This is a genomic window from Aerococcus sp. BD502, from assembly GCF_057919555.1.
The window spans coordinates 1,486,034-1,716,719 of the sequence record NZ_CP147972.1 but is presented as its reverse complement, the minus strand read 5'-3'; the positions used below and the strand labels follow the sequence as shown (position 1 = coordinate 1,716,719).

The window sequence follows — 230,686 nt, the reverse complement described above, 5'->3', positions numbered from 1 at the left end:
CCTGTGCACTCTAAGACAATATCGACACCAAGCTCAGACCAAGGCAAGTCCTTGGCGTCGCGAACTTCAAACGTTTTGATTTTTTTACCGTCAACCACTAAGTGATCAGCTTCTAATTTTACTTCATAGGGGAAGCGTCCTTGGGCGGTATCGTATTTTAACAAGTAAGCCAGATCCTCATTGTTAGCTAAATCATTAATTGCTAAGACTTCGAGATCTGCACCGCTTTCTAAAATACGGCGTAAAGTGAGACGGCCAATGCGACCGAAACCATTAATAGCAACTTTGACTGACATTGTATTTCCTCCTAGTGACTTAAAATATTAGACATAGGTCTGTCGTCTTCTTGTTGACGAGTAAATTCGGTTACTCGCCACCCACACAAACTATTACAACGTTACTAAAACAAGTATAACAATGAGACCTCAGTTTAGCAAGAGCAAATACCCGCCCCTAGGGAAGAGGATAGACAGCCATCGTGTCTAAGGAAACAATATTTTTTTGCTGAACGGGAAGCTGGAAGACAGTTTCCAAAGCCTTAGCATAGAGATTCATTTGTAATTGATAACGGTCCTGCAAGCGCTGGGCCTGTTGTTCGGTGGGCAAATAAGCAATGCGATCTGTTTTGTAATCAAATAGCACTAAATGTGTACCGTCTTGAATAAAGCCATCAATGGTGCCATGGATTAATAATTCCTCATTCCGATTTAAGACGGGGAAGATTTCTTGGGCAGGAAATTTCATCGTAAAGGAACGCTCACGTACTAATTGTTTTTTATGGGCTAGAATATACTGGCCAAAATGGGTCTCAAAAAAAGCCGCACAAGCGTGAAAAGGGATTTCCTTAAAGACTTCCTTTTCAATATAACCATTAGCCACTAATTCATCAGCTAAAGCGATAAAATCAGCGGTTTGGGGAGTTTTTGCCAAGGAGATTTTTTGCATCAGTAAATGCGTTGCACTACCGATATCACTGGGCTGCACACGTTGCTGTTTCGTTTTAAATTTCGGCGCGACCAATTCCTGGTAGCTATAACGGTAGGGGACGTGATCTTGCTCCCTTTCTAAGCTTTCCCAGCTTTCGATTTCCTGTTCAATCGGATCTTCCAAAATTCTTTTTAATTCGCTTACGGATTGGTGGCTCGTTGTTTTGGTAGCCAGCTCATGCTCATAAGCAAAAGTCAAAGGACTAAGAACGGGCAAAGCATCCTCCTCCTGGGTGCAATGGGACGGGGCTAATTGCTGGTTGGCATCTTGCAGGGTTCTTGTAATATCTTCTGGTGACCAGCTTTTCACCTGCCATTGCTCTGCAGTTAGCGCTGGCCAATGAGGATGGAAAATGGCACTCCCAAACCAGGTTAAGGCATTAGAAGCTTGCAAACGGTAGTAGTAAGATAAGAAACTTTGACCCGCCTTCTCCGCAAATTGAACGGGGGCTTTTAGCCAAGCCGCTTTTTGCTGTTCCAGTTCACCCACACGCCCCACGAGGATTAGTTTTTGCTCGGCCCGGGTCAGTGCGACATAAAGCAAGCGTAACTCCTCAGCCCTTGCTTCCTTTCTCAGTTGATCTTTTAAAACGAGGCCTAAGGGGTCCAAATAGCGCAGTTGGCGGGCTTGATCATTGATTTGTACGCTAAGTCCTAAGTGATTATCCACGAGTAATTGAGGGGCTTTGGGCTGGCTGTCTAAGCTTTTTTCCAACTGAAAATAAAAGACAAGTGGAAATTCTAAGCCTTTGGCCGCATGAATCGTCATCATCTGCACTTCATTCGCGTCTGCCTCATTGAGGGTCGGACTATCCAAGTCTTGGTCAAAGTGGTAAATGTTTTCAATATAGCGAATAAAGGCGAATAAACCACGATATTGTAAGGCCTCGAAATTTTCCGCATGCTGGAAGAAAGCACGGAGATTATTTTCCCGCTGCTCACCATTTGGCATACCTGCTGCATAGAGTAAGAAGCCCGTGTCTTGGTAAATTTTAGCCAGTAAAGCTGCCAGTCGAACTTGACTGCTGAGCTGACGCCAATTTTCTAAATGCTTCCAGAAGGTCTGCAAGGTTTGGCGTAGACTTAAATCGGGACCGGTTTCTTGATAGGCGAGCACCGCATCCAAGTAATCACCCTCAGGCTGGTGAATTCGAATCTTGGCTAATTCCGGTTCTGTCAACCCTACGATGGGAGAGCGGAGCACGGAAACCAGAGGAATATCTTGCTTAGGATTGTCAATAAGCTTCATGCAATTGACGACAATCATAATTTCTGAACGTTCATAAAAACTAACACTGCGATCAAAGCGAATAGGAATATTAAATTCCTCAAAAACTTGCTCAACAGCCTCATAGCCACTCCGAGAACGGCTTAAAATGACGATATCAGAATACTTTAATGGCCTAAAGCGGCCTGGCTTTAAGCTCGGGTCAAAAATTTTTTGCTCTGCTGCCAGCATCTCCTTAATGCGTGCCGCAATAGCGCGGGCCTGCCATTCCACCCGGCTCACTTTACTTTGCTGGGGGGCCGACTCTCTTTCGCTTGCCTTTTCCTTCGCTTCTTCTAAGAGTAAGAATTCACTATACATATTCTTATCCGTCGCGTAGTAAGTAGCTCCTGGGACTAGGGCGGCCTTTTCATCATAAGTTATGCCACCCAAATCTTTTGACATCAGGGGAGCAAATAGGCGATTCGTTGTTTCTAGAACCGTCGCCCGACTCCGGAAATTTTCCAATAAGTCGATCCGCAAGTCCCCCGTCAAAGAAGTTCCAAAGGCTTGGGCTTTTTTAATGAACAAGTCCGGCTCAGCATAGCGAAAACCATAGATGCTCTGCTTCACGTCGCCAACCATAAAGAGACGATTATGCTCAGGATTTTTCAACAACTGAAACAGTTCTTCCTGCAATTGGTTCACATCTTGGTATTCATCCACCAAAATTTCCTCGAACATATTTTGATAGTATTCACGAGCTTCATTCCTTTGGCCCGTGCCGCCACTCAAAATTTCCAGAGCCCGTAAGGCGACCTCTTGAAAATCAGCCAATTTTTCTTCTTGAAAATACTGCTCCACTTGCTGGTTAAATACTTGTGTCACCGCCACGAGAGCTTCAGCCATTTGGCCACCTGAATTTAATAATTCCAACTGGGTTTTTGGAGAAAAAGAGACAAAAGGCGCGATATACTGCTCCCATAAAGGTTGAATGTAGCCGCCATGACTTTTGCTTTTGCTTTGTAATTGACTTCGTACTTCATCATAGAAAGCCTTCATCTGCTGATACTGGCCACTTGCCAGCAATTCCTTAGAAACGGCTTTATTTTTCTTCGTCGGGAATGTAGGGATTTTAGGCGGTTGAACCTCTTGAAGATAGTGGTAAACAGCGTCATAATCCTTCTTCTCGACCGCCAGCAGGACTTCTAAATAATAAGCCCGTTGCTCTTGGATCCCTAAATCAGGCGAATACTTATCCTTTAAGGTCGAAATTTCGATAAAATCTAAATATTCCTGATAAATCCTCCCTGTTAAGGACTGCTCCTTAATAGCTTCTATCTCCTCTATAAGCTGGGTCAACCGTTCAATTAATAAAGGTTTCAATACCTCCTCATAAAAAGGCGTAGCTGAAAAATGCTCAGCTGTTTCATAATACTGAAGCAAACTATCCAGCCAGGTCCCAGGTTTAGGATGGGAACGTGATTTTTCATATAATTCAATGAGGACGGCTAAGAGAGCTTTGTCCTGGCCGCGAACGGCAAAATTATCCATGAGTAAGGCCAAATTAGGGTCCTCTTCCCCTTCCTCAAGCCGTGTCATTTGCATCCGGTTAAAGATATCTTCATAAAGCATCTGCTTTTCTGTCTCATCCGTTAGCAAGCGGTAATTAGGATCAAAATCACTCAAATAGTAAAACTTCTGGCAAATTTGCCGGCAAAAAGCATCAATCGTCGAAATCTGGGCCCCAGGCAGATGAAGCAACTGTTCTTCTAGATGCTGGTAGAGTTTAGGCGAACCGGCTGCCTCTCCTCCCCTTTTAATTTGAGCCAGCTTTTCTTCAATCTGCCTCTCTAAGCGATCCTTCATTTCTTGGGCGGCTTTTTCAGTAAAAGTCACCACTAATACATTAGAAATATCGGTGCCGCCAATAATTTTTCGCATGAGCCGCTCAATCAAAACCCGGGTTTTGCCTGAACCCGCAGAAGCCGAAACAAGAATGTCACCCGCTGGTTCAGCTTGGACCGCTAGCCATTGTTCATCCGTTAACATAGAATCTGTGGGCTTTTTGGGAATCTGGATATTCATCACTACCTCCTACTCTCCTTTGGAAGCCAACCGCTGGATAAAGTCCTCAATCGTTTTTAGTCCCTTGGCCGACTCCCGATAGTGGTTGCCACCCGCTAAAACATCAAACAAACTAATTCCCCGCCAAGGATATTGCTTACTTAAATCATAAACATTATCCTCAAATGGCAGTAAAGGAATTTCCCCAGCTAAAATCTCTTCTGCGGTTTCTTGAATTTTACGTTCGACAAAATTCAGCAGAAGCGAAAAATAGTCAGCAAATTGCTGATTTCTTCCGACACTTTTACTGATCGAGCCGCTCTTTGTTTTTTGATAATAGTAATAGGAAGAGCGCTCGCCAGCTTGAGCGCTGGGATCAAGCCCCAGTAGTAAGTCCTCATTCAATTCATTGAAGTAGCCTTTCAAGAGAAACTCGCGGAAATGCTCGTCCGCCTGCTGGTTATTCGTCCATTGCTGCTCTTTCTCTAACGGGGTTAGGCTAGGTTTAATAATTTGGTGGAAAGCCCCAACTGCCTCTAAATGAGGATACTTCTGGGCTAAAGCTTTCTTCACCACATTTAAGTAGGTCAGGAGCTGTAAATTCCGACCTGCGAGCAAATTAGCGAGAGAATAATTTTGCGGACTGGACTTATAATCAATCACTTGGAAGAGCTCCTCTTTTGACCAGAGATCAATCCGATCAATAATACCTCGCAAGTAAATTTTTTGCCCGTCTTTTAAGGTTAAGGGATAAGTTAAGTGATCTTCTGGAAAGCCAAAACGTTGCTCCGTAAAAATCTGACTTGGTGTTTTCATGGCTTCCAATTGCTGGTAGGCAAAGGCGGCTAATTGGTCAATATCGGCTTGCATTTGCCGCTTCATGAAGCGATATTTGGGGTGGGCCGAAAATATTTTAAATTCTGGATACCGTTTTTCATCATTAAGCTTCTGCCAGGCGTCTTTAAGCAAGTCCTTAAGTTTTCGGTCCGGTTGCCAATGCTTTAAAATTTGGTCCATAGCGGCATGGTAGTAATTGCCCGTGCGGATGGGGGAAAGTTCAAAAATCTCACGTTCCCGAAGTCTTAGCCCATAGAGGAGAAAATACATGAAAGGATTCGTATTATATGTCTCTAACTGGGACACTGAAATTTCTAGGGGACTGCGGTATAATTCCTGGGCCAACTTCTTGCTTAAAGGTTCAATTTTATTCTGGTAAGTCAAGCTACCTTCTACCTTTTTCGTCAGCTCACCGGCCACTTCACTATTGGCTAAAGTTTTTAAATGCTGCTGCCAAAAAGCGTCTAGCCGTGGACTGGCGGTCACCCCTCTTAAAGCCCGCATGGCATATAAGAGTTGCCCTTGCCAATTGCCAGTACGGAGCTTAAAAATATTGTCCCTGCTTTTAATGGTGGCTTCCGTGCAAGGGTAATGCGTTTTTAAAATTTTAAGGACGGGGGCTGGTTCAACCTCTTTCTCACCAAAGGCATTATACGGATAAGATAAGTATAAACGCTCAGTCCCTGACAGCAAGAGCTGGTACATCAGGGCTTGCTCGCGGATATTTTGCTCGGTATCACTGAGACCAAAACCTTGCTGGCGATCAAAGAATGGGGCTAATTGCTCCCGCTCCTCTTGGCCGAGGATAGAGGTTTGCTGGTAAGTTTTGGGTAAAATCTCCTTGGTAAGACCCAGCGCAAAACTAACACGGGCATGCTGGCCCTGTGTTTTTTCTAAGGAAGTAATTTTCACGGCATCTAAAGTCGCCGGAATTAAACTAAAATGTGCCTCCTGAAAAGTTCGCTTCAATAAGGCAAAAAAGTCCTCAGCCGAAAATTCTTCTTCCCCAAATAAGTCATAGTAATCATCAAGCAATTGAATAAAGGTCTGCCAAGCTTGCTCATGACGTCGCGCTGCTTCAATGTCACCGGCTTCGATATTTTGATCGCGCCAGGCCAGCAATTGCTTCGGTACATTCATCTGAAGTAAAGTTTCATATAAGTCTTCCAAAGCATCCGCCGTCTTCAAGCCCGCCTCCCAACGGGTAAATAAAGGCTCTAGTAGATTGACGAGGAGTTCTTTTAAAATATTCGCTTCTGTTTGCCGAGCTTGAATTTTTTGAGAGTGCTGCAAGTGTCCTTCATCATCGACGGGCAAAAATAGCCATTGCACATCGGCCGCCCACCATTTTGGCCCCTCATAGCCTTGCTCTAAGATAATATTCTCTGTTTCATCGAGGATACGGCGGAATTTTTTCATATTTTTGTCCGGACTTGCACCGGCTTCTTGATACGCATCGGGCACGCACAATTCTGTCCGCAGTAAATCATAGATATCCTGGTAGCGCCAACGGTAACGGTAAATCTGGTATAAGGCGTTCAGCAAACGGCTCAGGGGATGTTCATCCATCGTCTCCTCAAAATCCAGGAAGTAAGGAATATTATTCTGCTGGAGAGCCGGAAGCAAGTAAGACCGATAGCGCTCAATATCCCGAGTTAAGATTTGAAAATCTCGGTAGCGGTAAGCCCCGTCGGCCTGACTGACCAAGGCATAAATCTCATTCGCAATTTGTTCGGCCTCTAAATATTCCGATTCGCACGCCCAAAGCTGGATAGGCGTACCCTGGCGAGAGGTTTCCTGGTGGTCAAAATGAGGTTGCCGGAAATTTTGGCTGACCCATTGCTTTTCAAGCTGCATAAATAACGGCTCATAAGCCCGGTCTTCCTGCGCATAAGTAATTTTGGGTTCTTCGGGGAAGATATTTAATAATTGCTGGTAAGTTTTCCGGCCAAAATAGAAAACATCCTGCCATAAGTTTGAAGAAGTCCGATGGGGCTCATCGAGTTGCAAAACAAAGTGGACATGCGAAGCCTTATTTAAAATCAGGCTTAAAGTGCTCAATTGCTCATGCGTGAAATATTCAAAGCCATCCAAGACAAACATCGTGTGGCTCAAATCACGTTCTCCCAATAATTTTTGCAAACGAGCTTCCTGGTCCACCACCTTGTCCCCAACTTCCGCTTGGACTTCCTGACGCTTCGCATAGATTTTACTCAATTCCGCAAGCTTTTTTAGGGTATAAGTATTGACTGCTTCACCTTCCTTAGCATAGGCGGCTAAAATCTCCTCAATAACAGCAGGAGTTAAATTACCTTCCTCAAATTCCGTAAATAAAGCCAGCAATTGTTCGACAAAACCAGCATGTTTATGCTTCCCACGAAATATTTCTAAATCATCCTGAATTGCCAGCACGGCCTTATTCAACAGCATAAAGTTTAAGGTGTCATTTAAAACCCGCCGCTTAGGCCATAGCTTTTCGGCTTCTAAATACCAAAGCAAGCGCTGGAAACTAAAAACCTGGGCCTGCATTAAACCAGCATAGCCGCTGTCAGTAGCTTGAATTTTTTCTTCATAGGCCAGCAAACGATGTTCCGTTTCAAATTTTAAATGGTCAGGGACCAAATACAGCACTTCATGCTTAGGATTTGCTTGTAAAAAAGAAAAAATCTCTCGGTATAATTTTTCCCGTCGGTTCCGAACCTGGGTGGCGAGCATAATGGCAATAGACAATGTAAACCTCCTTCTCAGCTTAAAAAGGCCATGCTGACGCTAGCATGGCCGCAAAAGCTTTCCGGTGCTCCTTATTTCTCCAAATGCTGATAGTCCTTGGCCTCTTCAACAATAGCTAGCAGGACTTCTGTCGCTTTAACCATGGTCTCAAGGGACACATACTCAAAACGCCCATGCATATTCTCCCCACCCGCAAAGATATTAGGGGTTGGTAGGCCATTATATGTCAAGATTGAACCATCTGTTCCACCCCGCACGGCTTGAATATCAGGCTCGATATCAACAGCCGCAAAAGCTTTTTTAGCAAGTTCTAAAGGCCGCATATCCTTGGAAATGATATCGCCCATATTATAATATTCATCATGGAGGTCGAGAACGACGGCTTCTAGGCCCAGTTCACGATTCATTTTTTTGGTAATATTTAAGAGCGTATCCTTGCGATTTTTAAAAGCTTCCTTGTCATGATCGCGGATAATATATTGGCTCTCGGCATGGTCAACCACGCCTTCTAACTCGAGTAGGTGATAGAAGCCTTCCCGGCCCGCTGTGTGCTCTGGCCGTTCCGAAGCAGGCAAGGCATTATCAAAAGCAATCGCGAGTTCCAACGCATTAATCATCAAGTCCTTAGCTGACCCGGGATGGACATTTTTCCCATGGAAAGTAAGGTGGGCAAAAGCGGCATTAAAGGTTTCATATTGCAATTCACCCTTAGGGCCCCCATCAATGGTATAGGCAAAGTCAGCACCAAAGCCTTCGACATCAAAGCGGGTGGCACCAAGCCCAATCTCTTCATCTGGCCCGAAAGCAACTTTAATATCGCCATGCTTAATTTCAGGATGCTCATGAAGGTAGGCCATGGCGGTCATGATTTCAGCCACCCCTGACTTATCATCTGCACCCAATAAGGTCGTCCCATCCGTCGTGATTAACGTCTCACCCACATATTTTTTAAGGGAAGAGAATTCTTTGGGATCTAATTTGTAGCCCGAATCGCCCAGAGGAATCACGCCACCATCATAGGACTCAATAATTTGTGGGCTAATATTTTCCGCATTAAAGTCTGCCGTGTCCACATGAGCAAAAAAGCCAATGACTGGTAAAGCCTCATCGATATTTTTAGGCAAAAGCCCTGTCACATAAGCATCTTTGGGATTAAATTGGACGTCGACTAAACCAATTTCCTCCATTTCTTCAGCCAATTGCTTTAAGAAAGTCACCTGACGTTCTGTAGAAGGAACTTTATCGCCTTGCTTCGCATCAGAACGGGTATTTACCTTGGCATAACCAATAAAGCGATCTAACAATTCCTCACGATTTACTGCATAACTCATGATATAACCTCCAATATTTCCTTTTAACAACCTAGATAAAATAAAAGGGATCTGTATTAATTGTACTCATTAGGATCTCAATTGGCCAATTTTCTTCTTTTCCCCAAGCTTCAAAACGCAAAAGGAGCGCTCTTTTAACCACGTTCTCCATATAATGGCCAGGATCCAAGGCATTGAGGCCCCATGCTTCCATATCATGGGCAAAATGATAGGTCAGATCCGCCGTGATAAAGGTATCGGCACCGGCTAAGCGGGCAGCCTTATAGTATTTCTGACCAGACCCGCCTAAGACAGCCACCCGCTTAACCTCGCCATGGGGCCGACCTAAAACCATGCGCAAGCCCCGCGTGCCGCTTTTTTCCTTCACCAATTGCGCATAGTCTTCAATCGGCATAGGGGTTTTTAATTGGCCCACCCGGCCCATGCCAAAGGGCTCTTCGGCTGCTTTACCGCGGTTCGTACTACCATGGGGAAATAAAATTTCCAGCTGCGAAAAGCCATATTGCTCTGCCAGCCAGTCATTCATCCCTCCCGTTACGGTATCAAGATTGGTGTGCGCCGCATAAACGGCTAATTTTTGACGTAAAATATCTGCATACATTTTTTCTTGGGGCTGGTCATCGCGCAAAGTTTTAGGAGCCCGAAAAATAGGGGGATGGTGGGCAAATAACAGATCCACATTTTTCTCACGGGCCTCTTCAACCACTGCTGGCCGCACATCTAAAGTCACCATCAGCCGTTTAACTTTTTGCTTTCTAGACCCAAAATGCAAGCCGATAGGGTCCCCTTCGACGGCTAAATAAGGCGGTGCCCAGTTTTCAAATTTATCCATAAATTCCCCAACCGTGAGTTCAGACATTCTATCCCTCCAATTGTTTTATTCGTGCCTTTAAAATTTTTAATTGATGCAAAAATTCTTCCATTTTACTTGGCCTTTGGCTTTGGCGAAGTGAGCTAATAATTTTTTCCGTGCGCTTTGCTAAGTGCTCATAATACGCCTTGGCCAATTGCGGTTGCTGGATATCAATGTGAGAGCCAAACAAAGCTTCCTCGTCCCCGAGGGAATATGGCTTTGGGGTTGGCTGAGCTTGCAGGACCACATAATATTTTCCCCGGTCCCTCACCAGACGTTCATCTGTTATAGCATACGCGTGCCCGGCCAGCCAGTGCCGTAAAACCTCCCGATGGTTATTCGCCTGCAAGACCAAGGTCGGTTTTTGAACATTAAAAAACCCCTTCTGAGCGGCACGATTTAAAATATCTCGAATTAATAAGCCTCCCATACCGGCGATCGTGACCACCTCAGCCCTGTCCACCGGCGATAAAATATCTAAGCCATCGCCTAAGCGAACATCGATTTGCTTGGTCAAGGCCATTTTTTCAATTTCATGGTGACTGCTTTCCCAAGGTCCCTGGGCCACTTCTCCGCAAATTGCTCTTTGCACCCAATGCCGTTCTACTAAGGCCACGGGCAGATAGGCGTGATCCGAACCAATATCGACCAGTAATTGAGCCTTAGGGACCAAGGCAGCCACCGCTTCTAAACGCACTGAGAGAAGTTTACCTCTCATCACATCCTCCCCTTCCTCTAACCTCTCACTCCTATTATATCAAAGAATACCCTTCCTTTATAAAGTGAATGCCTCTTTGTTAGTGTCAAGCAATGCTCGGTCAATCATAAAGAACTCTATCTCGTATCTAATTATTCAAAAGTCACTTCGTTTTTGTGCTAAAGGACGCTGCGTTGAAAAGCAGTGGCACCGGCTTACGCTTCATAGAAGCTTACGCCTGACCGTCCTATTCTGGCTCTATGTCGTTGGATAGGCCTCGCTACGCTCACCCTATCGGCACTCCGAGAGCCAGATATACGGACGGCCTGCTAACACTGCTAACGCAGGTCTTTAGCACGCACTCCATGTCTTTTGGCGAAGTAGCTAACAAAATGTATGGTATAATTTCCCGACCATACTGCTTGACACTTCACTTGGAATCGTGCCCTGATGGGCACCACAAGAACTTTGTTGCGGCCTGTGACTTAGTATTGCCCTAACAATCCCTGGATATTCGGGTATAAATGGGCTTGTATTAGCTTCAATATCTGATCGAACAGCTTCTTCAAAACAATGATTAGATTGAGCGGTGATAATGGCAGCCATCGCTGCTGCGCCTTGACGGGTCCAATTTCGTCCTTGCTTTTTCATGCGATAAGTATAAAGCCGATGGCCTGCTTCACAAACGCCACCGGAAAAATGCTTCGGTAAGCCTCGCTGCTCTGCTGGTTTAATGAGTAACCAATTCCGTTCAAGATAAGCTCTTAGAGCTTCAATTTCAGCCAAAAACTCCTGATGATGGTGCCAGCGACTTTCACAGGTCTCCAAAGTAACTTGAACCCCTTCGAAATCATAAGCTTTCACTTTTTTAATGACGAATTGACGTATTTTATGATCAAAAAATAGGCGCGTTCTGATTTTTTGAATGACATGAAATTTATCGCAGAAATGTTCATGCCGAAGGCATACCCCAATCATCTCGTTAAAATCTTCCTCCGTATAACCACTGCCACCATCCGAATTAGAAATCACAATCGTTTGATGTAAATCATAGTAGGAGTTAAGAAATCGGCTAACTTTTTCTCGAAGGGCTGCACTAGATTGGACAGAAGAAAAATAATGAGCTTGAATAAGTTGATGCCGCGAAGTGGATCGATCGACGCCTTCATAGAGAGTCACACGGTGTAGTTGAAGATGTTTTGTTCTTTTCCCTTTTTTCTTCTTCTTAGTGATTAAAACCCCATCCCCTTCAATGTACAGAAAAGGAACGGATCGTTTTTGAGAGTAAGCCAGTTCCTTCTCTTCTGCTCTTTTATTCTCAAAGCTTAAAATTTTTTGCCCAATTTCTTGAACAATATGATGTGCGGTCTGATGCGAAATACTAAAAAGCATTAAAGCATTGAAGGCTTCTGCAGTCGCACGAAAAATTTGCTTCGTACAAAGCTGGGCAATTTTTTCTTTGACCTGAGAAGAAAGATGACTTCTTGCTTCTAGTCCTAAACACAAATCTAGAGGAAGAAAGCTAGAGTGACCTTCTTTTTTCATCCGACAGCGTCTAAAAGTGACGGCACCAAACATAAAACATAGTGTGCGTGGTTCATAGCGAGCAATTTTCCAGCCTTCGGCTTGGTATCTTTGGATTAATTGCTGATCAAGTTGAGTGAAAACCGCTGCAAGACATTCACAGCAAAAATTGCTTAATATCGGATAAACAATATCTTCAAAGTCACCTAAAGATGAGCAATTTTCCGTCTTTTTTAGAATATCTGTGATAATATCATTCATGAGGACATCTTCTTTCTTTTTATTGTTCAACTTAAAGATAGATGTCCTTTTTTTATTTTTCAAGTCTTACCGAGCATAATTTTACACTAAGTGCCTCTTTTCCCTTAGCTCACCCGACAATTTAATCCATGCCCCGATTACTTCTCATTTGACCTTTACAAGTGCCGGTGAATTTTGTATAATGAATTTACTTGCTTTTGCTGGATTAGCTCAGTTGGTAGAGCATCTCATTCGTAATGAGGGGGTCACAGGTTCGAGTCCTGCATCCAGCATTCTTAGTTCCAACAGCCTTTGTTGGAACTTTTTTTCATTTACTGACATAATAATAACAGTGAAAAATAATTTGCCATTGAAGTGAGGTTTACCATGCGCGCGCTTGTGATTATTCCTGCCTTAAAACCCGATAACCGGCTTTGCCAACTCATCCAAAATATTAAAGAAAGTCAAAATTTTAATCTGGATGTTTTAGTTGTGAATGACGGTAGCCCAAAAAGTTACCAGCCCATTTTTACCTCTCTAAAGAAAGAATGGCAAATTCCCATCCTGACCCATCCTAGTAACCTTGGTAAGGGCCAAGCTATCAAAACCGCCTTAACCTGGCTCATTCAAGAACATGAAACTTATGAAGTAGCCATCACTGCGGACGCGGATGGTCAGCATCGCTTAGAAGATATTGAAAAATGCCTCGCGGCCTGGCAAAACAACTCCGACGCCATTATTTTTGGCAGCCGTAATTTCTCTCAAGATATTCCCCTCCGCAGTAAATTTGGCAATATTACCACCAGCCTGCTTTTACGAAGCGTGACCGGCACAAGCATTCAAGACACGCAAACGGGCTTGCGTGCCATACCAGCTCAATATTTTAAGGCTTTTTCTGCTATTACGGGTGATCGTTTCAACTATGAAATGAATACTATTTTGTACTGTGTCAATCAGCAAATTCCTATTGTTGAAGTCCCCATTGCCACGATTTACTTAAATGATAATGCGAGTTCCCATTTTCGGTTGCTGCACGATTCCTTTTCGATTTATAGGAGTTTTTTAAAGCTTGCTGGTCTTAAAATTTTGCGTTATGGCTTAGATTTTTCTCTATTTCTACTCCTGCTCCAAACGCTAAGCACAAATCCATTAGTCCTAGCTTTTATTTTTCTCTTAAGTCGCAGCCTAGCTGATCTGGCTACCCTACCGCTTCGTAAAAAAGTTTTAGCAGCCCTCTCTCCTAGCCAACCGCTGCTCAGACGGAGTTTATTGACCCGTGCTTCATTAAATATGATTTTAACGTTTCTCTTTACCTTACTCCAAGGCCAGCTTCCCTATGACCCCCTAGCTATTAAAATCGGTGTGGAAGGTCTCTGTTTTCTTCTTTCCATCATTTTACCGCGTAAATATCGTTTTTACACTTAATTGTCACCTATTTTTTATTTGGGGTTGACGCATTAACTTTGCTTGCCTATACTTAAAACAAATTAAGTAAAGGAGCAAGCCCATGCAAAAAGAACAGACACAAAACATTGCTTTTATCAGCCTAGCCACTGCTTTTATTGCGGTTTTAGCTTTCTTTCCTCCCGTCCCTATTCCTTTCATTCCCGTCCCTATTGTCTTGCAAAATTTAGCCATCATGCTCACTGCCCTCCTGCTTCCCTTAAAAAAGGCAACCCTAAGTATTGGACTATTCCTCATTTTAGTCGCCCTGGGCCTGCCTTTTTTATCTGGTGGTAAGGGGGGCCTGAGTGTTTTTTACGGGCCCACCGCCATGTATCTTCTATCTTGGCTCCTAAGTCCTTTATTTCTTTACCTATGCCGCCAAGGCAAGCAGGAAATAAAACAGCCTTTCCCTGCCATTTTATCGGCCTGGTTGGCCCTCGTCTTATTTCCCAATATGGTAGGGGCACTTGGCATTGCCCATTTCACCCAATTGAGCTATTGGAAAGCTTTCTTAAGTACGGGCATGTTTATCTTAGGCGACACCTTAAAAGTTCTCCTTACCCTCCTGATTGTGAACCGTCTTCCCCAAAGAATTAAAGGTAAAATAAAAAATCGGTAAAATTTACCGATTTTTTAAGTCAGGTGTTCAACTTGGTGGGCTTCCATTTTCTTCAACCGATTTAAGAAAACAAGGGCAAAAGGCAAAGTCGTTAAGGCCGATAAAACGTCAGCCACCGGTTGAACCAGCATCAGCCCCTCTAACTGCCAGAGATGTGGCAGGAGGAAGATGAGTGGTAGGAAGTAAAGTCCTTGCCTAAGCATGGCCGTGAAGGTTGCTGAGCGGGCTTGGCCAGTAGACTGCAGCATCATGTTGGAAGCCGTGAGGGCCGGTTGCGTAACAAAGGCAATCGCAAAGTACTTCAATGATTTAGCCCCAATAGCCACGACTTTCGGATCATCACGGAAGAAACGAATCATTTCTTCAGAAAAGCTAAACATAATAATCGCCGCAATAATTAGGATGACTAACATGGCCACGAAGGTAAAGTAATACGCCTGGCGAACTCGTTTATACTTGCCCCCACCATAATTATAGCCGGCGACAGGCTGGAAGCCTTGGCCAAAACCGATGACAAAGGCATAGAAGATTTGATTGATCCGCCCTAAAATGGCAAAGGCAGCTACAGCAGCATCACCATAAACAGCCGCTTGGTTATTCAATAGAATAATCGCCATACTGGCCATCGCCTGCCGGAAGAAAGAAGGCAAGCCAATTTTAACGATTTCAATATAGGTGGATAAGCGTTTGGAAATGCGTTGAAATTGTAAATTTAAAACACTTTTCTTTTGAATAATATAAAACAGCACCAAGAAACTGACGGTTTGACTAATGACGGTAGCGAGGGCGGCACCCGCTATCCCCATGTCGAAAACAAAGATAAAAATAGGGTCTAGAACAATATTTAAGAAGCCACCAATGGCCAAGCCAATCATGGACATGGCATTTAGACCTTGGGAACGCAGTAGATTATTCAAAACAAAAGCCCCACCAATTAAGGGACCACCTAATAGAATCAAACTCGCATAACTTTCAGCATAAGGCAAAATGGAAGACGTTGCGCCAAAAAATGTTAACATAGGCTGCATGATCAAGAAGGCCAAAATGACAAAAGCTAAGCAAAACAGCATACAACTCGCTAGGGCTGAAGAAGCTATGGCATTGGCTTTTCGATAGTCTTTCCGCCCGAGTAAGCGTGAAATATTACTGTTCGCTCCCATGCCAAAGGTAAAACCAAAGGCTTGAATAATGGTCATAATGGGCAGAACAACCCCAACAGCTGCACTAGCTGATGTTCCCAAAGTTGAAACAAAGTAAGTATCCGCAGCGTTATAAATCGAGGTAATCATCATCGAGATCATAGACGGAACTGCTAACTTCGAAATCATCCTAGGGATAGAGCCCGATAACATTTGTGAGTAGTTTTTATCCATTGTGCTGGCTTGAGCACTCACTTTACCACTCCCTTTCATTATTTTTCAAGTTATATTACCGTATCACATTCACTTCATCAGTACAATACTTTTGCTCAAAGAAAGCCTGAAGGCAAAGATAAAAGCAGTTAGTCAAGAGCAATCTTGCTAACTGCTTTTAAATTTAGTGCCGAATTAAGAACTTTAATTGAGACTTAGATGTAGCCTTTGTCCTTAACAACATCCGTGGCCTTGTCAAGTTTTCCTTCATTGACCATAACCACTGGACCTGTACAGCCCATGCCGCTTTCAGCATAGATGCCTTCCTTCCAGAGGGCTTGGACAGCATCCTCTAGGTCAAGGACATCAATACCAGCAATTGAAGCTGAAACAACTTCTTTAGCCGGTGCTTCCACGGTTTCTTCTGCTGCCGCTGCTTTAGGTTGTAGTTCTTCTCGGATAGCATTTAATTTAGCTTTCTCAGCTTTCGCATATTCTTGCTTGCTGACTTCGGCAACTTGACCAACTGCCATTTCATAGGCATATTGCAAGGCGTTTGCGATTACAGGAGCTCCACTGGCACGGGAAACAATACAAATGTTATTTTCGTAGCCTTCACCAATGGATGGGCCATAACCATAGCCGGTAGCTTCGTAGCTACCACCGGTGGTGTAGGCACCAAACATTTTCATCAGGATGTTCCCAGTTAAGCTATCGGTCACCACAACATCGACACTGCCTTGAAGCAAGTCATTCCCGCGGAGAACAGAGCCACCATCGGCCCGCGCCGTTTCCCCAAAAGTAATGTCATAGCCATTATCCTTAAGTTCATGCAAAGCGCGGTCAACAGCATTCGCACCGTCCACGTTTAGAATCCCCACGGTTGGGTTCTCGATACCAGCTGCTTTAGCGGCGGTAATACCATTAATAGCATTCAAAACCATGGCTTCATTGCGAACTGTGGCTGTGGTTCCTGTTGTTGTGGCAATGTAAACTCGTTTCCCATTAGCAGGAGCAACGACACGACCCACTGTGGATACACCAATTGGGAAAGCATGGTGTAAGGTCACACAGCCTTGAATCGTCCCATTTTCACAGAGTTCTTCAACTAAGTTAGAAACTTCTTGCTCTTCGTCAGCTTCATACAATTCGAAGCCATCTGTCCAATCATATTTGGAACCAATTAAGACAACATCGAATAGTCCTTGTGCTTGTGCAGAGCGAGCTGCTTCTTCCATGACATGGTCCCCGTGTTCACTGCCATTAATCGTTAAACCGATTTTGGGCTTGGGACCCATGTTCCCTGTTTCAAGGGCATCCGCTAATTCATTGAATACCTCTTGAATCTTCTTTGTTACTTGATCAGACATTCTCACACCCCTATTCTACTGAAAGGTTTGCTGCAAATTGACGTAAGGCGTTTGCGACTTCTTCCTTAACAGTTTCTTTTAGGTCGTCATCCATGGAGCCTGATTCTTCAACTTCACCACTGTTACGTTCAATCATCACAGAGATACCATCGAAGAGGTTGGTCATCCGACCTAAGAAGAGTGAACCTTTACCAATAATCATCACACGATCCATATCGCCTTCTGTTAGATTTTGAAGGGCAAAGCCTAGGTAAGGAACGCCAGAAGGAATGTGGCCTTGGGTTGGTGCGAAACCAACAACTTCACGTTCTTGCATGAAGTCATTTAAGCCTGAACGTTCAATTTCCTTACGGAGAACCCCAATGGCACCAATCATTTTCACGTTAGCTTGTGGAACGTTACCGGCCCCTGCTGGCACCGTGATGTCTGGGTTTTGCATTTCAGAAGAGAAAGCATCCACATCAGTCACTTTGTAGCCAGCTTTATCAAGGGAGTCCCCTACAAGAGCGGTCATAACTTTTTGTGGGCTAGAACCGCTGGAAACGGTGTGGCGGCCAGTGACATCTGTCCGGATAACAGGATGTTTACCGTCATTTTCACCAACAAGAATAGCGAAGCCACCCACAACGTCTTCAAGAATAGGCATGCCTTTACCTACGTGGGATTTACCGTTCATCCCTAATTTAGCGGTGGAACCACCGGCAACAACGACAACGTTCTTGAAGGTGCCCGCTGCAACATGAGAAGCTGCACTAACTAGAGAGTGGGTTGGGGCCGCACAGAAGCCACGAATGTCAGAACCGGAAGCATTAACACAGCCGCAAAGTTCAGCAATGGATTTAGCGAAGTTACCCCCACCACGTTGGTTCATATCACCACAAGCTTCTTCTGAGCATTCGATGACATATTCAACTTCGGAAGGTTCAATATGGCTATCAGCAAACAAATGACGTAGAGCTAAAATACCACTTGCCTTAGCCACAAGGTTTTCTAACATGGTATGTGCAGATAAGTTAACGTCCACTTCATGCGCACGGTGAACGCAGCCAACTAATTCATCATCGTAGTAAAGAGGTTCTGCTCCTTCTTCTTCTATAGATTTCTTGATGTTTTCGATGCTATCGGTTTGTTTCAAACGATCTAGATCATCTTTGAAGAGTTCTGTTTTAGCAAGACTTTCTTTAACCTTTTCGTTAAAGCTTTCTTCAAGGAAAACTAAGCTGAAAGCGTCAGCGATAACAATCAAACCATAGAAATCTAATTCTGGCATAATTTCGCCGAGCTTACCATAACGTTTCCCTTCAACAGGTTTGTCGTAATATGGAAATTCAATTTCACCTAGCTCTTCTGGCGTCATATTACCAATGTAGGTTTGGTTAGGTGCGTAGTTCACCACTTCTTCATAGGAACGAATATGCTTAGGTGCTTCTTTGAGGTAGTCACTATCAGGATGAGTTTCTTTCTCAACAGTTTGGGTAGTCCCATTTTGCATAATCATATCTGGTGTGTGTGCGAGCACGTAGCCAGCAGCTTTTAGAGTTGCTAAGTTCATCATCATTCTCCTCTACATCATTATTAGTTACAATAGTTTGGCCAAAGACCATACTTCTTGCACATTTATATTGTAAAACATTTCACGTTGAATAGCAAACTATTACCTTATAACCGCTAGCTTATGGGCTTTGTTTGTGCTTTAAAAGCTAAATTATACCTTTTTACGGGCAGCGTGATCCTTAGCCAATAAAAAACGCAGATACTTAAAAGAAGTATCCGCGTTACTTGACATGGGATAAAATCCCGTTATTTATGATGTTAAATTAAGAGGCTTGATCTCTGATTGATTGCATTTCCTCAACTAGAGAGTCAACATCTAATACCATTTCCATCATACCAATTTGATCGTCGTAAGTATCTTCATCGACAGATTCTTTAAATTCTGGTTCTACGGCATGGTAGAATGTTAACCCCAGTGCAACACCTGTTAATGGCCCAGCGTAAGTTGGGTCACCCATGGTAACTGTTTCAGCTGCTAGACCAGCGGCTTCTGCTTCAGCACCACCAATTAAAACGATAAGGTTTTCTGCACCGTATTTTTCAGCTGCTTCTTTAACTCTGCGTTGATTTTCCAAATCCATTGCTCCCGCAGCAGTTCAAACAAAGCACTCCGTTGATGAAAACACGACTTCAGCAGGTGTATCCGTTAAGCATTCTTCCATAGCTTCGCCAGGAATACCGTCACGGTCACCGATGATGACAACTTTTTTGTCTGTCCAATCAATTGCCATAGTCAATTCCTCCTTTTATCACTGTTTGTAATGTTCTGGAAACCCCAATGGTTCACCAGCAACCTACATGTTCATTATACTTGTTTCTCCTCGCTTGTCAACCATTTATGTGAATTATTTATCATTACACGCTTACAAGTCGACGAGCGTCTCCACAATCGTCTCAATGTCATCTTCCGTTAAAGTTCTGACATCAAAAGCGACCACCCCATCATGCAGGCGGGCAATAATATGATGGGCATGCAAACGAAGGCGCCGCTCGAGCTGAGTCCCCGATAAGTCCTTGGCTGTGAGGCACACTAATTGGCTAGGAATCTGAACGCCAGGAAAGGAACCCCCACCGATTTGCGAATGACCGGGCGCAACTTTTGCCTGATAACGGTCAGAGGCCTGATGAAGTTGGTCCACAAAATGTTCAGCCCGTTTCTTTAATTCTTCGATAGGCGTGCAAATCATTCGTAGGGTCGGAATAGAACGCAAGGCGTCACTGCGATTTAAGTACAAGCGCAAAGTCCCTTCCAAGGCTGCAATGGTGACCTTATCACTCCGCAAAGCTCTCAGTAATGGGTGCTTTTTCAAAATATCAATGTATTTTTTCTTCCCTGCAATAATTCCGGCCTGGGTGCCGCCTAGTAATTTATCGCCACTAAAAGTGACTAAGTCATAACCCGCTGCAATCATTTCCTTAACGGTGGGTTCATAAGGTAAGCCAAATTCTTGCAGGTCAAGCAGTAGACCACTCCCCAAGTCATTAAAAGCAGGCAAGTTATTCTCATGGGCTAAGCGAACAAAGTCTTCGTCAGAAACGCTATCGGTGAAACCTACCAAGCGGTAGTTACTGGTGTGAACCCGAAGTAAGGCCGCGGTATCGTCATTGATCCCTGCCTCGTAGTCCCGTAAATGAGTTTTATTGGTGGCACCGACTTCATGTAAATAGGCCCCGCAACTCGCAATGACATCGGGAATGCGGAAGGCCCCACCAATTTCCACCAATTCACCGCGGGAAATAAGCACCTCCCGGCCTTTCGTCAATGCGGTCAGCATTAAAAGTACAGCAGCCGCATTATTATTGACCATTAAGGCATCTTCTGCACCCGTCAGTTCAATCACAATATCACGGATATGCTCATAACGGCTGCCGCGTTCCCCTTGGGAGAGTGAATACTCAAGATTACTGTATTGGTTGGCCACTTTAATCATTTCATCGACGGCATGATCCGCTAGTAGGGAGCGTCCCAAATTCGTATGCAAAACTGTCCCTGTCCCATTAATCGTAGGCCTTAAGGAAGATTGGTAGATGCTAGCCAAGTTAGCGGAAGCTTGCTCTATAATGGCCGCACTGTGAACGGGGACATCCTTTCCTTTCAGTAAATTTTCTCGCGTATTATTAATGGCGAGTTGAATTGCCTTCTTGATGACATCATAGTCGTAGAAATCTTCCCATTCTTTCACAAGGTCTTCTTGTAAAATATCGTTAACGGCGGGAAGTTGTTGTAACTTTTCCTTCATAGTTCCCCCTTATTTCAACACACGTTGGTCATCTTGACGAACCGTTTTTCCTTCCTCATCCAGATGCTCGAGAATTTTTAAGGCAAATTTCCGACTCGTATCAAAAAGGTCCCGGGTTTCCGCCAATGTAATGGCCCCATGCTCTTTGATATGAGCGATGATCGTTTTGACGGCATGTTCATAGACTGAACGTTTTAGGAAGGTATAGCGATCTAACTGCACAATGTCTTGGCCAAGCAAAAGTTTAAAAACTTCCTGATAAGCCGGATCTTCATGCGTTAATTCCTCGTATGTCGGTGGCGTCATTTTCGCTTCTTCTAAGTTTTCTAAAATTTCATTCTTAATCCGTTCTTGCTCAGCACTCAATTCGATCGTGAAATCTGCGTGATGAATATATTGCTGGTCAAAGACGAGAATATTTTGCTGGGCGAGTTCTTTAAGGATCGTGTCCAATTCTTTGGGTGGCATTTTACTATAAACCGAGCGGAATTCTTCCACTGGCATCCCAGGGCGCAGCGGATGGGCTTTATGGTAGTCGAGAACAAGGTTTTCCATTTCTTTTGCCATATTATGGAAGCGTTCGGCCGATAAATAGAATGGACCAAAGGCAATGATTTTATCCTGGTCAAGCATCGTCTGAACAAGGTTTTGCGTTTCTGGTTGGCTAATATTTAGATACTCAGCCATTTCCTTAATACTGGTTAAACCATAGGAGCGCGTATTGAGGAAATCTAATAAAATATCAGCATTGTCGCCCTTTTCCTTAATCTCTAAGCTATCGAGCACTTCCGGATTAAAGCGTTTATGTTTTTCTGGGGCTGGATCAAGGACTATCCCCCCACCGATCGTTATGACGGGACTATATTGGCGAACAATGAAGTGGTCATCCTTCTTAACGGTCACTTGTTCTTCAAGCCGTAATTGGGCAAAACCTTCCTCGCCAGGTAAAATTCGCTCAGTCCCTAAAGGAACAATGCGGGCTAAAACTTCTCGCGTGCCGATATTCAGGTGAACCCGGTCCCAAAGCTCAATAGGCTGCGTAGCATCCATCAAGCAGCGCAATTTAACATCCAGCATCCAGGATAATTCTAGCGGTGCTGCACTAATCACATCGCCTCGCTCCACATCCTCTAAAGCTACTTTCGTTAAGTTTAAAGCCGTCCGATTACCCGCCCTGGCTTCTTTTTGGTCTTCTTCATGGATCTGAATGTTACGAATCGTTGTTTCAAGTCCACGGGGGTAAATGGTGAGCCGATCTCCTACTTTAATTTTGCCTTCAATTAAAGTCCCCGTGACCACGGTCCCAAAACCTTTAACAGAGAAGGCCCGGTCAATATTTAAACGAGCCGGGACATTAAGCGTATCTGAGTCTAACTGCTGGCATTTATCCGCAATGAGCTGTTTTAATTCGTCTAGCCCTTTTCCTGTTTTGGCATCCGTGATCACAATAGGGGCATTCTTAAGTGGCGTATTGGCAAATTGGTCACGAATGTCATCGAGGACAATTTCCAACAATTCCTCTTCAACACTGGCACTTTTGGTCACGGCAATAATAAAATCGGTGACGCCCAATAAATTTAAAATATCCACATGCTCCGTCGTTTGGGGCATAATCCCTTCATTGGCATCAATAACCAGCAAAGCGAAATCGATACCGCTCGCTCCCGCTACCATGTTTTTGATAAATTTCTCATGGCCAGGCACATCGACAATGCCTAACCGTTCCCCATCGGGCAAATCTAAAAAGGCAAAGCCCAGATTAATGGATAAACCTCGCTTTTTTTCCTCCCCGGTGGTATCTGTTTCGATTCCTGTCAAAGCTTTAATCAGTGTTGTTTTCCCATGATCAATATGACCAGCGGTTCCCATGACAAACTTTTCCATTTGGCCATCCTTTCCAATATATAAATAGAGGCCGTAGTATGGATGATCATGACTACGACCTGCCTTAATTACCCTACCAAGAAATTTTTTGATAAGATTTTTTATGATCTTCAGTGCTAATCTCAAACAATTGGGCATCTTCCTTTTCCTTGTCGGAAAGAAAGCCTTTAGCCCAGGCAACATCGCCATCGCGGACCCGCAAAGACAAGCCACAGCTTGCCGAAATAGATTCAGGCGTGGGAACCAAGCGAGCCGATAAACCTTCTGCCTTGGCTTTTTTCTCCGATGCGATGGCTAAATGCGTACTATCAAAAGCAAGCAATAAAGTCATTTTGCTACCGACTAAGGTTGGACAACACGGTCATAGCTAGCCATGTCTTTTAGGATTTGGCCCATATTGGTAACTTCACCGACCGCGATTTTATCTTCAATCTCATAATAGTTGGCACAGGTCCCGCAAGTACCAATCCAGGTCCCTTTTTCCGCCAGGAACTGTAAGTCTTCTAGGCAGTCCGAACCCTCAATACCGAGGTGCGCACCCATATTGTAGAGAAGAACTTTTTCAGGCAGTTCTTCTTGTTCGGTCAATTTATGAATGAAGGCCTTCATCAATTGGACGCCAATTTCTTTTTCGCCAACACCCATTTGATCACTCGAAACAACAACAATGTATGGTTTTTCCATGCTAATCTCCTCTTTCTATTTGACGATGATCGCATGATCTTCACGATCAACAATTTCACCAACTATAGTAGCTGTTACATTATTTTTGTGCAAGTTTTCTAGGAAAGCCTCCGCATCATCAGGGCTAACACTTATCATTAAGCCGCCTGAAGTTTGCGGGTCAAACAAAATGTTTTGTAGAACGGGGTCGACATCTTGGAAGGTAATTTGCTCACCAAAATGGTCCCAGTTCTTCGCCGCGCCACCAGGCAAAATGCCTAACTCTCCACAGCAGCGGTAAGCATCCTCAATATAAGGAACGGCTTCACTATTAATCACCGCAGTCACATTATTTTCTACCATTTCAGTTAAGTGACCCAATAAACCAAAGCCCGTAATATCCGTAATACTGGAGACGTCGAAGCCTTCCATCGCTTCAACACCATATTTATTTAAAGTTTTCATGTATTGGCAAGCTTCTTCGAAGGCCTCCGGCTTGGCCTTACCAGAGTTATTGGCACTGGTAATGATACCGATCCCTAGCTTTTTCGTCATAATTAAAACATCCCCTACACGCGGTGCGTTATTCGCCTTCACATGATCAGGGTGAACTAAACCCATGACGGATAAACCATAAAGCGTGGAATCATTATGAATGGAGTGACCTCCCGCTAAAACACCACCAGCTTCTTGCACTTTTTCGGCGCCACCTTGCATAATCTTTTCCAGATCGTCAAAGCTTTGCCCTCTGGGATAACCAACGATATTCATTGCAGTCGCGACCTTCCCTCCCATGGCATAGACGTCACTGAGCGCATTGGCAGCAGCGATTTGCCCAAAGAGATAAGGGTCACTCACAACAGGCGGGAAGAAGTCCAGTGTTTGAATTACCGCAACATCCTCACTCACCTGGTAAATTGCAGCATCATCTTGTGAATCATAGCCTATAATAAGGTTAGGATCATATTTTTTGGGCAACTTACTGAGTAAATCAGAGAGCTGACCAGCTCCAATTTTAGCGCCTCAACCACCACATGTCTGCAATTCATGTTGTTTATCTTTAGCCATAATAAACCCACCTTTCGATTATATCAGCTTGGATTATTTTATTTCTATTTTCAAATCCATTACTTATATAAATTTAGCATGAACGCGATAAAATCTCAAGAAAAGACGTTCTCAAAAACAGCAAAAAATCCTATAGCTATAGGAAAATATTCAGGTGACAATGGCAAAAACAACTTGAATAATTCGTGAAACATGTTACAATATTGTTGACAAAGAGATAAAAAGAATCTATTTATAAATATAATATAAGAAGGATGGGGGCTTTGTCATGTACTTTCTTCTGCTATATAATGTACGTGCACGTTGACCAGATCAATAAACAAGTTTGTTTGCACTACTGTTTTGAACTAACTTAACCGTGAAAGTTGGACGAGAGACTATGCATATCATCACAAACAACAGTCGAGTTCGCGATGAAGTCAAAAAAGGCGAGATCACTTTCGTCGATGGTGATTACTTAGCGGTTTTGAGAAAGACCAAAGAATTTATTATTGATAAGCACATTTCATTACTAACGCATCCCCTAAGTAGTAGTTTGAAACCGAATGAAACTTATTATAAATCAATAATTCTTAGTGGTAACGAGCACACTTCAATCGATCTGGAAAGCTTAGAAATGATCGAAAACGCCATTGAAGTGACGGAAAAATTTCTCAAAAATGCTAAGTGGCCCAAATGGAGTGAGCAAAGCCTTTCCGATTTCCGTTTAATCGACTTTGATTTGATCAACACTGCACTCGCGCGGATGCAGATTCCGCCAAACTTTATGTAACCTAATACGCTTTTGAGAGGTGAGCTTATGAAACTAGAATTTGGAGAAATTCAAATTAAAGATGTTGTTCTAGGGAATGAGTCTAAAATTGAAGACCATACCCTACACATTAATGAAGAAGAAGTCAAAAACATCGTTCTAGAAGACGATCGTTTTGAAAGTGTAGAAATCGAAATTGCTAAACCTGGTGAAAAAACACGGATTACCCCTGTTAAAGACGTGATTGAACCACGCGCAAAAGTCGATTCTACTTCTGACGTATTCCCTGGTGTTATTAACAAAGTGGACCAAGTCGGCGAAGGTAAAACTGTAGCCCTTAAAGGTTGCGAAGTGATGACAGCCGGTAAATTAGTACGTTTCCAAGAAGGTATTGTTGATATGAGCGGCCCCGGTGCTGAACTCACTCCTTTCTCTAAAAATATCAACATCGTTCTTGTTGCCCAACCTGTTGAAGGTGTTGAGCACCACGCCCACGAAGAAGCCCTTCGTCTTGCTGGCTTAAAAGTTGCTCATTACTTAGGCAAACTTGGTACTGAACTTGAACCGGATAATGTAGAAACTTATGAAACTCTACCTATCTTCGAACAAGCTGAACAATACCCTGACCTTCCTAAAGTGGGTTATGTTTACATGCTTCAAACACAAGGTCTCCTTCACGATACCTATGTTTACGGCACCGACGCTAAACATATTGTCCCAACCATCCTCTACCCTACTGAAGTCATGGATGGCGCCATCGTGTCCGGTAACTGTGTGTCCGCATGCGACAAGAACACCACTTACCATCACTTAAATAACCCAATCATCAAAGACCTCTATGATCGTCATGGTAAAGACATTAACTTCATGGGTGTCATTATCACCAACGAAGCTGTTTACCTCAATGACAAGAAGCGTTCCAGTGACTTCACGTCCAAACTCGCTAAATTCATGGGGCTTGATGGTGCGATCGTTTCTCAAGAAGGTTTTGGTAACCCTGATACTGACTTGATTATGAACGCTACAAAACTTGAAAAAGCTGGTGTTAAGACCGTTATTGTTACGGACGAATACGCTGGTCGCGACGGTTCCTCTCAATCTCTAGCTGACGCTGACCCATTGGCAGATGCAGCTGTTACAGGCGGTAACGCTAACGAAGTTATTACGCTTCCAGCTATGGATCGTGTTATTGGAACAACAGATTATGTTGATACAATCGCTGGTGGTTTCGATGGTAGTTTAGCAGACAATGGCGAAATTACAGTAGAAATCCAAGCCATTACCGGTGCAACCAACGAGCTAGGCTTCAACCTACAATCTGCTCGTTACATCTAATCAACATAATTTAAAGGAGGTTTTTCTATGAGTAAAAGAATTGTTCACTACATTAACCAATTCTACGCAGGAATTGGTGGTGAAGACAAAGCTGATACAAAACCATTTAAGGAAGACGGCCCTAAAGGTCCTGGTATGGGACTTAATGGCGCCATCAAAAATGGTGAAATTGTCGGTACGGTAGTCTGCGGGGACTCTTACTTTAACGAGAACCTAGAAACTGCCCTACCTGAAGTTATGGACATGATCAAGTCTTATGACCCTGACATTGTCATTGCAGGTCCTGCCTTTAACGCTGGTCGTTACGGGATGGCCGCTGGTGCCGTTTCTGCCGAAGTGATTAAAGAACTCGGTATTCCAGCAGTAACAGGGATGTACGAAGAGAACCCTGGTAAGGATGCTTACAGTAAAGTAGCCTACATTGTGCCAACAGGCAACTCTGCCGCTTCGATGCGTAAAGCTATCCCAGCTCTTGCTGGCTTAGTCACCAAAATCTTAGATGGCGAAGAAGTCACCCCTGAAGAAGATGGTTACTTCCCACGTCACCGTAAGAACTTCCAAGCAGAAGAACGCGGTTCCCTACGTGCAGTTAACATGTTGATTAAAAAACTCGCTGGCGAAGAGTTCACCACTGAATATCCAATGCCAGAATTTGACAACGTGGATCCAGCCCCTGCCATTAAGGACCTCAGCAAAGCAACGATTGCGATTGTAACTTCTGGTGGTATTGTTCCGGAAGGCAACCCTGATCACATCGAATCTAGTTCTGCTTCTAAATATGGTTCTTACGACATCACTGGTGTTGATGACCTTAAAGAAGGCGAATGGCAAACAGCCCACGGTGGTTACGATGCCACATACGCTGACGAGGACGCTGACCGAGTAATTCCAGTTGACGTTCTTCGTGAAAAAGAAAAGAACGGGGAAATCGGTAAATTATATAACACCTTCTTCACGACCGTTGGTAACGGGACGGCCGTAGCTAGCGCTAAGAAATATGGGGAAGAAATTGCTAAAACCCTTAAGGAAGACAACGTTGATGCGGTTATCTTGACCTCTACCTGAGGTACTTGCACACGTTGCGGAGCAACGATGTACAAAGAAATCGAACGTGCAGGCTTCCCAATCGTTCATATGTGTACGGTCACCCCAATCTCTAAGACTGTTGGTGCTAACCGTATCATCCCAACGATTGCTATTCCTCACCCTCTTGGTAACCCAGAATTGGACAAGAAAGAAGAATACAAACTTAGAACTCGTTTGGTTGACAAAGCCCTCAAAGCTTTACAAACCGACATTTCTGAACAAACAATCTTCGAAGACTAGTTCCAAACAAAAAGGGGGCTGGGAAAAAACTCAGTCTCAGAATATAAAAAACGCATCAATTTATTTCGAAAATAAATTGATGCGTTTTGATATTTTATAAAGACAAAGCGAGTTCCAAGCCTTATAATAAAAGGTAAGCAAACCGAAGGAGGAACTCGCTTTGTATCAAAATTATACCACAATGGAAACAGCTTTAACACTAAAATTAGATTTTACGATTCCTGAGGACCATGAAGCTCGGCTGATCAGCCGATTTGTCGACTCGATTCCTACGGAAATTATTCTGGAAGACACTTCTCATACGGGACGTCCTGCTTTTCATCCAGCAATGCTATTAAAGATGTGTTTATTTGCCTATAGTCGATCAACGTTTTCAGGTCGAAAAATTGAACGAATGAATGAAGAATCTATTCCGATGAAATGGCTAACGGGCGATACCCCAGTTTGCTACAAGACAATCAATAACTTTCGTTCAAGCGAACATGCCTCGAACTTGATCAAGTATGCTTTTATCCTTTTCACCATGCTGCTGAGGGACAATGGTTTAATCCACCCAGAGGCTTTATTTATCGATGGGACAAAAATTCAAGCGGATGCGAACATCTATAGTTTTACTTGGCGAAGAGCGATTGAACGCTATGAAGCGAAGCTCAATGAAAATGTTTCGAGTTTATATGAGGAACTTATTCAAACGAATGTCGATATCGCCTTGACCGAAGAAGAATTAACGACTTCTGATGGGATTGAAAAAATTATTGCGTGTCTTGATGAAGCAATCGAAGAGGTTGAAAGCAAAATTGAAAATGAGACGACCATTCCTAAAGGAGGTTCTCGACACAAGCGACGTCGTCGCACGCTTAAAAAGCACCGGAATCGATGTATGAAGGATTTCTTACCCCGAAAACAGAAATACGAGGAAGCAAACGCACGATTTAATGGCAGAAACAGTTTTTCAAAAACGGACCCCGATGCCACCTTTATGTGTATGAAAGAAGATCCCATGAAAAATCGGGAGTTAAAGCCTGGCTATAATCTCCAAGTTGCTTCAAGTCATCAATATATTATTGACTTTGATATTTTCCCGAACCCTACCGATACGCGCACCCTCATTCCGTTTTTAAAAACAATCCCAACGCTTGATCTGTTCCAATATATTGTTGCGGATGCGGGTTATGGGAGTGAAGAGAATTATATGGCGATTATCGATGACTTTGAGAAAGTCCCTTTGATTCCTTACGGAATGTATCATAAAGAACAAAGTAAAAAATATCGAAACCAATCCAAGCATCGTGAGAACTGGCACTATCATGCGGCTGAAGATTCCTATACGGATTTAGATGGCGTTCATTTTAGTTTTTCATATTATCGTACGCGAAAAGATAAAAAAGGTTTCCAAAGACAGTTTAAAGTCTATCAAGCCGATACTGAACAAATGGATGAGCGTTTAAATGAGCTTGCGAAAACTCCGACAGGACGTCAGCGCCAGACGGCGGTCAATCTTAATTGGGAATATTTTAAGCACCAAGCAAAAGAGAATTTAGAAAGCACACCTGGAAAAGAAATCTATGCGCAACGTAAAATTGACATAGAGACCGTTTTCGGACGGATGAAAGGTGTCTTTGGTATGCGCAGAACACATGTGAGAGGCAAACAAAGCGTGTATAATGATATCGGAATGATGCTGATGAGCATGAATTTAACGAAATTAGCCCTTAAAGCTCGGCGAAGAGCAGAAGCTCTTCGTAATCATTTCTCTAAAAGTAAAAAATGCACTGAAGGAATCCAAATATGGATAACTTCAATGCATTTTTTATTATTTAGGGCGACTTATTTCCCAGCCCCCTTTTTTTGCTTTATTTTAGAGCCGCCAGTAATGAATATTGGCGGAGAAATCATCGGGGTCTAATATGCCTTTGACATCAATTAAAACGCCCTCTTCATTGGGCTTCAATTTTTCTGCCCAAGCTGCTGCTGATTGACCTTTGAATTCTGCATGATCAACAGCAAGTAAAATAGCATCCAGGCCATGAATATCGTTAAAGGCCACACTCCTGAGGCCATATTCTTCCTCTAATTCCTCAGAACTTGCCACAGGATCGCAAAGTATGACCTCTACCCCATAGTCTTGCAATTGCTCATAAATCTCTGCCACCCGGGTATTTCTCGTATCAGGACAGTTCGCCTTGAAGGTAAAACCAAACAGGCCAATGCGGGCGCCCTTCACTTTTTTATCTGCTTGAATCAACTGCTTAATGGTACTCTCGGTCACATAATGACTCATTTGATCGTTAATACGCCGGCCAGAGAGAATAATTTGTGAATGGTAGCCAAAGTGTTCGGCCCGGTAAGTTAAGTAATAAGGGTCAACACCAATACAATGGCCTCCTACCAAGCCCGGCTTGAAGTCAAGGAAGTTCCACTTCGTTTGAGCCGCAGCCAAAACAGCATGGGTATCGATTCCCAAGCGGTCAAAAATCATGGCCAATTCATTCACAAAGGCAATATTAATATCCCGCTGTGAATTTTCAATCACTTTAGCAGCCTCAGCCACTTGGATAGATTCCGCCCGATGGACACCAGCCTCAATCACTAATTCATAGACTTGGGCAATATCTGCTAAGGTTTCTTCATCCATCCCAGAGACAATCTTCACGATATTTTCGAGGCGGTGCACCTGGTCACCGGGATTAATCCGCTCAGGGGAATAGCCGATTTTGAAATCTTTCCCATATTCTAAGCCCGACGCTTCTGCTAAAATAGGAGCACAAATTTCCTCCGTGACACCGGGAAAAACGGTTGATTCATAGACCACCGTTGCTCCGGGTGTCAGATATTTTCCCAGCATTTGACTGGCTTCAATCAGGGGGCTTAAATCTGGGGTTTTATCTTGGCGAATCGGTGTGGGAACGGCGACAATATGAAATTTCGCTTGCCGTAAATCTTCCGCCCGATCGGTAATGATATGCTCCCCCTAAAGTAGACACTTAAAAAAGTAAAACTACTTAGGGGGAATTTTTATGCGTTCAAATTGTAAACACTCGGTTGAGGAGCTCGAACGATATATTGATAAGTACCTTAAAAAAGGGATAAGCTATCAAAAATTGTGTCAGTATCATGGTTTAAGATTGTCTCATTCTGTTTTTTATGACAAGGTCTTAAAATATCAAATCCATGGTCGCCAAGGCATCCAATCCCATGTCAAGAATAATAACTATAGTAAGGACTTTAAACTGGCTGTTGTGAATGAGCACCTTGTTGAAGGCGTTCCAATTAAACAATTAGCTCGAAGATATAATATCCCATCACATTCCACTGTTAGAAATTGGTTGATGAAGTATACTAGAGGGGAAGCAGTCAAAAGTTATTCTCCTAACCCCGAGGTGTATACGATGAAAAGCAGAAAAACGACTCATGCAGAAAAAATTAAAATTGTTAAAGACTGTCTGGCCAACGGCCTATCTTATAAAGAAACAGCTGAGAAATATCAAGTCTCCTACCATAATGTTTACTCCTGGGTCCAAAAATATCAACAACATGGGCCAGACGGCTTGTTTGATGGCCGAGGTCGTGGAAAACCTGCGGCGATCCAAACAGAAACTGAAAAAATACGCGCAAAATATGCAGCCTTGAAAGCTCGCAATGAATACTTAGAAACAGAGAATGCAGCCTTAAAAAAGTTAAAAGAAGTGGAAAGAGAGTTGATGTTACGCGAACACAGTATGAAGCAGATTTTCAAACGGTCCAAAAACTCCAGCAAGAAGGATACCGAGTAACTCACTTATGTGAGGCTCTAGGCCTTAGTCGTTCAAGCTACTATAAATGGCGAAACCGAAAGCCAACAGCTTCTGAAAAGCGTCTGAGGCAACTGATCAAATGGATTATTTCTGTTTATAAAGAACATCAGGGGGTTTATGGCTATCGTCGCATTACGATCTATTTAAATCATTTTCTTAACGCCAAAGTCAATCACAAATGCGTGCAACGCTTGATGCAACTGTTAGACTTAAAAGCGGTGATCCGTCGTAAACGTTACCGTTATAAGCCACATCTTCCCTCCCATGAGGCCGAAAATATTTTGAATAGAGAATTTCAAAAGGAATATCCGCCCATGGAAGTCTTATTAACAGATGTTACCGAGTTTAAATATGGCTTTGGCGCAAAAGCTTACCTCAGTGCGATTCTCGACTATGGGGCTAAGAAAATTGTGGCATTCCAACTTTCTAAGCATAATAATAACGAATTAGTCCGGCAGACCATCGGTCAAATTAAGGCTCGTATGAAACCCAAGCAAACTCTTATTCATAGTGATCGTGGCTTTCAATATACCTCACACTTCTTCAAAAATTTTGTGGACAAGCATCAGGTGATTCAGAGTATGTCGAGAGCTGGAAAATGTATTGACAATGGCCCTATGGAAGCCTTCTTTGGGACTATTAAGGAAGAAATGTATCGCTTAAAGGCTTATCAAACCTTTGAGGAGTTAGCGTCTGATATTAACCAATATATTGACTTCTACAATACCAAGCGCGTCACACTGCGAATGGGCTTAAGGATCCCATCAAAAAACCATGTATGATAAAATATCATACATGGCAAAAACAAATATTTTATTTATTTACCTGTCTACTTGACAGGGGTCAGTTCATAAACGTCATGTGGGTCTTTTTAATTGCCTCATCGCCCACTTCCTGGGTAGGATCCACCCCGGAACGATAGGCGGCAATTTTTTTAGGGTTATAGTCAAAGCCAAGCACATCCACATGCTTCGCAAAAGCGACCGCCAAAGGAATGCCCACATAACCCAGGCCGGTGACAGCCAACTTTTCTTCATGATTAAGTAATTTCTGATACAAGTGCATATTCTATACCTCGGTATTTACAGGATGAATGTTTAAAAGCCCTAACTAAGCGTCAAGGTGTTGTTTTAGGATACTAGCTAATTTTTCCTTAGGCGTGTAGCCCATCAATGTTTCCACAATTTGACCATCTTTTTTAATGATGAGGGTAGGAATGGACATGACCCGATGCTGGGCTGCGGTTTGTTGATTTTCATCGACGTCTAATTTACCAAAGGTCACCTGGTCAGACATTTCTTCCGCCAATTCATCAATCACTGGCGCCTGCATCCGGCAAGGGCCACACCAGGTCGCCCAAAAATCGATGAGCACCAGGCCTTCTGCTGTTTTTTCCTTAAAATTATCATCGGTTAATTCGATAATCATTTAAATTCCTCCTTTACTGTATGTCTAAGTATAACATGAAAATGAGCTAAGCCCTATCTGAATGCGCCCAAAAGAAAAAGCCCTCTGCTAAGGGCAAAGAGCTTAAGTGGCATTCCTTTAGAGCATATGGAGCAGATAGGTTGCTAGACTGAAGTAAATGATCAAACCACAGGCATCATTGATGGTCGTAATGAAAGGACCGGAAGCTACGGCTGGGTCAATGTGCATCTTATCGAAGAGCCAAGGCACCACAAAACCAATGGCTGTAGAAATGGTCAGCGTAATCCATAAGGAAACCATAATAATAACGGATAAGACCCAATTGTGGTGTAAAAAGTAAGCTAGAATCGCTAACGTGCTACTGGCGAAAATTCCAATAAAGAAGCCAGAAGCGAGTTCTTTAAACAGCATGGGCAAGAAGCCTTCACCTTGGTCTTCCTTATCAATGGTCAAGCGACGCACTGAAACGGCCAAAGATTGCGTACCAACATTACCAGCAGAGTCCATAATAATCGGCATGAAAGCAGCTAAAGCGACGACTTGCTCTAAAGTAGCTTCAAAGTGTTTAATTAAATTCGCCGAAATTAAACCTAAGAAAATTAAAATAATAATCCAAGGCAGGCGCGCTTTAGTCATTTGGAAAATAGATTCAGGTTCATCCGTTTCTTCACCAGGGTTAATCCCTGAGAAGCGGTGGAAGTCTTCTGTCATCTCATCGTCAAGGACGTCCATCACGTCGTCAACGGTGACAATCCCCTGCAATTCACCCGTCGCTGATAAGACCGGTACCGCCAGCAAGTCATAATCTTGAATCAGGCGGGCCACATCTTCTTGGTCCGTCGCTAAATTGACGAAGGCAAATTGCGTATTCATGATTTCAGAAATTTTCTTATCCTTATCAGAAAGTAAAAGTTCCTTTAAGGAGCAAACCCCTTTGAGGTGCTGCTCTCGATCAACAACATAGATGTAGTAGATCAATTCACTTTGCTCACCAACTTCACGAATATGATCAATGACCTCAGACAAAAGCCAGTCTTCTTCTGCCTTAATGACTTCCGTAGTCATATTGGCTGCCGCGGTACTATCTTCATGTCGCAGTAGGCTTTCAATCATCTTTCGGTCATGAGGGTACATGATACTTAATGCCTTAGGCGCATCGTTTGACAAACCTTGAACAAAGTCAGTAACGTTATCGTCTTGAACATAATGTAAAACATCTCGTAGGTAGTCTTCAGGAAGCTGTTTGAAGAATTCGAGCTGATCCTGGAACTCCATCAAGTCAAACATTTCCGCAAATTCTTCGGCCGATAAGAACTTATAAATTTTATATTTCTTTTCGGGATATAATAAGTTGAGCGCCTTTAACTGGTCATATTCATGAAGCTTTAAAAACAACTTACGAAATCGGGGTCGATCGTCCTGTTTAATAGCTTTAAAAATTTTGTCAAAGTAGGCTTCATTTCTTTTCATAGCACTCACTTCCTATCATTATATTTTTTCTACATCGATCCTCTTACAAAGACTAATTTAGTATAGGCTAAAAAATATGAAACTTCAAGCATTTTTGGTAAATAAGAGGTTAATTCTTAAATTTTGCAATCGTTGCTCCCTGGCCGCCTTGATTATAAGGGGCAAATTGGAAGGCATGAATGCGGGGATGGCGGCGCAAGTATTTCTGCACCCCTTCGCGCAAAGCGCCCGTTCCATGCCCATGGATAATGGTCACTTGCGGGTAATTGGCCAGCAAGGCGGCATCAATAAATTGGTCCAACTGGTGCATGGCCTCTTCATAACGCTGGCCTCGCAGGTCGAGCGTTGTCGTCACGGTTTTAGACCGTTTGGTATGCGTACTGGACGCTTGCGACAATTTGCGGCGTTGCTTACGATTTTGCCTTTTTAGATCTTCTTGGGGTAAAACCATCTGGATGGCCCCCATCTGGACCAGGTATTGGCCCTGCTCTCTTTTTTCCATAATAACGCCCGGAGTTTCATACGGAACGACTAAAATATCCTCCCCTTCAGCAAAATCTGCTGCTGCTTGCGTTTTTTCTTTTTTAGCTTGCTGTAAAACAGGATTCGTCCGTAGCTGGCTTTCCTCGGCGAGTTCGTCCATTTCTTTTTGTTTTTCGATCAATTCATGCTCTTTCACCACGCTTTGCCCTTGATTTTTCTGCCATTCCCGCAGGTCATGGATGAGCTTTTTAGCCTGCTGCTGTTTTTTAGCTAGGTAGGTCTTTGCCTCTTCCTTCGCCCGCTGTTGGTAGATTTCCTTATCTTCCTGAAGGGCCTGGTGGGCTAGTTTTAAATCATGGAGCATTTGATCAGCTTTTTGGAGTTTTTGGTTCAGTTGCCGGCCTTTGTTTTCAAATTTTCGCCGCTCTTTATCTAAACCTAGAAGCATATCATTCAAATGCTGGCTTTCTTCAGAGAGCACTTTCTTAGCATCGGCAATAATTTCCGCTGGCAAACCGAGGCGTCGGGAAATATCTAAGGCATTCGACCGTCCCGGTTCACCGATACGCAAGCGATAAGTCGGCTCTAAGGTTTTGAGATTAAAGGCCATACTGGCGTTCGTGGCACTCGGATGGTCATAGGCATAGAGTTTGAGCTCGGGATAGTGCGTGGTCGCCAAAACGGTCGCATCTAAAAAGGCCAAGCGATCTAAAATAGCCATGGCTAAGGCGGCCCCTTCTTGGGGATCGGTACCCGAACCCAGCTCATCAATTAAAACGAGACTCTGGTTGTCAGCATTTTTAATGATATTAATGATATTTTTTAAATGACCACTAAAGGTACTGAGGTTTTGCTCTAAGGATTGCTCATCACCAATATCCGCATAAATCCCTGCAAAAATTTCAATCTGACTACCTTCCTGAGCCGTAATAAATAAGCCAGCCTGGCCCATGGCTTGACAGAGGCCCACCGTGGTTAGGGTGACGGTTTTCCCGCCCGTATTGGGGCCGGTCACAATAATCATGCGATAATTGTCCTGGAAGTAAATATCATTCTCCACCACGTTTTGGCGGGGAATAAAGGGATGGCGGGCTTGCCGCAGGTTCATGGGCTCACCGGGAGCTGCTAATTGGGGGCGGACCGCCTCTAAGTCTTGGGCATATTCGGCTTTAGCATTGATAAAGTCAAGTTCACCTAAGACTTTATTATTACCAAGAATGCTTTCTGTATAAGGCTCAAGAGTTTGGGATAGAGCGCTTAATATGCGTTCAATCTCTTTTTGTTCTTCCCGGCGAAGACTTCCCAGGTGATTGTTTCGCTCCACCAATGACGCAGGTTCCATAAAAACAGTTTGCCCGCTCGCACTCACATCATGCTCGACGCCGCCAAATTGCTGGCGGTGCTCGGCCTTAACGGGTAAAACAAAACGATCATTGCGAATGGTAATGATCGCCTCACTAAGGAATTTAGCCGTATGCCCTTTAACCATCTGATCCAATTTTTGGCGTATATTTTCCTCTTCTTGGCGCATGGAACGGCGAATTTGGCCTAACTTCCCACTGGCCGAATCTAGGACTTCACCTTGGTTAGAGATCGCCAATTGTAATTCCCGATAGATATCGCGGCAGTCAGCAAGAGCCGAGATATGCACCCGCAAGTGTTTGATCTCGAGCTTATCGTGCTTCATTTTTTCACCTTGCTGGCGAATTTTCTGTCCGGTAGCAAAGATCCGCATAATTTGCGCTAATTCCTTCCCATTCAAGGGGGCGTGGATCGCCAACCGCTTAGTCAAAGCCGTCGCATCAATTAATTCAGGGATCACTAAGTAAATTTGCCGGGCTCGTAGGTAGAGAACGTCATCCACATCATTCAAAGCTTCCTCAATGCTTTGCCGGCTGGTCATCGGTTCAAGGGCTAAGGCCCTCTTGCGACCCAAGACCGTGGTAGTTTTCTCGGCCAGATCATACTGGATCCGTTTAAAATTCAAAATTTCTAAAGTTTTCTTATCCAAACGCTAACCTCCTCATTAGCAGGTATGACTTGTAAGACAAACGATTCTTAAGGAAGCCCTAGGCAAGCATTAATCCATTTTTTTAGGCCCCAGCAAGGCCTCATAAGGTCGCTCTCCTTGGGTCTCGGTGGCTACCTGATCAAAAATTTGCTTAAAAACCTTTTGCGCCTGGGCTAACTCATTTTTTAAGGCGTAATTTTCATGTCGCAATTGATCCAAGACTTGGGTGTCCTCTGTTTTAGGGGACGCTGCCTGGCTTTTTTCCTGCTCAGCCATTTGCTGCTTTAGTTGCAGGTAGGATTGCTTGCAAGCTTCCAAGCGATTTTTCGCCTGTTTTGCTTCCTCTTCTGCCGCTGTAATGCGGGCTTTCCCATCGTCATAAAGCTTCTGTATTTTTTCTTCATGCTGCTGCCGCTCGCTTTGCTGCTCTTCATCTGAAGTGACTAATTGCTCTTTTAAATCACTGAGCTGCTTGCTGTACTGCTCCAACTGCCGAGAGAGGCCTTGATTGGCGCGTTTTTCTGCCACATAACGTTGCCTAGCTTCTTCTCGTTCATCCTTCAAGGTCGCCAACTGTCTCTCTAGCTTCTTATAGTCCTGCTCCAAATCAGCACAGGCTTTTTCCTTTTGCTTAAACTGTTCATTCAGGTCCTGGTATTTTTGCTTGCTGGAGGCGTATTGACTCTGAAGTGCCTGGTAATCATGATCAGCTTGCTGGAGGCGGTCTTGAAGCGTCTCATTAGCTTCTTGCGAGCTTTCTTGCTGGACACTCAAGGTCTCCTCCGCCTGAACACTTTCCCCCTTCGTGCTAGCAGGCACTTGCCCCCCGTTTTTCTCCTTAAAATCAAAAAAGTCAGACGCCAAATTTAAAGCAGCCAAATAAGCGCGATCGAGCCGCGTGTTTTCAGGGGCTGCCTCCGCAATTTCATTTAAAGTTTTTTGAACCAAGCGGACCACCTGTGCCAGGTGCGCTTCTGATTTTTTACTGATAATGGCATATTTCTTTCCATCTAAGTAAACTGCATAATGCTGATGATTTTCCATTGTGCTCCCCTTACTATAACTATTTTACACCATAAGCTAAGTTTAGCATTAAATAGAAGGCTGGGAAAGCACGACTGCCTTCAACCATCAGAATGAAAAAGCTTTTATGAAAATGAATACGCTTCTTTTTTATTTAATAAAAATTTTATGTTACCATTATAGAATCTATAGCTGTCATTGGACTTATTTTTCAGAAGGGAATTTTATATGCATAAAAATCGTTTTATTATCTACTGTCTGAGTTTACTGACACTTTTCTTCCTCTGCTGGTCACCACCAGAGACAAAAGCACAGGAAAATACCTCCCAAGCCACCAGCCAAACAGGCCTAAGCGAAGCAGGCGTTCTTAAAGTCGGGATGGAAGCCAACTACGCTCCTTTTAACTGGACACAAGGTCAAAAAAGAGACGGTGCTTGGCCCATTGCCAATGCTTCCGGTGAATATGCTAATGGCTATGATTTGCAAATGGCCAAAAAATTAGCTGACCAACTAGACTTAAAATTAGAAATCTATAAAATTGACTGGGACGCCCTGCCGGTCGCCTTAGAAGCCGGTAAAATTGATGCGGTCATTGCCGGCATGTCGCCCACCGCTGAGAGGGAGAAGCGACTCGACTTTTCAGACAGTTACTACCATTCGGATATTGTCATCGTCACGCTAGCTGATAGCCCCTATAGTCAGGCCAAACAGTTAAAAGATTTAAAGGGAGCCAAATTAACCGGGCAATTAAATACTTTCCATTATGAGCTCCTTGACCAAGTGCCTGGCGTGGAAGAAGTGCCAGCGATGCAAGATTTCCCCACGATGATCAGTGCCGTCACTAGTGGGAAAATTGACGGCTACATCTCGGAACGCCCAGGGGCTTTAGCCGCTGTTGCCGCCAATAGTGACCTCACCCTCGTAGAATTTAATGAAGGTGAGGGCTTTGATCTCGGCAAATTGACGACTGATGTGGCTATTGCCGTACGAAAGAATAGTCCGCTCCGCCCAGCGATTAATGACCAATTAGCAAAGATTCCTGGACCGGAACGCGAAGACCTTATGGAAGATATGGTGGTCTTAAATGAGCGGGGCGAGTCCCTCGGCTTTTGGAGCGAAGTCCGTGGCATTTGGACGGATTTTGGCGGCCAATTCTTGAAAGGGGCAGCCAATACCATGCTTATCGCCCTGAGTTCTACCCTCCTCGGCTTTTTGCTTGGCCTGGCCATTGCTATTTTCCGCTCTATTCCAGATCCGAAAAATAGCCTAAAGAAAGTCGTCTATGCAGCGATTAATCTACTCATTACCGTTTATATCGAAATTTTCAGGGGCACGCCTATGATGGTGCAAGCCATGCTTATTTTCTATGGCTCCAAACTATTTCTGAATTGGGATATGTCCACCATGTTTGCCGCTATTTTTATCGTTTCGATTAACACCGGTGCTTACCTGTCCGAAGTCATCCGCGGTGGTATTATGGGAGTCGATTCTGGCCAACAAGAAGCCGCCCAAGCCATCGGGATGAACCATTTCCAGCAAATGACCACGATTATTTTGCCGCAAGCTATTCGGCAAATCCTACCCGCCCTGGGCAATGAATTTGTGATTAATATCAAAGACACCTCCGTCTTGAATGTGATTGCTGTAACGGAATTGTTCTTTGTGACGCGCTCAACAGCTGGTTCGACTTACTTAACCTTCCAGACTTTCTTTATCACCTCAATCATTTACTTTGTGCTGACCTTTACCACGACCCGACTCTTACACCTACTGGAGAAACATTTAACCGGTAGCAAGCATTACCGTGTGCATACGTCATCGACAATGGCAGACCAACCCGAATAGGAGGCTTTTCATGACTCAAGCAAATATTCTTGATATTGACCATCTTAAAAAAAGCTTTGGCAGCCGGATCATTTTGCGGGATATTAATTTTTCTGTGCAAAAAAATGATGTCATTTCCCTTATCGGACCTTCTGGCTCGGGGAAATCGACTCTCTTGCGCTGCTTAAACCTGCTGGAGGAGCCCACTGGGGGTGCCATTCGCTACCATGGGCAAAACATCCAAGAAAAAGCCTTTGACGCCAATCACTACCGCACCAAGGTGGGCATGGTGTTTCAAAGCTTTAATTTGTTTAAAAATATGACCGTATTAAAAAATTGTACCATCGGGCAAACCAAAGTTTTAGGCCGCCAGCTTGACGAAGCCCAAGCCATTGCCTTAAATCATTTAGAGAAAGTAGGCATGGCCCCTTACCGTGATGCCCGTCCAGCGCAACTATCCGGTGGCCAGCAGCAGCGCGTGGCGATTGCGCGCGCCCTTTCCATGGAGCCCGAGCTATTACTTTTTGATGAACCAACCTCAGCCTTAGACCCTGAAATGGTGAGTGAAGTCCAAAATATAATGAATAAACTCGCTAAGGAAGGCCTGACCATGATGATCGTGACCCATGAAATGCAATTTGCAAAGGAGATTTCCTCCCGCGTTCTCTTTATGGATCAGGGAGTCATTATTGAGGATGGTCCTCCTGAGCAAGTGATGGAAAAGCCTGAGCAGGCCCGTACGCAAAGCTTTCTCAATAAAATTCAAGTGTAATGACTAAAAAGGCGCTTCGGCGTCTTTTTTCAACTTAAATTTCCTAATGGTTTTTAATCGTTCTTTTACCGTTAATAAGATATGCTAGAATAAAGGCTAGTAAAGGAGTTGAAAGCAATGACAGAAGAAACAGAAATTCATCAGCCTACCCTCTGGCAACTTTTTAAGGCGACGTTTTTATTGAGTGCCTTCACTTTTGGCGGTGGGTACGTCATTATATCACTCATGAAGGAACAATTCGTGGATAAGGAGCACTGGATTAAAGAGGACGAAATGCTCGATCTCGTGGCCATCGCCCAGTCAGCCCCGGGCGTTATGGCGGTCAATGGTGCCATCGTTATGGGCTATAAATTTCACCGCTATAAGGGCATCTTAACAACGGTGCTGGCAACGGTCTTACCGCCCTTTTTAATTATCTCTTTAATTTACTTTTTCTATGCGGCCTTCAAGGCTAATTACTGGATTAACCTCATGCTTTCTGGCATGCAAGCTGGGGTGGCGGCGGTCATCGCCTCGGTCGTTTATGATATGGGAAAAAATGTCGTGAAGTTAAAAAGCTGGCTACTCATTGCCATTATGATCCTCGCTTTTATTTTGAATGCTATCTTAGATATTAGTGTCGTCTATATCATTCTTAGCACAGCTTTGCTTGGTCTCTTGCTTGCTTTTCTTAAAAACAAAGGGGTGCTGGCATGATTTACTGGTTACTTTTTCTCAGTTTTCTAAAAATTGGAGCCTTTAGCTTTGGTGGTGGCTATGCGGCCCTGCCTTTGATCCGCGATGAAGTTGTCTTGGCGAATCAATGGCTGTCCGCCCGGGAATTTACAGATTTAATTACGATTTCCCAAATGACTCCCGGCCCCATCGCCATTAATTCCGCAACTTTTGTTGGCATGCGTGTGGCCGGACCTTTAGGCGCTATTGTGTCGACGTTAGGTTCTGTCTTCCCGGCTTGCATCCTCGTTACGCTCTTGGCGATTCTCTATAATAAATATAAAAATATGGATACCCTGCAAATCGTCCTCAAAACGTTGCGACCCGCGGTGGTCGCCATGATTGCAACCGCTGGTGTTTTTATCCTTAAAGAAGCCGTCTTTGGCGAACAAGCGGTCGCCCTCGCCCATGCAAATTGGGCCATGGTGCTTATTTTCCTAGCTTGTACGGCCATTCTCCGCCGTTTTAAAATCAATCCGATTTATGTCATGCTGTTAGGCGGTGTTTTAAATCTCATTTGGGTCGGTTTTTTAGGCAGGTAAATGGTTTTTATGTTTTAAAAAATAAGCCTCTCCAGCCTATCATGAAAGTCAAGTAAACCCTTGCAGTTTTTGGGAAAGAGGCCTATACTTAAAGCATTAAGATAAAGGAGAGATCTGTATGTATAACTTGCGCAATCGTCACTTCCTAACCTTAGCGGATTATAGCAAGAAGGAAATCCTCTTCCTCCTGCAACTCGCCCAAGATCTAAAAACCGCTAAGTATACGGGGACCGAACAGCCACGCTTAACCGGCAAAAATATCGCCTTAATTTTTGAAAAAAATTCCACCCGGACGCGTTGTGCCTTCGAAGTGGCCGCCCATGACCAAGGCGCTCACGTCACCTATTTAGGGCCGACCGGCAGCCAGCTCGGTAATAAAGAAACGGCCAAAGACACGGCTCGCGTTCTAGGAGGCATGTATGACGGGATTGAATACCGCGGTTTTGAAGATAGTATCGTTGAAGAACTGGCGGAAAATGCTGGTGTTCCCGTTTGGAATGGCCTAACCAACGGCGATCATCCGACCCAAGTGCTCGCTGACTTCATGACGGCCAAGGAAGTGCTTAACAAAGACTATGAAGATATCCACTTCGCCTTTGTGGGTATTGGTGAAAATAATGTGACCCGGGCCCTACTCTTAGGAGCAGCCATTGTAGGGATGCCTTTCACCTTAGTCGGACCGAAAGAACTCTATCCTAGTGAAGACTTCATTGAAAAATGCCAGGCCTTCGCTGAAAAATCCGGCGCCAAGCTGACCTTCACAGAAGATATTGCTGAAGGTGTGAAAGGTGCTGACGTTATTTATACCGACGTTTGGGTATCCATGGGCGAACCTGAAGATATTTGGCGCAAGCGCATCAAATTGCTGGAACCCTACCGCGTCACCAAAGAAGTGATGGCACAAACAGGCAACAAAAATACGATCTTCCTCCACTGCCTACCCAGCTTCCATAATACCGATACGACGACTGGCCAAGCAATCTATGAAAAATATGGCCTGAAAGAAATGGAAGTGACGGATGAAGTCTTTGAAAGTGAGCAATCCTACGTTTTCCAAGAAGCCGAAAACCGCATGCACACCATTAAAGCCGTCATGGTTGCTACCTTAGGCGAATAGCTCCGTAGCTCGGCACAATAATTCTTGAGGATAGACCAGGCTAGCCTGAAATATTGAAAACAGTTAATCCAACGAAGTTTGGAATTAACTGTTTTTTATTAACTGAGTCAATCATTTCAACAATTTGTTCATTGATATATAGAAAATAATTTTATAATAAATCCTTAATATTTTTTACTGTCTTAACCTTTTTACTCCTTTTAGACCTCAACTCCTTGATAGCAAATAATACCAAGCAATTAAAATAAACAAAGCTAAAAGCCGTACCGACAAAAGGACCAATCTCATGCGACTTATTTGTCAATGCACAGCCCATGCCCACTTTTGCTTCAGAAACTTTTGTTATTTCATATCCTCAATTCAGCTCACTTCGTGTATCCAGGCGATGCACCCCTTCCTAGAGACAGGTTTAAAACCATTTTTTTTATAGAATTGACCGCTCTCTGAAGTATCATCACTAAGTAAAATAATTTGACGAACGCTTCGATAAGTAGCGACCACTAATTCTAATAAAGAACTCCCGATGCCTTGACGCTGGTAAGTCTCCAAAACCAAGAGATCCTGCAGGTAGACTATCGTTTTCCCATCACCAACAACCCGGGCTAGGCCAACTAGTTGGTCTCCTTGCCAAGCTGTCCATACTTTGAGTGAGCACTTCAGTCCTTCCCATAGTACATGTGGCGCCCTTGTATAGGCTGTCCAGCCAACATCTTGATAAAGACTTAGCACTTGGTCTAATCTGGGTAGCTGGTCGTCTTTAATTTGAATATCTAAATTTCTCATGGTGTCCTCCTGTCAGGATAGAATTTTCCTATAACAAGTCCGTGCCATTTCTATTCAACTTTTTACTCCATTTTTAGCATTTCTACTCTTTAGCCTCCTAGAATCTTCTTCAATTAGCTCTGGATACGATCAAATAAGTCTTCCTTTCTCACTAGAATTTCTATCTTCTATCATCATTTCTAGCCCGGAAAATTACCTCCCATCTCTTTTGTTCTTTCAATTACATCCATTTCTTCATATCATCATCACCAAGCTTGCCTTCCTCCCTGACAAAAAGAATAAGCTTTTGCTTACTAAAGATGAGCATTTCATACCCCACCTAAGCTTTATGAAGTGTTATTACCCAAACTAATGCAAGGTCTTTATCTGCATATTCCCAGTTTATTTTCCTGTATCATTACTCTAAAGAAGCTTATAATGATGACAAAATGCACAGTATATTGAGCTGTTTCTATTGGCACTAATACAGTTTTTCTAGTATATTACACTCCTTATCTAAAATAACTAATTCTTTCATATAAAGAGTTGGAGTAATAGGCGTCCGGTACCTTTGCTACCTCTTAACGGCTATTTCCCCAATTTGCTACTGAAGGAGATCAAATGAAAAAGTTGAAACTTTATTCTCCAAAATTCAGCTTTCAGAAATAGCCTCATTTCAAACGATCAGATTTGACACCCCTGCTAACCTGCTTAATTTAATAATTTTTAGCTTTCTTGATTTTTTGCCAACATTCTAACATTTGAAGTGAGGCCAGGCCGTAAGAAAGGAAGAAGGATATGTGTCTGCTGCTAACTATTATCATGTTTTTAATATTTCTTTATTTTACTATTCCAGAATGGGGACAGCCACTAGTCTTCGTGTGTTTACTACTCATTGCATTATTATACCTTATTAACCGAAAATATTACATTAACACCTATGGAACAGCAAAAGGTTCGACCATGAACTTCTTAGCTAAATTTATTGCTGCCGGTGAAGGCTTAGAAGAAACCGCATATGATGCGAAAAAAATAAGGTGCCCATATTGCGGCTCCATGAGTAAGCAATTTATACGAAAAGATTGCCAAGCATTTTCAACAGGGAAAGCCCTTGGTGGTATGCTATTTTTAGGTAAAATAGGATTCCTCGCAGGATTTTTTGGAAAGAAAGAAAAACGCTACTACCATTGTATAAATTGTGGAAGAAATTTTGAAACAAAAAAATAGATAACTATTAATATAAAAGATAGATTTCAAGATTCAAATGAGTCCTTTCTGATAACTAAATAATTAGTCTCAAAGTGACTCAAAAAAATCTTCCCAGCTGCGGCTGAGAAGAGATTTTTTCGAGTTCTTGTTAGGCGCTTTGCCCATTAAAACTTTGGCTGGCTAGGCGTTAAGCCAAGCCTAATTTTGACCACTTCGTAGCAAGAATAAGAGGTGTAGGAAAAGCCACTCAGCGTCTTCTTATTACAGCACCTCAAATTTAGTTTAATCATAAAACATGATTTTTTGTTTTTGAAGGTCCCCATGATATTACAACTTGCCTTTTATTTTAATGCGATGATATGGACTTTATCTGAAAAAAGGATTCTCTGCCATTGTTTAAAATCATTTAGCAAATGCTAGGCTCCTAAGTCAAAAAAGTATTGAAAATAAGAAAACCCTTGTCAAACGATAATTAGACAAGGGATTTTGAGTAGGGAAATATATCATTTTTAATGAAATAAAGCTATTTAGCAGCTGACAAATGTTGAATTTCCCTATCTATATCATATTAGCTATTTATTCCCACTCAATCGTTGCTGGTGGTTTACTCGTGATATCGTACACAACGCGGTTGATGCCTCGCACCTCATTAACAATGCGGTGACTAATATGATCGAGTAATTCATAAGGCAAGCGAGCCCATTCAGCGGTCATGCCGTCCACGGAGGTAATCGCACGGATACCAATGGTGTAATCATAAGTCCGCTGATCACCCATGACGCCTACCGACCGGAAACCAGGGAGAACCGTGAAATACTGCCAGACATCGCGGTCCAGGCCATTTTTAGCAATTTCTTCGCGCAAAATCGCATCAGACGCCCGCACGATCCGCAATTTTTCCTCTGTGATCTCGCCGATCACCCGAATAGCTAAGCCGGGACCAGGGAAAGGTTGCCGCCATACAATTTCATCAGGCATGCCAAGGGTCGTCCCCAGGGCCCGAACTTCATCCTTAAAGAGCGTATTAAGGGGTTCAATCAGGGTAAATTGCATATCTTCAGGCAAGCCCCCGACATTGTGGTGGGACTTGATAGTTTGAGCAGTTTCCGTACCGGATTCAATCACATCGGTATACAAGGTCCCTTGGGCCAGGAAGTCAATACCGTCAAGCTTATGAGCTTCATCATCAAAAACGTAGACGAATTCATTGCCGATAATTTGCCGTTTCTTTTCGGGATCGCTGACCCCTTTTAATTTACTGAGGAAGCGTTCTTTGGCATCCACGGGAATAATATTGAGGCCAAATTTGCCACCTAATGTGTCCATCACTTGCTCGACTTCGCCTTCACGCAAGAAGCCATGATCGACAAAAATACAGGTCAATTGCTCCCCGATGGCTTTTTCTAATAAAACCCCAACGACTGAGGAATCAACACCGCCGGACAGGCCTAAGAGGACTTGACGGTCGCCCACCAATTCACGAATTTCATCGATTTTAATCGCGATAAAGTCTTCCATGGTCCAGTCGCCCCGGGCTTGGCAAATATTGAAGACAAAGTTTCTTAAGAGCTCCTGGCCATGCTCCGAGGCGCGAACCTCGGGGTGGAATTGTACCCCAAAAACTTTTTTCTCTAAGGACTCAAAGGCCGCTATGGGACTATGGCTAGCTTTAGCGACAATTTCAAAAGCTTCTGGTAACTCGCTCACCCGGTCCCCATGGCTCATCAAAACTTTTTCCTCTTGAGCAAGGCCAGAGAATAAAGGACTCGACTGGCGCAAAACGGAGAGCATTTGCTGACCATACTCACGCTGATTGGACGGCTCTACGCGGCCACCGAATTGCTTGGCCAAAAGTTGCATCCCATAGCACACCCCTAAGATCGGTATATTTAAGTTATAGAGGCTCGGGTCAATATCCAAGGCCCCTTCATCATTAACCGAGCTGGGGCCACCAGAGAGAATAATTCCTTTGACTTGGCCCATAGCTTTAACATCTGCTGCTGTCGTTTTATGCGAATGCAATTCTGAATAAACGCCCATTTCACGAATGCGCCGTGTAATAAGCTGATTATACTGACTACCGAAGTCTAGCACAACGATTTTTTCCACGTCATGCATGCGATCAATTTCAGACACAAGCTCACTTCCTTTTTTTAATCTTTTCCTCGTTTAAATTTTACCGTTAAATCTCGTTTCTTGCAATATTTATCAAATTATTAGGCAAAAAGCCTGCGACTCCATTCCCTTCCCTCCTCATCTTCGATACAATAGAAAGGAATAGGAAGTGAGAAAATGAATAAAGGTTTCGGTGAGGCTTATGGTAAATTGATTCTTACCGGTGAACACAGTGTCGTCTACGGGGCTTTAGCCCTAGCGATGCCTTTTCGGGCAGTTAAATGCCAAATCGAACTCACACCAGCAGAACATTGCTCTACCATTTCCTCATCGCTCTATGAAGGGCCTTTTGGCCTAGCACCAGATGCACTTTTAAATCTAAAAATTTTATTCGAACGCTTAAACCGAGATTTTAAGCATAGCGAACGACTCGTTCATATTAATATCAACAGTAATATCCCCACGGAACGTGGCCTAGGCAGTTCGGCTGCCACGGCAATTGCTTTTGTGCGCGCTTATTTTTCCTATTACCAAATGGCTTTAAGCGAAGAACAATTGCTTGAGTATGCAGACTTAGCTGAAACCATTAGCCACGGTAATCCTAGCGGCCTCGATGTGCGTTTAATTGCTAGAAATATTGGCCTGGCCTACCAGAAAGAAAAACCGCTAAAACCCTTCGCCTTTAAGACACCTTACTGGCTGCTGCTCAATAATACGGGCATTGAGGGAAATACGAAAGCCTCTGTGTCGGCGGTCGGCAATGCTTACCACAGCCATTATCCCACGCGGCGCTTAGCGACTAGACACATTATTGAGCGCATGGGCAGCCTTTCTAAGCGTATCCAAACCTTATTAGGCTATTTTACCCCAGCAGCGATTGGTCCCAAGCCCCCTAAAATTTATGAAGAACTCTGCCAGGCTATTCAAGCGAATCACCAGGCCTTGCAAAGTATTCAAGTTTCCAGCCCAGAATTAGATGAATTGGTCTACCAAAGCCAGGCTTGGGGTGCAGGGGCAAGCAAATTAACCGGGGGCGGCGGAGGTGGCTGCAGTTTTAGCCTCTGCAAAAATCTAGCGGAAGCCCAAAAGTTACAAGAAAAAATTAAAACCGCCCAACTGGCCGAACAAACTTGGCTTGTACCATTAATTAGCCAGTAAGGCCAAAGAAAGGAGAGACAGCCATGACTCAATTGGTGGGTACCTGCCGGGCCCATGCGAATATTGCCCTCATTAAATACTGGGGGAAGAAAGACGAAGAGCTATTCATCCCCATGAATAGTAGCCTTTCCCTCACCCTTGCGGCTTTATATACGGATACTCGCGTCAGCTTCGATTCAGCCTTGACTGAAGACCATTTTTACCTGGATGGCGTCAAACAAAGGGCCGAGGAAGTGCTTAAACTAACTCAATTTCTTGATTTATTTCGGCAAAAGGCAGGTTCTACAGCTAAAGCCTGTGTTGAAAGCTACAATCATGTGCCCACAGCAGCTGGGCTAGCCAGTTCCGCTAGCGCTTATGCTGCGCTTGCTGGCGCCTGCCGGGACGCCTTAGCCTTAGACCTCTCTGATAGCGAACTTTCGACTTTTGCCCGCCGAGGGTCAGGTTCAGCGACCCGTAGTATTTTCGGAGGCTTTGTCAAATGGGAAAAAGGCCAAGATCACTCCTCCAGTCGAGCTTATCCCCTTCCGGTTTCCGCCTTTAACTACAGCATGGTCATTGCCCTAGTCAATGCCGGTAAAAAAGCAATGAGTTCCCGAGCAGGTATGGCCCATACCCGAAAAACATCCCCCTACTATACCCTTTGGCCAAGAACTGCGGAAAAGCAATGCCAGGCCTTGGAAAGGGCCTTAGCAGCCGAGGATTTTATGCGCGTAGGCGAAATTATGGAAAGCAATGCCATGCGCATGCATGCGACCATGCTCGCCAGTGACCCAGTCTTGTCCTACTTTGAACCAGGGACCATGGAGGTTATTCAAGCCGTGCAAAAAATGCGTGCTGCTGGTATTTCGGCTTACTACACGATGGATGCTGGCCCCAATGTTAAAATTTTATGCCAGAAAAAAGACCAAGGCAAAGTTGTCAGTTCCCTAAAGGACTTTCTAGCTCCCAAACGCATTATTCCCACGGAAGCTGGTCCGGGGATTCATTCTTTAGAAGCGTGGCCCTATGAAAAACATTAAAATCCGCATTCCCGGCAAGTTATTTTTAGGAGGAGAATATGCTATCATGCATCCAAAGCAAGCCGCCTTAGTGCTTACTTTAGATGCTTTTTTAGAGGTCAAACTTACCCCTGCCAGGCATTACCAATTGCTCACCCAGCACCGAGGGGAAACCATCACCTTTAATTTGAAAACGACCAAGCAAAACCTTAAAGAAAAGGATAAGGATGAACGTTTTGCTCTGATGCTTAAGGCCCAAGACATCGCCCATCAGTATTTGGACCTCCAGGGCAGGAAAACTTTAGCCCCCTACCGTTTAAGCTTAACCTCTCAGTTGGAGGACCCAACCACCAAGCAAAAATATGGGTTAGGGTCGAGTGCCGCTGTTACGGTCGGCGTTATCCGTGGCATTTTAACCTACCATGGTCTATTGCCCGAGTATTTGCAACCAGCTGATGCTCTCCTGCTTTTTAAATTGGCTGTCCTTTGCCAAAGCAGCCTGCAGATGGCCGGCTCCTATGCGGATTTGGCAGCAGCCGCCTTCACGGGTTGTGTCGCTTATCAAAATTTCAATCACAGTGACTTCGCCCCCACTCACAAACTCAGCAACCGGCAACTGGAATCTTATCTTAACCAAGATTGGCCAAACCTAAGCATTCAGACTCTCCCCTGGCCCGAAGAGTGGTCCGTAGTGGTGCATTGGGATCAAGAAGCCAGCTCCACGAGCCGCCTCCTAAAAGAGGGTCAGCCGCTCACCCCCACTTGGGAAAAAATCTTTCAAAAAGAAAGTCAAAACTATGTGCTTAAGCAAAAGAAAGCCATATCCACCGCTAATTTTTCCAAATTTAAAAAGGCCAGTGAGCAACTCGCTGACTTGCTATTAGCCTATACACAGCGGCGGGGAAAAAATTATGATACTCAATCTTTTCAAAAGGTGCGCCGACTTGTGCAGCACCAGAAAAATTTAGCCTGGAAAATATCAGGGGCTGGCGGTGGGGACTGTTCCCTGGCCATCGCAAAAAATAAAACCGCCGCTGAACAGTTTAAGAAAGAGCTGCAGGCAGCGGGCCTGCGTTATCTTGATCTTAAGTTCTACCAGGAAGGAGCTTCCCATGACTAGTCATCGTAAGGATATGCATATGAAATTAGCTTTGGCCACCTACCAAGCTCGTGAAAAACGTCAACCCGATTCGCCTTTTGCGGATGCTTGTTTCGTCCACCATGCCATCCCCCACCTCAATCAAGCAGATATTGATTTAAGTACCACCTGTTTTGGTCGTACTTTCCCCTATCCTTTTTATATTAATGCCATGACCGGGGGGAGTTCTTGGGCCGAAGAAGTGAACCGTAACCTGGCCATTGTCGCTCGGGAATGCCAATTACCGATGGCTTCCGGTTCCGTTAGTGCCGCTTTAAAAGAGCCTCAGTATGAAAAAAGCTACGAGATTATTCGCGCTACTCACCCAGAGGGCTTCCTGTTTGCGAACTTGGGCATGGATAAAAGCTGGGCGGAAGCCGAAAAAGCAATCAACCTGCTGGCTGCTGATGCCCTGCAAATTCACCTCAACACCCCGCAAGAATTAATTATGCCTGAAGGTGACCGCAATTTCCAACAGGCCTATCCACACTTAGCTGAAATCGCAAAAAAATGCCCACTCCCTCTCGTGGTCAAGGAAGTGGGCTTTGGGATGAGCCAAGAAACAATTGACGAATTGCTCACCCTGCCGATTGCTGCTATTGATGTGAGCGGTCGGGGTGGGACCAATTTTGCGGAGCTGGAAAATATCCGCCGCGAAAAGCGTGAGCTTAATGAACTAACCACTTGGGGGCAGAGCACCTTAATTAGCTTACTCGAAGCTCAAACTTACCTAAACCAAACAACGATCCTTGCTTCAGGTGGGGTGACGACAGCCCTAGAAATAGTCAAATGCTTAGCTTTGGGCGCCCGCCTCGTCGGCCTCAGTGGCTTTTTCCTGAAGCATATTTTAAGGGAGGGCGTGGATAAGACCATTGCCCGCGTCGAAGGCTTGAAGGAGGAACTCCGCACCATCTACCTCCTCCTGGATGCGAAAACAACCCATGACCTAACAGCGACTGATTTGGTTATTTTAAATGAAACCGCCGCCTGGTGCCAAGCCCGGCAATTACCCTATCAGAAGCTCGCTTGCCGCCGCAGGCAAAAAAAGCTAACAACAAAAACTAAAGCTCCGCACCCAGAGAATTAACCTGCTTAATTTCTCGGTCATAGTCCATAAATTTTTGAATAAAATTATAAGGATCCACCAGCCCAATCGTGCGGGCAAAGCGAGCTAAACTTGTTTCTTTCAAGCCCGACCGTTTCATCAGATAGGGATTGGTGGCTACCTGCACCGGAACATCATCGGCGATTAACTCGCCGGCAGCCATGACTAAGGTGCGTCGGGTGTAAGATAACATGACTTCAATATCATGGGAATTAATAATTAAGGCAATATTATGCTGTTGATTCACCCGGTAGAGGTAGCCCATAAATTCAATATAATGTTTGGAGTCTTGGCCTTCGGTCGGCTCATCAATAATTAAAAGCTCTGGTTCAGTAGCTAAAGCACAAGCTAAGACCAGGCGCTTTTTTTGTCCATAACTTAAAAAGCGAATGGGCATTTCGCGCGCAAACCATAAGCCCATGGCATAGAGTGCCGCATGAGCCCTTTCATTTTTTTCCTCAACTAATAAATTTTCGTGGCGCAAACTTTCATGAACTTGTTCCCCAACGGTTCTTTCCGTGAGTAGCTTTTCAAAATTATGGGGAATATAACTGATATTCGGCCGCTGACCAGCCTGGCCCGTACGCCGGTAGCCTCCGTACCATTGCATGGCACCACTCATGGGTTGTAAATCCCCACTAATGAGGCGGGCTAAGGTCGACTTTCCCGCACCATTGTCCCCCGCAATACTGATCATTTCACCCCGTTGAACTTTCAAGGAGACATCGCGAACCCCTTGCTTTTGTCCGGCGAAAAAGTAAGACACATCACTCATCTCAAAAAGAGTCTCCCGCGACTGGCGGAAGCGAAAACTGGGAATCGAAGCGACCCAATTTTCCATCGTCGCCCGGAGATGAGGCCCGTGGATTTTTTCCACATTACTAATATTTTTTAACTGGTGGAAAGGATAACCGGCGTAGCGCATGGCCGTGATGTAGAGTGGCTCACGAATATTCAAGTCCCCTAAAACATCATTGTGCAGTAAACTATCCAAACTGCCTTGGAAAATGATACTACCATTCAGGAGGACAATCACCCGATCGATATGACGATACATCATGGGTTCCATGCGGTGGGCTGCAATGATAACGGTTGCGGCGGTTTGGACATAAAAGTCATCCAAAATTTCAATGAAACGGCGACTCGTCCGCGGGGCTAAATTAGCTAACGGTTCGTCAAAAATATAAACGGGTTCTTTGGCTTCCACCATTTCAATGAAGCGATACATGTCCTGCTCACCAGCGGATAACTCTGCCAGCGTTTTCTGCCTAGTCGGCTCGGGCACAGGTGCGAGTAAGGACCACAAACGGCCCGCAAAGGAATCCGAACTTTGCCCTTGGTAATGCAATTCTTGATTGCTATTCAAATCACCAAAATATTTAGCAATCTGTTTATCGGCCTGCGGCACTCCTTCATCATTCACTATTAATGTGCCATTAACTTCACCAGGGTATTTTTCACCACCCAATTCACCGGCCAAGGCCCGCAACAGGCTCGTTTTCCCCGAGCCATTTTCCCCTAAAATTAAGACTTTTTCCCCGTAATTGATCGATAAATCAATATCCTTTAAGGCCGGCTCAGGCCGGCCAGCATAAGTAAAGGAATAGTCCTTAAACTCAATCCAACGTTTCTTCATCTTCCAAGCCCTCCCTATTGGCTGTTTCCCTTCCAATAATTAATACCTCCGGCTGTAGCTCGACCGCAAATTCTTCGGCGACTTTCTTTTGAACGGCCTGAATAACAGCCAAGTAGTCACTGGCCGTGGCATGATCGACATTAACGATGAAGCCCGCATGTTTCGTCGATACTTGGGCACCCCCAATTTGAAAGCCCTGTAGGCCAGCTTTTTGAATTAAGGCACCTGGATATAAGCCTTCGGGACGCTTAAAGACACTCCCACAAGAAGGCAATTCTAAAGGCTGGCGATTTTCACGCAACTCAGTCAAAGTGGCGACGGTCTCCTTGATTTCAGAAATATTCCCCTTGCTTAAAGCCATCGTGACACGGACGACAATGTCTCCGGTCTCCCGAACAACAGAGTGCCGATAGCTGAAATGCAAAGCTTCACGAGGGATTGTTTTTAACTCTCCAGCCTGAGTAATCACCTCAATACTATCGACAATGTGGGACATTTCACCACCGTAAGCGCCGGCATTCATAAAAATGGCGCCCCCCAGACTACCTGGAATACCACAAGCAAATTCTAAGCCCGTTAAATGATGCTCCGTCGCCAATTGACTGGCTTGAATTAGGCCGGCGCCTGCTTCGGCAAGCAATTTTTCTCCTTCAACTTTGAGCTGGCATAATTTTGTTAAGACGAGGACAATGCCCTGAATGCCAGCTTCACGAATAATGAGGTTACTGGCATTACCAATGACGGTTAAAGGTATTTTCTCTTGGTGGGCATATTGGACCAGACGCTCCACTTGGTCGATCGTTTTAGGAAAAACTAAAACATCACCAGGACCACCCGTTTCTGTGTATGAATAATGCTTCAGTGGTTCATTAAATTTCATATCCACATCATTAAATTGTTCTTTGAATTTTTTAAATACCATCTTGCCGTCACCCTTTTTCTTTTATTAAAAGTTGAACTTATCATATCACAAAGAGAGGAAGCGTGAAAAGTAGCGGCTTCCACGTCCCTTAAACTTCTCATTGAGACCTCTATTCTGCCCAGCTACTAGCTTCCAATAAGCGTTCCAATTGCTGGCCACGTGGGCCCACGCCTTCAACCGTCAGTTGACGCTCCCCGTCTCCTTGGCGCGTAAGCTTTAGCCAAAGGTAATTGAGAGGCAACTCGTCTTGAATAAATTGCGGCCATTCAATCACACAAAGCCCATCACTATCCAAGTAATCCGCTAGGCCCACGTCTTCAGCCCCAGTTTCTTCTAAGCGATATGCATCGATATGGTAAATTGGGAAATTTTCCCCTTCATATTCACGAACAATCGTGTAAGTTGGACTCTTGACAGCAGCTCCTACCCCCAAAGCTCTGGCAAGGTAGCGGGTGAAAGTGGTTTTTCCAATACCCAAATCACCTTCGAGGCACAACACATCTCCCGTTTTTAAGGCCGGGGCAAAATCTTCAGCAAAAGCTGCCGTCCTGTTTTCATCTTGCCATACAATTTTCTTTGCCATAACGACTCCTTTATTGCTTCTGCCTCTTAGCTACAATGCTTGGGCGGCGGTAATGATCGCTAATTTATAGACATCTTCTTCATTACAGCCCCGTGAAAGGTCAGAAATAGGTTGATTCATCCCCTGTAAAATAGGGCCAATCGCTTCAAAATTTCCCAGCCGTTGGGCAATTTTATAACCAATATTTCCTGCCTGAATATCCGGGAAAATGAAGACATTGGCCTTGCCGCCCAAAACAGAGTTTGGGGCTTTTTGCTGGGCGACGGCTGGCACAAAGGCCGCATCAAATTGCAATTCGCCATCCAATTTCAAGCCTTCAGGCGCCCGTTCTAGGGCCATTTGCGTGGCTTGGGCCATTTTCTCTTGCCCAGCACTTTTAGCGGAACCTTTGGAGGAGAAACTTAGCATGGCGACCCGGGGGTCTAAGCCAAATTGCCGGGCCGTATCGGCAGAAGCTAAGGCAATATCCGCCAAGGTTTCGGCATCCGGATCAATGTTCAAGGCACAATCCGCAAACAAATATTGCTCTTCTTCTCTAAGCATGAGGAAGGCCCCAGAAACGACCTTGTAATCCGGCTTAGCTTTAATAATTTGCAGGGCTGGACGCACGGTTTCGCCAGTCGTATGAACAGCGCCAGAAACCAAGCCATCAGCTTGATGCAGGTAAACTAACATCGTGCCAAAGTAATTCTCATCCTGCAATAACTTCTCACCCTCTTCACGCGTTGCCTTCCCTCGCCGGCGCTCTAGGAAGGCCTCTAACATCTCTGCTTGCCCTTCATAAGTTTGCGGATCAATAATGGTTAGATCAGCGAGCCGCAAGCCTAATTTTTTTCCAATGGCTAAAATGGCATCACGAGAGCCCAAAAGAATGGGCTCGAGTAAGTCTTCTTGCTGGAGGCGGCAAGCAGCATGTAAAATCCTAGGATCGGTTCCCTCGGGAAAAACAATCTTTTTTTTCGAGGCAGCAATTTTTTCTTTTAAACTTTTGAACACGGCAAATTCCCCTCTCAGTTTCTAACGCACGCTAGCAGCAAATTTTTCAATCAAAGCTTGACTAATGGCTTGCACATTGGCACTGACCTCTTCATCCACTAGGGTTCCAGCGGTATTTTGATAGAAGAGCTGGTAGGCCATAGACTTCTTCCCTGTCTCAATATTATCACCTTGGTAGAGATCAAACACCTGAACCGACTTGAGGTAAGGCTGGCCGAGCTCAGTAATGAGATCAACAAGGGCCTGGTTAGGCACATCTTCAGCCACCACAAAAGCCAAGTCACGGCTAATCCCAGGATATTTCGGTACCTCCTGGTAGGTGACTTCCTTATCGGCATGCTGAACTAGTAGCTGCATATTTAATTCGAAGCCATAAGTTTCCCGGGGCAAGTCATAGGCTTTAGCACATTTCGGATGCAGTTGGCCCAAGTAGCCGAGCGCCACTTTTGCTTGCTCGGTTTTTAACACGATACGCGCTGTCCGACCAGGATGCATATCCACATAAGCTGTTTCGGGCTCATAGCGCAATTCCCCTCTTAGTGGTAGCTGGGCAAAGAATGCATTCAGCTTGCCTTTGAGGGCATAGAAGTCAGGCTGTTCTTCCGGAACGTCCCAGGTTTTCTCCTGCGACCCCGTCCAAAGCCCAGCTAAATGATTCACCCGGCCCCGGCTTTCATGGGCTTTCTCCCAATAATGCAAGGTTCCTAATTCATAAATCATGACTTCCTGGCGCTTGCGGGCTAAATTATACTGGGCAATATCTAAAAGACCGGTGAGTAAATTAGTTTTTAAAACACTGTGATCTTGGCTCATCGGCATTGCTAAGGCAATCGGCTGGAGCTTGTTTTGCTTGAGTATACTTTCCTTAGCCTGACTTGTTAAGGAATAAGTCACCACTTCGTCGAAGCCTAGGGCCCGCAAGCTCTGACCAGCCCGCTGCTCTAAAGCTTGGGTGGTCGTATAACCCAATTCATAACCTTGGACACTAGGCAGTTGACTAGGCAAATGGTCATAGCCGTATAGGCGCCCCACTTCCTCAGCTAAATCTGCCGGCACGCTCACATCATGGCGGCGTTTGGGAATTTCTACCGTAAAGGCTTCGGCACTGCCTCTGACTTCAAACTGCAAACGTTCCAAGAGCCCTTTCATCTCTTCATAGCCTAAGGTTGTGCCGAGCAGTTGATTAATGTAGGCTGTTGAGGTGGTGATTTGCCTATTCGCTTCTGGCACCGTACTCTCTCTTTGCCCACCCTGCAGTTTAACCGTAGGCTGAATCCCTTGTAAAATGTCCACACAGGCCAGGCCAGCAGATAAAATTTGACTTTCATCAATACCGCGTTCATTTCGGATGCTGGCTTCACTACGCAAGTGATAACGCTGGGCGGTTTTCCGCACATGAATGCGTTCGAAGCTAGCCGCTTCAATCAAGACATTGGTTGTTTTTTCTGTGACTTCAGTCGCCAAGCCACCCATCACACCCGCTAAGGCTACTGGTTGCTCGCAAGCTGTAACGACAAGATCACTGCTGGCGAGGCTGTGTTCTTGGCCATCCAAAGTGGTCAATTTTTCACCCGTTTGGGCCAGGCGCACACCCATATTTTGGCCAGGTAAAGCGTCCGCATCAAAGGCATGCAGGGGCTGGCCATATTCTAAGAGAATGTAATTTGTCGCATCGACCACATTATTAATGGGACGGATGCCGGATTTCATGAGGCGGGTTTGCAACCACAAGGGGCTCTCCTGGACCTTCACTCCTTGAATCAATAAAGCATTGTATTCCGGGCATAATTCTGGATCAGAAATCGTAACTGACCAAGCCTTCAAGGATTTTAGGGCTTCTGTTTGCGCTGGTTTATGCGCAAATTTAAGTTTTTCATCATAGATGGCTGCTAATTCGTAAGCCGTGCCCCGGTAAGATAGGGCATCAGCCCGGTTAGGGGTTAAATCAATATCTAAAATAGGGTCGGATAACTTCATTAAATCCGTTATTTTTTCCCCCACAGACGTGTCCGCCGGCAATTCCATGATGCCGTCACTATATTTAGCTGGGATGACGTCATTAGGAAAGCCCAATTCACGCAAACTACAAAACATGCCACTTGAGGTTACCCCGCGGAGTTCGCTGACGGCGATGGTCAAATTTCCCGGCAGTTTGGCCCCCGGTAAGGCGGTGATCACTTTGAGACCTTTCCTTACGTTAGGCGCCCCACAAACAATCGTTTGAGGCTCACCTTGGCCCACATCCACCTTGCAAATGGATAATTTATCCGCATTGGGGTGGGCTTGGCAGTCCAAAACTTGGCCAACAACAAGATCTTCACTCGGCTCTAATAAGGTTTCAATGCCTTCAACCTCGAGGCCTGTTCGCGATAGGCGCTCGGCCAAATCTTCAATAGAAATTTCAGGTAAGTTAACTAAGTCTGCCAGCCATTCATAAGCCAAATACATGTTAAGACCTCTTTTCTTGAAATTGCTCTAAGAACCGTAAATCATTTTGGTAGAAGGAACGAATATCGGGAATCCCATATTTTAACATAGCAAGTCGATCAGCTCCTAAACCAAAAGCAAAGCCTTGGTAGGTTTTAGGATCAATATCAGACATTTCCAAGACACGGGGATGCACCATGCCCGCTCCCAAAGCTTCAATCCATCCGCTACCTTTACAGATATTGCAGCCCGCTCCATTGCATTTAAAGCAGCTGATATCAACCTCTACCGAGGGTTCTGTGAAGGGGAAGTAACTGGGACGTAGGCGAATTTCACGATCAGAGCCGAACAGTTCCTTCGCCAGTAAATCCAGCGTCCCCTTAAGGTCAGCTAAGCTCACCTCATGGCCTAAAACCAAGCCTTCGATTTGATGAAATTGATGAGAGTGCGTGGCATCATCGGCATCGCGGCGGTAAACCTTGCCTGGACTCACCATTTTAAGGGGACCGCGGGAAAAGTCGTGCTCGTCTAAAACCCGAGCTTGGACCGGTGACGTATGGGTCCGGAGTAAAAATTTATCATCCACATAAAATGTATCCTGCATGTCTCGCGCGGGGTGATCCTCAGGTAAATTCATGCGCTGGAAATTAAAATAATCGCTCTCCACTTCCGGACCGGTCACCACCTGATAGCCTAAGGAGATGAACAAAGCTTCGATATCACTCATGACTTGCTTAATAATATGTTGGGTCCCCATTTTCGTCGGCTTCCCGGGCAGAGTGACATCGATTTGCTCAGCCTTTAAACTAGCTTTTAAAGCCTCTTCGGCTAAATATTCTTCCTTCTCCTGCAAGCTTTTTGTTAAACGGTTTTTTAACTCATTAGCGAAGCCCCCCACTTTTGGGCGTTCTTCTTTGGGCACATCCTTCATCTTCCTTAAAGCATCGGTAATCGGCCCTTTTTTTCCTAAATACTTAACACGCAAATCTTGGACGGTGGTTACCGTCTCGGCTTGTGAAATTTCCTCATTAACCTCTTGCTCGATAGCTTTTAGCTGGTCAATTAACATCCTTACCCTCCTAAATAAAAAAAGAGCCCTCGTCAGGGACGAGAGCTCGTGGTACCACCCTAGTTTAACTAGCGAACTAGTTCTTTAGTGCTATAACGGTTCAACCGGCTTGCTTTTGACGTGATCTCCCGCAAGCAACGACGAAAGTGAAAACCAAAATAAAAATGCCTGGAAAATTTTCAGCTGTCTTTCCCTCTCTGTTAAGCATTCGGCTATTTTGCCTTTTCCGTCATGGTTATTAAATGCTTATTTTCCTTGTTCCATCCAAACGTCTGCCCAATCGTGCAATTGATTGAAAACAGGCTGTAATTTCATGCCTTTTTCGGTTAAACGATAGACAGAATACTTCCGACCATCTGCCTCAACATCTTCCTTTACAACCATACCATAACCATTTAGCTGGCGTAATCGTTCAATAAGGACGCGGTCAGAAATACCGGTGATGCTATCGCGTAATTCACCAAAACGCAATGGCTGCCTAAATAAGCTTTGAATAATAAGGCCATTCCATTTTTTACCAATCAATTGAAAAGCACGTTCAAATTTAGGGCATAAGCTTGGGACGTGTTTTTCTGAAGCCACCTTTTCTTCCTCCAATCACTATGCTTACATTGGTAAGTGTGCACGGGTTCTTAGCATGTATTTTTTACACCAAAAGTATGCTTTTTTAAAGCAGGGCTCGATAAAGTCCACCACTGCCACATATTTATCTACAAAGGTCACCAAAAAAGATTCCCGATAACGCGGCAGCTGAGGACTGGCTAGCCACATATGTTTTAAAATAATATCCTCTTCCTTAGCGCTAAGCTCAGTGACAACACGCGCATTTTGCAAGGCAATATAAGGATGATTCCTTAAGTGTCCGCCTTTAGAAAAAGTCACTTCACCGGGATAGTAATAAAACAAATCATGCAGTAAACCGGCCCGGGCAACAGCACGAAAATCAAGGTTCAGCCGCTTTGCGAGCCGGTAGCCTAAGTAAGATACATGATAGGAATGTGTCAAACGATTCCCATAAATGTGCTGTTTAAAAGCTTTTAGGTCGGTCACAAAGGGGTGATCTTTGATATCAAGAATTAAGGCCTGATAAGCCTTATCTTCTTCCCAAGGTTTACTTTGCATTTTGGTCATGTGTTACCACTCCACACTTACAGTCTCTAGTAAAAAAATTTATTTTAAGGATCCTAGTCCTTTAGCTCATATAGTGTAATCGCCGCGGCAATGGCTACATTTAAAGATTCTTGCCGGCCCGACATAGTGATATATAAGCTCTCATTAGCCATTTCAATGAGGTCGGGTCGAACGCCTTGACCCTCATTTCCAAAAATAACTGCTAAAGGCTTATGTTGATGTGCAGCAAAGTGTTCTAAGGGCGTCGCTTTCTCATCCAAAGCAGTCGCCACCACATGATAGCCCACTTGCTGTAAATCTCTGATAGCTTCGTTAAGATTTTCTTCCAGTAATTGAACATTAAAATGACTACCTTGGGCCGACCGCAATACTTTTTCATTAAAAGGATCAACGGTCCCTGGCCCAAGAATAATTTGCCTAAAATTAAAGGCATCGCAAGTTCGAATGATTGTTCCGAGATTGCCAGGATCCTGAACGCTATCTATTAACACAATAGCTTGCTTTTCTTTAAGTGTCAAATTAAGCCCATTAGACGGGGCTTTCACATGGGTAAAGACGCCTTGTGTCGTTTCAGTATCGCTCAGGTAATCAGCGAGCTCTTCACTAAGCAATTCATGGGGATAAGCTTGGTAGGCTGGTTGGAAAGCTTCAGAGGTAGCATAAATCCCTAGAATTTGGTAGGAGGAAGCTCTTGCCATCCCCAGCAAGTGTGGTCCTTCCACCAAAAATTCCTGGAATTTTTTACGGTTCTTTGCTTGCTTCAAAGCCGCTAAATGCTTAATTTTCTTATTTTGCCTCGATGTCAGCATACCAATCTCCATTACTGTCTATTTTATTCACTGATTAAACGGTAAATGGCATCCGCATAAATCGCCATCGCCGTAAACAAGTCGTCTAAGCGGGCATACTCATTGGCTTGGTGCATGGTATCTGGGGTATCTGGGAACATGGCTCCATAAGCCACTCCACGTTCGAAGAGGCGACCATAAGTCCCGCCACCGATCACTTGCTCATAGCCTTTCTCGCCAGTTTGATCTTCATAAGCCGCTAATAGCGTTTTGACCAAGGGATCGTCACCACTAACATAGTGAGGATCACGGTTGCCATCGGAATCTGTCCGTTTAAAGCCATAAGTTTCGCCTAAGCTATCGAATTTTTCACCAATATCGCCGTAGCTAATGCCACGTGGCACCCGCATGTTAATGACAATTTGAGGGTATCCTTCTAGCCAGTGGATAACCCCAGGGTTAAGGGTCAAATCCCCCATCACATCATCATGGTGATCCACACCCGTTTCCTTACCGAAGTAATCGCCGTGCAATTTTTCAGCTTGGAAGCGGAGGAATTTATTTTCCTTTAAGGCAGGAACGGCTTTGAGGAGGAAGCGGGCCAAATGAGTGGCTGCATTTTCACCATGTTGAGGATTGCTGCCGTGCGCAGCCTTCCCTTTGGCTTGCACCAAAACCATGCCATCACTTTCTTCAAGGGTAATTTCAACCGGCTCTTCATCATTGTAAGCTTCAGCTTCAGCTTTCAAGTCAGCTAGGGCGACCCCTTTCAGTTGGGCTTTGGCCTCTGCAGGCACCATATTCTCCCGTTGGCCAGCAGTAAACTGAACCAAAGTTTCATCACGATCTGTAAAGTCTAAGTAAACTGTGTATTGGCCCTTTTCACCATTAATAATAGGGAAAGTCGCGTCCGGCGAAAAGCCTAAATCTGGCATCGGTTCGGTTTTAAAGTAGCGGTCCATGCACATCCAGCCGCTCTCCTCATCTGTACCGACGATAAAATGAACTTTTTTCTTCAAAGGTAAGTCCAAGTCGCGAATAATTTTCAAGGCGTAATAAGCTGCCATAGTTGGGCCTTTGTCGTCGCTGGCTCCGCGAGCGTAAAGGTTACCGTCCTTAATAACCGGTTCGAAAGGATCCGTTTCCCAGTACTTATCGACAGGAACAACGTCGACGTGGCCGAGGATCCCGAGCGTTTCATCCCCCTCGCCGAATTCTACTCGGCCGGCTAAATTATCCACATTTTTGGTGATAAAACCGTCACGTTCAGCGATTTCTAAGAAAGTATCCAAAGCTTTTCTTGGGCCGGAGCCAACAGGTTCTTCTTCAGAAGCGTGCTCATCATCGCGCACACTATTCACACGGAGTAAGGTAAATAAGTCCTCCAAGTATTCATCTTGGCGTTTTTCGACTTCTGCTTTCCAATCGATTGACATCATTTATGCCTCCATCCAATTTATGATCTATTTTTCAACTTCTTCCATTCAGTATAACATAAAATACAGCGGGTTACACCTGAACACCATAGCAATTAAGCGTTTTACAAACCTAAAATTTCCCGCAACTTTTCCGCCTTATCTCCTAATAATAAATCCAAGCGCTTAAAGCGAAGTAAAAGAAGTCCATAAAGCCAAACGCAGGTCAAAATGATCACGAGCATTTGCAAGGCTTGGCCTTTTAAATTAGGGTCGGATAGTAGGACATTGAACAAAGCATTTAAGCCAAAACCTACCAAGCCCATCAAGAGAGCTGATAAAATAATAGGTTTGACCGCCTGCCATAAGTCTAGCACCGCATATTGTAACTGCCGCCTTAAGGCCAGCATGTAAAACACATTAACCACCGTAAAACTCAAAATGGTCGCCCCCATCGCTCCCCGCGTCGCAAAGGCCTGAATCAATGGAAATTGCCAGGCCAGCTTGATAAGTAAACCGAGTACCAAACCTAAAATAGCTTGGCGGTGCTTGCCCAAAGCTTGGAGCATGGAAGCATGAACCGCGTAAGCTCCCAGTAAAAAGGCAATCACGCAGCCAAAACGCAAAAAAGTTGTTCCTAAGGGGTCAGGCCGAAACACTAAGCCATAAACGGGCCCCGCTAAAATGGCTAAGCCGATGCAAACCGGAGCTAGCACCATCAAAAACAACTGGTAAATATGCTGGACCAATTCACTGGTTTTAGGGAAGGGGATTTTGGTTGTGATCCCCTCTTCCCCCGCATATAAGCCAGACAGCACCGGTAAGGCAGTCGCCGAAATGGCTAAGCCTAAAGAGACCACCACCGTAATCAGCTTATTAACATTTGCCATAAAAATACCATACTGGTCAATCGCTTGGGCCTCACTCAAATGGCCAACATAGCGAATAATGGGCATGTAAGTATTGGTATCAATTAATTGGGTAATCTCAATCCCGGTGCCAGTCACAATGAAAGGTATAGCCACCGTAATAATTTCTTTGAATAAGTGGCCGGTAGAAATATCACTGCGGCTTAGATCCGGTTCGGTCGGCTGATAGTCCGCGCGATGACGCCAGTAAATGAGTCCCAAGGTTATAATAGCAACTAAGGCACCCACAAAAGCCCCTAAAGTGGAGTGGACGACCGCATTAACGAGCGTCCCTCCTTGCACCTGGCGAATCAGGTAGACCGAGCCTAAAATATAAATCACGCGAAACAGCTGTTCCATAATCTGGGAAATCGCGCTCGGCCGCATATCTTGGTGGCCTTGGAAATAACCGCGGAAAATGGACAGTAGCGGGAAAACCATCAAAGCAGGCACCAAGGAACGAATCGTCAACACCGCATCAGCCGTATGGCGCACCGGGGTCGTTGCAGCAAAGAGAGGCGCTAAAGCATATAAAACTAAGCCACTGATCACTCCCATTGCCGCCATTAAAAAGACGGCATGCCGGTACAATTTACGGCTCGTTTGGAACTCTTGGCGCGCATTGTAAAAAGCGATTTGCTTGGCAATCGCCGAGGGCACGCCGGCCACTGAAATGCCTAAAAAAATCGCATAAAAGCGGTAGCCTACATCAAATAAGGCATTCGCTTCATTAGCGGTTTGCGGGTCCCCCATCCAGCGCATCCAAGGAATAATATAAAGTAAACCTAAAATACGCGAAGCAAAGGTGCCGACCGTCATCCAAGCCGATCCTTTATTCATACTAGCCGTGGCTTGCCTTTGCTCGTGCTTATTATTTTCTTTCATTCATCTCCACCTACTTCATATTTATAGCTTTAGGAAGGCTACCCCTCATCTTCCTCCCTACCTTGGCGAACGAGCTGGGCTAAGTCCCCTAAAACACGTTCAAACTGTAAGCCTTCACGGACAATTTTAGGATTATCAATGGATAGGCTAAGTATTTTCGATACCCAAGTCACCCCCTGCCGCGTTGCTTCAGCTAGTGGCCAACCGTTCGTCATTAAGCCGACTAAGATACTAGCAAAAATATCGCCAGTCCCATGGAAACGGCCGCCCACAAAAGGAGCCTGGCAAAGGCCACCTTGCTGGGTGGTCTGATCCCAGTAATAGGCCCCCGTTAACCCCTGCCCGTCATAACCTGCTCCCGTTAACACAAAGGAGGTGGGCTCTGGAGTATTAATCTTTTGTTGCATACGGCTTAGGGCTGCTGGCGGCAGCAAACCTTCTTGGTAAGGCTCATGGTAGAGGAAACTCGCCTCGGTTTGATTGGGAATAAGCACATCGGCCTGCTGGCAGAGGTTGCGCATTTTTTTTGCATAGCTTTGGTCAAAATTAGCATAGAACTCCCCATCATCTGCCATCACGGGGTCAAGGAAAAACTGTCCGTTACTTGTTAGTAATTGGGGAATAACGTCGTGTAGGAAGTCGATTTGCTCACTACTACCGAGGTAGCCCACATAGATACTATCAAATCTTAAGCCCATTTGCTGCCAATGACCAACAATTTTAACCATTTCAGAAGATAAATCTAAAAAAGTATAATCTTCAAAGTCAGGCCCTGTATGTGTCGACAAAAGTGCCGTGGGGAGTAAAGTCCCCACCAGCTGCATGGCACTAATAATCGGTAATACGGCCGTCGTCGAATTTTTCCCATAGCAGGAAATATCATGCACAATTAATACATTTTTCATGAATAGACCTAGCACACAATATTGACTAATTTATTGGGAACGACAATAACTTTTCGAAGCTCACGCTCGCCAATGGCTTCCTGCACCTTGTTGTCTTCTAGGGCCAAGGCCTTTAACTCATCCCGAGTAAGATCTACTGGCACGTTAAGGCGGGCTTTAATTTTGCCATTCAATTGGACCACAATTTCCAGGCTTTGCTCTTGTAATTTTTCCTCATCATAAGTCGGCCAAGCTTCGAAACTGATTCCTGTTTTTCCTGTCAATCTTTGCCACAATTCCTCACCTAAGTGGGGAGCAATAGGCGCCAGCAATTGGACGAAGCCCGCGGCATAAGCTTTGGGTACTTGCTTAACCTTGTAAGCTTCGTTAATGAAGACCATTAATTGAGAAATTGCCGTATTGAAGTGTAGTTCTTCATAGTCTTCTGTCACTTTTTTAACAGTTTGGTGGTAAATTTGCTCTAGAGCTTCGTTTTCTTGTTCGGTAATTTTATCATTCACGCTACCATCTGCCGTGATAAATAAGCGCCAAATCCGGTCGAGGAAACGGCGGGCACCGGCTAAGCCATCAGCACTCCAAGCAATCGAAGCATCCAAAGGGCCCATGAACATTTCGTAAAGACGCAAGGTATCCGCCCCATAAGCTTCAATCACTTCATCAGGATTGACGACGTTGCCTTTTGACTTAGACATTTTCTCATTACCACTCCCTAAAATCATCCCTTGGTTGAAGAGGTGCTGGAAAGGTTCTTTGGTGGAAACGACCCCCAAATCATAAAGGAATTTATGCCAGAAACGGGCATAAAGGAGGTGCAGCACAGCATGCTCAGCCCCACCAATATAAAGATCGACATTCATCCAATATTTTTCCGCCTCAGGGTCAACCAAATGCTCATCAGCTTGCGGCGAGCAGTAGCGGAGGAAATACCAAGAAGAACCTGCCCACTGTGGCATGGTGTTGGTCTCCCGCCAACCTTTCAGGCCAGTTTCTTCATCCGTCACCTCTAACCAATTTTTAAAATTGGCCAGGGGCGACTCCCCGGTCCCACTGGGCTTAATATCCTTACCTGCGGGCAAGGTAACGGGTAAATCTTCGACGGGAACCGCGGTAGTGCGCCCATCCTCCCAATGAATGACCGGAATAGGTTCCCCCCAGTAACGTTGTCTGGAGAAGACCCAGTCATGGAGGCGGTAGGTGGTTTTCGCCTGGCCCGCGTCCTGCTCTTCCAAATAAGCAATGGCCTTATCCATCGCTTCCGCTTGATCTAAACCATTCAGGAAGTCGGAATTAATATGCTGGCCATCACCCACATAGGCTTCTTGGCTCAAATCGCCACCCTCTAAGACAGGCTTAATTGGCAAGTCAAAAGCTTTGGCGAAGTCATAATCGCGCTGATCATGGGCTGGCACCGCCATCACGGCGCCAGTGCCGTAACTCATTAAAACATAATCCGCCACCCAAATCGGTAGGCGCTCACCATTCATTGGGTTAAGCGCATAAGCCCCAGTGAAGACGCCTGTTTTTTCCTTGGCGAGATCGGTCCGTGCTAAATCATTTTTCTTTTGCGCAGCTTTAATATAGGCACTGACAGCTTCCTTTTGCTCGTCTGAAACAATATCCCAAAGCAAGGGATGCTCAGGCGCTAGGGCACAATAGCTCGCCCCAAACAACGTATCTGGCCGGGTCGTAAAAACCTTAAAGCTTTCCTCATGATCAGCGACTTTAAAGCTGACCTCCGCCCCCCGCTGGCGGCCGATCCAGTGCCTCTGCATTTCCTTAATATTTTCGGGCCAATTAACTTCGTCTAAATCCTCTAGCAGGCGGTCCGCATAAGCAGTAATTTTTAGCACCCACTGCTTCATCGGCCGGCGCACCACTTCAAAGCCACCGCGCTCAGATTTCCCATCAATAACTTCTTCATTGGCCAAAACGGTACCTAAGGCTTCACACCAATTGACATCAATTTCATCCTCATAGGCGAGGCCACGTTCAAATAATTTAGTGAAAATCCATTGAGTCCACTTAAAGTATTCGGGATCCGTGGTCGAAATTTCTCGGGACCAATCCATACTAAAGCCTAAACTTTTAATCTGCCGTGTGAAATTAGCAATATTTTCCTTTGTAAACTCCCGAGGATCATTGCCTGTATTGAGGGCATATTGTTCAGCCGGCAAGCCAAAAGCATCCCAGCCAATCGGATGCAAAACGTTATAGCCCTGGGAACGCTTCATGCGGGCCATAATATCCGTCGCCGTGTAGCCTTCAGCGTGGCCCACGTGCAGACCAGCGCCCGATGGATAAGGAAACATATCCATGACATAATACTTGGGCTTGGAAAAATCATCACTCGCTTTAAATGTTTCCTCAGCCTCCCAGTATTGCTGCCATTTTCTCTCAATATCTAAATGGTTAAATGCCATTTCCATCCCTCCAAAAATAAAATAAAAAAGTCCTATCAAACCGATAGGACGCTAAGCGCGGTACCACCTAACATTTACTTCTCATACCCTTAGTGCGGGCGAAACAATGCATGCAAAATGTGATCTTGTACGAGTTCATCGACACCTAGGCATATTCACACCCGCCATATGCTCGCTGGACTAGGCGCGTCAATTACTACTTACAAGTTTCTATTATACCATAAATAAACGATCCAGAAAGCTAAGCTCCCGGAATATTTAAATTCTGGCCCGGCAACAATAAGGAATTGCTCGTGACATGGTTAGCGGAAAGCAAGGCCTCGAGACTAACTCCGTGTTTTTGCGCAATGCGGTAGAAATTATCTCCAGCTTTTACTTGGTAAGTTCCTTGTGTTAAAGAGGCGGCTGGTGTTTTCACATCACCTGGCTTCGCAGTTGCTGATGGACTAAGCGCTCCTACAGCTGTTGAGTGTGTTTGACGACTACCGTCCATCGAGAACACTTGGCCTGGAAGAATAAGATTAGAGGTCAGACCATATTTAGCCTTCAAAGCGGCAACGTTAGTGCCCAAAGCTTGCGCAACCGTGTATAACCCGTCGCCTGGTTTTACCGTATAAGTTCCTTTTGACGACGTGGCTGGCTCTTGCTCGGTTTTCGACAAGCTATTCCCTGGTTTGCCAACGTTCTCGAATGCCATGGTAAATACTTGTCCTGGATGAATCATATTAGATTTTAGACCATATTTTGCTTTCAAGCTAGCCACATTGGTACCCAAAGCTTTCGCAACGGTATAAAGTCCATCACCAGCTTTAACCGTATAACTGGCCTGATGCTTGGCGCTGGACCCTTGAGGTTGTTCTTGACTATGAGTTGGCTTCGACGTAGAAGTTTTTTGGCCTCCCATGGTAAAGACTTGGCCAGGATGAATTAAATTGGATGTCAAGCCATACTTCGCCTTTAGGGCACTTACGCTCGTTCCTAATGCTTGGGCGACCGTGTACAAGCCATCGCCAGCTTTTACTGTATAGCTCCTTGCTCCAGCTGGAGTCCAAGAGCTGCCAGGCTTAGGCGTTGGTTTTCCGGCTGGCTGACTGACGGTGCCAGTACTTTGGCCTCCTGCCAGGGTAAACACTTGACCAGGGTGAATTAAGTTAGAGGTTAGACCATATTTTGCCTTTAAAGCAGCAACCGAAGTGCCTAAGGCCTGTGCAACGGTATAAAGCCCATCACCTGCCTGGACGGTATAACTCTTGCCCTTGCCTGCATTAGTGGGCTTTTGGGGGGCTGGTTTTGGCGTCGTGGGCTTAGCCAACGCAGAATTTCCCCGGCTCGGCTCATCATAGCGCGTTAGGTTTTGTTCTTCAATAATTTTATTTAATTTCGTCCCATAGGAAGTATCTGTCGCATACCGACCCGTTAAAAAGGCAGTAGCATCCCGGTAAGATGACGTCTGACTGCGCCATGCTCCACTATAAAAATTAGCATTAAAGCTCAAACCTTTACGCAGTAAATTGGTATAATCTTCTAAAGACTCCCGGTAACTCGGATACGCCCTAAAACCGTCATTAATGGGATAATAGTTACCCTTACCATTGTCTTCTAAAGTTGGCATCACAACCGTTTGACCGCGGTAATTCCCTTTGATACCAAATAAATTATGGTAAGGGGGGCGAGCTAAGTGGGACTGACCCCAGCCTGATTCTAAAACCGCTTGGGCCATCATAACAGATGCATAAAGGTCATTTTCGCGTGCTAAATCAGTGGCATGGGGAATCAATTGCTTCAAAAAAGCCTGGGCAGTCGCCACGCCAGTTTCGATTTTCGTGTTGCTAGAAGCTTCTGCTGCTTCTGCCTGTAGGGCAGAGGCACCAGCTACGGCGAGCATCGAGCCCATTAAAATCGCGGTAGATTTTAGCAATTGCTGGGCAGGCTCAGTCTTTTTTTGTTTCTCGTACACAATCTAGCCTCCTCTAATATCTTACACTCTCTAGTATACGGGAGGATTTTTTTGCTTGGGTAATTTTTCTGATTTTTTTGTCCATATTTAATAATTGTAACGAAATTGTAATACAAAGCAATCCCCAAAACTACCAGCAAAAACCTCTTACTCATGGTAGAATGGAAGCAGTTTAGAAAGGAGAGTCCATGAAAAATATATTCGCCTACCAAGACCTGATCCTGCCCCATTATGTTCATGGAGACATGACCGTTGTCGATGCCACCTTAGGTAATGGCCATGATGCCTTGAAGCTTTACCAATGCTTAGGAGTCGGCGGACAGTTATATGGTTTTGATATTCAGGCTGAGGCCCTAAAAGCGAGTCAGGAACGCTTGAGTAAAGTTCCTCACCTTGCTACTTACCAATTTTTCCAAGCCAATCATGGAGACATCAGCCATTATCTGCCAGCTAATACTGAACTGGCTTTTGCTATTTTTAACCTTGGCTACTTACCGGGTGGGGACAAAACTTTAATAACAAAACCTCAGACGACTCTCCAAGCCTTAGACTGGCTTTTAGACCATTTAAAGGCCCAGGGGCTCATCATGATAAGTAGCTATACCGGCCACCCAGGGGGCTTGGATGAATACGAAGCCCTCAAAAACTATTTAAAGCAATTGCCCCAAAATAAGTACCAAGTGAGCGAGGTAAGCTTTATTAACCAAAGCCATCATCCTCCGCACCTATTCACAATAGAAAGGCGATAGCAAATGAAATTAGACCGTCATACGTTAAGACTTGGCCTCTTAGGCCTCATCTTATTTTTACTGCCTGCCCTTTGGCCTTTAAGCTTGGCCATTCGGTTGCAAAGCTTAAAGCTGGGCTGGACTTTAAGCATCAGTCTCTTCCACCTCGTGGTTAGCCAACTGCTCTTACTTTTCACTTTGAATAAAAGTTACCTCTTGCGACCCAACAAGGCCTATGCCGTCGCTCTTTGGGCCGTGAGTATTGTCCTTATTATTTTTCATTTCTTTATCTTACCAGCCCCTTTGCCCTTGCTCTTACTGATAGAATTTTTACTCGTCCACCTGACCCTTTTCGCCCGGCGTTTGCTACGCATTATCAGCACGATCACGATGACGGCATGTTTGGTTATTTTCCAACATGTCTTAATGCTAGCAAATCTTAACACCCTATTTCCTGAACTGGTAGGCTTTTATATTTGCCTCTTCCTCATTTTATTCAGTGTCCTAATGCGGCATGGCCCTCGGGAAGATTTAGCCTGGGAAAATCGTTACAACACCTTAGAAATTATTATTTTTGCTCTAGCTAGTGCGATATTAGCCTGGGCAGCCAAGGACCAGCTCTGGCTCATGATCACCAGCTATGCCTTAACCCTCGCTGGCCTTGTCATTAGTTTCCAACAGGAAAGACTCACACCGCAAACGCCCCATACTGATGAAGGGAGAGATACCGATCTTGGCCCACAATAATATGGTCCAAGCATTCTACCCCCATCAGGCGGCCGGCCTTGATCAAACGCTTCGTTAACTTAATATCGGCCTCGGAAGGCTCAGGATTGCCCGACGGATGATTATGGCCGACAATAATCCGGGCCGCCGAATAACGTAAAGCTTCCCGGTATATTTCCCGGGGATGAGCAATCGAAGCTGTTAATCCACCTTTAAAAAGGGTGGATTTTTTAATGAGTTGATTTTTACTGGTCAAGTAAAGCACCATGACATGCTCTTGATTTAAGTGTCCTAAAGCGCGCAGAAAATGAGAAGCTGCGCATTCCGATGAAGAAATACAAGCTGACAAAGGCCGTTTAGCGGCAGAAAGCCGGTCCCCCAATTCAAAAGCTGCCAGTAATTCAAGCGCCCGGATGGGGCCAATACCTGTGATTTTGATTAATTCCCCATAACTTGCCTGCTTCAAGCGATACAAATCACCAAACTCTTCGATTAGTGACAAGGCAATTTCAATTGGGCCTACATGCCTAGTCCCCGTTCTTAATAAGATCGCCAGCAATTCATAAGTGGCTAATTCTTTCGGCCCTAAGGCCAAAAGCCTTTCCCGCGGCCTTGATTCCGCCGGCATTTTTTTGATATCACATTTCTTAAATTCTCTCATCGTATCCCTCCTAGTGGGAGATACGGGAAACATTTAAATTTTTACCCAGCTTTTATTCAACAGTGACCGATTTCGCTAAATTCCTAGGCTTATCCACATTCAAACCTCTTAGTTTCGCCACTTCATAGGCTAAGTATTGGGTCGGTAGAATACTCAATAAAGGCTCGAAACCTGCCGCCACGGGTGGGAGAATAATCGTGTCATTTTCCTGGGCCAAAGCCTGGCTCGCAATGATTAGCACATGAGCGCCGCGCGTTTTGACTTCTTCAATATTACTGCGCAAGACCTCGGAAGTTTTCCCTTCCGTCAAGATAGCAATCACCGGCAAGCCTGCTTGAATAAGAGCAATACTACCGTGCTTTAATTCTCCCGCGGCAAAACCTTCGGCATAGAGATAGGAAATTTCCTTTAATTTCAAAGCGGCCTCATAGCTCGTAAATTGATCCAGGCCGCGGCCAATATAAAAAGCGGCCTCCTGCCCAGTAAAATAGCGACGAGCGAGTTGTTGAAAGCGTTCGGCTTCTTGTAGGATGGTTTCCATGCCAGCGATCAAAGAAGCGGCCCGCTCCCTAAAGACGGGAACTGGGTTTTTCTTAAGGCATGCCGCCAAGACCTGGAAAAGAAAAACCTGAGCCACATAAGCCTTGGTTGACGCGACCGCAATCTCTGGCCCGGCATAGAGTGGGAGCACAAAAGTGGCTTGCCGGGCTAGGCTGGAATTTTGAGCATTCGTCACCGCTAGGCTTGGGGCCTTTAAGCTGGCAATTTTACCTTGTACTTGTAAGGTATCCGCCGTTTCCCCCGACTGGGAGAGGAAAATGAAGAAAGGACGAGCACTCAAACGAGGAGGGTAATAGCTAAATTCGGAAGCTAAATGAACTTCTGCCGGAATATCCAGAGCTGCTTCCAAGTAGCGGGCTGCTAGAAGGCTAGCATGCCAACTGGTGCCACAAGCCACAAAATATAAGCGATCGCTGGCCTGCATAGTATTAAGCAGGTCTGCTTGGAAGTGGTAGGATTCTTGACCGAGATATTTTTCGCATAAACGTTTGATGACGGCAGGTTCTTCCGCAATTTCCTTGGCCATGTAAGAGTCATACTGGGCCAAGTCGACAGCCAAACCACTGGGCTTGACCTGGAGCAAGGGACGACTCACAACTTCTCTTGAAGCAGACCAAATTTGGCAAGTCTCTCTGGTCAATTGAGCCATATCATTGTCCTCAAGTTCAATATAGTCGATGGTTAAATCATCGGTAGCCAAGGCATCAGAGACAACCGTTTTAAAATCTTCGCCTAACCCAATTAATAGAGGACTCCGCCGCTTGGCCACCCAAAGCTCATCCGGCTTAGCAATATCCAGCAGGGCTAAGGCGTAGGACCCTTGAACTTCATTTAAGGCCAATCGGAGAGCCTCTTGGGTCGTTTCTCCTGCGGCCTTAAAATGCGCAATAAGATTCACTAAAACTTCGGTATCCGTACTACTCTTTAATTGGAGGTCCGGTAAGTACTGAGCTCTCAGGGCCTGGTAATTATCAACCACGCCATTATGCACTAAAACCAAACGACCATCTGCGGAAACGTGAGGATGAGCGTTAGCTTCAGAAGGTTCACCGTGTGTGGCCCAACGCGTGTGCCCAAGCCCAACTTGGCCAGGCAAAGCTTCTGGCAGGGCTTGACGTAAGTTTTTTAAGGGACCGCTGCGCTTGATTAAATGTCCCTTTCCCGCTGCTTCACCAACAAAAATACCGGCGGAGTCATAACCCCGGTACTCTAATTTCTCCAAGCCTCGTAATAAGATAGGACTAGCTGCCTCTTGGCCTAAGTAAGCTACAATTCCACACATAAGCGAACCTCCGCTCTTTCTCGTCAAATGCTGTTTAAAATATTAATTCAAATGATCAAAATGCCTGACCGCTAGCGGTCAGTAGCAGTAATATCTTATAAAATGTTTTTTTGCCTTGTCAAGAAAAATAGCTAATCTTAGAAAAATAAAAAGCCTCCCCAAATAGGAGGCTTAAACCAGCAATTATTGCTTAAGTTCTTCAATGCGAGCCTTGGTGGCTGCTAATTTCTTCTGATATTCCTCGCCCTTTTCGCGTTCAGCGTTGACAATTTTTTCGGGGGCATTATTCACAAAACCGGTATTGCTTAATTTGCCTTCCACGCGTTGGACTTCAGCTTCCCATTTAGCAACTTCCTTGTGCAGGCGAGCAAGCTCTTCATCGATATTTAGCAAACCCTCTAAAGGCAAGTAAATCTCGCCCGCCGCAAAGAAAAGCGTCATGGCTTTCTCCGGCGCCGTTAAATCTGCCCCTAAAGTAAGAGATTCAGGATTCATAAAGCGTTCCAAGTATTCACGATTTTCTTCAAAAGCGATAAGAATTTCTGGCTTCGTGCATTTAATTTGAATCGCAATCGGCTTCTTGGGCTTGACGTTGTTTTCACTCCGTGCATTTCTGACCGCCCGAATGGCACTGATCATGGCTTTGACCGTGGTTTCCGCAGCTTTAAATTCCTTATCGGCTTGGACCTTAGGATAAGCTGCTACGGAGATGCTAGGGGCTTCTAGGGTGACAGGGAGGTGCTGCCAAATTTCCTCCGTCACAAAAGGCATGATCGGATGCAGCAAGCGCAGGGTTCCATCTAAAACATAAGCTAAGACAGCCTGGGTTTCCCGCTTTTCTGCTCCATCTGTACCGCTCAGAATGCCTTTGCTCATTTCAATGTACCAGTCACAGAATTCATCCCAGATAAAGTGATAGAGGTAGCGCCCAGCTTCGCCAAATTCAAATTTATCAAAGTTACGGGTCACTTGAGCGATCGTATCATTGAGGCGGGTGAGAATCCATTGGTTGATCAAATTGTTCACCGTCACATCCGCCAAAGCAGGCACCTCAGCACCTTGGAGATTCATAAGGGCAAAACGACTGGCATTCCAAATTTTATTAATGAAATTCCAGGCAGCCTCTAATTTTTCGGGGTTATAGCGAATATCTTGGCCAGGTGTCGAACCCGTCGCAAGGAACCAGCGTAGGGCATCCGCTCCATATTTCTCAATAACATCCATGGGATCCACGCCATTGCCAAGGGATTTGGACATCTTCATCCCATCTTCAGCACGGACGAGACCATGAATTAAAACATTTTTGAATGGATGGTGGCCAGTAAATTCCAAGCCTTGGAAAATCATGCGGCTGACCCAGAAGAAGATAATATCATAACCGGTTACCAACGTATCGGTTGGGTAGTAGCGTTTAAAATCATGACTCTCTTCATCCGGCCAGCCCAGTGTCGAAAAAGGCCACAATGCTGAACTGAACCAGGTGTCCAAGACATCCTCGTCTTGCTCCCAATTTTCTTCATCAGCAGGAGCTTCCATGCCCACATAAATCTCACCAGTTTCCTTATGGTACCAGGCAGGAATCTGGTGGCCCCACCACAATTGCCTGGAAATAACCCAGTCATGAACATTCTCCATCCACTGCAGGAAGGTATCTTCAAAGCGGGGAGGGAAGAAGTCAACGCGTTCAGCTGTTTTTTGATTGTCAATGGCACGTTTCGCTAAAGGAGCCATCTTAACAAACCATTGGGTTGATAGACGAGGTTCCACCACAGCACCAGAGCGCTCGGAATGCCCTACACTATGGACCATTTCTTCCACTTCTTTGAGGTAGCCTTCCGCTTTAAGATCTTGAACAATCGCTTCTCGGCATTCTTCCCGCGTCATATTTTCATAGGGACCGGCATTTTCATTCATGCGCCCATCCGGATGCATAATATTAATTCGATCGAGGTTGTGGCGCTGGCCAACTGCGAAGTCATTCGGGTCATGGGCCGGTGTAATTTTCACCACCCCTGTTCCAAATTCACGATCCACATAGTGATCCGCCACCACCGGAATTTCCCGGCCAACGAGGGGAAGGATCACTGTTTGACCGACGTAGGCTTGATAGCGCTCATCATCAGGGTGGACAGCTAAGGCGGTATCGCCGAGCATCGTTTCGGGACGTGTAGTAGCTAAGCGTAAGCTCCCACTGCCATCAGCTAGGGGGTATTCCAGATGGTAGAAAGCCCCTTGGTCTTCCTGGTAGATTACTTCAATATCTGATAAGGCCGTTTGAAATTGGGGGTCCCAATTAATAATATATTCGCCCCGGTAAATCAAACCTTTTTGATAAAGGTCCACGAACACTTTACGCACCGCTTTTGAGAGGCCTTCATCTAGGGTAAAACGTTCTCGGTCGTAATCCACCGAAATTCCCATTTTCCCCCATTGCTGGTGAATAGTTTCAGCGTACTCCTCCTTCCAGGCCCATGTTTTTTCAATGAAGGCTTCCCGTCCCAAATCATAGCGGCCGAGACCTTCTTCCTCCCGAATTTTTTCTTCCACCTTTGCTTGGGTCGCAATGCCCGCATGGTCCGTTCCGGGTAGCCATAGGGTATCAAAGCCTTGCATGCGTTTTTGGCGAATCAGCATATCCTGCAAGGTCACGTCCCAAGCATGGCCCAAGTGGAGTTTACCCGTCACATTAGGCGGCGGCAAAACGATCGAATAAGGTTCGGCCTCTTGCTCTTCGCTCGGAGCAAAAAAGCCCTCCTCCACCCAATATTTGTACTTTCCTTCTTCAACCTGCTGGGGATCATATTTTGTAGACATCTCTTGTTTTCCCATCATTTTTCTCCTTTCTTTGGCCATTATCTTGAATTTTTGCTATAAAAAAAGCACCCCTCTAGGGTGCTGGGCACGGTACCACCTAACGTTTTACTTCTGGATAACGGCCTTGGCCGGCAAGGTGTATTGTAAGCAACTATAATGCACTATCTTATGGACCTTCCACCCTTATCCACTCGCTAGGAAGATTCATGCATTAACCTCTTACGCCTTGTGTGATATTAGTACAATTTTAGCAAGCTTTTAAGTAAATAGCAATGCTTTCCTCAGCCTAGGCTTTCCAGCCGTTGTTTTTTGCCGCCTGACCCTTAAAACGAGAGACATAGGGATTGCCTGCGACCGAAAAGCGGAGCGGTTTTTCCGTCCACTCGCCTTTATTGGGAATGCCAATGCGAGGCGACCTATGGATTTCCTGGGGTTCACGGCGCGCGGTAAAATCAATATAGAGCGGGGCTTGCCAAGTGGGCTTTCCATAATCACGTTCTTTATCGACGGCAAAAGCTTGGGTCATTTTCCCTGGGCCATTCGTTAATTCCCGGCCGCCTCGTCCCCGGCGTGCCTTCATAATTTCCTGCCCTTCACAAGGTTCTACGGCCCGCAGAAGAATACCTTCCGGCTGTGTCTTATCTTGGGTAATCATATTTAAACCCAAATGCCCATGGATCGTATAAATATACCAAATGCCAGCAGCCTGGTAAAATGCCTCTAAACTGGGCGTCCGCCGGCCACCGTAGACATGAGCCGCTTGGTCTTTCTTACCCAAATAGGCTTCCACCTCCACTAGCCAGCCGGCGACACGGCCACTCGGTAAGTCAGAGACAAGACGGTAGCCTAAAAGTTCCTTTGCTAAAGCTTCGGTAGGGGCCTCTCGTTGAATAAATTTTTGCTGGTAGAATTGGTTAGTCACGCCGCTTCGTTTTCCCTTCCCAGGCTTGGAAGCCGCCTTCGAGCAGGTAGATCTCTTGGTAGCCTTCCTTCTTCAAACGTTTGGCGGCCCGACCGGCAATAGCAATGCCGTTATCATACAAGTAAAGCGGCTGGCTCCGGTTAAAGCCGGGCACCCCTTGATTAAATTGGGAATAAGGAACATTACGAGCACCATGAATATGGGCACTGCGAAATTCATGAGGTTCCCGCACATCCACTACCTGCGCCTGTCGCATGCCCGCTTCAAATTCCTCCGGGGAGAGGATGGTTGCCGCCTGCCGACGCGTCCACCATTGGTAAAGTTCATAGAGAAGGTAAGCGACAGCTGCGGCAAACAAAAGCCACATGAACACTTGTCTGGGACTAATTGCTAGCATTAAATTCATCCTTTCTAATAAAGTGATCTTAAGCACTAGGCAAAAATGCTATTATAGTGCCCATGATTTAGAAGTATAAAAATAGTGACGCCTAAATATAAACCAGCTGCTAGCCAACGGTAAGGGCGCTCTTCTTTCTCATCAGACATTAACCACAAGGTCATGAGTACCCCACCAAGGGCACCACCTAAGTGGCCAGCCAAATCAATATTCGTGCTAAAGAGATTTAAAATAATATTTAAGATGATCAAGGTTTTATATTGCTGGCCCAATGCTGAGTAATAAGGATTATCCGGTTTGAGGTAAGCCATGGTCACAAAGAAGGCAAACAAGCCGAAAAGTGACGTACTGGCCCCTGCGGATAAGCCCCAGCTAAATTGATAGCTAAGTAAATTCCCCATCACCCCAGAGAGGATGTAGAGTAAGGCAAAGCGCCAAGAACCAATTATTTTTTCCACGAAACTCCCCAGATAATAGAGGACCAAGGAATTCATCAGCAGATGAACGAAGCCAATATGAATAAAAATGGGGGTGAATAAACGCCAGTACTCCTGATGAAGGGCAATCAGAGAATTTTCCTTCGCGCCGAAGAGGAGCAGCAGATAAGAATTTTCGCTGCCTCCTAGAAAGGTCATGGCCAGAAAAACTAAGCATTGCAGGCCTAGAAAGATATAAGTTAAATAAGGTTTTCGATTGGACATGTCAGGCTCCTCATCCCTTTTCATGTATAAAAAAGGCTAAGCAAACACCAGAAGGTTCGCTTAGCCTCTCAGTTTATTTTTTATTTTTTCACTTCACGGAATAAGCAAACCCGTTTAAGTTTAGGACTATATTTTTTTAATTCTAAACGATCAGGATTGTTATTTTTATTTTTTTCCGTTAGATAGAGACGTTCGCCTTTGCATTCGGTGTTCTCTAATAAAATATTAACGCGCATGATTTTCCCTCCCTGTTCCATTTTTTAAATACTTATCCATTTTAGCATAATTCCCTACGTTTGCAAAGAGGTTTCCCCTTACTGGCCACTAACGGCCGGCTGGTTGCTCCCTTCCTCATCTTCGTCATTCTGCTGGTTCGATGTGGCGGCGTCCGAATTTTGCGTCTCCCCGTCCGTTGGCACAGCATTTGGATCCTCTTCATTGTCTAAGGGATTCGCCCCGTCCTCATTAGGTTGATCTTCGTCAGCCATCGCTTCCTGTTCTTTTTGCACATCGAAGTAGGCCGCAAAAATATCTCGGCCCACACTGACCGCTGTCGACTCCAAGCCGTGTTCACTAATATTGGGGATGACGACGGAAATAGCAATTTCGGGATCGTCATAAGGGGCATAGCCGGCAAAGGTACTGTGAATGAGGCCGCGTTGACCGGTTTCAGCTGTCCCGGTTTTCCCTGCAACTTCGACCGGGAAGTCTCCCAAGGCTCGGTAGCCCGTACCATCAGGATTATGAACCACATCCCAGAAGCCTTCTTGAATTTGCTTAATTTCCTCAAGCTTAAGGTCCACTTGATTTAATAAAATCGGCGATTGTTGGTAAATAATTTTATTAGGACTCTCTTCATTGCCCGTTTGATTGTTCGTTTCTAAAATTTCTTTGAGCAAGTGAAGCTTCATCCGGGCCCCTTGATTGGCAATGGTGGCCATATATTGATTCAATTGCAGGGGGGTGTAGGTGTCAAACTGGCCAAAAGCCATATCCAGGTAACTCCCTGGATCCTGCTCCCCTCCCGAAAGGCCACGTGATTCATTTTGCAGATCGATCCCTGTCGAAACACCGAGGCCAAATTGATGGTAGACTTGGCGTAGTTTATTGCCTAAATCAGGATCAAGGTTTTCTAACGTCATCCCTTCTTCATAATCATGAAGGCCACCAATCGCCATGGCCAGGCGGATCATGTAGACGTTAGAGGAAACGGTCAAGGCTTGCTTATCATCGAGAAGCACCTGCCGATTAGGATCTTGCTTATACCACCAAGAGGCCTTAATTGGAGTTCCTGAGAATTTCAGGGCTTGATCCAAAAATTGATTATCCCGGTCAAGGCTCAACTCATCATAATAGTAGCCAGCAGCAATCGTGGCCCCTTTGATCGTGGACCCCATGGTAAAGGAACCATTCATAGTGCCCAGCGCATCATCAAGCACTTGGCCATCTTCATCCCGTTGCTTCCCACTCATGGCAAGAATTTCTCCAGTTTTGGGATTAGAAGCTACTGCATAAATTTGCTTACTCTCGCCTCCACGGCGATTTTCGAGGTAGTCACTGAGAATATCTTCCACTTTTTCCTGAAATTGACGGTCAATCGTGAGCCGCAGCGAGTTCCCCGCCTTACCAGCATATTTTTGGTCAATACTAATGAGCTGGCCTTCCGAATTAATCTCCGTTTCATATTTTTCCTTGGCCCCCCGCAGGCTGTCCTCATATTGGGCCTCAATATAGCTATTGCCAACCCGGTCATTGCGGGCGTAACCCTTCGCTAGGTAACTATTCACCCGCTCATGAGGTAGGCCTTGCTTTTCAGTGGTCACGCCACCCAAAATACTGCGTAATAGGCCATCATAAGGATAGGAGCGCTGCCAGTCCATGGTCGTACTAATTCCCGGTAGCTGGCTTTGGTGCTCACTCACCCGCGCAATTTCAGCATTCGTCACATTTTTATTTTTAATTAAGGTAGTACTAAAGGCAAAAGCTGCATTCATCTGCTTAAAAATTTTAGCAACAACCTTATCCTCTTCAGAAAGTTGATGTAAATCCTTACGTGTGATTTTACTTAACTGCCTTTCATAAAGCTCCGCATCCTTAAGTTCTTTATCCTCATCCGATAGCCGCTCATTAACGGCCTCTTCATTTTTAACCATGAAGTAATCTTTGAGGTCGCGTTCCGTGAGGCCGTCGCTGTCCATCCTAATATACTTAGCCAAGCGTTCGGCCGTTTTAACCATATCTTGAGCAGTTGTTTTAGGTCCACGCGTATAACCAATGGCAGGCAGGCCTTCATTGCCAACCAAAATATCCCCTTGCCGGTCCAAAATTAAGCCCCGCGGCACGCCGACCTTAGCGACGTTGGTTTCCGTAAGGTGCACCAGTTCTTCAAAAGTTTTTCCATTAACTAATTGTAAATAACCTAAGCGGAAAACAAGGACCGAAAAGGCCACAAAAATAAGAAGCAATAAAATATTTAAACGATTTAAAAAAGGCTGCCAGCGAACGGGCCGGCGCTCTGAGCGCATTTTTTTCATGGGACCACCTTCCCTCTCGCCTATTATAGCAAATTCATCTTTTGATTAATAGGGAGACTAAAATTTCTTAACCCCAAAGAATTATGCCCGCCCAGGACCTTCTTATGCTAAGCTAAACAAAGAAGGAGGTTATGATGCTTAACTTACGTTCTCGCTTACAGGGCTACGTGCCCCTTAAAAAACAGGCTTATGCCCGCTACCTTTGGGCTGGTCTGAGTTTTTTCCTGCCTATTTTCATTTTACTCGCCTACCTTTTTCTCGGCCAAGGGGTTTACCCTGCTGGCCCCCAGTCAATCCTCACCGTCGACTTAGGCCAGCAGTATATCGACTTTTATGCCTATTACCACCATACCCTCCAAGGCCATGGTGGGGACCTTTTGTATTCTTTTAGCAAGGCTTTGGGTGGGGAAATGCTGGGAACCTGGTCGTATTATTTAATGAGTCCCTTCCTCTTATTAACCTTGCTGGGAGACCTTAGCCAACTCCCCATTTGGGCCTATGTGATGGTGGCCTTAAAAATTGGCTTTGCCGGTCTCAATTTCTATTTACTGCTGGCCCATTTCTACCGAAAAGCCCAGCCCAGCATGGTGATTTTTGCCTTAAGTTACGCCTTGATGGGCTATTTTCAAGCCAACCAAATGAATATTATGTGGCTCGATGGCCCCATGATTTTACCTTTAATTATTTTGGGCATTGAAAAAATCCACCAAAAACAAGACCCCCTGCTCTATCCACTAGCCCTTGCTTATGGCCTGATCACAAACTATTACATCGGCTATATGCTGGCCCTATTTTCCGGCTTATATTTTCTTTATAGCTGGTGGTGTCGCTCCCGGCAAGGTAAAGTCTTCTACCAATTTATTAAAAAAAGCCTACTGGCCCTCGCCTTGAGCGCTTATGTCCTTTTACCCACCTTTTTTTCCTTACTGAAAAGTAAAGCCGCCCAAGGCTTTCCAAACTGGACCTTCGAATTAAAACTATCCCTTCCCCAATTGCTCAGTAAATTTTACCTTGGGGCTTTTAATTTTGATCAATTGCCTAAGGGCTATCCCAATATTTATGTGGGAGGCTTAGCCCTCCTTTTCGCCTTCGCTTTTTTCTGGAATAAGAAAATTAAGTCCCAGGAAAAATGGGCCGCTTTTTTCCTGCTGAGTTTTCTGATCGCCTCCTTCTTCCTCGCCCCTCTAGATTTACTCTGGCATGGCTTCCAGTATCCCATCTGGTATCCTGCTCGTTTTAGCTTTACTTTTAGTTTCTTCCTGATTTGGCTAGCCTACCGCAGCTTTCACTGCCAGCAAAAGCTGCCTGGGGGCTTGGCCAGCTTACTCGTCATGGGCAGTGGGCTATTGACCTTGTATTTATACAAGCATCGGTCGGCCTTTCCTTATTTATCACTAAAAACGATACTCATCAGCTGGGGGCTTTTCCTGGCCTATTTGCTCTTATTTTACTTCCAAAAGCCAAAAAATTACTTCCTTCCCCTAGCCCTGTTCCTGTTGGTGCCACTGGAATTGACAAGTAATCTGACCCTCACTCTTGACAGTATTAGCTACCTCGATCATAAAGATTACACTGCCTACCTGGCTGATCTAAAACCTCTCACTAAGTCTTTGCCGGAAGTGACCCAGCAATTTTACCGGCTCGGCAAGAATTTTGAGCGTACTAAAAATGATGCCCTTAGCCTGCAATATTTTGGCACTGACCACTTTAATTCTACCCTGGAGCAAAAAACGATTGACTTCTATAAAGCCCTAGGTCTGGCCACCACCAGTGGGTCTGTGAATTACTCCTCAGGCACCCTGTTAACCGACCAGCTCTTTGCCTTAGGTTATGCCCTGACCGCAGCAGAAAAATCAGCAAGCCAACTTGAGGAGCGTCCCTACCACCTGCGCTTAAATAATTGGCGGCCGGATTGGAGTGCTTGGCCCTTAAAGGATATGCACCAAGGCTATGCCCTAAGAAAACGGCCTGGGCCCAGCAACTTGGCCTACCTCGTTACTGAAGAGGTCCAAAACTTAAACTTCGCAGACCAGGAACCGATCGCCAACCAGGAGGCCTTGCTGCAGGCGATCGCGCCTTTAGAGCATGGAGAAAAATATTTTGAACGTATTCCTTTCTATCGCCTTCGCACCACGAACATTGAAAGTGATGAGCCCAAGTATATTCAAACGGTTTACCGGCCTAAGGCGAACGACAAGGTGGCCTATGTGGATTTGACCCTGCGCTTGGAAACACCGCAAGCTTATTATTTAACCTTACCGGGGCATTTTAAACCCGAGGATGTTGACTTGAAATGGGATGGTCAGAAATTGCCTTATGATGCCGCCTATCCTAACGGGCAAATATTAAACATCGCTGCCAATGAGCCGGGGGAAACGCATATCCTCTCCGTGAAAATAAAAAAAGAGCAGAGCCTCCACGGACTCTACCTCTACCAACTTGCTCCCAAAAAACTAGAACGCGCCTTCAGCCCTGCTGTCACCGGAAGTTTTCAATTAAAGCATTTTAGCGATGCCTACTTCACTGGGACAGTTGAAAGCAAGCAAGATCGCCAAGTCTTAATGTTATCTATGCCCTACGACAAGGATTGGGAAGTCCTCGTAAATGGGCAAAAAGGGCAGCTTATACCCTTAATGCAGGGCGGCTTTCAAGGGCTAAAGCTTCCCAAGGCAGGCCACTATGATCTGGTTTTTCGCTTTCGTCCCCAAGGCTTAAGAGGGGGCTTCCTTCTAAGCTTATCAGCCCTTGGCGGCGTAGGCTACCAGTATTTTAGAAAGCGCGGCGGAAAATAACTTAGCTAGAAAGTGGCAAGCAGTTCTTCCAAGTAAGCCCGGTCTAAGACAAATATTTTCCCGTCCACCCTGCGAATCACCTGCTCTTTTTCAAAATTTCCCAGCTCCTGATTCAAGGAAGAACGGTTCACGAGTAAAACATCGGCCAGCATTTGCTGGGTGCCCGGAACAATATAATTATGGTCCTCATCCGTTGAGGAAAGTAACCAAAAGGCCAAACGCTGATTGACCTTCGTAAAGGTAACGGTTTGAATCACCTTCTTATTATAGCGGCAATAAGTTGAAACAAACTCTAAAACGTTAGCCATGAGCCTGGAGTCGGCCGCCACTAATTCTCTAAAAGGTTGGACGGGGATATGGAAAACATGGGCTTTTTTGTGGCAATAGACATTATAAGGGAATTTCTTCGCCCCACCATAAATGAGGTAAATGGGAAAGGCATCATAGGCAAAATAATAGGATGAGACAATTTCACGACCATCGAGCTTATATTCATTCGTCTTTAAAGCCCCTGACAAAATAACATAGAAATAATTAATCGGATCATCAAAGTAATTAACCGCCTCACCCGCTTCATAGCTTTGCGGCACAATTTTCATGCGATTAATTTTTTCAATCGTTTCTTCCTCTATATTTTGAAAAAGGTAGAATTCCTTTAGCTGCTCGTAAAACATAACGTTCACCTCTCCTTGAACCCTCACGTTACTTCTATTATACTCCAGCATGAAAAGGTTTTAAAGATGAAAGACGGCCCCAAGTAAAAACTCAGAGCCGTCTTGGAGAGGTTGGATAGGTTGGTATGAACTAAACTTTACGCGTCCGTTGCTTTAACTTTATCTTCTTCCCCACGTTCGTGTTTATTGTAAACGGAGCTATCGATGCCTTCGAGGTATTTCACCACGTCATCGACGGGTAGCACGTCACAGAATTTAGCTTCCATGTCAAACATGTTCCATTCGATCACACCAGGCACCCGGTCACCAACGGTTCCTTCGGGCACAAGTGTCTTAAAGCCATAACCGGTCGAGTCCATGACCGTGTGGCGGACACAAGCACAAGACGTTGCCCCCATGACGATTAAGGTATCGACCCCTAAATAAGTTAAGATGTGGGCTAAGTGCGTGCCAAAGAAGTTTGACGCATATTTTTTGTGAATGACCGGTTCTTCCGGACGAGGTTTTAATTTCGGATCAATTTCCATCCAGTGGCTGTCAATATCTAAGGAGTGCATCGGAATCTTCTCATCCCAACGGGGTAAGTCCCACTGCTCCTTGCCCGTGTAGCCTGTGGTCGTATGGAAAATTGGCACACCGGCTTTACGACCTGCTTCTAAAACCTTCAGGGCATTAGCGCAGACTTCTTCGGACTTATCACAAGTGAAGGGGTGGCCTTCGGACATCCAAGCTTTCGCCATATCTACAGTGGTAATGGCGGGTGCTTTCCCTTGGCCCATTTCCCGCATGAAGCCCCGTTCCTTGTAGATTGCCCGGGCTTCTTTGAAGGCTTCCTTCAAAGAAGCCTCATTAAAACCATAACTATCGACATATTTGTATTCCTTATTATTCAACGCTTTGTTCTCTGCCATTTGAATTCCTCCTTTAGCTTCGTAACTAACAACCTATTGAAATTAGTGAAATAATTAGCGCTTTCACCAACTTACAACTTTATTATAACGTCGGTAAGCGATGTCACCTGTTGGCCCTACAACAAATAGTGATTCTTTTTCTACTTTTTTGCTTTAAATATCCTAAAATAGGTAAGCAATAAAAAAGCCTCCCCCAATGGAGAGGCCCATAGAAATTACGTCTTAAGGAAATGTCTTTTGACATAACGGTAAGTCAAAAACAGAATAAAAACAAAGCCCACATAGCCATTAAGAACATAAACAACGTTGACTAAGCGGCTAAAATCAATAGTCAAACCAATCACTGCCCCTAAGCAGCCGAGCACGAGCGTCAGCCAACGGTAGCGCTTTGATTTTTCCTTAGCAAAACGGGCACAAACGTTCCAAAGCAAAGGAACGGCTGTGGTATAAATACCCAGGAAAATTGTTAAGGAAAAAAGTAAAGATAAGAAGGGGCTAATTTCCCGAGCCAATATGAGGACAGGAATTTGAGAGTCATAAACTTTACCAATGGATAAGAAAATCGCCAACATCATAATGAGACAAGCCAAGACAAAACCACCTGCGCCCACGATGATTGATAGCCGACCTTCCCGTAAATTTTTCAAGGAACGACCCAAGGAAGATAAAAAGCCAGACAGCCAAATCACACAAAAGCCAACGTATGAAGCCGCCGCAAATAAGAAGTTACTCGAAGCCACCGACATCTGACCAGTCGCTAAGGCTTTTTCTAGGGCTTCTTGGGCATAGGGCCATTGCTCAATATTTTGTAAGACAGAAACACTGCCCACCCCAATGGCCAAGACGACAATGGCGGGGCCGATTTTACCAATGACATCGACAATCCGATTTAAGCCAAAAAAAACGGTCACGATAACCGCTAGGGCTAAAATAATCCCGCCGATATAAGCCGGACTCGCAAATTGCTCCACGGCCGTAGCTTGGGCGCCCGCCACCATGACAGTATAGGATAAGAAGAGGAAAAAAACGGAAAAATAATCATAAAATTGACCAATTTTCGGACCACAGACCTCTAAGTAAATATCATTAGGATTGGCCATTTCTCCTTCGTATCCGGTGTCAATTAATTCTGTCCCAATAATGAGGAAAAGAATTAAGATGAACAACAAGCCAAGTAGCCCCCAGTAGCCGTATGCCGCAAAATACTGCATGATTTCCTGGCCGGTCGCAAAGCCCGAACCAATCAATAAGGCAATAAAGGCCCCGGCATAGGTAATAACACGATTCCAATTTAAAGTTTTCATGCTAAGCTCTCCTTTCCAAAAATTTAAAAAGAGGAGATGGCTCTCCTCTTTCATATTTTATTCCGCCTTAAAGACAGTCGGAGAGGCGACTTCCGTCGTTAAAGCGCGAATAGCACGATCAACTAATTCATCACGGACATTGCCTTCTTTTTTCCCTAATTCGGGGTTGCCCACTGGATAGGGAATAGCGACGGTCGGTACAATGCGATTGGCACCCACCGATTCCGAAATCGTTGTAATTGTCGCCATGTGAACAATAGGAATTCCAAAACGTTCAATTTCTTTGACGATCGTTGCTCCGCAACGTGTGCACGTCCCTCAGGTAGAGGTGAGAATAACAGCATCCACACCTGCATCATGAAGTTCCTGGCCAATTTCCTGGCCAAATTGCTCGGAGTTCCCAACAGAGGTGCCGGTTCCTGTAGTCGAATAGAAGTATTTATAAATCCCACCAATTTTACCTTCATTTTTTAGACGCGTTAATTCATCTAAGGGAGCCACCCGGTCGGCCTTATCATTGGCGTAAACAGGATCAAAACCCCCGTGAACAGTGATAAATTTACCTTTCAATTCATCAAGCTCACTGATATCATATTTCACCCATTTTTGTGCTGAAGCAGATTGTAAATGGTCGGGATTTCCCTCTGGCACGATACCCCCCGTGGTTACTAAAGCAATCGTGGCGTTTTTCATGTCACTTACTGGTAAAGCAGCCTCAACATAATCAAATTCAGGCATGGGCAACTCAGTTTTGTACTCTTCACCACGGAAACGTTTCATCAGCATATCAACCGCCCGCACGGCTCCAATTTTTTCCGCAAAGATGGTATCGCGGCGGCCTTGCGGCATGTAGCCATCGGCTTCGGGCGACAGGTCTTCACCTGCTAGGATTTTGTTGGCCAATTCCGCCATCTTAGGCAAGGCCTTGCGCATATCCGCTGCTGAATCCTTCGTGGGAATAATATAAGCATTCAGACGACACTGATCCACAGCGGGGTTCTCACGATACATCCCCGTGAGCACTGTAGTCTTATCTTTTAGGGTATTGACCACCCCCGCACAGGCCATTCCATAGCGTCCTGCGTTAAAGGCTGGGCCAGCCACAACGAGGTCGGGTTTTACTTCATCAAAACTCTCCATCACAAATTGCTGGGCCAGTTCGGTATTTTCATTAAAGTAGTTATCCCCACAAATGATCGTGTGGGTTACTTCGGCATTCTCTAGTTGGGCACTAAAACCCAGGGCAGGTCCCACTGGCCCTTCACGTAATTCAGGTTTGAAGCCTGCTTTATCCTCGCCTCCAATTTGGCCAAAGAATTGGTTAACGTAGTATAATACTTTTTTCATTAAGCTCCCCTCCTTTTAATTTAATTCAACCGTTAAATTGTGGTAGCCGATTTCTGAAGTCGCACCAATCACGGCATTTAATTCACAGGTAATATTACCGGCTTCGTCGAGAGAGCCATCCCAGCCACCCGCTAAATTTTCAATCGCTTGGTCATTACCCAGAATGCGATCAGCTGGGGCTAATTTAACTAAGTGCGAAACATTACCGGTCGATACGACGGCTTTAGCTTCTTCTTTGGCGTCAGCTAAGGGTTGGGAGTCGCCCGCCCAGCCTGAGCACTCGTCAGTAATCAAGACCGATTTGATGCCGGCCTGCTCCATGCCGGCGGAAATCATGACGAGGTCCGTATCCGGATTGCCGTAACCCTCTTCAGAAACAATGACCCCATCCACATCTAAGAGTTTTGCTAATTTGACGGTGTAGTCGCAGCAGCGGTACTTCCCGTCTAAAACGGTTAATTCGGGCACCATGATCGAAGCAACAAAGTTTAAATCCTTGCCGTGACGTTCCAGTAGTTCCAAAATCACACTATTATTTTGGTGCTGGTAAGTCGTAATTTTATCACAAGCCGCCACGCAGTTACCGGAAATCACCGCGCCATCTAACTCCTCGAGAGGATTTAAAAGCGTCGGAATAATTTCCTTCACATCCACCCCATAAATATAGCCATCATGGAGTAAACCTTGGGCGATCATCATTTCGACATAAGCCACCCGAGGTAAGTCTGGATATTTTTTCAAACCTTCGGCCACGCCCTCAATTTCATAGGAGCGTGTTTTTGTTGGTTCAACGTCCGCTAAGGCTTCCCCTAAGTATTCACTCGCCTTAAAGCCAGCTAAACGACAAGCTTCCTCGTGCTCATGAGGCTCAAGCCCGTCGACTGGCGTTAGATCGACGACCACATTTAAGGTTTTAGAAAAAGGTGTCCACTTGGCCCCTTCTCCCCACATGTCAATGACGCCTTCTTGGAAACCTACGATATCGCCCACAGTCACCACGGCCACATTTTTCATTACTTTCGTTTCATTATCACCGACTTGCTGCATTTCAGCGGTCACGCCTGGGAATTGCCCATCACGACCTTTTGTCCAGCGTGGTTCGATCACATCCTTCACCGGAATGATACGAACCTTTTCCCCAGGGCGGGCCAAGTCAATTTGGGCCGCGGCAATATTATCTACACTGGCCACCTCTTCGGCCATTTCCTGCAGATTGATGGTCAGTTTTTTCCCGTTTATTTCTGTTCGCTCTCCTGCTGTTATTTCTTCAATCACCACATCTTGTAATTCTAATTTCATACTGGCACCTCCTAAACATTATGCTAAAGCTAAACTTTCCTTCACCAGATCGCGGTCAATCAATTCATAATCTGCCTGCCGTTGCCAATCACTCTGCCGCTGGCCTAAAATATGGTCGTATTTATTAATGGCTTCCTCAATCAATTGAGCAGAAGCCATCGGGGTAACCCCTTTTTGCTTAGGCTGACGCAAAATAATGGACCAACTAGGCGACAAAAACATTTTGATCGAAGCTGGTAAAGGATGCGTATATAATTCATGGCCTGTATAAATTAAGTGCTTGGCCGCTTCTAAAACTGAGCTAAAATCACCCTCCACACGTTGAATCCTTAAAGGAAAATCTCCCTCCTTGATTAAAGAGTTATTCGTCACCAGCAATAATTCTTCCATACAAGCCTCCTTTCCCTCTCCTCTATCTTTATTAAACCACTTACAATTTTTTTTTGATGTTAGTCTGGTAACATTTTTATCTTTATGCCTTAAAATAAGCAAAGAAAAAAGCCCTCCACCTCCTGTGAAGAGCCTAAACTCCCTAGAACTTACCAATTAATATCTGTCATATCCCGAACTTTGGCAAAAAAATCCTCATCGGACTGAATCACATGTTTGACCCATTCCTGACGAATTTGCCAGAGGTTCGCCTCAATAGTAGCAGCCTTAGAATTCGTTAGGTCAAAAATCCGCGACCAACTTTGGCGGATTTCCTCCTTAATATCCTCATACATCCGCTGATATTTAGGTTGAAAAAGATTGACGATATTTCCCAAGCCTAAACGGTCTAGCTTTTGATTAAAACGCCGTTCGTCCGCTTCATTTAAGGGACAATATTGATAATTTAAAACATAATCCCATTTTTGCCCATCAAAGAAAATGATCTCTTCGCGCGGCACCTCTAGGGCATAAATTAGCTCACCGGCTATTGGGCGTTTGCAATAGCGTTTTTGCGTGGTGCACCAAATGGGATAGGCAATCGCTTTGGCCGAGGCACGATATGCTCGGCCATGGCCACAAAGGTCCGATAACGATCAATAAAGTGAGGGGCATCCACCCCCATGTGGAGCTTGACATAGAGCTCCTTATTCGTCATATAGCCTTTGTTTTCCAATTCATAAAGTGACTTTGCATTTTGCCGAGTGTAGAGACTTATTTTTTCCTCCATATATTGCTCCACCTATAAGCCAAACATATCGGGCTCATCCGCTGTGATTTTAGCAAAATCATCACCCGGATAAATAATATGCTCGACCCATTTTTCCTTAATATGCCAAAGATTACCGGAATGGCGGAAACGATTCAATTGCTCTTTATCTACATCGAAAATACGCTGCCAGCTGTTGCGTATTTCCGCTTCAATTTCTGGGTAAAAGCCTGCATATTTTCCATGGATGAAATTATAAGCATCGGTCACACCCAATTTGTTGACTTCTTTTTGGAAGCGAGCTTCGTCTTCGTCATCCAAAGGAACATATAAATAATTAAGGACCAAGTCCCACTCCATAGCATTAAAATAAATAATTTCCTCTTCGGGGACATTCAAACAGTAGACAACTTCCTTATTAAAAGGCATGCGCGTGGTATCTTTGCTAATGGCACACCAAATGGGATACTCCACGCCCGCCGGCTTTTTAAGCACTTGATCAGCGAGTTTGACAAAGGTGCGATAGCGATCAGAAAAATAATCAGCATCCAAGCCCATGTGCAGGCGCACATAGAGTTCCTTATTGGTGACCTCGCCCCGTTTTTCCAGCTCCTGCAAGGAATTAACATGTTGCTTCGTATATAAACGGACCATGTGATCCCCTCCCTTTACTATTCAGTTTAGAGGAAGGGATAGGTCTTGTAAAGTATTTTATCGATCAATAAATTCCTTTGTAAGGCAAATTTGCCATTAATCTAACGACTGGCAAGTTCCTTCAAGGCTTGGATGGCTTGGTCCAGTTCTTCCTTCGTGGTAAAATGACTGAAACTAAAACGAACAATACCTTGCTTTTCAGTACCCAACGCCTCATGCATTTTTGGTGCGCAATGGCCACCCGAACGGGTTTCAATATCATATTCTTCCAGTAATTCGTCCGCCACTTCTGAGGAATCTAAGTCCCTTATATTTAAAGCAACCACAGGAACATGAGGAATATGCGGTAGGAATTGGCCATATGTTTTGATACCGGGAATATTTTCCACCGCCCTATAGAAATAATCCGTCATTTCCCGTTCTTCCTGGGCAATATTTTCGACACCGTAATCTAAAAGGAATTCTAAGGCTGCATTGAGTCCAGCCAAGCCATGGCCATTCATGGTTCCAGCTTCCAAGGCGGTAGGCATTTCGGTAGGATGATCAGGATTAAAAGTCTGAATCCCTGATCCACCCGACTTTAAATGTTGAATAGAGACTCCTGGCCGAACATATAAGCCTCCTGTGCCTTGGGGACCATATAAACTCTTGTGACCAGTAAAGCAGAGCACATCAATATGACAAGCTTGGACATCAACTGGCAGAGCTCCGAGGGTCTGAGAAGCATCAACGATGAATAGTATGTCATGTTCTTGACACCAGCGGCCAATCTCTTCCACGGGGTTCACGTTACCGGTTAAATTTGAAGCATGGGTCAAGACCACCGCCTTCGTTTCTGGTTCGATCGCATGGTATAAGGTTTCTGTATCTAAAACCCCATGTTCATCAGTGGGCACATAGGTGACGCGGGCGCCCTGTTTTTCGAGTTCATGAAGGGGGCGTAGGACAGAATTATGCTCCATCACCGAAGAAATAATATGATCATCCGAACCGAGTAAGCCTTTAATGGCCGTATTTAAAGCCTCCGTAGAATTTGACATGAAGGCTACTTGGCTGGGGTTTTCACCATGCAGCAACTCGCAAATATTAGCCCGGGCTGAAAAAATAGTTCTCGCTGTGTTCAGCGCTTCTTCCGTTGCCCCCCGACCTGCATTCCCCATAGTTTTCATTGCCTGCACGACTGCATCAATGACTACATCAGGTTTCTTCAAGCTAGTGGCCGCATTATCAAGGTAAATCATTTCATCACACTCCTATGAAAAAAGCGAGGCCAAGGCCTCGCCAAAGCTAGGTTATGGGCGAACAACACGATCGCTCGTACGGGTGATTTCGACAAATTGGCCCATATTCATTTCTTCACCAACACCAAGACGATCCTTGATGCCATAGAAGTCTAAGCAAAGGCCGCAAGTAAGAATCCGGACTCCGCGTTTATCGAGCTCTTTTAAGTCTTCGAGCGTGTCAGCACCTTCAACGGAGAGTTTTACTCCTTCGTTGTAAATTAAGATCGTTTCCGGTAAAGTCTCTTGGTCCAACAGTTTGCTGATGAAGGCCCCCATGAGTTTTTCACCAATTTCAGGTTCCCCGTGGCCCATTTCAGTACTTGCAATGACTACTGTGTATTTTTCGCTCATTTTATCTTACCTTCCTTTTTAACCGAATACTAACTATCCATTTATCAAAGAACGTCTGGTCGCAGATCCCCTTTCCTGACGCAATGAGCTAGTTGGCGTATTTTTTGCGCAGCTCGTCGCGCGCAGCAGCCAAAGCTTGGCATTTCTTTTCAATAATGTCAAAGCTATTCATCGGGCGCTTAGAAAACGTCGAGAAACCGCAGTCTGGGTTTAACCAAATCCGGTCGGCTGGCAGATAAGCCAAAGCTTTCTCTACTTGCGTTATAATTTGCTCAACGCTCTCAACCTCTTCAGTACGAGGGTTGATGACGCCGAGACCGAGCATAATGTTCTCTTTGACCTTTTCATTTTTGAATAGAGCAGCGAGCTCCCCGGCACGAGGGGTTGAAAATTCTAGGGTGAGAATATCTGGATTCACCACGGCAAAGAAGTCCGAAAGCTGTTCGTAGGAACCAGACAACAGACTGCTTTCTTCATGCGTGTAGTTCCCTCGGCAAACGTGGAGGGCACTCATGGCTGGTGTTCCCTTCAGATAGGTGAAAACAGGTTTGATCAGATTTTTCGCAAATTCTAATTCGTCGTCAAACTTGACTTTTTCAGACAAGGCCCCTCAATAAAAAGCTGGCTTCGTGTCCTCTGTAAAGACAACTTCGGCCAAAATGGGGTCATCCAACTGAATGACTTCAATGCCCATTTTAACCAAGCGTTTGACTTCATTTAAAACCAGTTCAAGCATATCTTGGCCAAGTTCTTCCCGATTTTCATAAGCACGGTCCGAAACGCCAGTCACCCAAGAAGAACGTGTGAGCAGGTATGGACTAGGAACCGTCGCTTTGATCGGGAGGTTCGTCATCCTTTGCAAGCGGCCCAACTCATCACAATCCAAATGAGCATTCGTATCAATTTTAGCGGCACAAACAGGGTTGTTCATGCCAGTATCGGAAACGTCGCGCTCCTTCAAACTCTCTTCAAAGTTTTCTTTGGCATCATCAGTTAAGTGGGCAATCTCTTCCACACTCATCATTTCAATCCCAGGGACCTTATCGGCCACAAAGGACATGTAGTTATCCCGGGAAATTTCTCCCGAGGTAATGACGTCAATACCTGATTCTTCTTGCAGGCGAACAACATGGGCCATTTCCTTATCCACTAAAGCTTCAAAGTCTTGGCTGTTGATGTCACCTGCCCGATATTTATCGATTGCTTCAACCATCTCCTGCGAACGAGGCATACTCCCCATCAGAGAAGTGGTAAAAGCTTCATATTTTTCTACCATACTATCTCTCCTTACTAAAAAAGTTAGTAGAACATTATGCACCTTTAAATTAGCATATCCCTACCTTAAAAGCAATTATTTCAAGCTTTGTAAACCCTATCTTTTATACTGTTTTAGAGGCCTTTGTAAAATAAAAAAGATGGGCGTACCCATCTTTTAATGTTCACATCTGCCATTGGCAGGTTAAATTCTGGCGGGAACGTGTGAGAATCGAACTCACCCAAGAGGCTTCTAACCCCTTATACTGGTTTTGAAGACCAGAGGGAACACCAGAACCCATCCGCTCCCCTAACACATGTATTATAGTAGCATGTTTTAAATACCAATGCAAACAAATTTGAAGAAGAAAGCCTTTTGCTTTTAATCTTTAGACTTCATAAAAAGCGTTTCCCTTTAAGGACCTTTAGGTTATAATGAAAGTATCAGGGAAGGAAAGGTGATTCAATGAACAAAATGCAAACAAAAAAACTGACGATCGCCGCTTTATTTATTGCGCTAACCTGCGTGGCCACCTTGGTCATTAATATTCCTATTCCAGCCACGAATGGCTACTTAAATTTGGGGGATTCCATGGTTATTTTAAGCGGAATGCTTTTTGGCCGCTATTTCGGTGGCCTGACCGGGGGAATCGGTTCAGCCCTCGCTGACTTATTGCTAGGCTATGCCCATTTTGCCCCAGTTACGTTAATTGTTAAAGGCATCGAGGGCCTCATTGCTGGCTATAGCAAACAGATGAATACGGCCGGTCGTGTCTTTGTCGCTGTCGTAGCCGGTTTTGTGATGGCTTTGGGTTACCTAGTAGCTGAAGTGTTTATGTATGATTTTACTGCGGCCTTGGCCAGCTTCCCCAGCAACTTGCTGCAAGCCGCAGGTAGTATTTTAATTGCTCTCTTACTCTATCCGATCATTAGTCAACTATTGGATTCCTATTTACACTAAAAGGTAGAGCGCTCTTATACTGTCTAAAGTAGAGGTTTTGAAAAATGAGTTCAAAACCATTTTTCGGTCTTAGATAAAAAGGCTATAGGCTTCAAAGCCAGTAGCCTTTTATTATATTTAAATTTTTTATTCATCGATTATAGAAATCTCAATTTCATCCCAAAATTTAACCTCACAAATGGATCTTAAGTGGTTTCATCGTAATTAATAAGGGAGCCTGTAGTACCTGAAGGCAGACTAGATATCATTGATATATCAATTTAAAATTGGCACCGGAGAATATAGAGAAAAAATTAATCGAAGCAAAACCTAGCTTTATACTTAACCATTAGGCTCTTAGCCATATGAGCCAGGAACTAATGCACCAAACTAGATCAATTAAAAGCCGCTTGCAGTGTTTGAAGGCCGTATCATTTTTAAATGAATCAAAACGGCAAAAGCAGCGGCATCATATTCTTTGAGAAAAAATAACACTATTCTAAAATCATGGATCAAAATATCGAATATTTAAACTATTCATCTGTTGAAGTATCCAATGACTTAATGCTTTCCAAAAAGCATATGATTTAATTCATGCAAGCACAGATGGTATATATATGCGATGTAGAGTAAAAAGTCAATTAGTGTTTATATAATGAAATCAAAAGCACATCAAAGTCGATTTTTAATTCCTCAAAGAAAGAAGATATTTTGAACTCGCTCTCAGCCACGACTTCTCTTTTGGCGATGAAAATAAAAGTCTACAAGCTACTGGACCATTGGCTTCTGAATCATTGACACATAGAATCCGTAAAAACACAATAGCCTATAACTTTTAAATAATAAAAAGCCAGGATTCAGATTCTCCTAGCTTTTTATTATATCCTGATAGCCTCTTCATAGCTTCTTCTCATTAGAATTTTTCTATACATTAGGGAAAATATCTCACTTTATATTCCTTTAACCTATTTTTCTTGATTTTCAGCTATTCCCTCCAAACCTTTATCTACTAAATATTGAAGTTTTTCACTTTCTAATTTAGGAGGTGACATTTCAAAAGAATTATTTACGACTGTAAAATCAAAATAACCTAATCGAGCTACTGGCTTGATTCCAACAATGTCAACTTTTCCCTCATCAGTGATAAATTCATCTTTTATATGGATTCCAATCACTTTTCCTATAATAATATCTATCGTATTTATGATGTCATTACCAGGCAGTCTAAGTGTTTGAACATATTGAATTTCATAGTGAACTGGTGAATTTTTTACCATTGCTACATCCACTAACTCTGCTTCTTGTTTTTCAACACCAATATATTCAAATTTATCTTTAAACCCCTGAGGTAATTTTGCAATTGAAGATTTATTCATCGCTTCAGCCAATTCTTCACTTACCATATTAAATACAAATTGACCGGTCCTTTCAATATTTTTTACTGTATTTTTTCTATCATCAAAAATATTTTGATTCGCAGAAAACAATACGTAGGGTGGGTCAAAAGTTAAATTAGTAAATTGAGAAAATGGTGCAATATTATCAGATCCATCTTCATTCCTTGTGGATAACCACCCTATACATCTTGGCACCGTGCATGATTTAAAAGGGTTATGGGGTAATCCATGATTATTTTTTTGAGTTTCGTAAAACATATTATACTCCCTATATAATGTTATGTTATTAGAAATAACCTATTGCGTTATTTTACTTTACTAAAATTTTTGAGATCCCTATTATAGGATTGACTAAACCTTACTGCTGTCCTTAGCCCACATGAGAGCGATTGCCTCGGGTCCTGCATGCACACTAATCACGGGCCCAATGCGGCCTTCTTCTAGCTTAACGTCCGGATGGTTGAGCGCGAAGTAATCTTTAATGTCCCTAAGGTAAGTGGAGTGGGCTGGTCCACTGACCGTTGCTCTCAATGGAATATTATCTTTTAAGTCTTCCTCAAAGGTGCCGAGCATTTTGCTAATAGCTTTTTTAAAGCTAAACGCCCTGCCCGACACAAAAAGTTTGCCCTTACCGACAAAAACAATCGGTTTAATTCTAAGCAAATTAGCCAAGGCTTGGGCTGCCTTGCCTAAGCGCCCACCTTTCATCACAAAGCTAATATCATCGATAGCCACATAGAGCTTCGAGCTAGGCATTAAGTCTTCAATAGCGGCCACGGCCTCATCGCGACTATGGCCGGTATCACGGTATTTAATGGCTTCTTCAATGTAGTAACCTTCAACTTGAAGGCCTGTTTCACTATCTAAAACATAAATATCCAAATCATCGATTTGCTGAGCCGCTAGTTCAAAAGCGGCACAGGTTCCTGAAGCTATGCGGGTCATGGAAATCACCAGGACATCTTGATAGCCCTGGGCCCTTACTTCATCAAAAACGGCCATAATATCTCCGGGGGAAGGCTGTGAGGATTTAGGAATTTCATCAAGCTCAGCAACCTTGTCGAAAAAGGCCGTATCGTCCATCTCAAACATGTCTTTGTAAACACCGTCCGAAAAATTTACGCTTAACGGGGCGACGAAGACATTGTTCTCCTCTAAATAACTGGCATTGAGATATGCGATACTATCAGTTACAATCGCAAATTTATTCATCATAAACTCCTTATCGCTGAACTTCATTGTCTCTTTCATGCTATCATAAGTAGGCAGGACAAACAATATAAAATACCATGCCCCCCAGGAAAGAAGGCGCACATCATTATGGAAAGATTTTTATTTTTAGGCGACAGTCTGACTGCTTGCGGTCGTAACCAAGCCCGGCAGGCAACAGATTTGGGCGGAGGCTTTGTGAAAATTTTACAAGAACATTTCAATCAAGAAAACAGGGCCATCACCTGCATCAATAAAGCTTACAAAGGTGCTAAACTTGGCCATGTCTACCAAGATGTCCACCGCCAATTGCCAGAGTTAAAGCCGATCCACCGGGTCAGCTTACTAGCAGGCGTCAATGATGTTTGGTATGAGCGGGAACGAAGCGCTAGCGCCTGGGCAGCCTACACCCAGCAGTGGACCCAAACTTACCTTAAACTCCTAGAAGCATTGGATGATAAACTCAACCAACCCCAGTGGCTCTTAATGGAACCGATCGCTAATTTCCAAAAGCCCCAGTTAGCCGAACGCCTCGTAAGCTTGCAAGAGGCCTGGCAGCAAATCCCCCAGCAGCCTAGGCGGACAAAATTAGCTCTGGCCGCTACTTTTAAGCGAGAACCAGAGCTGTATTTTTCCAAGGATCATATTCATCTGAGTAAAGAAGGCCAAGCCTTACTCACCCAGGAAATCGAAGCGGTGCTGAAGCTTTCCTAAGCTATTCTTTCATGAAATCTTTTAATTGCTTGGAGCGGGAGGGGTGGCGTAATTTACGAAGAGCTTTCGCTTCAATTTGACGGATCCGTTCGCGTGTCACGCCAAATTGCTGACCCACTTGCTCTAAGGTTTTTGATTGGCCATCTTCCAAACCAAAACGCAGGCGCAAGACGTTCTCTTCCCGATCTGTTAAGGTATCTAAAACTTCATTCAACTGGCCTTTAAGCATCTCTTGCGAGGTAAAAGCCTCAGGACTCATGGCTTCAATATCTTCAATGAAATCCCCGAGGTGTGAATCATCTTCTTCACCAATGGGTGTCTCTAGAGAAACTGTTTCTTGTGAAATCTTCATGATATTCCGGACTTTCTCTGTTGGCAGATCCATCTCAGCCCCAATTTCCTCTGGTGTGGGCTCCCGACCCAAGTCCTGTAAGAGTTGCCGCTGAATCCGTACCAATTTATTAATGGTTTCCACCATGTGAACAGGAATACGAATCGTCCGCGCTTGATCGGCAATCGAACGAGTAATAGCTTGTCGGATCCACCAGGTAGCATAGGTTGAGAATTTGAAGCCTTTGGTATAGTCAAACTTTTCCACAGCCTTCATTAAGCCCATGTTGCCCTCTTGAATTAAGTCCAAGAAGGACATGCCCCGGCCCACATAGCGTTTTGCAATGGAAACCACTAGGCGCAAGTTCGCCTCAGCCAATTCTTGCTTAGCGATATCATCCCCCTCTTCAATACGCTTCGCTAAAGCAACCTCTTCATCTGCGGTCAAAAGTGATACTCGCCCAATCTCTTTCAGATACATGCGCACCGGATCATCAATCTTGACATTGGACGGTACACTGGTCTCATCGACTTCTTCTTTCTTGCTTTTTTTGCTTTTTTTCTTGCTGTCTTTTTCATCTTCAGCCAGCATTTCATCTTTTTTCTGGGCAGCTCGTTTCAATTGCCTGCCAGTGGGGTTCCCACTTTTATCGACAACGGCCACGCCCGCTTCCTCAAAGGCTTCGATTAATTCATCCATTTGCTCTTCATTTAACTGGTAGGGTTGGGCTATTTTATCGCTAAGTTCATCAAATTGAACGGACCCAAAAATTAATTTCTCCTTGATGAGCTGCTTGGTTTTCTGCTTTAAAGTTGGTTTTTTAGCCACAATTCATCAACCTCTCTTTAAATAGTTTTGGCGCTGTCTTAAAATCTCAATTCGCTGCCGATTCAAGGCGGCGATCCGATTATAGTCGTCACTCGCTTTAGCCTGCTTAATTTCCGCGTTCAAAGCCGCCAATTTTTCTTTCAGGCTACTGGTCGTTTGGATATTAAAAATGAGATCTTGGATTTCACGATCACTTACCTGACTGGGCATCGTCAAAGCCAAGGCATCCGTATAAAATTGCCGCTCCCTTTCCCCCATTAAGCGATCTAAGAACACCTCCGGACGAAAGTCCTCACTTTCTTGCTCACGCACGGCCCCTAGCAAGAGAAAGAGGGATTCCGCTGTTTGGGATTGGAAGTGAAAGTCAGGCGCAAAACTTTTAAGCTTCACCCAAGCTTCCTCACAAAATAACAAGCGGTGAAGCAACTGTAATTCATTCACATAAAGGGCTGACTGCTTGTTAGTTGCTGGCGGCGGAGCCATGGGGAGCGTCTGCCCAGTCTTTTCTTCCGCCGTGTTTTCAAGGCGGGCCAGCTGCTCGTATTGCTCCTTTAAAACCTCTTCTCCAAGACCCGTATCATGGGCCAACTCCTGCAATTGCACCTCAATTTCAATATGATCTTCCAAACGAGCAATCTGCTGGAGCATGGCTTTCACATAATGGACCAAATCTTCATCATCAGCCAAGGAATATTTCTGCTGGTAATAGAAGCGGTAAAATTGAATAGGCGTCAGACGTTTCTCATAGAGGTAGGAGCGAAAAGCTGCCGCCCCCTGCTGGCGAATATATTCATCGGGGTCTTGGCCTTTGGGAAAAATTAAAATATAAACTTTTATTTTAGGCGCCTCCACCGCAAAGTGTTCAAGGGCCTTCCGGCTGGCTTCAATACCGGCCTCATCCCCATCATAGGCCAGTAAGATTTGTTGGGTATGCCGGCGTAGCAAACGAATTTGCTCACTCGTCAAACTGGTACCTAAGGAGGCCACGCCATTTTTGACCCCCACTTGCCAGGCTTGAATCACGTCCATGTAACCTTCAAAAAGAACCAGTTCGCCAGCACGGCGGGCTGAAGCCTTGGCTTCATTCAAATGGTACAGCAAGCGATTTTTCTTGAAGACTAGGGTTTCCTCCGTATTTAAATACTTAGGCGCATGAGGATCGGCCTGGTCGTCATAAAGCCGGCCGGAAAAGCCCACACAGGCCCCTGAAGCATTAAAAATAGGGAAAATTAAACGTCCCCGGTAAGCGTCCCGTAAACCTGCTTGCCCTTCCTTCATGACGCCACTATTTACAAGGGCGGCTTTAGAGAAGCCTTTTCCTAAAAGGAATTGCTGGGTGGGACCATCTTCCTTGGGCGCATAACCCAAGTGAAAATGGGCTATACTTTCGTCCGTGATGGCCCGCTTGTTGAGGTATTGGAGCACTGGTTGACCGGCTTGTGTTGTCGTTAGAATATAATGGTAAAAAGACTTGACCGTTGACGTGATTTTTAGGGCTTCTCTTTCTTCTGGACTTTGGCTGTTGTCAGCCCCGCCCGACTCGCCAAAATTAAAATCAAGTTGCAAGCCCCCTAAATCAGCCACCTTTTCGACCGCTTCCGGAAAGGAAACATGCTCCAATTCCATAATAAAATTAAAAACACTGCCGCCACGGCCACAACTGAAGCACTTAAAAAATTGATGTTCGGCCTCCACTGAAAAGGAAGGCGTATTTTCATCGTGGAAAGGGCAAAAACCAAAGTAATTTTTGCCTCTTTTGCTTAAATCAACATAGTGACCAATAACGTCAATGATATCTGTTTCTTCTCTAACTTTATTGATTAGGGCTTCTGGAATCCGTCTTCCCATCAGTACACCTCCCGTCTTAAACCCCCTCTTCGGCTAAAATGCCTTCAATAATTTCCCAAGCCTCAACCCGGCCGGTATGCGAAATAGAGGAATAGGGCAGAATTTGCTCCGTCGTAACTAGGGAGAGTGTCGTCTTAAGCAAGTTAAGTTGCTTTTGCCACTGGCCTCTTTTTACCTTATCTGCCTTCGTCGCAATAATAAAATAAGGTATGCCCCAAGTGCCTAAGCTTTCTTTCATCAAAACATCTTCTTTGGAGGGCTGGTGGCGAAAATCCACCAGTAAAAAAGTCAACACTAATGAAGACCGTTCTGCAAAGTAAGTGGTCAGCATTTCCTGCCAAGCGGCTTTTTCTTTTTTACTGACCCGGGCATAGCCATAGCCGGGCACGTCCACAAAATAGCAACGCTCAGCGAGCTCATAGTAATTTAAGACGCGGGTTTTACCGGGCTTACTTGAGGTGCGGGCTAATTTTTTCCGGGCGAATAAACTATTAATGAAGGAGCTTTTGCCCACATTGGAACGCCCCGCTAGGGCAATTTCAGGCCGATCTGGGGCCGGGTATTGGCTGGGTTTGACCGCACTGGTTAAAAATTCAATTTGCCTATTTTCCATCGCTTTCCTCCTAGACAAAAGTGAGCTTGGAAACCCAAGCTCAACTGTCTCTAAGCAATTTGCCGTCCGTCATGTCCGAGTAAAATAGGATAGGTATGCTCAGTCACCACAGCGGGCGTGATGATAATTTTATCCACATCATCCCGACTAGGAATGTCATACATAATGCCAATCATACACTCTTCAATAATCGCACGCAAGCCTCGCGCCCCTGTTTTCCTTTCGATGGCCAATTTAGCAATTGCCCTTAAAGCTTCTTCCTCAAATTCTAAGGCCACGCCATCAAAGGATAGCAAGCGTTGGTATTGCTTCACCAAGGCATTTTTTGGCTTGGATAAAATTTCGACCAAATCGTCTTCCGTTAACTGCTTCAAACCCGTGATAATCGGCAAGCGGCCAATAAATTCCGGAATCAAGCCAAATTTCTGTAAATCCTGGGGAATGACGTGGGCCAAGGCATCTTCTCGACTGAAATTCAAGCCTTCATTTTTTTGCCCAAAGCCAATAATTCGCTCCCCTAAGCGTTCTTTGATGATATCTTCAATCCCATCAAAGGCCCCGCCGACAATGAAAAGAATATTGGATGTATCGACTTGAATCATTTCCTGGGAAGGATGCTTGCGTCCGCCTTGCGGTGGGACATTGGCCACCGTGCCTTCTAGAATTTTCAGTAAGGCCTGCTGCACCCCTTCACCACTCACGTCACGCGTAATGGAAACATTCTCTGACTTACGCGCAATTTTATCAATTTCATCCACATAAATGATCCCGTACTGGGCTTTTTCAGGGTCGTTATCGGCTGATTGAAGAAGTTTCAATAGGATATTCTCCACATCTTCACCCACATAGCCGGCCTCTGTTAGGCTGGTGGCATCCGCAATAGCGAAAGGTACCTTCAACAAACGCGCTAGCGTCTGGGCGAGGTAAGTTTTGCCTGAGCCGGTAGGACCAATCAGGCAAATGTTACTTTTTTGCAGTTCCACATCATCCATCGCGGCTGCTTCTTCATCTTGGCTATCTTGTTCTTTTTGCAGTTCAATATTGCGATTAATGCGTTTATAGTGATTGTAAACCGCCACAGCCAAAGAGCGCTTGGCGTCTTCTTGCCCAATGACATATTGATTTAAAATTTTATGCATTTCTTTGGGGGTCGGCGGTTCAATCCGGGCTAAATCTTCGGTGAGATTTAACTGGTTATCCTCGGCGATGATCTCTTGACATAAATTGACACATTCATTGCAGATAAAAACATCAGGTCCAGCAATAATTTTATCGACTAAATCCTGGGATTTACCACAAAATGAACAGTGAATCGTAGGTTGTTCGTCCTTATAACTCATTCTCTCTCATCGCTCTCCTCTCCTCATTTATCGTCTACTATCTATATTATTTTGTCAAAAAAAAGGATTGAAGTCAAAGCAATTGATCCTTCAATCCTTTTTAAACTCGATTTTTCAGTCCTATTTTGCTTCTGCCGTATCGGTAATGAGCGCCATCGCCTTCTTCAAGGCAATGTCTTGGCTAAGCATATCGGCTGTAACCACGTCACGAACTTTATCTTCTTCCATATTGTAGGTTTCAGCCAAATTCTTGATTTCTGCTTCCAAATCATCTTCATCAGGCTTGATGTCTTCGGCTTCTACAATTTTTTCTAGAAGTAAGTTCGTTTTCACCCGCGTATCGGCATCTTCAGCAAATTGCTTGCGCAAGTCTTCTTCACTTGAGCCCGTTAATTGATAGTACATATCAGGAGCAATGCCTTGACGTTGCATTTCATTCAAGTAATGGTTCACTTGGCGATCAACTTCCTCATCAACCATTGCTTGGGGCAAGTCATCAATTTCAGCATTGGCGACGGCTTTGCGAAGGGCTTCTTCATCTTGTTCTTCTTTAGCTTGCCGTTCTTTAGCTTCTTCTAGTTCACGCGCGTATTTGTCCTTCAATTCGTCAAGGGAAGACACTTCTTCATCCACGTCTTTAGCGAATTCGTCATCTAATTCAGGCACACGTTTTTCCTTCACTTCATGGACTTTGACTTTGAATTCCGCGTCTTGGCCAGCCAAGTCGTCAACATGGTATTCTTCAGGGAAGGTAACATTGACGGTCACTTCGTCGCCTTCCTTAACCCCTTCGAGTTGCTCTTCAAAGCCAGGGATGAAACTGTTAGATCCTAAGGCGAGGGAATGGTTTTCGCCTTTTCCACCTTCAAAGGCTTCCCCATCTTTGAAGCCTTCAAAGTCAATCACAACAGTATCGCCTTTTTCGGCCGGCCCTTCTTTTAAGGTTAATTCCGCGAGATTTTCTTGGGCTTGTTCTAAACGTTCTTGGACTTCTTTGTCTTTGACGTCCGTGTCAACTTTTTTCACGGTGAGATTTTTGTAGTCCCCTAGTTTAACTTCAGGTTTAAGGGCAACGGTAGCTTTGAAGAGCCAGTCTTTATTTTTACCAATTTCAGAAATATCGAATTCTGGTTGGCCGACAACATCTAAGTCCTCTTCTTCTACTGCTTTTTGGTAGGCAGCGGGCAGGACAAATTGAATAGCGTCTTCGTAGAGGGCTTCTTCACCAAACATTTTGGTGAACACTTGGTAGTTTACTTTACCCTTTCGGAAGCCTGGTACGCTAATATCTTTTTTGATCCGTTTATAAGCTTGCTTTAAAGCTTTTTGTGCTTCTTCTTTGGCTACGGAAAATTCTAAAATTCCTTCATTTTTACTTTTCTTTTCAAAACTTACAGACATTATACTTCCCCTAACTTTTTAAAATATTTAAATAGGTGCGATATGCAAAATGCCCCTATACGGTTCGTTACGAATTATACAGGATAATACGCTGATTGTCCATGATCCTTGAAGGATTGTCAAGGAATTTCTTTTCTATGGGCAAAATCAGCCTTGAGACAGATCTTAGCAAGTCCCAAACAATGGTTCTAGGAAAATGCTCTAATCCTTGCTATAATGAAATTAACTCAAATTTGGAGGTGACCATCTTGCGCTATCCCAATGGTGAGACTTACCAAGCGCCTGTCCAGAAAGAGCGCCGACGTAAGCAAAAGGGAACAAGCAGCCCCAATTTTGGCAATCGTGGGATGACCTTGGAACGTTTACTCAATCAGGCGAATACCTGGTATCGAAAACGGCAATTGGCTATTGTTTATAAAAAACCGACCCCTATTCAAGTGGTCGACGTGGCCTACCCCAAGCGCAGCCAAGCCAGAATTAAGGAAGCTTACTACCGCCAAGCCTCAACTACGGATTACAATGGCGTCTACAAAGGTTACTATTTAGATTTTGAGGCCAAGGAAACTAAGCAAAAAACACGTTTTCCTTTAAGTAATTTACACAAGCACCAAGTGGAACATATGAAAGCCTGCCATGCAGCAGGCGGCGTCTGCTTTACCATATTTTTATTTTCGACTTTGGATGAAGCCTATCTTTATCCCATCGAAGAACTTGACGTCGACTGGCAAGCTTATGAAGCGAAAGAATATGTCTCCATTCCCATCGAACGGATTCAAAAATTTGGCTTTCGTTTAAAAAGTCGCTGGCAGCCCCAGCTCGACTACCTACCTGCCGTACGTCAATACATCAAGCAAAAGGAGGGATAAAGATGACGGAAGAGAGAACGCGACGTCACCGTCGTCATGAAAAGCAGCAGAAAAAACGCCGGAAACGACCCCAGCTCTGGGGCTATATTTTAGGTGGTTTTATTTTAGTCGCCCTGGTGATCGGGGTGGGTCTAGCCGGCTTAGGCTTGACTTGGGCTGCCAAAGCGCCAGTGGTGACGGAAAAAGATTTACAAGGTTCAATTGCCTCAACCATTTTCGATCAAAATGGTAATGAAATTTTTGAAACCAGTCATAATGAACGCATCATCATTGGCGAAGACCATATTAACCAGCAGACTTTTGATGCTGTGACTTCTATTGAAGACAAGCGTTTTTTAAAGCATAACGGGATTGATCTGAAGCGGATTGCAGGGTCCTTCCTCGCTAACTTGAAAGCAGGCGGAATTGCCCAAGGCGGTTCTACTCTCACCCAGCAATTAATTAAATTAGCTGCCTTCTCCACCACGAAAGCTGACCAAACCTACAAGCGGAAAGTCCAAGAAATTTGGCTGGCTTTGCAATTGGAGCGCCACTACAGTAAAAAGCAAATATTTGAATTTTACATCAACAAAGTTTATATGGCGAACGGGGTTTACGGCATGGGGACAGCCGCCCAAGTTTACTACGGCAAGGATCTGGACCAATTATCCCTCGCCCAAACGGCCATGTTAGCCGGGATGCCGCAGGCGCCGAATAATTACGATCCCTACACCCATCCCGACAAGGCGAAAAACCGGCGGGACACGGTTTTAAAGGAAATGCTCGAAGACGGTAAGATTTCTGCCGCAGCTGCTGAAGAGGCCATGAATGAGCCCGTGGATGCCGATTTACAAGAGCTTAAATCAAATGAGGAACAATCAAAAAAAGCCCAAATTGTCGACTCCTATATCCAGCAAGTTGATAAAGATATTAAAGCAGCCGGCTTTGATATGTGGACGGATGGCTTAAAGATCTATACGCACTTGGATTACGATACCCAAGAATACCTTTATAATCTCCTTAATGATGACAATCGCCAGTACTTTGCTGATGACCTGATGCAGGCAGCTGGCTCGATTATTGATACTAAAACAGGGCATATTGTCGCCCTCTTCGGTGGCCGGCATCAAGAAGGCGTCCTCGGCTTTAACCGGGCGACTGAATTAGACCGCAGTGTCGGTTCTTCCATTAAGCCTTTTACCGTTTATGGGCCAGCTATTGAGTACTTGAATCTGAGCCCGGCCCTAGGGATTAAAGATGAGCCTTACAAATATTCTTCCGGCGATGAAATTAATAACTGGGACCGGCAATACCAAGGCTTAATCTCTGCCCGACAGGCACTCGCCGAATCACGCAATATTCCTGCCCTCAAACTCTTCCAAGAAGTGGGCGCTGATCGGGTCAACGAATTTACGAAAAAAATGCACATTAATTTAAACGATGGTGCCGGGGCCTATGAATCTAATTCAATCGGGGGCGAATTAACCCCGCTAGCCCTTAGTGCTTCTTTCGCAACCCTAGGAAACATGGGGCGCTACAATGAACCCAAAGCGGTCGATTACTTCGTCACTTTGGAAGACGAAAAAATTGAAGTGGCGGGAGAAAGTGAACAGGCCATGCGGGAATCAACCGCCTATATCTTAACGGATATGCTGAAATCTGTTTTCACAGAAGGACAAGCCCGTTCCTACCACAATCCCAATGTTATAGAAGCTGGTAAGTCGGGCACAACCAATTACACCCCAGAACAATTGCGGGATAATAACCTACCAGAAAACGCGGTACCAGACCGCTGGATGTCAGGCTATACCACCGACCGGGCGGTGAGCTTATGGATTGGCTATGACCAGCCCTTCAATAATGAGCATTACCTCACAACGGAATCAGGCTGGGCGGTTAATAATGTCTACCGCACCTTGATGGATCATCTAACTAATGGCTCCCACCAAGAAGATTGGAAGCAGCCAGATACGGTGCACCGTGAATTGGTTGAACTGCTCTCCAACCCCTTGCATCCTTCGCGGGCGACTACCCCCTATAACTTAGCGGTCAATGAATTGATTAATGAAAAACTATACGAAGAATTCCAAAAAATGCCGGCACCGGTCACCCCCGCCCCTGAGTATGACGAGGATGACTATAATGAAGAGAAAGACCATGAGGACCATGAGGAAGATCAGGACGATGAGGAAGACAAGGAAAGTGTCGATTCTGATCTCCTTGAATCCATTCTAGAAGGGATCCAAGGCCCTGATGATGATGATGAAGCCTCCCCACCAAGCCCACCAGGACCGGAAGCTTATCTCTTACCGCTACGGCGGGAACGCTGGTTTGCTTAGAAAAAAGCAGCTCCACACACCGCTTAGCGGTCGCCTGGGGCTGCTTTTAACCATTCAAAGGAGTTTTATTTATGTATCAATATATTGAATTACCTAGCCAAGCCCACCAAGAGCGTGCGGTCATCCCCCTCCATTATTGGTCCGTTAAAAATCCGCAAGCTTTACTCTATATCGTGCACGGCATGTCGGAGCATACGAGAAGTTATGAGCGCTTAGCCCAGTATTTTACAGGAAAAAATATTACTGTTATGGGCCATGATCAAATTGGCCATGGCGCTTATGCGAAGCATTTAAAGAAATTGGGGCGCTATGAGCATTATGAAAAAATTCCCGACGCCTTAGTTTGGGATCTCATTACGGGCATCAACTATGCCCACCAGAAATGCCCGCAGATACCGGTCATTTTATTGGGCAATAGCCTGGGGGCCTATGTGTCCCGCCTCTACCTGAAAACCCACAGTGACCAGGTGGCGGCCTGCTTTTTATCGGCGACCCATGGCCATGTCAAAAGTCTGCACTTAGCGCCAATTTTAGGCCGAATTTTAGCCCACCACCATGCCCAAGTTCCGAACTATACCCTCCACCAGCAATTATTCAGCCAAGAACATTTGGGGCAAACGAAACTGACCAAGGTTCAACAAGGCTGGTATGAACGCGAAAAACATCAAGATATTGACCCTCCGCTAGCAGGTTTTGTCTTCTCAAACAGTGGCTTTGCTATGATGCTTAAATTAGCCATGCAAGCCACGGAGAAGAACTGGGCCCAAGGCTTGCGGCCTGAGCTCCCGCTTTGCTTTATGAATGGGGAGAGTGATCCCATGCTCTTCCGCGGGCTAGATCAAAAGTACCTCACCCAGGAATTACAAGCCCAGCAGCAAAAATGCGTAACCTTTATGATCTTTTCTGGACGTGGGCATGAGCTTTTCTTCTACCATGAGCCCGAGATTGTTTTTACTGAAATGTTGGCTTGGCTCAAACGCCAACATATCCTTCCTCAAAATTCCCCCATCTTTTAGCCTAAAGGAGGTTTAGAATGAAAAAGCATGCGGCAATTACCCAAGCGGAGTGGGAAGTCTTGCGCGTCCTTTGGTCCCAAGGAGCTTCTCCCAGTCGAAAAATTATAGCCATCTTAAATCAGGAAAAAGGCTGGCAAGCTTCTACTATCAAAACCCTCCTCAATCGTCTCGTCAAGAAAGACGCAGTACAGGTAGAAAAAACGCGCCCCGCCTATCGCTACGAAGCAAAAGCAAGCGAAGAGGAAGCGATGGCCACACGTCTCAAAGCCTTGCTTCATTCCACTTGCCAAAGAAACGCCAGTGACCTCCTCTGCCAACTCCTCCAACTCGCTCCCCTGGATAAGGATATGAAAGCCCAAATCGAACATTGCCTGGCTGAGAAAGAAACCGTGCCGGAAGTCCTCTGCACCTGCCCGCCCGGTCAATGCACCTGCCAGCATCACACTAAGCCGGCAAACGCCAATCGATCGGCTTCTGACCACTAGCCTGCAGGAGCTGATTGGCTTTAGAGAAGGGCTTGGAGCCAAAGAAGCCCCGGTAAGCTGACAAAGGACTGGGGTGAACGGAAGAGACGGTGGCATGGCGCTGCGTGTCGATGAGTCGCCCTTTCTTTTTAGCTGCATTGCCCCATAAAATGTAAACAATGCGCTCTTCCCGCTCATTTAAAGCCTCGATCACCTGGTCAGTCAGCAATTCCCAGCCCTTGCCCCGATGGCTATTCGCCTTGCCCGCCTCGACCGTTAAGACACTGTTTAATAAGAGGACGCCTTCCTTAGCCCAGGCAGTTAAATCCCCGTGGACTGGGGTTTTAATATTTAAATCAGCTTCTAATTCCTGGTAAATATTCCGCAAGGATGGCGGCAAGGCTTGGCCACGATTCACGGAAAAGCTCAGCCCATTCGCCTGGCCCTCCCCATGATAGGGATCCTGGCCTAAAATCACGACTTTCACGTCTTCAAAGGGCGTCAGCTGAAAAGCGCGGAAAATAGCTGCTTCTGGCGGGTAAATTTTTGTCTTTTGCCCTTCCATCGCTAAATAAGTTTTTAACCTTTCATAGGTCGAACTATGCAAAACAGGGGCTAAGACGTCCGCCCAAGTTAAAGACTGCTGGCTTTCCATTCTTATCTTCCTCTCTAACAAAATTCCTTTACTGCTACTAATTTAGCATGACTCCCATAAATTGTTAAGGTGAAGTGCTTCCTTCCATGTTAAAATAAGAAAAGCAGGATAATTAACCTTCCTAAAAGCCTGTGCTACAATATTAATAGGAGGAAAAATGCAATGCTATGGTGGAAAAGAGAAGGCTTACTTTTCGTATGCCGAGCTAATGTTTGCCGTTCGCCCATGGCAGAGGCTATTTTAAGACAGCGTTTACGAGAAGAGCGGCTTTGGCGCCATTACCGAGTGCAATCACGAGCCGTAGAAAATTGGTGTATCGGCCAAGCACCCCACCCCAAAACCCGAGAACTCCTCAAGCATTTCCACATTCCCTTGCGTTTTCATCGCAGCCGCCAGCTCAAAAATAAGGACGGCCAGCGTTTTTCCTTAATCATAGGGATGGACCAGGGCATTGTCGACAAAGCCAGAACCCTCCTGCAAGGCACGCCCGCTAAGGTCGTCGCCTTTCGGGAATTCCTGCCAGAGGATGGCGATGTGCTCGACCCGATGCAAACTGGAGATTTTTTAACTACCTATGATCATTTATATGCGGGTATCAATAATTTAATTGCTGATCTGAAAAGGAGAGATAAGCATGAGTGACCAATTATATGAAGAAACGAAAGCAATCATGGAAGAACTCATCGAGGCTTCCAAATTAAAAGCTGGCGATATTGTCGTCGTTGGCTGTTCTTCAAGTGAAATTAAGGGGGAAAATATCGGTTCTGCTTCTTCTCCAGAAATCGGTGAGCAAGTTTTTAAAGCTTGCTATGACGTCACGAAGGCCCATGAGCTTAACTTGGCTTGCCAATGCTGTGAGCATTTAAACCGCGCCATTGTTTGTGAGCGAAAAGCTCAGCCAGAAGCTTCGGAAGTAAACGTAGTGCCCCAACCTAATGCCGGCGGTTCCTTCAGCACTGCTGCTTACAAGCACTTTGAAGAGCCGATTGTCTTAGAAAATATTGTTGCCCAAGCCGGCCTAGATATTGGTAATACCTTCATTGGCATGCATATTGAACCTGTCTGCGTCCCGCTTCGCCTGGACCATCACCGCATTGGTGAAGCTTGGGTCAATGCTTGCCGGCGCCGGCCAAAATCAATTGGTGGCGAACGCGCCCACTACAATATGGACCTTAAATAGAACAAAAAGCCCAGAGAGCACCTCAGCCGTTGACTCTCTGGGCATTTTTTAATATTTTTTCAGCCATAAGTGATCAATATAATGATCCTTTTTTTTGTGGATGACCATATCGGCGCGAATGCGTGTCGGTAAAATATACTCATACAAATTAACGAGATTGATATCCTCCCACACTGCTTGGGCATGCTGGCGCGCCTCTTCCTCACTTAAATGTGCAAACTGGTGGTGGTAATTGTCCGGATCATGCAAGGCCCGCTCTCGCAATAGCAAGAAGCGCTCCTCGTACCAGTGGGCAATATCCTCCGTTTTAGCATCCACGTAAATCGAGAGATCCGCAAAATCGCCTACAAAAATATCTTCCCGACCCGTCAGTTGCAAAACATTAATGCCTTCCACAATCACAATGCCTGGATCCTTCAATTGACGCTCTGCTCCCGACACAATATCATAGCGCTCGTGAGAATAGAGGGGATAAGTGATATGCTGGCGATTATTTTTAATCGCGGTGAGAAATTCAATCAGCCGCGGCATGTCATAGCTTTCGGGGAAACCTTTGCGATGGAGGAGCCCCTTATCTTTTAACACGGCATTCGGATACAAAAAGCCATCGGTAGTCACCAAATCGACATTTAACTCGGGATAGGCTTGAGAGAGAAAAAGGCGCAGTAGCCGCGCGGTCGTACTCTTCCCAACGGCGACACTCCCGCTAATGACAATCATAAAAGGAGGAATCCGGTCCTTAATATCTAAGAATCGCTTCCGCCGCTCACTTAATTGCGTGTAAGTATCCCGGTAGATGGCGATTAATTGGGTCATCGGCTCATAAACTTCTAAAGCATCTTCAACGGTCAGTTCATCATTTAAGGAAATTAACTGATCGAGCTGCTTCTTAGTCAAATGAATATCGACATGGGGTTTTTCATTACTGAGGTATTCCCGCCAAGCCGCTCGATCGATTTGGTAGTAAGAATTTTTATCCATGCTTCAGCCTTTCTAAATAATCAGTCTAATCATAGCAGAAGCCAGAAAAAATTCCTAGGTGCTGATTTTGAAAACCGGCTTATTTTTTCCCCTCTTGTTCTTGTTTAATATCTTTAAAGTCTTCATCTTTTTTACCGCGCTTGAGCCGAGTTTTCAATTCACGGCGCATTAAGCGCGCGATAGAACGCGAAGATAGGCGCTCACCCCGCGCTTCATGCTCACTAATAATCGCTAAAACCGTAATATAGCTCATAGCCAAAGCTGAGGTGAGCAAGGAGGCAGTGCCACCGGAAATGACGCCACCGAAAAATGAGCCCACACCCGGTAAAAATTTCAGTAAATTAGACACAATACTGCGCCCTAAAAAAGTGGCCCCGGTAGTTCCCCCAATCGCGCCAATAATTCCTAACAAAGTCTTTTTCTCCAAAGATACACCAAATACAGCGGTAATGTGCGCCAGCATGGAAATTTGTACGGGCACAATCGCCGTTGCATCTGAAAATGGAATGGGGGTAAAACCAATCCCAAAAGTCGTCGCAATATACCGTTTCGCCCAACGTTTCGCCTCCGCCACCTTGCGGTCAATATCAGCTTGTTGGGCATTCGTAAAAGAAGGCCACACATTCTCCGGCACCACCTGCAAGGTTAAACGAATTAAGGCTTTTAAGCCAAAAGCCGGCAAGGCCTGGCCACTTTGCAAGGGATAGTCTTTCGCTAAAACCGGTATCACACCTTGGACAGGTAAATTCATCTCTTCAATAGCAGTCTTGAAGTCTTCGACTGCTTCCCCAATTGCCAGTGTTAAAACTAAAATAACGGGCATGCGTTGGGCGAGCTCTTTAATGAATTCAACTTCATTGGCTTCCACGCGCATGGAATTAGCATTCACACAATAATAGGCACAATGCATTTGCTCGCCTTTTTTCGTGAGTTTTTCTTCCATGCCTTGAATTTCTTGGCGGACCTGCTGCTGAACACTGGCAGTTAGTTCTAAGCCCCGCGTGTCATAGAGAACTAAGGGCATGCCTTCTTTAGTAATTTGGCGAATATGCTGGGTAATGGGCTGGCCAATACCTGTTTTCGCGAGTTCTTCACGAAACAAGTGATTGATTAAGGTACTCTTCCCCACACCAGTTTTTCCCACCAGTAGGATATGAATTTTGTCCATTTTATTAATTTCATCATTCGTTTGCTCGGTTAAATCATGGAATAAAGATAAATTCCAAGCTTTTTTATTTCTTTTCATGCTAACCTCCTAGCATTCAAAACGCTACATTCATTATAACAAGTCCCAGGCTAAACATCCTCCTGCCAAAGTCTGAAATAATCAGCATAGGCAGGCCCCGAATTTTATGCTAAACTAAGAGGTACAGTTTATGTCATAAATAAAATAAATAGAAAGTAGGTTAAATATGATTTATAAAGTACTATACCAAGATAAAGCGAACGAAGTCCCTACGCGGGAAAGTACTAAAGCCATGTATATCGAAGCTGATAGTGAAATCGAAGTTCGTCAAATCTTACAAGAACACTCGCCTGTGATGGTTGAGTATGTAGAAGAACTCTCCAAAGCCCACCTCGCCTATGAAAAAGAGCAAGACTACTTCAAACTAACGGAGTTTGATGCGTAAAATGAAGCTAAAAATTAAAAATCACGAGACAGCTGTTTTTGCGATCGGTGGCTTGGGTGAAATTGGGAAGAATATGTACTGTGTCCAATTTCAAGATGAGCTCCTCATTCTAGACGCTGGGGTCATGTTCCCTGAAGATGACCTCTTAGGCATTGATTACGTCATCTCTGACTATTCCTACCTCATTGAAAATCAAGACAAAATTAAAGGAGTTTTCATCACCCACGGTCACGAGGACCATATTGGGGGCCTACCCTTCTTATTGAAGCAAATTAATGTGCCCGTCTATGCCGGCCGTTTGGCCATGGCCTTAATCCGCGGCAAATTGGATGAACATGGCCTCCTGCGTGACGCCGAACTCCATGAGGTGGATGAAGACAGTATCATTAAATTTAGGAAAACAGAGGTCAGCTATATCCGAGTTACCCATAGTATCCCTGATGCTATGGCCATTGTGGTGAAAACCCCTAGTGGGAATATTGTTTTCACGGGAGACTATAAATTTGACTTTACGCCCGTCGGCCAACCTGCTGATCTGCAAAAATTAGCCCAATTAGGAAGCGAAGGCGTCCTCTGTATGTTGGGGGACTCCACGAACTCAGAAATTGCCGGCTTCACCAAATCAGAAAAAATTGTGGGCGAATCTTTAAAGGAAATCATCGAACCCCTCCAGGGTCGGATCATTTTTGCTAGTTTTGCTTCAAATATTTCCCGGCTCTCCGAAGCCATTGAAATTGCAATTGCTAACGACCGACGCGTGGCTGTTTTTGGCCGTTCCATGGAAAATGCGGTTCGAAATGCCCGCGAATTAGGCTACATTAAAGCCCCTGATCATGTGTTCATTGATCGGCGTGAGCTGAATAAATACCAGGATAATGAAATTCTCATCATGTGTACCGGTTCCCAGGGGGAGCCCATGGCCGCCCTCAGTCGCATTGCGAATGGGACGCACCGGCAGATTTCAATTCGTCCTAATGATACAGTCATTTTCTCCTCATCGCCGATTCCAGGCAATACCATTAGTGTGAACCGGGTGATTAATAAATTACTCGAAGCGGGCGCTGATGTGGTCCATGGTAAGGTGAATAATGTCCATACTTCTGGCCACGGGGCCCAAGAGGAGCAGAAATTAATGCTCAGCTTGCTCCAACCGAAATTCTTTATGCCCGTCCACGGGGAGCACCGGATGCTAAGTGTCCAAGCCCAAACGGCCGCTGATGTGGGCGTTAAACCCGAAAATATCTTCGTCATGGAAAATGGCGATGTCCTCGCCTTGACCGAGCATTCAGCCAGACGGGCCGGCTCCATCCCTGCCCAAGATGTTTACGTCGACGGTAAAGGGATTGGGGACATCGGTAATATCGTCCTCAAAGACCGCCATAAGCTTTCTGAAGATGGCCTCGTCCTAGTGGTCGTCACCATCGATTTCAAAGCAAAGCAACTTTTGGCCGGACCAACCATTGTTTCCCGCGGCTTTATCTACATGCGTGAATCGGAGGACCTCATTCGGGACGCCCAAAAAGTGATTCAAACCGCCGTTATTGGCCAATTGAATTCCGGGCGAAAAGTCAATGAGCGAGCCATTCGCGACGTTATCCAAAACGCTTTATATCCCTTCTTGTTCAAACGCACGAAGCGCAACCCGCTTTTAATGCCAGTGGTTATGGGCATTTAATAATAGCATACAAAAAGCAGCCTTTTAGGGCTGCTTTTTATTTGGACCATGCTTTGCTTACGCCTCCTCTTCCTCGACTAAACCATGGCGGTAAGCGTAAATCGCTGCTTGGGTACGGTCGGAAACTTCCAGTTTGGAAAGCAGATTGGACACATGGGTCTTCACCGTTTTTAATGTAATAAATAATTCATCGGCAATCTCCTGGTTGGCGTATCCCGCAGCAATCAATTTCAGAACTTCTAATTCCCGCGCCGTCAAATCATCATAGTGATGATGCTCCTTGGCCTTAGCGCGGTCAGCTTGCATCTTCTGAGTGACGCGCGGCGTCATCACACGCTTGCCCTGGGCGACCTGGCGAATAGCTTGGGCGATTTCGGTGGCGCTGGACGTTTTTAAAATATAGCCATAAGCACCGGCCTCTAAGGCGGGGTAAAGCTTATCATCATCTAAAAAGCTCGTAATAATTAAAATCTTAGCTTCAGGCCAAGCTTTTAAAATTTCCTGGCTCGCTTCAATGCCATCCATGCGTTCCATCACCACATCCATTAAAATGACATCTGGCTGCAAGTCTAAGGCAGCTTGCACGCCCACATCACCATCCTCCGACTCCTTGATCACTTCTATATCGTCTTGTAAATTGATATAGGTGGCGAGGCCCAAGCGGACCATTTCATGGTCATCAATTATCTGTACCGTAATCATAGGGACTATCCTTTCTATTACTGGTGGTGGAAAGCGGAATGGTAATAATAACTTGCGTGCCCTGCCCGGGCGCACTTAACATTTTAACTTGGCCAGCTAAACTGTGAATACGTTCCTCAATGTTTTTTAAACCATAGCCACTACTTTGCTTGGCTTCCGTTAGGTCAAAACCTTGGCCGTCGTCGCGAAATAATAGGTAAAGCGTTTGATTTTTTTCATATAAAGAGCAAGAAATCGTCTGCGCCTGCGCGTGGCGCAAGGCATTGGAGAGCAATTCTTGGACAATACGGAAAAGGTGGTCTTCGATTTTTTCACTCAAAGGCACGGCTTTTAAATCAGTCTCAAAAGCCACCGATACCTTCGTTTCCAGCTCGGCAAATAAATGGGCAATCCCCTCTCATGTCAAGCTTATGACAAAAAAGGGGTTATAGTTATGTAATGTAAAAGAGAGTGATTGCTCACTCCCTTTTCTACTTCCATATTATGTTCAACACTTCGTTTCCTTCACAGAATACTGAGTCTATATATTTTTCCATCAATTCTCTGGTAAGTTTAGTGTTGTCTATTATTTCTTTTTCTTCTTTTGCTTTTAGTATTTTTTCTTTTATTGCTTGTATCTCTTCATCTATCAAATTTTTGGAGTCAATGAATTTTTGTCTATTCATCTTGCCTAATTTATACTTCTCAAAACTTTGCATTTTCTTAGCTTCAAGATCTTCAATAGATTTTTCCATAGGTTTAACTTTTACTTTTTCATCTATTTTTGAATCTTCTAAACCATACTTTTCTTTTATTGCTTCAAATACTTGCTCTTCAAGGCTTCCTGCTCTTGAGTTCTTATGTTTTACATTATTACACTTACATATCCTACAAGTAAAATATGTGTGAACTCTTATGCTTCCATCTTGTCGTTTTCTTTTTGATTGAACACATCCTAAAATGTGATTGCAAGTTGGACATTTTGCAAAACCTTGTAGTGGAGATTTTTTTCTCCATTCATAATCGGTATTTTTACCTTTCATAAATAGATTCTTCTCTTTAATCTTTTGAACTTTTTCAAAGTCTTCTTTAGATATAATAGCTTCATGATTATTCTCAACTCTTCCCCATTCCTCTTTTGGTTTGAATTTAAAAGAAGATGGATTTAATACTGACTTATCTTGCATATTGAAAGTATAAGTTCCAGTATAATTTTCATTCGCTAATACATCTATTACATTGCCATTAGTCCAGGTTGGTCTAGGTTTTTTCGCAGTTCTAATTATTGAATATTCAAAATCAAGATTGGTTAATTCACTCTTTCTTTTTGATGGTGTTGGAATTTTTTCTTCATTTAATATCTTAGCTATATTTCTTGAAGATATACCATCAAGTGCAAGTTTAAAAATCTTCTTTACTATCCAAGCTGTTTCTTCATCAACTATGATTTTGTGTCTATTATTAGGATCTTTCATATATCCTAAAGGTGGACTCCAAGCTAAAAACTTTCCTTGTTTTTTAAGTGTAGTCATAGATGACTTTACCTTTTCAGAAATATCTTTTGTGTAGAAATCATATAATAGTCCCTTGAATTGAATATCTAAATCTGTTCCATTTCCCTTTTCTTTGTTACTATCATAGCCATCATTTATGGCGATAAATCTTACTCCTAGGAATGGAAATATGTTTTCAAGATAATCTCCAAGTGTTATATAATCTCTCATAAATCTGGACAAGTCTTTTACAATTATCGTCTGGATATTATTTTTCTTTACATCTTCGAGCATTCTTTGAAAGGCTGGTCTATTTTCGTTTGTTCCAGAGTATCCGTCATCAACATATTCTTCTCTTGTGAAGTTCTTAAATTCTTCATTCTTGTCGAGATAATCGTTTAGATATGCTCTTTGATTTATGATACTTTCACTCTCATCAGTCTTTATCATATCTTCAACGGATAATCTAATATAAAGAGCAATCTTATTCATCGTCTGTTCCTCCTACCAAATTATCTATATTGAATTTAAAGACTATTTCAAATTCGTGTTTATCATAAACTATTATTTTTTCAATTAAGCTATGGATTAAATCGCCAGGTAGCTTTTCCAAATTCTTTGAAGCATATAAATCATTTATCCATTTTGTTGATTTTAATCTTTCTTTTTTAAGTTTTGATATATTAACTTCAATTGCTGAAATCTCGTTATCAAATGTAGACATATGACTTTGAGCAATCTCTCTTCTCAATAGATACTCGTCTCTATCAATCTTGCCTAGACTATATTCTTCATAGGCTCTTTGAATGATGTTTTCTTCATTTATATTTTTTCTTTTAAGATTTTCAATGTCTTTCTTAAAAGTATCTATTGCGTTATTAAATCTAGCTTTAATTCGATTTATAAATTTTGTCTTGCTAGTTGTCTTAATAATAAACTCAGAAATCTTATCACTAATAGCCTGATCTAAATCTCTTTCCATAATGAATACTGATTTTTCGGGTTTTATACTTCCACTAAATCTCTCATTCTGAAATGAATAGTAAAGTCTATCTTTATTTTTACCATAGATACGAGTTCTTCTATTAAGTTCTTTACCAGTATTATTATTGATTACAAGACCCTTAAATCTGTTCTCATAGTCCCTATTTTCAAAATTGTGCATTGGCGAACTGAAAACATGATTTTTCTTTCTCTCTTGTCTTTCTCGTAAGATTCTTTCATGAACTTCCTTAGAAATGATTGCTTCATGTGCATTCTCACAAATAATATACTGACTTTCATCTACAAAATGTTGTTTAATTCCTTTTGCTAGATTTTGTTGCTTAACTCCTTGTACTAAAGTCCCCGTATAAGCTGGGTTTGTAAGCATTTTAGAAATTGTCCCTTTATTCCATTCAGGATCATCATTTTCTCTGTAAACTCTCCCAGTTTTGTAGTAAATCATTCCAGGAGCATAGCCTTTTTCATTAAAATGTTTTGCGACTTCATATTGGCTTTTGCCTTGAAGAGTTAAATCAAACATCTCTTCCACAATAAATCTAACATTTTCATCAATTACAAGTTTTTGACCTTCTTTAGATTTTTTAATCTTGTAGCCATAAGGTGGAACAGAACCAATAAAGTATCCGTTTCTTGCCCTATTGTGTTTTGAGGTTTTTATCTTAACTGAAATATCCTTAGCATACATATCGTTGATAATATTTTTAAGAGTAACCTCAAAAGATTTCTTTGAATCTGTTTCTTTGACTGTGTCTAATTTATCATTAACAGAAATAAATCTAACACCTAAAAATGGAAAAACTTTATCAATCAATCTTCCCATTTCGAGATATTCTCTTCCAAGTCTTGATAAATCTCTGATAATAATACAATTGATTCTTCTATCTCTAATATCTTGCATCATATTCTGAAATGATGGTCTTTCAAAGTTTGTCCCACTATATTCATAGTCAGTGTAAACTTCTAAAACATCTATATTTTCTTTTAATGCATATTCTTTACAAGATAGGATTTGAGTTTCTATTGAGTATGATTTTTCTCTCCACTCTTCTGTTCTTTCGTTAGATAGTCTTGTATAAATTCCAGCCTTAAAGACTTTTCTTTCTGTCTTTTCAATTTTCTTTTCAATATATCTTTTGGAAGTTCTTGCCATTATAAAACACCTCCAGCTAATTGCATTGGAGCCTTATTTTCAAGAGCATTTCCAAATACCTTATTTATTGAAATCAAATTCTTCTTTACTTCTGACTTGTTTTCATTTTCTTCTTTTATAAGGGTCTTCAGTAAGTTAACTGTTTCCAAATTATTAAAGACAAAATTAATCTCATTATTTTCTCCGATTTCAATTCTATCTATAAAAGATACAATTGTTAGTCTATTTAGACTGCTTAAATCAGTGGGAACAATTTCGGAAACCAAACTGTCCTTGTTTTTAATCCTTTCTTGCAAGTTGGCAAGTATATTTTTCTTTGTAGCAATTTGTTTCTCTATTTCCCTGATTTTAATAAGATAATTTTTTCTGAACCTTTCAAACTCTTCAGAAGTTATAAGTTCGTCTTCTAAGTCCATATATAAAGATTGTCTAAGTCTTTCGTACTTTCTCTTTTCTGAGTTTAAGCTTTCAAAGTCAATATTAAATGTAACTTTTGATACATCTAACTTATTAACTTGACTTAGTAGTTCATTATATTTTTTTAAATAATCTTTAAGTGCAAAAAGAGTCATATCCAGTAGATAGTCTTCTTTTATACTATGTCTTGTGCAATCTCCTTTGTTATTGTAGTGAGAACAAATATAAAAAATATTATATCCATTCTTGGACTTAACCTTTCTTCTAACCATTGAAGATCCACAATCTTTGCAATAAAGCATTCCTGATAAAATATGTGGTATATCTGCCGATTGTTTTACATCTCGGAGCATCATCTTATTAGCCAAAGCATAAATGCTTTTTGAAATAATAGGCTTATGAGAGTCGTTTATTACAATCCAATCTTCTTCATTTACTTCTACTTCTCTCTTAGACTTGTAATTTAGTTTTCTAGTTTTCCCTTGTTCAAGCACTCCTATATAGACCTTGTTTGTAATAATCCTATTGACCATTTTTGCGTCCCATTTAGAGTCTTTAACAATAAAACCAGTAGTATGATTATCACCAGAATTTTCTTTATGCTTAGATGGTGTTACACAACCTATGCTATTTAAAAAATCTGCAATAGCCTTAGACGAATAACCGTCTATCTTCATATTGAAGATTCTTTCAATTATATGTGAAACTTCTGTATCAACGACTAACTTATGTTTGTTTTTGCTATCCTTCTTATAACCAAAAGGAGCAAATGCACCAATAAATTCACCATTCTTTCTTTTGATCTCTTTTGAAGATTTAACTTTCATAGAAATATCTCTACAATAAGAATCATTAATAAAGTTTCTTATTGGAAGAATTAAGTGTGTATCGCTTACATCTGCATTTTCACTGTCATAGTTATCGTTTACGGATATAAACCTTATACCTTTTTCTGGAAATATCTTTTGTAGATATTTACCTGATTCGATATAATCTCTCCCAAAACGGGATAAGTCCTTCACAATAATTGTTTTGAACTTCTTCTCTTCAAGATCTTGAATCATCTTCTTAAATTTTGGTCTGTCAAAATTAGATCCTGAGAAGCCATCGTCTACATATTCAGCAACAACTTTAAAATCATTGTCCCTTGCATATGATTTGATAATCTGTCTTTGATTTGAAATAGAATTACTTTCTGTGCTATCTCCATCCTCTCTCGATAAACGAAGATACATACAAGCAAATTTTTCCATCACAAAACCTCCTTAATTTGTATTTGGGCAAATAGTCATTAAGGAGTTCTTCTACCACTTATATTTTACCGCACCCAAGTTTTTAAGTCAGCACCCCAGCTTATAGTCTTATACAAGCTCTACATAAATAAAGCTCAACAATATCTAGTAAGTCGAGGGACTCTTTATCACTTTGAGTGTAAGTAATTTTTTTAGAATAATCTTCTTTTGATATTTGCTCTTTAGGTTTACATTTCTTCTTTTCTTTTGTATTCATAGGTTTTACCTCACAATATAAAATTAAAGTTTTTTGACATTGACAAGTGCCTTGGATTAGCAACATAGGAATCTCACCTCCGCCTCTATTCAGGATGAGCCGGCTTCAACCTTAGAAGTATCATTATCCTCACTTTCTTCATAGCGAATAGGGTATCCCTCCCTATATTCAAACTCTTACTTATCGCTCCCTTTCTTCTTCCCTTGCTTTTAGCTTAGCAGTACTTGTTTTGCCGAATTATTCGGCAGAAAGATCTTGGCGGATAGGTTATTACGCTCCAAAAATGATTAATGTCTTGTCATGGTCTATTCAATTGTTAAGGTTCAAATTTTATCGAGAGTTATTAATCTTTTTAAAATTTAACCATCAGAAAATACTTATCTTGATGAAACAAAATTGTTTAAAATTACCCTCTTATACTTAACAGTGAAAAGAAGTCTTTCTTGGTAACCAATTTTCAAAAAAAATTTGGTTAAATGAAAAGGTCCAATTCCCACTGCATAAGTAACAGTGAAAATCAGACCCTTTTGGTAACTTTCATCTAAATATCTTCTAACATTTCCTTTAGTTTTTCTAAGACTTTATTACGCCTTTTAATAACGGCTGGATGAGAAATATTCAGTTTAGCAGCTACTTCTCTAATTGTTTCTTCTTTATAAAAGAGACTTTCTATTAGGTCTCTTTCAACAGGGTTGAGTTTAGAAATAGCTCTTCTTACTTCTTCAATCATTTCCTTTGTTTCGATAATTTTTTCAACATCAAATTCCAGATCTTCTAAATTTTCTTCAAAATTACCATCACGATCATAGGAACAAAAAAAGAAACAGTTATTTAACCTGTCTCTTCTCTTTTGATATTTCTCTTTATTCAATTCACTATGATAAGCAAGATACACTTCCTTGCTAACAACCACTTTCTTTCCTTCTACAAATAAATAATATTCTTTGTCCATTGTATTCCTCCTTAAAATCAATATGTCTTTTTTCTTTGCAGATAAAAAAACATAAAAGGAGGACTTCTAATTTTTTGCATATATTCTCCTGGGCATAAAAAAAGACCGAAAGAAAATAAATTCTTTCAGTCAATAAATGCCGATATTAAATTTAGGTGCAAATCACCCATCATGGATATTATATATGCACTTAAGTACACATAAAATTCGTATATGGTACTTTTTTCATTCGGAAATAGTACGCAATAAGTTCGTCTTAATTTAATTTTTTAGATGTTCATTATATCATCAATGCTACGACCGTCTTCAAGTTGACTAATAGCAGTTGGTAAAGTATAACCCCAAATTATTACACCAACCAATGCAATTGCTTCCTTTTTTCTTTGATAATAAACAGTTCTCTCTAAAGACACACTTCTCATACAAGCTTCATCAGTAATCTTCTTTTCAGAAATGTAGTAGTTATAAATAATCTTATGATAGATTTCTCCATATTCTGGATAAACTTTTAGCCTAACACAGGCATCATAAATTATTAAAAGCATAAGCTTGCTATCCATTACATTAGATACTCTATTATTAAACTTTTCTTCAACTCTTTCTGGAGCAAATGTAGAAAGATACAAGTAAGCAGATTCTGAAGTTGATCCATAGTTTTCTTTACTCTCAAACATCATAAAATTTGCCCTGCTATCTACTGCCCAGGTAACTTGTCTATATAAACTTAAAATAAGTTTTGCAGCTGAACTAATCTCTTTAAATTTCAAGTTGCTATCTGCATACATGTTCATTATATTCTTTAAAGTTTTGCTTATTCTCAATCTAATCACCCCAATACAACTTATTTACAAACTTGAATGTTTGTGCTATAATATGAATATAAGTTCAGTTTGTATTATATCTCAAATTGAAAAATAATTCAAGCACTATTGTTCGTATTAAAAGTTATAAATGCACATTAGTACAGGAGGTTAAAGTTATGGCTTTTGCGGATAGATTAAAGGAATTTCGTGAAAAAGAAAAGTTAAGTCAAGCAGATTTTGCAAAAATGATAGGAATAAGTACAAGAACTCTTGTACATTATGAAGACGGAGAAAGATACCCAAGAGATGTCGAGGTTTACAAAAAAATAGCTGAAGTTATGGACTGTGATTATAATTATCTTTTAGAAGAAAGTGACGAGTTTTTAAATAGAGTTTATAACATGGGTGGCAAAAGAGAATTAGAAAAAGCTAGAGCATTAACTGAAGGTCTAAGCTCTTTATTTGCTGGTGGAGAAATTTCTGACGAAGATAAAGATGCTGCTTTTGAAGCTATTACTCGTGCTTATTGGGAGGCTAAAAGAGAAAACAAGAAATACGGTCGTAAGAAAAAAGATTAGGTGATTTTATGAGCATGAATCGCTATATATATGATAAGGTTAATCGACTTATAAAAAAATATAAGACACGAGATCCTATCGAATTAATAGAAGCTTTGAATATTAACCTGGTATATCTACCTGAAACAAAAATACTTTTAGGAATGTACCATTATATTCAAAGGAACAGATTTATTTTTATCAGTAGTAACACAAATTTTAATAGAAAAACGATATTAGCACATGAATTAGGTCACGATCAACTACACAGAGATTATTGTGTGAGTGGCGGAGCTTTTCATGACCAAACAGTATTAAACCCAACAAACAAATTTGAAACTGAAGCTAATATTTTTGCGGCTCACTTATTAATAAGTGATGAAGATGTCCTAGATAATATCAATGATCAAGTTTGTGATTATGAAATCGCTGGAAAATTAGGTGTTGATATAAATTTACTAAATCTAAAAATTTCTGAGTTAGCAAAAATGGGCAAGTTTAATAAACCAATTAATGTTAATATACCTCAGGGAGATTTTCTTAAAAACTATCGCCCTGAACATGATGATTATTATTAGGAGACTCTATGGGAATTTTTATTACAGGATATTTTTTATTAATCCTTTCTGGAATAGTTTTCTACTATCTCATCTCTACCTACTCTGTAAAAATCTCAGCATTTTTGATTGATTTTATAGTTGTAGGTTTAGGATTTTATATATCCATAAAAGATAAACTAGATAACAAATTAGCTATTCCCCTTTCAATTACAGTAGTAATAATTTATGGAATATTGCTAGTTTTAATAAATCAAAAGCTACCAAAGGTTAGCAGGTTTTTAAACTATATAATTGCTTTTATAGGATCATCAGTTGCTTTATGGTTGGCACTAGATTTTATAACAAACACTCTAGCCGCTTTTAAAATAATAGGTCAAACTTATCATCAATTACCAATCACAAAAAGTATGATGATAAATTCCTTTATACATTATGTAATTATATTCTTGATTAGTATTCCAGTATTTAAAGGTAGAATGAAATTTATATTTGGAGGAAATTATGAGTAAAGAAATGGATAAAAATAAAGACGAAAATCAAGAAAAAAAAGAACTTCAAATTAGATCATCTGCTGCTGAATACTTGACTTTTATTGCAGCTAACGGTGATGATCAAGAAGCTATAGAAATTAGATATGAAGATGAAAATATTTGGCTTACTCAAAAGATGATGGCAACACTATATGATGTAAGTGTTTCCGCAATAAATCAGCATCTAAAAAAAATATTTGACGATAACGAACTAGACGAAAATTCAGTTATTAAGAAATACTTAATAACTGCAAACGACGGAAAATCATATAATACAAAGCACTATAACCTACAAGCAATTATTGCAGTAGGGTTTAAAGTAAATAACGAACGTGCAGTCCAATTTAGAAAGTGGGCAAACCAAATTGTAAAAGATTTTACAATTAAAGGTTGGGCAATGGATGATGAAAGACTCAAAAATTCTGGCACAAAACTTACCAAAGATTATTTCGAAAAATTACTTGTAAAAATTCGTGAGATTAGATTATCTGAGAGAAAATTCTATCAAAAAATCACAGATATTTATGCTACATCTTTAGACTATGACCCATCTGCAAAAGCAACAAAAAGATTTTTTGCAGCTATTCAAAACAAATTGCACTATGCAATTCACGGAAAAACTGCAGCCGAATTAATTGTAGATAGAGCCAATCACAAAACTAAAAATATGGGACTTACAACTTGGGAAGGATCTCCAGATTCAAAAATTCATAAATATGATGTAGTCGTTGCAAAAAATTATCTAAACGAAGAAGAATTAAATCAAATGCAAAGAATTGTTTCATCATATTTGGACATGGCAGAACTACAAGCAGAAAGACATATCCCTATGACTATGGAAGATTGGGAAAAAAGATTAAATGGATTTTTACAACTATGGGATAAAGAAATCTTAAACGATGCAGGAAAAGTGTCTGCAGCTCTTGCTAAAAAGCACGCAGAGAGTGAGTTTGAAAAATATAGAATTATACAAGATAGACTCTACAAAAGTGATTTTGATAAGTTCTTAGAACTTGAAGACAATACTAAAGATTTAGAATAATAACTTAAAATAGGGTCTATAAATAATTTTGTGTATCAACCTAAATCCTGATTAAAGGGTAAGGGTTGATACATTTTTTATGCTTCAATCACATTTGTGTAGCTACAACTTTTTCTACATTAACATTTTTATCTTCTAGATTATCTTCAAAATTCCCATCATAATTTAGGGACGAAAAAAGAGCAAGTGATTTTTCTTGTCCACCTGCTCTAAATGTTTTTCCTGTTCAAAGACTTTAAATATTTCTTTCTATTAATTATTTAATTTCCATGATTCTGCCTTAGCCTTTGCATTTATAAGGTCAGAATAAAGTCCATCATTCTTAATCAGTTCTTCGTGATTTCCACGTTCTACTATCTCTCCATCTTTTAAGACTAAAATCTGGTCAGCATTTCTAATTGTCTTTAACCTATGAGCAATCATTATTACTGTCTTATTCTTTGTTAATGATTCTATTGCTTCTTTAAGTTTATCTTCATTTTCTGGGTCTATATTTGCAGTGGCTTCATCAAAGATAATTATATCTGCATCTTTTAGCATGGCTCTGGCTATGGAGATCCTTTGTTTTTCTCCGCCTGATAGACTTGCTCCACCTTCTCCGATGATAGTGTCATATCCTTCTGGTAAAGCTTCTATAAATTCATGACATCTTGCTTTTTTTGCAGCTTCTACAACTTCTTCATGGCTTGCATTTTGTTTTCCAAATTTTATATTGTTTTCAATTGTATCTTCAAATAGATATACATCTTGAAATACCATGGAAATAGAATTCATTAAGTTTTCTATCTTATAGTCCTTAATATTCTTTCCACCTATTAAAATTTCGCCAGAATTTACATCCCAAAATCTTGCAATAAGATTGCAAAATGTAGTCTTGCCAGATCCAGATGGTCCTACAATAGCAGTCATGGTATTTTCTTTTATCTCTGCTGATACATTTTTTAAAATTGGTCTATCATCATAGGAAAATGATACATTTTTAAAGACTATATTGTGATTTTTTATTGGCTCTGTAATACTTCCTTCTTTCATATCTTCCATATCATTTACATAAGAATAAGAATCTATTGCATTCTCAACCATTCTTAGCATTGCAATAGCAGATCCAGATGTAATAAGTCCGTCAAATATTACAAAACTTGCTATAAGTATCATAATAGTATTGACTATTTGACCATTTTCAACAAAATATAATTTTATTGAAATAAACAACATCAAACAAATTGTTATAGCTATTATGATTTTAGCTAATAAACTATATGGCATTATAGTTTTTTCTAAATCAAAAGAATATTCACTAGCACTATCAAAGCTCTTGTCAAGTTTTTTATTATTACTTCCTCGTAGATTATATGATTTTATAATTTGCATTCCTTGCAATGTTGATAAGACTTCTTTGGTAAGTGATACCTGAATCTCATGAATCTTATCTGCATTTTTACTTGACCTTTTTTGCATACGAGCAATGATCATTAAAAATACAATAGAACCAACTATTGCTACAATACCTATCTTATAAGAAAACAAAAATAAGGATAAGATAAAAACAATAGCATTAAGCATGCCACCGAAAACCATAATACACAAAGTTGGAACCCAAGTCTCTACATTATCTAAGTTAGTAGTCGCAATAGTTGTTAAATTTCCTAAACTTAAACTTGAGAAGAATCCCATGGGAACTTTTTTTATTTTTTCACCTAATTCAATTCGCTTGTGTCCAGCCATAAAATATCCCGCATGCGTTTGTTTGAGCATAGAGGATTTTTTTGAAATAATTACTCCAGCTACACTAACTAATAAAAATAAACTTGATATTCCTATTGTTTTAAAGCTTATATCCTTGTTTACTATCCCAAAAATCGCATAATAAATGGCTGCAAATTGTAGAGCATTAAAAATAGAACCGAAAAAATTAGCAAAGATTGATTTTTTTAGATACACTTGTTCTTCAATAGAAAAATTCCATATTTTTTTAAAAACACTAAGCATTTTCTTCTCCTTTCAAGGCAGTTTCCCAAAGATTGTGATAATCTTTTGATTCCTTCAAAAGCTCTTCATGACTTCCTTTACATGCAAGTTCTCCATTTTTAATTACAAATATATTATCTACATCTGTTATTGTCTTTAAACGATGGGCAATTATAATTAGAGTTTTCCCTTTGACAAGCTCTGATATTGCATCTTGAATCAAGGCTTCATTTTCAGGATCGATATAAGAGGTAGCCTCGTCTAAAATAACTATTGGAGCATTCTTTATCATAGCTCTTGCAATTGATATTCTTTGCCTTTCTCCTCCAGACAAATGTTTACCAGCTTCTCCTACTCTTGTATCATATCCATCTGACAACTTCATTATAAAATCATGGCAGGCTGCTTTCTTACATACTTCAATTATTTCCTCATCACTAGCATTTTTATTTCCTATTCTGATGTTATCTTTAATTGACATATCAAAAAGAAAATTATCTTGTGCTACATAGGAAATAACAGTAGATAACTTTTCAAGGGACATATCTTTAATATTTACATTTCCTATACTTATAGAACCACTATCTACGTCCCAAAATCCTGAAATTAGTTTTGCAATAGTCGACTTTCCCGAACCCGATTCGCCTACTAAAGCATTCACACTTCCTTCTTCTACATTTATATTTATATTGTTTAGGACTTGCTTATCTTTTTCATAAGAAAAATCTACGTTTTTTATCTCTATATTATAATTTTTTATATCCAAATTTTCATTTTTATGAGATAATTCTCTCGCAGAAAGTATATTTTTAATCTCCTCGAAAATAGTTGACATTCTTCCAATATCATCTTCAAAAGTCATTACTCTCATAATATTTTGGATAGTCCCGAAAGAAAGAATTATCAATGTTAAAAATACACCACCATCTAGTGAACCATTCATACAGAAATATAAACCAAATGGTATAATTGTCAAAATACCAACTGGAGCAATAGACATACTTATCGCATAGTCTCTTGTATTTTCTCCCATCCAATCATAATAGTAATTTGCCTTTTTATACACATTGTCCCTGTATTTTCTATAAGATTTTTCGCCTTGATTAAATGTTTTAATAACCTCTATTCCATTTATATATTCAACCACGGAATTATTCATATCTTGACCAATTTTAACTGCTTGTGGAAACTTTACCTTCATTCTTTTCATCGGTCCTGCCATAAAAAATCCACCAATAACTAATGGAATTAAAGATATTAAACTTAGTCTATAATCTAAAATTAACATGTAAACAAATAATATTATAGGTCCGACTAAATTAGCTGTCATCTCAGGTATCATATGAGCCAATGTTGTTTCAGTATTATCGACTTGATTTACAATTATGTCTTTTAACTTACCAGTAGATTCATTCAATATATCTCCTAATGGCATATTAAATAATTTTTCCATAAGGCTTTTTCTTATATCTCGTATTATTTTATAGGCTGTTTTATGAGAAATCATTGTTGACAAAAACATAAACACTTCTTTGATTATAAGACATAAAAGTATAAAGAAAATTTTATTTATATAGTAATAAAAATCTTGGCTACCATCAATTAATGATATAATCATCTTACTTAGAATAATATATACAAAAAGATTTGAAATTACTCCAAGTATTGCAAACAAGACAGAAATAAAATATGGTGCTTTATTTCTCTTAATGTATTTTTTTAATAGATCCATAAATTTAACTCCTTTCATCATCTTTTTTCATTACATTTATAAAATAAGTCTCTATCATTTCAGTTAGATATATCTTATTTTTTGTAAAATTCTCACGTGCATTCAAAATTTCGCAAGCCATCAATCCAGAATTCATAATATTAATCATAAATTCAAATGTTTCATCAGAAGGTAACACGTTAAACAAAGTAGAAAACAATTCTTTAAATACTTGTATGGACTCTTTTTTTATTTTCACATATAGTTCTTTCAGATCATCATTTTCTTTTAACTCACATAAAAACATAACATAAAGCTTTACATAATCATTATCTGCAAGTATCTTGTCTATAATTATTCCCGAAAACAACTTCGGACTTAATATTAAACCTTCATCATAACTTGATTTTTGAATAATATCTTTTCTATTTATATTACCTTCCATCATAATGTCGTATAAGATTTCATGCGTAGAACCATAATGATGATACAAGCCACCTCTAGAAAGCCCAGTAGCTTCCATAATGTCATTCATAACTGTATTTCTAAATCCCTTATCCAAAAAGACTTTAATAGCTGCTTGTCTAATCTGCTTTTTTCTTTCATCAGCTTCCATTTTCATTTCATAAATAACCTCCAAACCGACACTCTTGTCGGTATTATTGTATCAAATCTGATAATCATTGTCAATAGCTTCGCTTATACTTCTTTATTAATTTTTTTAAATGCGGTATAATTAATAAAACTGAATAAACGCTTAACGCTTATAACTTTAATAGCAAGCACAGTAAGTGAGTACCCACTTACGAAAAATTGATGAAGCAGAACCTTTATTGACTGCTTCTTTTTTTATCAATTTTACCTTGTTAGGGAGAACCCTAAGACCCCAATATTTTATGATAAGGAGATATACTATGGATAATAGAAAGAGAAAAAATCAGCTTAAAATATATTTAACAGATGAAGAAAAAGAAGTTTTTGAAAAGAAAATGAAACTTGCTAATTGTAAAACTATGTCCCACTTTCTTAGGAAATGTGTATTGGAAAAAGAAATTTATGTTGTAGATTTAGAACCATTCAGAAACCTACAATGGCTGCTTTCAAATGCAACAAAGAATATAAACCAGATTGCAAAATTAACTAATACAACGGGTGTTATTTACAAAAAAGATATTGACTATATGAGAGAAAAAATAGAAAAATTATCAAGAGAAATATGGCAGATCCATTCCCTACTTCTAAATAAATCAAAAGAAAGTTCTGGTGATTAGTATGGCAATTACAAAAATACATCCTATAAAATCAACTCTAAATTTGGCAATAGATTATATAACTAAGAGTGAAAAAACTGATGAAAAAATCTTGGTATCTTCATTCAAATGTCATCCATCTACTGCCCATATTCAATTTATGAAAACACGAGAAGACAATGATACTAAAGGTACAGTTTTGGCTAGACATTTAATTCAATCTTTTCTACCCGGAGAAGTTGATCCTATAAAAGCTCATGAAATTGGAATGGAGTTATGCAAGAAAATTTTAAAAGAAGATTATGAATTTGTTCTTGCAACTCATATAGATAGAGGGCATATCCACAACCATATTATTTTTAATAATGTTAATTACAAGACTGGCAAATGCTACCAATCCAACAAAAAAACTTACCACAAAATTAGGTATCAAAGTGATGAATTATGTAAAGAAAATAAGCTCTCAGTCATTGATGAATATTATGAAGCTTACAAAAGAAAATATAAAACTGCTGGTAAGTCTTGGTACGAATATGACCAAAATAAGAAAGGAAATTCTTGGAAGTCTAAACTGCAATTTGATATAGATAGAATGATTAATAAGTCTAACTCTTGGGAAGAGTTTTTAGAAAATATGAAATCTCTGGATTATGAAATTAAGTTTGGTAAACACATAGCTTTTCGCCATAAAGACAAACAAAGATTTACAAGAGCTAAGACTATCGGAGAAGATTATACCGAAGAAAAAATCAAAGAAAGAATAGATTTAGCAATTAAAAATAAAGCTAATCCTACTAAAAAGCGTGTAGGAAATGTTATTGATATATCTACTAATGAAAAAGCACAATCCTCTAAAGGTTACGAAGTCTGGACAAGAAAACATAATATCAAAACAATGGCTGACTCGATAATTAAGCTTAGAGAAGAAGGAATTAATTCAATTACACAACTTGATGATCTAATAAAAAAATCTGCCGATGATAGACAAGACTTGCTAGATAAAATAAAGAAAGTTGAAACTGAGATGAAGAGTTTATCCCAAGATATGGAAAATATAAATACTATAAATAAGTATCGTGAAATCTACAAATACCACAAGAAAAATCCTGAAGATAAACAATTTGCAGAAGAATATTATAGTGAACTTTCCGTCTACAAAATAGCTGCAAAAGAAATCTTAGAAAACTATAAAAAACTACCAAACACAAAAGAAATATTATCAAATCTCGATAAACTGCAAGAAAAAAAGAACACCCTTATGCAAGAGTATTCTTTAAATAAAGAACAATTTTATGACCTTGTTCAGTATAGAAAAAACTATGAAAATTATTATGGGAAGGAAGTAGAAAGATAAAAAATTAGGGGAAGTCAATTCTTTATATAAACTATTACTCATAAAAGTTGACATTCCCATTTTTTTACAAAGTATATATGTTATCTGACAACATAGCTATATTATCATTTAGTCTATGAGTAATCATTACAACAGTTAAATTTGAATCTAAAAACAACCTATCCCATCACTAATTATTTCTATGACGTCATTATACAATCTGTTTAAATATAGCAAAAAAATAAAGGCAGTCCGAAGACTGCCGATATTTATATCTCTGTACATTTATTATATTTTCCCTTATTTTACATGTTCTATAATCTGTCTCAAAGCTAAGTCATCAAAAGTTAGTGGTCCTTGAAAAAAATACAAATTCAAAACTATGAATTTTTCAGCAATTGAACCTAAAACAAAGAATTCAATCACATAACGCAATGGGCTAACAAAAAATCTGCTGATAATAGGCAATAATTATTCGGTAAAATAAAGAAAATTGAAACAGTAATTAAGATTTTAATTATTGATGTTACATCATTTCATATATTCCATCCGCTACCGTATTTAGAAACTCATAATCATGCGAAACAACAATTACAACTTTATTGGATTTTTTCGCCAAATCTTTTATGGCTTCTGATACAATTATCATATTTTTGAAATCTAAACCACTTGTAGGCTCATCAAAGATTATGATTTCTTTATTTGAAAGTAGAGCTAAGGCAATTGTTAACCTTTGTTTTTGTCCTCCTGATAGCGACATTGGGTGCTTATCTTTATATTTATCTAATCCAAGCCTATTTAGAACTACATCTACCTGATTTAATCTATCCTCATGTAAATTTAATTCACATTCTTCTTTTACGCTTCGAGTGAATAATTGTGAATTAATGTCCTGTGTTACAAGGTATGTATTTTTTAACCTATCTTTATTATTTAAAAGTTTATTGTTAAAAAAAACACTTCCTGTATTTTTCTTCATAAGTCCTGAAATGCACTTTAACAGACTAGTTTTTCCTATACCATTTTTTCCTATTATTCCTAAAACTTCTCCTCTATTTAAAGAAATATTAATATCTTTAAATATGAGATTTCCATTTATTGTATACGATAAATCTTCACATAAATACTCATCATTTTTATTAAATTCTTTTTCAAGAACTTCCAACTTAGGAGTAGATAAGGTTCTAATTTTGAGATTATTTTCTTTTTTTGAGTTAAATAATTTTATCTCTTCTTGTGTAAAACAATCCTTAATTATTCCTTCGTCTATATAATATGCTTTATCAATTATGTCTTTTAAGTAATATAATCGATGTTCTGCAACTATAATTGTCTTCCCTTCTTTTTTAAATATTTCAATATTGTTTTTTATCGTTTCAATTGTATCCATATCAAGATTTGAAGATGGCTCATCCAATACGACAATATCTGTGTTTAATGCAAAAATAGATGCAAAAGCTAAAATTTGTTTTTCTCCACTCGACAATGAGAAGACATTTTTCCCTAATAATCTATCTATATTTAAATTATTAATAGTTTTTTTTAAGCTCTTTTTTATTAACTCTGGATCAGTTCCCATATTTTCAAGACCAAATACAATTTCTCCCTCGACATCAGAATTAAAAAATTGAGATTTTGGATTTTGAAATATCGAACCAACTTTTTCTGAAATTTTATATTGTGATATATTTCTAGTAGATTCTCCCTCTATTAAAACTTCTCCAACAAAGTCAGTTTCTTCTTCAAAATGTGGTATAATTCCATTTATTAATTTAGTCAATGACGTTTTGCCTGAACCACTTAGTCCCATAAGTAGAATACATTCACCTTTTTCAACATTTAAGTTGATCCCTTTTAATATTTTATATCCCGTTTTAGAGGTACAAGATACATCATTTATATTTACATAACCCATTCTAACTCACCTAAAATATAACCATAATTAAAACAACAAATAAAATAACTAATACATCATAAACAGTGAATTTAAAATCAATTATAGTTGTTTTTCTACCTGGATTCTCGACTCCTCGTGTTACAGCTGCCTTAGATAACTCTTCAGACATATCAATTGCAGAATTTATTATAGGTACAACAAATATATCCATGTTTTTAATCATACTAATCCCCCTAATCTTCATTGATTCTCTAACACAATGTATATCTTGTCTTAATGTGGGAAAATATCTATAAGTTATCATAAATGCCAAAATAAAATTTTCTGAAAATTTAAATTTCCTAAAAACTCCTGCAATTCCTCTTACTGTCACCGTTTTGTATAACAATGTTCCTGCCATTATGCAAGGAAAAATCTTCCTTGCATAAGAAACAGGTACAATAAATGTCGTTACGATCCACTTGGGTGAATAAGGAAAAACAAAATAATTTATTATTAAAAAAGTAATAAAAGTTAAATATACTTTTAATCCCGATTTAAAATTTCCGCAAACTGTCAAAATAATCAACAAATAGCTCATTAAAATTAATTCACTTGCCAACGATCTACTTTTAAATAGAAATATATTTACTAATAAAAGCAATATTATTGATGTTCTAGGATCTAATTTTAATCGCTTGGACATTTCAATTCCTTGCCTCAAAATTTTTATATAAAAATGATTTTAAAATACCACAAGATAATAGTCCAAAAACAAACGGTGTTACAATTAATACAATTAACATCGGTGTGTTAATAAAAGTCTTTAATATATTAACATAATCTACTGGCATCCCCATTTCAAGAATTTTTGATATGAATTCATCTTTTAGAATCCATACTTGTGCTGGAGAACCTATCATACCTAATGAAAAGAAAGCATATGAAAGTGAATTCCATTTATAACTGTCATACTTTGATAGGTATCTTATCACTTCTGCCAAAATACTAGCAATTGCTAATGATGCAATTATTATTAAACTAAACTGACCAGTTAAATAGTATATTATAGCAACAATAGCTCCCATTATTATGACTGCTCCTGTTTTTTTTACTTTTTGAACCATAATCATATATGGTATAGATCCAACCAAGGCTATAAAGCCAGGCATAAGTATCCACATTAATGGATGGAGACCTCCTAAAAGCATAAACCCAAAATTGATTGCAAAATATATTGCAGTAAATATACCTATCGTAATAACATCTTTTCCTTTTAACTTTTTATTATTCATTCTAATCCTCCTAATAAATAAATTCTTCTGCCATTTTTGTTTTTTCTATTAAATTCTTGTAAACTTTTGATTTTTGTAAAAGCTCTTCATGCTTACCTTCGCTTTCTACTCTTCCGTTTTCAAGAACTACTATCTTGTCAGCATTTTCTATGGATTTCATTCTGTGTGAAATGATTACAACAGTTTTATCTTTAATTAAATTATTTAAAGACTCTTGGATTTTCTTTTCATTGTCCACATCTAAACTTGCTGATATTTCATCTAATATAAGTATTGGTGCGTCCTTCAGAAAGGCTCTAGCTATAGAAAGTCTTTGTCTTTCACCACCAGAAAGCTCTGACCCATTTTCTCCTATAACTGTATCTAACCCATTAGGAAGTTTATTAATAAAATCCATACAATTTGCAAGGGTAGCTGCCTTTACAACTTCTTCATCGCTGGCATCTTTTTTACCTATACGAATATTTTCTAATATAGATGAGTTAAATAAAGTAACATCTTGAAAAACAATAGATATTTTCTTAAATAAAGAATCTGTGGAAATGTTTTTTATATCCTTTCCATCTATTAAAATTTGACCTTTATCATAATCATATAATCTTGATATTAATCTTAATATACTTGTCTTTCCAGAGCCAGAAGCTCCAACTAGAGCCGTTACCTCTCCCTGTTTCGCAGTAAAGCTAATGTCCTTTAAAACCTGATTATCATCATAAGAAAAAGCTACATTTTTGAAGACTATATCAAACATATTCAGTTCTACATCTTTACCCTCTTGAATTTTTGTTTCCTTAATCTCCCTAATCCTTTCAACACTTGGATCTATATAGAACACTTCTAATAATCCTTCTTTTGATAAATCGAAAATATCTTTTATCTTTATGGCAGCCATTAAATAACCTAAGAGATATAAAATGTCAATCTCCCCAGATAGAATAAGGCTAATCCCAACAAAACTAACTACTGCAATACTTACAAAGCCAAGAGCAGAGGATAAACCCATTACAAAAAGAGAGCCTTGTTCAACTTTAAGATGTATTTTTTCACTTTCATCCATCTGCATATATAACGAAGACCTCACTTCATCGGATAAGTTAAAACTATTTATTTCTTGTTGAAGTTCAATGGTTTCTTGGAATTTTTCTGAGTTTTCTCTAAGTACCTTGTGATATTTCTTGTTTCCTTTTACCTGCGACTTTTTAGCAATAGGTATTAGTATAAAACTTAAAATAGTTGGGATCATTACTGCAAGCCCCATCTTAAAATTACCTATCATTAACATAATTCCAATTAGTGGGAAAAATAAAACCATTCCTCCTACTTTAGGTATTGAATGACTCATAGCATGTTCTACTTTTTCCACATCTGCCATAATCGTTTGAGATATATCTGATAAATTATGTTTTGAAAAGTAGGATAGGGGAAGTTTTGATAGAGTTTCTGCAATATCTATTCTTAAATTAGCACTCTCTTCATAAGTTGTAGTATAAAGATCATCATATTCTTTGGCTAACAAAACATACATTAATACTAATGTAACAACAGAAACACCAAAATATAAATAAGGGCTTTTAACATTTTTCAAAATAAGCTCATCTGTTAACATCATTAAAATAAAGGCAGGAACCATATTAATACAGTAGACCAAGAAACTTGATATAGTAGATTTAGTGAGATCTTTAGCCCCTTTATCAGTCAGACAAAAGCGATTTTTATAAAATTTCCTCATCTTTAACCCTCCATTGATTTGCACTGTCATAAAGCTCTAATAATTCCTTATATTTTCCACCTTTTGAAATAAGTTCTTGATCACTGCCTCTTTCAATTATTTCTCCATTCTCTAAAACTAAAATTTCATCAACAGAACGAATACTACTCATCCTATGGGCAATCATAATAACTGTTTTATCTTTCATAAGGTTTTTAAAGGCCTTTTGAAGCTCATACTCATTGTCTGGATCAATAGAAGCACTAGCTTCATCCATAATTACAATTTTAGATTTCTTGAGCATGGCTCTCGCAATAGCAATTCTCTGTTTTTCTCCTCCTGATAAATAGACTCCTTTTGAGCCAATCATGGTATTCTCCCTTTCAGGAAACTTATTTAAAATAACATTACAACCGGCAAGTTCCATAGCCTTCATAACTTCTTCTCTACTTGCCTTTCTATTAGCAAGAGCAACATTTTCGTAAATAGATGTCTTAAAAAGTTTGCTATCCTGAAAAACAAAAGAAATTGTGTTTATTAGAGCATCCTTACTATAAGATTCTAAGGGTCTCTCTCCAATCTTTATACTGCCACTATCTACTTTGTAAAAACCAGATAATAGCTTTACAATAGTCGATTTACCTGATCCTGAATGACCCACCAAAGCATATTTTTTTCCTTCTTCTAATTTAAAAGATAAATTTTCTAGTACTTTGTTTTCATTATAAGAAAAATTCACTTTTTCAAACTCTATATTATAGTTTTTGAAATCACCAATCTCTCCATAATTTAATTTATCTTCATTCATTTTTTTATATAAGTCTTCTAAAGTATCTACAGCATACCTAGCGTTAAAGATGTTCATACTAGCCCACATAATTTTCATAAATGAAACCATCATTACTCCACTTAAAAACAAAATCATGAATAGTTCAACAATAAGCAAATTAGCATTATTAACTTTATTTATGGTAAAAACTAAAGGGATAGACAAAATTGCAATAATTCCAAAAAATATCCATTGATATAGAACATAAGGTTTTTTAGAACTAATTGAGTAATCAAGAGCATACTTAGAATAATCCTTAATCGCCTTATAAAGAGTTTTAAAAGACTCTACAGTAGCTCCGAATATTTTAACAACTTGCATGCCTCTGACATATTCAACTGTTTCACCACTTAAAATTTCTAAGGATTTTTGGTAGTATTCCATGAACTCTCCTCCACCCATCATGTTCTTTAAAATAAGAGCCCCTACTATTGTTAGTATAAGAATAACTAATCCCACTCTGCTACTAATAGAAAAGGCAAGTATTAAAGATAATACTGGAATTAAAAAAGCTTGAGAGTTATCTGGTATCATATGTGCTACTGCCGTATGAGTTTTAGCTGCATTATCATCAATAGTTTTTCTTATAATTCCAGATGGGTTTAAATCATAAAAGCGAAAACTTGCTCCTGTAAGTCCATCTATACCTTTTTTTCTTAAATTAGTTTCTAAGCGAAATCCAAGTTTATGAGAAAAAAAGTTTGACAAAAAGTAAACTAGTGCCCCTATCGTCAAATATAAGACAGCTTGAATGGACAAAGTCCTAGCTACTAATAAATCTCCTTCAACAATTGAACTTCTTAAAAGTTTATACAGTAACGAATATCCGTACACCATTAGAAATGCAGATAGTGCTGATAAAAAAACTGCTATATATCCATTATGTTTTTCTTCAGGCACATAGGAAAAAAGCCTTTTATAAATTTTCATATTTTCCTCCTTTAATATTCCTATTAGATTCAAATTCGCCTGAACGATAATAATTATCATTGCATTTTTATTATACATCAGTTATAATTACTAATACAATAGTTTTGAATTAATAAGGCTAATTGGAATATTGTCTAAAAGGGATAGTGTATTATGACATATTATGATTTTGTAAAAGAATATATGAACGTAGATGAATGTAAAAATAATAAGAAATATTCAAGTGCAGGGCATACATTTTGTTGGAGTAAAGATGATTCAATTAATGCAGAAGGCCTATATTGGTTTTATGAAGGAAATGGATTTATTATTGATATCCACGATTTTTATATCAAAGAAGAAGTTATTCAAAATAGTACTTATAGTATGGAAAACTATGTTTCGATATGCTCTAGCTATATTGTAAGTGCAAACGGCGAAAAATTTAACCCTTATCAAACTTTGACGCCAAACTCCTTATATACTCTTGATTTTGACAATATAGAAGATGACTTTCTATTTTTATTACACGAGAATAGTTACTATCTCACTGTTTCTGTTGGATTTAAAAGAGAACTTTTAGAAAAACACCTGTCATCCATTAATATTAATCCGGAATCATTTTATGGGGCTTTACTTCAAACAAATCAAATAATACTTACAAAGTCCTTAGAAAAAGTGGCAATGGAAATATTAAATTGTAAGATGGACGCTCCTGCCGCTGATTTTTTCTTTAAAGCAAAGGCAAATGAATGGATGAGTATAGTCATTGACACATACTTAAATAGAAAAAAATATAAAATTGAGTCTGACGATAATAAAGCACTTGAAGATGTATCCAGGTTTTTAGATGATCATTTTGCCATGACTGTAAATCAGGAAACCCTTGAAAAAATATCTAAAATGAGCGGAACAAAATTAAAGAATTTGTTTAAAGAAAAATATGGTCAAAGTATTACAGAATACACCCAAAGAAAAAGAATGAATGTAGCTGAAACTCTTCTGTTAAATACTAAACTTCCTATAAAGGAAGTAGCAGAATCTGTTGGATATACATCCCATAGCAAATTTTCCATTTATTACAAAAGATACAAGGGAAAACTTCCTAGTGAAGTTCGTCATTTAGCTTGCAAGGATCACAAGTTAAAATGCGATTATTGTGATTAAGTATTTTTTTTACAAGCAATATTTTTGTATGAGTTTAAGTGGATATGCATATATGACCTAAATAAATTAGATTAAAAAATGAGCAAAAAATAAAGGCAGTCCGAAGACTGCCGATATTTACCTCTCTGCGCCTTTGCTATGTTCTTTCTTAGTTGACTTAGTTTTGCCATCTGCCTTAAAGCTTTTTATTTGCCCTAATATGGACTTTTTATCTTTATCTTGACTCTTTACTTGTTCTTTTGCTTTTAAGAGCTTAGAAGACAAAATACGGACATTTTTATGTTCCTTTCCATTGTTGTCAATGCTTGTTTTTACTTGACCAAATATTTTAACAAAATCTCCTTGTTTTAAGTTCTCTAAATCTTTTGCCTTATCTCCGTAGGCTGAACAATTGGTATAAATTTTATTCCCATCGTCATCTTTTGAAACAAGAGAAAAGTTACTTACTTTGAACTTTTCTCCATTAGCATTTTCTCTTTCAAGATTTTCTACTTGACCTACTATATTACCCACGAGATTTATGAGGTCGTCTTTTTCTTCAAGTTCATTGGTATTTTCAACAATCTTACCTTGTTCTTTCATATTATCTATCATATAGTCAAAGTCATCACTTAGTAGACCTGTTGTGTCATTGTTCATATATAAAACATAGACTTCTTCAAGTGCTTTTTCATCAGTAACACCCTTTTCTATGCTTACAAGTGCTTTTATAAAATCCTTGTAGTTATCATTCATCATTTCTTCTAAGTTTTCTCTAATATCTTTGTATTCCATAATTTCCTCCTTGTACTAAATAAGGAGAGCCTTTAGCCCTCCTCTACCTTTCTTGTCCTTTTTCGTTTTTTTCTTGATTTTTATCTTTTTCTTCTTCAGATTTAAATTTTGATATTTGTCCCAATATTGATGGTTTTTCTTCCTTTGCGTGAAGATTATCCTCTACATCATAGGTTGATTCAAAGTAATCACTATCTTTAAAATCATTGTCATACCTATCTGGTATTCCGTCATTATCAAGATCTTTTGCTAGTGGATCATAGAAGTTTCCGTCATCATCTATTTCTAGTCCTAGAGCTTGTTTTAAATCTTCTTCATCTACTGATACCAGATCATCAAAACTTGACATCTTTATGGCTTCGGTCATATCTTTAATAGCTTGTGAATTAGATATATCTTCCTCTACAAAAGCTTCTGTTCTAATAGCAACATTATCTACATACTGAGTCCATGTTTTTTCTTCCAAATTTACCTCATATTGAATCGAGTGCTTACCATCAGGTGTTTCTGTATAGGCAAGTCCTATATGACTTAAATCAGGGTATAGTTTGTCAAAGTCTTCATAACTATTAGATTCTGAAAACTCATAGTTAGAATAATCAACTATCGCCCTCTTTAAATCTTCTAATAATGGTGATTGGTTTTCTAGTTCTTCTACTTCTCCCATATCTAAAAGTTTATTAATCTCAGCTAGTCTTAGGGTCTTATCCCTTAACTCATCTGCTTTTTCAAATGGTTTGGTTAATTCTACCTTGGCATTTTCTAAAGATTCTTTATAGTTTTCAAGGTTTTGATTTAACCTCTCAAGTCTTGAAGGAATTTTTTCAATGGCATTATCGAGCCTTGTTATATTACCATCAGTAGAGTTTGAAAGCTCTCCGAAGTATTCTGCTTTTCCTAGAAGTTTAAAAGTGTGAGTATTAGTCATAAAGTTATATGAAACTTGTAAGTCTAAATTCCTATATTTACCAATGACCTTGCTATCATTTATCTTTACCTTTTTTATTTCTTCTAATAGCTTCTCTCCAGCTTCTTTCTTATCTAAAATTTTATTTGCACCAAGACTGATTGAAGTGAATTTACTATCTCCTTCTCCTAATTTCTCAACACTTGCAATATCTTCTTTAACTGCTTGTATTTCCATTTCAGTTTTTAAAATACTTTGAGGATAAATTTTATTTACCTTATCTTCAAGCTTATATTTATTAGACTTGTAGTTTGCTTCCAGCATTTTTAGTTTTGTAACTTCGTTATCTAAATCCATCTTTTCTTTAATTAGAGGATTACCAGTAGCTAAAGCCTTAATTTCTGAATAAGATAGACTTGCTTCATCAACATCTTCTGCAACTCTTACTGGAGTTTTTGAAGTCATAATTTGAGATATGAATTTCTGCTTATTCTCTATTGTCTGCCATAAATAGGCATCAAAGGTATTTTCTGTTACATATCTAAAGATATTTACCTTATCATTTTCATTACCTTGACGAACAATTCTACCACTTCTTTGCTCTAGGTCAGACGGTCTCCATGGAACATCTAAATCGTGTAAGGCTATTAATTTGTTTTGTACATTAGTACCTGCTCCCATTTTTTGAGTAGAGCCTAATAATACTCTTACTTCTCCTCTTCTTACCTTGGAGAATAATTCATCTTTTTGTTTATCTGTATCCGCTTCGTGGATAAAGGCTATTTCTTCTTTAGGTATCCCCATATTCACTAGCTTATTTCTAATATCATCATAGATATTAAATTCTCCATCTCTTTTTGGTGTGGACATATCTGAAAACACTAATTGTGTCGATGAATTTTCTTTTGTCTTATCCCAGATCGAAAAGATGTTTTTAACACATACATTTACCTTTGAATTAGGATCATCGGGAAGTAGTGGATTTATTAATCTTTGGTCAAGAGCAAGTTTTTTACCATCATTTGTAATCTTTAGCATATTATCTTCTGTTGGCTCGACTTGATTATTTCTAACCGCGTCAGCTCTTTCTGAAATAGCTTCTAATATTTCTTTTTGTTCCTCAGTAGGTTTTGTTTTAATAACTTCAAAATTTGCTTCAGGAACTGGCAAATTTAACATATCTGAAGTCTTTATATCTGCTACTTCTTTAAACATAGACATCAGTTCTGGCAAGTTATAGAACTTTGAAAATCTTGTCTTTTGCCTATATCCAGTGCCTTCTGGAGATAATTCAAAAGTATTTTCTGTTTCTCCAAAAGTAGAAGCCCAAGCGTCAAAATGTTCTAATCCTCTTGCCTTTAAATCGTCATACTGAAGGTATCTTTGCATAGTATAAAGCTCTGTCATTGAATTTGATATTGGTGTACCAGTAGCAAATACAACTCCCTTGCCATCTGTCATTTCATCCATATACCTACATTTCATATACATATCTGAAGACTTAAAGGCTTCACTCTGACCGATACCCGCAACATTTCTCATCTTGGTATGCAAGAATAAGTTTTTGTAATTATGGGCTTCGTCTATAAATAACTTATCTACTCCTAGTTCTTCAAAGGTTATTACATCATCTTTTTTAAAGTCATCGTTTAGCTTTTCAAGTCTTACCAAGAGTTTCTTCTTTGTCTTTTCTAGTTGTTTAACGGTAAAATTTTCCCCTCTATTTCTTTTATTCTCGTCAATAAAGGAAACTATATCATCTATTTGGTCTTGTATATGCCTTACCTGGTATTCCTTAGACATTGGTATTTTTTCAAATTGAGAGTGTCCTATGATGACCGCATCATATTCTCCCGTTGCAATCCTACCAATAAATCTTTTTCTATTTTTAGGTTGAAAGTCTTTTTTATCGGCCACCATAATGTTCGCTGACGGATATAACTGCATAAACTCTCTACCAATTTGAGTGGTTAGATGGTTAGGAACTACAAATAATGATTTACTTGCAAGTCCTAACTTTTTAGATTCCATAGCAGAAGCTACCATTTCAAATGTCTTTCCTGCTCCCACAACATGGGCAAGTAGTGTATTTCCACCATAAAGAGTTCTTGCTATGGCATTTTTCTGATGCTCTCTAAGTCTGATTTCAGTATTCATTCCATCAAAAGTTAAGTTAGAACCATCAAATTCTCTATTTCTAATTGAATTGAATTTTTCATTATAAATCTTCTCTAGCCTATATCTTCTATCAGGATCTTCAAATATCCAATTCTTAAATTCTTCTTTAATCAGTTCTTGCTTTTGACTTGCAAGCATAGTTTCTTTTTTGTTTAATACAGAAGTCTTAGAACCATCATCATTTATTACTTGGTCAAATACTTTTGTATCTTTTAGATTAAGAGCATTTTCAATTAGCTTATAGGCATTCACTCTACTTGTACCATAAGTCATATTAGCAAGGTCATTTGTTGAGTCAACACTTTTACCTTCAATGTTCCATTCACTTGTATGTGGTGAGAACCTAACATTTATATTCCACCTATCGTAACCTGGTGTTTTTAAAAGATTAAAAGTAAAGTCTTCTATATCTTTTTGAGGTATCCAAGTTGCTCCTAACCTTACATTTATATCAGAGGCAGTTAGTTCTTCAGGCATAACTTCTTGTAATTTTTCTCTTTGATATTTGAGCTTGCCTAACTCATTTAATAATGTGTCTTTCTTTTCAGAAGGTGCTAAATCTATTACATTTTCAATTTCTCCAATATATGAATTGAGATAGCCAATCTTTTCTCTAATATTTCCACTTAAATACTCATCAGCCGATACATATGAAAAATGAAATGGATCGTCATTGTCAAAATTTTCAAAGGGCATTCTGTTATTTATTAGGTCTGTCTCCTTAATGTCTAAAAATATCTCGCCCTCAAGTTCACCAATTAAAGTGTCCCTATCTTTACTTGTGATAGATTCCATATATTCCAAGTCTACATATCCTTTTTGTGAAACTGATAAGACTAAGGCTTCAAGGGAAGTATCTACATGGTCTACTACCTTTGCCTTTGTAATTGTTCTTTTTGAGAATATATCACTCTTAGCTTTGAAATTATCCTCATCATCAAGTATTTCTATTGATGATACTAAAGGAAAGTTTGAGTCTTCCTTTAAGGCTCTAGTGTTTGATAGGGAGTTAATAAAGCCATGTTTCTTTGAAAAGTTATCATAGACTTCATTTAACTTTGCTTGTGATTCTTTTATTTCTTCATCATTAAAATCGTCCTTTTGTTTTTCTATTACATCTTTTAAAGCATTCATTACATCAAGATAATCTTTTATTTTTTCTTTATTTTTATCTGATATATTCTGCTTGATTAAGACTGAGTTTTCTCTTAGGTAGACCTCTTCATCAATAATAGTGTAAGAAAAATTCTTAACATCATCTGTTGCTGGAAGACTTAATTCTTCATCTTCCAATAGTTCGACCTCTTCATATTTTGAATTTGAAGATATTTCCTTACTTGCAATATCCATTAAGTCTTTTAACTTTTCATCTTCTTTTTCATCACAAGTAATAGTATTGCCAAATCTACCAGATACTTCTTTCATATTCCCTAATACCATCTGAGGATTATCTACAAAATATTTATTGTATGTCAAACCATTTTTATCAGTTGCTAGGTGTATCCAATCATCATCTCTTTCTATAACTGAATCTCTCTTCTTTAAGAAAATAATATCTGAAGTAACTTCTGTACCAGCAAGTCCTTTAAATGTTGTATTAGGTAGCCTCATAGCTCCTAAAAATTCACATCTTGCATTAATATATTTTCTAACAGATTCATCTTTTTTATCCATAGTTCCAGATGATGTTATGAAGGCAATAATTCCTCCATTCCTAACCTTATCTATTGACTTTGCAAAAAAATAATCGTGAATCAGAAAGTTATTTCTGTTATATTCACGATCGTTAACTTTAAAATCTCCAAAGGGAACATTTCCTATAACTAAATCGAAAAAGTTATTTGAGAAGTTTGTTTCTTCAAAGCCTTTAATTTGAATGTTAGCTTCAGGATAAAGTTCTCTTGCTATCCTTCCGCTTAGGATATCTTTTTCTACTCCATATACTTTAGAGCCTTGTATTTCACTTGGCATATTACCAATAAAATTACCGACCCCTGCAGATGGTTCGAGGATATTCCCAGTCTTAAAACCCATATCTGTTAGAGTCTTATATACTCCATCCATTACCTCTCTAGGTGTATAAAACGATGTTAAAGTAGACTCTTTAGCATTTAAATACTCTTCATTCGTTAAATTTTCTTTTAAAATATTTCTTGCTTCGAGCCATTGTCCTCCTTTTTCTTCATCAAAGACATCGGCAAGACCTCCCCAACCTAAATAATTAGCAAGATAGGCTTGTTCATACTCTCTTGGACTCCTATTTTCATTTTCAAGTCTTTTGAGAATTTTAATAGCTTTTATATTTTTATCTAGCCTTTCTGATGGTGTAAGGTATTCTGAGTAGATATGATTTCTCAAGTCATAATTTCTAGCAAAACTTAGCTTTTCCTTATTAGGTTCATATCCTAGATTCTTTAAATCTTCTTTACCCCTCAATAAGTTTTCGGCTGCTTCTCTTGGGACATCATACCTATCCATCATTTGGTCAATTTCAGGATTGTAGTTATCAATAAAGCTTTCTTGTTCTACTTGTCTTTCAATTTGTTTTTCATGATCCGATAACTTATATATCTCATAGTTTCCACTATCTAAAAGGTCATCAATCTTTCTACTTTCTTCAAATGTTTCACCCTTATATAAAGGGAATTCTTCCCCATTAACTTCTACCTTAGTTCCAGCTTCAATTAAGTTAATTCCATCAAAGATATTCTTATCTTCTAAAATAAATTCTTTTCCAACCTTTACTGCTAATTTTTCTGATGTTTGACTTAGATTTTCAAAGATTTCTTCAAGGTATGAATCGTTTCTATATGGAATTACTTCCGAACCCCTAATCATACCTCCCATATACTCCATATTATCTCTAATGGTTACAGTTTTAAGTCCTCCACTTAGTTCATCAAAATCTGTAATGGTAAAGTCCTTATCTTTATATCTAACCTGATCACCTATCTTAAACTTAGGCTCTATCTTTTCCTTAACTTCTTCTTGTGAAGCTTTTTCCTCACTTAGTGCAACTTGCTCTTCTAAATATGAAAATTCACGCTCATTAACTTCTTCACCATCTCCAAGGTCAATCCTATAATGCTCGACAACTTCGCCGTCTACATAGTGGTCAAAATAGAATTTGAAATATCCGATATAATCATCAGTCATTTCTCCAAATTCATTTTCTCCAAGAGTTTGATTATGGTCTTTAACATCAATATCTTTTTGTCTTAGGACATTAATTAATTCTTTGGTTACTATCTGCCCACTATAATCGGGAACTAATTCGTGGTTTTCATTAAATTCTACAATCCAGTAGTCTTTTCTTTTTTCAATATTGTTGCCATCAAAAAAAGAAGCTTCATCAGCTTCCTTTTCTTGGCTTATTTCATTTTCTAAGCTTCCACGTATTCCTTGATTGCCATTCTCTTCACTGTTGCCATCAAGTTGTTCATCTGTCCTTGGTATTCCTCTGGATTCTCTCTCATCATCTTCTCTGTCAATCCTTGTGCTCTCATCATCTTGACTTTCTCTCTCTTGATAAAGTCCACTGCCTGATCTTGAATTTCCTTCAGATGGTTCAAAAGTGTTTTCTCCTCGTACATTTCCTGAAGTTTCTTCCAGTTCTCCATGTCCTCGCTCCCTACTAGGTAAGACAGTCTTAGGACTGCGTAAGTCGGATTCGGAAATCTCTCCATAAATTCCAGATCCTTCTCCATCATATCCAAGGCTTTCTCTTCGATCTTCATCGCTATTTCCTCTGTCGCTTCCATCTGTGAAAACTCGTCCATCTCTATTTCTTGACCTATCATCTCGTCTATATAAATCATCTTGACCTCCTCTATCTTCATTTGTATTTTCTATATCTCTATTATAGTCGGCAACGGACCTTTCTGTCAGCAGCCTAGCACGATCCATTTCCTTAGATTTTTCTATTGTTCTATCTATAATATCTTCACTAACCCTTGATATTACAATACCTATCTGTTCTAAAGAAATTGTATTAATCCTAGAAAAATTATTTCTTAAATTTTCCATATCCATAGGATAGACTGTATTAAACCTATTAGCTACTGCATAGGATATTGAGTCCCTCATAAACTTTTCAAAACTAAGTCTATCCTCTATATCTATTCTCAAATCAGCAAGAGTCAAGTTAATATATTCATCTCCATAAATTCGACTTAAAGAAAATATATTTTCATTGAGTGAATCACTAGCTTCAAATGAAGAATCTCTTATTATTTCTTTTAAAGACTCGTTATGGTTTTCGTGGTCAAACTGCCATAAGTTAACCTCATTAATATTCCTATCCATTGATGTGGTCTGACTAATATCAAAAATATATGAAACTCTTTGATTTACATCACTTCCAACTAAAATTGGAATACCCTTTTGACCTCTCATAACAACTCGACCAAAATATTTCTTCCACATGTCAAAAGTCGCACAAGCTCTAGCTTCAGGTTCCTTGTTATATATACTCAATTGGCTAGAAAAATCATATTTCTGATTGTTACCTATAACTTTTAAGAGTTTTAAATATTCTTTTTCATCTTGCAAAACTTCATACTTTATAGCTTCTTGTATATTCTTAAAATCATTTACTTGCATTTCCTACCTCCATTCTACGAATTTCTTTTATAATAGCCATTAAAACATCAACCACAATAGAATTGCCGGCCTGCTTATATAGCTTGCTTGAAGTACAATTTTTTCTTCTTGGATGTACTTCCTCTAGCTTGTCAATATCACTGTCATCAAAACCCATGAGTCTTAAACATTCTCTTTCTGTTAAATACCTATATTTACCATTTCCAATATCTATTATTCCAGAATTAGGTACTCTCATCTGTTTTGTAGAAATAGTATAAGAAAAATCTTTAATCACTTTGAGTCGCCCTCTAAAACTGTTATCTATGCCTTTATTTAAAAATTTCAGCATATAAGGTTGGGTCATTGTATAAAGTTCACTTACATCATTTTCTAAAAATTTACTTAGTGGTCTTGTTTCTTTCCTCTCCAATTTATTAAAAGAAAAGTTATTTGCTCCAAGACATGAAACAACAAATATCCTTTCTCTTTTTTGAGGTATCCCAAAGTCCATTGCATTTAAGATTTCATACTTGCTTTCATATCCTAGGATCTCTAACTCTTTTAGATAAATAAAAAAGGAGTCCCTCATATTTCTATCAAGGACTCCCTTTACATTTTCCCAAATTATCCATTTAGGTTTTTCTTTCATTTCTTTAATAATTCTAATTGTTTCAAATAGTAAGCTTGATCTAGTTCCTGAATTCTTTGCTCCTCCCTGCTTTTTTCCAATTCTTGAAAAATCTTGGCAAGGACTTCCATGCATAATTAAGTCTATCTTCTCATTAGGTACTTTATATCCTACTACTGATTTCGACTTATAACCTTCTCCATAAAGTGCGTTATATGATTTAACACAAGCCTTATCTATTTCTACATAATCAACTACTTCATAAGGTATCTTCAAATTAATAAAAGCCTTTCTAATAGCACCTATGCCACCGAAAAGCTCTAATATTTTCACCTTATTCATTTAGATTATTCTTGTACCTATCTACAAGCTCCCTTATACTATCTTCTATTTCTCTTAAAAAGTCTTCTTTATCAACTTCGCCAGAGCTAATCTTTACAAGTTTCATTTCCCATTCAGATGTTGTTTCTGCCGACTTAAACTTATCCTCTACAATCGATACAAGTCTATTGCCTTTTTCTGTTACAAGTAGATTTTTCTTATCTCTTCTTATAAGATCCTTATGGATAAGATTTTCGATAATTCCTGCTCTTGTAGCTGGTGTTCCTAAGCCTTTTCTTTCTACTTCTATATCTTTATCCAAGGATTCTACTCCTGCATTTTCCATAGCCTTTAAAAGTGTATCTTCATTATAATGACTTGGAGCTTTTGTAAATTTCTCAGATATATTTTTAGAAGTTAGCTTAATTTTATCTCCAGTCTTTATATCTGGTAATTCATTTTCTTGTCTTTCTTTTCCATAAGTCTTTAAATACTTTGTATAACCTTCATCGATTACAGTCTTGCCACTTGCATTGAAGTTAAACTTGTCATATTCATATCTGATTTTTCTGCTAGATTCCTTTAAGTTATCCGAACATGAAGCAAGTAATTTATTCTTAATTAAATTATAGATTTTGCTTTCTTTATCAGATAAACCTTTGGCTTTTCCAATGCCAGATATAGTAGGAATAATTGCATAGTGGTCTGTAACCTTAGATGAATTAAAAATAGACTTAAAGTTTGATTCATTGATTTTAAAATCTTCTTCAAGTCTTTCTAATAATTCTTTCATAGTATTAACCATGTCATCGGTTAGATACCTGCTATCTGTTCTTGGATATGTGATTAGCTTTTTTTCATACAAACCTTGTGCTAGATTTAAAGTATCATTTGCTGAATACCCAAAATATTTATTTACTTCTCTTTGTAAGGTAGTGAGATCATAAGGTTTATCTGCTTTTGTACTTATTTCTTTATCTTCTACCTCTGTAATAACTATTTCATCTTCTAGCAGATTTAATAGTTGCTCTGCAACTTCAATTTTATCAATCCTATCTGATACAAGTTTTAATTCTCCATAAGATAGGTCTACCGTATAATATTTTTGCTTCTTAAATAGGTTTATTTCACTATCCCTTTTAGCTATTAAATATAGGGTTGGTGTTTGTACTCTACCAACTGAGTATGTTTCCTTGTAAATGCAAGAATAAAGCCTACTTAAATTCATTCCCACTAACCAATCCGCAATTGCTCTTGCACTTGCTGATCTATATAAGTCTTCAAAGTTTTCTCCGTCTTTAAGATTTCTAAATCCATCTTCAATAGCTTTGTTTTCCATTGAAGATATCCAAAGTCTTTGAATCTTCTTCTTACATTTAGCTTGATTATATACAAGCCTAAAAATAAGTTCTCCCTCTCTTCCAGCATCACAAGCATTTATAACTGTGTTGATGTTCTTATCGTTTAAAAGTTTCTTTAAAACCCCATATTGTTTTCTAGTGCTTTTAGATACTTCATAAATATATTCTTCTGGGATTATAGGAAGAGTATCTATTGTCCATTTCTTCCATTTTTCGTCGTGTATTTCTGGACTTGCCATTTGAATTAAATGACCTACACACCAAGAAACAATGTATCCATTCCCCTCATAATATCCGTTTTTTCTTGTTCTTGCTCCAATTACTTTTGCAATTGTAACTGCTACACTTGGCTTTTCTGCTATTACTAACTTCATTAATACCTCCATAAATAAAAAAAGAGCGAAAGATTTCTCTCTCGCTCAAAGTTTTTCTCCCGAATATCGTATTATTTTCGGGAGAATTCTATTTACTTATTAATTTCTTTTTCTAATTCTTGAAGAACTTTTATAATCTCTTCAAAGTTTGGATATTCTCCATATATCATTTCTGACATCGCCTTATAATCTTTTTCTATTTCAGAAAATCGGTACTCTCGTGGGACTATCCTTAATCTACCATTTAGTGCTTCTTCATACCTTGCCCACTTCCTAGGATAAAATTTCATTTTAAATTCAGTCACTTTCTTTAGTAACTCCTTATCCTCTAAAGCTTTGTTTTTAAAATCCGAATTTGCTATTTTATATAAGTCATAAAAGTGCCTTGCATATCTGTGTGGCATTGGAGAAGATTCTGGTCTATTTGCTTCGTGGTGTAAAATTGTTGCTTTTTCCCAAAAGGTTCTCTCTGCTGATACTGTTCTTATGCAAGTTTTTTCTTTAAATACATTTGGATAAGCTTCTCCAATTATCGGCAAGATTCCCACTTCAATTGCAGGTGTCCATGCTGCAAGACTTCCTATTTCAAGTCTTATATTTTGTGTCAAATAATTAGATTCAAAAATTTTAGGATATTTACATAGAATTGTTTGTGGATCTATACTATCTATAGAAAATTCAAAACCTAAGTTCTTTAAATCTTGTTCTAAGACTTTTAATAATTCATCTTTTAAAAATATTTCTGTCTTTTCATTAACTTCTTTATTGAATTTATCCTGTTTGGTATTTGACCTTTCAATCCATGGTTCTTTTTCTTCATAGCCTAATACTCGCCAATCTAAGATTAGATCTATATCTTCAGAAAATCTTTCTATAAGTCCAAAACACTTTGAAAGTGATGTTCCACCCTTAAAGGTTAAATATTCTTTCCATTTATTTTCATTAAATAGATAGTCTAAGATAAAAGTAACCCAATAGTCTTTTTCAATGACTGCTTCAGATATATTTTTCTTTCTTGCAGTATTGACTATTAAAACTCTTAAATCGTCCTTGTTTTCTATATAAAACTTATTCATTTTGACCCTCACAAATTTCCCTTATCACTTCATATATCCATGCTGGCACTGATTTTGATTCGTTCATTAAGTCTATTCTTTCTTTTTCAGTTAAGTTTTCTCTTATCTTTTGCATAACTTCGCTTGTTATATTTTCTTTACCCAAAGACTTAATTGCTTGAATTATAGTCGCTGTCTTCAAAGACATATTAGCAATTTCTCCTGGATTTACTTTTTTAAATTCTAAAACCGTATCTCCAATTTTATATTCTTTATATCTGCCACTAGATATATATTTATAGTGAGTTGGTACTTGTGTTGAAAGTCCTAATAGGTTTAAGGCTGTGCTATTAAATGGTGCAATATTCCAATTGTATTTTCTTGCTATAGCAAGTGCTAATTCGTGAATTGATACTGCTTCATACTCTCCAATTAATTCACTGTATATTGGATTATAATAGAATCCATTAATTACTCTTTTTATTTTATTTTCACTAACTAGTTGATTTAAAGTTCTACGAACAGTTTCATTTCCTGCTATATCTAAGAAATCATTGTTTATAAAAACTTTTCTGCTATCAAAATCATTAATTCTATTTTTTATTTGATCTAAATAGGAATTCATTTTGCACCACCTTTCTCCCGAATATTGTATCATATTCGGGAGAAATAATCAATTTAGATTAAATTTTCATATCCTTATAATAGTTCATCATCTTCATCTAAAGACTCTTCATGACTTTCTTCATTGTCAGATTCATCTTCTGACTCACTAATATAATCCTCATCATCTTCTTCAAAGTCTTCCAACATTCTATCTTCTTTTGCTTTAACTACCTTAAAATAGTATCCTGCTCCTACTACTCCTCCAATTACAAGTGAAACAATTAGAAATGAACCTATTCCACTTGTCTTTTCTTCTTTTACTGGAACAGCCTTGGGCTCTTCTTTTTTCACTTCTTCTTTCTTAGGCTCTTCAACCTTTATAGTGTTTTTATTTTCTGATTCAATCATATTAAGTAGGTCTTGCTCTCCTACTTCTGTCAATAACCTTACATTATCTTGATTTGATGAGTGATCCACTATTAGATGCATAGTTTTTCCACTTTTAGTTTGAAATGTTAAAAATTGTCTTACATCTACTGGATTTTCTTTATCTTTTTCTGTGTCTCCACTTGGTGTAATATCTTTTCCATTCCTATCTACATTTTCAATTACTGAACCTCTTGCCTTATTTTCCTGTGTCGCAAGATTATTTACTGCCTTTGTATTACCACCTTTTACAAGCGGTGTTTTCTTAGGAGGATTATTTGAAGGCTTATTTGTTTCACTTGTATTTCCTGGTATTCTTGGAACATCTTGATAAGGAATTTCTTCTTTTGATGGTGTAAAAACATCATCTTTCAACATTTGTTCAAATTCTTCTTTTTGTGGTTCATAGATTGATTCATTTTGACTTTCTATTTGTCCTTCATTTGTCATCGCAAATGTAGTTGCTGGTACTGTAAATGTAAAAAGGAGTAACGCTATGGCTACTCCTCGTTTAATGCTCTTATTCATTTTTCTATCCTTTCTTATTTTACATTTTTAAATACATAGACTGCTTTTCTAGTATTGTCCCATTCTATTGTTTGGTTTTTACCATCTTTAATATCCCCATGACTAGCTCCAAAAGCTTTTGCAATGTTTGAAATTGAAGCATGAATTCTTCCATTTATAATAACTGGCTTAACATCTGAATTGTAGACCTTTCCATCTGAATCTTTCATAACACCAGTATCAATATTTAGTCTTAATGTCTTTTTAGCCAGGATATTATTCTCTTTATTTGAGAAAATGGCTTCACGAGTAGAGTTGTCATACTCAACATTAAAACCTAGAGTATAGGCAATATATCTAACTGGAATCATAGTTCTTCCTTGATCCACATAAGTTTTTACATCCATATAGACTGTTGTCTTACCATCTTTGTTAATAATGTTATAAAAGTTTTTGTCTACTTGGAAAACTGCAAATTCTTTTTCATTTTTAACTTGTTTTTTACCTTGTTGTTCCTCTTGCTTTTTCATCTTGTTAAGATCAATTTGATTTAGAATGTTCTTGTCATCAGCTTTCAATAGTTCGTCCCATTTTTTATCTTGAGATTTATTATCTTCTTTCTTCTCTTTATTTTCTTTTTGGAGTTTTAGAAGTTCATCTAATTTCTTAGATAAGTCTTGGTTTATATTTTTTTCTTTTTCATCTTTAGCTTGCTTTTCAAGTTCTTCTTTAGCTTTTTTATTTGCTTCCTCGATTAACTTCTTTGCTTCTTCAATTTTCTTATCTAATTCTTCTTTTAGCTTTTTAATTTCTTCTTCAGAAGCTTTTTGTTTTTCTTCTAGTTCTTTAATTTTCTCTTCTAATTCTTTTTTTGTATTTTCAGAAGATTCTTTTAAACTATCAATAGCCTTTTGAAGCTCTTCAATCTTCTTAAAGCATTCTGACTTAGAATTTTCTGTTTCTTTCTTTTTAGACTCTAATTCTTTTATCTTATTATCTTTTTCATCAAGAGCTTTTTCCAACCCCTTAATTTTATTATCTTTATCCTCAATTTCTTTAGTCTTCTTTGCAAGTTCCTCTTCTAAAGACTCAAGATTTTCTTGCATTTCTTTGATTTTATTTTCGTTTTTATCGGTATTCTCTTTCTCAGCTTCTAACTCCCATTTTGTAGATGAATAATCTTCTTTTAGTTTTACATTTTCATCTTGTAATCTTTTTAATTCATCTTTAAGCTGAGTAATTTCTGCTATTAGTTCATCATTGTTAGAATTTTTAAGTTCCTCAATTTCTTTATTCAATTGAGCAATCTTATTATCTTTATCTCTAATCTCTTCTTCTAGCTTAGCTTTTTCTTGTTTCAGTTTCTCTCCATTATCTTTGCAAGATTCTAACTTTCCCTTTAACTCATCTATTTTTGATTGGTCTTCTTGTTTCTTATCATTTAAGTCTTTGATCTGATTTTCTAAATCACTAATTTTACTTATTGAACTTTCTATCACTTTTTTACTACCATCTGTATCATCAGCTTTAGCTAGTACATTAGTAGTTGAGGTTGATGTTAAAACTAATAAAAGAGCCATAAAAAAGGCTCTTAGTCTGTTCGTATTAAATTTCTTCATTATGAATGTTCTCCTTTTCTTTTAATTTTTCTTCTCTTTTTCTATCATTGATTTTCTCCATTAATTCTTCCAAGCTAATATTGTTCCTCCTAAGAGTTACAATTATTTCTTCATTTTCAACTTGTATTTCTTCATCGCAAATTTCCTTGTATTTTGCATTTAAATCTTTCAATTTCTCTTCTATTTTTTTCTTTTTGTTTCTAATACTAATAAGTTTTCTGTTCACATAATATCTCCCTTCTATCTTGGTCTTCCAAAACCATAAAAGTGTGATTTCCAATATTTTGAATTTATTGATGTGTATTGAATTGGATCTCCTGCGTGAATCATCATTCCGTTACCTGCGTATATTCCCACGTGAGATATTGGTGTTCCACTGTTATATGTTGAATGGAAAAATATAATATCTCCAGGTTGAGCTTCACTTGGACTTACTGGATTACAATAGTCTTTGTATATTCTCCATGCAGTTGTTCTTGGCATTCTTTTTACTCCTGACTTTGTAAATGACCAACATACAAATCCTGAGCAGTCAAAGTTAGATGGTCCACTTGCTCCAAACACATATCTTTTGCCTATATGTTTTTCTGCTTCATTAAAAAGAGCCTTGGCAGTAGCTGAATCAAAAGCAAGACCAGGATTTCCAAAGTTTGGATTATCTACTATTTCTCCTAAGTCCCCATTACCTGATCCAAAAACATCACCCATATTCCCCTTAGCTTCAAGAAGAGCTTCATAATGAACTACATTGTCTGGATAATCTTTAAATATTTCCCTAACAACTTCATCCATTTCTTTTTTCTTTAAAGTTACAATTAACTTTTTATATTCGTACTCTTCTTTTTCATAGCTAGTATAAGGATTGCCACGACTATCATATCTTGTTCTTGCTACTGTTCTTGTTCTAATTTCAATTTCTTCCTTAAAATCAAGCTTATACATCTTATCGAAAAGTTCTTTTAAAATTCCTTTTACTTCAGATGCTGATTTTACTTCTCCACATCTTGAAGTTATATAGGATAAAAGTTCATGGGTATTATGACCAATTTCTCCTTCTTTGTTTATGATATATTCGTCATATCCAGGATGACTTGTTTTTACACTTTCGATTTGTGATTGTAGGTCATATTCCATTGATGAAAATTCTTGATTAACTTCACTTAGAACTGTATCTTGTGATAGGTATGTTGTTGTCATTACTGAGTTTACTAAATTGCTTAGCCCACTCATACCAACACTTCCACCACCAATCATGATTGATAGCATAAGACCTAGTCCTATTACTACAAATAGAACCATCTTACTTTTTCTTACGATTAGCTCTTTAGAAGCCTTACCTAAACTTAAAATAGATTTTTTAACCCTATCTACAAGTCTTGTTTCATGCTTTTTAGCTATCATGCTTTTCATTTGTTTTCTCTGGTAAAACTTCTTAAACCTATTTTTCTTTATATAGGTGTCTGACTTTTTTAAATCTTCCAAGCCACTTTTAAACTCCAACTTGCTTTTTCTCTTTCTTATTTTTTTATCAAGTTTAGATAGCTTTTTTAAGGACTTTTTCTTTTTGTCTAGCTTATACTTCCTTATTCCATGCTGGAGTTTAGAGCTTACATTAGCGACCTTTTCTCCAGATTCTACACCAGTATTATCAGACCCTGAACTTAAATAATCTCTCACTAACTCTGAAGACTTAGCTCCAGATAATAAAACCCCAGAGGATAGACTTCCTTTAGTTTTATTCTTTAAAATATTATCCTTTAGCTTGCTTTTAGACTTTTCAAGTTCTCCAATCTTTTTATCTGAGATAAAGTCTTTAACATCTTGTGCATTCTTAGAATCTTTCGTTGCAGCCTTCTTAGATTCATTTTTTAAGTTATCAATTTTCTTTCGAGTGAATTTATCACTTTCATAATTTTTTCTCTTGTAGTAAGTCTTCTTTTTATTAACTTTCTTTTGATCTGAAGGTTTAAGGCTTGTTTCCTTTTCATCTTTTATAAATTCTTGATCATTGTCTTTAAACTCAGGGTTATCAAAAGTTTTATCTATATCAACTTCGCTTAGCTTACTTTCTTTATCTATTTCTTTAGAAATTTTTTCCTTATCCTTAAACTTCTTTTCTTGATAAAGTTTATGCTTTTTCTTTTTATCGATATTAGCATTACTCTCGTTCTTACTTACTTCATCTTTAACAAGCTTATCTTTTCTATATATTCTCTTGCTTTTCTTTGCTTCAATAGGTTTATCTTCACTTGTGTGGATTCTCTTAGACTCTTTCTCGTTAATTTTGTCTTGGAATTTATCCTTACTATGGATAAGTTTATCTTCATAATTTTTAAGAACTTGTCTTTTACTTGATGTTTTCTTATTGCTTATTGGTTGAGCCTTAGCTGAAATATCATCTGTTGTTAATTTATTAGAATTAATATTTCTACTGTTTTCACTATCAAAATTTACCTTTTTGATATCTACATCTAAGTCTTCATCAAGTTTAAAGCTTTCATCTGTCCTTATTTCAAAATTAGCTTGTTTTGTTTCTTCAGCCTTATCCTTATTATCTAAAACTTCTTTTCTAATTCTTTCCTTGTTTTTAGCCTTCTGAAAATCTTTTAGCTTATTTTGTTTTTGATCTTTAGCTAATACATTCTCATGAATAAGTTTAGATTCTTTTTCTGAAATTTTATCTCCAAACCTATCCTTAGTCTTAATAATCTTATTGGTATAATCATCTGAATGAACAAGTTTACTATCTACATTCTTTTCAGGAGCGTCCCTATTTCGTATAATTTTCTTTTGAAAATCTTTTTTTAGTTTTTTATCCATATCACACCTACTTAGCTTCTTCTGGTTTTGTTGTCATTAGCTTATATAACATGGTGTCTTTAGGGAATTTATCAATAAATGGAACAATAGTATTCCCAAAGAATAAGAGTCCCTCACCTGCGTTTGAATTAGTAATATAGTTTAACTGATAAGGCGATATTTTTAATTTCTTAGCAAGAATATCTCTATCTCCAGATGCTTGATTTAACATTAGAACAAAGTCTGTATTGTCAAAGATATTTTCAATTTCCTGACTTGTTAAAAGGTCTTTTACGTTTTGAGTTATACCTGTTGGAATACCTCCCCATTTTCTAAATCTTTTCCAGATTTCTACTGAATATGAAGCAGTTTGTGGGTCTTTTAATAAAAGGTGGAACTCATCTATATAGTATCTTGTAGACTTGCTTCCTCTATTAAGGGAAACCTTGTTCCAAACCTGGTCTTGAATTACAAGCATACCTATTTTTTTAAGTTGTGTTCCTAGCTCTTTTATATCAAAACAGAGCAATTGCCTATTTAGATCAACATTTGACCTATTATTAAATACATTAAGACTTCCCTTAACATAAATTTCCATTTCTGTTGCTAGTTTTCTGCCAACTCCCTCTTCTTGGGATAGGAGCATATCGTATAAATCTCCTAATATAGGCATATTTTCTGGTTTGGGGTCTTCAAAATATTTTTGGTATATCTTTGGTAAACACCTATCTATAACAGATTTTTCTGCAGCAGTAAGACCAGATCCTCCTACTACAAGTTCAAGCATAGACATTATGAAGTTCGCCTTATCCTTTAAAGGTGCGTCCCCATCTCCATAGTTCATATTAATATCTAATGGATTTAGATAGTCCTTTGATTTTGCCGAAACTTTAATAACTTCTCCATTAAATTGTTTTACAAGGTTTGAATACTCGCCTTCAGGATCACAAATAATTACATCATCATCTGTGACAAGAATTGCATTTGCCATCTCTCTTTTTGCCGAGAAAGATTTACCAGAACCTGGTGTTCCTAATATTAGTCCGTTAGGGTTCTTTAGTTTCTTCCTATCTGCCATAATCAAGTTTTGGCTAAGGGCATTTAATCCATAGTACAAAGAATTTGCCGAATCAATAAATAGCTCTTCTGTTGTAAAAGGCATAAAAACTGCCGTTGATGATGAAGTTAAAAATCTTTTTATTTCGACTTGGTTAACTCCTAGAGGTAAGACAGAAACAAGTCCTTGCTCTTGTTGGTGAGATAATCTTTTTACCTGACAATTATGTCTGTTAGCAATTGATGAGATTTGAGCAATAGTGTTTTCTAACTTTTGATTAGTCCTAGAAAAATTCATCATTACTATGGTAACTACAAAGAGCCTTTCATCTCTATTCTGTAAGTCAGATAACATGGACTTAACATCAGCCCCAAAAGTATTTATATCTGAAGGGATAATATCCATATCATATCCTGCTCGAACTGCTTTCTTTTGTTCTTCAATTTTCATTCTATCTAGATCTGTATTTTTTCTCTTAATGAGTTTAATAGCTTCTGCTTGTTCAACTACATCTATATGAAAAGCTACATAAATATTGTCATCAATATCTAAAAACTCAGATAACATTCTGTCTGATAACTCGCTTGCAAGTATTTGAAAATGACTTACTGCTCCAATGAATTTCCCAAATTTAAAATTATTTGCTGGTGCAAAATTAAAGATATTGGGAGTTATATGTGACTTTGTAGACTCTTTCTTCTTCAAATCCTTATATGAAAAATCAAAGTTTTTGTCTGGATTTAACATATCATGAACGAGTCTTAGTCTTTCTTCGCCATCAAGGCTCTCTGCTCTTACTCCCATAGATTTAAAGTTAGATAAAATATCCACTTCAAGTCTATTTAACTTTGCTCTTGCTTGCTCTAGGTTATCAGCTTCTGTGGTAAAGGTTATATACTTCATCTTTTTAAGTCCGTTATTTCCCTTTGCAAGTTGAAGCTTTAACATCTCCCTAAACTCTTTTCTTACATCGTCATAGAAGTCTCCCTTATCAGCAATTTTAATTGCATCTTGTAGGTCTCTATTTCTTCCTAATTGATTTACATATGAAAGTTCAATGTGGACACTTGGATCAAAAGAATTTAAAAAGTTGGCAAATTGGTTAAAGATTAAATCTCTATCTTCTTCCAATGCCAACTGGTAATTTATATCTTGAAATGAAATTGTCTTTGAATAATTTTTTTCATCTAACTGGCAAATGCCCTCTGGTAACATTCTTATATATGGAATTGTATCCTCAACAGTAAATCTCTTTTTCTCTTTCTTTAAAAGTACACTTCGAAGACTATTTGTTGGATCTTTCTTTGTTTTTAGCCTTCTTACTTCCTTTCGGTCTTTTTTTAATTGTTTTTCCCTTAGATTTAAGTCGCTGATTTGCTTTTTTCTTTGCTTCAAGGTATGCCTCCTTTCTTATTCTCTTAGCTGGTTGATAAAATTTATGAAGATAGAAAAATTTAAAATATTTTTCAAAAGTTAAGGTGTCTTTTTCATATAAGGTTATAAAAAAGATTGGCAGGGTTACTATTAGCATTACAATAATAGAAACATCATTAGGTAGATATTTCTTCATAAATAAATAGGTTGGTATGCCAATTAGTCCTGCCACAGAAAAACCTATAAGTTGTCTTTTGGTTAAGTTAAAGGCAACCTTTGTTTTAATCTTGTCCAAATCTTTTGGTATTGGTACATACGCCATTTTAATCTCCCTCTACTTCTTCTTTGGAAAGTTCAAGTATATGGTCATAATTAGATGTTGTTTCTTCTTCTAGGTAGCTAATTCTTTCTTCTAATTCTTCTTGTTTTTCTTCATTTCTGTCATTGTATTCTCCTTGATACATAACAAATTCATTGTGACATCTTCCAAGTCTATTTATTCTCCTCTTTAAGTTTCTAATCTCTTCATTTCTTTTTTTCTCTTTTAAGATTTCATAAGTTCCTCCCAATAAAATTCCTAGTCCCAATAAAGCACAATTTTTCTTTTTTAACATTTATTCCTCCTAGTGTGTATTCATAATACTTTTTGCAACTGTTCCACTCTTAAACATCATAAGTCCAAGTAGTAGAGCATATCCTAATATACTAAACAAGCTTGCGTGAATATCTGTAACCTGTACCGTTCTTATTAAAACGGTGTAGATACCTAAACATACCATCAAAAACAAACCTTGTAGTCCCAAGGCAAAAAGTCCCTTGATATAATTTGTTCCAATCTGACCCCATTCTTTATTTCCCATAGTCGCAAATGGTATGGATGATACTGATGAGTAGACATATATTTCAAACATACGCCCATATACTATTAAGGTAATAGTTAAAGATATACATTGAATTGCAATCCTTACAAGGCTTGTTTCAACTAATATCATTATTAATGCACCAACATCTTTTTCTTTTAATGTATCAACCATTGCAACTATCTGATCTCCTGAAACAGTGGCAGAAGTAGTGATTACCCCTGCCGCTTTGTTTACAAGATTTTGTGCCACATCAAAGACTGCCATTGAAAATTCAAAGGCATGGCTTGCAAGGTAGACTGCTATAAACATCTTTATAATGTATTTGAAAAACTCAAAAGTATCTGTATCATGCATATTATTCTTTTGCATAACCATATTTATGAGTTCAATACATAAAACTGCTGTTATGATAAGACCTGCTATTGGAACAATTACATTATCATTAATGTTTTTTATAAAGTTATATACTTCTCCATTCCAACCCATTGGTGTCTTCCCAACATCAGTTGCAATAACTCCTACCTTGTCATTTATATCTAAGAACATGGACTCAAGATTTGCTTTGATACCTCCGAGTAGCATATCCTTAAAAAATTCAGTTAGCTTGTCAAAGATACCAAACATAGACTTTCTCCTAATTTAAAGCATTTGCAAGTAGTGGAATTAATTTGATACCGATTAGTACAATTCCCCCACCAGCCATAAGCTGCTTAATACCTTGAGATTTAGCACCAGATAGTGATAGGTAATCCTTTGATGTTATCTCCGGATTTTCCCCCACTTCACACCGTGCATGCGACTTTCACCGCACACGGCGTTCCATCACAAGAAAGATTTTCACGTTTTAACTAAGACTTACACACTTCGTAACAAATTATTTTTTTCTAAATTAGTGGCAATCCTGCCATTTTTCTAAGCTTATTACATTTCTCGATCTGCTTGACCGTTAAGCCAAGCTCTTTTATATATTTTTGGATTGTATCTTCTTTTGTTGCATGGATAAGTATATGAACTGCTTCTGTAACAAGAATTAAGTTGCTATAACTGTCTGTACCGCCTTGTTCAAGCGGTATCTTGTGATGGCAATGTATATAGTTTGGTGTAAGTTTTACACCTGTTACCCCACATCTGCCATATTGAGCTGCAAAGAGCGAGATTCTGTTGTCTGCAAACTCTATACTCTTATCAAGTACAGGATGTCTCATCAACCAAACAAGTGTATCTACATCGATTTTCAGATTTTTATGAATAAAAGCTCTGCCCTTTACAGTGTATTTATTTACAACCTTTTTCTTGTGTTTTGCGTCCTTTGTCCTAATATATCCAACTGGAATTAGCGGATGTCCATTAAGGAAGCGAAGCTGTTTACTTTTTCCATATTTTTCTTTGATAAATCCTTTGTTTAGCATTCCACTGGTTTTAATATCAAGTCTGTTGTTCATCTGCTTTTTAATGTGAAAGGCTATTTTAGCAAAGTCCAAACTTACATTTGTTGCTATTTGGTAGTAATTATGCAAGCCTGAAACAGTGGCATTATACTTGGCTATTGCTTTGTACTGTTCCTTTTCGTTTGCAGGTCTTTTTATATCCGCAACACATTTAGAAATATTTTCTTTTGCATTTTTCAGTGCCTTATCACTTATATGCGACTGTACAACAAACTTTTTGCCTTTTGGTTTAACCTTAAGCTTAAATCCTAAGAACTCCGAATGCCTTTGTTTTAGATTTGTTATTTTAGATTTTTCTTCACTCACATTTAGTTTTAATCGGTCTTGCAACCATTTTGTAACTGCCTGATAGGTTCTTTTTGCATCGTAGTAATTACGGCAAAATATCTTAAAATCATCAGCATACCTTACAATGTATATTTCTTTTAGGTTGCTTGTTCTTAAAGCTCTGTAAGTATGGCTTTTTATCTCTGTTCCTTGACTGTTCGTTCTCTGTTTATATGGATAATGCGTAGGCATTGTCAGCCATTGAGATGAAACCCACCAATCTAATTCGTTCAAGACTACATTAGATAGTAGCGGTGACAATATTCCGCCTTGTGGTGTTCCCTTTGTTGGTGTAATTACCTTTTTATCGGGCATAACTATATCTGCTTTAAGCATTTCCTTAATGATACAAAGTAACTTTTTGTCATGGATTCCTAAATTCCAAAGCTGCCTTATGAGCTTTGCATGATATACGTTATCGAAAAATCCTTGTATATCAATATCGACTACATAGTGTAAGTGCTGTATCTGCATTAGTCTTGCACATTCTGCAATAGCGTGTTCCGTACTCCTGTTAGGTCGAAACCCATAGGAACTGTCATGAAACTTGGCTTCACATATCGGCTCTAATATTTGCAAGATACATTGTTGTACAATTCTATCTACAATAGTTGGTATTCCTAAAGGTCTAATTTTCCCATTAGGCTTTCGCATTTCCACTCTCTTTACAGGGCGTGGCTTATACCAATGAAACTGTTTTTGTATGAGAGAAATGTATTCTTCTTCATTTAGCCTTGATAGATGTTTTATTGTTCTGCCATCTACCCCAGCCGTATGACTTCCTTTGTTCCCTTTTATACTACGATAGGCAAGTTTAATATTTTCTCTTGAAGTTATCAACTCCATTAAATTTGAAAATACTTTATTATTACCGCTATCTTCATATAAATCATCAAGGACTTTTTGCAAGTCATAGTATTCCGTATAACGGATTTTGCTTTGTTTCAGTGTTTGTTTCGAAGTGGACACAGTCACCATCTCCTTTCGGATTTGATTTTCTTTGTCATACTCGAAGCTGTGTTTGTCTTAATTTCAGTTCTTGTACTTTCATGTGACTGGTGGCTATCCCTCCACGAACTTATTATTTTCGCTTCATAGGTACTGTGCCACCACTTTCACCGAGATAAAGAATGGTTATATGCTGTTTTTTTTTTTTTTTTTTTTCAGTCATTTTCCCATTCAACACTTCATTAGCATTAGACTGCTTCCATGCTCTTGGCTTACCACGTTCCGACAATCTTATCTTTGAATACGTTTAGGTTCTTCCTCTAAGCCTGTGTTTAGTTTTCACCATATCGCCTGTAACGATATATGGATTTTCATAACAACCATTCTTACTCATCCACAAACACCCCATCTTTGATGGGAATTGCCGTTAGGCAAATTCAAACGTTTAGACCCTTACATTCGGAAGTACGTCAGTGCTTTGGTATACACATTCTCACCATGCGTATTCGACACCCGACATATAGGTAGCACCGTCCACCTCTGAACAGCTTTCGTGGCTGATGTTAATATCAGTCTTACGGCTACTCTCTGCCGACTTCACCGAGCTTTTGACAATGAAATAGTCTAATTTTCATTGCCAATCGGAGTATCAGTGTAGGCATTTCAGGGCGTTACCCCGTCATTCTACCTATCAGATTGCCAGTTCTCCTAAGTTTTGAACTTTCAGTCCTTCGACTTAGTGCATAAGCTTTTTACTTATGAACGTGTCGCACGGTTATCATTACCATAACCTTCCATTAAGTTAATAACTCCCCATGCTCCTAAACCTGCACCAATTGCAGTTACAAGTGTTTTTAAAACTCCAACTCCAGCTGTAAAAAATTCCATATTATTCCTCCTCGTTTTCTTTCTTATTTTCTATTTTGTTTAGTGATTTAACTATAAAATTCTTGTAGACCTTATCTCCTTTTTTGTTTTCTTTGAAATATCCAAAGACATGGATCAGATCTCCTTTTTCAAATTCTTTTGCAATTTCTACCTTTTCTCCATATACTGAGCAATTTGTATATTCTTTGCCTTTTCCATATTTTTTTACAAGAGCAAAATTAGCTACTTGAACACTTTCTCCATCTTTTTCAAATTCTGAAAATTCAGCTTCCTCAACTAAATTTGCATTAATATTTATCATTTCTCTATCCATTAATTTCTTCTCCTTAATCTATAAATTTCAATTAAAAAAGCGACTGAACTTATAATTCAATCGCTAAATGTCTTATATTAAATTCTTTTAAGTGGGACTTCTTATCCTTACCATTTTAATCTCCTAATTTTGAGTATAAAAAAAGACGATAGAATAACTTTACGCTTTTCTATCATCTATTGTGTTTATTGAACGTTTATTTAATTGTTTAACTCTGCAAGCTGGAATTTTTTAATCTATTGATTTTTCTCAAAAAGCAAACTTCCTATAAAGTTACCAATTACTGAAATTATCCCATATGCCAATATATAAATAGCTGCACTATCGTTGTAAAAGATAAATATAGTCGGTATAAATAACAACATAACAAACAAAGAAAATAACCAATTAAACGAATTTTTCATTCCATAAATCAATGAAACAATTAAGCATATAATTGGAGTTGCAATTAATAAAATGAACATACCACTTCCAGTATCTATAATAAGAAATGGCGCTAGATAAAATGCAAGACTGATTATAATCAAATATATTAACATTTTTCTAAATTTTTCCATAAAAACACCCTCATAAATTCTAACTTATATAGCTCTATTGTATTAAATATACCCTCGTCCGTGTAGTTATAACAGTAAATATTACAATCTTGTAATCACTGTATTTCCATTTAATTCAGTCCTACCTTTTTGCTTTAAATTACTCTTCCACATCAAATAAGTTTCTCTTATCATAATCTTCCAATAACTTGTAATTCTTATGCTTTGTAATATCAAATTTATCAGACAAGAAAGGCATTACTTCTCTTAGCTGGTATATACACTTACCACCATCCATTACAGTTATTTCATCTTGGCTCATAAGTTCCTTGCCAGTCTTTTAGTAATTTAGACTAAAAGATTTTTGATTTGATCTTGTTTCCGATGTGTTATATAGGTCTATAGTTTCTTTTCCCCTTAGAAAGAGTGTGGAATCACAGTTACCAACTATTGTATCTACATGGTCTTTATAGATTGCTTTTAATTAAGATTGTGCTTGATGATATTTACCTTGAGAATTTTTAATTTCTATCGCCTATTTATAACAGATTTTTAGTCTTCTAAAATAGATACTTCAAGGTCTATCGCTTTAAATGTAACAGTTATTCCTACTTCTTCTTTTACTGTTTTTTCAAATAGCTCAGCTATATCATATGGGGACATATCATATATATCTTTATACCATTCATTACTTTCATCGTACATTGTCTCACATATTGCTTCAATATAATTTTTCTTATCCCTTGTGAGTTCTGTATCACTTTCCAAAATAAACTGCTCACCATTTATATTTAATATAATTAAAGATGATTTTCTATTTTCACACATTTTGCTTTCTCCGTAAAATCAAATGTTTAACCTATTTATTTTATAACTAGATTTTAACTTTACCTTATCTCTATTTGTTAGATACTCTTCAACATCAAACAAGTTCTTCTTATCATAATCTTCCAACAACTTGTAATTCTTATGCTTTGTAATATCAAATTTATCAGATAAGAAAGGTCTTACTCCTCTTAGTTGGTATATACACTTACCACCATCCATTACAGTTATTTCATCTTGGCTCATAAGTTCCTTACCAGTTTTTTGGTAATTTAGACCAAAAGATTTTTGGTTGGATCTTGTTTCTGATGTGTTATATAGGTCTATGGTTTCTTTTCCTAAGGTTTCAGATAATTCTTTTACTGTTGTTTTTTCTTTTCCCCCTAGAAAGAGTGTAGAGTCGCAGTTACCAACTATTGTATCTGCATGGTCTTTATAGATTGCTTTTAATTGAGATTGTGCTTGTAATATTATGCTTGCTGATATTTCTCTTGAACGAATTGTCGCAATCAGTTTTTCAAATTTAGGAATCAAACCAATATTTGCAAACTCATCAAGTAGACACCTAACATGAACTGGAAGTCTTCCACCATACACATCATCTGCCTTGTCACATAATAAATTAAATAGTTGAGAATACATTATTGAAACTACAAAGTTAAAGGTATCATCTGTATCTGATATTATTACGAATAAAGCAGTTTTTCTATCTCCAATTTTATCGAGTTCTAATTCATCTTCGCTCATTAGTTCTCTAAGCTCTCTTATATCAAAAGGTGCAAGTCTTGCTCCACAAGATATTAGAATTGACTTAGCAGTTTTTCCTGCTGCCAGCTTATATTTTTTATATTGCTTAACTGCAAAATGACTTGGATCTTTCTTTTCAAGAGCTTCAAAGAGCCTATCAATTGGGTTCATATAGGTTTCGTCATCTTCTCTAACCTCACTTGCGTCAATCATATCCAAAAGTGTCTTAAAGTTCTTTTCTTCTTCTGGTGCTTCATAATAGATATAACCGATGAGAGCAGTGTAATATAGCTTCTCAGCCTTTACCCAAAAATCTTCTCCTGCCTTTTCTCCATCTCCCTTGGTGTTGGCGATAATTGTTTGGACAAGTTTTAAAATATCTTTTTCACTTCTCAAATAAGCAAATGGATTGTATTTCATAGACTTTTTAAAGTTTATTGTATTTAAAATCTTTATGTCATATCCATTTTCATAAAGCATTTTTCCACACTCTAACACAAGTGTGCCTTTAGGGTCTGTTACTACATAAGAAGAGTGCATTTGCATTAGATTTGGCTTTACATAAAATCTTGTTTTACCCGATCCAGAACCACCTATTACTAATACATTTTTATTTCTAGCATATTTAGGATTTTTAGGTCTTGAGTTCATTGTAAGTCTTTCAGTATTAGTTATAAGAACATTGTTTTCAAACTTAGGGTCAATGTATGGAGCAATATCCTTGCTTTCTCCCCATCTTGCAGATCCATATTCTTTACCTTGCCTATATTTCTTTTTATTTTTTCCTTTGCTATAAACAATTAACTTAACAAGACCAGCAACTGAAATACCTACTAACAAGTCCCTTGGATTAAGGCTTGGTATATAAGATAAAGTTCCTATATCAGAAATTCCCACCATTATTTTATCAATAATATCTCCTCCTACATAAGAATTGATGTGCTTAGAAAAGATATTTCCAATGTAGAAGAATGATAGATAGGGAATGTTTGATAATATAAATTTCTTTGGGTTGTCTATTTTAATTAGGTTTTTAATATCAGAAAGAATGGCTTCTAATATCTTATTCATCGTAGAAACCTTCACTATCTAATAAAATTAGTAGGTAGTGTCTTCCCTTTGGTGTTATAAATGTTTGTATTCCTACAAGTGTACCTAGTGGATCAATCCATTCTTTTACTTCAAAATATCCCTTATTCTTATCTGCATAAGGTAAGAGCTTCTTTTTCTTATCTCTATAAATTAATCCCTTATCCATTAAAAAACTTATAAACTGATTTTGTGGTATTCCTAACTCTTTGGCAGTATTTCTAAAGTTTGTAAGTAGATTATAATCTACTAATTTGTCATAATAGTCTGCCTTTGGTCTTAATTCGTCAATTTCTTCTTCTCTCTCGGCAATAATTCTATTGGCTACAAGAATTGCATCTGCAAGTAGCTCTTCATTTGTTTTCTTTTCTTGCCCTACTATATATCCTCCGTTTTTTCTAATACTTGGTAAGACTTCTCTGGTTACCCAAGCTTTGAATATTTTTGCTTGTGGTAGTTTTGATGAGAGGATAAGCGAATATAATCCTGATTCGTTAATTATTGAAATATTCTGTATTCCTCCAGGGGTGTTCCATTTCGTTACACCCTTATCTTCCTCATCTACATGGTCATAAACAGCTTTCCTCGGATTGACATATCCCAACATAGTTGCTACTTCATTAGCTATAAAGAAAAACTCACCGTCTTTTTCTATAACAGTGAGTTTCCCAAAATTCTTATTTTCAAATGTTTTTAAATTACTTATCATAAGCTTTGCTCCTTATGTTTATTTTTAACTTTATCTTTGCTGATGGTGTCCTTAGCCATATCTTTAAACTTATTTATTGTCTTTGTTATTGAATCTTTTCTATCGGCCTTTCTTTCAGAAGCCTTAACTGCTTTTTTAAAGGCGTGTTCCATTACTTTTATATCTTTAGATTGAAAAAACACAGAGTGGTTGCCAGTTTCCTTATCTTTCATAACAGAAAACTTCACTCCGTGTTTATTTAAAATTTTCTTTAGTTCTTTTAACTCAGGATCTTTTAGATTAATTTCTTCTAACTGTCCCTTTTTAACCATATCCTTTAGCTTTACTTCTTCTCCATTATTTTTTATTACATTTTTCAAGCCTCCTTGTTCTTCTATTTGCTTGTGTACTTTCTTTAAGGCATCAAGAATTGCTTTACTTGTTGCTTTTGCAAGTCTTACTTCAAGATTAAGACTCGACCTAGATACTTCTTCATTAATCATCTATTCCACCTCCATATAAAAGTAACTCTTTGTATTTTCTTAACTTCTCTTGATGGATTTTTCTTCTAAAATCTTCTCCCGTAACTTTAACTGGTATTGCCATTTCAAGTATTCTTGAATATATTCTCTGATACTCAAGTTCAATATTAGGATTTTGAATAATTTCCAATGATAAGTTTGTAGTGAAAATTGTCGGCCTACCCTTTAAGTATCTTGAGTTTATAATGTTATATACTTGCTCTCTTGCATAAGATGTATCCCTCTCAATTCCAAGGTCATCTAAAATCAACAAAGGAATATTTGATAGGTTATCTATAATTTCATTTGAATCAACCTTAAATGCAGATTTTTGTATTTGATTTATAACCTGAGATAAATTCATAATCTTAACTTTAACTTGTTCTCTTTCAATTAATTCATTTGCAATAGAACAAGCAAGATAAGTCTTTCCACTGCCAACATCTCCATAAAATAAAAGTCCAACATTGTCTTTCTTCATTTGCTCAAAACTCTTGGCATAATTGTAAGCAACCTTGTAAGCTTGACCTTTTTCATTTAAGAATCTCTCAAAAGTATATTGGTGTTGGTTTGGCGATGAAAAACAATCTCTTTTTAGCGATGATATTCTCGTTAATATTTCTCTTTCTGCATTTTCCTTATCTCTTTTTATTTCACATTCACATTTAATTCTTGGAATAAACTTTGTAAATCCAAGATCAAGTAATTCTCCATCAACTCTTTTACCGCATACCTTGCAATAGATATTTCCATTTCTTTCAATATCATTTTCTCTTAATACAAAATCTTTTAAGTTTTTCATAAACTCTCTCCTATATCGTAATTCATTTTTCTTGTTGAATTGTCATTAATATTTTTTCCCTGATCATTAAGATACCAATTGATTATCGTTGCCTTGTGGTCTTGATACTCTCTGTTATTTGCTTTCATATATGACGACAGCCTATCAATATATTCACTAATTCTGCTTCCTAACTCATCTGTTAAGTCCTTGTATTCTTCATCAGTTAAAAATATGTTTTTATATATTCCATAAGGCTTTTGTCCCTTACTAAAATCATTCTTTCTTAACTCATTATTACTAATATTGTTATAGTTACCTTCCGATTTTCGAAAATCTTGACTTTCGATATTCGAATCTCTTGAATTTCGATTATCGAACTTCTGGAATTTTGTTTTTCGAACTTCTTGATTTTTTAATTCCATATTATTAAATATGCTCATAAAGTCTTTAACATAAATTCTGTTAGGCTTTCCAAGTCCTTGCCTTTTCTTTTCAATCAGTCCTATTCCTGACTTAATATCAAGTTCGGCTATTAATTTATTTGCTTTTTCACTTGCACAATTAAATTGATCTTTTATACTTTCAATTGTGTAATAAATAAAGACTTTTCCATCTTCATCTATCCAGCCATTTTTATATGAAAGACCCATTCGATTAAGCATATATGAATACAAAACTTTAGCTTCAATAGAAATGCTCTCAAAAATCTCATCTTCCATCAATACCATAGGTAACCTAATGAAGTTATACATTTCAGATTGCCTATTATAAAAATAATCAAAATTCATCCTTACCTCCTTTCTGTGAAATAAAAAAGACGACAGAATTTTTGATTTTCTATCGTCTGAGATTTACATATTAAATTTTCATCACAAAATAAGACTCTTTAAAGAATCCTTAGTTTTATTGGTATGCTATTTACAATACCCATTGTTGAAATGGATACTCTAAGCAGCACACCAACTATTTATTTTTTGAGTTTTAAACTTTGGTAGAAGTCTTGAACTCCTTATATTTACATAACTATTTGCCTCTATCACTATTATGACACGAAACCCCGTCGCCAAGTCACGCTCAGCCAAGCCAACGGGTCTAAGATGAAGAAGTAAGGCCCGCAGTTCATTCTGAGCTTGCTGGGCTAGCAGACCGACTTGCTGAACAATTTTTTGGTATTGCTTATCTTCAGGATCAAGTAATTCCATCGTTCCTAAAAGCATGGTCAGAGCAAACAGATCCTGGCTCACCGAATCATGAATTTCACGGGCCAGCCGGTGGCGCTCCTCCCAGATAAGCTGATCTTTGTTTTGGTTGGCTTCCGTCAAGCTGGGCCTTCTTAATTTTTGCTCCCGCAACTTTAAGCGCAGGTCTTCCAGTACTTGGGCTAAGGCGGCTAATTCCTCATTCACAGCGGGACTAAAGTAAAATATCGACGGGGCAAAGCGGCCGATTGCGTTATTTTGACCTGTCGACTTTAAGCGATTTAGCCAAACCCGAAAGGCTTCCTCCTCATGGTAGAGCAAGTAATAGGTCGCCCCCGCCAGCAGCAAGCTAAAAACTAAAGCCAAGGCCAAGAACAGGAGGCCATACCAGACTAGACGTTTCCAAGCCATTTGGCCAAGGTCGCCAAAGAGGGGGAAGGGCCAAAAATGGAGGACACTTAGGCCAAAAAGGAGTATTAAAAGCAAATTCATCACGAAAAACAGCCAGAGCCGGCGCCAAATCATAGAAACACCACCTCGACATCCCCATACAATTGGTAAATTTGCAAGGCCACCAGGGGCTGCTCCTTGGCAGCTTGATGAGTCAAATATAGCATTTTATTATTTAAACCATATTGCTCATCTTGCCAAGCAACCACCGTCCGAAAGCCATGGATGCGAGCTTCGACCCCTAAGCCAGGCGGCACAATAATTTTAAGCCGGCCATACACCTGTAAAAAGCTTAAATTGTGCTGGCCTGGGCTAAGTAATAGGGGGGAAAGGTCCACCAAACGCTCGCCAAAAAGCGAAACATCGGCAGGTAAGTCGGACTTTGGGGCCACCTCAAGATAATGATAGCCAAACCAGCTGCTAAGCTGCAGCCACCTGTTCTTTTGGGGAGGGGGTGAATAAGCTTGCAGGCGTTTTCCTTGGACTAGGTTCTTCCGCTTCCAAAGCCAAAGCCCTAGTAAGCTCAGAAGTAGAGCTAGGGGAAAATAAGGCTGTAACACGAAACTTAAGGTGACTAAAAAAATACCTAGAAAAATGAGCAAGGTTTTTACAGCTGAATTTTGACCCAGCCCAGCTCCTTTATGTGGCCATAGCAATAAAGCTAAGAGCGCTAGGCCAATAAAAAACAAGGGCAAAAGCCACCATTGCAAGTAAAAACCATAACCTAAAATAAACAGCAGCATAAACAAAATTAGCTGTGACAAAATCCCCATGGTAACCTCGCTTCAAAGTCTAAAAAAGGAACGGGTCAGCCGTTCCTTTTAAGCGCGTTCGACTCCCACTAAGCGGACCTTAAAGCCGCCACCAGGAGTTTCAATAGCCACTTCATCACCCACATGCTTGCCCAAGAGGGATTTAGCAATGGGTGATTCATTAGAAATCTTACCGCTCAAAGGATCAGCTTCCGCCCGACCTACAATGGTATAAGCTTCCTGTTCCCCGTCCGGTAATTCCACAAAGGTGACCTTTTTACCAATCGATACTTCATCTTCTCTAATGGCATCTGGGTCAACGATTTCTGCATAGCGCAGCATTTTCTCTAATTTAGCAATTTGCCCTTCCACAAAAGCCTGCTCGTCTTTGGCGGCTTCATATTCCGAGTTTTCCGAAAGGTCACCATAAGAGCGGGCAATTTTAATTCTTTGCACAACTTCTGGGCGTTTATTGACTTTCAGATCTTCTAATTCATTTTCTAGGCGTTCCTTGCCTTCTAATGTCATGGGATAGGTTTCTTCAACCATAAGATCCCTCCTTATATTTTTCTTACAAGCTAATAGCAATAGGTTAGCACGTTGCTCAAATTTTTGCAACTGCTACTTTAAGTCTGAATAAACAAAAGGAAACGCCCAAAATTGGGCATTCCTTTTCGTCAGCTCACTGCTTATGTGATTATTCGGGTTTTTCTTTTTGACTAACTTCCTCCGCCACTTCTGGACTCACATACTGGTCAACGAGTTGTAAATGTTCCTCATAAGTTTTGGAGTAGTAAACCTTTCCAGTTTTAAGGTCAGCCACAAAGTATAAAGCATCGTTAGCTTTGGGTTTTAGGGCCGCCTCAATCGCCTTAAGGCCCGGATTATTGAAGGGCCCTGGCCCTAAACCTGCATGCTGGTACAAGTTATAGGGAGAGGCCTCTTCGGTATCTTCTACCGTGACATAGGCATCATGCTTATTCAAAGCATAAAGCACAGAAATATCCGATTGCAAGGGCATATCCTGGGCCAAACGATTTCTAAACACGCCACTGATCATGGCCCGATCTTCATCCTGACTCGCCTCGGCCTCAATGAGGGAAGCTAGGGTTAAAAGCTCGTGCCAGCTTAAGTCACTGTCTTTTAAGGCGCTGGCATGCTGCTCTTCAATCTTCGCCGAAGCAGCGACCATTTGACTGATTAAATCCTCCAAGGAATTCTTTTCTGCCACTTGGTAAGTTTCCGGGTATAAGTAACCTTCCAACTTATAGCGAACGGCCGTGTTTTCGCTAACGTCTGTGAGCAAATCTGGATATTGCTTTAGTAATTTTTGGAAAAGCTTGGGATCCTGCACCGCTTTTTTAAAGTCTTTGGCAGAATAGGCCGTTTTTTGGCCCACCAAATCAGCAATTTGCTCAATATCCGCTCCTTCGGGAATGGTGAGCTGAGCCTCGGCATTGGCACGGCCACCTTCTTTTAGGATATTTAGAATTTCCTCATAGTCAGCCTGGGCCGGAAATTCGTATTCCCCAGCTTGAACTTGATTGAAGTGCTCCAAACGCAAGTACACCTTGAAAAGGAAGTAACTATTCACGACATCAGCCTCAGCTAATTGCTTGGCGACATCATCTACCGCACTGCCTTCTTTAACCGTGACCACCTGGTCTTCTGTGTGGACGGTTCGGTAGGCCTTAAAGCCAGCTAGGCCAAAGCCCAAAGTCCCCGCTGAGGCCAACAACAGTAAGAGGCTAAAAATGATAATCGTCACTTTCAAGCCCCGTTTTGGGGCGCGACCGGGTTCTAGCTGTCGTCCTAATTTTTCTTTTGCCAAGGGCTAACCCCCTTTCTCTAGAAGCTTGCTTGCACTAATTTTCTTCGATAAAGGTATTCAAGACTTCTTCGACCATATCCCATTCCTCGTCTGTTTCAATGGCTTGCAGGATACCTTCTTCCCCATTTTCATCTTCCACATAAGCGAAAGCTTGCAGCTCAACCTCGTCACAGCCCAGCGTTCCTTCCGGATAGAGAAGGACATAGGACTTATTGAAATCCTCTGACTCAAAGGTAAAAAGAATTTCAAAATGCTGTTCTTGGCCGTTTTCATCGACAATTGTAATTTGGTCATTATTCGTTGTTGCCATGTGTCTCTCCTTTACTTTGCTGGTCAAGGTAAGTTTGCAAAATAAAAACAGCCGCCAATTTATCAATGACTTGACGTCTTTTCTGACGGCTAACATTGCCTTCTTCAATAAGGAAACGTTCCGCTTGCATTGTTGTTAAGCGCTCATCCTGGTAAATGACTTCGACCGAAAAATTTTCCTGAACAGCTGCTCCATAAGCCTGGGAAGCTTCGGCTCGAAAGCCCTGACTGTTATTCATATTTTTGGGCAAGCCAATCACCACGCGCTTAATCGCATATTGCGAGAGTAATTCTCCTAAACGTTTTAAGCCGAGGTCTCCTTCTGTTTCTGCAATGGGAATCACTTCTAAACCTTGGGCAGTCCAACCCAGAGGATCGCTCACCGCTACCCCTACCGTCCGACTGCCCACATCTAAACCTAAAACACGTTCATACATCTTAATGCGTATGCTCCATGTAGTACTTAATCAGCTCTTCTAAAATTTCGTCACGTTCATGGTAACGAATTAAGTTCCTTGCCTGCTTGTGACGAGGAATATAGGCAGGGTCGCCGGATAACAAGTAACCTACGATCTGATTAATCGGATTGTAATCCTTCTCCACGAGCGCTTGGTAGACAATCTCTAAAGTCTCCCGCACATCGCGTTCATTGGATTCATCAAATCGAAACAATACAGTTTCATCTTTCACACTCATCCCAGCACCTCCTCATCTCTATTTCTTCCATTCTACCCAAAATAGGCTGAATGTACAACTATTGAAACTTTTACTTTACTTTAATTCATCTAAAACTTTAGGCAAAGAAGCCAGCATTTCCGGAATGGCAGCCGGATTTTTACCGCCCGCTTGCGCCATGTCAGGCCGGCCACCGCCGCCCCCGTTAACCATAGCCGCTAGGCGTTTGATCACATCGCCCGCCTTATAGCCAGCCTCAATGAGCTCGGGAGTGAGGGCAACCAGTAAATTGGCTTTTTCGCCTTTTGCCGTGGCTAACAGCAATAATTCCGAAGGTTCTTTTTGCTTCCAGTCATCATAGATGGCCCGTAAATCATTCATATCACGATTTTCCAAGGCTTCCGCAATATAAGAGATGCCGTCATGCTTTTTCACATCGCCAAAAATTTCACTGGCGGCCGCTTGATTGGCCTTAGCTTGTAGGCTTTCAATTTGCCGGCTTAATTCATCTCTTTCCGTTTCTAATTGCTTAAGCCGGCTAAGGACAGCCCCATCTTCAATGGTTTTAAGCTCCCCTTTGACTTCTTCCAAGAGGCTTTCCTTGTCATTCATATAAACTAAGGCCTGGTCTGACGTGAGAGCTTCCATCCGCCGAATGCCGGAACCGATGCCTCCTTCTTGGGTAATCTTGAAGAGGCCAATTTCCGCGGTACGGCGAACGTGGGTTCCCCCGCACAGTTCTTTGGAGAAGTCACCTACTTCGACCAAGCGCACTTGCCCATGGCCAAACTTATCGTATTTATCCATAAAATGAGCTTGGGCTCCTGCAGCTTTCGCCGTCTCCACATCGGTCAGCAGCGTTTTCACCGGAATATTTTCACTGATTTTTTCATTAACGAGGCGCTCAATCGCCAGGATTTCCTCCGGTTTTACAGGGCCAAAGTGATTAAAGTCAAAGCGCAAGTAATTAGCGTTCAGCAAAGAGCCCGCTTGGTTCACATGCTCTCCTAAGACTTCCTTCAAGGCTTCATGCAGCAAATGGGTAGCGGTGTGATTGCGGCGAATCAATTCACGCTCGTGGGCATCAATGACCAGTTGAATTTTTTGTCCGACGTGCAGCTCATTGACCACTTCAATTTCATGAACATTTTGGTCATTAGGAGCGTGCTTGACATCCACGACCTTGGCCAGCAATTGACCCGCTTCATCATAAATAGCTCCTGTGTCAGCCACTTGCCCCCCACGTTCGGCGTAGAAAGGGGTTTTGTAAGCGAGTAGGTAACCCTGATCGCCAGCATGTAAAACTTGCACAAATTCATCGCCATCAAGCAGGTCACTAATCTCACTCCAAGCTTCGTCATGCTCATAGCCCACAAACTCACTAGCGCTCGTAATGTCTTGCAAGGCCGTCGCTTGAACGGCTAAGCCGCCTTGCTGGCCCCGGGCTTGCCGGGCGCGCTCGCGTTGGGCTTCCATGGCTTTATCAAAACCGGCTTGATCAACTCGCATTTTTTCCTGCTCTAAGTATTCAGCTGTTAATTCCAAGGGAAAGCCAAAAGTATCATAGAGCATAAAGGCTTCTTCGCCGGGCAATTCTTCCTGGCCGGCCTCCTTAAAGCCAGCCATTAAGCCTCGTAAAATCTCCTCCCCTTCCGCGATTGTTTCTTGGAATTTGCTCTCCTCTTCAGCAATCACTTTTTGGATAAAAGCTTGCTCCTGAATAATTTCCTGGTAGTAAGAGCCCATAATCTCTCCCACAATGGGAACCAAGTCTGCTAAAAAGGCGCGGTGAATGCCAAGGTGCCGGGCATGCATCACACTCCGACGAATCAAACGGCGCAGGATATAGCCCCGGCCTTCATTGGAAGGTAGGGCATGGTCGCCAATCGCAAAAGTTACGGCCCGAACATGGTCAGCAATCACCTTAAACGATACATCTAAATTTTTATCTTCACCGTAGCGTTGGTGATCAGTCAGGTTTTCAATGGCTTTCAGCAAGGGGACAAAAAGGTCCGTTTCAAAGTTGGTCTTCGTATCTTGGACGACACTCACCATACGCTCTAAGCCCATCCCCGTATCAATGTTTTTTTGCTTTAAGGGCTCATAAGTCCCATCAGGTAAATGATTGTATTGGGACATCACAATATTCCAAATTTCCAAGTAGCGCTCATTTTCACCACCTGGGAACATTTCAGGATCATCATCAGCGAGCACTTGGTACTTTTTCCCCCGATCGAAGAAAATTTCCGTACAAGGCCCACAAGGCCCAGCCCCGAGATCCCAAAAGTTTTCTTCTAAAGGAATGAAGTGCTCATCACCCAAGCCCGTGACCTCCTGCCAAATCGCTAAGCTCTCGTCATCATCAGGATGGTAGGTGACATAAAGCTTCTCGCCTGGCAGGCCATACCATTTTTCATCAGTTAATAATTCCCAGGCCCAGGCAATGGCTTCTTTTTTATAGTAATCGCCAATGGACCAGTTCCCCAGCATTTCAAAAAAGGTCTGGTGGCGGGCAGTCACACCAACATTTTCAATGTCATTCGTGCGAATACATTTTTGCACATTGGCAATGCGGGGATTCTTAGGAATCTCTGACCCATCCAAATAATGCTTCAACGTCGCGACGCCGGAGTTAATCCAAAGCAAGGTCGGGTCATTTTCAGGCACGAGGGAAGCACTCGGTAGGCAGTCATGGCCCTTGCTCTCCCAAAATTCAATCCAACGCTCTCTAATATCTCGACTGGTTAATGCCTTCATTATCTCATCCTCCATCAGGAATTTTCATAAAAAATAAAAAGTGATCTTACAAATAAGGGCGCCCTGACGCGGTACCACCTTACTTGTAATATCACTTGATATTACCTCTCCATCCTTGTTATCGCGAGTGCGGTGAGCTTTCACTCACATACTGATAGGGAGCCATGTTTTGTTGAATGCTTGCACCGTCCATTCTCGCTAAGGAAAACACGATGGCCTATCAGGTTTAGAACGTCCTAATTATAAGTAATAAATAGAGCCGTGTCAACTTTTAGTTAAAACTGGTGTCATTCATGTGTCATTCACAAATGATATTGTCTACTTAATTAACAAATGAAAATGTCCATAAACTGGTAAAATAATAATTATTAGTTTATGGAGGATCAAGATATGAAGGAGTATTTAACCGTGAATGAACAGTATCGCTACGACGTGATTAAAGATCTAGTGAATGACCGTATTTCAAAAGCTCGAGCTTGTGCCAAATTAAACCTCAGCGCGAGACAAGTTCAGCGGCTGGTGTGTCGTTATCAGACCCAAGGTCGCCGAGGTTTCCGCCATGGCAATGCAGGTCGACAACCGACGACAACCATTGCCGCATCAGTGAAAGAACGTATCATCGAACTCTATCAAACTAAATATGAGGGGTTTAATCTGACGCATTTTCGTGAAAAGTTACTCGCCTTTGAAGGGATTGGGGTCTCTTACACGACCTTACGGACACTATTTCGCGACCATCTCATCATGACGCCCAGAACCAGCCGAAAAGTGAAGCGTCAAATTCAAAAAGAACGCGAAAAACAAAAAAAGACGCCCTTATCAACGTCTTCCCGTGCAGAAGATACCTGCAATTCTATTCCTCTTATTCCAGCCGAACGTGCTCATCCCACCCGTGAACGAAAAAAATATTTTGGCGAGCTTTTCCAAATGGATGCTTCCGAACACCGCTGGTTTGGTGATCAGAAATATCACCTTCATGCGGCTATTGATGACGCCACAGGTCAAGTTGTGGGGGCTTATTTCGATCGACAAGAAACCTTACGAGGCTACTATCAAGTCACGGAACAATTTATTCAACAATATGGCATTCCCGTCCGCATTTTAACCGATAATCGAACGATCTTCGCTTATAAAAAAAGCCAAGACCCCAATCTTGACGGTGGAGTCCTGACTCAATATGGTTATGCTTGTCAAACGCTGGGCATTGCGCTGGATACGACCAGTATTCCTCAAGCCAAAGGCCGTATTGAACGTCTGTTTAATACCTTCCAAGATCGATTAATTAACGAAATGCGCCTGGAAAATATTACGTGCGTTGAACAAGCCAATGCTTTCCTAATGGCATACCTTCCAACGTATAATCATCAGTTCGCATTGTCCATTAAGGATAGCATAAACGCTTGCGTAGATCTAGATTCTAGTCAAAATCGTTAGTGTCAAGCAATGCTCGGTCAATCATAAAGAACTCTATCTCGTATCTAATTATTCAAAAGTCACTTCGTTTTTGTGCTAAAGGACGCTGCGTTGAAAAGCAGTGGCACCGGCTTACGCTTCATAGAAGCTTACGCCTGACCGTCCTATTCTGGCTCTATGTCGTTGGATAGGCCTCGCTACGCTCACCCTATCGGCACTCCGAGAGCCAGATATACGGACGGCCTGCTAACACTGCTAACGCAGGTCTTTAGCACGCACTCCGTGTCTTTTGGCGAAGCAGCTAACAAAATGTATGGTATAATTTCCCGACCATACTGCTTGACACTTCACTTGGAATCGTGCCCTGATGGGCACCACAAGAACTTTGTTGCGGCCTGTGACATAGTATTGCCCTAACAATCCCTGGATATTCGGGTATAAATGGGCTTGTATTAGCTTCAATATCTGATCGAACAGCTTCTTCAAAACAATGATTAGATTGAGCGGTGATAATGGCAGCCATTGCTGCTGCGCCTTGACGGGTCCAATTTCGTCCTTGCTTTTTCATGCGATAAGTATAAAGCCGATGGCCTGCTTCACAAACGCCACCGGAAAAATGGTTTGGTAAGCCTCGCTGCTCTGCTGGTTTAATGAGTAACCAATTCCTTTGAAGATAAGCTCTTAGAGCTTCAATTTCAGCCAAAAACTCCTGATGATGGTGCCAGCGACTTTCACAGGTCTCCAAAGTAACTTGAACTCCTTCGAAATCATAAGCCTTCACTTTTTTAATGACCAATTGACGTATTTTATGATCAAAAAATAGGCGCGTTCTGATTTTTTGAATGACATGAAATTTATCGCAGAAATGTTCATGCCGAAGGCATACCCCAATCATCTCGTTAAAATCTTCCTCCGTATAACCACTGCCACCATCCGAATTAGAAATCACAATCGTTTGATGTAAATCATAGTAGGAGTTAAGAAATCGGCTAACTTTTTCTCGAAGGGCTGCACTAGATTGAACAGAAGAAAAATAATGAGCTTGAATAAGTTGATGCCGCGAAGTGGATCGATCGACGCCTTCATAGAGAGTCACACGGTGTAGTTGAAGATGTTTTGTCCTTTTCCCTTTTTTCTTCTTCTTAGTGATTAAAACCCCATCCCCTTCAATGTACAGAAAAGGAACGGATCGTTTTTGAGAGTAAGCCAGTTCCTTCTCTTCTGCTTTTTTATTCTCAAAGCTTAAAATTTTTTGCCCAATTTCTTGAACAATATGATGTGCGGTCTGATGCGAAATACTAAAAGGCATTAAAGCATTGAAGGCTTCTGCAGTCGCACGAAAAGTTTGCTTCGTACAAAGCTGGGCAATTTTTTCTTTGACCTGAGAAGAAAGATGACTTCTTGCTTCTAGTCCTAAACACAAATCTAGGGGAAGAAAGCTAGAGTGACCTTCTTTTTTCATCCGACAGCGTCTAAAAGTGACGGCACCAAACATAAAACATAGTGTGCGTGGTTCATAGCGAGCAATTTTCCAGCCTTCGGCTTGGTATCTTTGAATTAATTGCTGATCAAGTTGAGTGAAAACCGCTGCAAGACATTCACAGCAAAAATTGCTTAATATCGGATAAACAAGATCTTCAAAGTCACCTAAAGATGAGCAATTTTCCGTCTTTTTTAGAATATCTGTGATAATATCATTCATGAGGACATCTTCTTTCTTTTTTTTGATCAACTTAAAGATAGATGTCCTTTTTTTATTTTTCAAGTCTTACCGAGCATAATTTTACACTAAGGTCAAAATCTCGATTATATTCTAGCTATTTTTAATGAGCGAGTCATCGATCGCGGTCACGCCATTAAATACAAAAATAAAACGTATCGCTTACTTGATCAAAACGGCCAACAGGCCTATCTTCCCCATCGCACTCGAGTTCAAATTATTGAAACTTACCAACAAGAATTATTCGCTAATCATGCGAATCAATTATATCGATTAGAGGCTATCCCACCACATGAACGCTACTCCAAGGAGCTGGATCTCAAACTCTTTATATTTGGATACAATTTAATACGTGAATTTTATAACCATTATTTTAGAGTTTTGCACACCCTCTTGTTATAACCATTAAAAGGTATAAAAAAAGACGATATTGCAATCGCATATCGTCTCGTACCTGTTATTACTACTTCATTTCATTTTCTTCTAAGTCTTTTAAACTCATACCGTTTTCAGTTTTCCAATGTGTTTTCCCATTTGCGTTAGTTCCTAAAACAAAGGCAGCTGCGTAGGATGGACTGTTGAATAAATAGTTCTTGCTTATTCTACCATCAATAATCTCATTTTTATTTATGCATTCCTTTCTCAGCTCCTTAATTGATTTTGGAATGGCAGTAGAATCTATAATTTCTATCATACTATCCTTTAGTACTACAAAACCTTCATCTGTTCTTTTGCATTTTGCCTCTATCAATCTATTTGACTTACCACTTTTTCTAGAAAGATATAGCAATAGTTCTTTATCGCCATTATTTTCACTTGACTCTTTTGGTGTTCTATCAACTATAGGAACGAATAGTTTATACCCTAGTACACCAAGAACCATTTTAGAATACTCTATAAAATCTTCTAAATCTGATTCTTTTTCTTCCGTTACATTCCCAGGGTTTGGGTCGTTTCCATTTCTTACTTTGTATCTATCTACATCGATAGCCATGTTAGTAAATTTATTCTCTAAATAAGAAATTTCTGTAGGCCCAAATGAGTTGTTTTGTGTTGTTAACATAACTGCATCAGAAAAATAAATTTCATCTTTTAAGTGTTCTGCTACTCTAAATAAAACACCTTCACCATTTTTCCTTATACCAGCTTGACCTATATATACTTCGTCATCCCCATTATCATTCTTGCCAAATAAAAAATATACTCCACTTTGCTTTAAATCTAGTCTATCTTTACATTTATCAAGATACGTCCTTGGAATTTTATATGCAATGCCTGTCCAATTTGATAAAGTACACTTTATTCTTCCCGTAACTTCTCCATCCATTAAAAAAAGATTGAAATTTTTGCTGTTTTTCATCTTCGCACTCCAAACATTAAATCATTAAATATATTATACCATTTTGAAATGTTTTTATTTGTATATTTCTAAAAATTAAAAAAGCCTGATAAACTCCTAAATTAGAAATCTATCCGGCCTTATTATTCCTATTAAATTAATTCATTTACTCTCTTCTGAACCGCTTTATAATCATACCCAGCGTTAGTTAAGCTTCTTTTTCTTTCAAGTTCCGGAAAGGAAACAACGAAAATCCTATATTCCACCCCTCACTCATCCTTGGCTCATTCAAAATTATTATCTCTTTCGTAAAAAACAAACCCTTCTGAGAGAGTAATGTATAAAACGCTCAGAAATGGAATGAACGACCGCTTGAATGTGAAAAAATCTGCCTCAGGTTTAATTGGGTAAAAAAATTGAATTGATCTTTCCGTAGAGTTCGTTCCGTTTCTGAGTGTAAAGCAAGCGAAGCGCGCTAGCTTTTTCACCCAAAAAAGTGTAAGCAAAATTGCGTATTTTTCGGACAAAGTCTTTTGCGATTGGCACTTTTAGTTAAAACTGGTAGGGGGAGAGGCCTTCCATCCCGATCAAAGGGTCAATACTCCCCTGAGCGACCATCCTGGGGGTCAAGTGCGGCGGTCCAGCACTTGGTTTTGGGCTGGGTCCTCCTGCCCCTGGGGTCAAAGCAGGGGCTTCCTCCCGCCCTTCTGTCCCCGAGCTTCCTGCTCTTTTTTCTTTGCTTTCGGCCGTCTCATCGAAGGACGTTTCCTTCCCCTTAAGGAAATGGAGCAGTAGGGTATGGCGTCCATTATCGGGCGTTAAAACAGCCTGTTCAAAGGCTTGTGGCTCGCCGCAAAGAATCAGGGCCTGCTTCGCTCTAGAAACTGCCGTATAGAGTAAATTACGCTTAAGCATCCGCCGGTAAGCTGAAACGAGCGGCAGGATGACAATCGGAAATTCGCTGCCCTGGGCCTTATGGATGGAAGTGCAATAGGCCAGCGTCAACTGATTCCAATCCGAGCGGCCATAAGTGACTTCGAGATCATCATCAAAGGCCACCACAATTTCATCAGTTTTACTCTCCGTCTCTTTGGCATAAAAAATGGCGACAATGCGGCCAATATCCCCATTAAACACATTCAATTCAGCCTGGTTTTTGAGTTGTAGCACCTTATCCCCAACGCGAAAAATCCGCTCAAAAATGCTCACTTCCCGGCGTTTGCCGTCTGGGTTAGGGTTCAAAGCCTCTTGGAGCTCTTGGTTAATTTGATCAATCCCACTCAAGCCCGCATACATGGGCGCCAAGACTTGCACATCCCACATCTGGTAGCCCTTCTTCACGGCGGCCTGGCTCACCTGACGGAGCAGGCTGTTTAACTGCTCCTTATGGGCATAAATAAAGGATCGGTCCCCGTAACGCTGGGTCAAATCCTTAGGGATGTGGCCTAAACGCACATCGCGCGCTAAGTAACTGATGGTAGAGTCATCACTTTGCCGGTAAATCTCCTCTAAATGCCGGCTGGGCACTTGGCCAAAAGCCAGTAAATCATGTAAAACCTGACCCGGACCGACGGAGGGCAGCTGGTCGGCATCACCCACTAAAATTATTTGCATGTAAGGGGGCACAGCCATCAGAAGCTGGGCCATGAGTTGGGTATCGATCATGGATACCTCATCGATAATCAAAAGCTCACCTTCTAAGCCGAGCGTTTTATCCGGCTCCTGAAGAAAAGCCTCCTCCCCCGTTAAACCAAGCAGGCGGTGGATCGTCCCCGCCGGATAGCCAATCACCTCACTCATCCGCTTGGCCGCCCGGCCGGTGGGAGCCGCTAATTGCAAAATGGGTTCTTCGCTGGACTGCATTTGCCCATCACTTAAGGCATTCAAACGCCGGTAGCACTCGACCAAGCCTCGGAGAACTGTCGTCTTCCCCGTCCCTGGCCCACCGGTGAGAATATAGAGATTACTGCCCAAGGCCTCCGCAATCGCTTGGCGTTGCTCGGCCCCGTAATCCATATTAAATTCGACTTCTAAATCATCTAAGACCCTAGCTATTTTGGCTTTTGGGTAAGTTTTTAAGGCATCTTGCTGGCAAAGCAAGTGAATTTTTCGAGCGATCGTCTCCTCAGCTTCATAGAGCCAAGGGAGGGCAATTTGCTCACCCTTTCTTTTCAGTTCGCCCTGCTCCACTAAGGCCGCTAATTCCGCTGCGATGGCAGCCTCACTGATGCCTGGGGTAAATGCCCCATTTAATAGGGCCTGTGTTTTGGCTAAGAGCTTCCCTTGGGACATGATGGTATCCCCCGCTTGGTAGGAATACTCTAATAAGCAATAGTAAAGGCCCCCTTGAATCCGGGCCGCACTGTCCATGGCTAGGTTTAATTTTTCCGCCAATTGATCGGCATGCTTAAAGCCGAAGCCTTCCACATCGCGAATCAGTTGGTAGGGATTCTCCCGCAAACGCTCTAACGTTTCCCCACCGTAAACATCATGAACCTTAGCCGCCAGTGGCGTGGAAAAGCCTAATTTAGCGAGCTGAATAAAAATCTCCTGGTTGCCTTGCTTGGCTTTCAAATTTTCCCAGAGCATGATTTGCTTTTTACGACTGAGGCCTTCCACATGCTGCAAGGCTTTGGAATCATTAAGGATTGTTTCGATCGCCTCAACGCCCAATTGTTTGACAATGCGGCTCGCTAAAATTTGCCCAATGCCTGGAAAATCAGGCCCAGATAAATAGCGAATCAGGCCGTCCTCATTCGTAATTTGCACGGTCTCATAGGTTTGGCACTGGAATTGGACACCGTAGCGGGGGTGCGTCACCAATTCGCCCATAAATTTATAGGACATGCCCTCTTGAATACTGGCGAAATGACCGGTCACAACAATTTCCTTCTCCGAAAAAAGGGTATTGGTTTCTTCGATGTGAATACGCATCACCCGGTAGAAGTTTTTCTCATTCACAAAATAAGTCGCCGCAAGCTCCCCAATGATAAAGCTCTCTTCCATCATAACCGCCCTTTCTTCTGCCTTTTATTCTAACACAAAAGCACCGTTTGCCGGTGCTTTAATAACAATACTATTCCTTATTTTACTGGTATTGGCGTTTTTCACCCTGGGCATAGGCGGCATCGATCGTCCCGCCACCCAAACACTCTTCACCGTCATAGAATACAACGGCTTGGCCAGGAGTAATGGCCCGGGCCGGCTTTGCAAAGCTTACCCTCAAGACGCCCTCTTTTTCTAGACTGAGGGTGGCTTTAAGGTCCTTTTGCCGGTAGCGGGTTTTTACCGTGCAGGTCAAGGGGAGCTTGGGCCACTCTGACTGGGTAAAGGAAATATCACTCGCCAAGAGGTAATCGGCGTAGAGATGAGGATGATGGAAGCCTTGGCCGACGTAAAGTTCATTGGCGGCTATATTTTTCCCGACTACAAACCAAGGCTCATTACCGGCCTTAGTCCCTCCAATACCTAGGCCTTTCCGCTGGCCAATGGTGTAGTACATGAGACCATGATGTTCGCCCATCACGTCACCCTCCAGAGTTTTCATTAAACCTGGTTTCGCCGGCAGGTAATGGCTGAGAAATTCATTAAAATCACGTTCACCAATGAAGCAAATCCCGGTCGAATCTTTCTTATGGGCGGTTTTCAATTGCTGCTCTTCTGCAATTTGCCGCACTTCGGTCTTGGTTAATTCACCAATAGGAAATAAGGCCCGGCTCAATTGCTTTTGTGATAATTGATTCAGGAAATAAGTCTGGTCCTTATTGCTATCCACCCCGCGTAGCAGATGGGTATGGCCATTTTTATCGCGGCGCACTCGGGCATAATGGCCCATGGCAATGTAATCCGCATCTAGTGCTTCTGCGTAGTTTAAGAAAGCCTTGAATTTAATTTCCTTATTGCACATGACATCGGGGTTAGGGGTCCGATCGCGCTTGTATTCCTCTAGGAAATACGTGAAAACGCGGTCCCAATATTCTTGTTCAAAATTGACCGTATAATAGGGAATGCCTAACTGGTCGGCCACTGCCCGCACATCTTGGAAATCCTCTGTGGCCGTGCAATGCCCATTTTCATCCTCCTCGTCCCAATTTTTCATAAAGAGGCCAATAACGTCATAGCCGGCCTCTTGGAGGAGGTAGGCGGCAACACTCGAATCCACCCCGCCACTCATCCCGAGAACGACACGTTTTTTCGTATTTTCTACCACTTAAGCACCTACTTTCTCAAGCTATTTTACAGTATTAAAGATTAGCAGGCTTGCCCGAGAAAAGCAAGCCTAGCTCTTGGTTACGCTTCTTCATCTAAGTAAGACATATCTGGCCCTAGCGGGATACGCGCTCTTTCCTCATCTTCAGGATTAAGGTAGTAGAGCTCCTTAATATGGTTAAAGTCGACCGTTTCTTTGATGCCGTCCATATTGTAAATGCGTTTTAGCCAAGCCAGTAAATGAGGGTAGTCCTTAATTTGCTTTAAATTGCACAAAAAGAGCGTATAGTAAACCGCGTCAAAGCGAATCAACGTCACAAAAAGAAAGATATCTGCCGCCGTAAAGTACTCCCCACAGAGGTAGGCTTGCTTTTCTAAACGTTCCTCAAAAGCATCCAATTTCCGGAAGAGGCGCTTAACTACATTTTCATATTTCTTCTGCTTATCCATGCGCTCAGCCGCATAAACCCCAAAGACGACAGGCTGTAGCATTTCCTGGTAAGCATCCGCAATGGCCTCCTCCTGGCCTTCGGGATAGAGGGAGATGGTGTCTGGTAGCATTTTAGCAAATGCCGTATCAAACATTTTAACCAGGTCGACTGATTCTGTGGAGACGATTTGCTCGGTTTTCTTGTCATAAAGTAAGGGCACGGTCACTGGGCCCGTGTAATTGGGATCAGCATGAATGAAGATTTCGTGCAGGTAGTCCGCATCCATGACCGGATCCTTATCCACCCGATCCCCTTTTGCAAATGACCAGCCTTTTTCCGTTTGCTTCGGATTCACAATTACCAAGTCCATGACCTGGTCTAAGCCTTTTAATTGATAGGCCATCGCTGCTCTGGAAGCAAAGGGGCAGCCAAGGGAAATATATAAAATGTAGCGATCTTTTTCGGCGGGAAAAGCCTTATGGCCTGCAGGGGCCTCCTCGCCTTCAGCAACCAGCCAGCCCGTCACCCCACCAGAAATCTTACTCTCATCAATATCTTGGTCACGCATTTCTTGGCTTGTTAGCCATTTGCCATCCACCAATTTACCCATCATCATCACCTTTCTAAATTTTCTCTCATTCGTAGAATAGCATAAGCCTCTTAAAATGACGATTAATCTGTTTCCAGTAAAAAAGCCTCCAGGCGTTAGAAAATTAACGTCTTGAGGCTCTTGCTTCGTTCTTACTTGTTCCCTAGGAAAAAATTAGTTATCAGAAGCGAATTCTTTCATGACTTGGTAGGCTTTAACCCCATAAGAGAGGCCGGGACCTCCTTGCATCATCGTGGCAATTTCAATAACAGATTTGGCTTCTTTCAGAGTGACACCAGCTTCTGCTGCCCGTTGGCCGTGGGTAATGATGCAGCCTTCGCAACGTAAGGCGATCGCCAAAGCGAGGTAAATCATTTCTTGTGTTTTGAAGTCCAGAACGTCACGGTCTACTTTGTCCAGTAGGCCTAAGAAATCAGGAATAAATTCACTGTCCTTAGCAACTTCTCCCATTTTCTTTTCTGAGTCCTTAAGGTAATCGGCAAATTGTCCCAAACTAATCTTCCTTTCTGAAGTGACTAGGTTTTCAAACACATTCATTATAGGCTTTAAACTTACTGATGACAAGTTAATTGCTTCTTTAAGCTTCCGTTATCCTTTGCGCCTTAAACTGATCGGAAATGGTCCAGATTTGCCGGCCTTTTTGGGGATCAATATCAGCAAGGCGATAGGCTTGGACAGTCGGGGCATGGGTCCCTTGCAAATACAAACTGGGTTCACTCGTACTGTAAGCACAAGTGTAGAGGGTATGGGTGTAAGCATCAAACTGTTGATTGTGGAAGAAGCCCTTGGGCAAGGCGACGGTTCCCATGATGCGGAAGAAATGTCCTAAGGCTTCAGTTTTACTTTGGGCTGGGACTTGCATTTGGGTGAGGTAAAAAGCACGAATGAAGCGCGATTTCGGATCATAGCCTCCTGGCAGGCGCTTGGCACTTTGAAACCTTTTTAAGTCGTTCAGATCGATGAGTTTTTCCAAGGCCTTAATGTGCTTAGGAAAAGCAGGCGCATTGGTCATCACTTGATAGGGGTTGTCGTAAACGAGCAATTCCCCATTTTTAGGCTCTAAGACGATAGTTTGCCCCGTGCGGTCCGTAAACATATAGTGAAAATCAGGGCAGAGCACCTTCTCGCCTTGGGCATTATGTTTGGCCAGCCGAATATGCGGGAGGTCAGCCCGTAATTCAGCGATATTACGGTAATAAGACAAGGCATAGCCCAGGTAATGAAAACTGGACATGTTCTTATAACCAGCCTTGGGAGCCTGGGCGTACAGTTTTGACCCAAAAAATTCATTGGTGAGTCCAACCAAGCCATAGTCATTAACGCCATCCTTTAAAGGATCCATCCGACGAAAGCCCACACCCAGCGTGCGATAACGGCGTTTATAAATTCCTCCTAGCAAATTATCTGCTGCCCAATAAGTGGCGGGCTGGTAAAACACTTGGTAGCTGACTGGGGCTTGAATATCCATGGTTCGCCCCAAAATCGCTCCTTTGGGGTAGGTAACTTCAATAGCGGTACACATAAGCTCCCCTCCTTCTATTTTTTCCATTATAGCAAAGCTTTGTTTTTTTAAAAATGATAAGCTCACCTATTGGAGTGCACCTCTTCTAAGAGAGCCCCTGAGTCCATCAAAAAAGCCGCAGCCCAAGCTACGGCTAAAGGAAGACTTTAAAACTAAGCGACATTATTTTTTCGACCGGAGAAGTAATAACCTAAGCCCACAAGGAGCAGAATAGAAACAAGGACAAAAACCTTCCCTGCAAGGGCGGGACCACCCGGCGAGGCCGCTTCCGTCGCCGTTTTGAGACTAGCCGCTTGAGAGGCCAGGCCAAGATTGTGGGCCAAAGCCGCACCAATCATCATACCGATCGTTGTCATGAGCCCATCGCCTGACCCACTGCCTGCTAGAACGACTTGGCGTACAGGGCAGCCCGAGAACAAGACCCCGGCGAGGCCTACGGCAAACATCGATAAAACGTTCCAGAGATTTTGAGCATGGGCAATGGGGCCAAAGCTAGCCAGATGGAAGTCACCCGACACAAGGTTATAAATGAGTAAAACCACAAACATGCCAAAAATAGGCATGGCTAATTTGAAATCCTTCATAAGGAGAATATTTCGCGTCGCCCCCGAGAAGCAAAGCCGTGTTCGGTGGGCAATGACGCCAAACAGGGCCCCCACCACCAAGGAGAGCCAAATATTGGCATGCATGCTCCCGGGACCTTTTTCACTGAAGTGGAAAAATTGCGGGGCCACCAGGAAAAGAATAAAGAGAAGCACCATAATAAGCGGTAAAATCGAACCATTAAGCGGTGCAGTGGGCGCTGCTTTCGGCAAATTGAAGCCTCGTTTGAGGAAAAGCACACCCAAGTAAACCCCCGCCACAAAGCCGACCAGGCCAAATACGGCACTCAAATCCCCTGCCGATAAGCGGATCAGCATCCGCAAGGTGCAGCCCAAGAAAACAAGGGCATTCACCATTAAAATGACGCCGCCTAAAAACCTTAAACCAGGATTACTGCTACTGGTGACCTCAAAACGCTTAGTGAACAAGGCGCTTAGAAAAGCCCCACCCATAATGCCCACAATTTCTGGACGGAAATATTGGACGGGGGGTGCTTGATGGAAGCCTAAAGACCCCATAATATCACGAATAAAACAAGCGGTACAAAGCGCCATATTACCTGGGTTACCAAAATAAGCCAAAGTTGCCATGCCCAAGCCAAGAATCGCCCCCAAGACTAGCAGCACGCCTTTTGAGTCTAACTTTTTGACCATTTGTTCTGCTCCTTTACTAAAATTTTTAAAAAAAGTAATCTACACTTATAATTATATAGCAAAAGCGCTTAGAAAGATAGTTTTGGCCAAGAAAAAAAGCGGCCATTGCCGCTTAAAATTAATGTGCCTGCCCGTGACGGAATTTGCGATAGTAATTCATCGCGCGGAGAGCTAAGTAAAGACGCCGTTCTAGGGGTAAATCGGCTTTGGAAAGCATCGGATTCCCCCACTTGCCCGCTTTCTTTAAGGCCATAGCTTCTTCTCTAAGGGCAGGATCGGTCACATGCCGTTGAATAATGCCCATGGGGACATAAGTGGAAAGGAAGGGACCTTTCATAAATTTTGTTTCCTGCACTGGAGGAGCCTCATTAAGCAAGTCATCAATCAAGGTTTTGGCAATACTGCCACCTAATTGATCAATGTAGTAGCCTGATCGTCCGACTCGCATGTTGACTTCAAAAATCTTATACTCACCGGTCCGTGGGTCTTTTTTCAGATCCACATCCGCATAGCCATGGTAGCCAATTTCCTGGAAGAAACCTTTGACTTTTTCCATCATTTCAGGCTCATAGCGAACAATTTGTGCTGCTATATTGCCAACTGCCGTAGCTTGCGGTTCTGAAAGGAGAACTTGAGAGAAAGTGATAAAGGTCATTTCCCCCGCCTGATTGGTATAGCAGTGCATATCGTAATTATAATGATCATCACCTGGTATATACTCCTGAAGAATTAACGTGCCCCGATAACCTGCCTCGCGAATTTTATGATCAATGGCTTCAAGAGCTTCTTGGGAATGAACAAAGTAAACCTTCTCCTTACCAGGAAAGGAAGTTTTATTATAGCTAATCGCATCGGAAGGTTTCACAATCAAAGGAAAACCAATAGCCGAAACATCTAAAGCCTCGCCCGCTTCGGTAATTTTTGTTTTGGGAATCGGCCAATCATGTTCCTTAGCAAAATGAAAGAAGTCTTCTTTTAACATAAAGGTATCCAGGTGCTTTGCATCAGGCACATGAAAAAGGTAGTCCTTTGCTAAGGTTTCTGCATTTTCAATCGTCAAGCGGACATAATGGTCATAAGTCGGAATTAAGATGAGTGGCGTATGGGGATATTTCGCCCGCAAGCGTTTAGCTTTCGCCTGAAGCAGGGAAACAAAAATTTCTGTTTCCTGCAAATCCCCTTCACTATATTCGATATCTTCCACAAACGTGGAGGTACTACTTAGAGCCATTTTGATTTTACCAACGAGATAGCTTTTGATTCCATATGCTTCATAAACAGAGCGGCTCCAAAAATAACCAAAAGCATCTGTCCCGATAATCACCGGTATAAATTTCTTTTGCAATATTCTCCCTCATTTCTATCCATTAGCTTCATATTACCTACCCGCGCAAGCCGGCCCGTAAGCGCTCCGGTTTTAAAAATAAGTCCAGAGCCTCTGTGGGGGAATGCACCACCAAGTCAGAAGCCAATAGCAAAGGCCCGTGTGCCCCTTCACTTCCTAAAATACTAATGCTAAGCTGGGCTGCTGCTAGCATGGGGATATCATTTCTCCCATTGCCTAAAGCAGCACAATTCTTGGGGCCCAACTTTTGAAGAATTTTTTCTTTTTCCGGAGCAGCAGCCCCACGGGGAAAAGTATGCAGCTTAACTGGTAAATCAGCTAACTCTAATTTAGCGGTCCCGTGAGTATCGGCAGTGGCCACAATAATCTGTAGCTGCTCGCTCAAGCGATTTAACTGCTGGCGGACGACGGCAGATAATTTCCCATCGCAAGCTAAGGTACCATTATAATCACAAACCAAGTAAGAGAGGTCGAGGGCTTCGTAGCCCGGAATATTAATATGCATGGTGATCTCCTTTCCCTGATCAATATAAGTATAGTTCATTTACTGTTTTTTTTCAGCCCCCACTTGCACGTTTCTCAAATTTTAAAATTTCAAGCAGGAAGAAAGTGACAGCTGAAGGAAAGCTTGCTAGAATGAAGGTCAAAGCAGTCAGGAGGACAAGGTAAATGAAAAATGATCAAGCAAGCAAAACGACTTTAAGCCAGCTTATAAATCAGCAGCCCCTTTTTTGGGCCAACCCCAACGTTAACCAACCTTATGATAAACCCTTTCAACAGCCTGATATCGATGCTGCAAAGAGGCGGCTAGAGCGTTTCGCCCCTTACCTGGCCAAGGTCTTCCCAGAAACCAAAAAGCACCAGGGTTTGATCGAGTCCCCCCTACGAGCCCTCAATGGTCTAAAAAAAGCGCTCGATCATAAAATTCCCGGTCGCCTCTACCTGAAATGCGACCATGTCCTCCCGATTTCTGGCTCCATTAAAGCCCGCGGCGGCATCTATGAGGTCCTAACACTAGCCGAGGAAGCCGCCCTCCAAGCTGGCCTATTAGAGCTTACGGACGATTACCAGTGCTTAACCGAAGACAAATTTAAAAACTTTTTCCAGCAATTCCACATTGTGGCCGGCTCAACCGGCAATCTGGGCCTCTCCATTGGCATCATGAGTGCTAAACTTGGCTTTCGCGTCACCGTGCATATGTCGTCGGACGCGAAGGCTTGGAAAAAAGACAAATTACGCGCTCTCGGAGTAGAAGTGATTGAGCACTCCAATGATTATGAAGGGGCAGTGGCCCAAGGACGGGCGGAAGCGGCCCAAGAAAAACGTTGTTTTTTCATTGATGATGAAAAATCGGAAACCCTCTTTTTAGGCTATGCCGTGGCCGCCCAGCGCCTAGCTCGGCAATTAGAGCGTGAAAGAATTCCCGTTGATGGCAAGCATCCTCTCCATGTTTACCTACCTTGTGGTGTCGGCGGTGGCCCGGGTGGCGTCACTTACGGCCTCAAGCAAATTTATGGGCCCCATGTCCACTGCTATTTCGTCGAGCCCACTGCTGCTCCTTGTTTCGTCATGGGCTTGGCCTCAGGAAAATTCGCTCATATTGCTTGCCATGACCTGGGCTTAAATACAGAAACGATCTGCGATGGCCTAGCCGTGGGACGGGCTAGTGCGCTCGTGAGCCCCTTAATGGCCTATGATTTATCGGGCTGCTTCACCGTGAAGGACACCACCGCCCGCTACTGGCAGCAAAAACTCTACCAGAGCGAAGGCATTTATGTTGAGCCTTCAGCGGCCACCAGCCTTGCCCCCTTAAACTGGGCCAAATCCTTAGCCTTTATGAAAGATCCCCAAGCCACTCATATTGCTTGGTCAACCGGTGGAGACATGGTGCCTGAAAAAAATCGCCAAGAAGACCTGGCTTGGCCCCTAGACGATTAAAAACATTAAAAGTAGAAAGAATACAAAATGAAAGCAAAAATTAAAAAATTGAGTGTTGCCGCCTTAGCCCTCATTTATGGGGCTTTTAGACTTCAGCAAGGGCGCCAGCGCAAGCGACTCCAAAAAACAGCACAAGTGGGGATAAGCGAGACTTGCGAATTGCTGTTAAATGGGCGTCCGCAAGTCATTCATTTGCGGGGAAAAAATCCCCGCCACCCCCTCGTTCTCTGGCTGCACGGGGGCCCCGGTATGCCGGCTCCCAGCCTCACTTACCGTTACGAGGAAATTTTAGATCGTGAATTTACTTTCTGCTATTGGGAGCAAGCAGGGAGTGGGGCCAGTTATTTTTTGTCCTCTAGCAAACCGCCCCAGCTCTCTTTCGCCCAAAGCTTACAGGATCTCGATAGTTTAGTGCACTACCTGCAGGCCCGTTTTAAGCAAGAAAAAATTATCCTGGTCGGCCATTCTTTTGGCTCCCTATTAGGAGCACTTTACAGCCAGCAACACCCAGAGAATTTATTGACTTACATCGGTGTGAGCCAAATCACAGATATGATTTATAGCAAATATTTAATTTTACGGATGGCCCAGGAGGAAGCCGAAAAGCGCCAAGATCAAAAAGGCCTCGCCCACCTCAGCTTTGTCCGCAAGAAAGTGGAACGGGCACTCATCACCCGCTTGGTGAAAGCCGAATACTATCTTAAGGCTGAAGAATTGGCGGGGCATTACTTAACCTCTCTCACCCTATGGAATAAGGCCTGTACAACCTGGCACTTCCTCACTTCCCCGCAATTGGACTGGACTAATTGGGCTTGGCTGGCTTTCTTAGTCATGCACAGCAAGCAATTTGTGAAAATGCAAGGCCCTCTCATGGAAGAAGCCCATCGTTTAGCCCTCAAAACCCCCGCCACCTATGACATCCCTGTTTACTTCATTTCCAGTTTAGGAGACTGGAATGCCCCCTATCAGCAAGTGCAAGCCTACCTAGAAGATATAGAAGCCCCCTACTATCAATTCACTCTTCTGCCGGGGCGCAGCCATAGTCCTTTTTTGGATGAGCCCCATTTTTTTGCCGCTTTCTTTCGAGCTTGGCACCAAAAACTTAATACTTTAGGTTTATTGTCAAAATAAAGAACCACAGGCCACTTAAAATCAGCGAGTCTGTGGTTTTTTACTGTTATTTCTTAAGCTTCTAATTGCTGGACCAAGTGATCCACGTAGGCTATGGTGTCCAATAGTGGTTTTTCAGTAGTAATATCCACATCCACTTGAGAAGCAAACTCTACGGGAGACACCTGGCCACCAGCCTGGAGGACAGCGAGCCATTTCTCAGCATATTTTTTCGGTTCCTGCAGCATTTTTAAGCCCACTTGGGTCCCGATGGTTAAGCCTGCAGAATAAGTATAGGAGTAAAGGCCCATGTAATAATGAGGCTGGCGCATCCAAGTCAACTCGGCACCCGGCGTAATATTTAAGGCGTCTCCCCAGAATTTTTCTAAGGTTTCTCGCATCAAACGATCTAAATCATTCGCATCTAAGTGTTTTTTATCATCCACCAGTTGGTATACTTCCCGTTGGAAATAAGCTTCCAGCAAGTGCGTGACCATATTGTGGAAGTAAGTACGCGAGACAAACTCAGCGATTAGGGCTTGGCGTTCTCTCGGCGACTCGATTTCTTCCAATAAATGCTGGCACATGATCACTTCATTAGCCGTTGAGGGGGCTTCAATGCAATACAAACTCACCTCAGGCACGAGAATCGCATTGTGGGCATTACTCCGTTGAAAATGACCCGCATGGCCTAACTCATGGGCTAAAACTAATAACTCATTCATTAAACCGGTCCAAGACAGCAAAATATAACTAGGCCCATCATAAACCGTGGCACAGAAGCCACCAGTACTCTTACCTAAATTAATAGGAAAATCAATCCACCGCTCCTTAAAAGCCTGTTCAATCATCTGCACATAGTCCTCGCCAAAAATTTGGAAGGCTGCTTTCAGCTGTTCTTGAGCCTGGGGAATCGAGACTTTTTGATCAGGTTTAAAGAGCGGCATTTTAATATCTTGAATGGTCATTTCACTTAGGCCATATTGCTTTTGAATGAGACCAGCATAGCGACGCATGACCGGGGCCAACTTTTTCATCAAAATATCCAACTGCCGGCCCATAAAATCACGTTCTACTTGCTGGTCAAAAAGCAAGTAATCGATAACCGACGTGAAACCGCGTAGGCTGGCCATCTTCTTCTCCAGACGAACTTGGTCAATATATTGCTGGGCTGTGGTATGCCGGTATTTTTTTAAGACCTCATGAAAGCCTTTAAAGGCGGTCCGCCGCACGCCGGTATCTGGAGACATTTCATAAGCATTCTCAAATAAGACATAAGAATTGGGATACGTCTGCCCATCCACAGTAAAATCAGGGAAAGTCATATCCTTGAATTTCGTCGCCCGATAAGCTGGATAATGGCTGTAGAGCTGCTCGTGGAGAGCGGCCAATAGGGCCTCTTGCTCTTCGGATAAGCGGTGGGGTTTGGCTCGCTGCAATTCTTTTAAATACAGAGCGCTATCCGGATAGGCCTCGCCAACCGCTTCTAAGGTCTTTTCCTCACAACGTAATAATTCATTGGGTAAAAACGCCAACTCTGCCCCGGCTTCAGCCAAAATAGGTCTAATAAAACTTAGTAATTCATTGGCTTGTTCATTTAAAGCATCCACTTCCGTTTGAAAGGAAGCATAGGCTCCTAATTTATCCTGCTGCCGTAAAATCACTTGGTAAGCCTTTAAGGCTTCAATAATTTGTGCTTCGCTGGTTAAGTGGCCCTGGTAGGTCGCTACAAAAGCCTCCACCGCTTCTAAAAAATCTTGGCCGGCCTGCTTAAAAGCCTCGTCGTGGGGATATAAATGGCTTAAATCCCAGGTTAAGTTAACCGGTACCTCGTCTCGCTTCGGTAATTCATGCATCTTCCCGGCTCCTCTCTACATTTTGTTACCGCTATTATAGCACAAAGAAGAAGAAGCAAGGGCCTACATTTGCAATTTATTTCCTCAAATTCTAAGCGCGTGTTATGATGAGAGTATTAGCAAAGGGGGGTGCTTAGTGGCTGAGAAAACCCTTGGAACCTGAACCTATTAAGACAGGCGGAGGGCTTGCTCATCTCTGGCATGGCCTTTGTGAATTTTTTAGAATGGAGCGGTGACATGTCACGAGACAATCGTTTGTATATTTTAGTTGAAGGTGGAATAGTTGCGGTACTGGCTGCCCTGCTATCCTATGCCACCATTACCATCGGTGGCACCATGGCCTTAGTTTTTGGCGGCCTCCCCCTCACTATTTTTGCTTTGAGACGGGGCTTGAAACCAGCCCTTGCCGCCGGCCTGCTCTGGGGGCTCTTGCAATGGGTATTAGGCAATGCCATTATTTTATCCTTGGTCCAATTTATCGTGGAGTACCCGATCGCCTTTGCCTTTAATGGCTTAGCTGGACTAGCCTTCATCCCCTTCCAAAAGGCCCTACGCCAAGGTCATAATGGGACGGCGCACGGCTGGCTATGGGGCGCAGCTTTTATTGGGACCTTTGCTCGCTATGTTTGGCACTTCCTTGGGGGCATGTGGTTTTGGAGTTCCAATTTACCCGCTGGTATTTCGGCGGCCTGGTTCTCCTTCGTCCCTAATTTCCTATCCATCCCCTTAACCGCCATCCCCATCGCGATTGTTTTGTCCGTGATTTATAGCTTAAATAAAAAGCTCTACCTTCCAAAACGCTAGCCATGACTCATTATATTAATGCCCACGATCACCTCTTCCACTATCAGGATCAGGCTAGGGCCCTAGCAGATATTAAAGAACACCAAATTAAAACTTCCTTTGTCACGGAAAATGAAGCTGAGTTTTGGTCCCTGCACACGATCTGCCAAGACCAGCCCCTACTCAAAGCAGGCTATGGCCTGCACCCTTGGCAGGTCCGGTCCACCTCTAGCCACCATTTATCAGCAAAAGCTTTAGAAGCTTGTGACTTTATTGGGGAAATTGGCTTAGACACGGTCTGGGCCCCCGAAGAAGCGTATTTTTCTGACCAGCAACGTATTTTCCAAGCCTTCTTAAAAGCAGCCCAAGCTTATGGAAAGCTTGCCTCCATCCACACAAAAGGCGCAGAAAAAGAAGTTTTAGCAGCCTTAGAAAATTTTCCCCAAGCCGGGCACATGATTCACTGGTATAGTGGGCCTTTGGACTTAGTGCCAAAATACCTTGCACTGGGCTGCTACTTTACCCTTTCGGTAGATCTACCCCTCAAAAAGCACGCACAAGAACTCGCTCGGCTCTTGCCTTTAGACCGGATTCTCACCGAAACGGACGGCCCCACCGCGCTGGCCTGGCTCACCGGCAAGGACTCCTGGCCCCATGACGTCATTTTCCTAGTGAAAAAGCTAGCCCAAATCAAAAACTTAACGCCTGGGCAAATGCAGGGCATTATTGCGGCAAATTATGCCCGGCTTTTTCCCTAAAATTCATTGCATTTTGGGCTTTTAGCCCTTATATTTATAAGTAAATATTTTTCATAAAGGAGCGTAAGCGATGGACCTTCCCGACTCGTTTTGGGTCACCTGCCTCAGCTTAATCATTTTATTATTTATTCACGGCCTCTTTGCGGCGAGTGAGATAGCCTTTGTATCCTTAAATCAAGAACGGATGGAGCAGCTGGCTGAACGGGGCAACCGCCGCGCCCGAAGAGTCCTCCGCCTCCGCCAAGATGCAGAAAGCTTGCTGACAACGATCCAAGTCGTCATTACGCTCGCTGGCTTTTTAGCGAGTGCCCTCGGTGCCGCCCGCCTGCTGCCCTGGCTTTTGCCAGTCGTACCAGCTTTTCCTGGGAAAAAGCCCGTTATTTTTATTGTAGTTACCGTAATTTTAGCCTATTTAACCCTTGTTTTTGGCGAATTTTTCCCCAAATCGCTCGCCCAGCAGCGGCCCGAAAAAACCGCCATGGCCACAAGTGGCTTAGTCTTATTAACTAAACACCTTTTTACCCCTTTTAATGGGCTTTTAGCTTTGACGACGCGGCTTTTGGAGCGGCTCACGCCAGTCGATTTTAAGGAAAAAACCCGCAAATTTACACGCGAGGAAATGAGTGCCATCATCCGTGAGAGCCGGCAGGAAGGCTCGATTGATTTAGATGAGTATTCTATGCTCCAAGGGGTGCTCTCCTTGGATGATGTGATGGGACGTGAAGTCATGGTCCCCCGCATTGATGCGGTGATGATTGATGTGAATGATGATTACAATACAATCATGGATGAACTGTTGACCACGACGTATTCCCGGATTCCCCTCTATGAGGACGACAAGGACAATGTAATTGGCATTCTCCATATTAAGCAATTACTCGCCGGCGCACGCGAACATCACTTTCAAGGCATTGATCTTAAAGCCTTGGCCTCGCCGCCGCTCTTTGTCCCCTCCACGATTTACATTGATGACTTACTCATTGAATTTCGCCGGGAACAGCAGCATATGGCGATTTTAAAGGATGAATACGGCGGAGTGGAAGGCTTAGTCACGATGGAAGATGTTTTAGAGGAAATTGTTGGTGAGATCGATGACGAATCCGATCTGACGCCTTCCGAAGAAATCGTTCAAATCGCTCCCGACCACTACCGTTTGAATGGCTTATTGAGTATTGATAAATTTAACGATATCTTCAACCAGCACATTGAAGCCGAAGATGTGGACACCATGGCTGGCTTAATTATCTATCAAATCGGCTACATGCCGGCGGATGGTGAGGAAATTAGCCTGCGAGCGAATGACTGGGTCCTAAAAACATCAGAAATTGATAAAGGCCGCATCCGGGAAATCGACCTTTTCAAAGACCCCCAGCAAGAAATGCGAGAGCCCATTATGACCTCGCCTTAAAGCCTGAGATAGAAGAACACTCCCCAGCTAATGAGGAGGAATAAAAAACACCAGTGAATTCCATTTTTAACTAGGAGTTCACTGGTGCTTTTTTAAGCGAGCCAAGCATAGACAGCCTGGGTGTCCCCTTGCCCGGTAATTGTCAAGTCCACCTCTTGGCCTTTAGCCAGCCAAAGGGTGGAAAAAGCGTCTAATTTAATGTCCTTAGCCTCCCCATTATGTTGGATGGCCACGGTCAAGGGCTTATAAGCAAAGAGCAAGGCCTCTTGATCCGCGACTTTAGTGGTCTCATGCTGGGCTAAGATGGGACGCATGGCGGCCTCTAAATTTTCCTCATAAATCAAATTAAAATCCCGGCAGCGGCCCACACTTTTTGTCTCCCAAGCTCCTAGGAACCAGTGGGCTTGAAATTCACCCAAATGTAATTGGTCGACCTGCCCATCATGCTCATGCGTGAGATCCAGCTCCCCTTCTAAGGGCAGCAACCAACGTTTAAAGCCCGGTAGAGGGGTGAAGGTTGATTCTTCTAATTCGACGGTGGCCGAGCTCAAGCGGTAAGTAAATTGGCGCTCGCCGTAGTCCCCGTCTGCTGGTTGGATGACTAGTTGCATGGTTTCGCCACCACTCCAGGCTGACACCTGGGCTTCCTGCTTAGTATAAATTCGATATTTCATAGAACTCCTCCTCAAAACAACGTGTCCCAAGCTGGCTTTTTATATTCTTATGATAGCATAGGAAGGCCTCATGAAGGCGTTTAATGCTCAAGGGGCCGCTGTTATATGTTTTTTTATCCATATGAAAAAACAGTGATTCGTTGACATTCCGCAGACAAAAAGCTACAATATTATTGGATGCAGTCATTGCATTTCTTCTTTAATTAAAAATTGAAGACTCACAATTAAATAGATACGGAGGTGAATTATGAACATCTTAATGATCTCCTTCGTTATCGTTGCTTTAATTGTTGGGCTACTAGTCGGTTTTCTTTTTGGTGACCGGCGCCGCTATGAGCAAATGATGCAGGAATTGAACAACGCTAAGCGTTCTGCCAAAGACATCATCCAGCAAGCGGAGTCGGAAGCCAATACAAAACGTAAAGAAATTATCATCGAAGCGAAGGAAAAAGCGCAAAATTATCGCAGTCAAGTGGATGAAGAATTGAAAACAAGTCGATTAGAAATTCGTAGCAAGGAAGATCGGCTTGATGTCAGAGAAGAAACGCTTGATCGGCGCGAAAATTCGCTAACTGCCAAAGAAAATCATCTGGATGGCAAGGAAGAAGCCCTGGAGGCTCGTGAAAAAGCCATTCAAGAAGAAGAGGCAAAAGCTCAGGAATTACTTACCGCCCGCCAGGAAGAAATTAATCGGATTTCTGGCTTGTCGACGGAAGAAGCCAAAGCTTTACTCCTCGAAGAAACAGAAAAAGAATTAACCCAAGATATCGCCATTAAGATGCGTGATGTGGAACGTGACTTTGAAGAACGGGCCGATAAGCTCGCCAAGTCGATTATTCTACAAGCGATCGAAGCAAGTGGCGCGGATACGATTTCCGAAGCAGCCGTGACGGTGGTCCACCTTCCTAATGATGACATGAAAGGTCGTGTAATCGGTAAGGAAGGCCGGAACATTAAAACTCTAGAGGCGCTCACGGGAATTGATCTGATCGTCGATGATACCCCTGAAGCAGTGGTCTTATCTGGTTTTGATCCAGTCCGCCGCGAAATTGCTAAAATTGCCCTCGAAGCCTTAGTGGCTGATGGCCGGATCCATCCGGCGCGTATTGAAGAAGCCGTGGATAAGGCCCGTAAGGATATGGATAAACGTATTCGTTCCATTGGTGAGGAAGTCACCTTTGAATTAGGGATCCATGACCTACATCCAGATCTCATTAAGTTGCTAGGACGACTCAATTACCGTTCAAGTTACGGGCAAAATGTTTTAGGCCATAGCGTTGAAGTCGCAAAATTGACGGGAAAACTCGCCGGTGAACTCGGCCTTGACCAGCAAATTGCGAAACGCGCAGGCTTACTGCATGACATTGGTAAGGCGATTGACCGGGAAATTGAAGGGACCCACGTGGAAATTGGCGCTGAATTAGCGGAACGCTATGACGAGCCTGAGATCGTAGTTAATGCGATTGCCAGTCACCACGGTGATGTGGAGGCAACCAGCCCGATCGCTGTACTGGTCCAAACGGCGGATGCCCTATCAGCGGCCCGCCCCGGAGCACGGAGCGAATCCTTGGAAAATTACATTCAACGTTTACGCAGCCTCGAAGCTATTGCGAAAGGCTTCCATGGCGTCTCAAAATCTTATGCCATTCAAGCAGGACGAGAAATTCGTGTCATTGTTGAACCTGATATTGTTGACGACTTGCGTGCAGTGAAGTTGTCACATGATCTTTCTAAACGTATTGAAAAAGACCTCGACTACCCAGGCCAAATTAAGGTAACGGTAATCCGAGAAAAACGAGCGATTAATTACGCTCGGTAAGCAAAAAAGCTGGGTAACCAGCTTTTTTCCTTGCCTTTTTTCCTCGTCTGGGTTATAGTAATAATTGTTATTTTTATGGAGAAGTAGCGAAGTGGTCATAACGCGATTGACTCGAAATCAATTTGTCGATTTTTTCGGCACGAGGGTTCGAATCCCTTCTTCTCCTTACTACCTAAAAAATTTCGAAATAATATCAATCATTTCTAATACAAACAAAATGATCAGCATGATATTAATTGATTTATTCTTATTATTCATGATATACTTAGTACAAGTAAGAAAGAGGTCAGTCTGTTTGACCGACCTCATGATTTTTTAACTCAGCTTGAGTATGACATCGACTAGTTTACTAATTATGCCTAGTAGACCGGCAATTATTGCAAGTAGCGCCGTTATGATGTCTTACTCAAGCTTTTTGTTTTCCTTCTTTTTCTTACTCATACCTTGCCTCCTTTCACTTTTTTTCTTATCTCACCCCCTTGACTATATATTATCTCATAACGAGATGTTTGTTAGTGCTTTTCTATCGCTTTTTGAGATTATTTTATTGCATGCAGATAATTTTATATCTATACTAGAAGAAAGAGGTGACTAGTGAATATTTTAGGTCATATTATTAGGGAAATTAGAAAGTCAAAAAGAATGACTCAAAAGGATTTGGCTAAGTTAACTGGTTTTAAGCAAAATACAGTTTCAAATCACGAGTCTGGTAAAAGATCATTAGATGAAGAGGATATCCTTAAATACGCTCGTGCTCTGAATATTCATCCACAAGATTTATTTAACAAGTATAGAGGCGAAAAAAAGCCCCCTGCTATTTTATCTACCTACTCCCAACTCACCCCACCCCGCCAACACAAGGTCTACACCTTCGCTTCTAAGCAGCTAGACGAGCAAAATGCTTCCTTAGAGCCCCGTCATACTACACCATCGTCCTAAGTGGTGCAGTTTACGCTGGTGACGGGGAGTATCTCCAAGACGAACAGCAAGAAGAGGTCACCATCACCAGTAAACCACCCCACCACAACTTCGCCGTCAAGGTCAACGGCCGGTCCATGGAGCCACTCTTTCAAGACCAGGAAATTATTTTTGTTGAAAAAGAAAAAAAGCCCTCGTGTAGGGCAAGTGGTGATTGCTAGTATCGATAGCGAAGCGTACGTAAGAAGCTAGCAGAAGATCGCTTGATCAGCTTAAACCCCTCCTATGAAGACGTCAGGATCATGAGGGTTGTCATACTATGATAAGACAAAGCAGCTTGCTGCGCATTCAGTGGACGGCTATAGTGCTAGGGCGATCTAGAATAAGGGAACCCTCAAGAAGATATAAAGCAAAAAACATCTAACTTTTAACTCGAGTGAAATATTGATAAGGAGAAACTATGGCAATACAATACTATGACAAAGATGGAAACGTTGTAAAAAAGCGTGGCGGTTGCTTGAAATGGGGTCTTATCGCATTAGCTGTACTTTTCATCCTAGGTATTATCGGCAGCCTAGGCAGTAACGATGAGAAGAGTAATAAAAACGAAACTAAAGTTGAGCAAACCGCCCCCGAAGAAAGTAAAAAAGAAGAAAAGGAAAAGAGCCAATAAAAAACGAAGATAACAATAATATATCTATAGAGTACAAAAACGCTTTGAAAAAAGCCGAATCTTATTCTAACATTATGCATATGTCCAGAAAAGGAATTTATGATCAATTAACTTCAGAATATGGTGAGAAGTTCCCTCGAGAAGCGGCTTAATATGCCTTAGACAACCTAAAAGTTGATTACAAAAAGAATGCTTCAGAAAAAGCTAAAAGTTATCAGGAAACCATGTCTATGTCCGCAAATGCGATCTATGACCAGTTAGTTTCTGAGCACGGTGAAGGCTTTACGTCTGAGGAAGCGCAATACGCGGTAGATAATTTAGCGCAATAAAAATAGGGCTTGCTAAGCAAGCCTCTTTTTGTTGGACGTCAGGCTTCCACCCCCACCACCAGTGGTATAGACACAACAACGCAAGTATACCATAAATTTTGCGGCAAACCCTTGTAAACGGCGTTAAATCAACAACAATTAATCCGTCTTCTTCCTTACCGTATAGAAAAAATTGCCCCGTGTTTTTTCGAAATAAAATATTTTTATTGTTTTCGGCCGCTTTTCGTGCGGTTTCAGTACCATAGCGCTTTCCGTCGATTAATTTAGCATTTATTTTCCCTTTCCTATTATATGCTGGCTTTATTTTAGCATGACGATATAAATATACAAATATTTTGGGGAAAAGCCTCGATTGCTACCGTTTAATGTAGTATCCTATAGATAGTAAAGGAGGTGAGGAAGTGTTAGATAAGTAAATAATTGCTTTGATAGCTTCATTGCTTGCCGGCGTTGGCGCAGCACTAACAGGTGTAGCTAATATGATCAAAGTAATAAAAAAAGACCACGACTCGAACAAAGAGAAGTAGTCTTGTAAGCTAGGGAGGGCGCATCCTCCCTTAGCTTGATATTATCTAACATTTCAAAAATATGCAAGTAATATTGCTTTTACTATTCACGTTTGCTTGTTTTTTAATCGCTAATCATTACTTTAACAAGGAGGATTAGCCGTGGCTGACATTGAAATAATCAAAAAGCTTTTAGAAAAAGTTACAGGTTACCGTATTTGGAAGGATACTGGTATTCCCCAAACAACAATTAGTCGGTGGACCACTGGAAAAACGCCCTTAGAAAATATGTCGCTAAGGCACGCCATCATCTTGACTAAGTATGCCAGAGATAAAGGAATAGAAAATCAGTAAGACAAAATAAAAAACCCTCCAAACACTAAGCTCGGAGGGGTTGAATAAGGCACGTACACTATAAAAAACGTACACTTTAAGCTATTTATTTATTTTTGTGACTTTGTAAATGTTTCCATCAATTTCTCCTTACTTTTACCTGTAAATCAGCTGTTTTAAGCAAATGCCAAGGCCTTGGTTGCCTTGGTTTTTTATTGGGATAGGGTAATGGCGCCCACCCCCTAACCGTTCAGCCACGCAAAAGATCGCAAAATTTTTCAGAAACAAGCAAATACGGCACAAAAAAAGCCATACGGAGGGGGTTTTTAATCCTTCGTATGGCTTTTATGTTTACTTCTCTTCGTCTTTAGCCTTTTCTTCCTGATTGCCTTCCTTATCCGCTTCGTCCAAGGCTTTTAATTCCTCCGGACTCAATTTACCGTGCGGGCCAAAGCCATAATGGCGGCGCACCGCTTGGTCGACCGCTTCATAGATATCGGGATTTTCAAGAAGGAAGGTTTTCGCATTTTCGCGCCCTTGCCCAATCCGATCATCCCCATAGCTATACCAAGAACCACTCTTTTGAATGATGTCTAAATCAGAGGCTAAATCAACTAATTCACCCGCTTGGGAAATTCCTTGGCCGTACATAATATCAACTTCGGCCAGACGGAAAGGTGGCGCCACCTTATTTTTAACAATTTTAATTTTCGTACGATTCCCAACGGTTTCGCCGGCATTCTTCAATTGTTCACCACGGCGAACTTCCAGACGAATCGTGGAATAGAATTTCAAGGCCCGCCCGCCTGGTGTTGTTTCAGGGTTCCCAAACATCACGCCGACTTTTTCGCGAATTTGGTTGATAAAGACGGCAATCGTTTTGGTTTTATTGATCGAACCGGATAATTTACGCAGAGCTTGGGACATCAAACGTGCCTGCAAGCCCACGTGGGAATCGCCCATTTCGCCTTCAATTTCAGCCCGTGGGACTAAGGCTGCTACGGAGTCGATGACAACCATATCGATAGCCCCCGATGAAATTAAGGCATCAGCGATCTCTAGGCCTTGCTCACCGGTATCCGGTTGGGATAGGAGGAGTTCATCCACATCAACACCTAAATTTTTCGCATATTCCGGATCCAAGGCGTTCTCGGCGTCAATAAAAGCCGCGATCCCACCTTGTTTTTGCACCTCGGCAACGGCATGCAAGGCCACCGTCGTTTTCCCGGAAGATTCCGGCCCATAAACTTCAATAATGCGGCCCCGGGGATACCCACCGACTCCCAGCGCAATATCAAGGGTTAAAGAGCCCGAAGGAACCGCAGAAACCCGTTGGTCGGTCGTTTCTCCCATGCGCATGACAGCACCTTTGCCGTAGTTTCTTTCAATTTTTTTCAACGCTTCATCAAGCGCTTTTTTTCGATTTTCATCTTGCTTTGCCATATGTCTCTTTCTCTCCTCTCAGCGATCAAGAACTTCTCTACCAGTTTAAACAGAAAAACCAGGAATTACAAGAAAAACGAACTGATGTTTGCCCTTAGCGTGCCTGCTTTAGGAGCTGCCATAGGCGGTAGTAGCCTTCATTAACTGCTTGGCGGCGAATGCCTTGCCGGTCGCCCGAAAAATGATAGGAAAAAGCTTCGGTGCCCGTGGGCTGGCTGAGCCCTATCCAAACTGTGCCCACTGCCTGCCCTTCCATTTGCCCCGGGCCAGCGACTCCCGTAAAACTCAAGGCATAAGTACTGCCTAAGGCCTGGCGGATCCCCTGGGCCATTTTTTTAGCACAAAAAGCACTCACCATGCCCTCTTCGTCTAAGGCTGCAGGGGAAATATGAAGCATTTGACTTTTAGCAGCGGCCGTATAGGTCACTGCACTACCAAGAAAGGCCTCAGAGGCATGCGGTATTTGGACCAAGTTCGCGGCGGCTAAGCCTCCCGTCAAGCTCTCCGCCAGACTAAGCGTTGCATCCTGAGAGCGAAGTTTTGACAGTAGGGCTTCTGCCAAGTTCAAAGCCTGGCCTTCACCCAAGTAATAAGGGGCGAAGGCCTGAGCAATCAGCGCTTGATCAGAGGCTAGTTGCTTCGCATTTTCTTGGGCAGAGCCTTGCTTAGTGCGCAGGCGAACTTGCTTGTGATCGGCTTTGGCATAAATGGCCCATCGGCTAGCAGGCAAGGCCAAGGCCTGCAGGCGTTCACTTAAGCGCGCCTCACTCAGGCCGTAGAAATTAAGGAAGGCCGAGGCTTCCTTTTCAGGTAGAAGGCCAGCGGCTTGCCAGAGCGGTAAAACTTCCTCAGTAAACATCGTCCGACATTCCCTAGGCACGCCAGGGAGCACCACGTAAGTGATGCCCTGGTGTTCAAACAAAGAGCCCCAAGCCATGCCTTTTTTATTCTTGAGGGGCTGGGCACCTGGAAATTGCCAGGCCATCCGCCGGTCCCCGGCACTTAAAGCAGAAACTGAGCAATTCTTAGCCTGGGCAATTTGCTGGAGGTTTTTCTCGTCCACTTCTAAATTCATAGCCAAGCATTTCGCCAAGGCGGGCTTGGTCAAATCATCCTGGGTGGGGCCAATGCCTCCTGTTAAAATAATGATATCGTGATTTGCTTGTGCCGCTTCTACGGCAGCTTGAATATCGGCCTCCTCATCGTCTACCGTCAGCATACTAGTGACTTGTAGCCCCTGGGCCTGTAATTCTTGGGCGAGAGCGGGAGCGGTGGTATTTGTTATTTCGCCGCGCAGTAATTCCAAGCCAACACTAATGATTTGAACCCTCATTTTGACCTCCTAAGCCAATATACGTCAAACCGTCGTCTTTTCATGCAAGATTAAAATTTAAAAATATGCCGACTATCATATAAGTACTTGCCCCCCGAATACAGGGTTAAAAGCAAAGCCAATAATAGGCAGAGCCGGCCGAGGGAAAAAGGTAAGAAGCCGAAAGGCCAGTCATCGAGTAATAGTAAAATAATGGCCAGCATTTGCGTGGCCGTTTTAATTTTCCCCGCCATTTGGGCCGCTAAGACTTGGCCATTCTCCACGAGAATTAGGCGCAAGCCTGAAATAGCCAGTTCACGCATAACAATCAAACTGACGATCCAGGCTGACGCTTGCCCCCACTGTACCAGGGAGATTAAGGCGGTCATCACCAGCATCTTATCCGCAATGGGATCCGCAAATTTCCCAAAATTAGTGACCAAATGGTAACGCCTAGCGAGCCAGCCATCGAGCCAATCGGTCACACTGGCAAGCACAAATATCACCGTACAAACGAGCAGGGGCCAGGGAATACTGCTGCCCCAGGCCTCGAGGCGTAAGGTTTCTAGCATAATGGGCCACTGGGCAAAGAATAAAAATACCGGAATTAAAATGATGCGAGTGAGGGTTAAGCGATTAGGTAAATTCAATGGTCTCCTCCTTATGACGGCTTCTGTTCTGTAGCTGCAGCCTCAGGACTGGCCTCTTCCAAGTAAACTTGCCGCGGCTTACTCCCTTCTTGCGGTCCGACCAGCTGCTGACTTTCTAAATCATCAACTAAGCGGGCCGCCCGATTGTAGCCAATTCTAAACTTACGCTGCAGCATGGAAATCGATACGGTTTCCCGTTCTTTCAAAAAGTTTAAAACATCGGGCCAGAGTTCATCCAATTCTTCATGATCAACCCCTTGTTCATCTTCCACCGGGGTCATTTCTTCAAAGTAATGAACTTCTTGCTGGCCTTTGACAAAGTTACTGACGCGCTCCACTTCTTCATCCGTAATGAATGCTCCCTGCACACGAATCGGCTTGCCTTCGCCCATGGGCATGTAGAGCATATCGCCACGTCCTAGTAATTTTTCCGCCCCGTTTTTATCCAAAATGGTCCTAGAATCAGTCCCACTAGAAACAGCGAAAGCAATACGGGAAGGCACATTACTTTTAATAATACCGGTAATAACATCAACCGACGGACGCTGGGTGGCTAAAATCATATGAATGCCCGCTGCCCTTGCCATTTGCGCTAGGCGAGTAATGGCAGCTTCAACTTCCTTGGAGGCGACCATCATTAAATCCGCTAGCTCATCCACAATAACCACGATAAAGGGCAAGGCAGTCGCTTCTTCCCCCTCTGCCGGCGCCATTTTATCTCGATGCGCTTGCACATGTTCATTATAACCAGAAATATTTCTGGTCCCCGTCTGGGCAAAGAGTTCGTAGCGCCGCTCCATCTCAATAACCACCTTATTTAAAGCTTGTGCTGCTTTTCTGGGATTGGTGACCACAGGCGTCAACAGATGGGGAATATCATTATAAACATTCAGTTCGACTTTTTTGGGGTCAATCATCATCATTTTGACTTCATTGGGTTTAGCCTTCATCAAAATGCTGACGATAATGCTATTAATACAGACAGATTTTCCTGAACCGGTTGAACCCGCAATAAGAAGATGGGGCATTTTCGTCAGATCAGCCATTTGAATGCCACCATTAATCGTCCGACCTAAAGGCACTTCCAGTAAGTTTTGAGTATCCGTATCTTCTTCAACGCTTTCCCGAATCGACACCAAGCGGACGTTTTGATTAGGCACTTCAATCCCGATCACACTTTTACCGGGGATAGGGGCTTCGATACGAATGTCCTTGGCCGCCAAGGCAAGCGCCAGGTCATCAGCCAAATTTGTAATCTTAGACACCTTCGTGCCCACAGCGGGCTCAATTTCATACTTGGTCACCGCCGGCCCCATCTGCGCCTTGACAACGTGGGCATCCACATTAAAACTTTCGAATGTTTCATCCAGTTTTTGGATGTTTCTGTTAATAATTTGGTATTCGGGAGATTGGTCGGTGCGCTTCCGCTTATCCAAAAGGTCCACCGTGGGTAAGGTATAAGCCGGATTCTCCTCCTCATAATGAAGAGTGATTTCCTCTTCATCTTCGAGGTTAGCCTCGGGATTTGTTTTTTCCTCGGTCCCTAGGTCAAGGGGGAGATCAACAGGTGCCTCCTTCTCCTTATCATCAGGGCCAATAATTTCAACCGGCCGGCGTGGTTGTTTATCTTTTTCCTGAGTTTTTCGCGTGGCCTCTTCCGCTTCTTCCTGGGCTTTTTTGTTTTCGTGGGCAGCAGCAACCCGTTTTTGCCGTTCGGCAGTACTAGGCTTTTTTTCTTCTTTGGAATCAGGAAAAATATCATACCAAAAAGCCTTAAGATTTTGGCCAATTTCTCTAAGCTCCAAACTCGCCCAACCGGCACTGAGCACTTCAAAGCCAGCCTGGGTGGCTTGCATTAAGTCCTGCCAGCTAATATGAAAAATATAGCACAGCAAGGCTAAGCCAGCGATCAGGGAAACTAAGTAACTGCCGCTCACCCCAAAAGTAAACGATGTCAGGGTAAACAAGCTGGCCCCCAATAAGCCACCTCCCATGGGAAAATGGCTGTCCTGGCTCATGTTAGTTAGGCCATTAGCAAAAGTCACCGGTATAATTTCCGCACTGTCAGAAGCCAGGCCGCCATACGCCATAGTATGTAAAACTAAAGCCGCAAGCATAAGTAAGCCTAAGCTCCCCTTGAAAATGCGACTCTTAAAAAATGATTTCTTTCCTTTAAGTAAAATAAAGATGGCCAAAACCATCAAAAGGATAAAGGTTAAATGCGCGAGGCTGCCGACGAATAAGCGCCCCAAATTCATAATAAAACGGCCGACAAAGCCCAATTCCAACAAGCCGAAGCCGAGAAAAAATAAGCTTGCAGCCGCATAGAGTTCGCTTTGGTAGCGGCTATTTTGCCGACGTCGCCGGCGTTGTTTACGTTTTGCCATATTCCTGCCTCCCAAGCTCTTAAGCTTCCTTCATTATACTATATATTGTGGAAAATAAAAATTGACCCTGCCCACGGGAAAATGAAAACCCTAATAGTGGCAAATGCGTTAAAAATCGGCCCTAAGACTGATTTCATCGGCAGCTGTTGAATTAAAAGTGTATTTTCTGTAGAATAACAGAGTATGATAAAGAATAAAAGGACGTGAAAATTTGTTTAAATCAAAAAAACAACAACCACGACGTCTGCTCAGTCTATTCTTGGGCCTGAGCTTATTTTTAAGTGGTTGTGTGAATCCTAATAAACCCGATAGCCTAACTTTTAAACTACTCGCCGTCCCCATGGATAAACTTTTAAATTGGACGGCCCATTTCTTTAACGGAAATTACGGGCTGGCGATTATCATCATGACCTTACTGGTTCGCTTGATTCTCTTGCCCCTCACAATGAAGCAAATGCGGGAAACAACGGCCCAAGGTATTCGCATGCGGGCCTTCCAACCCCAGCTCAAAGTTTTCCAAGAACGGCAAAAAGCCGCACAAACCGAGCAGGAAAAAATGCAAGTTATGCAGGAGCAACAGAAATTTTTTCAAGAAAATAATATCAGCATGCTCGGTGGCGTCAAAGGCTGCCTTCCTCTCTTGATTCAGTTACCCATCTTTACGGCCCTTTATTCGGCGATTCGGGTGAGTGATAACATTAAAAATTACACTTTCCTAGGCATTGCCTTAGGTAAGCCAAGTATTGTTTTGGGTGTTTTGACGATTTTACTCTATGCCCTTCAATCTTGGATTTCCTTACAAGGCATCCCCGAAGAACAGCGGCAAACCATGAAATGGTCCATGTTATCCATGCCGATTATGATGGCCTTCATTGTCTTCACGACACCAGCTGGTTTAACGCTCTACTTCTTCGTGTCTGCCCTCTTATCCATCCTCCAATCCGTTTATACGACTTATATCTTCCGCCCACGCATCACAGCCCAAGTGGAAAAAGAAATGGCAGAGAATCCGATTAAAACAGCCCCCATCAGTCCCCGCCAGGACGTGACCCACACGGCTGACCAAGAAACGGAAAACAAGAAAGCCATTCATAAGCCCAAGAAAAAACGCCGTCGCAATGAAGGCAAGCAAAAGCGCTAGGCAAAAAAACCTAAGTCCCCATGAGGGTCTTAGGTTTTTTTCATGTCTTTTTTCATACCAGCCTAGGACGCTTCGGAAGCAATTAACAAGCGAATATGGAAAATCGTCCCCACGCCTAAGGCACTTTCAACCGAAATTTCTCCCTGGTAGCCTTCAATTAATTGCTTGGCGATCGGTAAGCCTAAGCCATTGCCGCCCGCTTCCCGAGAGCGAGCTTTGTCAATGCGGAAGAAGCGGTTAAAGATATGGGCCTGATCCTCTGGCGCCATGCCTTCCCCAAAGTCCTGCACGGCTATTTCGACAAATTTAACTTCATCACTAGAAACGGACAAATGAATTTCAGCTTCTTCATCGCTGGAGTATTTCACCGCATTGTCGAGGAGGATTAAGAGGCATTGCTCCAAATGACTTTTGGCCATTTTAACCTGGTAAGGTAATTTTAAATCACATTCCAAGTAAAAATGAGCTTGGGGATAGAGAATTTTAAAATTTTCCACCACTGCCGATACGACCGTCAAAACGTCACAGCTTTCATTAGTGTAATGAACATCAACTTGGCCGGCCCGCTGCAGATCAAGCATTTCTTGCACTAATTTCTTCATGCGTTCAATTTCACTCAAAGCCGAAGCAATGGATTCCTCCAAAACCTCGGGATCGCGCTTGCCCCAGCGCTCTAACAACTGCAAATGCCCTTGCACAATGGCGACCGGCGTGCGCAATTCGTGGGAAGCATCCTCAACAAAATGCACCTGCTGATCGATATAATCACTCATCTTATCAAGCAATTGATTGATGTTTTGGGAAATATCGGTCAGCTCATTATTCTGCTTCATCAGTAGCCGAGTATCGGAGAGGGATAAGGTTTCCTGGTTAATTTCTTCCAGGGTGTCTTTCATGTTTAAAATCGGTGCAAGTAGGTAGCCAGCGAGTCCAAAGCCCACGAGCAAGGCGAGTAAAAATGATAAAAGGAACAGCCAAACCCACGTGCTAAGCGGCCAGGCACTAGAACTCAGGAAGGCGAGCAAGAGGCTAAAAAGCAATAAGGCCCCCCAAAGGACTAAGGTTAAATGCAGTCCCCACTGCCGCCAAATTTTACTGGGCCAAAATTGCTCGCGCAGGCGGGAAAAATAGCCTAACATTAGCGTTCCGTCCTCATCACATAACCGGTTCCGCGCACAGTTTGAATGTAGCTCGGTTGATTCTCGCGATCAATTTTATTGCGCAAGTAGCGAATATAAACATCCACCACATTGGTTTCAACCTCAGTATCGTAATGCCAGACTTTGTTGAGAAGGTCTTGGCGCGATAGGACGACGTTGATATTTTCCATCAGTGCCACCAGCAATTCATACTCCCGCTTGGTGAGATCGATCACCTCATCGCCGCGGTAGACAATGCGATTTTCCTTCTCCACCACGAGATCTTCAAACGTTAGCTTGGTTTGCTGAATTTGATATTCTGATTCAGAAATATTGATGCGACGCAGTAAGGCCCGCATACGTGCCAGCAATTCCTCAATGGCGAAAGGTTTTACGATATAGTCATCCGCCCCTTGATCCAAGCCGGCAACCCGATCAATCACAGAGTCCCGGGCGGTCATAATAATGACCGGTGTATTCTTCTCATGGCGTAGGCGGCGGCAGACCTCATTGCCTGATAATTCCGGTAGCATCAAATCCAAGAGCAGAATATCCCAATTCTCTTCCAAGGCTGCTTTCAGGCCCGTGCGGCCGTTATAGCATTTTTCGACTTCATAACCTTCGTACTGCAATTCTAATTCTAAAAAGCGTGCTAAATTTTTCTCATCTTCAATAATGAGCACACGCATGCCTTTATTATCTGACATAATTTTCTATCCACCTCATTAGCTGCTTTCCCTTGCTTACATATTTTTACGTTCTATACTATGATATAATATTAATGACTCAGTTGAAAGCTAAAATCTTAGAAAGTGGGAAGAAGTATGAAAAAACGCGAAAATTCTGTAGATAAAGCTTTAAAGCGGAAGCAAAAACGTAAAAATCGCGGGAAAATTTTAATTTGGATTGGCCTGATCGCTATTCTGGGCTCGGTCGTTTTTGCAACCGGCATTGCCCTCTACGGTTATTTTTCGGCCATGTAAAAGTCGGTTTCGCCGGCTTTTTATTTTTAGTAAAAAACCCGCCACCGCGGGTTTCCTTACAACAGTTCACTAAAGGTATCCTTTTGAGGTGCTGCTTGCCAGCGCAAAATTTCTACCTCACATGCCGCTACCGTACGTGCGACTAAGCCCTCAATATCCAAGGCCTCCTCGAATTTTTCCACTTCTTTTAAGCGCGGCTTTGTTTTCGGTTGTGGAGGCGCAAAAATGGTGCAGCAATCTTCATAAGGAGCTTGCGATAAATCATGCGTCCCAATGTCTTGGGCTAGGGCAATAATTTCTAATTTATCCATGGTGACAACGGGCCGAATCACGGGGGTTCGGGTGACGGCGTTAATGCAAGCCATACTCTCTAAAGTTTGCGAAGCTACTTGTCCAATCGATTCCCCATTAATAATCGCTAAGGCCTCGTGCTTCGCACACAAGGCATCACTGACACGCATCATCAGCCGGCGGGTGACAGTCATGAGATATTCGCTGGGCACTTTAGCTTTTATTTCTTCTTGAATTTCAGTAAAAGGCACAACGGTAAAAGGCAGCCAGTTGCTGTAGCGCGTTAAAGTTTGAGCCAGGTCCCGAGCATTTTCGGTCGCCTGTGGGCTCGTATAGGGCGGGGAAGCAAAGTGAATGGCAAGGGGACGAATCCCTCGTTTCATCGCTAAATAGCCCGCAACGGGCGAATCAAAGCCAACAGAGAGCATCAAAGCCCCCTTAGCGCTGCTGCCCACGGGTAAGCCACCCCGGCCCGGAATAAAATTCGTATTTAAAATGAAATCCTGCTGGCGGACTTTTAGTCGTAAAGTTAAGTCAGGCTCTTCCATTTGTACGGTCAGGTTGGGAAAGGCCTTGCCAATCACTGAGCCTAAAAAGCTATTTAGGGCATAAGTATCATGTTCATAGCTATGGTCAGCCCGTGAGGTAGCAATTTTAAAAGTTCGCGGGGCTGATTTTTCCAGTTCTTCAGCCACGAGAGCTTGAGCCTTTTGGGCTAGGGCATCTAAATTACGGGGCAGGGTATAAACCACCCCATAGCTTTGAATGCCGAAGACGTCCGCAAGGCGTTCTAAAATTAGTTCCTTAGCGGCTTCCTCCGCCGTAATAAAAAGAAAATCAAATTCCCCCCGTACTGTTAATGGTTTGACATCGTATAAATGCTCTCGAATATTATCGGCTAATTGCCGGATAAAGCGGCGTTTGTTTTTTCCTTTGACTGATAGTTCACCATAACGCACTAAAATATTGACTTCCATGTGCCCTCCTTTAAAGAATTTTCTTGAATTTATCAATTAATTGATCAAAGCTTTGGCAAAATTGCTGTGCCTCGGCGACCGTGTTTTGTGGTCCAAAACTCAAACGGATAGCCGCCTGCGCTATTCGCATCGGCACATGCATGGCGAGCAAACTGCTGGCTACTTGCTGCTGGCGGCTCGAGCAGGCACTGGTGGTAGAAACATAAATGCCCTGCTCTTCTAGAGCATGCACCAAAACCTCCCCTCGCACCCCCGGCAAGGCCAACGTTAAAATGTGCGGACTGCCCGCTTGGGGGCTTAAAATTTTAACCAAGCGATGTTTACTATAATGCTTTCGAATGAGCTCCTGCATGTCTTGATGTCTTTTATTTTCTGCTTCAGCCTGGTCGAGCGTCAGGCGCATGGCCTTGGCCGTCCCTACAATCCCCGGTAAGTTCTCCGTTGCTGCCCTTTGCCCCGCTTCCTGGCCGCCCCCATAAATAAGGGGCTGAATTTGCCGCTCACGTTTTTTCACCAGTACGCCCACGCCGCGAGGGCCATTAAATTTATGGGCAGAATAACTGACAAAATCCACTCGGGGATGAAAGAGCACTGGACTCACCTTGCCCAAGCTCTGCACCCCATCCACATGCCAATGCAGGTTAGGATAGGGGGCCAAGATATCCGCTACAGCCGCAAAATCCAGGACCACCCCAACTTCATTATTAATGCCAATGGTACTAAGCAGGGTCGTCTCTTTGGTTAAGGCCTGTTTCAAGGCCTTTTGGTCAAGCTGGCCCGCTTCATCGACTGGCAAGTAAGTGACCTGAAAGCCAGCTGCTTCTAAAGCCTCAAAAGTTCGGCGCACGGAGGGATGTTCGATTTCTGTCGTGATAAGGTGCTGGCCACGAGCCTTTTTAGCGAGAGCGGTGCCTCGAATCGCCCAGTTATTGGCCTCACTCCCACTGCTCGTAAAAAATACTTCCTCCTTTTGGCAGCCTAAAACTTCGGCACATTGCGTCCGGGCCGCCTGCAGTAATTCCTGGGCTTGAACGCCTAAAGCGTGTAGGCTGGAAGGATTGCCAAAATACTGAGTCATCACCTGGCTAAGCGTTTCGACCACCTCAGGAAAAGGTTGAGTGGTCGCACTGTTGTCAAAATAAATCATAATTCCCTCCTATCTCAATTTGTAAAATAGAAAACCCGCCTGCTAATTTTAGCATGACGGGACTTCGAACTGAACGAGCCATTTTATTGTTTATCCTGCCAAAGTTGGTCAATTTCCTTTGACCCTTCCGGATTAATTTGATCTACCGTCGTTAAAATTTCTTCAAGGGCTTGGTCATAATCATAACGTTCATTAAAGTAATAACGGGACTTCTCAATGGCTTTGGAAATTTCTGGGTGGGTGGACCGGTAGCGATTGGCATATTGCGTCGCCACTTCGAGCTTATCCACACAGGCAAAAATGTGGTCAATTTCCTCCGTCAGATAAGTCAGCAGTTCCTTTAATTCCCCTTGCTCTTGATGGATGGCCGCCATATCCAATTTAACGCGATTCATCTTCTTACGCAAGCTTTTTAAGAGATCTTCAGCGGCAAAATAACGGTCCAAGTAGTCCTGTTTAAGCCCAGGCAAGTGGTAACGAGAAACTTGGCGCATAATCTGCCGTAGGGTCAATTCATTGCGGTAGAGCTCGGTTCGGGCTTGGCGCTCTTCCTGCTTCAAGGTCCCCAAACTCGTCAGTAATTCCGCTTGGGCATGATCAATCTCTTCTAATTGCTTGAAGGTATCCTCATAGCGAGTTTGCATGTCCGAATAAGCAATGCTTTGATTGCCTAATTGCTGGTCCGTGCGATCAATGGTGTCTTTTAAGCGGTCAATTTCATCCGCATAATCTTGCAGGGCTTCCTTTTCGCCATTGACCAAGACATAATTTTGTGAAATGCGATCCAATTCTAAAAGGTCATTGCGATTACTCCGGTGCACCTTCGTCAATTGCTGCTGCATGGCCCCTTGATGGCTTTCCACATAGCGTTTGGCGAGCAATTCCACTTCCATAAGCTCATAGCAGCGATCAATTTGAATTTCAGCACGCTTCATCAAGGCCCGCGCCTGATCTAAATCCGCATTGGTAATCGCCAGCCGGGTATTATTCACAATTTTATCTGCTTCCGCAATCTCCTCGGCGACATTAATGTCCTTGGGGAAAAGGAACTCTTCTTGCTTCATCCGCTGGTAACTTTCGTCAAGTTCCTCCAACTGCTCGAGGTAAACATCGTCAATCGTCGTGAGCAGCTCCGGAATTTCTGCCATCATTTTCTCTAGGGTATTAAGATCATCTTCGATTTGCGTGAGCACATCACGGGCGGCGAAAAAGTCTCCCTCATTGGTCTGATCATGAAACTTCGTAAAATCCAATTCAATATAGGAAAGATTTTCGGTCAATGTTTCCTCAGACGGCCCATAGGCATAACTGTGGGCGAGCAATTGCTTGCGAATTTGGGTGTAGCGGTCATAGAGCAGCTCTTGCTGCCTCTCATTTTTTTCTTCCTGGCCGATGATTTCATCAAGGCCCTTTTCTAAGCTCTCCATGCGCTTTTGAGCTTTTTGCAGCAAACGCTCCACCTTGTCGCTCGTCTGCCGCGCTCTAACAAGATGGTATTTTTTCGTGTCCGTATCCATGGAAACCAAGGCGGCTTCAATTTCTGGCAATTGATACTGGGTCATCGAACGCCAGTCGGCTTGAATATTTTCAAAGGCCCGCTTGGTATTGCCGGTCACGGCTTTATTCTTTAGGGTGTATAACTTATCAGCAATCGGAACGGCGAGCAATTTCTGGTTCTTCTCTGTTAAGGTCTGATTAATTTGCTGCTGCTGACGGCTTAAGTAATTCACTAAAGCATAGCCTAAAATAATAATGAGCACCAGAACAAGCAAGCCAATCATAAAATTCATACTGCCTTATCCCTCCAATCTTAGTATCATTTTAAAACAAGATTGTTCCAAAATAATATTTACTGACTCGCTAAAGATATAAATAAAGCCACTGGCAGGGCCGGTGGCTAATGTAACTTATGACAATTGGTTGTAGTACTCAACAACAAGTGCCTCGTCGATATCTGGGTTCATTTCATCGCGTTCAGGTAAGCGTACCATTTTACCTGACAATTTTTCTTCATCAAATTCAACGTAAGGCACATGCCCGTAAAGGCCTTCGACTGAGTTTTTGATGATTTCAAGGTCTTTGGATTTTTCTTTAACGCTGATCACTTGATCAACATCCACTAAGTAGGAAGGAATATCCACACGCTTATCATCAACCAAAATATGACCATGGGTGACTAACTGACGAGCTTGACGGCGCGTAGAAGCTAAGCCGAGGCGGAAAACTAAGTTATCCAAACGGCTTTCTAAGAGGATCATGAAGTTAACCCCTAGTTTACCTTCTTGAATTTTACCGGCTTTACGGAAGAGGTTACTAAATTGTTTTTCCGTCATTCCGTAGATAAAGCGGAGTTTTTGTTTTTCTTGTAATTGTAGGCCGTATTCAGAAAGGCTCTTCCGACGTTGGCTAGGGCCGTGTTGGCCGGGCGCGTAAGGACGACGGGAAAGTTCCTTCCCAGTTCCTGAAAGAGAGATTCCTAAACGACGTGATTTTTTCCATGATGGTCCAGTATAACGTGACATTTTCATTCCTCCAATTAATTTTAGTCATGGAGTAAAATAATCACGCAATTGATCGCATTCGTGCAGTACTGCCGACGCTTTCCCTTGTTGCAGCCGCAGGTACTCACTTCACCGTTGTGGGCAGGCTGTTGACGAGCTTGCTTCAATTGAGCTGCATTATTTTACACAATATGAATCATACCAAAACGCCCTCTTGGTGTCAATGTTTACGCCCTTAATTTCGCATTTTTCTCATTTTAAGCGGCCAAATATTAAAGGGGCTGCTCATCTAAAAAAGCGAGGATCACTTCCGCACTTTTCTGGCCAATCGCCACGACAAATTCCTCATAGGTCATTTCTGAACCTTCATCGGAAACCACCCGTGACAATAGGAAAGGCAAGTTAAAATGCGTACAAACCTGGGCAATAGCGGCGCCTTCCATTTCCGCCCCTAAGGCTTGGGGGAAGTGGGCTTGCACCCGATGGACGGCTTCTTTCTCCCCTAGAAATTGATCACCGGACACTAATAGACCGGTAACCACTTTTTCCCCTTTTTGGGCGAGCAATTTCGCCAACTGCGTCCGCAAAGCAGGGTCGGTTTTAAAGCTGGCCGGCTCACCATCCATTTGGCCCCATTCATTCTGAAAGGCAGTGACATCCACATCATGGTAGCGAACTTCTTCGGCTAATAAAACGCTCCCCACCGGTAAATCAGCCTGCAAGCTGCCGGCGGTCCCCGTATTAATCACCAAAGCCGGGGCTTTTTGAGCAAGGAGGGTGGCAGCCATGGCGGCATTCACCTTGCCTACCCCAGAGCGCGCTACACTCACTTGGTAGCCTGCATAAGTTCCGCTCCAAAACATCATGCCGCCCCGCTCTGCCGTTTCTAAGTGGGCCAAGGCTTTTAAGTAATGACGAATTTCTGTTTCGACCGCTGCAATAATGGCAATATGTTTCAAGCTAAAGCTCCTATCTTAAACAAAAAATGCTAGTAAAGTCACCACAAGCAGGCCCAAAACAACGAGGCCTAAGCCCCAATTCAGGTAAAAATCAAGGCTGCGCGAGCTATTTTCAACTTGCTCCGCCTGGGACTTTGATCTTGGGCTTTGAGGTTTTTGCCTAGCCCTCCGCCCTTCCCGAGGCTTTAGGCTTGCTCTTTTTTCTTGGTATTTTTGGTAGGCTTCCCGACTAATGAGTGGCTTCTTCGCCATGGCCTCCCATCCTTTCTTCAAGGCTAGCTGTTTGAATGGCATAAGCTGTTTTTAAGTCCTTAATCTCTCCGGCTTGTAATGCTTCCGCTGCTTTTTCCAGGGGCCAAACATCGACTTCGATGTTTTCTTCGGCGTCCGGCGCTTTGGGGTTTTCCATCCGCCTTAAATCTTTAGCCAGGTAAAGGGTCATGCTCTCATCTAAGCAGCCTGGACTGGTGTAGGTGGTCGCTAGCTTTTGCCAGTCCTTAGCCGCGTAGCCCGTTTCCTCTTCCAATTCCCGCTGGGCAGCAGTTAAAGGCTCCTCACCCGGGTCAATCAGGCCCGCTGGAATCTCCCAGAGACTCTCCTCCACGGCTTTTCGGTACTGGCGCACCATGAGGATGCCCCCCTTCATCAGTGCTAAAATACCAACTGCCGGCGCATGGCGCACAATTTCTCGCCAAGCCCGCTGGCCATTGGCTAATTCAATTCTCTGGCGCTCTAGCTGTAAAAAATTCCCTGAAAAAACGGTTTCCTTACTGATTGTTTTTTCGCTTTCCAAAAGGATCCCTCTCTCACTTAAGTTAACTCTACTATACCAAAACTTCCCCGCCCCCTGGCAAATTACGGCTTAAGGCTGATGGCTTGGCGTCCTATCTTTGCTATAGTAGAATTGAAAAAAGTTCAGAACGGGGGAGCCACATGGATATAAAGAAAAGTTTCGAGAACCTCTTATCCGCACCCATTAATTTTATCATGCTTGCCTTGGCTTGGGCAATGGGAGCCCAGCTATGGAGTACGTTATTACTACTATTTTTAGGAAATTTACTTTGGGTAAGCTGGCGGTCCGGTCCCAAAAAACGCTCGCACCCGCATCAACTCACCCAAGAAAAAATCCAACACTACCGCGCACACGGCCTTAAACAAGAAGATATGCACTACTTTAGGCAGGAAATGCAAGCCACTTTGGAGAAAATCAATTATATCATTGCCCATCAAAAAGATGATGCGCATATTGCCCAATTGGTGGAGCAATTGTCACTGATGCCCCTGCTCAAAAATTTCTTCCAGCAGTTGACGGCCCAACCGGAAAAATTGAGTGCCGCCGCCGCATTTCGTTTTGGCTATTTGGAAGACCTCTACCAATGCTTCCAAGCGATCGCTAGGCAGCACGCGACGGCCGAACCTAAGCAGCGCGCCCAATGGACGGAAGATATTATTCAACTAACAAAAGCCATTGCGCTGGAATATGAAAAATTCCTACACAAGAATGATTAACGGAGGACTGGTAAGATGTCGACGGAAAAATCGGACCAATATTTTGCACAATTACTGGCTGACCCTTTTGGCCAAGCCGATGATTTAAGCCTGCCAGCCGAAAGCAAGGCCCAAGCCAAGCCGCTTTATGAAAACTTAAGTGAGAAGGAAAAAAAGCAAGCCCAAGCGATCGCTAAAATGCTGGTGAGTGATAAAATGAACAGCATTGCCGACTACGGGGCCAAGGCCCAGCAGCAGCTGGATCGCTTTGCCCATGGCATGTTAAAACGCGTCCAAAGCAAGGATACCGGAGAAATTGGCGAAAATTTACGCGCACTCATGGTCAAACTAGAGCGGGCTGATCTCAAGCAAACGCTCCAGCAGGAAAAAAATCCCCTCAGACGCTTGTTCAAGCGGGCAGAAACTTCTATTTACGAGCTCAATGCGAAATTTCAAGAAGTAGCGGTTCAAGTGGATCGTATCGCCCAGCAATTGGACCAGCAGCAAAATATCTTACGCCAAGACAATGAGCATTTAGAAGGCTTGTACCAGGAGAATCTACAGTATTTTAAAGTTCTCAATGTCTACATTGCCGGCGCAGAATTAAAACTCCAAGAGCTCAAAGACAGCATTATTCCCCAAAAAACCCGCCAGCTGCAAAAGGAAGCCTCGCAGCTTGAGGCGCAGAAGTTGGCAGATCTGAAAGCTTTCACCAATCGCTTAGATAAGCGCGTCTATGACTTGAAGGTGACACGGCAAGTGACCATCCAGCAAGCCCCCCAAATTCGCCTGCTCCAAAATACGAATCAAGCTTTGGCCGAAAAAATCCAAGCCTCGATCCATACAGCCATCCCCCTGTGGAAAAATCAAATGGCTATTCAATTATCTCTGAACCGGCAAAAAGAAGCCCTCAAAGCCCAGCGTGCCGTGAGTGAAACGACCAATCAGCTCATGCGTAAAAATGCCCAACTCCTCCACCAGCAAACCACAGACATTGCCCGTGAGAATGAGCGTGGTGTGGTGGACTTAGAAACGCTCACCACGGTCCAAGAAAATCTCGTCCAAACCATTCAGGAAACCTTCGACATTCAGCAAGCTGGCCAAATGAAACGGCAGGAAGCGGAGTTGGAACTGCAAAATATGGAAGCAGAGCTTAGAAATTACCTCCTCGAGCAAATGACGACGGGCCGGCAAAAAAATGAGGCAAAAATAGAAACAGATCATTGGGATTAAAAAACCAGTTATTGTATAATGAAAAAAAGAAAAGAGGTGAAAAACTATGGGCTGGATTTGGACATTAATTTGGGGCGGCATTGTCGGCGCTATTGCTGGCTGGCTCGTCTCTAAAGATATCCCTGGCGGCATCATTGGCAATATCATCGCCGGCTTAATTGGTAGCTGGATCGGTGGTAAATTAATGCCGAATTTTGGACCAGTATGGGGCGATATTGCTATTATCCCTTCCATTATTGGTGCGGTTATTTTAGTCGTGGTGGTATCCTTCATTCTGAAGAAAATGCAATAAGTTAAACAATAATAAAGGAGTCTGGCCGAGCCAGACTCCGTTTTTTATTGGCCTTGAGGTCTTACATTGACCGCCTGCGGGCCACGTTCCCCTTCAGCAATTTCAAATTCTACACGTTCGCCTACCCGTAAACCTTGGTGTTTCGCTTCAGACTGGAGGGCTTTAGCGTGAACAAAAATTTCTTCTTCCCTTTCGTTGGCTTGGTCGAGGCAAATAAAACCAAAGCCTCGCTTTTTATCATAAGTAGTCACTTCTCCCGTGTACATCTTACTCTTCTCCTTCAAGGGCTTCTGGGAAGTGGTTCAACACGATATCAGCACAGCGTTGGCAAAGTGTGGGAGCTTCAGGAATGGTCCCTACCGACTCATAAACTCCCCAGCAGCGCGAGCAAGTTTCACCATCAGCCGGCTCAACCTTTAAGGCATAAGCGTCATGCTGAATAGCTTCTTTGGGCGCAGCATCCAGGTCTTTAATTTCAACCTTTGAAACCATCAGATAAGTCCGCAAGTTGGGACCCACTTGGGCTAATTTTTCCTTAACCTTATCGTTAGCATAAATGAGCACTTTGGCTTGTAGGGACTTGCCGATCACTTTATCCTTCCGTGCCCCTTCTAAAGCTTTGTTAACTTCATCTCTAAAGGCCAAGAAGTCTGTCCAGAAGGCACGCAATTCCTCAGCTTGAGGGCGCTCTGTGACTTCAGGGAAGTAAGCCAATTGCGCAAAGTCTTCAGGTTCAGCCAAAAAGCTCCAAATTTCTTCAGTCGTATGGGGGATGATCGGGGTTAAGAGTAGCGTCAAAGCCTTAACCACCTCATACATGACAGTTTGCATGTTTCTGCGGGCCGGACTATCAGCAAGTTCAATATAAGTGACGTCCTTGGAGTAATCCAGGTAGAAGCTAGACATTTCCTGGGTCACAAAGTTAATAATCCGCTTGTAAACGGTCATGAAATCATAGCGATCATAGGCAGCTTTGACATCGGTAATTAAATCATCCAAAGCCACCAGCATAAACCGATCAATGCTGCCTAAGTCCTCAAAAGCCACCCCATTTTCAGCGGGTTTAAAGTCATTAAGGTTGCCCAGCATAAAACGAATCGTATTCCGAATCTTCCGGTAAGCTTCAGCCACTTGGCCAAGAATATCATCAGAAATCCGCACATCATAGTAAGTATCTACGGAAGCTACCCAAAGTCTTAGGATATCAGCTCCTCTTTGCTGGCAAACATCGTTAGGAGATACGGTATTGCCAATCGACTTACTCATTTTTCGCCCTTCGCCATCATTGACAAAGCCTTGGGAGAGAACCGCCCGGTAAGGAGGTTCAGCATTCACGGCCATGGATGTCAGTAAGCTAGAGTTGAACCAGCCCCGGTATTGGTCAGAGCCTTCCAAGTAGAGATCGGCAGGGAAATGCAATTCCTCCCGCACGCCTAAAACACCAGCATGAGACGAGCCCGAGTCAAACCAAACATCCATGATGTCCATTTCCTTAGTGAATTCCCCATGGGGCGAGCCCTCATGGCTAAAGCCTCTGGGCAGCAATTTATCCGCCGGCCAATCAAACCAAATATTTGAGCCATGTTCACCAATCAAGCTGGCCACATGTTGGATAACAGCAGGATCGAGAATCGCTTCGCCATTTTCCGCATAGAAAATAGGCAAGGGCACGCCCCAAACGCGCTGCCTGGAGATGACCCAGTCGCCCCGCTCCTTAATCATATTATAAATGCGGGTTTGTCCAGACGGATGCCACCATTTAATATCCTTCATAATACGATCGAGGGTGGCTTCCTTAATTGGTTCCACCGAGCAGAACCATTGCGGGGTGGCCCGGTAGATCACCGGTTTTTTCGTCCGCCAATCGTGGGGATAGCTGTGCGTCAATTCACCTAAGTGCAAGAGACTGCCCACTTCTTCCAGTTTTTTAATGACAGCTTTATTGCCTTTTAAGTAAAACATGCCTGCAAAGCCAGGGGCTTCTTCGGTGAAATGACCCCGGGCATCAATTGGCGAGAGAATATCTAAGCCATTCGCTTTTCCGATCAGGTAGTCGTCTTCCCCATGGCCAGGCGCCGTGTGGACAATTCCCGAACCTGAGTCAGCCGTGACATGTTCACCGAGAAGAAGTGGCGATTCCCGGTCGTAGAAGGGATGCCAGGCCACTAAGCCAGCCAACTCCCGGCCTACAAAGGTGTCCTTCACTAAAACATCCGACCAGCCTAAGGCTTCGCTAACCTGGTCAAGCAGGCTACTGGCCAAGAGAAAGAGGCGGCCATCCACAGCTACCAGGCTATATTCCATGTCAGGATGCACACAAAGCGCCAAATTCGCAGGAATGGTCCAAGGCGTTGTGGTCCAAACGACAAATTCCGTTTCTTTTGGCAAGAGACCCTGGCCATCCTTCAACTTGAAGGCTAAGTAAAGGCTGGGCGAGGCAATATCCTTATATTCGATTTCAGCTTCGGCCAGCGTTGATTCGCTCGAGGGTGACCAAAAGACCGGTTTATAACCTTTGTAGATTAAGCCTCCTTCGACCATGCGACCAAAAAGGCGTAATTGCGCTTCCTCATACTCCGGAGCAAAGGTTACGTAAGGGTTTTCCCAGTCCCCTTGAATGCCTAAACGCTTGAAGTCTTCTCTTTGGCTTTCAATTTGCTCCCAAGCATATTGCTCGCAAACTTTCCGAAATTCAGCTATGCTCATCGTCTTCCGATCCACACCAGAATTCGTCACAGCCTGTTCAATCGGTAGACCATGGGTATCCCAGCCAGGCACAAAAGGCGCTTGGTACCCGGTCATCATTTTCTGCCGATTAATAATATCCTTACTAATTTTGTTCATGGCATGGCCGATATGAATATTGCCATTGGCATAGGGCGGGCCATCATGCAAAATAAATTGCTCATGCCCTTCATTTTGCTTCAATTGACGTTCGTACAATTTTTCCTCTTCCCAAAGCCTCTGCCTCTCGCCTTCTTTATTCGGCAAGTTACCGCGCATGGGAAATTTAGTTTTTCCCAAATTTAAGGTTTCTTTCATTTTCATGTTCGTCACCTTCCTCATTATTTTGACAGCCAAGGTTTGCTTCCATTAAAAAAAGCCCATCCAAAAGGGACGAGCTCTCCGTGGTACCACCCAAATTTATCTACCGCAGTAAATCTTTAAAATGATAACGGCATTACCGGCAATACCTACTGGCCTTCAATATTGCAAGCGCATGGGGGATCATATCCCTATTCTAAAGAACTGGCTTCCACCCTCCCAGTCTCGCTAGCTTCTCCTAAAGATACGTTGTCCCATGGTATATAGCATTATATTACACTGCCCCTAGTCAAATAGCAAGCCTCGCCTACTCTTTGTTAGTGTCAAGCAATGCTCGGTCAATCATAAAGAACTCTATCTCGTATCTAATTATTCAAAAGTCACTTCGTTTTTGTGCTAAAGGACGCTGCGTTGAAAAGCAGTGGCACCGGCTTACGCTTCATAGAAGCTTACGCCTGACCGTCCTATTCTGGCTCTATGTCGTTGGATAGGCCTCGCTACGCTCACCCTATCGGCACTCCGAGAGCCAGATATACGGACGGCCTGCTAACACTGCTAACGCAGGTCTTTAGCACGCACTCCGTGTCTTTTGGCGAAGCAGCTAACAAAATGTATGGTATAATTTCCCGACCATACTGCTTGACACTTCACTTGGAATCGTGCCCTGATGGGCACCACAAGAACTTTGTTGCGGCCTGTGACATAGTATTGCCCTAACAATCCCTGGATATTCGGGTATAAATGGGCTTGTATTAGCTTCAATATCTGATCGAACAGCTTCTTCAAAACAATGATTAGATTGAGCGGTGATAATGGCAGCCATTGCTGCTGCGCCTTGACGGGTCCAATTTCGTCCTTGCTTTTTCATGCGATAAGTATAAAGCCGATGGCCTGCTTCACAAACGCCACCGGAAAAATGGTTTGGTAAGCCTCGCTGCTCTGCTGGTTTAATGAGTAACCAATTCCTTTGAAGATAAGCTCTTAGAGCTTCAATTTCAGCCAAAAACTCCTGATGATGGTGCCAGCGACTTTCACAGGTCTCCAAAGTAACTTGAACTCCTTCGAAATCATAAGCCTTCACTTTTTTAATGACCAATTGACGTATTTTATGATCAAAAAATAGGCGCGTTCTGATTTTTTGAATGACATGAAATTTATCGCAGAAATGTTCATGCCGAAGGCATACCCCAATCATCTCGTTAAAATCTTCCTCCGTATAACCACTGCCACCATCCGAATTAGAAATCACAATCGTTTGATGTAAATCATAGTAGGATTTAAGAAATCGGCTAACTTTTTCTCGAAGGGCTGCACTAGATTGAACAGAAGAAAAATAATGAGCTTGAATAAGTTGATGCCGCGAAGTGGATCGATCGACGCCTTCATAGAGGGTCACACGGTGTAGTTGAAGATGTTTTGTCCTTTTCCCTTTTTTCTTCTTCTTAGTGATCAGCACACCATCCCCTTCAATGTACAGAAAAGGAACGGATCGTTTTTGAGAGTAAGCCAGTTCCTTCTCTTCTGCTTTTTTATTCTCAAAGCTTAAAATTTTTTGCCCAATTTCTTGAACAATATGATGTGCGGTCTGATGCGAAATACTAAAAGGCATTAAAGCATTGAAGGCTTCTGCAGTCGCACGAAAAGTTTGCTTCGTACAAAGCTGGGCAATTTTTTCTTTGACCTGAGAAGAAAGATGACTTCTTGCTTCTAGTCCTAAACACAAATCTAGGGGAAGAAAGCTAGAGTGACCTTCTTTTTTCATCCGACAGCGTCTAAAAGTGACGGCACCAAACATAAAACATAGTGTGCGTGGTTCATAGCGAGCAATTTTCCAGCCTTCGGCTTGGTATCTTTGAATTAATTGCTGATCAAGTTGAGTGAAAACCGCTGCAAGACATTCACAGCAAAAATTGCTTAATATCGGATAAACAATATCTTCAAAGTCACCTAAAGATGAGCAATTTTCCGTCTTTTTTAGAATATCTGTGATAATATCATTCATGAGGACATCTTCTTTCTTTTTTTTGATCAACTTAAAGATAGATGTCCTTTTTTTATTTTTCAAGTCTTACCGAGCATAATTTTACACTAAGCTACTCTTTTCCTTTATTTGTAGCTTCAGCTTCCTCGTTTTCTGCAGGTTTTAAATCGGCAGGATCCAGGGCAGGAACATCATTATTTTGACTGCTGGCTTGCATTTTAGCTTCTGCTTGGGCAAAAAATTCTTCTTTTTTACGCTTTTCTTCCGCCTTTTTATTCTTTAAATCAAATATTTCTTCAGCCCGGTCATTGCGCACCGGCAGGTCTAATTCATCGATCACCCGCTCTAATTCTGGGGTCTGGACACTGGCTTTCGGGGCCCTGGAGAAGAGCCGGGCCCAGCGTTCTTCTTCCAAGCCCGCTTTTAAGCCATCCACACTCTGCAGCAGTTGCTGGTGGAAGTTTTCACCAACTTCACTCAATTGCGCCATTTCGGTCCGCACCGCCACCGCTCGTTCACCAGCATCCGCCAAGATCTGCTTGGCTTCATCCTCAGCTCGCTCAATAATTTGTGCAGCTTCATCGAGGGCATCCGCCTTCAATTGGTCAGCCGCCTCTTGCGCCACCACAATGGAGCGATTGAGGGCTGATTCCTTCCCCACAAATTCATCCAGCTTAGCATTTTTATCATAAAGTTCTTGTTGCATATACTGATTGGAAGTTTCCAAGTGGTCGACTGTCTGAGCTACTTCTTTGACGAAGCGTTCAACTTCTTCCTTATCGTAGCCGGACAAGCGACTCTTAAATTTGGTGGCGCGAATATCCGCTAAGCGCATGTCGTCCTCCTTTAACGTCTAATTTGACGTTTGACTGCTATAATATAACGATCTTTTCGTGTTCTACCCTGCTCTTCTCCTAGGCTCAAACGCCCGTGGCCCCGAAAGCTTAATAAGTCACCCACCGCTAAAGGATAGGCTGGATTGCTTATTTCTGCCCAATTGACCTTAACTAAACCGGCTTGGATGGCCTTTTTAGCTTTTTGCCTGGACAGGTGAAAGCCCTCGGCCAAAACAGCATCCAAACGCCAGGAGGAAAGCAATATTGTCCCCCATTCTCCCGAAGCAGTGGGCGGATTGATCTCTGCCCTGGGCACGCCTTCTAGTTTAATGCCAATCCGGCCGACTTGCTGAAATTCCTGCTTCAGAAAAGGAGCGAGTTCGGCTTCGGTTGCAAATTGAACATCCCCATCGAAAATAACGATATCCCCAAAGCAAGAACGCGCCAAGCCTAGACCCATCAGCGCACCGAGCACTTCTGGGTGGGTCAACGTCTTAAATTGCTGGGGGTAGCGAATGCGAAAGACTTGCACCTGAAAGTTTAAGTCTGCCGGCTCTCGGTAAGGGGGATAAAAAGCGACCCGCTGCTGTTCGGCAGCGGTAAAGCCACCAAAGCTTGCTAACTTAACGTCCCCATACTGGCCAATAATTTGTTTGGCAATCTGTTGCTCGCGTGGATTTAAAAAAGGCGTCAAAGTTTCCACGTACACATCTTCCACATGGCGCTGCCAATCCAAAACACGGTCAACAAAAGCATGCTCGTTCTTTCTGTAATGCTGGTAAATATCTGACATAAAATCGCCTAAGGCAGCAAGACCATTAAGCCGCGCTGGGCTAATTGCAAGACAAAAATACCGGCAATTACGCTAAAACTAATCCCACCCACAGAAGGGAGAATGCGATCAAAAATCTCTAAATAGGGTTCGGCCAAGCGACTTACCCAACGACCTAATTGCGATTCCCGCGCATTGGGAAACCAGGACATGAGCGCATAGACAATAAGAATTAAATTATAAACTTGCACGGCATAGCCGATCAGTAGTTTTAAACCCGTCATTATTTCCTTTCTTCCTTACTACCAGCCGTCTTCGGCTCGGCAAACAAACGCCGACCCAAGCGTACAAAGCTAGCGCCACAAT

The 230,686-nt window shown here is 41.7% G+C and carries 202 protein-coding genes, 3 tRNA genes and 7 pseudogenes (2 of these 212 cut by a window edge); 58 read left to right on the top strand and 154 right to left on the bottom strand.

Annotated elements, in window-relative coordinates; translation table 11 throughout:
- The 7 genes from gap to WF803_RS08170 form a co-directional block, all read right to left on the bottom strand.
- Positions 1–296, bottom strand: partial view of a type I glyceraldehyde-3-phosphate dehydrogenase gene (gene gap / locus WF803_RS08200; RefSeq protein ID WP_489610992.1) — the start only. It extends 706 nt beyond the left edge of the window; 296 of the gene's 1,002 nt are visible here — the first part of the coding sequence; it begins with the start codon at positions 294–296; the stop codon falls past the left edge of the window.
- A gap of 157 nt (positions 297–453) precedes the next feature.
- Positions 454–4,281 (bottom strand): helicase-exonuclease AddAB subunit AddA, encoded by a 3,828-nt coding sequence (gene addA / locus WF803_RS08195; RefSeq protein ID WP_489610991.1) that lies wholly within the window; start codon positions 4,279–4,281, stop codon positions 454–456.
- A 9-nt stretch (positions 4,282–4,290) separates the two neighbouring features.
- Entirely contained in the window at positions 4,291–7,827 is a 3,537-nt protein-coding gene (locus tag WF803_RS08190; RefSeq protein WP_489610990.1) for a PD-(D/E)XK nuclease family protein, read from the bottom strand.
- A 71-nt stretch (positions 7,828–7,898) separates the two neighbouring features.
- Positions 7,899–9,158 carry a peptidase T gene (gene pepT, locus WF803_RS08185; RefSeq protein ID WP_489610989.1) on the bottom strand — a complete coding sequence of 420 codons (1,260 nt, stop codon included), beginning with the start codon at positions 9,156–9,158 and terminating at the stop codon, positions 7,899–7,901.
- Between the two features lie 31 nt (positions 9,159–9,189).
- Positions 9,190–10,017, bottom strand: coding sequence for a Nif3-like dinuclear metal center hexameric protein (locus WF803_RS08180; RefSeq protein WP_489610988.1), 828 nt, complete (start codon positions 10,015–10,017; stop codon positions 9,190–9,192).
- Position 10,018: 1 nt separating this feature from the next.
- Positions 10,019–10,729 (bottom strand): tRNA (adenine(22)-N(1))-methyltransferase, encoded by a 711-nt coding sequence (locus WF803_RS08175; protein ID WP_489610987.1) that lies wholly within the window; start codon positions 10,727–10,729, stop codon positions 10,019–10,021.
- 363 nt (positions 10,730–11,092) lie between these two features.
- Positions 11,093–12,523, bottom strand: coding sequence for an ISLre2 family transposase (locus WF803_RS08170; RefSeq protein ID WP_489610986.1), 1,431 nt, complete (start codon positions 12,521–12,523; stop codon positions 11,093–11,095).
- A gap of 169 nt (positions 12,524–12,692) precedes the next feature.
- Here WF803_RS08170 and WF803_RS08165 point away from each other — a divergent pair.
- The 3 genes from WF803_RS08165 to WF803_RS08155 all read left to right on the top strand — a co-directional run bounded on the left by WF803_RS08165 (position 12,693) and on the right by WF803_RS08155 (position 14,537).
- Positions 12,693–12,765 (top strand) — tRNA-Thr (locus tag WF803_RS08165).
- Between the two features lie 94 nt (positions 12,766–12,859).
- Positions 12,860–13,897 (top strand): glycosyltransferase family 2 protein, encoded by a 1,038-nt coding sequence (locus WF803_RS08160; RefSeq protein WP_489610985.1) that lies wholly within the window; start codon positions 12,860–12,862, stop codon positions 13,895–13,897.
- Positions 13,898–13,979: 82 nt separating this feature from the next.
- Positions 13,980–14,537, top strand: a complete 558-nt coding sequence (locus WF803_RS08155) for a biotin transporter BioY (RefSeq protein WP_489610984.1) — start codon at positions 13,980–13,982, stop codon at positions 14,535–14,537.
- 14 nt (positions 14,538–14,551) lie between these two features.
- Here the strand turns inward: WF803_RS08155 and WF803_RS08150 are convergent, their stop codons facing one another.
- From WF803_RS08150 to selD, 9 genes are all read right to left on the bottom strand, one after another.
- Complete coding sequence (locus WF803_RS08150) at positions 14,552–15,838, bottom strand: MATE family efflux transporter (RefSeq protein ID WP_489611918.1); 1,287 nt, start codon at positions 15,836–15,838, stop codon at positions 14,552–14,554.
- A 266-nt stretch (positions 15,839–16,104) separates the two neighbouring features.
- Complete coding sequence (gene grdD, locus WF803_RS08145; protein WP_489610983.1) at positions 16,105–17,259, bottom strand: glycine/sarcosine/betaine reductase complex component C subunit alpha; 1,155 nt, start codon at positions 17,257–17,259, stop codon at positions 16,105–16,107.
- Positions 17,260–17,269: 10 nt separating this feature from the next.
- On the bottom strand, positions 17,270–18,811 hold the full coding sequence (grdC, locus tag WF803_RS08140; protein WP_489610982.1) for a glycine/sarcosine/betaine reductase complex component C subunit beta: 1,542 nt from the start codon (positions 18,809–18,811) through the stop codon (positions 17,270–17,272).
- Positions 18,812–19,076: 265 nt separating this feature from the next.
- On the bottom strand, positions 19,077–19,544 hold the full coding sequence (gene grdA, locus WF803_RS08135; protein WP_489610981.1) for a glycine/sarcosine/betaine reductase complex selenoprotein A: 468 nt from the start codon (positions 19,542–19,544) through the stop codon (positions 19,077–19,079).
- 132 nt (positions 19,545–19,676) lie between these two features.
- Positions 19,677–21,053 (bottom strand): L-seryl-tRNA(Sec) selenium transferase, encoded by a 1,377-nt coding sequence (selA, locus tag WF803_RS08130; RefSeq protein WP_489610980.1) that lies wholly within the window; start codon positions 21,051–21,053, stop codon positions 19,677–19,679.
- Between the two features lie 9 nt (positions 21,054–21,062).
- On the bottom strand, positions 21,063–22,937 hold the full coding sequence (selB, locus tag WF803_RS08125) for a selenocysteine-specific translation elongation factor (protein ID WP_489610979.1): 1,875 nt from the start codon (positions 22,935–22,937) through the stop codon (positions 21,063–21,065).
- Positions 22,938–23,010: 73 nt separating this feature from the next.
- A complete protein-coding gene (locus tag WF803_RS08120) occupies positions 23,011–23,268 on the bottom strand; it encodes a putative Se/S carrier protein (protein ID WP_489610978.1) in 258 nt (85 codons plus the stop codon).
- An 11-nt stretch (positions 23,269–23,279) separates the two neighbouring features.
- Positions 23,280–23,621 carry a sulfurtransferase-like selenium metabolism protein YedF gene (gene yedF, locus WF803_RS08115; RefSeq protein WP_489610977.1) on the bottom strand — a complete coding sequence of 114 codons (342 nt, stop codon included), beginning with the start codon at positions 23,619–23,621 and terminating at the stop codon, positions 23,280–23,282.
- A gap of 15 nt (positions 23,622–23,636) precedes the next feature.
- A complete protein-coding gene (gene selD / locus WF803_RS08110) occupies positions 23,637–24,614 on the bottom strand; it encodes a selenide, water dikinase SelD (RefSeq protein ID WP_489611917.1) in 978 nt (325 codons plus the stop codon).
- A gap of 433 nt (positions 24,615–25,047) precedes the next feature.
- On the opposite strand from selD, the gene WF803_RS08105 reads away from it, so the two are divergent.
- The 4 genes from WF803_RS08105 (at position 25,048) to WF803_RS08090 (ending at position 29,986) form a co-directional block, all read left to right on the top strand.
- On the top strand, positions 25,048–25,440 hold the full coding sequence (locus tag WF803_RS08105) for a GrdX family protein (protein ID WP_489610976.1): 393 nt from the start codon (positions 25,048–25,050) through the stop codon (positions 25,438–25,440).
- A gap of 27 nt (positions 25,441–25,467) precedes the next feature.
- Positions 25,468–26,754 (top strand): glycine/sarcosine/betaine reductase component B subunit, encoded by a 1,287-nt coding sequence (locus WF803_RS08100; protein WP_489610975.1) that lies wholly within the window; start codon positions 25,468–25,470, stop codon positions 26,752–26,754.
- Positions 26,755–26,781: 27 nt separating this feature from the next.
- Positions 26,782–28,080: a glycine reductase complex selenoprotein B gene (gene grdB, locus WF803_RS08095; protein ID WP_489610974.1), complete on the top strand. Its 1,299-nt coding sequence runs from the start codon at positions 26,782–26,784 to the stop codon at positions 28,078–28,080.
- 160 nt (positions 28,081–28,240) lie between these two features.
- Positions 28,241–29,986: an IS1182 family transposase gene (locus WF803_RS08090; RefSeq protein WP_489610973.1), complete on the top strand. Its 1,746-nt coding sequence runs from the start codon at positions 28,241–28,243 to the stop codon at positions 29,984–29,986.
- On the opposite strand, the gene WF803_RS08085 is transcribed toward WF803_RS08090, so the two are convergent.
- Entirely contained in the window at positions 29,939–31,039 is a 1,101-nt protein-coding gene (locus tag WF803_RS08085) for a nucleotide sugar dehydrogenase (protein WP_489611916.1), read from the bottom strand. The two genes, WF803_RS08090 and WF803_RS08085, sit on opposite strands and share 48 nt — an antisense overlap.
- Positions 31,040–31,097: 58 nt before the next feature.
- Here WF803_RS08085 and WF803_RS08080 point away from each other — a divergent pair.
- Both WF803_RS08080 and WF803_RS08075 read left to right on the top strand, forming a co-directional pair.
- Positions 31,098–31,691, top strand: a pseudogene (locus WF803_RS08080) (transposase); the annotation flags it as partial.
- Between the two features lie 32 nt (positions 31,692–31,723).
- Complete coding sequence (locus tag WF803_RS08075) at positions 31,724–32,656, top strand: IS3 family transposase (protein WP_489611886.1); 933 nt, start codon at positions 31,724–31,726, stop codon at positions 32,654–32,656.
- A gap of 61 nt (positions 32,657–32,717) precedes the next feature.
- Here WF803_RS08075 and WF803_RS08070 read toward each other — a convergent pair whose 3' ends face one another.
- The 5 genes from WF803_RS08070 to WF803_RS08050 all read right to left on the bottom strand — a co-directional run bounded on the left by WF803_RS08070 (position 32,718) and on the right by WF803_RS08050 (position 38,310).
- Complete coding sequence (locus WF803_RS08070; protein WP_489610972.1) at positions 32,718–32,939, bottom strand: hypothetical protein; 222 nt, start codon at positions 32,937–32,939, stop codon at positions 32,718–32,720.
- A gap of 45 nt (positions 32,940–32,984) precedes the next feature.
- Positions 32,985–33,302 (bottom strand): thioredoxin, encoded by a 318-nt coding sequence (trxA, locus tag WF803_RS08065; RefSeq protein WP_489610971.1) that lies wholly within the window; start codon positions 33,300–33,302, stop codon positions 32,985–32,987.
- A 117-nt stretch (positions 33,303–33,419) separates the two neighbouring features.
- Entirely contained in the window at positions 33,420–34,772 is a 1,353-nt protein-coding gene (gene mgtE / locus WF803_RS08060; protein ID WP_489610970.1) for a magnesium transporter, read from the bottom strand.
- 109 nt (positions 34,773–34,881) lie between these two features.
- Complete coding sequence (locus WF803_RS08055; RefSeq protein ID WP_489610969.1) at positions 34,882–37,266, bottom strand: endonuclease MutS2; 2,385 nt, start codon at positions 37,264–37,266, stop codon at positions 34,882–34,884.
- A 69-nt stretch (positions 37,267–37,335) separates the two neighbouring features.
- Positions 37,336–38,310 carry a cell division protein ZapA gene (locus WF803_RS08050; protein ID WP_489610968.1) on the bottom strand — a complete coding sequence of 325 codons (975 nt, stop codon included), beginning with the start codon at positions 38,308–38,310 and terminating at the stop codon, positions 37,336–37,338.
- Between the two features lie 207 nt (positions 38,311–38,517).
- Here WF803_RS08050 and WF803_RS08045 point away from each other — a divergent pair, with 207 nt between their 5' ends.
- The 5 genes from WF803_RS08045 (at position 38,518) to argF (ending at position 43,258) form a co-directional block, all read left to right on the top strand.
- Positions 38,518–40,134 carry an ABC transporter substrate-binding protein/permease gene (locus tag WF803_RS08045; protein WP_489610967.1) on the top strand — a complete coding sequence of 539 codons (1,617 nt, stop codon included), beginning with the start codon at positions 38,518–38,520 and terminating at the stop codon, positions 40,132–40,134.
- A gap of 10 nt (positions 40,135–40,144) precedes the next feature.
- A complete protein-coding gene (locus WF803_RS08040; protein WP_489610966.1) occupies positions 40,145–40,885 on the top strand; it encodes an amino acid ABC transporter ATP-binding protein in 741 nt (246 codons plus the stop codon).
- 117 nt (positions 40,886–41,002) lie between these two features.
- Positions 41,003–41,581, top strand: a complete 579-nt coding sequence (locus tag WF803_RS08035) for a chromate transporter (RefSeq protein WP_489610965.1) — start codon at positions 41,003–41,005, stop codon at positions 41,579–41,581.
- A complete protein-coding gene (locus WF803_RS08030) occupies positions 41,578–42,141 on the top strand; it encodes a chromate transporter (RefSeq protein WP_489610964.1) in 564 nt (187 codons plus the stop codon). Before WF803_RS08035 ends, WF803_RS08030 begins: the two co-directional genes overlap by 4 nt.
- Positions 42,142–42,259: 118 nt before the next feature.
- Positions 42,260–43,258, top strand: a complete 999-nt coding sequence (argF, locus tag WF803_RS08025) for an ornithine carbamoyltransferase (RefSeq protein WP_489610963.1) — start codon at positions 42,260–42,262, stop codon at positions 43,256–43,258.
- Between the two features lie 360 nt (positions 43,259–43,618).
- On the opposite strand, the gene WF803_RS08020 is transcribed toward argF, so the two are convergent.
- Positions 43,619–44,041 (bottom strand): GNAT family N-acetyltransferase, encoded by a 423-nt coding sequence (locus WF803_RS08020; RefSeq protein WP_489610962.1) that lies wholly within the window; start codon positions 44,039–44,041, stop codon positions 43,619–43,621.
- A 777-nt stretch (positions 44,042–44,818) separates the two neighbouring features.
- Here WF803_RS08020 and WF803_RS08015 point away from each other — a divergent pair.
- Positions 44,819–45,247 carry a hypothetical protein gene (locus WF803_RS08015; RefSeq protein ID WP_489610961.1) on the top strand — a complete coding sequence of 143 codons (429 nt, stop codon included), beginning with the start codon at positions 44,819–44,821 and terminating at the stop codon, positions 45,245–45,247.
- A 558-nt stretch (positions 45,248–45,805) separates the two neighbouring features.
- Here WF803_RS08015 and guaA read toward each other — a convergent pair.
- The gene (guaA, locus tag WF803_RS08010; protein ID WP_489611915.1) at positions 45,806–47,347 is read right to left on the bottom strand and encodes a glutamine-hydrolyzing GMP synthase; all 1,542 of its coding nucleotides are present in this window, start codon (positions 47,345–47,347) and stop codon (positions 45,806–45,808) included.
- Between the two features lie 174 nt (positions 47,348–47,521).
- Here guaA and mvk point away from each other — a divergent pair, with 174 nt between their 5' ends.
- Genes mvk through fni form a run of 4 tightly spaced genes read left to right on the top strand, consistent with a single transcriptional unit; the run spans position 47,522 to position 51,728 of the window.
- Entirely contained in the window at positions 47,522–48,502 is a 981-nt protein-coding gene (gene mvk / locus WF803_RS08005) for a mevalonate kinase (RefSeq protein WP_489610960.1), read from the top strand.
- 23 nt (positions 48,503–48,525) lie between these two features.
- Positions 48,526–49,524 (top strand): diphosphomevalonate decarboxylase, encoded by a 999-nt coding sequence (mvaD, locus tag WF803_RS08000; protein ID WP_489610959.1) that lies wholly within the window; start codon positions 48,526–48,528, stop codon positions 49,522–49,524.
- On the top strand, positions 49,511–50,623 hold the full coding sequence (locus tag WF803_RS07995) for a phosphomevalonate kinase (RefSeq protein WP_489610958.1): 1,113 nt from the start codon (positions 49,511–49,513) through the stop codon (positions 50,621–50,623). The genes mvaD and WF803_RS07995 overlap by 14 nt, the downstream gene beginning before the upstream one ends.
- The gene (fni, locus tag WF803_RS07990; RefSeq protein WP_489610957.1) at positions 50,616–51,728 is read left to right on the top strand and encodes a type 2 isopentenyl-diphosphate Delta-isomerase; all 1,113 of its coding nucleotides are present in this window, start codon (positions 50,616–50,618) and stop codon (positions 51,726–51,728) included. Before WF803_RS07995 ends, fni begins: the two co-directional genes overlap by 8 nt.
- On the opposite strand, the gene WF803_RS07985 is transcribed toward fni, so the two are convergent.
- The 14 genes from WF803_RS07985 to WF803_RS07920 form a co-directional block, all read right to left on the bottom strand.
- Complete coding sequence (locus WF803_RS07985; protein WP_489610956.1) at positions 51,703–53,382, bottom strand: ABC transporter ATP-binding protein; 1,680 nt, start codon at positions 53,380–53,382, stop codon at positions 51,703–51,705. The genes fni and WF803_RS07985 overlap by 26 nt on opposite strands.
- Positions 53,363–54,304, bottom strand: a complete 942-nt coding sequence (gene murB / locus WF803_RS07980; RefSeq protein ID WP_489610955.1) for a UDP-N-acetylmuramate dehydrogenase — start codon at positions 54,302–54,304, stop codon at positions 53,363–53,365. The genes WF803_RS07985 and murB overlap by 20 nt, the downstream gene beginning before the upstream one ends.
- A 109-nt stretch (positions 54,305–54,413) precedes the next feature.
- Positions 54,414–54,887, bottom strand: coding sequence for a tRNA (adenosine(37)-N6)-threonylcarbamoyltransferase complex ATPase subunit type 1 TsaE (tsaE, locus tag WF803_RS07975; RefSeq protein WP_489610954.1), 474 nt, complete (start codon positions 54,885–54,887; stop codon positions 54,414–54,416).
- A 30-nt stretch (positions 54,888–54,917) separates the two neighbouring features.
- Positions 54,918–55,883, bottom strand: coding sequence for a phosphate acetyltransferase (gene pta, locus WF803_RS07970; RefSeq protein ID WP_489610953.1), 966 nt, complete (start codon positions 55,881–55,883; stop codon positions 54,918–54,920).
- 21 nt (positions 55,884–55,904) lie between these two features.
- The gene (gene pheT, locus WF803_RS07965) at positions 55,905–58,331 is read right to left on the bottom strand and encodes a phenylalanine--tRNA ligase subunit beta (RefSeq protein ID WP_489610952.1); all 2,427 of its coding nucleotides are present in this window, start codon (positions 58,329–58,331) and stop codon (positions 55,905–55,907) included.
- Position 58,332: 1 nt separating this feature from the next.
- Positions 58,333–59,379, bottom strand: a complete 1,047-nt coding sequence (gene pheS, locus WF803_RS07960) for a phenylalanine--tRNA ligase subunit alpha (protein ID WP_489610951.1) — start codon at positions 59,377–59,379, stop codon at positions 58,333–58,335.
- 246 nt (positions 59,380–59,625) lie between these two features.
- A complete protein-coding gene (locus tag WF803_RS07955) occupies positions 59,626–59,961 on the bottom strand; it encodes a winged helix-turn-helix transcriptional regulator (protein ID WP_489610950.1) in 336 nt (111 codons plus the stop codon).
- 24 nt (positions 59,962–59,985) lie between these two features.
- Complete coding sequence (locus tag WF803_RS07950) at positions 59,986–60,510, bottom strand: HD domain-containing protein (protein ID WP_489610949.1); 525 nt, start codon at positions 60,508–60,510, stop codon at positions 59,986–59,988.
- A 53-nt stretch (positions 60,511–60,563) separates the two neighbouring features.
- Positions 60,564–61,319, bottom strand: coding sequence for a TrmH family RNA methyltransferase (locus tag WF803_RS07945; RefSeq protein WP_489610948.1), 756 nt, complete (start codon positions 61,317–61,319; stop codon positions 60,564–60,566).
- Between the two features lie 23 nt (positions 61,320–61,342).
- The gene (gene pepV / locus WF803_RS07940; RefSeq protein WP_489610947.1) at positions 61,343–62,734 is read right to left on the bottom strand and encodes a dipeptidase PepV; all 1,392 of its coding nucleotides are present in this window, start codon (positions 62,732–62,734) and stop codon (positions 61,343–61,345) included.
- 104 nt (positions 62,735–62,838) lie between these two features.
- The gene (locus tag WF803_RS07935; protein ID WP_489610946.1) at positions 62,839–64,506 is read right to left on the bottom strand and encodes a putative polysaccharide biosynthesis protein; all 1,668 of its coding nucleotides are present in this window, start codon (positions 64,504–64,506) and stop codon (positions 62,839–62,841) included.
- A 38-nt stretch (positions 64,507–64,544) separates the two neighbouring features.
- A complete protein-coding gene (locus tag WF803_RS07930) occupies positions 64,545–65,411 on the bottom strand; it encodes a pyridoxamine kinase (RefSeq protein ID WP_489610945.1) in 867 nt (288 codons plus the stop codon).
- Positions 65,412–65,419: 8 nt separating this feature from the next.
- On the bottom strand, positions 65,420–67,831 hold the full coding sequence (gene leuS / locus WF803_RS07925) for a leucine--tRNA ligase (protein WP_489610944.1): 2,412 nt from the start codon (positions 67,829–67,831) through the stop codon (positions 65,420–65,422).
- Between the two features lie 241 nt (positions 67,832–68,072).
- Positions 68,073–69,788, bottom strand: a complete 1,716-nt coding sequence (locus WF803_RS07920) for a muramidase family protein (protein WP_489610943.1) — start codon at positions 69,786–69,788, stop codon at positions 68,073–68,075.
- A gap of 188 nt (positions 69,789–69,976) precedes the next feature.
- Here WF803_RS07920 and mnmM point away from each other — a divergent pair, with 188 nt between their 5' ends.
- Positions 69,977–70,537, top strand: a complete 561-nt coding sequence (gene mnmM, locus WF803_RS07915; RefSeq protein WP_489610942.1) for a tRNA 5-(aminomethyl)-2-thiouridylate-methyltransferase MnmM — start codon at positions 69,977–69,979, stop codon at positions 70,535–70,537.
- Positions 70,538–70,540: 3 nt separating this feature from the next.
- Entirely contained in the window at positions 70,541–71,263 is a 723-nt protein-coding gene (locus tag WF803_RS07910; protein WP_489610941.1) for a hypothetical protein, read from the top strand.
- On the opposite strand, the gene radC is transcribed toward WF803_RS07910, so the two are convergent.
- The 8 genes from radC to WF803_RS07870 form a co-directional block, all read right to left on the bottom strand.
- Positions 71,205–71,903: a RadC family protein gene (gene radC, locus WF803_RS07905; RefSeq protein ID WP_489610940.1), complete on the bottom strand. Its 699-nt coding sequence runs from the start codon at positions 71,901–71,903 to the stop codon at positions 71,205–71,207. The two genes, WF803_RS07910 and radC, sit on opposite strands and share 59 nt — an antisense overlap.
- Before the next feature lie 52 nt (positions 71,904–71,955).
- Positions 71,956–73,746, bottom strand: coding sequence for a glutamine--fructose-6-phosphate transaminase (isomerizing) (gene glmS, locus WF803_RS07900; protein ID WP_489610939.1), 1,791 nt, complete (start codon positions 73,744–73,746; stop codon positions 71,956–71,958).
- 183 nt (positions 73,747–73,929) lie between these two features.
- Complete coding sequence (locus WF803_RS07895; RefSeq protein WP_489610938.1) at positions 73,930–76,578, bottom strand: valine--tRNA ligase; 2,649 nt, start codon at positions 76,576–76,578, stop codon at positions 73,930–73,932.
- Between the two features lie 268 nt (positions 76,579–76,846).
- Entirely contained in the window at positions 76,847–77,482 is a 636-nt protein-coding gene (locus WF803_RS07890; protein ID WP_489610937.1) for a DNA-3-methyladenine glycosylase, read from the bottom strand.
- Positions 77,475–77,879 carry a rhodanese-like domain-containing protein gene (locus WF803_RS07885; RefSeq protein WP_489610936.1) on the bottom strand — a complete coding sequence of 135 codons (405 nt, stop codon included), beginning with the start codon at positions 77,877–77,879 and terminating at the stop codon, positions 77,475–77,477. Before WF803_RS07885 ends, WF803_RS07890 begins: the two co-directional genes overlap by 8 nt.
- 35 nt (positions 77,880–77,914) lie before the next feature.
- Complete coding sequence (locus WF803_RS07880) at positions 77,915–78,580, bottom strand: rhomboid family intramembrane serine protease (RefSeq protein WP_489610935.1); 666 nt, start codon at positions 78,578–78,580, stop codon at positions 77,915–77,917.
- 80 nt (positions 78,581–78,660) lie between these two features.
- Positions 78,661–78,816: a 50S ribosomal protein L33 gene (gene rpmG / locus WF803_RS07875; RefSeq protein WP_489610934.1), complete on the bottom strand. Its 156-nt coding sequence runs from the start codon at positions 78,814–78,816 to the stop codon at positions 78,661–78,663.
- A gap of 78 nt (positions 78,817–78,894) precedes the next feature.
- Positions 78,895–81,114 (bottom strand): peptidoglycan D,D-transpeptidase FtsI family protein, encoded by a 2,220-nt coding sequence (locus WF803_RS07870; protein WP_489610933.1) that lies wholly within the window; start codon positions 81,112–81,114, stop codon positions 78,895–78,897.
- A 134-nt stretch (positions 81,115–81,248) separates the two neighbouring features.
- Here WF803_RS07870 and WF803_RS07865 point away from each other — a divergent pair, with 134 nt between their 5' ends.
- Positions 81,249–83,906: a YfhO family protein gene (locus tag WF803_RS07865; protein ID WP_489610932.1), complete on the top strand. Its 2,658-nt coding sequence runs from the start codon at positions 81,249–81,251 to the stop codon at positions 83,904–83,906.
- A 5-nt stretch (positions 83,907–83,911) separates the two neighbouring features.
- Here the strand turns inward: WF803_RS07865 and WF803_RS07860 are convergent, their stop codons facing one another.
- The 13 genes and pseudogenes from WF803_RS07860 to WF803_RS07800 all read right to left on the bottom strand — a co-directional run bounded on the left by WF803_RS07860 (position 83,912) and on the right by WF803_RS07800 (position 94,431).
- Positions 83,912–84,580 carry a Crp/Fnr family transcriptional regulator gene (locus WF803_RS07860; protein WP_489610931.1) on the bottom strand — a complete coding sequence of 223 codons (669 nt, stop codon included), beginning with the start codon at positions 84,578–84,580 and terminating at the stop codon, positions 83,912–83,914.
- Between the two features lie 137 nt (positions 84,581–84,717).
- On the bottom strand, positions 84,718–85,491 hold the full coding sequence (locus tag WF803_RS07855; protein ID WP_489610930.1) for an isochorismatase family protein: 774 nt from the start codon (positions 85,489–85,491) through the stop codon (positions 84,718–84,720).
- A 215-nt stretch (positions 85,492–85,706) separates the two neighbouring features.
- A complete protein-coding gene (locus WF803_RS07850; RefSeq protein ID WP_489610929.1) occupies positions 85,707–86,795 on the bottom strand; it encodes a YkvI family membrane protein in 1,089 nt (362 codons plus the stop codon).
- A gap of 57 nt (positions 86,796–86,852) precedes the next feature.
- Entirely contained in the window at positions 86,853–88,142 is a 1,290-nt protein-coding gene (locus WF803_RS07845; RefSeq protein WP_489610928.1) for a glycine/betaine/sarcosine/D-proline family reductase selenoprotein B, read from the bottom strand.
- Positions 88,143–88,157: 15 nt separating this feature from the next.
- Complete coding sequence (locus WF803_RS07840; protein WP_489610927.1) at positions 88,158–89,441, bottom strand: glycine/sarcosine/betaine reductase component B subunit; 1,284 nt, start codon at positions 89,439–89,441, stop codon at positions 88,158–88,160.
- A gap of 18 nt (positions 89,442–89,459) precedes the next feature.
- The gene (locus WF803_RS07835; protein WP_489610926.1) at positions 89,460–89,831 is read right to left on the bottom strand and encodes a GrdX family protein; all 372 of its coding nucleotides are present in this window, start codon (positions 89,829–89,831) and stop codon (positions 89,460–89,462) included.
- A gap of 149 nt (positions 89,832–89,980) precedes the next feature.
- Positions 89,981–90,528: pseudogene (locus WF803_RS07830) on the bottom strand (DUF3841 domain-containing protein).
- A gap of 84 nt (positions 90,529–90,612) precedes the next feature.
- Positions 90,613–91,233, bottom strand: coding sequence for a DUF3841 domain-containing protein (locus tag WF803_RS07825; RefSeq protein ID WP_489610925.1), 621 nt, complete (start codon positions 91,231–91,233; stop codon positions 90,613–90,615).
- A gap of 101 nt (positions 91,234–91,334) precedes the next feature.
- On the bottom strand, positions 91,335–92,474 hold the full coding sequence (locus tag WF803_RS07820; protein ID WP_489610924.1) for an aminotransferase class V-fold PLP-dependent enzyme: 1,140 nt from the start codon (positions 92,472–92,474) through the stop codon (positions 91,335–91,337).
- A gap of 51 nt (positions 92,475–92,525) precedes the next feature.
- Positions 92,526–92,867, bottom strand: coding sequence for a sulfurtransferase-like selenium metabolism protein YedF (gene yedF / locus WF803_RS07815; RefSeq protein ID WP_489610923.1), 342 nt, complete (start codon positions 92,865–92,867; stop codon positions 92,526–92,528).
- A gap of 88 nt (positions 92,868–92,955) precedes the next feature.
- On the bottom strand, positions 92,956–93,471 hold the full coding sequence (locus WF803_RS07810) for a uroporphyrinogen decarboxylase/cobalamine-independent methonine synthase family protein (protein WP_489610922.1): 516 nt from the start codon (positions 93,469–93,471) through the stop codon (positions 92,956–92,958).
- A 6-nt stretch (positions 93,472–93,477) separates the two neighbouring features.
- Entirely contained in the window at positions 93,478–94,143 is a 666-nt protein-coding gene (locus WF803_RS07805; RefSeq protein ID WP_489610921.1) for a hypothetical protein, read from the bottom strand.
- A gap of 191 nt (positions 94,144–94,334) precedes the next feature.
- Positions 94,335–94,431: transfer RNA gene (locus tag WF803_RS07800), tRNA-Sec, on the bottom strand.
- 165 nt (positions 94,432–94,596) lie between these two features.
- Here WF803_RS07800 and WF803_RS07795 point away from each other — a divergent pair.
- The gene (locus tag WF803_RS07795) at positions 94,597–95,082 is read left to right on the top strand and encodes an ECF transporter S component (RefSeq protein WP_489610920.1); all 486 of its coding nucleotides are present in this window, start codon (positions 94,597–94,599) and stop codon (positions 95,080–95,082) included.
- A 944-nt stretch (positions 95,083–96,026) separates the two neighbouring features.
- Here the strand turns inward: WF803_RS07795 and WF803_RS07790 are convergent.
- Positions 96,027–96,716 carry a flavin reductase family protein gene (locus WF803_RS07790; protein WP_489610919.1) on the bottom strand — a complete coding sequence of 230 codons (690 nt, stop codon included), beginning with the start codon at positions 96,714–96,716 and terminating at the stop codon, positions 96,027–96,029.
- A 93-nt stretch (positions 96,717–96,809) separates the two neighbouring features.
- Positions 96,810–97,670 carry a DegV family protein gene (locus WF803_RS07785; protein ID WP_489610918.1) on the bottom strand — a complete coding sequence of 287 codons (861 nt, stop codon included), beginning with the start codon at positions 97,668–97,670 and terminating at the stop codon, positions 96,810–96,812.
- 108 nt (positions 97,671–97,778) lie between these two features.
- On the opposite strand from WF803_RS07785, the gene WF803_RS07780 reads away from it, so the two are divergent.
- The gene (locus WF803_RS07780) at positions 97,779–98,381 is read left to right on the top strand and encodes an SGNH/GDSL hydrolase family protein (protein WP_489610917.1); all 603 of its coding nucleotides are present in this window, start codon (positions 97,779–97,781) and stop codon (positions 98,379–98,381) included.
- A gap of 1 nt (position 98,382) precedes the next feature.
- On the opposite strand, the gene rpoD is transcribed toward WF803_RS07780, so the two are convergent.
- The 5 genes from rpoD to tig all read right to left on the bottom strand — a co-directional run bounded on the left by rpoD (position 98,383) and on the right by tig (position 104,742).
- Positions 98,383–99,540 (bottom strand): RNA polymerase sigma factor RpoD, encoded by a 1,158-nt coding sequence (gene rpoD, locus WF803_RS07775; protein WP_489610916.1) that lies wholly within the window; start codon positions 99,538–99,540, stop codon positions 98,383–98,385.
- 6 nt (positions 99,541–99,546) lie between these two features.
- Positions 99,547–101,388 carry a DNA primase gene (gene dnaG / locus WF803_RS07770; protein ID WP_489610915.1) on the bottom strand — a complete coding sequence of 614 codons (1,842 nt, stop codon included), beginning with the start codon at positions 101,386–101,388 and terminating at the stop codon, positions 99,547–99,549.
- 16 nt (positions 101,389–101,404) lie between these two features.
- A complete protein-coding gene (gene yihA, locus WF803_RS07765) occupies positions 101,405–102,001 on the bottom strand; it encodes a ribosome biogenesis GTP-binding protein YihA/YsxC (RefSeq protein ID WP_489610914.1) in 597 nt (198 codons plus the stop codon).
- 50 nt (positions 102,002–102,051) lie between these two features.
- A complete protein-coding gene (gene clpX / locus WF803_RS07760) occupies positions 102,052–103,341 on the bottom strand; it encodes an ATP-dependent Clp protease ATP-binding subunit ClpX (protein WP_489610913.1) in 1,290 nt (429 codons plus the stop codon).
- Positions 103,342–103,461: 120 nt separating this feature from the next.
- Positions 103,462–104,742 carry a trigger factor gene (tig, locus tag WF803_RS07755; protein ID WP_489610912.1) on the bottom strand — a complete coding sequence of 427 codons (1,281 nt, stop codon included), beginning with the start codon at positions 104,740–104,742 and terminating at the stop codon, positions 103,462–103,464.
- Positions 104,743–104,990: 248 nt separating this feature from the next.
- Between tig and recU the strand changes: the two genes are divergently transcribed.
- The 4 genes from recU (at position 104,991) to WF803_RS07735 (ending at position 109,427) form a co-directional block, all read left to right on the top strand.
- A complete protein-coding gene (gene recU, locus WF803_RS07750) occupies positions 104,991–105,608 on the top strand; it encodes a Holliday junction resolvase RecU (protein ID WP_489610911.1) in 618 nt (205 codons plus the stop codon).
- Positions 105,609–105,610: 2 nt separating this feature from the next.
- Entirely contained in the window at positions 105,611–107,926 is a 2,316-nt protein-coding gene (locus tag WF803_RS07745) for a transglycosylase domain-containing protein (protein WP_489610910.1), read from the top strand.
- Between the two features lie 71 nt (positions 107,927–107,997).
- Positions 107,998–108,942 carry an alpha/beta fold hydrolase gene (locus tag WF803_RS07740; protein WP_489610909.1) on the top strand — a complete coding sequence of 315 codons (945 nt, stop codon included), beginning with the start codon at positions 107,998–108,000 and terminating at the stop codon, positions 108,940–108,942.
- Positions 108,943–108,959: 17 nt separating this feature from the next.
- The gene (locus WF803_RS07735) at positions 108,960–109,427 is read left to right on the top strand and encodes a BlaI/MecI/CopY family transcriptional regulator (RefSeq protein ID WP_489610908.1); all 468 of its coding nucleotides are present in this window, start codon (positions 108,960–108,962) and stop codon (positions 109,425–109,427) included.
- On the opposite strand, the gene ung is transcribed toward WF803_RS07735, so the two are convergent.
- A complete protein-coding gene (gene ung / locus WF803_RS07730; RefSeq protein ID WP_489610907.1) occupies positions 109,387–110,061 on the bottom strand; it encodes a uracil-DNA glycosylase in 675 nt (224 codons plus the stop codon). The two genes, WF803_RS07735 and ung, sit on opposite strands and share 41 nt — an antisense overlap.
- A gap of 162 nt (positions 110,062–110,223) precedes the next feature.
- On the opposite strand from ung, the gene WF803_RS07725 reads away from it, so the two are divergent.
- Entirely contained in the window at positions 110,224–110,703 is a 480-nt protein-coding gene (locus tag WF803_RS07725) for an arsenate reductase/protein-tyrosine-phosphatase family protein (RefSeq protein ID WP_489610906.1), read from the top strand.
- Positions 110,696–111,241 carry a TIGR01440 family protein gene (locus WF803_RS07720; protein WP_489610905.1) on the top strand — a complete coding sequence of 182 codons (546 nt, stop codon included), beginning with the start codon at positions 110,696–110,698 and terminating at the stop codon, positions 111,239–111,241. Before WF803_RS07725 ends, WF803_RS07720 begins: the two co-directional genes overlap by 8 nt.
- A 48-nt stretch (positions 111,242–111,289) precedes the next feature.
- Here the strand turns inward: WF803_RS07720 and coaA are convergent, their stop codons facing one another.
- Entirely contained in the window at positions 111,290–112,222 is a 933-nt protein-coding gene (coaA, locus tag WF803_RS07715) for a type I pantothenate kinase (RefSeq protein ID WP_489610904.1), read from the bottom strand.
- 79 nt (positions 112,223–112,301) lie between these two features.
- A complete protein-coding gene (locus tag WF803_RS07710; RefSeq protein WP_489610903.1) occupies positions 112,302–113,468 on the bottom strand; it encodes a YcjF family protein in 1,167 nt (388 codons plus the stop codon).
- 166 nt (positions 113,469–113,634) lie between these two features.
- Here WF803_RS07710 and WF803_RS07705 point away from each other — a divergent pair, with 166 nt between their 5' ends.
- Positions 113,635–113,853 (top strand): DNA-dependent RNA polymerase subunit epsilon, encoded by a 219-nt coding sequence (locus WF803_RS07705; protein WP_489610902.1) that lies wholly within the window; start codon positions 113,635–113,637, stop codon positions 113,851–113,853.
- A 1-nt stretch (position 113,854) separates the two neighbouring features.
- On the top strand, positions 113,855–115,528 hold the full coding sequence (gene rnjA, locus WF803_RS07700) for a ribonuclease J1 (protein WP_489611914.1): 1,674 nt from the start codon (positions 113,855–113,857) through the stop codon (positions 115,526–115,528).
- Between the two features lie 57 nt (positions 115,529–115,585).
- Here rnjA and WF803_RS07695 read toward each other — a convergent pair whose 3' ends face one another.
- The 8 genes from WF803_RS07695 to WF803_RS07660 form a co-directional block, all read right to left on the bottom strand.
- Entirely contained in the window at positions 115,586–116,230 is a 645-nt protein-coding gene (locus WF803_RS07695) for a response regulator (RefSeq protein ID WP_489610901.1), read from the bottom strand.
- A complete protein-coding gene (locus WF803_RS07690; RefSeq protein ID WP_489610900.1) occupies positions 116,208–116,582 on the bottom strand; it encodes a sensor histidine kinase in 375 nt (124 codons plus the stop codon). Before WF803_RS07690 ends, WF803_RS07695 begins: the two co-directional genes overlap by 23 nt.
- Before the next feature lie 118 nt (positions 116,583–116,700).
- Positions 116,701–118,194, bottom strand: coding sequence for a recombinase family protein (locus tag WF803_RS07685; protein WP_489610899.1), 1,494 nt, complete (start codon positions 118,192–118,194; stop codon positions 116,701–116,703).
- Positions 118,187–119,857, bottom strand: coding sequence for a recombinase family protein (locus tag WF803_RS07680; RefSeq protein ID WP_489610898.1), 1,671 nt, complete (start codon positions 119,855–119,857; stop codon positions 118,187–118,189). Before WF803_RS07680 ends, WF803_RS07685 begins: the two co-directional genes overlap by 8 nt.
- The gene (locus tag WF803_RS07675; protein ID WP_489610897.1) at positions 119,857–121,527 is read right to left on the bottom strand and encodes a recombinase family protein; all 1,671 of its coding nucleotides are present in this window, start codon (positions 121,525–121,527) and stop codon (positions 119,857–119,859) included. The genes WF803_RS07680 and WF803_RS07675 overlap by 1 nt, the downstream gene beginning before the upstream one ends.
- 100 nt (positions 121,528–121,627) lie before the next feature.
- On the bottom strand, positions 121,628–121,783 hold the full coding sequence (locus tag WF803_RS07670; protein ID WP_165628744.1) for a hypothetical protein: 156 nt from the start codon (positions 121,781–121,783) through the stop codon (positions 121,628–121,630).
- Positions 121,784–122,324: 541 nt separating this feature from the next.
- On the bottom strand, positions 122,325–122,735 hold the full coding sequence (locus WF803_RS07665; protein WP_489610896.1) for a sigma-70 family RNA polymerase sigma factor: 411 nt from the start codon (positions 122,733–122,735) through the stop codon (positions 122,325–122,327).
- Between the two features lie 269 nt (positions 122,736–123,004).
- The gene (locus tag WF803_RS07660; RefSeq protein ID WP_489611913.1) at positions 123,005–123,520 is read right to left on the bottom strand and encodes a hypothetical protein; all 516 of its coding nucleotides are present in this window, start codon (positions 123,518–123,520) and stop codon (positions 123,005–123,007) included.
- Positions 123,521–123,714: 194 nt separating this feature from the next.
- On the opposite strand from WF803_RS07660, the gene WF803_RS07655 reads away from it, so the two are divergent.
- From WF803_RS07655 to WF803_RS07640, 4 genes are read left to right on the top strand one after another with little or no spacing between them, the layout of a single operon-like run.
- Positions 123,715–124,116, top strand: coding sequence for a helix-turn-helix domain-containing protein (locus WF803_RS07655; protein WP_004026815.1), 402 nt, complete (start codon positions 123,715–123,717; stop codon positions 124,114–124,116).
- A gap of 8 nt (positions 124,117–124,124) precedes the next feature.
- Positions 124,125–124,673 (top strand): ImmA/IrrE family metallo-endopeptidase, encoded by a 549-nt coding sequence (locus WF803_RS07650; protein WP_489610895.1) that lies wholly within the window; start codon positions 124,125–124,127, stop codon positions 124,671–124,673.
- Between the two features lie 8 nt (positions 124,674–124,681).
- Positions 124,682–125,164, top strand: coding sequence for a hypothetical protein (locus WF803_RS07645; protein ID WP_489610894.1), 483 nt, complete (start codon positions 124,682–124,684; stop codon positions 125,162–125,164).
- Complete coding sequence (locus WF803_RS07640; RefSeq protein ID WP_489610893.1) at positions 125,157–126,227, top strand: virulence RhuM family protein; 1,071 nt, start codon at positions 125,157–125,159, stop codon at positions 126,225–126,227. The genes WF803_RS07645 and WF803_RS07640 overlap by 8 nt, the downstream gene beginning before the upstream one ends.
- A gap of 91 nt (positions 126,228–126,318) precedes the next feature.
- Here WF803_RS07640 and WF803_RS07635 read toward each other — a convergent pair.
- The 4 genes and pseudogenes from WF803_RS07635 to WF803_RS07620 form a co-directional block, all read right to left on the bottom strand.
- Positions 126,319–126,470: pseudogene (locus WF803_RS07635) on the bottom strand (sigma-70 family RNA polymerase sigma factor); the annotation flags it as partial.
- A 9-nt stretch (positions 126,471–126,479) separates the two neighbouring features.
- Positions 126,480–128,216 carry an ABC transporter ATP-binding protein gene (locus WF803_RS07630; protein WP_489610892.1) on the bottom strand — a complete coding sequence of 579 codons (1,737 nt, stop codon included), beginning with the start codon at positions 128,214–128,216 and terminating at the stop codon, positions 126,480–126,482.
- Positions 128,209–129,927: an ABC transporter ATP-binding protein gene (locus tag WF803_RS07625; RefSeq protein ID WP_489610891.1), complete on the bottom strand. Its 1,719-nt coding sequence runs from the start codon at positions 129,925–129,927 to the stop codon at positions 128,209–128,211. The genes WF803_RS07630 and WF803_RS07625 overlap by 8 nt, the downstream gene beginning before the upstream one ends.
- 4 nt (positions 129,928–129,931) lie before the next feature.
- Positions 129,932–130,528: a TetR/AcrR family transcriptional regulator gene (locus tag WF803_RS07620; RefSeq protein ID WP_489610890.1), complete on the bottom strand. Its 597-nt coding sequence runs from the start codon at positions 130,526–130,528 to the stop codon at positions 129,932–129,934.
- A 292-nt stretch (positions 130,529–130,820) separates the two neighbouring features.
- Between WF803_RS07620 and WF803_RS07615 the strand changes: the two genes are divergently transcribed.
- Positions 130,821–131,177 carry a plasmid mobilization protein gene (locus WF803_RS07615; RefSeq protein WP_489610889.1) on the top strand — a complete coding sequence of 119 codons (357 nt, stop codon included), beginning with the start codon at positions 130,821–130,823 and terminating at the stop codon, positions 131,175–131,177.
- Between the two features lies 1 nt (position 131,178).
- Positions 131,179–132,510, top strand: coding sequence for a relaxase/mobilization nuclease domain-containing protein (locus tag WF803_RS07610; protein ID WP_489610888.1), 1,332 nt, complete (start codon positions 131,179–131,181; stop codon positions 132,508–132,510).
- Between the two features lie 505 nt (positions 132,511–133,015).
- On the opposite strand, the gene WF803_RS07605 is transcribed toward WF803_RS07610, so the two are convergent.
- Genes WF803_RS07605 through WF803_RS07585 form a run of 5 tightly spaced genes read right to left on the bottom strand, consistent with a single transcriptional unit; the run spans position 133,016 to position 139,127 of the window.
- Positions 133,016–134,404, bottom strand: a complete 1,389-nt coding sequence (locus WF803_RS07605; protein ID WP_489610887.1) for an ABC transporter ATP-binding protein — start codon at positions 134,402–134,404, stop codon at positions 133,016–133,018.
- 10 nt (positions 134,405–134,414) lie between these two features.
- Positions 134,415–135,071: an energy-coupling factor transporter transmembrane component T gene (locus WF803_RS07600; RefSeq protein WP_047199702.1), complete on the bottom strand. Its 657-nt coding sequence runs from the start codon at positions 135,069–135,071 to the stop codon at positions 134,415–134,417.
- Between the two features lies 1 nt (position 135,072).
- Positions 135,073–135,660, bottom strand: a complete 588-nt coding sequence (locus tag WF803_RS07595) for an MptD family putative ECF transporter S component (protein ID WP_489610886.1) — start codon at positions 135,658–135,660, stop codon at positions 135,073–135,075.
- A 10-nt stretch (positions 135,661–135,670) separates the two neighbouring features.
- The gene (locus WF803_RS07590) at positions 135,671–137,389 is read right to left on the bottom strand and encodes an ABC transporter ATP-binding protein (protein WP_010815636.1); all 1,719 of its coding nucleotides are present in this window, start codon (positions 137,387–137,389) and stop codon (positions 135,671–135,673) included.
- Entirely contained in the window at positions 137,373–139,127 is a 1,755-nt protein-coding gene (locus WF803_RS07585; RefSeq protein WP_010815635.1) for an ABC transporter ATP-binding protein, read from the bottom strand. The genes WF803_RS07590 and WF803_RS07585 overlap by 17 nt, the downstream gene beginning before the upstream one ends.
- A gap of 153 nt (positions 139,128–139,280) precedes the next feature.
- Between WF803_RS07585 and WF803_RS07580 the strand changes: the two genes are divergently transcribed.
- Positions 139,281–140,273, top strand: coding sequence for a helix-turn-helix domain-containing protein (locus WF803_RS07580; protein ID WP_489610885.1), 993 nt, complete (start codon positions 139,281–139,283; stop codon positions 140,271–140,273).
- A gap of 117 nt (positions 140,274–140,390) precedes the next feature.
- Here WF803_RS07580 and WF803_RS07575 read toward each other — a convergent pair whose 3' ends face one another.
- The 35 genes and pseudogenes from WF803_RS07575 to alaS all read right to left on the bottom strand — a co-directional run bounded on the left by WF803_RS07575 (position 140,391) and on the right by alaS (position 178,793).
- Positions 140,391–141,047 (bottom strand): DNA-binding protein, encoded by a 657-nt coding sequence (locus WF803_RS07575; protein WP_489610884.1) that lies wholly within the window; start codon positions 141,045–141,047, stop codon positions 140,391–140,393.
- Between the two features lie 43 nt (positions 141,048–141,090).
- A pseudogene (locus tag WF803_RS07570) lies at positions 141,091–146,370 on the bottom strand (helicase-related protein); the annotation flags it as partial.
- A gap of 2,350 nt (positions 146,371–148,720) precedes the next feature.
- Positions 148,721–149,686: a DNA cytosine methyltransferase gene (locus tag WF803_RS07565; protein ID WP_489610883.1), complete on the bottom strand. Its 966-nt coding sequence runs from the start codon at positions 149,684–149,686 to the stop codon at positions 148,721–148,723.
- On the bottom strand, positions 149,679–151,400 hold the full coding sequence (locus WF803_RS07560) for a DNA topoisomerase 3 (RefSeq protein ID WP_489610882.1): 1,722 nt from the start codon (positions 151,398–151,400) through the stop codon (positions 149,679–149,681). Before WF803_RS07560 ends, WF803_RS07565 begins: the two co-directional genes overlap by 8 nt.
- A 92-nt stretch (positions 151,401–151,492) precedes the next feature.
- Complete coding sequence (locus tag WF803_RS07555; RefSeq protein WP_001032312.1) at positions 151,493–152,476, bottom strand: nucleotidyl transferase AbiEii/AbiGii toxin family protein; 984 nt, start codon at positions 152,474–152,476, stop codon at positions 151,493–151,495.
- Positions 152,469–153,080 carry a DUF6088 family protein gene (locus WF803_RS07550; protein WP_001089847.1) on the bottom strand — a complete coding sequence of 204 codons (612 nt, stop codon included), beginning with the start codon at positions 153,078–153,080 and terminating at the stop codon, positions 152,469–152,471. Before WF803_RS07550 ends, WF803_RS07555 begins: the two co-directional genes overlap by 8 nt.
- 74 nt (positions 153,081–153,154) lie before the next feature.
- Positions 153,155–154,015 carry a CD1107 family mobile element protein gene (locus tag WF803_RS07545; RefSeq protein ID WP_489610881.1) on the bottom strand — a complete coding sequence of 287 codons (861 nt, stop codon included), beginning with the start codon at positions 154,013–154,015 and terminating at the stop codon, positions 153,155–153,157.
- 14 nt (positions 154,016–154,029) lie between these two features.
- Positions 154,030–155,613, bottom strand: coding sequence for a stalk domain-containing protein (locus WF803_RS07540; protein WP_001913622.1), 1,584 nt, complete (start codon positions 155,611–155,613; stop codon positions 154,030–154,032).
- Complete coding sequence (locus WF803_RS07535; RefSeq protein WP_001080402.1) at positions 155,600–155,839, bottom strand: hypothetical protein; 240 nt, start codon at positions 155,837–155,839, stop codon at positions 155,600–155,602. The genes WF803_RS07540 and WF803_RS07535 overlap by 14 nt, the downstream gene beginning before the upstream one ends.
- A gap of 14 nt (positions 155,840–155,853) precedes the next feature.
- The gene (locus tag WF803_RS07530) at positions 155,854–158,433 is read right to left on the bottom strand and encodes a C40 family peptidase (protein ID WP_489610880.1); all 2,580 of its coding nucleotides are present in this window, start codon (positions 158,431–158,433) and stop codon (positions 155,854–155,856) included.
- 7 nt (positions 158,434–158,440) lie between these two features.
- Complete coding sequence (locus WF803_RS07525; protein ID WP_112890531.1) at positions 158,441–160,864, bottom strand: VirB4-like conjugal transfer ATPase, CD1110 family; 2,424 nt, start codon at positions 160,862–160,864, stop codon at positions 158,441–158,443.
- The gene (locus WF803_RS07520; protein WP_277262702.1) at positions 160,755–161,165 is read right to left on the bottom strand and encodes a PrgI family protein; all 411 of its coding nucleotides are present in this window, start codon (positions 161,163–161,165) and stop codon (positions 160,755–160,757) included. Before WF803_RS07520 ends, WF803_RS07525 begins: the two co-directional genes overlap by 110 nt.
- 1 nt (position 161,166) lies before the next feature.
- Entirely contained in the window at positions 161,167–161,457 is a 291-nt protein-coding gene (locus tag WF803_RS07515; RefSeq protein ID WP_002838520.1) for a hypothetical protein, read from the bottom strand.
- A 9-nt stretch (positions 161,458–161,466) separates the two neighbouring features.
- Positions 161,467–162,330 carry a VirB6/TrbL-like conjugal transfer protein, CD1112 family gene (locus WF803_RS07510; protein ID WP_000466915.1) on the bottom strand — a complete coding sequence of 288 codons (864 nt, stop codon included), beginning with the start codon at positions 162,328–162,330 and terminating at the stop codon, positions 161,467–161,469.
- 10 nt (positions 162,331–162,340) lie between these two features.
- A pseudogene (locus WF803_RS07505) lies at positions 162,341–162,439 on the bottom strand (Maff2 family mobile element protein); the annotation flags it as partial.
- Positions 162,440–162,590: 151 nt separating this feature from the next.
- Positions 162,591–164,450: a group II intron reverse transcriptase/maturase gene (gene ltrA / locus WF803_RS07500; protein WP_486752854.1), complete on the bottom strand. Its 1,860-nt coding sequence runs from the start codon at positions 164,448–164,450 to the stop codon at positions 162,591–162,593.
- A gap of 112 nt (positions 164,451–164,562) precedes the next feature.
- Positions 164,563–164,718, bottom strand: coding sequence for a hypothetical protein (locus tag WF803_RS07495; RefSeq protein ID WP_489610879.1), 156 nt, complete (start codon positions 164,716–164,718; stop codon positions 164,563–164,565).
- A gap of 470 nt (positions 164,719–165,188) precedes the next feature.
- Positions 165,189–165,317 (bottom strand): annotated as a pseudogene (locus WF803_RS07490) (Maff2 family mobile element protein); the annotation flags it as partial.
- Position 165,318: 1 nt separating this feature from the next.
- Entirely contained in the window at positions 165,319–165,630 is a 312-nt protein-coding gene (locus WF803_RS07485; protein ID WP_489610878.1) for a single-stranded DNA-binding protein, read from the bottom strand.
- 236 nt (positions 165,631–165,866) lie between these two features.
- A complete protein-coding gene (locus WF803_RS07480; RefSeq protein WP_489610877.1) occupies positions 165,867–166,187 on the bottom strand; it encodes a DUF2651 family protein in 321 nt (106 codons plus the stop codon).
- An 81-nt stretch (positions 166,188–166,268) separates the two neighbouring features.
- Positions 166,269–166,650: pseudogene (locus WF803_RS07475) on the bottom strand (VirD4-like conjugal transfer protein, CD1115 family); the annotation flags it as partial.
- A gap of 68 nt (positions 166,651–166,718) precedes the next feature.
- Positions 166,719–166,994, bottom strand: coding sequence for a hypothetical protein (locus tag WF803_RS07470; RefSeq protein ID WP_489610875.1), 276 nt, complete (start codon positions 166,992–166,994; stop codon positions 166,719–166,721).
- A gap of 18 nt (positions 166,995–167,012) precedes the next feature.
- Complete coding sequence (locus tag WF803_RS07465; RefSeq protein ID WP_349054532.1) at positions 167,013–168,809, bottom strand: VirD4-like conjugal transfer protein, CD1115 family; 1,797 nt, start codon at positions 168,807–168,809, stop codon at positions 167,013–167,015.
- Positions 168,802–169,536, bottom strand: a complete 735-nt coding sequence (locus tag WF803_RS07460; protein ID WP_489610874.1) for a BRO family protein — start codon at positions 169,534–169,536, stop codon at positions 168,802–168,804. Before WF803_RS07460 ends, WF803_RS07465 begins: the two co-directional genes overlap by 8 nt.
- Positions 169,533–170,018 carry a PcfB family protein gene (locus tag WF803_RS07455; RefSeq protein ID WP_000606600.1) on the bottom strand — a complete coding sequence of 162 codons (486 nt, stop codon included), beginning with the start codon at positions 170,016–170,018 and terminating at the stop codon, positions 169,533–169,535. Before WF803_RS07455 ends, WF803_RS07460 begins: the two co-directional genes overlap by 4 nt.
- On the bottom strand, positions 170,011–170,838 hold the full coding sequence (locus tag WF803_RS07450) for an ATP-binding protein (RefSeq protein ID WP_489610873.1): 828 nt from the start codon (positions 170,836–170,838) through the stop codon (positions 170,011–170,013). Before WF803_RS07450 ends, WF803_RS07455 begins: the two co-directional genes overlap by 8 nt.
- Positions 170,835–171,608, bottom strand: coding sequence for a replication initiator protein A (locus WF803_RS07445; protein WP_489610872.1), 774 nt, complete (start codon positions 171,606–171,608; stop codon positions 170,835–170,837). Before WF803_RS07445 ends, WF803_RS07450 begins: the two co-directional genes overlap by 4 nt.
- A gap of 159 nt (positions 171,609–171,767) precedes the next feature.
- Positions 171,768–172,544, bottom strand: a complete 777-nt coding sequence (locus WF803_RS07440; RefSeq protein WP_489610871.1) for a histidine kinase dimerization/phosphoacceptor domain-containing protein — start codon at positions 172,542–172,544, stop codon at positions 171,768–171,770.
- Positions 172,541–173,233 (bottom strand): LiaF domain-containing protein, encoded by a 693-nt coding sequence (locus tag WF803_RS07435; RefSeq protein ID WP_489610870.1) that lies wholly within the window; start codon positions 173,231–173,233, stop codon positions 172,541–172,543. Before WF803_RS07435 ends, WF803_RS07440 begins: the two co-directional genes overlap by 4 nt.
- Before the next feature lie 57 nt (positions 173,234–173,290).
- A complete protein-coding gene (gene greA, locus WF803_RS07430; protein WP_489610869.1) occupies positions 173,291–173,770 on the bottom strand; it encodes a transcription elongation factor GreA in 480 nt (159 codons plus the stop codon).
- Positions 173,771–173,918: 148 nt separating this feature from the next.
- The gene (gene mltG, locus WF803_RS07425) at positions 173,919–175,052 is read right to left on the bottom strand and encodes an endolytic transglycosylase MltG (protein ID WP_489610868.1); all 1,134 of its coding nucleotides are present in this window, start codon (positions 175,050–175,052) and stop codon (positions 173,919–173,921) included.
- 34 nt (positions 175,053–175,086) lie between these two features.
- Positions 175,087–175,362 carry a DUF1292 domain-containing protein gene (locus WF803_RS07420; RefSeq protein ID WP_489610867.1) on the bottom strand — a complete coding sequence of 92 codons (276 nt, stop codon included), beginning with the start codon at positions 175,360–175,362 and terminating at the stop codon, positions 175,087–175,089.
- Entirely contained in the window at positions 175,346–175,798 is a 453-nt protein-coding gene (gene ruvX / locus WF803_RS07415) for a Holliday junction resolvase RuvX (RefSeq protein WP_489610866.1), read from the bottom strand. The genes WF803_RS07420 and ruvX overlap by 17 nt, the downstream gene beginning before the upstream one ends.
- 1 nt (position 175,799) lies before the next feature.
- Positions 175,800–176,057, bottom strand: coding sequence for an IreB family regulatory phosphoprotein (locus WF803_RS07410; protein WP_489610865.1), 258 nt, complete (start codon positions 176,055–176,057; stop codon positions 175,800–175,802).
- 75 nt (positions 176,058–176,132) lie between these two features.
- A complete protein-coding gene (alaS, locus tag WF803_RS07405) occupies positions 176,133–178,793 on the bottom strand; it encodes an alanine--tRNA ligase (RefSeq protein WP_489610864.1) in 2,661 nt (886 codons plus the stop codon).
- Positions 178,794–179,168: 375 nt separating this feature from the next.
- Here alaS and WF803_RS07400 point away from each other — a divergent pair, with 375 nt between their 5' ends.
- Positions 179,169–180,227 (top strand): ISNCY family transposase, encoded by a 1,059-nt coding sequence (locus tag WF803_RS07400; RefSeq protein ID WP_489610863.1) that lies wholly within the window; start codon positions 179,169–179,171, stop codon positions 180,225–180,227.
- A gap of 280 nt (positions 180,228–180,507) precedes the next feature.
- On the opposite strand, the gene WF803_RS07395 is transcribed toward WF803_RS07400, so the two are convergent.
- From WF803_RS07395 to WF803_RS07345, 11 genes are all read right to left on the bottom strand, one after another.
- Positions 180,508–181,938, bottom strand: a complete 1,431-nt coding sequence (locus WF803_RS07395) for an ISLre2 family transposase (protein ID WP_489610582.1) — start codon at positions 181,936–181,938, stop codon at positions 180,508–180,510.
- Between the two features lie 451 nt (positions 181,939–182,389).
- Positions 182,390–183,286, bottom strand: coding sequence for a GIY-YIG nuclease family protein (locus WF803_RS07390; protein ID WP_489610862.1), 897 nt, complete (start codon positions 183,284–183,286; stop codon positions 182,390–182,392).
- Positions 183,287–183,417: 131 nt separating this feature from the next.
- Positions 183,418–183,531, bottom strand: a complete 114-nt coding sequence (locus tag WF803_RS07385; protein WP_489610861.1) for a hypothetical protein — start codon at positions 183,529–183,531, stop codon at positions 183,418–183,420.
- A 286-nt stretch (positions 183,532–183,817) separates the two neighbouring features.
- Positions 183,818–186,271 carry an SF1B family DNA helicase RecD2 gene (gene recD2 / locus WF803_RS07380; protein ID WP_489610860.1) on the bottom strand — a complete coding sequence of 818 codons (2,454 nt, stop codon included), beginning with the start codon at positions 186,269–186,271 and terminating at the stop codon, positions 183,818–183,820.
- Between the two features lie 82 nt (positions 186,272–186,353).
- Positions 186,354–187,475 (bottom strand): tRNA 2-thiouridine(34) synthase MnmA, encoded by a 1,122-nt coding sequence (gene mnmA, locus WF803_RS07375; protein ID WP_489610859.1) that lies wholly within the window; start codon positions 187,473–187,475, stop codon positions 186,354–186,356.
- An 80-nt stretch (positions 187,476–187,555) separates the two neighbouring features.
- Complete coding sequence (locus tag WF803_RS07370; RefSeq protein WP_489610858.1) at positions 187,556–188,515, bottom strand: glutathione S-transferase C-terminal domain-containing protein; 960 nt, start codon at positions 188,513–188,515, stop codon at positions 187,556–187,558.
- A 153-nt stretch (positions 188,516–188,668) separates the two neighbouring features.
- Positions 188,669–189,007 (bottom strand): carboxymuconolactone decarboxylase family protein, encoded by a 339-nt coding sequence (locus WF803_RS07365; RefSeq protein ID WP_489610857.1) that lies wholly within the window; start codon positions 189,005–189,007, stop codon positions 188,669–188,671.
- A gap of 85 nt (positions 189,008–189,092) precedes the next feature.
- A complete protein-coding gene (locus WF803_RS07360; RefSeq protein WP_489610856.1) occupies positions 189,093–190,037 on the bottom strand; it encodes a linear amide C-N hydrolase in 945 nt (314 codons plus the stop codon).
- Between the two features lie 152 nt (positions 190,038–190,189).
- Positions 190,190–191,293: a YedE family putative selenium transporter gene (yedE, locus tag WF803_RS07355; RefSeq protein WP_489610855.1), complete on the bottom strand. Its 1,104-nt coding sequence runs from the start codon at positions 191,291–191,293 to the stop codon at positions 190,190–190,192.
- A gap of 118 nt (positions 191,294–191,411) precedes the next feature.
- Positions 191,412–192,638, bottom strand: a complete 1,227-nt coding sequence (locus WF803_RS07350) for a carboxylate--amine ligase (RefSeq protein ID WP_489610854.1) — start codon at positions 192,636–192,638, stop codon at positions 191,412–191,414.
- A gap of 37 nt (positions 192,639–192,675) precedes the next feature.
- Positions 192,676–193,182 carry an HAD family hydrolase gene (locus tag WF803_RS07345; RefSeq protein ID WP_489610853.1) on the bottom strand — a complete coding sequence of 169 codons (507 nt, stop codon included), beginning with the start codon at positions 193,180–193,182 and terminating at the stop codon, positions 192,676–192,678.
- A gap of 125 nt (positions 193,183–193,307) precedes the next feature.
- Between WF803_RS07345 and dsdA the strand changes: the two genes are divergently transcribed.
- Both dsdA and WF803_RS07335 read left to right on the top strand, forming a co-directional pair.
- On the top strand, positions 193,308–194,576 hold the full coding sequence (gene dsdA, locus WF803_RS07340) for a D-serine ammonia-lyase (protein ID WP_489610852.1): 1,269 nt from the start codon (positions 193,308–193,310) through the stop codon (positions 194,574–194,576).
- A gap of 27 nt (positions 194,577–194,603) precedes the next feature.
- On the top strand, positions 194,604–195,707 hold the full coding sequence (locus tag WF803_RS07335) for an alpha/beta fold hydrolase (RefSeq protein WP_489610851.1): 1,104 nt from the start codon (positions 194,604–194,606) through the stop codon (positions 195,705–195,707).
- Positions 195,708–195,760: 53 nt separating this feature from the next.
- Here WF803_RS07335 and pepF read toward each other — a convergent pair whose 3' ends face one another.
- Entirely contained in the window at positions 195,761–197,542 is a 1,782-nt protein-coding gene (gene pepF, locus WF803_RS07330; RefSeq protein ID WP_489610850.1) for an oligoendopeptidase F, read from the bottom strand.
- A 237-nt stretch (positions 197,543–197,779) separates the two neighbouring features.
- On the opposite strand from pepF, the gene thiT reads away from it, so the two are divergent.
- The 3 genes from thiT to WF803_RS07315 all read left to right on the top strand — a co-directional run bounded on the left by thiT (position 197,780) and on the right by WF803_RS07315 (position 200,491).
- Entirely contained in the window at positions 197,780–198,346 is a 567-nt protein-coding gene (gene thiT / locus WF803_RS07325) for an energy-coupled thiamine transporter ThiT (RefSeq protein ID WP_489610849.1), read from the top strand.
- Between the two features lie 2 nt (positions 198,347–198,348).
- Positions 198,349–199,083 (top strand): TatD family hydrolase, encoded by a 735-nt coding sequence (locus WF803_RS07320; protein WP_489610848.1) that lies wholly within the window; start codon positions 198,349–198,351, stop codon positions 199,081–199,083.
- Positions 199,084–199,153: 70 nt separating this feature from the next.
- The gene (locus tag WF803_RS07315) at positions 199,154–200,491 is read left to right on the top strand and encodes a hemolysin family protein (protein ID WP_489610847.1); all 1,338 of its coding nucleotides are present in this window, start codon (positions 199,154–199,156) and stop codon (positions 200,489–200,491) included.
- A gap of 92 nt (positions 200,492–200,583) precedes the next feature.
- On the opposite strand, the gene WF803_RS07310 is transcribed toward WF803_RS07315, so the two are convergent.
- The gene (locus WF803_RS07310; protein ID WP_489610846.1) at positions 200,584–201,165 is read right to left on the bottom strand and encodes a HutD family protein; all 582 of its coding nucleotides are present in this window, start codon (positions 201,163–201,165) and stop codon (positions 200,584–200,586) included.
- Positions 201,166–201,412: 247 nt separating this feature from the next.
- Here WF803_RS07310 and rny point away from each other — a divergent pair, with 247 nt between their 5' ends.
- From rny to WF803_RS07270, 8 genes are all read left to right on the top strand, one after another.
- Complete coding sequence (rny, locus tag WF803_RS07305; protein WP_489610845.1) at positions 201,413–202,984, top strand: ribonuclease Y; 1,572 nt, start codon at positions 201,413–201,415, stop codon at positions 202,982–202,984.
- Positions 202,985–203,061: 77 nt separating this feature from the next.
- Positions 203,062–203,150 (top strand) — tRNA-Ser (locus tag WF803_RS07300).
- A 428-nt stretch (positions 203,151–203,578) separates the two neighbouring features.
- A complete protein-coding gene (locus WF803_RS07295) occupies positions 203,579–203,923 on the top strand; it encodes a helix-turn-helix domain-containing protein (protein ID WP_489610844.1) in 345 nt (114 codons plus the stop codon).
- The gene (locus tag WF803_RS07290) at positions 203,914–204,123 is read left to right on the top strand and encodes a S24 family peptidase (protein WP_489611912.1); all 210 of its coding nucleotides are present in this window, start codon (positions 203,914–203,916) and stop codon (positions 204,121–204,123) included. Before WF803_RS07295 ends, WF803_RS07290 begins: the two co-directional genes overlap by 10 nt.
- 239 nt (positions 204,124–204,362) lie before the next feature.
- A complete protein-coding gene (locus tag WF803_RS07285) occupies positions 204,363–204,575 on the top strand; it encodes a hypothetical protein (protein ID WP_489610843.1) in 213 nt (70 codons plus the stop codon).
- A gap of 74 nt (positions 204,576–204,649) precedes the next feature.
- Positions 204,650–204,727, top strand: coding sequence for an Ltp family lipoprotein (locus WF803_RS07280; protein ID WP_489611911.1), 78 nt, complete (start codon positions 204,650–204,652; stop codon positions 204,725–204,727).
- Between the two features lie 78 nt (positions 204,728–204,805).
- A complete protein-coding gene (locus tag WF803_RS07275; RefSeq protein WP_489610842.1) occupies positions 204,806–204,904 on the top strand; it encodes an Ltp family lipoprotein in 99 nt (32 codons plus the stop codon).
- Positions 204,905–205,572: 668 nt separating this feature from the next.
- On the top strand, positions 205,573–205,764 hold the full coding sequence (locus WF803_RS07270) for a hypothetical protein (protein ID WP_489610841.1): 192 nt from the start codon (positions 205,573–205,575) through the stop codon (positions 205,762–205,764).
- A gap of 330 nt (positions 205,765–206,094) precedes the next feature.
- Here the strand turns inward: WF803_RS07270 and recA are convergent, their stop codons facing one another.
- The 4 genes from recA to WF803_RS07250 all read right to left on the bottom strand — a co-directional run bounded on the left by recA (position 206,095) and on the right by WF803_RS07250 (position 211,535).
- The gene (gene recA / locus WF803_RS07265; protein ID WP_489610840.1) at positions 206,095–207,186 is read right to left on the bottom strand and encodes a recombinase RecA; all 1,092 of its coding nucleotides are present in this window, start codon (positions 207,184–207,186) and stop codon (positions 206,095–206,097) included.
- A 94-nt stretch (positions 207,187–207,280) separates the two neighbouring features.
- Positions 207,281–208,519: a CinA family nicotinamide mononucleotide deamidase-related protein gene (locus tag WF803_RS07260; RefSeq protein WP_489610839.1), complete on the bottom strand. Its 1,239-nt coding sequence runs from the start codon at positions 208,517–208,519 to the stop codon at positions 207,281–207,283.
- 50 nt (positions 208,520–208,569) lie between these two features.
- On the bottom strand, positions 208,570–209,148 hold the full coding sequence (pgsA, locus tag WF803_RS07255) for a CDP-diacylglycerol--glycerol-3-phosphate 3-phosphatidyltransferase (protein ID WP_489610838.1): 579 nt from the start codon (positions 209,146–209,148) through the stop codon (positions 208,570–208,572).
- Positions 209,149–209,159: 11 nt separating this feature from the next.
- Complete coding sequence (locus WF803_RS07250) at positions 209,160–211,535, bottom strand: FtsK/SpoIIIE family DNA translocase (protein ID WP_489610837.1); 2,376 nt, start codon at positions 211,533–211,535, stop codon at positions 209,160–209,162.
- A 211-nt stretch (positions 211,536–211,746) separates the two neighbouring features.
- Here WF803_RS07250 and yidC point away from each other — a divergent pair, with 211 nt between their 5' ends.
- Positions 211,747–212,676, top strand: coding sequence for a membrane protein insertase YidC (gene yidC, locus WF803_RS07245; RefSeq protein WP_489610836.1), 930 nt, complete (start codon positions 211,747–211,749; stop codon positions 212,674–212,676).
- A 62-nt stretch (positions 212,677–212,738) separates the two neighbouring features.
- Here yidC and WF803_RS07240 read toward each other — a convergent pair whose 3' ends face one another.
- Positions 212,739–213,815: a sensor histidine kinase gene (locus tag WF803_RS07240; protein ID WP_489610835.1), complete on the bottom strand. Its 1,077-nt coding sequence runs from the start codon at positions 213,813–213,815 to the stop codon at positions 212,739–212,741.
- On the bottom strand, positions 213,815–214,504 hold the full coding sequence (locus tag WF803_RS07235) for a response regulator transcription factor (RefSeq protein WP_489611910.1): 690 nt from the start codon (positions 214,502–214,504) through the stop codon (positions 213,815–213,817). The genes WF803_RS07240 and WF803_RS07235 overlap by 1 nt, the downstream gene beginning before the upstream one ends.
- 135 nt (positions 214,505–214,639) lie before the next feature.
- Between WF803_RS07235 and WF803_RS07230 the strand changes: the two genes are divergently transcribed.
- Positions 214,640–214,798, top strand: a complete 159-nt coding sequence (locus WF803_RS07230) for a hypothetical protein (RefSeq protein ID WP_489610834.1) — start codon at positions 214,640–214,642, stop codon at positions 214,796–214,798.
- A gap of 56 nt (positions 214,799–214,854) precedes the next feature.
- On the opposite strand, the gene thiI is transcribed toward WF803_RS07230, so the two are convergent.
- The 7 genes from thiI to WF803_RS07195 form a co-directional block, all read right to left on the bottom strand.
- On the bottom strand, positions 214,855–216,066 hold the full coding sequence (gene thiI, locus WF803_RS07225) for a tRNA uracil 4-sulfurtransferase ThiI (protein ID WP_489610833.1): 1,212 nt from the start codon (positions 216,064–216,066) through the stop codon (positions 214,855–214,857).
- 10 nt (positions 216,067–216,076) lie between these two features.
- Positions 216,077–217,213 carry a cysteine desulfurase family protein gene (locus tag WF803_RS07220; RefSeq protein ID WP_489610832.1) on the bottom strand — a complete coding sequence of 379 codons (1,137 nt, stop codon included), beginning with the start codon at positions 217,211–217,213 and terminating at the stop codon, positions 216,077–216,079.
- A gap of 83 nt (positions 217,214–217,296) precedes the next feature.
- Positions 217,297–219,003 (bottom strand): septation ring formation regulator EzrA, encoded by a 1,707-nt coding sequence (locus WF803_RS07215; RefSeq protein WP_489610831.1) that lies wholly within the window; start codon positions 219,001–219,003, stop codon positions 217,297–217,299.
- A 117-nt stretch (positions 219,004–219,120) separates the two neighbouring features.
- On the bottom strand, positions 219,121–219,735 hold the full coding sequence (gene rpsD / locus WF803_RS07210) for a 30S ribosomal protein S4 (RefSeq protein ID WP_489610830.1): 615 nt from the start codon (positions 219,733–219,735) through the stop codon (positions 219,121–219,123).
- Positions 219,736–219,986: 251 nt separating this feature from the next.
- The gene (locus WF803_RS07205) at positions 219,987–220,673 is read right to left on the bottom strand and encodes a 5'-methylthioadenosine/adenosylhomocysteine nucleosidase (protein WP_489610829.1); all 687 of its coding nucleotides are present in this window, start codon (positions 220,671–220,673) and stop codon (positions 219,987–219,989) included.
- Between the two features lie 15 nt (positions 220,674–220,688).
- The gene (locus WF803_RS07200) at positions 220,689–220,925 is read right to left on the bottom strand and encodes a hypothetical protein (RefSeq protein WP_489610828.1); all 237 of its coding nucleotides are present in this window, start codon (positions 220,923–220,925) and stop codon (positions 220,689–220,691) included.
- A complete protein-coding gene (locus WF803_RS07195) occupies positions 220,903–221,466 on the bottom strand; it encodes an NUDIX hydrolase (RefSeq protein ID WP_489610827.1) in 564 nt (187 codons plus the stop codon). Before WF803_RS07195 ends, WF803_RS07200 begins: the two co-directional genes overlap by 23 nt.
- A gap of 140 nt (positions 221,467–221,606) precedes the next feature.
- On the opposite strand from WF803_RS07195, the gene WF803_RS07190 reads away from it, so the two are divergent.
- Genes WF803_RS07190 through WF803_RS07180 form a run of 3 tightly spaced genes read left to right on the top strand, consistent with a single transcriptional unit; the run spans position 221,607 to position 223,686 of the window.
- Entirely contained in the window at positions 221,607–222,182 is a 576-nt protein-coding gene (locus tag WF803_RS07190) for a 5-bromo-4-chloroindolyl phosphate hydrolysis family protein (RefSeq protein WP_489610826.1), read from the top strand.
- Between the two features lie 15 nt (positions 222,183–222,197).
- Entirely contained in the window at positions 222,198–223,394 is a 1,197-nt protein-coding gene (locus WF803_RS07185; RefSeq protein ID WP_489610825.1) for a toxic anion resistance protein, read from the top strand.
- Positions 223,395–223,440: 46 nt separating this feature from the next.
- Positions 223,441–223,686 (top strand): GlsB/YeaQ/YmgE family stress response membrane protein, encoded by a 246-nt coding sequence (locus tag WF803_RS07180; protein ID WP_489610824.1) that lies wholly within the window; start codon positions 223,441–223,443, stop codon positions 223,684–223,686.
- 44 nt (positions 223,687–223,730) lie between these two features.
- Here the strand turns inward: WF803_RS07180 and WF803_RS07175 are convergent, their stop codons facing one another.
- From WF803_RS07175 to WF803_RS07145, 7 genes are all read right to left on the bottom strand, one after another.
- Positions 223,731–223,952, bottom strand: a complete 222-nt coding sequence (locus WF803_RS07175; protein WP_489610823.1) for a cold-shock protein — start codon at positions 223,950–223,952, stop codon at positions 223,731–223,733.
- A gap of 1 nt (position 223,953) precedes the next feature.
- Entirely contained in the window at positions 223,954–226,734 is a 2,781-nt protein-coding gene (gene ileS, locus WF803_RS07170; RefSeq protein WP_489610822.1) for an isoleucine--tRNA ligase, read from the bottom strand.
- Positions 226,735–227,332: 598 nt separating this feature from the next.
- Positions 227,333–228,763, bottom strand: a complete 1,431-nt coding sequence (locus WF803_RS07165; RefSeq protein WP_489610821.1) for an ISLre2 family transposase — start codon at positions 228,761–228,763, stop codon at positions 227,333–227,335.
- A gap of 61 nt (positions 228,764–228,824) precedes the next feature.
- A complete protein-coding gene (locus WF803_RS07160) occupies positions 228,825–229,547 on the bottom strand; it encodes a DivIVA domain-containing protein (protein WP_489610820.1) in 723 nt (240 codons plus the stop codon).
- A gap of 11 nt (positions 229,548–229,558) precedes the next feature.
- Positions 229,559–230,341, bottom strand: coding sequence for a YlmH family RNA-binding protein (locus tag WF803_RS07155; protein WP_489610819.1), 783 nt, complete (start codon positions 230,339–230,341; stop codon positions 229,559–229,561).
- An 8-nt stretch (positions 230,342–230,349) separates the two neighbouring features.
- Complete coding sequence (locus WF803_RS07150; RefSeq protein ID WP_489610818.1) at positions 230,350–230,604, bottom strand: YggT family protein; 255 nt, start codon at positions 230,602–230,604, stop codon at positions 230,350–230,352.
- Positions 230,604–230,686 carry the end of a YggS family pyridoxal phosphate-dependent enzyme gene (locus WF803_RS07145; RefSeq protein WP_489610817.1) on the bottom strand. It continues 628 nt past the right edge of the window, so the window shows 83 of its 711 coding nt (coding positions 629–711); its start codon lies off the right edge, out of view; the stop codon is at positions 230,604–230,606. Before WF803_RS07145 ends, WF803_RS07150 begins: the two co-directional genes overlap by 1 nt.

Bases quoted from the DNA above. Each gene is read 5' to 3' on its own strand.
- rpsD (WP_489610830.1), bottom strand. From the start codon at position 219,735: ATGTCACGTTATACTGGACCATCATGGAAAAAATCACGTCGTTTAGGA.
- WF803_RS07985 (WP_489610956.1), bottom strand. From the start codon at position 53,382: ATGAAGAAACGTTGGATTGAGTTTAAGGACTATTCCTTTACTTATGCT.
- WF803_RS07945 (WP_489610948.1), bottom strand. From the start codon at position 61,319: ATGCTGACATCGAGGCAAAATAAGAAAATTAAGCATTTAGCGGCTTTG.
- thiT (WP_489610849.1), top strand. From the start codon at position 197,780: ATGTCACGAGACAATCGTTTGTATATTTTAGTTGAAGGTGGAATAGTT.
- WF803_RS07285 (WP_489610843.1), top strand. From the start codon at position 204,363: ATGGCAATACAATACTATGACAAAGATGGAAACGTTGTAAAAAAGCGT.
- WF803_RS07930 (WP_489610945.1), bottom strand. From the start codon at position 65,411: ATGAAAAATGTATTAATTGTGCATGATATTTCCTGCTATGGGAAAAAT.
- rny (WP_489610845.1), top strand. From the start codon at position 201,413: ATGAACATCTTAATGATCTCCTTCGTTATCGTTGCTTTAATTGTTGGG.
- WF803_RS07950 (WP_489610949.1), bottom strand. From the start codon at position 60,510: ATGACCAAAATGCAAAGTAAACCTTGGGAAGAAGATAAGGCTTATCAG.
- pepF (WP_489610850.1), bottom strand. From the start codon at position 197,542: ATGCATGAATTACCGAAGCGAGACGAGGTACCGGTTAACTTAACCTGG.
- yedF (WP_489610977.1), bottom strand. From the start codon at position 23,621: ATGGAAAAACCATACATTGTTGTTGTTTCGAGTGATCAAATGGGTGTT.
- WF803_RS07645 (WP_489610894.1), top strand. From the start codon at position 124,682: ATGGGAATTTTTATTACAGGATATTTTTTATTAATCCTTTCTGGAATA.
- alaS (WP_489610864.1), bottom strand. From the start codon at position 178,793: ATGAAGGCATTAACCAGTCGAGATATTAGAGAGCGTTGGATTGAATTT.
- WF803_RS07780 (WP_489610917.1), top strand. From the start codon at position 97,779: ATGGAAAGATTTTTATTTTTAGGCGACAGTCTGACTGCTTGCGGTCGT.
- WF803_RS07320 (WP_489610848.1), top strand. From the start codon at position 198,349: ATGACTCATTATATTAATGCCCACGATCACCTCTTCCACTATCAGGAT.
- glmS (WP_489610939.1), bottom strand. From the start codon at position 73,746: ATGTGTGGAATTGTAGCTTACTTAGGCCAAGAGGCAGCTAGTCCTATC.
- WF803_RS07865 (WP_489610932.1), top strand. From the start codon at position 81,249: ATGCTTAACTTACGTTCTCGCTTACAGGGCTACGTGCCCCTTAAAAAA.
- rpmG (WP_489610934.1), bottom strand. From the start codon at position 78,816: ATGCGCGTTAATATTTTATTAGAGAACACCGAATGCAAAGGCGAACGT.
- WF803_RS07520 (WP_277262702.1), bottom strand. From the start codon at position 161,165: ATGGCGTATGTACCAATACCAAAAGATTTGGACAAGATTAAAACAAAG.
- WF803_RS07485 (WP_489610878.1), bottom strand. From the start codon at position 165,630: ATGGATAGAGAAATGATAAATATTAATGCAAATTTAGTTGAGGAAGCT.
- WF803_RS07465 (WP_349054532.1), bottom strand. From the start codon at position 168,809: ATGAATAAGATATTAGAAGCCATTCTTTCTGATATTAAAAACCTAATT.
- mnmM (WP_489610942.1), top strand. From the start codon at position 69,977: ATGAAAAATATATTCGCCTACCAAGACCTGATCCTGCCCCATTATGTT.
- WF803_RS07565 (WP_489610883.1), bottom strand. From the start codon at position 149,686: ATGAATAAGGTGAAAATATTAGAGCTTTTCGGTGGCATAGGTGCTATT.
- WF803_RS07855 (WP_489610930.1), bottom strand. From the start codon at position 85,491: ATGGCAGAGAACAAAGCGTTGAATAATAAGGAATACAAATATGTCGAT.
- WF803_RS07805 (WP_489610921.1), bottom strand. From the start codon at position 94,143: ATGGTAGAAAAATATGAAGCTTTTACCACTTCTCTGATGGGGAGTATG.
- WF803_RS07625 (WP_489610891.1), bottom strand. From the start codon at position 129,927: ATGGATCTATTAAAAAAATACATTAAGAGAAATAAAGCACCATATTTT.
- WF803_RS08180 (WP_489610988.1), bottom strand. From the start codon at position 10,017: ATGTCTGAACTCACGGTTGGGGAATTTATGGATAAATTTGAAAACTGG.
- thiI (WP_489610833.1), bottom strand. From the start codon at position 216,066: ATGGAAGTCAATATTTTAGTGCGTTATGGTGAACTATCAGTCAAAGGA.
- mgtE (WP_489610970.1), bottom strand. From the start codon at position 34,772: ATGAAAAGAAATGAAGCCTACTTTGACAAAATTTTTAAAGCTATTAAA.
- pepT (WP_489610989.1), bottom strand. From the start codon at position 9,158: ATGAGTTATGCAGTAAATCGTGAGGAATTGTTAGATCGCTTTATTGGT.
- clpX (WP_489610913.1), bottom strand. From the start codon at position 103,341: ATGAGTTATAAGGACGAACAACCTACGATTCACTGTTCATTTTGTGGT.
- argF (WP_489610963.1), top strand. From the start codon at position 42,260: ATGTATAACTTGCGCAATCGTCACTTCCTAACCTTAGCGGATTATAGC.
- selB (WP_489610979.1), bottom strand. From the start codon at position 22,937: ATGGAAAAGTTTGTCATGGGAACCGCTGGTCATATTGATCATGGGAAA.
- WF803_RS07735 (WP_489610908.1), top strand. From the start codon at position 108,960: ATGAAAAAGCATGCGGCAATTACCCAAGCGGAGTGGGAAGTCTTGCGC.
- WF803_RS07555 (WP_001032312.1), bottom strand. From the start codon at position 152,476: ATGAATAAGTTTTATATAGAAAACAAGGACGATTTAAGAGTTTTAATA.
- ileS (WP_489610822.1), bottom strand. From the start codon at position 226,734: ATGAAAATGAAAGAAACCTTAAATTTGGGAAAAACTAAATTTCCCATG.
- WF803_RS07650 (WP_489610895.1), top strand. From the start codon at position 124,125: ATGAGCATGAATCGCTATATATATGATAAGGTTAATCGACTTATAAAA.
- yihA (WP_489610914.1), bottom strand. From the start codon at position 102,001: ATGGAAAATAGGCAAATTGAATTTTTAACCAGTGCGGTCAAACCCAGC.
- WF803_RS07190 (WP_489610826.1), top strand. From the start codon at position 221,607: ATGGATATAAAGAAAAGTTTCGAGAACCTCTTATCCGCACCCATTAAT.
- WF803_RS07655 (WP_004026815.1), top strand. From the start codon at position 123,715: ATGGCTTTTGCGGATAGATTAAAGGAATTTCGTGAAAAAGAAAAGTTA.
- recA (WP_489610840.1), bottom strand. From the start codon at position 207,186: ATGGCAAAGCAAGATGAAAATCGAAAAAAAGCGCTTGATGAAGCGTTG.
- WF803_RS08040 (WP_489610966.1), top strand. From the start codon at position 40,145: ATGACTCAAGCAAATATTCTTGATATTGACCATCTTAAAAAAAGCTTT.
- WF803_RS07685 (WP_489610899.1), bottom strand. From the start codon at position 118,194: ATGAATAAGATTGCTCTTTATATTAGATTATCCGTTGAAGATATGATA.
- WF803_RS07640 (WP_489610893.1), top strand. From the start codon at position 125,157: ATGAGTAAAGAAATGGATAAAAATAAAGACGAAAATCAAGAAAAAAAA.
- WF803_RS07790 (WP_489610919.1), bottom strand. From the start codon at position 96,716: ATGTTTTACGAAACTCAAAAAAATAATCATGGATTACCCCATAACCCT.
- WF803_RS07665 (WP_489610896.1), bottom strand. From the start codon at position 122,735: ATGGACAAAGAATATTATTTATTTGTAGAAGGAAAGAAAGTGGTTGTT.
- murB (WP_489610955.1), bottom strand. From the start codon at position 54,304: ATGGTATTTAAAAAATTCAAAGAACAATTTAATGATGTGGATATGAAA.
- WF803_RS07390 (WP_489610862.1), bottom strand. From the start codon at position 183,286: ATGAAAAACAGCAAAAATTTCAATCTTTTTTTAATGGATGGAGAAGTT.
- ung (WP_489610907.1), bottom strand. From the start codon at position 110,061: ATGGAAAGCCAGCAGTCTTTAACTTGGGCGGACGTCTTAGCCCCTGTT.
- WF803_RS07530 (WP_489610880.1), bottom strand. From the start codon at position 158,433: ATGGATAAAAAACTAAAAAAAGATTTTCAAAAGAAAATTATACGAAAT.
- WF803_RS07155 (WP_489610819.1), bottom strand. From the start codon at position 230,341: ATGTCAGATATTTACCAGCATTACAGAAAGAACGAGCATGCTTTTGTT.
- WF803_RS07455 (WP_000606600.1), bottom strand. From the start codon at position 170,018: ATGATTAATGAAGAAGTATCTAGGTCGAGTCTTAATCTTGAAGTAAGA.
- WF803_RS07310 (WP_489610846.1), bottom strand. From the start codon at position 201,165: ATGAAATATCGAATTTATACTAAGCAGGAAGCCCAGGTGTCAGCCTGG.
- WF803_RS08175 (WP_489610987.1), bottom strand. From the start codon at position 10,729: ATGAGAGGTAAACTTCTCTCAGTGCGTTTAGAAGCGGTGGCTGCCTTG.
- WF803_RS08035 (WP_489610965.1), top strand. From the start codon at position 41,003: ATGACAGAAGAAACAGAAATTCATCAGCCTACCCTCTGGCAACTTTTT.
- tsaE (WP_489610954.1), bottom strand. From the start codon at position 54,887: ATGGCAAAGAAAATTGTATGGCAAGATGAAAACAGGACGGCAGCTTTT.
- WF803_RS07590 (WP_010815636.1), bottom strand. From the start codon at position 137,389: ATGAGGAAATTTTATAAAAATCGCTTTTGTCTGACTGATAAAGGGGCT.
- WF803_RS07480 (WP_489610877.1), bottom strand. From the start codon at position 166,187: ATGGAAAAATTTAGAAAAATGTTAATATATTTGATTATAATCAGTCTT.
- WF803_RS08015 (WP_489610961.1), top strand. From the start codon at position 44,819: ATGTGTCTGCTGCTAACTATTATCATGTTTTTAATATTTCTTTATTTT.
- WF803_RS07695 (WP_489610901.1), bottom strand. From the start codon at position 116,230: ATGATTACGGTACAGATAATTGATGACCATGAAATGGTCCGCTTGGGC.
- WF803_RS07420 (WP_489610867.1), bottom strand. From the start codon at position 175,362: ATGGCAACAACGAATAATGACCAAATTACAATTGTCGATGAAAACGGC.
- coaA (WP_489610904.1), bottom strand. From the start codon at position 112,222: ATGGATAAAAATTCTTACTACCAAATCGATCGAGCGGCTTGGCGGGAA.
- greA (WP_489610869.1), bottom strand. From the start codon at position 173,770: ATGGTTGAAGAAACCTATCCCATGACATTAGAAGGCAAGGAACGCCTA.
- fni (WP_489610957.1), top strand. From the start codon at position 50,616: ATGACTAGTCATCGTAAGGATATGCATATGAAATTAGCTTTGGCCACC.
- WF803_RS08100 (WP_489610975.1), top strand. From the start codon at position 25,468: ATGAAACTAGAATTTGGAGAAATTCAAATTAAAGATGTTGTTCTAGGG.
- leuS (WP_489610944.1), bottom strand. From the start codon at position 67,831: ATGGCATTTAACCATTTAGATATTGAGAGAAAATGGCAGCAATACTGG.
- WF803_RS07240 (WP_489610835.1), bottom strand. From the start codon at position 213,815: ATGTTAGGCTATTTTTCCCGCCTGCGCGAGCAATTTTGGCCCAGTAAA.
- WF803_RS07545 (WP_489610881.1), bottom strand. From the start codon at position 154,015: ATGAATAAGAGCATTAAACGAGGAGTAGCCATAGCGTTACTCCTTTTT.
- WF803_RS07605 (WP_489610887.1), bottom strand. From the start codon at position 134,404: ATGGGTTATGTAAATATAAATGATGTATCTTGTACCTCTAAAACGGGA.
- WF803_RS08030 (WP_489610964.1), top strand. From the start codon at position 41,578: ATGATTTACTGGTTACTTTTTCTCAGTTTTCTAAAAATTGGAGCCTTT.
- grdD (WP_489610983.1), bottom strand. From the start codon at position 17,259: ATGTCTGATCAAGTAACAAAGAAGATTCAAGAGGTATTCAATGAATTA.
- WF803_RS08105 (WP_489610976.1), top strand. From the start codon at position 25,048: ATGCATATCATCACAAACAACAGTCGAGTTCGCGATGAAGTCAAAAAA.
- WF803_RS07280 (WP_489611911.1), top strand. From the start codon at position 204,650: ATGCATATGTCCAGAAAAGGAATTTATGATCAATTAACTTCAGAATAT.
- WF803_RS07585 (WP_010815635.1), bottom strand. From the start codon at position 139,127: ATGAAAATTTATAAAAGGCTTTTTTCCTATGTGCCTGAAGAAAAACAT.
- WF803_RS07885 (WP_489610936.1), bottom strand. From the start codon at position 77,879: ATGCTAGCAATTAGTCCCAGACAAGTGTTCATGTGGCTTTTGTTTGCC.
- dnaG (WP_489610915.1), bottom strand. From the start codon at position 101,388: ATGGGAAGACGGATTCCAGAAGCCCTAATCAATAAAGTTAGAGAAGAA.
- WF803_RS07260 (WP_489610839.1), bottom strand. From the start codon at position 208,519: ATGAGGGTTCAAATCATTAGTGTTGGCTTGGAATTACTGCGCGGCGAA.
- WF803_RS07360 (WP_489610856.1), bottom strand. From the start codon at position 190,037: ATGTGTACCGCTATTGAAGTTACCTACCCCAAAGGAGCGATTTTGGGG.
- WF803_RS07445 (WP_489610872.1), bottom strand. From the start codon at position 171,608: ATGAATTTTGATTATTTTTATAATAGGCAATCTGAAATGTATAACTTC.
- pepV (WP_489610947.1), bottom strand. From the start codon at position 62,734: ATGTCAATCGATTGGAAAGCAGAAGTCGAAAAACGCCAAGATGAATAC.
- WF803_RS07860 (WP_489610931.1), bottom strand. From the start codon at position 84,580: ATGTTTTACGAGCAGCTAAAGGAATTCTACCTTTTTCAAAATATAGAG.
- WF803_RS08050 (WP_489610968.1), bottom strand. From the start codon at position 38,310: ATGGAAAATCATCAGCATTATGCAGTTTACTTAGATGGAAAGAAATAT.
- addA (WP_489610991.1), bottom strand. From the start codon at position 4,281: ATGAATATCCAGATTCCCAAAAAGCCCACAGATTCTATGTTAACGGAT.
- WF803_RS07185 (WP_489610825.1), top strand. From the start codon at position 222,198: ATGTCGACGGAAAAATCGGACCAATATTTTGCACAATTACTGGCTGAC.
- WF803_RS07680 (WP_489610898.1), bottom strand. From the start codon at position 119,857: ATGGCAAGAACTTCCAAAAGATATATTGAAAAGAAAATTGAAAAGACA.
- WF803_RS07850 (WP_489610929.1), bottom strand. From the start codon at position 86,795: ATGAAAACTTTAAATTGGAATCGTGTTATTACCTATGCCGGGGCCTTT.
- WF803_RS07895 (WP_489610938.1), bottom strand. From the start codon at position 76,578: ATGATGGGAAAACAAGAGATGTCTACAAAATATGATCCCCAGCAGGTT.
- WF803_RS07705 (WP_489610902.1), top strand. From the start codon at position 113,635: ATGATTTATAAAGTACTATACCAAGATAAAGCGAACGAAGTCCCTACG.
- WF803_RS07820 (WP_489610924.1), bottom strand. From the start codon at position 92,474: ATGATTTACCTTGATAATGCGGCCACTAGCTTGAAGAAACCTGATGTA.
- WF803_RS07550 (WP_001089847.1), bottom strand. From the start codon at position 153,080: ATGAATTCCTATTTAGATCAAATAAAAAATAGAATTAATGATTTTGAT.
- selA (WP_489610980.1), bottom strand. From the start codon at position 21,053: ATGAAGGAAAAGTTACAACAACTTCCCGCCGTTAACGATATTTTACAA.
- WF803_RS07180 (WP_489610824.1), top strand. From the start codon at position 223,441: ATGGGCTGGATTTGGACATTAATTTGGGGCGGCATTGTCGGCGCTATT.
- WF803_RS07595 (WP_489610886.1), bottom strand. From the start codon at position 135,660: ATGAATAATAAAAAGTTAAAAGGAAAAGATGTTATTACGATAGGTATA.
- WF803_RS07345 (WP_489610853.1), bottom strand. From the start codon at position 193,182: ATGAACTATACTTATATTGATCAGGGAAAGGAGATCACCATGCATATT.
- WF803_RS07615 (WP_489610889.1), top strand. From the start codon at position 130,821: ATGGATAATAGAAAGAGAAAAAATCAGCTTAAAATATATTTAACAGAT.
- WF803_RS07720 (WP_489610905.1), top strand. From the start codon at position 110,696: ATGAGTGACCAATTATATGAAGAAACGAAAGCAATCATGGAAGAACTC.
- WF803_RS07660 (WP_489611913.1), bottom strand. From the start codon at position 123,520: ATGTATGCAGATAGCAACTTGAAATTTAAAGAGATTAGTTCAGCTGCA.
- WF803_RS07670 (WP_165628744.1), bottom strand. From the start codon at position 121,783: ATGAATACAAAAGAAAAGAAGAAATGTAAACCTAAAGAGCAAATATCA.
- WF803_RS07745 (WP_489610910.1), top strand. From the start codon at position 105,611: ATGACGGAAGAGAGAACGCGACGTCACCGTCGTCATGAAAAGCAGCAG.
- WF803_RS08160 (WP_489610985.1), top strand. From the start codon at position 12,860: ATGCGCGCGCTTGTGATTATTCCTGCCTTAAAACCCGATAACCGGCTT.
- mvaD (WP_489610959.1), top strand. From the start codon at position 48,526: ATGACTCAATTGGTGGGTACCTGCCGGGCCCATGCGAATATTGCCCTC.
- WF803_RS07335 (WP_489610851.1), top strand. From the start codon at position 194,604: ATGAAAGCAAAAATTAAAAAATTGAGTGTTGCCGCCTTAGCCCTCATT.
- WF803_RS07450 (WP_489610873.1), bottom strand. From the start codon at position 170,838: ATGAAAAACTTAAAAGATTTTGTATTAAGAGAAAATGATATTGAAAGA.
- WF803_RS07880 (WP_489610935.1), bottom strand. From the start codon at position 78,580: ATGTCCAATCGAAAACCTTATTTAACTTATATCTTTCTAGGCCTGCAA.
- tig (WP_489610912.1), bottom strand. From the start codon at position 104,742: ATGTCTGTAAGTTTTGAAAAGAAAAGTAAAAATGAAGGAATTTTAGAA.
- yedF (WP_489610923.1), bottom strand. From the start codon at position 92,867: ATGAGCGAAAAATACACAGTAGTCATTGCAAGTACTGAAATGGGCCAC.
- pheT (WP_489610952.1), bottom strand. From the start codon at position 58,331: ATGTATTTGGCTTATGAATGGCTGGCAGACTTAGTTAACTTACCTGAA.
- WF803_RS07220 (WP_489610832.1), bottom strand. From the start codon at position 217,213: ATGATTTATTTTGACAACAGTGCGACCACTCAACCTTTTCCTGAGGTG.
- WF803_RS07200 (WP_489610828.1), bottom strand. From the start codon at position 220,925: ATGGCGAAGAAGCCACTCATTAGTCGGGAAGCCTACCAAAAATACCAA.
- WF803_RS08045 (WP_489610967.1), top strand. From the start codon at position 38,518: ATGCATAAAAATCGTTTTATTATCTACTGTCTGAGTTTACTGACACTT.
- WF803_RS07250 (WP_489610837.1), bottom strand. From the start codon at position 211,535: ATGGCAAAACGTAAACAACGCCGGCGACGTCGGCAAAATAGCCGCTAC.
- WF803_RS07510 (WP_000466915.1), bottom strand. From the start codon at position 162,330: ATGTTTGGTATCTTTGACAAGCTAACTGAATTTTTTAAGGATATGCTA.
- WF803_RS07460 (WP_489610874.1), bottom strand. From the start codon at position 169,536: ATGATAAGTAATTTAAAAACATTTGAAAATAAGAATTTTGGGAAACTC.
- WF803_RS07600 (WP_047199702.1), bottom strand. From the start codon at position 135,071: ATGTCCAAGCGATTAAAATTAGATCCTAGAACATCAATAATATTGCTT.
- WF803_RS07740 (WP_489610909.1), top strand. From the start codon at position 107,998: ATGTATCAATATATTGAATTACCTAGCCAAGCCCACCAAGAGCGTGCG.
- pheS (WP_489610951.1), bottom strand. From the start codon at position 59,379: ATGTTAATTGACCAGCTAAAAGCTATCGAGCAAGAGGTTAATGAGGAA.
- rnjA (WP_489611914.1), top strand. From the start codon at position 113,855: ATGAAGCTAAAAATTAAAAATCACGAGACAGCTGTTTTTGCGATCGGT.
- WF803_RS07370 (WP_489610858.1), bottom strand. From the start codon at position 188,515: ATGGGTAAATTGGTGGATGGCAAATGGCTAACAAGCCAAGAAATGCGT.
- WF803_RS07150 (WP_489610818.1), bottom strand. From the start codon at position 230,604: ATGACGGGTTTAAAACTACTGATCGGCTATGCCGTGCAAGTTTATAAT.
- WF803_RS07400 (WP_489610863.1), top strand. From the start codon at position 179,169: ATGGAGGATCAAGATATGAAGGAGTATTTAACCGTGAATGAACAGTAT.
- WF803_RS08120 (WP_489610978.1), bottom strand. From the start codon at position 23,268: ATGACTTTATTGCTTGCTTTTGATAGTACGCATTTAGCCATCGCATCG.
- WF803_RS07910 (WP_489610941.1), top strand. From the start codon at position 70,541: ATGAAATTAGACCGTCATACGTTAAGACTTGGCCTCTTAGGCCTCATC.
- WF803_RS07935 (WP_489610946.1), bottom strand. From the start codon at position 64,506: ATGAAAGAAAATAATAAGCACGAGCAAAGGCAAGCCACGGCTAGTATG.
- WF803_RS07470 (WP_489610875.1), bottom strand. From the start codon at position 166,994: ATGTGTGAAAATAGAAAATCATCTTTAATTATATTAAATATAAATGGT.
- WF803_RS07410 (WP_489610865.1), bottom strand. From the start codon at position 176,057: ATGAGTGTGAAAGATGAAACTGTATTGTTTCGATTTGATGAATCCAAT.
- WF803_RS07795 (WP_489610920.1), top strand. From the start codon at position 94,597: ATGCAAACAAAAAAACTGACGATCGCCGCTTTATTTATTGCGCTAACC.
- WF803_RS07560 (WP_489610882.1), bottom strand. From the start codon at position 151,400: ATGAAGTTAGTAATAGCAGAAAAGCCAAGTGTAGCAGTTACAATTGCA.
- WF803_RS07725 (WP_489610906.1), top strand. From the start codon at position 110,224: ATGCTATGGTGGAAAAGAGAAGGCTTACTTTTCGTATGCCGAGCTAAT.
- ruvX (WP_489610866.1), bottom strand. From the start codon at position 175,798: ATGTATGAACGTGTTTTAGGTTTAGATGTGGGCAGTCGGACGGTAGGG.
- WF803_RS07710 (WP_489610903.1), bottom strand. From the start codon at position 113,468: ATGAAAAGAAATAAAAAAGCTTGGAATTTATCTTTATTCCATGATTTA.
- WF803_RS08020 (WP_489610962.1), bottom strand. From the start codon at position 44,041: ATGAGAAATTTAGATATTCAAATTAAAGACGACCAGCTACCCAGATTA.
- WF803_RS07580 (WP_489610885.1), top strand. From the start codon at position 139,281: ATGACATATTATGATTTTGTAAAAGAATATATGAACGTAGATGAATGT.
- WF803_RS07515 (WP_002838520.1), bottom strand. From the start codon at position 161,457: ATGTTAAAAAAGAAAAATTGTGCTTTATTGGGACTAGGAATTTTATTG.
- WF803_RS07575 (WP_489610884.1), bottom strand. From the start codon at position 141,047: ATGGAATACAAAGATATTAGAGAAAACTTAGAAGAAATGATGAATGAT.
- WF803_RS07440 (WP_489610871.1), bottom strand. From the start codon at position 172,544: ATGATTTGGCGCCGGCTCTGGCTGTTTTTCGTGATGAATTTGCTTTTA.
- WF803_RS07630 (WP_489610892.1), bottom strand. From the start codon at position 128,216: ATGCTTAGTGTTTTTAAAAAAATATGGAATTTTTCTATTGAAGAACAA.
- WF803_RS07230 (WP_489610834.1), top strand. From the start codon at position 214,640: ATGAAAAAACGCGAAAATTCTGTAGATAAAGCTTTAAAGCGGAAGCAA.
- mvk (WP_489610960.1), top strand. From the start codon at position 47,522: ATGAATAAAGGTTTCGGTGAGGCTTATGGTAAATTGATTCTTACCGGT.
- trxA (WP_489610971.1), bottom strand. From the start codon at position 33,302: ATGATTATCGAATTAACCGATGATAATTTTAAGGAAAAAACAGCAGAA.
- WF803_RS08155 (WP_489610984.1), top strand. From the start codon at position 13,980: ATGCAAAAAGAACAGACACAAAACATTGCTTTTATCAGCCTAGCCACT.
- WF803_RS07215 (WP_489610831.1), bottom strand. From the start codon at position 219,003: ATGAATTTTATGATTGGCTTGCTTGTTCTGGTGCTCATTATTATTTTA.
- WF803_RS07870 (WP_489610933.1), bottom strand. From the start codon at position 81,114: ATGAAAAAAATGCGCTCAGAGCGCCGGCCCGTTCGCTGGCAGCCTTTT.
- WF803_RS07315 (WP_489610847.1), top strand. From the start codon at position 199,154: ATGGACCTTCCCGACTCGTTTTGGGTCACCTGCCTCAGCTTAATCATT.
- WF803_RS08150 (WP_489611918.1), bottom strand. From the start codon at position 15,838: ATGATCTCGATGATGATTACCTCGATTTATAACGCTGCGGATACTTAC.
- WF803_RS07620 (WP_489610890.1), bottom strand. From the start codon at position 130,528: ATGAAAATGGAAGCTGATGAAAGAAAAAAGCAGATTAGACAAGCAGCT.
- recD2 (WP_489610860.1), bottom strand. From the start codon at position 186,271: ATGGAAGAGAGCTTTATCATTGGGGAGCTTGCGGCGACTTATTTTGTG.
- WF803_RS07175 (WP_489610823.1), bottom strand. From the start codon at position 223,952: ATGTACACGGGAGAAGTGACTACTTATGATAAAAAGCGAGGCTTTGGT.
- dsdA (WP_489610852.1), top strand. From the start codon at position 193,308: ATGAAAAATGATCAAGCAAGCAAAACGACTTTAAGCCAGCTTATAAAT.
- WF803_RS07160 (WP_489610820.1), bottom strand. From the start codon at position 229,547: ATGCGCTTAGCGGATATTCGCGCCACCAAATTTAAGAGTCGCTTGTCC.
- grdC (WP_489610982.1), bottom strand. From the start codon at position 18,811: ATGAACTTAGCAACTCTAAAAGCTGCTGGCTACGTGCTCGCACACACA.
- WF803_RS07840 (WP_489610927.1), bottom strand. From the start codon at position 89,441: ATGAAATTAGAATTACAAGATGTGGTGATTGAAGAAATAACAGCAGGA.
- WF803_RS07835 (WP_489610926.1), bottom strand. From the start codon at position 89,831: ATGGAAGAATTATTGCTGGTGACGAATAACTCTTTAATCAAGGAGGGA.
- WF803_RS07235 (WP_489611910.1), bottom strand. From the start codon at position 214,504: ATGCGTGTGCTCATTATTGAAGATGAGAAAAATTTAGCACGCTTTTTA.
- WF803_RS07610 (WP_489610888.1), top strand. From the start codon at position 131,179: ATGGCAATTACAAAAATACATCCTATAAAATCAACTCTAAATTTGGCA.
- guaA (WP_489611915.1), bottom strand. From the start codon at position 47,347: ATGCATGACGTGGAAAAAATCGTTGTGCTAGACTTCGGTAGTCAGTAT.
- WF803_RS07275 (WP_489610842.1), top strand. From the start codon at position 204,806: ATGTCCGCAAATGCGATCTATGACCAGTTAGTTTCTGAGCACGGTGAA.
- yedE (WP_489610855.1), bottom strand. From the start codon at position 191,293: ATGGTCAAAAAGTTAGACTCAAAAGGCGTGCTGCTAGTCTTGGGGGCG.
- WF803_RS08070 (WP_489610972.1), bottom strand. From the start codon at position 32,939: ATGCACTTGTATCAGAAATTACTTAATCATGAAGAAAAGTTGGCTGTC.
- WF803_RS07825 (WP_489610925.1), bottom strand. From the start codon at position 91,233: ATGGTCCGTTTATATACGAAGCAACATGTTAATTCCTTGCAGGAGCTG.
- WF803_RS07785 (WP_489610918.1), bottom strand. From the start codon at position 97,670: ATGAATAAATTTGCGATTGTAACTGATAGTATCGCATATCTCAATGCC.
- radC (WP_489610940.1), bottom strand. From the start codon at position 71,903: ATGAGAGAATTTAAGAAATGTGATATCAAAAAAATGCCGGCGGAATCA.
- WF803_RS07675 (WP_489610897.1), bottom strand. From the start codon at position 121,527: ATGGAAAAATTTGCTTGTATGTATCTTCGTTTATCGAGAGAGGATGGA.
- WF803_RS07995 (WP_489610958.1), top strand. From the start codon at position 49,511: ATGAAAAACATTAAAATCCGCATTCCCGGCAAGTTATTTTTAGGAGGA.
- WF803_RS07540 (WP_001913622.1), bottom strand. From the start codon at position 155,613: ATGAAGAAATTTAATACGAACAGACTAAGAGCCTTTTTTATGGCTCTT.